Origin of the sequence: Gordonia sp. w5E2 (genome assembly GCF_036540975.1) — a bacterium.
In the GTDB taxonomy this organism is placed as follows: domain Bacteria; phylum Actinomycetota; class Actinomycetes; order Mycobacteriales; family Mycobacteriaceae; genus Gordonia; species Gordonia jacobaea.
Map to the genome: position 1 here is coordinate 288,358 of NZ_CP144213.1, position 230,686 is coordinate 519,043.

At 65.3% G+C, this 230,686-nt stretch carries 197 protein-coding genes, 5 tRNA genes, 1 other RNA gene and 1 pseudogene (2 of these 204 running past the window's edge); 121 read left to right on the forward strand and 83 right to left on the reverse strand.

What is annotated here, in order from left to right; all coding sequences use genetic code 11:
* From RND64_RS01205 to RND64_RS01225, 5 genes are all read left to right on the forward strand, one after another.
* Positions 1-154: the 3' end of a hypothetical protein gene (locus RND64_RS01205; protein ID WP_270485047.1), read on the forward strand. Its footprint begins 1,298 nt before the window's first position; the window shows 154 of its 1,452 coding nt (coding positions 1,299-1,452); its start codon lies off the left edge, out of view; the stop codon is at positions 152-154.
* Between the two features lie 166 nt (positions 155-320).
* The gene (locus tag RND64_RS01210) at positions 321-2,582 is read left to right on the forward strand and encodes an ATP-binding cassette domain-containing protein (RefSeq protein WP_270485045.1); all 2,262 of its coding nucleotides are present in this window, start codon (positions 321-323) and stop codon (positions 2,580-2,582) included.
* Between the two features lie 118 nt (positions 2,583-2,700).
* Positions 2,701-3,117 carry a CD225/dispanin family protein gene (locus RND64_RS01215; RefSeq protein ID WP_270485043.1) on the forward strand — a complete coding sequence of 139 codons (417 nt, stop codon included), beginning with the start codon at positions 2,701-2,703 and terminating at the stop codon, positions 3,115-3,117.
* A gap of 81 nt (positions 3,118-3,198) precedes the next feature.
* Positions 3,199-3,615, forward strand: coding sequence for a hypothetical protein (locus RND64_RS01220; RefSeq protein ID WP_331436390.1), 417 nt, complete (start codon positions 3,199-3,201; stop codon positions 3,613-3,615).
* A 113-nt stretch (positions 3,616-3,728) separates the two neighbouring features.
* Positions 3,729-4,286: an RNA polymerase sigma factor gene (locus tag RND64_RS01225; protein WP_049700224.1), complete on the forward strand. Its 558-nt coding sequence runs from the start codon at positions 3,729-3,731 to the stop codon at positions 4,284-4,286.
* A gap of 17 nt (positions 4,287-4,303) precedes the next feature.
* Here RND64_RS01225 and RND64_RS01230 read toward each other — a convergent pair whose 3' ends face one another.
* From RND64_RS01230 to RND64_RS01245, 4 genes are all read right to left on the reverse strand, one after another.
* On the reverse strand, positions 4,304-5,797 hold the full coding sequence (locus RND64_RS01230; protein ID WP_442903963.1) for an AAA family ATPase: 1,494 nt from the start codon (positions 5,795-5,797) through the stop codon (positions 4,304-4,306).
* A 235-nt stretch (positions 5,798-6,032) separates the two neighbouring features.
* Positions 6,033-7,667, reverse strand: a complete 1,635-nt coding sequence (locus tag RND64_RS01235; protein ID WP_331436392.1) for an LCP family protein — start codon at positions 7,665-7,667, stop codon at positions 6,033-6,035.
* 73 nt (positions 7,668-7,740) lie between these two features.
* Positions 7,741-8,556, reverse strand: a complete 816-nt coding sequence (locus tag RND64_RS01240) for a CPBP family intramembrane glutamic endopeptidase (RefSeq protein ID WP_270485036.1) — start codon at positions 8,554-8,556, stop codon at positions 7,741-7,743.
* A 441-nt stretch (positions 8,557-8,997) separates the two neighbouring features.
* Complete coding sequence (locus tag RND64_RS01245; protein WP_270485034.1) at positions 8,998-9,801, reverse strand: DUF2470 domain-containing protein; 804 nt, start codon at positions 9,799-9,801, stop codon at positions 8,998-9,000.
* Between the two features lie 227 nt (positions 9,802-10,028).
* Between RND64_RS01245 and pheA the strand changes: the two genes are divergently transcribed.
* Positions 10,029-11,021 (forward strand): prephenate dehydratase, encoded by a 993-nt coding sequence (gene pheA / locus RND64_RS01250; protein WP_270485032.1) that lies wholly within the window; start codon positions 10,029-10,031, stop codon positions 11,019-11,021.
* Positions 11,021-11,695, forward strand: a complete 675-nt coding sequence (locus RND64_RS01255) for a histidine phosphatase family protein (protein ID WP_270485030.1) — start codon at positions 11,021-11,023, stop codon at positions 11,693-11,695. Before pheA ends, RND64_RS01255 begins: the two co-directional genes overlap by 1 nt.
* Positions 11,696-11,753: 58 nt before the next feature.
* Here RND64_RS01255 and RND64_RS01260 read toward each other — a convergent pair whose 3' ends face one another.
* Positions 11,754-12,104, reverse strand: coding sequence for a metallopeptidase family protein (locus RND64_RS01260; RefSeq protein ID WP_270485028.1), 351 nt, complete (start codon positions 12,102-12,104; stop codon positions 11,754-11,756).
* A gap of 14 nt (positions 12,105-12,118) precedes the next feature.
* Positions 12,119-13,420 carry a septum formation family protein gene (locus RND64_RS01265; RefSeq protein WP_387314238.1) on the reverse strand — a complete coding sequence of 434 codons (1,302 nt, stop codon included), beginning with the start codon at positions 13,418-13,420 and terminating at the stop codon, positions 12,119-12,121.
* Positions 13,421-13,478: 58 nt separating this feature from the next.
* Between RND64_RS01265 and RND64_RS01270 the strand changes: the two genes are divergently transcribed.
* The 4 genes from RND64_RS01270 (at position 13,479) to RND64_RS01285 (ending at position 17,089) form a co-directional block, all read left to right on the forward strand.
* Entirely contained in the window at positions 13,479-13,874 is a 396-nt protein-coding gene (locus tag RND64_RS01270) for an ankyrin repeat domain-containing protein (protein WP_270485024.1), read from the forward strand.
* A gap of 54 nt (positions 13,875-13,928) precedes the next feature.
* Positions 13,929-15,197, forward strand: coding sequence for a serine--tRNA ligase (serS, locus tag RND64_RS01275; RefSeq protein WP_331436394.1), 1,269 nt, complete (start codon positions 13,929-13,931; stop codon positions 15,195-15,197).
* 56 nt (positions 15,198-15,253) lie between these two features.
* A complete protein-coding gene (locus tag RND64_RS01280) occupies positions 15,254-16,168 on the forward strand; it encodes a hypothetical protein (RefSeq protein WP_064864710.1) in 915 nt (304 codons plus the stop codon).
* A 66-nt stretch (positions 16,169-16,234) separates the two neighbouring features.
* Positions 16,235-17,089, forward strand: coding sequence for a DMT family transporter (locus RND64_RS01285; protein ID WP_049700214.1), 855 nt, complete (start codon positions 16,235-16,237; stop codon positions 17,087-17,089).
* Between the two features lie 337 nt (positions 17,090-17,426).
* On the opposite strand, the gene RND64_RS01290 is transcribed toward RND64_RS01285, so the two are convergent.
* Complete coding sequence (locus RND64_RS01290; protein WP_049700213.1) at positions 17,427-19,154, reverse strand: glycerol-3-phosphate dehydrogenase/oxidase; 1,728 nt, start codon at positions 19,152-19,154, stop codon at positions 17,427-17,429.
* A gap of 85 nt (positions 19,155-19,239) precedes the next feature.
* On the opposite strand from RND64_RS01290, the gene RND64_RS01295 reads away from it, so the two are divergent.
* The gene (locus RND64_RS01295) at positions 19,240-20,238 is read left to right on the forward strand and encodes a sugar-binding transcriptional regulator (protein ID WP_049700212.1); all 999 of its coding nucleotides are present in this window, start codon (positions 19,240-19,242) and stop codon (positions 20,236-20,238) included.
* Positions 20,239-20,264: 26 nt separating this feature from the next.
* Here RND64_RS01295 and glpK (RND64_RS01300) read toward each other — a convergent pair whose 3' ends face one another.
* Positions 20,265-21,782, reverse strand: a complete 1,518-nt coding sequence (glpK, locus tag RND64_RS01300) for a glycerol kinase GlpK (RefSeq protein ID WP_049700211.1) — start codon at positions 21,780-21,782, stop codon at positions 20,265-20,267.
* A 50-nt stretch (positions 21,783-21,832) separates the two neighbouring features.
* Positions 21,833-22,678, reverse strand: a complete 846-nt coding sequence (locus RND64_RS01305; protein ID WP_270485014.1) for an MIP/aquaporin family protein — start codon at positions 22,676-22,678, stop codon at positions 21,833-21,835.
* A gap of 242 nt (positions 22,679-22,920) precedes the next feature.
* Between RND64_RS01305 and RND64_RS01310 the strand changes: the two genes are divergently transcribed.
* From RND64_RS01310 to RND64_RS01330, 5 genes are all read left to right on the forward strand, one after another.
* Positions 22,921-23,679, forward strand: coding sequence for an IclR family transcriptional regulator (locus RND64_RS01310; protein ID WP_331436395.1), 759 nt, complete (start codon positions 22,921-22,923; stop codon positions 23,677-23,679).
* Positions 23,676-25,181: a glycerol kinase GlpK gene (glpK, locus tag RND64_RS01315; RefSeq protein ID WP_270485010.1), complete on the forward strand. Its 1,506-nt coding sequence runs from the start codon at positions 23,676-23,678 to the stop codon at positions 25,179-25,181. Before RND64_RS01310 ends, glpK (RND64_RS01315) begins: the two co-directional genes overlap by 4 nt.
* A gap of 268 nt (positions 25,182-25,449) precedes the next feature.
* The gene (locus tag RND64_RS01320) at positions 25,450-28,035 is read left to right on the forward strand and encodes an ATP-dependent Clp protease ATP-binding subunit (RefSeq protein WP_270485007.1); all 2,586 of its coding nucleotides are present in this window, start codon (positions 25,450-25,452) and stop codon (positions 28,033-28,035) included.
* 5 nt (positions 28,036-28,040) lie between these two features.
* Entirely contained in the window at positions 28,041-28,709 is a 669-nt protein-coding gene (locus RND64_RS01325) for a hypothetical protein (RefSeq protein ID WP_049700208.1), read from the forward strand.
* Between the two features lie 86 nt (positions 28,710-28,795).
* Positions 28,796-30,055, forward strand: a complete 1,260-nt coding sequence (locus RND64_RS01330) for a lipase family protein (protein ID WP_414651963.1) — start codon at positions 28,796-28,798, stop codon at positions 30,053-30,055.
* A gap of 30 nt (positions 30,056-30,085) precedes the next feature.
* Here RND64_RS01330 and RND64_RS01335 read toward each other — a convergent pair whose 3' ends face one another.
* Entirely contained in the window at positions 30,086-31,333 is a 1,248-nt protein-coding gene (locus RND64_RS01335) for an arginine deiminase (RefSeq protein WP_270485005.1), read from the reverse strand.
* On the reverse strand, positions 31,330-32,880 hold the full coding sequence (locus RND64_RS01340; protein WP_270485004.1) for a basic amino acid/polyamine antiporter: 1,551 nt from the start codon (positions 32,878-32,880) through the stop codon (positions 31,330-31,332). The genes RND64_RS01335 and RND64_RS01340 overlap by 4 nt, the downstream gene beginning before the upstream one ends.
* A 209-nt stretch (positions 32,881-33,089) precedes the next feature.
* On the opposite strand from RND64_RS01340, the gene RND64_RS01345 reads away from it, so the two are divergent.
* The 3 genes from RND64_RS01345 to RND64_RS01355 all read left to right on the forward strand — a co-directional run bounded on the left by RND64_RS01345 (position 33,090) and on the right by RND64_RS01355 (position 37,274).
* Positions 33,090-34,259 (forward strand): Na/Pi symporter, encoded by a 1,170-nt coding sequence (locus RND64_RS01345; RefSeq protein ID WP_270485002.1) that lies wholly within the window; start codon positions 33,090-33,092, stop codon positions 34,257-34,259.
* Positions 34,260-34,369: 110 nt separating this feature from the next.
* Positions 34,370-36,628: a hypothetical protein gene (locus RND64_RS01350; RefSeq protein ID WP_270485000.1), complete on the forward strand. Its 2,259-nt coding sequence runs from the start codon at positions 34,370-34,372 to the stop codon at positions 36,626-36,628.
* Position 36,629: 1 nt separating this feature from the next.
* The gene (locus RND64_RS01355) at positions 36,630-37,274 is read left to right on the forward strand and encodes a response regulator transcription factor (protein WP_270484997.1); all 645 of its coding nucleotides are present in this window, start codon (positions 36,630-36,632) and stop codon (positions 37,272-37,274) included.
* Here RND64_RS01355 and nhaC read toward each other — a convergent pair.
* From nhaC to RND64_RS01375, 4 genes are all read right to left on the reverse strand, one after another.
* Positions 37,266-38,783: a Na+/H+ antiporter NhaC gene (nhaC, locus tag RND64_RS01360; protein WP_331436396.1), complete on the reverse strand. Its 1,518-nt coding sequence runs from the start codon at positions 38,781-38,783 to the stop codon at positions 37,266-37,268. The genes RND64_RS01355 and nhaC overlap by 9 nt on opposite strands.
* 176 nt (positions 38,784-38,959) lie before the next feature.
* A complete protein-coding gene (locus RND64_RS01365; RefSeq protein WP_331436645.1) occupies positions 38,960-40,333 on the reverse strand; it encodes a lipase family protein in 1,374 nt (457 codons plus the stop codon).
* A gap of 196 nt (positions 40,334-40,529) precedes the next feature.
* Positions 40,530-41,153: a TetR/AcrR family transcriptional regulator gene (locus RND64_RS01370; protein WP_331436397.1), complete on the reverse strand. Its 624-nt coding sequence runs from the start codon at positions 41,151-41,153 to the stop codon at positions 40,530-40,532.
* Between the two features lie 25 nt (positions 41,154-41,178).
* A complete protein-coding gene (locus tag RND64_RS01375) occupies positions 41,179-42,822 on the reverse strand; it encodes a Rieske 2Fe-2S domain-containing protein (RefSeq protein ID WP_331436398.1) in 1,644 nt (547 codons plus the stop codon).
* A 209-nt stretch (positions 42,823-43,031) separates the two neighbouring features.
* On the opposite strand from RND64_RS01375, the gene RND64_RS01380 reads away from it, so the two are divergent.
* The 3 genes from RND64_RS01380 to RND64_RS01390 are packed head-to-tail and all read left to right on the forward strand — an operon-like array spanning position 43,032 to position 45,529.
* On the forward strand, positions 43,032-43,799 hold the full coding sequence (locus tag RND64_RS01380; protein WP_331436399.1) for a lysophospholipid acyltransferase family protein: 768 nt from the start codon (positions 43,032-43,034) through the stop codon (positions 43,797-43,799).
* 55 nt (positions 43,800-43,854) lie between these two features.
* Positions 43,855-44,661 carry a lysophospholipid acyltransferase family protein gene (locus tag RND64_RS01385; protein ID WP_331436400.1) on the forward strand — a complete coding sequence of 269 codons (807 nt, stop codon included), beginning with the start codon at positions 43,855-43,857 and terminating at the stop codon, positions 44,659-44,661.
* Positions 44,651-45,529, forward strand: a complete 879-nt coding sequence (locus RND64_RS01390) for an HAD family hydrolase (protein ID WP_331436401.1) — start codon at positions 44,651-44,653, stop codon at positions 45,527-45,529. Before RND64_RS01385 ends, RND64_RS01390 begins: the two co-directional genes overlap by 11 nt.
* 24 nt (positions 45,530-45,553) lie before the next feature.
* Here RND64_RS01390 and RND64_RS01395 read toward each other — a convergent pair whose 3' ends face one another.
* Both RND64_RS01395 and RND64_RS01400 read right to left on the reverse strand, forming a co-directional pair.
* Positions 45,554-46,726, reverse strand: coding sequence for an acyl-CoA dehydrogenase family protein (locus RND64_RS01395; RefSeq protein WP_331436402.1), 1,173 nt, complete (start codon positions 46,724-46,726; stop codon positions 45,554-45,556).
* A 78-nt stretch (positions 46,727-46,804) separates the two neighbouring features.
* Entirely contained in the window at positions 46,805-47,392 is a 588-nt protein-coding gene (locus RND64_RS01400; RefSeq protein WP_005206242.1) for a peroxidase-related enzyme, read from the reverse strand.
* Positions 47,393-47,846: 454 nt separating this feature from the next.
* Between RND64_RS01400 and RND64_RS01405 the strand changes: the two genes are divergently transcribed.
* Complete coding sequence (locus tag RND64_RS01405) at positions 47,847-49,421, forward strand: SpoIID/LytB domain-containing protein (protein WP_270484978.1); 1,575 nt, start codon at positions 47,847-47,849, stop codon at positions 49,419-49,421.
* Between the two features lie 173 nt (positions 49,422-49,594).
* On the opposite strand, the gene RND64_RS01410 is transcribed toward RND64_RS01405, so the two are convergent.
* Together RND64_RS01410 and RND64_RS01415 are read right to left on the reverse strand one after the other, a co-directional pair.
* Entirely contained in the window at positions 49,595-50,317 is a 723-nt protein-coding gene (locus RND64_RS01410) for a GAF and ANTAR domain-containing protein (protein ID WP_270484975.1), read from the reverse strand.
* Between the two features lie 86 nt (positions 50,318-50,403).
* Positions 50,404-51,243 carry a PIG-L deacetylase family protein gene (locus RND64_RS01415; RefSeq protein WP_270484973.1) on the reverse strand — a complete coding sequence of 280 codons (840 nt, stop codon included), beginning with the start codon at positions 51,241-51,243 and terminating at the stop codon, positions 50,404-50,406.
* A 307-nt stretch (positions 51,244-51,550) separates the two neighbouring features.
* Here RND64_RS01415 and glf point away from each other — a divergent pair, with 307 nt between their 5' ends.
* The 13 genes from glf (at position 51,551) to RND64_RS01480 (ending at position 74,415) form a co-directional block, all read left to right on the forward strand.
* Complete coding sequence (gene glf, locus RND64_RS01420) at positions 51,551-52,765, forward strand: UDP-galactopyranose mutase (protein ID WP_270484968.1); 1,215 nt, start codon at positions 51,551-51,553, stop codon at positions 52,763-52,765.
* Complete coding sequence (locus tag RND64_RS01425; RefSeq protein ID WP_270484965.1) at positions 52,766-54,742, forward strand: glycosyltransferase; 1,977 nt, start codon at positions 52,766-52,768, stop codon at positions 54,740-54,742.
* The gene (locus RND64_RS01430; protein WP_270484964.1) at positions 54,723-55,463 is read left to right on the forward strand and encodes a phosphatase PAP2 family protein; all 741 of its coding nucleotides are present in this window, start codon (positions 54,723-54,725) and stop codon (positions 55,461-55,463) included. Before RND64_RS01425 ends, RND64_RS01430 begins: the two co-directional genes overlap by 20 nt.
* Entirely contained in the window at positions 55,460-56,377 is a 918-nt protein-coding gene (locus RND64_RS01435; RefSeq protein WP_049700195.1) for a decaprenyl-phosphate phosphoribosyltransferase, read from the forward strand. Before RND64_RS01430 ends, RND64_RS01435 begins: the two co-directional genes overlap by 4 nt.
* Positions 56,367-58,712: a flagellar motor control protein ZomB gene (gene zomB / locus RND64_RS01440; RefSeq protein ID WP_270484961.1), complete on the forward strand. Its 2,346-nt coding sequence runs from the start codon at positions 56,367-56,369 to the stop codon at positions 58,710-58,712. The genes RND64_RS01435 and zomB overlap by 11 nt, the downstream gene beginning before the upstream one ends.
* A 472-nt stretch (positions 58,713-59,184) precedes the next feature.
* Positions 59,185-60,201, forward strand: coding sequence for an alpha/beta hydrolase (locus RND64_RS01445; protein ID WP_049700194.1), 1,017 nt, complete (start codon positions 59,185-59,187; stop codon positions 60,199-60,201).
* 287 nt (positions 60,202-60,488) lie between these two features.
* Positions 60,489-62,030 (forward strand): alpha/beta hydrolase-fold protein, encoded by a 1,542-nt coding sequence (locus tag RND64_RS01450; protein WP_387314279.1) that lies wholly within the window; start codon positions 60,489-60,491, stop codon positions 62,028-62,030.
* Between the two features lie 202 nt (positions 62,031-62,232).
* Entirely contained in the window at positions 62,233-62,778 is a 546-nt protein-coding gene (locus RND64_RS01455) for a DUF732 domain-containing protein (protein WP_049700304.1), read from the forward strand.
* Positions 62,779-63,789 carry a cutinase family protein gene (locus tag RND64_RS01460; RefSeq protein WP_049700192.1) on the forward strand — a complete coding sequence of 337 codons (1,011 nt, stop codon included), beginning with the start codon at positions 62,779-62,781 and terminating at the stop codon, positions 63,787-63,789. It begins immediately after the preceding gene.
* Between the two features lie 210 nt (positions 63,790-63,999).
* Positions 64,000-64,986, forward strand: a complete 987-nt coding sequence (locus RND64_RS01465; protein ID WP_152930124.1) for an LLM class F420-dependent oxidoreductase — start codon at positions 64,000-64,002, stop codon at positions 64,984-64,986.
* A gap of 274 nt (positions 64,987-65,260) precedes the next feature.
* Positions 65,261-67,180 carry a long-chain-fatty-acid--AMP ligase FadD32 gene (gene fadD32 / locus RND64_RS01470; RefSeq protein ID WP_049700190.1) on the forward strand — a complete coding sequence of 640 codons (1,920 nt, stop codon included), beginning with the start codon at positions 65,261-65,263 and terminating at the stop codon, positions 67,178-67,180.
* Positions 67,181-67,384: 204 nt separating this feature from the next.
* A complete protein-coding gene (gene pks13, locus RND64_RS01475) occupies positions 67,385-72,799 on the forward strand; it encodes a polyketide synthase Pks13 (RefSeq protein ID WP_331436403.1) in 5,415 nt (1,804 codons plus the stop codon).
* 65 nt (positions 72,800-72,864) lie between these two features.
* Positions 72,865-74,415, forward strand: a complete 1,551-nt coding sequence (locus RND64_RS01480) for an acyl-CoA carboxylase subunit beta (protein WP_049700188.1) — start codon at positions 72,865-72,867, stop codon at positions 74,413-74,415.
* Positions 74,416-74,439: 24 nt separating this feature from the next.
* On the opposite strand, the gene RND64_RS01485 is transcribed toward RND64_RS01480, so the two are convergent.
* From RND64_RS01485 to RND64_RS01510, 6 genes are all read right to left on the reverse strand, one after another.
* The gene (locus RND64_RS01485) at positions 74,440-75,606 is read right to left on the reverse strand and encodes a DICT sensory domain-containing protein (protein ID WP_231894228.1); all 1,167 of its coding nucleotides are present in this window, start codon (positions 75,604-75,606) and stop codon (positions 74,440-74,442) included.
* 119 nt (positions 75,607-75,725) lie between these two features.
* Complete coding sequence (locus tag RND64_RS01490) at positions 75,726-76,166, reverse strand: hypothetical protein (protein ID WP_049700186.1); 441 nt, start codon at positions 76,164-76,166, stop codon at positions 75,726-75,728.
* A gap of 314 nt (positions 76,167-76,480) precedes the next feature.
* Positions 76,481-77,266 (reverse strand): VIT1/CCC1 transporter family protein, encoded by a 786-nt coding sequence (locus RND64_RS01495; protein ID WP_049700185.1) that lies wholly within the window; start codon positions 77,264-77,266, stop codon positions 76,481-76,483.
* 172 nt (positions 77,267-77,438) lie between these two features.
* Positions 77,439-80,807: an arabinosyltransferase domain-containing protein gene (locus tag RND64_RS01500; protein WP_197494540.1), complete on the reverse strand. Its 3,369-nt coding sequence runs from the start codon at positions 80,805-80,807 to the stop codon at positions 77,439-77,441.
* The gene (locus RND64_RS01505) at positions 80,797-84,162 is read right to left on the reverse strand and encodes an arabinosyltransferase domain-containing protein (RefSeq protein WP_331436404.1); all 3,366 of its coding nucleotides are present in this window, start codon (positions 84,160-84,162) and stop codon (positions 80,797-80,799) included. Before RND64_RS01505 ends, RND64_RS01500 begins: the two co-directional genes overlap by 11 nt.
* Before the next feature lie 63 nt (positions 84,163-84,225).
* Entirely contained in the window at positions 84,226-87,591 is a 3,366-nt protein-coding gene (locus RND64_RS01510) for an arabinosyltransferase domain-containing protein (RefSeq protein ID WP_049700184.1), read from the reverse strand.
* A 128-nt stretch (positions 87,592-87,719) separates the two neighbouring features.
* On the opposite strand from RND64_RS01510, the gene aroQ reads away from it, so the two are divergent.
* Positions 87,720-88,181, forward strand: coding sequence for a type II 3-dehydroquinate dehydratase (aroQ, locus tag RND64_RS01515; RefSeq protein WP_049700301.1), 462 nt, complete (start codon positions 87,720-87,722; stop codon positions 88,179-88,181).
* Positions 88,181-89,041: an SAM-dependent methyltransferase gene (locus RND64_RS01520; protein ID WP_049700183.1), complete on the forward strand. Its 861-nt coding sequence runs from the start codon at positions 88,181-88,183 to the stop codon at positions 89,039-89,041. The genes aroQ and RND64_RS01520 overlap by 1 nt, the downstream gene beginning before the upstream one ends.
* A 67-nt stretch (positions 89,042-89,108) precedes the next feature.
* Here RND64_RS01520 and RND64_RS01525 read toward each other — a convergent pair whose 3' ends face one another.
* The 4 genes from RND64_RS01525 to RND64_RS01540 form a co-directional block, all read right to left on the reverse strand.
* On the reverse strand, positions 89,109-89,861 hold the full coding sequence (locus RND64_RS01525; RefSeq protein ID WP_049700182.1) for an MBL fold metallo-hydrolase: 753 nt from the start codon (positions 89,859-89,861) through the stop codon (positions 89,109-89,111).
* Positions 89,858-91,855: a galactan 5-O-arabinofuranosyltransferase gene (locus tag RND64_RS01530; RefSeq protein WP_064864702.1), complete on the reverse strand. Its 1,998-nt coding sequence runs from the start codon at positions 91,853-91,855 to the stop codon at positions 89,858-89,860. Before RND64_RS01530 ends, RND64_RS01525 begins: the two co-directional genes overlap by 4 nt.
* A 108-nt stretch (positions 91,856-91,963) precedes the next feature.
* The gene (locus tag RND64_RS01535) at positions 91,964-93,670 is read right to left on the reverse strand and encodes an HNH endonuclease signature motif containing protein (protein WP_231894227.1); all 1,707 of its coding nucleotides are present in this window, start codon (positions 93,668-93,670) and stop codon (positions 91,964-91,966) included.
* A gap of 52 nt (positions 93,671-93,722) precedes the next feature.
* Positions 93,723-94,271, reverse strand: coding sequence for a TetR/AcrR family transcriptional regulator (locus tag RND64_RS01540; protein WP_064864700.1), 549 nt, complete (start codon positions 94,269-94,271; stop codon positions 93,723-93,725).
* Between the two features lie 36 nt (positions 94,272-94,307).
* Here RND64_RS01540 and RND64_RS01545 point away from each other — a divergent pair, with 36 nt between their 5' ends.
* From RND64_RS01545 to RND64_RS01560, 4 genes are all read left to right on the forward strand, one after another.
* Complete coding sequence (locus tag RND64_RS01545) at positions 94,308-95,003, forward strand: lysophospholipid acyltransferase family protein (protein WP_049700299.1); 696 nt, start codon at positions 94,308-94,310, stop codon at positions 95,001-95,003.
* A gap of 299 nt (positions 95,004-95,302) precedes the next feature.
* The gene (locus RND64_RS01550) at positions 95,303-96,541 is read left to right on the forward strand and encodes a glutaminase (protein ID WP_049700179.1); all 1,239 of its coding nucleotides are present in this window, start codon (positions 95,303-95,305) and stop codon (positions 96,539-96,541) included.
* Entirely contained in the window at positions 96,538-96,957 is a 420-nt protein-coding gene (locus tag RND64_RS01555; protein ID WP_049700178.1) for a helix-turn-helix transcriptional regulator, read from the forward strand. Before RND64_RS01550 ends, RND64_RS01555 begins: the two co-directional genes overlap by 4 nt.
* Before the next feature lie 66 nt (positions 96,958-97,023).
* Positions 97,024-97,440: a VOC family protein gene (locus RND64_RS01560; RefSeq protein WP_049700177.1), complete on the forward strand. Its 417-nt coding sequence runs from the start codon at positions 97,024-97,026 to the stop codon at positions 97,438-97,440.
* Between the two features lie 27 nt (positions 97,441-97,467).
* Here RND64_RS01560 and RND64_RS01565 read toward each other — a convergent pair whose 3' ends face one another.
* The 3 genes from RND64_RS01565 to RND64_RS01575 form a co-directional block, all read right to left on the reverse strand.
* Positions 97,468-98,229: a decaprenylphospho-beta-D-erythro-pentofuranosid-2-ulose 2-reductase gene (locus tag RND64_RS01565; RefSeq protein ID WP_005208185.1), complete on the reverse strand. Its 762-nt coding sequence runs from the start codon at positions 98,227-98,229 to the stop codon at positions 97,468-97,470.
* Between the two features lie 99 nt (positions 98,230-98,328).
* A complete protein-coding gene (locus RND64_RS01570) occupies positions 98,329-99,774 on the reverse strand; it encodes an FAD-binding oxidoreductase (RefSeq protein WP_049700176.1) in 1,446 nt (481 codons plus the stop codon).
* 45 nt (positions 99,775-99,819) lie between these two features.
* Positions 99,820-101,490, reverse strand: a complete 1,671-nt coding sequence (locus RND64_RS01575; RefSeq protein ID WP_049700175.1) for a phytoene desaturase family protein — start codon at positions 101,488-101,490, stop codon at positions 99,820-99,822.
* Positions 101,491-101,657: 167 nt separating this feature from the next.
* Between RND64_RS01575 and RND64_RS01580 the strand changes: the two genes are divergently transcribed.
* The 5 genes from RND64_RS01580 to RND64_RS01600 all read left to right on the forward strand — a co-directional run bounded on the left by RND64_RS01580 (position 101,658) and on the right by RND64_RS01600 (position 108,156).
* Positions 101,658-102,488, forward strand: coding sequence for an aldo/keto reductase (locus RND64_RS01580; RefSeq protein ID WP_049700298.1), 831 nt, complete (start codon positions 101,658-101,660; stop codon positions 102,486-102,488).
* A 35-nt stretch (positions 102,489-102,523) separates the two neighbouring features.
* The gene (locus tag RND64_RS01585; protein ID WP_082938009.1) at positions 102,524-103,030 is read left to right on the forward strand and encodes a GtrA family protein; all 507 of its coding nucleotides are present in this window, start codon (positions 102,524-102,526) and stop codon (positions 103,028-103,030) included.
* A gap of 2 nt (positions 103,031-103,032) precedes the next feature.
* Positions 103,033-104,460, forward strand: coding sequence for a phytoene desaturase family protein (locus RND64_RS01590; protein WP_049700174.1), 1,428 nt, complete (start codon positions 103,033-103,035; stop codon positions 104,458-104,460).
* A gap of 248 nt (positions 104,461-104,708) precedes the next feature.
* Positions 104,709-106,613: a glycosyltransferase gene (locus tag RND64_RS01595; protein WP_049700173.1), complete on the forward strand. Its 1,905-nt coding sequence runs from the start codon at positions 104,709-104,711 to the stop codon at positions 106,611-106,613.
* Positions 106,600-108,156 (forward strand): glycosyltransferase family 39 protein, encoded by a 1,557-nt coding sequence (locus RND64_RS01600; protein ID WP_082938008.1) that lies wholly within the window; start codon positions 106,600-106,602, stop codon positions 108,154-108,156. Before RND64_RS01595 ends, RND64_RS01600 begins: the two co-directional genes overlap by 14 nt.
* Before the next feature lie 127 nt (positions 108,157-108,283).
* On the opposite strand, the gene RND64_RS01605 is transcribed toward RND64_RS01600, so the two are convergent.
* From RND64_RS01605 to RND64_RS01625, 5 genes are all read right to left on the reverse strand, one after another.
* Positions 108,284-109,162, reverse strand: a complete 879-nt coding sequence (locus tag RND64_RS01605; protein ID WP_049700172.1) for a TIGR03619 family F420-dependent LLM class oxidoreductase — start codon at positions 109,160-109,162, stop codon at positions 108,284-108,286.
* Between the two features lie 194 nt (positions 109,163-109,356).
* A complete protein-coding gene (glfT1, locus tag RND64_RS01610) occupies positions 109,357-110,304 on the reverse strand; it encodes a galactofuranosyltransferase GlfT1 (RefSeq protein WP_049700171.1) in 948 nt (315 codons plus the stop codon).
* Positions 110,301-111,140: a galactan export ABC transporter ATP-binding subunit Wzt/RfbE gene (gene wzt, locus RND64_RS01615; protein WP_049700170.1), complete on the reverse strand. Its 840-nt coding sequence runs from the start codon at positions 111,138-111,140 to the stop codon at positions 110,301-110,303. The genes glfT1 and wzt overlap by 4 nt, the downstream gene beginning before the upstream one ends.
* A 3-nt stretch (positions 111,141-111,143) precedes the next feature.
* Positions 111,144-112,013: a galactan export ABC transporter permease subunit Wzm/RfbD gene (wzm, locus tag RND64_RS01620; protein WP_270484926.1), complete on the reverse strand. Its 870-nt coding sequence runs from the start codon at positions 112,011-112,013 to the stop codon at positions 111,144-111,146.
* A 76-nt stretch (positions 112,014-112,089) separates the two neighbouring features.
* The gene (locus RND64_RS01625; protein ID WP_049700168.1) at positions 112,090-112,647 is read right to left on the reverse strand and encodes a bacterial proteasome activator family protein; all 558 of its coding nucleotides are present in this window, start codon (positions 112,645-112,647) and stop codon (positions 112,090-112,092) included.
* Positions 112,648-112,785: 138 nt separating this feature from the next.
* Between RND64_RS01625 and RND64_RS01630 the strand changes: the two genes are divergently transcribed.
* From RND64_RS01630 to RND64_RS01650, 5 genes are all read left to right on the forward strand, one after another.
* A complete protein-coding gene (locus RND64_RS01630) occupies positions 112,786-113,982 on the forward strand; it encodes a cysteine desulfurase-like protein (RefSeq protein ID WP_049700167.1) in 1,197 nt (398 codons plus the stop codon).
* Positions 113,983-114,064: 82 nt separating this feature from the next.
* On the forward strand, positions 114,065-114,535 hold the full coding sequence (locus RND64_RS01635; RefSeq protein WP_049700166.1) for a MarR family winged helix-turn-helix transcriptional regulator: 471 nt from the start codon (positions 114,065-114,067) through the stop codon (positions 114,533-114,535).
* A 43-nt stretch (positions 114,536-114,578) separates the two neighbouring features.
* A complete protein-coding gene (locus RND64_RS01640; protein WP_049700165.1) occupies positions 114,579-115,553 on the forward strand; it encodes an NAD(P)H-quinone oxidoreductase in 975 nt (324 codons plus the stop codon).
* 74 nt (positions 115,554-115,627) lie between these two features.
* Positions 115,628-115,712: transfer RNA gene (locus tag RND64_RS01645), tRNA-Ser, on the forward strand.
* A 129-nt stretch (positions 115,713-115,841) separates the two neighbouring features.
* Positions 115,842-116,198 (forward strand): hypothetical protein, encoded by a 357-nt coding sequence (locus RND64_RS01650; protein WP_331436405.1) that lies wholly within the window; start codon positions 115,842-115,844, stop codon positions 116,196-116,198.
* Positions 116,199-116,206: 8 nt separating this feature from the next.
* Here the strand turns inward: RND64_RS01650 and RND64_RS01655 are convergent, their stop codons facing one another.
* Together RND64_RS01655 and RND64_RS01660 are read right to left on the reverse strand one after the other, a co-directional pair.
* Positions 116,207-116,692: an SRPBCC family protein gene (locus RND64_RS01655; RefSeq protein ID WP_049700164.1), complete on the reverse strand. Its 486-nt coding sequence runs from the start codon at positions 116,690-116,692 to the stop codon at positions 116,207-116,209.
* A gap of 4 nt (positions 116,693-116,696) precedes the next feature.
* Complete coding sequence (locus RND64_RS01660) at positions 116,697-117,056, reverse strand: ArsR/SmtB family transcription factor (RefSeq protein WP_331436406.1); 360 nt, start codon at positions 117,054-117,056, stop codon at positions 116,697-116,699.
* A gap of 110 nt (positions 117,057-117,166) precedes the next feature.
* On the opposite strand from RND64_RS01660, the gene RND64_RS01665 reads away from it, so the two are divergent.
* Complete coding sequence (locus RND64_RS01665; protein ID WP_442903964.1) at positions 117,167-117,631, forward strand: Rv2732c family membrane protein; 465 nt, start codon at positions 117,167-117,169, stop codon at positions 117,629-117,631.
* 293 nt (positions 117,632-117,924) lie between these two features.
* On the opposite strand, the gene RND64_RS01670 is transcribed toward RND64_RS01665, so the two are convergent.
* Complete coding sequence (locus tag RND64_RS01670; protein ID WP_331436407.1) at positions 117,925-118,539, reverse strand: hypothetical protein; 615 nt, start codon at positions 118,537-118,539, stop codon at positions 117,925-117,927.
* Positions 118,540-118,638: 99 nt separating this feature from the next.
* Positions 118,639-119,742 carry a magnesium transporter CorA family protein gene (locus RND64_RS01675; RefSeq protein WP_331436408.1) on the reverse strand — a complete coding sequence of 368 codons (1,104 nt, stop codon included), beginning with the start codon at positions 119,740-119,742 and terminating at the stop codon, positions 118,639-118,641.
* Between the two features lie 70 nt (positions 119,743-119,812).
* On the opposite strand from RND64_RS01675, the gene RND64_RS01680 reads away from it, so the two are divergent.
* Complete coding sequence (locus tag RND64_RS01680) at positions 119,813-120,934, forward strand: acyltransferase family protein (RefSeq protein ID WP_331436409.1); 1,122 nt, start codon at positions 119,813-119,815, stop codon at positions 120,932-120,934.
* A 73-nt stretch (positions 120,935-121,007) separates the two neighbouring features.
* Positions 121,008-122,249, forward strand: a complete 1,242-nt coding sequence (locus RND64_RS01685; protein ID WP_331436410.1) for a hypothetical protein — start codon at positions 121,008-121,010, stop codon at positions 122,247-122,249.
* Positions 122,250-122,259: 10 nt separating this feature from the next.
* Here RND64_RS01685 and RND64_RS01690 read toward each other — a convergent pair whose 3' ends face one another.
* Positions 122,260-122,772 carry an acyl-CoA thioesterase gene (locus tag RND64_RS01690; protein ID WP_431818455.1) on the reverse strand — a complete coding sequence of 171 codons (513 nt, stop codon included), beginning with the start codon at positions 122,770-122,772 and terminating at the stop codon, positions 122,260-122,262.
* Positions 122,773-122,995: 223 nt separating this feature from the next.
* On the opposite strand from RND64_RS01690, the gene RND64_RS01695 reads away from it, so the two are divergent.
* Positions 122,996-124,042, forward strand: coding sequence for an alpha/beta hydrolase (locus RND64_RS01695; protein ID WP_331436411.1), 1,047 nt, complete (start codon positions 122,996-122,998; stop codon positions 124,040-124,042).
* Positions 124,043-124,257: 215 nt separating this feature from the next.
* On the opposite strand, the gene hisC is transcribed toward RND64_RS01695, so the two are convergent.
* The gene (hisC, locus tag RND64_RS01700) at positions 124,258-125,331 is read right to left on the reverse strand and encodes a histidinol-phosphate transaminase (protein WP_049700156.1); all 1,074 of its coding nucleotides are present in this window, start codon (positions 125,329-125,331) and stop codon (positions 124,258-124,260) included.
* 189 nt (positions 125,332-125,520) lie between these two features.
* Here hisC and RND64_RS01705 point away from each other — a divergent pair.
* From RND64_RS01705 to RND64_RS01725, 5 genes are all read left to right on the forward strand, one after another.
* Positions 125,521-125,612 (forward strand) — tRNA-Ser (locus RND64_RS01705).
* Positions 125,613-125,652: 40 nt separating this feature from the next.
* Positions 125,653-125,728 (forward strand) — tRNA-Arg (locus RND64_RS01710).
* A gap of 210 nt (positions 125,729-125,938) precedes the next feature.
* Positions 125,939-126,700 carry an aquaporin Z gene (gene aqpZ / locus RND64_RS01715; RefSeq protein WP_049700155.1) on the forward strand — a complete coding sequence of 254 codons (762 nt, stop codon included), beginning with the start codon at positions 125,939-125,941 and terminating at the stop codon, positions 126,698-126,700.
* Between the two features lie 134 nt (positions 126,701-126,834).
* Positions 126,835-127,584, forward strand: a complete 750-nt coding sequence (locus RND64_RS01720) for a hypothetical protein (protein WP_049700293.1) — start codon at positions 126,835-126,837, stop codon at positions 127,582-127,584.
* A gap of 151 nt (positions 127,585-127,735) precedes the next feature.
* A complete protein-coding gene (locus RND64_RS01725; protein ID WP_049700292.1) occupies positions 127,736-128,284 on the forward strand; it encodes a putative glycolipid-binding domain-containing protein in 549 nt (182 codons plus the stop codon).
* A 4-nt stretch (positions 128,285-128,288) separates the two neighbouring features.
* Here the strand turns inward: RND64_RS01725 and RND64_RS01730 are convergent, their stop codons facing one another.
* Positions 128,289-129,293 (reverse strand): prephenate dehydrogenase, encoded by a 1,005-nt coding sequence (locus tag RND64_RS01730; protein WP_082938005.1) that lies wholly within the window; start codon positions 129,291-129,293, stop codon positions 128,289-128,291.
* Positions 129,294-129,408: 115 nt separating this feature from the next.
* On the opposite strand from RND64_RS01730, the gene RND64_RS01735 reads away from it, so the two are divergent.
* The gene (locus tag RND64_RS01735; RefSeq protein ID WP_005208124.1) at positions 129,409-129,951 is read left to right on the forward strand and encodes a tRNA adenosine deaminase-associated protein; all 543 of its coding nucleotides are present in this window, start codon (positions 129,409-129,411) and stop codon (positions 129,949-129,951) included.
* A gap of 50 nt (positions 129,952-130,001) precedes the next feature.
* Positions 130,002-130,463 carry a nucleoside deaminase gene (locus tag RND64_RS01740; protein WP_082938012.1) on the forward strand — a complete coding sequence of 154 codons (462 nt, stop codon included), beginning with the start codon at positions 130,002-130,004 and terminating at the stop codon, positions 130,461-130,463.
* A 72-nt stretch (positions 130,464-130,535) separates the two neighbouring features.
* On the opposite strand, the gene RND64_RS01745 is transcribed toward RND64_RS01740, so the two are convergent.
* On the reverse strand, positions 130,536-131,483 hold the full coding sequence (locus RND64_RS01745) for an NAD-dependent epimerase/dehydratase family protein (protein WP_270484761.1): 948 nt from the start codon (positions 131,481-131,483) through the stop codon (positions 130,536-130,538).
* Positions 131,484-131,553: 70 nt separating this feature from the next.
* On the opposite strand from RND64_RS01745, the gene RND64_RS01750 reads away from it, so the two are divergent.
* The 4 genes from RND64_RS01750 (at position 131,554) to RND64_RS01765 (ending at position 133,138) form a co-directional block, all read left to right on the forward strand.
* The gene (locus tag RND64_RS01750) at positions 131,554-132,192 is read left to right on the forward strand and encodes a TetR/AcrR family transcriptional regulator C-terminal domain-containing protein (protein ID WP_270484758.1); all 639 of its coding nucleotides are present in this window, start codon (positions 131,554-131,556) and stop codon (positions 132,190-132,192) included.
* A 122-nt stretch (positions 132,193-132,314) separates the two neighbouring features.
* The gene (locus tag RND64_RS01755) at positions 132,315-132,584 is read left to right on the forward strand and encodes a hypothetical protein (protein ID WP_049700152.1); all 270 of its coding nucleotides are present in this window, start codon (positions 132,315-132,317) and stop codon (positions 132,582-132,584) included.
* A gap of 172 nt (positions 132,585-132,756) precedes the next feature.
* Positions 132,757-132,966: a CsbD family protein gene (locus RND64_RS01760; protein ID WP_049700151.1), complete on the forward strand. Its 210-nt coding sequence runs from the start codon at positions 132,757-132,759 to the stop codon at positions 132,964-132,966.
* Positions 132,967-133,047: 81 nt separating this feature from the next.
* Positions 133,048-133,138: transfer RNA gene (locus RND64_RS01765), tRNA-Ser, on the forward strand.
* A gap of 221 nt (positions 133,139-133,359) precedes the next feature.
* Here the strand turns inward: RND64_RS01765 and RND64_RS01770 are convergent.
* Positions 133,360-134,436 carry a D-alanine--D-alanine ligase family protein gene (locus RND64_RS01770; RefSeq protein ID WP_331436412.1) on the reverse strand — a complete coding sequence of 359 codons (1,077 nt, stop codon included), beginning with the start codon at positions 134,434-134,436 and terminating at the stop codon, positions 133,360-133,362.
* A gap of 85 nt (positions 134,437-134,521) precedes the next feature.
* Between RND64_RS01770 and RND64_RS01775 the strand changes: the two genes are divergently transcribed.
* Complete coding sequence (locus RND64_RS01775) at positions 134,522-135,832, forward strand: UDP-N-acetylmuramoyl-tripeptide--D-alanyl-D-alanine ligase (protein WP_039856685.1); 1,311 nt, start codon at positions 134,522-134,524, stop codon at positions 135,830-135,832.
* 1 nt (position 135,833) lies between these two features.
* Here RND64_RS01775 and RND64_RS01780 read toward each other — a convergent pair whose 3' ends face one another.
* Both RND64_RS01780 and RND64_RS01785 read right to left on the reverse strand, forming a co-directional pair.
* Entirely contained in the window at positions 135,834-136,631 is a 798-nt protein-coding gene (locus RND64_RS01780) for a MerR family transcriptional regulator (protein WP_005208064.1), read from the reverse strand.
* A gap of 51 nt (positions 136,632-136,682) precedes the next feature.
* Positions 136,683-137,135, reverse strand: coding sequence for a hypothetical protein (locus RND64_RS01785; protein ID WP_039856684.1), 453 nt, complete (start codon positions 137,133-137,135; stop codon positions 136,683-136,685).
* A gap of 136 nt (positions 137,136-137,271) precedes the next feature.
* On the opposite strand from RND64_RS01785, the gene tgt reads away from it, so the two are divergent.
* The gene (gene tgt, locus RND64_RS01790) at positions 137,272-138,525 is read left to right on the forward strand and encodes a tRNA guanosine(34) transglycosylase Tgt (RefSeq protein ID WP_039856704.1); all 1,254 of its coding nucleotides are present in this window, start codon (positions 137,272-137,274) and stop codon (positions 138,523-138,525) included.
* A 20-nt stretch (positions 138,526-138,545) separates the two neighbouring features.
* On the opposite strand, the gene RND64_RS01795 is transcribed toward tgt, so the two are convergent.
* The 5 genes from RND64_RS01795 to RND64_RS01815 all read right to left on the reverse strand — a co-directional run bounded on the left by RND64_RS01795 (position 138,546) and on the right by RND64_RS01815 (position 142,347).
* The gene (locus RND64_RS01795; RefSeq protein ID WP_270484745.1) at positions 138,546-139,433 is read right to left on the reverse strand and encodes a hypothetical protein; all 888 of its coding nucleotides are present in this window, start codon (positions 139,431-139,433) and stop codon (positions 138,546-138,548) included.
* 50 nt (positions 139,434-139,483) lie between these two features.
* A complete protein-coding gene (locus RND64_RS01800) occupies positions 139,484-139,690 on the reverse strand; it encodes a hypothetical protein (RefSeq protein ID WP_270484742.1) in 207 nt (68 codons plus the stop codon).
* A gap of 49 nt (positions 139,691-139,739) precedes the next feature.
* The gene (locus RND64_RS01805) at positions 139,740-140,036 is read right to left on the reverse strand and encodes a hypothetical protein (RefSeq protein WP_270484740.1); all 297 of its coding nucleotides are present in this window, start codon (positions 140,034-140,036) and stop codon (positions 139,740-139,742) included.
* Between the two features lie 475 nt (positions 140,037-140,511).
* A complete protein-coding gene (locus tag RND64_RS01810) occupies positions 140,512-140,739 on the reverse strand; it encodes a hypothetical protein (protein ID WP_270484738.1) in 228 nt (75 codons plus the stop codon).
* Positions 140,740-141,168: 429 nt separating this feature from the next.
* Positions 141,169-142,347 carry a PucR family transcriptional regulator gene (locus RND64_RS01815; protein ID WP_270484736.1) on the reverse strand — a complete coding sequence of 393 codons (1,179 nt, stop codon included), beginning with the start codon at positions 142,345-142,347 and terminating at the stop codon, positions 141,169-141,171.
* A gap of 289 nt (positions 142,348-142,636) precedes the next feature.
* Here RND64_RS01815 and RND64_RS01820 point away from each other — a divergent pair, with 289 nt between their 5' ends.
* Both RND64_RS01820 and RND64_RS01825 read left to right on the forward strand, forming a co-directional pair.
* The gene (locus RND64_RS01820; RefSeq protein WP_270484734.1) at positions 142,637-143,986 is read left to right on the forward strand and encodes a hemolysin family protein; all 1,350 of its coding nucleotides are present in this window, start codon (positions 142,637-142,639) and stop codon (positions 143,984-143,986) included.
* The gene (locus tag RND64_RS01825; protein ID WP_270484732.1) at positions 143,979-145,004 is read left to right on the forward strand and encodes a hemolysin family protein; all 1,026 of its coding nucleotides are present in this window, start codon (positions 143,979-143,981) and stop codon (positions 145,002-145,004) included. Before RND64_RS01820 ends, RND64_RS01825 begins: the two co-directional genes overlap by 8 nt.
* Positions 145,005-145,023: 19 nt before the next feature.
* Here RND64_RS01825 and gluQRS read toward each other — a convergent pair whose 3' ends face one another.
* The gene (gene gluQRS / locus RND64_RS01830) at positions 145,024-145,959 is read right to left on the reverse strand and encodes a tRNA glutamyl-Q(34) synthetase GluQRS (protein ID WP_270484729.1); all 936 of its coding nucleotides are present in this window, start codon (positions 145,957-145,959) and stop codon (positions 145,024-145,026) included.
* 393 nt (positions 145,960-146,352) lie between these two features.
* Between gluQRS and RND64_RS01835 the strand changes: the two genes are divergently transcribed.
* The 3 genes from RND64_RS01835 to RND64_RS01845 are packed head-to-tail and all read left to right on the forward strand — an operon-like array spanning position 146,353 to position 149,448.
* The gene (locus tag RND64_RS01835) at positions 146,353-147,408 is read left to right on the forward strand and encodes an ATP-dependent DNA ligase (protein WP_049700136.1); all 1,056 of its coding nucleotides are present in this window, start codon (positions 146,353-146,355) and stop codon (positions 147,406-147,408) included.
* 1 nt (position 147,409) lies between these two features.
* Complete coding sequence (locus RND64_RS01840; RefSeq protein WP_049700135.1) at positions 147,410-148,495, forward strand: DNA polymerase domain-containing protein; 1,086 nt, start codon at positions 147,410-147,412, stop codon at positions 148,493-148,495.
* A 59-nt stretch (positions 148,496-148,554) separates the two neighbouring features.
* Entirely contained in the window at positions 148,555-149,448 is an 894-nt protein-coding gene (locus RND64_RS01845) for a DUF5996 family protein (protein WP_049700134.1), read from the forward strand.
* Between the two features lie 76 nt (positions 149,449-149,524).
* Here the strand turns inward: RND64_RS01845 and RND64_RS01850 are convergent, their stop codons facing one another.
* The gene (locus RND64_RS01850; protein ID WP_331436413.1) at positions 149,525-150,373 is read right to left on the reverse strand and encodes an NmrA family NAD(P)-binding protein; all 849 of its coding nucleotides are present in this window, start codon (positions 150,371-150,373) and stop codon (positions 149,525-149,527) included.
* A 111-nt stretch (positions 150,374-150,484) separates the two neighbouring features.
* On the opposite strand from RND64_RS01850, the gene RND64_RS01855 reads away from it, so the two are divergent.
* The 8 genes from RND64_RS01855 to RND64_RS01890 all read left to right on the forward strand — a co-directional run bounded on the left by RND64_RS01855 (position 150,485) and on the right by RND64_RS01890 (position 159,052).
* A tRNA-Ser gene (locus tag RND64_RS01855) sits at positions 150,485-150,570 on the forward strand.
* A 187-nt stretch (positions 150,571-150,757) separates the two neighbouring features.
* Positions 150,758-151,480 (forward strand): hypothetical protein, encoded by a 723-nt coding sequence (locus RND64_RS01860; protein ID WP_235434426.1) that lies wholly within the window; start codon positions 150,758-150,760, stop codon positions 151,478-151,480.
* A 66-nt stretch (positions 151,481-151,546) separates the two neighbouring features.
* Positions 151,547-151,641: signal recognition particle sRNA small type (ffs, locus tag RND64_RS01865), an RNA gene on the forward strand.
* Between the two features lie 69 nt (positions 151,642-151,710).
* Positions 151,711-152,997 carry an aminotransferase class I/II-fold pyridoxal phosphate-dependent enzyme gene (locus tag RND64_RS01870; protein WP_049700132.1) on the forward strand — a complete coding sequence of 429 codons (1,287 nt, stop codon included), beginning with the start codon at positions 151,711-151,713 and terminating at the stop codon, positions 152,995-152,997.
* A gap of 29 nt (positions 152,998-153,026) precedes the next feature.
* A complete protein-coding gene (locus RND64_RS01875) occupies positions 153,027-154,328 on the forward strand; it encodes a glycosyltransferase 87 family protein (protein ID WP_270484723.1) in 1,302 nt (433 codons plus the stop codon).
* Between the two features lie 78 nt (positions 154,329-154,406).
* Positions 154,407-154,868, forward strand: a complete 462-nt coding sequence (locus RND64_RS01880) for a hypothetical protein (protein WP_049700501.1) — start codon at positions 154,407-154,409, stop codon at positions 154,866-154,868.
* Positions 154,869-154,977: 109 nt separating this feature from the next.
* Complete coding sequence (locus tag RND64_RS01885; protein ID WP_049700502.1) at positions 154,978-156,546, forward strand: acyl-CoA synthetase; 1,569 nt, start codon at positions 154,978-154,980, stop codon at positions 156,544-156,546.
* Positions 156,547-156,622: 76 nt separating this feature from the next.
* Positions 156,623-159,052 carry a DNA polymerase III subunit gamma and tau gene (locus RND64_RS01890; protein ID WP_049700503.1) on the forward strand — a complete coding sequence of 810 codons (2,430 nt, stop codon included), beginning with the start codon at positions 156,623-156,625 and terminating at the stop codon, positions 159,050-159,052.
* A gap of 39 nt (positions 159,053-159,091) precedes the next feature.
* Here the strand turns inward: RND64_RS01890 and RND64_RS01895 are convergent, their stop codons facing one another.
* Both RND64_RS01895 and RND64_RS01900 read right to left on the reverse strand, forming a co-directional pair.
* Positions 159,092-160,423, reverse strand: a complete 1,332-nt coding sequence (locus RND64_RS01895) for a class I SAM-dependent methyltransferase (protein ID WP_049700504.1) — start codon at positions 160,421-160,423, stop codon at positions 159,092-159,094.
* Positions 160,420-161,811, reverse strand: coding sequence for an FAD-binding oxidoreductase (locus RND64_RS01900; RefSeq protein ID WP_049700505.1), 1,392 nt, complete (start codon positions 161,809-161,811; stop codon positions 160,420-160,422). Before RND64_RS01900 ends, RND64_RS01895 begins: the two co-directional genes overlap by 4 nt.
* An 80-nt stretch (positions 161,812-161,891) precedes the next feature.
* Between RND64_RS01900 and RND64_RS01905 the strand changes: the two genes are divergently transcribed.
* From RND64_RS01905 to RND64_RS01935, 7 genes are all read left to right on the forward strand, one after another.
* On the forward strand, positions 161,892-162,332 hold the full coding sequence (locus tag RND64_RS01905) for an SRPBCC family protein (RefSeq protein ID WP_049700628.1): 441 nt from the start codon (positions 161,892-161,894) through the stop codon (positions 162,330-162,332).
* A 28-nt stretch (positions 162,333-162,360) separates the two neighbouring features.
* Positions 162,361-163,341, forward strand: a complete 981-nt coding sequence (locus RND64_RS01910; RefSeq protein ID WP_331436414.1) for a pseudouridine synthase — start codon at positions 162,361-162,363, stop codon at positions 163,339-163,341.
* Positions 163,342-163,493: 152 nt separating this feature from the next.
* Complete coding sequence (locus RND64_RS01915) at positions 163,494-163,865, forward strand: hypothetical protein (protein ID WP_049700630.1); 372 nt, start codon at positions 163,494-163,496, stop codon at positions 163,863-163,865.
* A 23-nt stretch (positions 163,866-163,888) separates the two neighbouring features.
* Positions 163,889-164,257, forward strand: coding sequence for a YbaB/EbfC family nucleoid-associated protein (locus RND64_RS01920; protein WP_039856699.1), 369 nt, complete (start codon positions 163,889-163,891; stop codon positions 164,255-164,257).
* A gap of 6 nt (positions 164,258-164,263) precedes the next feature.
* Positions 164,264-164,875 (forward strand): recombination mediator RecR, encoded by a 612-nt coding sequence (recR, locus tag RND64_RS01925; RefSeq protein WP_049700506.1) that lies wholly within the window; start codon positions 164,264-164,266, stop codon positions 164,873-164,875.
* Between the two features lie 5 nt (positions 164,876-164,880).
* The gene (locus RND64_RS01930; protein WP_049700507.1) at positions 164,881-165,423 is read left to right on the forward strand and encodes a uridine kinase family protein; all 543 of its coding nucleotides are present in this window, start codon (positions 164,881-164,883) and stop codon (positions 165,421-165,423) included.
* An 18-nt stretch (positions 165,424-165,441) separates the two neighbouring features.
* Positions 165,442-166,167 (forward strand): uracil-DNA glycosylase, encoded by a 726-nt coding sequence (locus RND64_RS01935; protein WP_049700508.1) that lies wholly within the window; start codon positions 165,442-165,444, stop codon positions 166,165-166,167.
* Positions 166,168-166,658: 491 nt separating this feature from the next.
* Here RND64_RS01935 and RND64_RS01940 read toward each other — a convergent pair whose 3' ends face one another.
* Together RND64_RS01940 and RND64_RS01945 are read right to left on the reverse strand one after the other, a co-directional pair.
* The gene (locus RND64_RS01940) at positions 166,659-167,381 is read right to left on the reverse strand and encodes a type 1 glutamine amidotransferase (protein ID WP_049700510.1); all 723 of its coding nucleotides are present in this window, start codon (positions 167,379-167,381) and stop codon (positions 166,659-166,661) included.
* On the reverse strand, positions 167,378-168,703 hold the full coding sequence (locus tag RND64_RS01945; RefSeq protein ID WP_049700511.1) for a MurT ligase domain-containing protein: 1,326 nt from the start codon (positions 168,701-168,703) through the stop codon (positions 167,378-167,380). The genes RND64_RS01940 and RND64_RS01945 overlap by 4 nt, the downstream gene beginning before the upstream one ends.
* Positions 168,704-168,882: 179 nt before the next feature.
* Between RND64_RS01945 and RND64_RS01950 the strand changes: the two genes are divergently transcribed.
* From RND64_RS01950 to RND64_RS23100, 3 genes are all read left to right on the forward strand, one after another.
* Positions 168,883-169,941 carry an alpha/beta hydrolase gene (locus tag RND64_RS01950; protein ID WP_049700512.1) on the forward strand — a complete coding sequence of 353 codons (1,059 nt, stop codon included), beginning with the start codon at positions 168,883-168,885 and terminating at the stop codon, positions 169,939-169,941.
* 140 nt (positions 169,942-170,081) lie between these two features.
* A complete protein-coding gene (locus RND64_RS01955) occupies positions 170,082-170,447 on the forward strand; it encodes a DUF732 domain-containing protein (RefSeq protein WP_049700513.1) in 366 nt (121 codons plus the stop codon).
* Between the two features lie 210 nt (positions 170,448-170,657).
* On the forward strand, positions 170,658-170,837 hold the full coding sequence (locus RND64_RS23100) for a hypothetical protein (RefSeq protein WP_414651987.1): 180 nt from the start codon (positions 170,658-170,660) through the stop codon (positions 170,835-170,837).
* A 283-nt stretch (positions 170,838-171,120) separates the two neighbouring features.
* On the opposite strand, the pseudogene RND64_RS23105 reads toward RND64_RS23100, so the two are convergent.
* From RND64_RS23105 to RND64_RS01970, 3 genes and pseudogenes are all read right to left on the reverse strand, one after another.
* Positions 171,121-172,209 (reverse strand): annotated as a pseudogene (locus RND64_RS23105) (nucleotide-binding protein); the annotation flags it as partial.
* Between the two features lie 194 nt (positions 172,210-172,403).
* Positions 172,404-173,396 (reverse strand): EamA family transporter, encoded by a 993-nt coding sequence (locus RND64_RS01965; RefSeq protein WP_270484707.1) that lies wholly within the window; start codon positions 173,394-173,396, stop codon positions 172,404-172,406.
* A 194-nt stretch (positions 173,397-173,590) separates the two neighbouring features.
* Positions 173,591-174,613 carry an LLM class flavin-dependent oxidoreductase gene (locus RND64_RS01970; RefSeq protein WP_270484705.1) on the reverse strand — a complete coding sequence of 341 codons (1,023 nt, stop codon included), beginning with the start codon at positions 174,611-174,613 and terminating at the stop codon, positions 173,591-173,593.
* Between the two features lie 116 nt (positions 174,614-174,729).
* Between RND64_RS01970 and RND64_RS01975 the strand changes: the two genes are divergently transcribed.
* A complete protein-coding gene (locus RND64_RS01975; protein ID WP_049700517.1) occupies positions 174,730-175,614 on the forward strand; it encodes a LysR family transcriptional regulator in 885 nt (294 codons plus the stop codon).
* A 5-nt stretch (positions 175,615-175,619) separates the two neighbouring features.
* Here the strand turns inward: RND64_RS01975 and RND64_RS01980 are convergent, their stop codons facing one another.
* Entirely contained in the window at positions 175,620-176,873 is a 1,254-nt protein-coding gene (locus RND64_RS01980; RefSeq protein ID WP_049700518.1) for an MFS transporter, read from the reverse strand.
* A 63-nt stretch (positions 176,874-176,936) separates the two neighbouring features.
* On the opposite strand from RND64_RS01980, the gene RND64_RS01985 reads away from it, so the two are divergent.
* Complete coding sequence (locus tag RND64_RS01985) at positions 176,937-177,812, forward strand: LysR family transcriptional regulator (protein ID WP_049700519.1); 876 nt, start codon at positions 176,937-176,939, stop codon at positions 177,810-177,812.
* 25 nt (positions 177,813-177,837) lie between these two features.
* On the opposite strand, the gene RND64_RS01990 is transcribed toward RND64_RS01985, so the two are convergent.
* The 3 genes from RND64_RS01990 to RND64_RS02000 all read right to left on the reverse strand — a co-directional run bounded on the left by RND64_RS01990 (position 177,838) and on the right by RND64_RS02000 (position 182,020).
* Positions 177,838-178,866, reverse strand: coding sequence for a hypothetical protein (locus tag RND64_RS01990; protein WP_049700631.1), 1,029 nt, complete (start codon positions 178,864-178,866; stop codon positions 177,838-177,840).
* A gap of 146 nt (positions 178,867-179,012) precedes the next feature.
* The gene (locus tag RND64_RS01995; RefSeq protein WP_235434449.1) at positions 179,013-180,389 is read right to left on the reverse strand and encodes an FAD-dependent oxidoreductase; all 1,377 of its coding nucleotides are present in this window, start codon (positions 180,387-180,389) and stop codon (positions 179,013-179,015) included.
* A gap of 290 nt (positions 180,390-180,679) precedes the next feature.
* The gene (locus tag RND64_RS02000) at positions 180,680-182,020 is read right to left on the reverse strand and encodes a DUF1254 domain-containing protein (RefSeq protein WP_270484700.1); all 1,341 of its coding nucleotides are present in this window, start codon (positions 182,018-182,020) and stop codon (positions 180,680-180,682) included.
* A 125-nt stretch (positions 182,021-182,145) separates the two neighbouring features.
* On the opposite strand from RND64_RS02000, the gene RND64_RS02005 reads away from it, so the two are divergent.
* The 6 genes from RND64_RS02005 to RND64_RS02030 all read left to right on the forward strand — a co-directional run bounded on the left by RND64_RS02005 (position 182,146) and on the right by RND64_RS02030 (position 189,309).
* Complete coding sequence (locus RND64_RS02005; protein WP_270484697.1) at positions 182,146-182,598, forward strand: DUF6325 family protein; 453 nt, start codon at positions 182,146-182,148, stop codon at positions 182,596-182,598.
* A 94-nt stretch (positions 182,599-182,692) separates the two neighbouring features.
* Positions 182,693-182,992 carry an SHOCT domain-containing protein gene (locus RND64_RS02010; protein ID WP_049700523.1) on the forward strand — a complete coding sequence of 100 codons (300 nt, stop codon included), beginning with the start codon at positions 182,693-182,695 and terminating at the stop codon, positions 182,990-182,992.
* Positions 182,993-183,068: 76 nt separating this feature from the next.
* Complete coding sequence (locus tag RND64_RS02015) at positions 183,069-183,476, forward strand: DUF7144 family membrane protein (protein ID WP_049700524.1); 408 nt, start codon at positions 183,069-183,071, stop codon at positions 183,474-183,476.
* A 24-nt stretch (positions 183,477-183,500) separates the two neighbouring features.
* Entirely contained in the window at positions 183,501-184,940 is a 1,440-nt protein-coding gene (locus RND64_RS02020; protein WP_270484694.1) for a DUF2252 domain-containing protein, read from the forward strand.
* A 5-nt stretch (positions 184,941-184,945) separates the two neighbouring features.
* Positions 184,946-186,463, forward strand: coding sequence for a hypothetical protein (locus RND64_RS02025; RefSeq protein ID WP_270484691.1), 1,518 nt, complete (start codon positions 184,946-184,948; stop codon positions 186,461-186,463).
* A 92-nt stretch (positions 186,464-186,555) separates the two neighbouring features.
* Positions 186,556-189,309: a LuxR C-terminal-related transcriptional regulator gene (locus RND64_RS02030; RefSeq protein ID WP_290724876.1), complete on the forward strand. Its 2,754-nt coding sequence runs from the start codon at positions 186,556-186,558 to the stop codon at positions 189,307-189,309.
* A gap of 14 nt (positions 189,310-189,323) precedes the next feature.
* Here the strand turns inward: RND64_RS02030 and RND64_RS02035 are convergent, their stop codons facing one another.
* From RND64_RS02035 to RND64_RS02055, 5 genes are all read right to left on the reverse strand, one after another.
* Entirely contained in the window at positions 189,324-190,619 is a 1,296-nt protein-coding gene (locus RND64_RS02035; protein ID WP_270484687.1) for an ion channel protein, read from the reverse strand.
* A 52-nt stretch (positions 190,620-190,671) separates the two neighbouring features.
* Positions 190,672-191,886 (reverse strand): DUF2254 family protein, encoded by a 1,215-nt coding sequence (locus tag RND64_RS02040; RefSeq protein WP_270484685.1) that lies wholly within the window; start codon positions 191,884-191,886, stop codon positions 190,672-190,674.
* 313 nt (positions 191,887-192,199) lie between these two features.
* Entirely contained in the window at positions 192,200-194,050 is a 1,851-nt protein-coding gene (gene leuA / locus RND64_RS02045; RefSeq protein WP_270484683.1) for a 2-isopropylmalate synthase, read from the reverse strand.
* 208 nt (positions 194,051-194,258) lie between these two features.
* On the reverse strand, positions 194,259-195,902 hold the full coding sequence (locus RND64_RS02050; RefSeq protein ID WP_270484680.1) for an FUSC family protein: 1,644 nt from the start codon (positions 195,900-195,902) through the stop codon (positions 194,259-194,261).
* 24 nt (positions 195,903-195,926) lie between these two features.
* Positions 195,927-196,784 carry a glycoside hydrolase family 16 protein gene (locus tag RND64_RS02055; RefSeq protein ID WP_270484678.1) on the reverse strand — a complete coding sequence of 286 codons (858 nt, stop codon included), beginning with the start codon at positions 196,782-196,784 and terminating at the stop codon, positions 195,927-195,929.
* Positions 196,785-197,022: 238 nt separating this feature from the next.
* Here RND64_RS02055 and RND64_RS02060 point away from each other — a divergent pair, with 238 nt between their 5' ends.
* Positions 197,023-197,457, forward strand: coding sequence for a hypothetical protein (locus RND64_RS02060; protein WP_049700530.1), 435 nt, complete (start codon positions 197,023-197,025; stop codon positions 197,455-197,457).
* Positions 197,458-197,532: 75 nt separating this feature from the next.
* Here the strand turns inward: RND64_RS02060 and RND64_RS02065 are convergent, their stop codons facing one another.
* Together RND64_RS02065 and RND64_RS02070 are read right to left on the reverse strand one after the other, a co-directional pair.
* Positions 197,533-198,111 carry a nitroreductase family protein gene (locus RND64_RS02065; RefSeq protein WP_270484676.1) on the reverse strand — a complete coding sequence of 193 codons (579 nt, stop codon included), beginning with the start codon at positions 198,109-198,111 and terminating at the stop codon, positions 197,533-197,535.
* Between the two features lie 69 nt (positions 198,112-198,180).
* Positions 198,181-199,731, reverse strand: a complete 1,551-nt coding sequence (locus tag RND64_RS02070; RefSeq protein WP_270484673.1) for an MFS transporter — start codon at positions 199,729-199,731, stop codon at positions 198,181-198,183.
* A gap of 140 nt (positions 199,732-199,871) precedes the next feature.
* Here RND64_RS02070 and RND64_RS02075 point away from each other — a divergent pair, with 140 nt between their 5' ends.
* Positions 199,872-200,552, forward strand: a complete 681-nt coding sequence (locus tag RND64_RS02075) for a TetR/AcrR family transcriptional regulator (RefSeq protein WP_270484671.1) — start codon at positions 199,872-199,874, stop codon at positions 200,550-200,552.
* A gap of 25 nt (positions 200,553-200,577) precedes the next feature.
* Here the strand turns inward: RND64_RS02075 and RND64_RS02080 are convergent, their stop codons facing one another.
* The gene (locus RND64_RS02080) at positions 200,578-202,038 is read right to left on the reverse strand and encodes an MFS transporter (RefSeq protein ID WP_270484668.1); all 1,461 of its coding nucleotides are present in this window, start codon (positions 202,036-202,038) and stop codon (positions 200,578-200,580) included.
* 236 nt (positions 202,039-202,274) lie between these two features.
* Here RND64_RS02080 and RND64_RS02085 point away from each other — a divergent pair, with 236 nt between their 5' ends.
* Positions 202,275-202,892 (forward strand): TetR/AcrR family transcriptional regulator, encoded by a 618-nt coding sequence (locus RND64_RS02085; protein WP_160318057.1) that lies wholly within the window; start codon positions 202,275-202,277, stop codon positions 202,890-202,892.
* Between the two features lie 147 nt (positions 202,893-203,039).
* Here RND64_RS02085 and RND64_RS02090 read toward each other — a convergent pair whose 3' ends face one another.
* Entirely contained in the window at positions 203,040-204,446 is a 1,407-nt protein-coding gene (locus tag RND64_RS02090) for a hypothetical protein (protein WP_414651985.1), read from the reverse strand.
* 150 nt (positions 204,447-204,596) lie between these two features.
* On the opposite strand from RND64_RS02090, the gene RND64_RS02095 reads away from it, so the two are divergent.
* The 4 genes from RND64_RS02095 (at position 204,597) to RND64_RS02110 (ending at position 209,344) form a co-directional block, all read left to right on the forward strand.
* Positions 204,597-205,862, forward strand: coding sequence for an aspartate kinase (locus tag RND64_RS02095; RefSeq protein ID WP_005209522.1), 1,266 nt, complete (start codon positions 204,597-204,599; stop codon positions 205,860-205,862).
* A gap of 3 nt (positions 205,863-205,865) precedes the next feature.
* Positions 205,866-206,894, forward strand: coding sequence for an aspartate-semialdehyde dehydrogenase (locus RND64_RS02100; RefSeq protein ID WP_049700535.1), 1,029 nt, complete (start codon positions 205,866-205,868; stop codon positions 206,892-206,894).
* A 65-nt stretch (positions 206,895-206,959) separates the two neighbouring features.
* The gene (locus RND64_RS02105; protein WP_049700536.1) at positions 206,960-207,991 is read left to right on the forward strand and encodes a fused (3R)-hydroxyacyl-ACP dehydratase subunits HadA/HadB; all 1,032 of its coding nucleotides are present in this window, start codon (positions 206,960-206,962) and stop codon (positions 207,989-207,991) included.
* Between the two features lie 63 nt (positions 207,992-208,054).
* Complete coding sequence (locus tag RND64_RS02110) at positions 208,055-209,344, forward strand: lipase family protein (protein ID WP_235434450.1); 1,290 nt, start codon at positions 208,055-208,057, stop codon at positions 209,342-209,344.
* Positions 209,345-209,430: 86 nt separating this feature from the next.
* Here the strand turns inward: RND64_RS02110 and RND64_RS02115 are convergent, their stop codons facing one another.
* Positions 209,431-210,597 carry a hypothetical protein gene (locus RND64_RS02115; protein ID WP_049700538.1) on the reverse strand — a complete coding sequence of 389 codons (1,167 nt, stop codon included), beginning with the start codon at positions 210,595-210,597 and terminating at the stop codon, positions 209,431-209,433.
* Between the two features lie 106 nt (positions 210,598-210,703).
* Here RND64_RS02115 and RND64_RS02120 point away from each other — a divergent pair, with 106 nt between their 5' ends.
* Positions 210,704-211,318 carry a TetR/AcrR family transcriptional regulator gene (locus tag RND64_RS02120; RefSeq protein WP_049700539.1) on the forward strand — a complete coding sequence of 205 codons (615 nt, stop codon included), beginning with the start codon at positions 210,704-210,706 and terminating at the stop codon, positions 211,316-211,318.
* Positions 211,319-211,320: 2 nt separating this feature from the next.
* Here RND64_RS02120 and RND64_RS02125 read toward each other — a convergent pair whose 3' ends face one another.
* Entirely contained in the window at positions 211,321-212,406 is a 1,086-nt protein-coding gene (locus RND64_RS02125) for an NAD(P)H-dependent amine dehydrogenase family protein (RefSeq protein ID WP_049700540.1), read from the reverse strand.
* Between the two features lie 43 nt (positions 212,407-212,449).
* Positions 212,450-213,523 carry a Rieske 2Fe-2S domain-containing protein gene (locus RND64_RS02130; protein WP_049700541.1) on the reverse strand — a complete coding sequence of 358 codons (1,074 nt, stop codon included), beginning with the start codon at positions 213,521-213,523 and terminating at the stop codon, positions 212,450-212,452.
* An 80-nt stretch (positions 213,524-213,603) separates the two neighbouring features.
* Here RND64_RS02130 and RND64_RS02135 point away from each other — a divergent pair, with 80 nt between their 5' ends.
* The 3 genes from RND64_RS02135 (at position 213,604) to RND64_RS02145 (ending at position 216,421) form a co-directional block, all read left to right on the forward strand.
* On the forward strand, positions 213,604-214,221 hold the full coding sequence (locus tag RND64_RS02135) for a TetR/AcrR family transcriptional regulator (RefSeq protein ID WP_049700542.1): 618 nt from the start codon (positions 213,604-213,606) through the stop codon (positions 214,219-214,221).
* A 25-nt stretch (positions 214,222-214,246) separates the two neighbouring features.
* Positions 214,247-215,698 (forward strand): hypothetical protein, encoded by a 1,452-nt coding sequence (locus tag RND64_RS02140; protein ID WP_049700543.1) that lies wholly within the window; start codon positions 214,247-214,249, stop codon positions 215,696-215,698.
* Positions 215,699-215,770: 72 nt separating this feature from the next.
* Positions 215,771-216,421 carry a hypothetical protein gene (locus RND64_RS02145; RefSeq protein WP_049700544.1) on the forward strand — a complete coding sequence of 217 codons (651 nt, stop codon included), beginning with the start codon at positions 215,771-215,773 and terminating at the stop codon, positions 216,419-216,421.
* A gap of 162 nt (positions 216,422-216,583) precedes the next feature.
* On the opposite strand, the gene RND64_RS02150 is transcribed toward RND64_RS02145, so the two are convergent.
* A complete protein-coding gene (locus tag RND64_RS02150) occupies positions 216,584-216,754 on the reverse strand; it encodes a hypothetical protein (RefSeq protein ID WP_197494471.1) in 171 nt (56 codons plus the stop codon).
* A gap of 285 nt (positions 216,755-217,039) precedes the next feature.
* Here RND64_RS02150 and RND64_RS02155 point away from each other — a divergent pair, with 285 nt between their 5' ends.
* Entirely contained in the window at positions 217,040-218,212 is a 1,173-nt protein-coding gene (locus tag RND64_RS02155; RefSeq protein WP_082937870.1) for an EAL domain-containing protein, read from the forward strand.
* 91 nt (positions 218,213-218,303) lie between these two features.
* Here RND64_RS02155 and RND64_RS02160 read toward each other — a convergent pair whose 3' ends face one another.
* The 3 genes from RND64_RS02160 to RND64_RS02170 all read right to left on the reverse strand — a co-directional run bounded on the left by RND64_RS02160 (position 218,304) and on the right by RND64_RS02170 (position 222,640).
* On the reverse strand, positions 218,304-219,659 hold the full coding sequence (locus RND64_RS02160) for an amidohydrolase family protein (protein ID WP_290724905.1): 1,356 nt from the start codon (positions 219,657-219,659) through the stop codon (positions 218,304-218,306).
* Positions 219,656-220,672, reverse strand: a complete 1,017-nt coding sequence (locus RND64_RS02165; RefSeq protein ID WP_049700547.1) for an isopenicillin N synthase family dioxygenase — start codon at positions 220,670-220,672, stop codon at positions 219,656-219,658. Before RND64_RS02165 ends, RND64_RS02160 begins: the two co-directional genes overlap by 4 nt.
* Before the next feature lie 189 nt (positions 220,673-220,861).
* On the reverse strand, positions 220,862-222,640 hold the full coding sequence (locus RND64_RS02170) for a CocE/NonD family hydrolase (RefSeq protein WP_049700548.1): 1,779 nt from the start codon (positions 222,638-222,640) through the stop codon (positions 220,862-220,864).
* Between the two features lie 175 nt (positions 222,641-222,815).
* Here RND64_RS02170 and RND64_RS02175 point away from each other — a divergent pair, with 175 nt between their 5' ends.
* The 5 genes from RND64_RS02175 to RND64_RS02195 all read left to right on the forward strand — a co-directional run bounded on the left by RND64_RS02175 (position 222,816) and on the right by RND64_RS02195 (position 226,603).
* Entirely contained in the window at positions 222,816-223,259 is a 444-nt protein-coding gene (locus tag RND64_RS02175; RefSeq protein ID WP_049700549.1) for a Fur family transcriptional regulator, read from the forward strand.
* Positions 223,260-223,399: 140 nt separating this feature from the next.
* Positions 223,400-224,860 carry a catalase gene (locus RND64_RS02180; protein ID WP_049700550.1) on the forward strand — a complete coding sequence of 487 codons (1,461 nt, stop codon included), beginning with the start codon at positions 223,400-223,402 and terminating at the stop codon, positions 224,858-224,860.
* Positions 224,861-224,981: 121 nt separating this feature from the next.
* A complete protein-coding gene (locus tag RND64_RS02185; RefSeq protein ID WP_049700551.1) occupies positions 224,982-225,413 on the forward strand; it encodes an organic hydroperoxide resistance protein in 432 nt (143 codons plus the stop codon).
* Positions 225,414-225,539: 126 nt separating this feature from the next.
* A complete protein-coding gene (locus RND64_RS02190) occupies positions 225,540-226,016 on the forward strand; it encodes a Dps family protein (protein ID WP_049700552.1) in 477 nt (158 codons plus the stop codon).
* Positions 226,017-226,060: 44 nt separating this feature from the next.
* Positions 226,061-226,603 (forward strand): hypothetical protein, encoded by a 543-nt coding sequence (locus tag RND64_RS02195; protein ID WP_049700553.1) that lies wholly within the window; start codon positions 226,061-226,063, stop codon positions 226,601-226,603.
* On the opposite strand, the gene RND64_RS02200 is transcribed toward RND64_RS02195, so the two are convergent.
* Positions 226,600-227,559 carry a GlxA family transcriptional regulator gene (locus RND64_RS02200; RefSeq protein ID WP_049700554.1) on the reverse strand — a complete coding sequence of 320 codons (960 nt, stop codon included), beginning with the start codon at positions 227,557-227,559 and terminating at the stop codon, positions 226,600-226,602. The two genes, RND64_RS02195 and RND64_RS02200, sit on opposite strands and share 4 nt — an antisense overlap.
* A gap of 82 nt (positions 227,560-227,641) precedes the next feature.
* On the opposite strand from RND64_RS02200, the gene RND64_RS02205 reads away from it, so the two are divergent.
* The 3 genes from RND64_RS02205 to RND64_RS02215 form a co-directional block, all read left to right on the forward strand.
* Positions 227,642-227,884: a hypothetical protein gene (locus RND64_RS02205; RefSeq protein WP_049700555.1), complete on the forward strand. Its 243-nt coding sequence runs from the start codon at positions 227,642-227,644 to the stop codon at positions 227,882-227,884.
* A 133-nt stretch (positions 227,885-228,017) separates the two neighbouring features.
* Positions 228,018-229,502: a hypothetical protein gene (locus RND64_RS02210; RefSeq protein WP_049700556.1), complete on the forward strand. Its 1,485-nt coding sequence runs from the start codon at positions 228,018-228,020 to the stop codon at positions 229,500-229,502.
* Positions 229,503-229,615: 113 nt separating this feature from the next.
* Positions 229,616-230,686: the 5' portion of a glutamate decarboxylase gene (locus RND64_RS02215; protein WP_290724915.1), read on the forward strand. Its footprint extends 333 nt past the window's final position; the window shows 1,071 of its 1,404 coding nt (coding positions 1-1,071); it begins with the start codon at positions 229,616-229,618; its stop codon lies off the right edge, out of view.

Sequence of the window (230,686 nt, forward strand, 5' to 3'; positions counted from 1 at the left end):
CAACGCCGACACCGTGAGCTACGTCTACGGCGGCCCCGACGGCGCGTCCGATCCGTCGGCACACGACGAGTCGCACGAGACGTACGGCACCGATTCGGATACCTACGACGACCACGGTGCGCACGACGATCACCACGGAGACGTTTCCGTCTGATCGGCAGGTCGTCTGGTCGAGGCGGAGTTCGACCTGTCGTCCAGTCGCCGGACACCACCCATTCGGGCCGCACCGGGCGGCAGCCCCATCGCAGATCGCGGGGCTGCCGCCCGGTGTTGGTCACGGCGCCTGAGCGTCGTTCACCCATCGAGAAGGCGGACCCTCCATGACAACCACTGTTCCCATGCCCGGAAGCGTGAGTGTCGAATCGTGTGTGTACGCGCTCGGTGAGACGACGCGGTTGACAGTGGGAGCGGCGCTCGACAACGACATCGTCGTCGATCACCGGGATGTACGCGAACACCACCTCGCGATCGAATGGCGTGATGACACATGGCATCTCGTGAGTGTCGACGGGGCGACGCTGGTCGTGTCGGGCGCATTGGTCGTCGACTTTCCGATCACCTCGACGACGTCGGTGCACCTCGGACCGCCGGCATCGGCACCGATTCTCGTCGTTGCGCTCGCGACCGAAGAGGTCGAGCACGGTTCGCCCTCCGACAATCCGTCGGTGACGCTCATCGGACGTGGCCCGACCAACGACCTCGCCGTCGACGACGTGCTCGTGTCTCGACGACATGCTCGCCTGGTCGTCGGACTCGGCGAACGTCATCTCGAGGACCTTGGCAGTGTCAACGGCACTTTCGTCAACGGACACAGGATATTTGGGCGAGCCGTGGTCACCGACGGCGACCTGGTGACGGTCGGCAACACCGACCTCATCGTTCGAGGCGGCGATCTCCTCGCAGCTGGGATCAGTGCAGTCGGGTCCAATGCTGCCTGGGGAGGGTTGCAGGTCGAGAGCATCGGGCTCGTCGTCGACCGCACCAAAGAACTCCTCCACGACGTCGATCTGGTCGCCGGGCCGGGAACGCTGACAGCACTCGTCGGCCCATCCGGTGCAGGCAAGTCGACCCTGTCGAAGATTGTCGCCGGCCTGACCGCCCCCACGTCCGGGCGGGTGTTGTTCGACGGTCACGACGTCCACGCAGAGTACGAGTCGCTGCGCACCCGCATCGGCATGGTGCCCCAGCACGACGTCCTGCACCGCAAACTGACTCTGCGGCAGGCACTTCGGTTCGCGGCCGAGCTTCGGCTCCCGGAGGACCTGCCCGAATCCGAGCGCGACCGCGTGATCGCGGGGGTGCTCGATGAGCTCCAACTGTCCGAGCACCTCGACACCCGAGTCGACGCGCTATCCGGCGGTCAACGCAAACGAGCCTCGGTGGCGATGGAATTGCTCACCGGCCCTTCACTTCTCATCCTCGACGAGCCGACGTCCGGCCTCGATCCGGCACTCGACAGACAGGTCATGACGACGCTGCGTCGACTCGCCGACGCGGGGCGCACGGTCATCGTCGTCACGCATTCGCTGACTCACCTCGCCATGTGCGATCAGGTGCTGTTGCTCGCACCCGGCGGCAAGACAGCCTTCCGCGGCCGCCCCGACGAGGTGGCTCCCGCGATGGGGAACAGCGATTGGGCCGAGATATTCTCCTACGTGGCAAGCCATCCCGACGACGCCTATCGCAGGCATCTCGCGCGAACCAACGGGCACGCCTCGCATCGGCACCAATCGACGCCGAGCACACGGGTTGTGCGCACGGCTCCCCAGACCAGTGCTCAGCGCCAGGCGAGCACCATTGCCCGCCGCCAGCTGCGACTGATCCTCGCCGATCCCGGATACCTTGCCTTTCTCGTGGTGATGCCGCTCGTCTTGGGGCTGCTGACGTTGGTGATCCCCGGCAGTGCCGGTTTCGGCGTCAACACGGCTCAGGACACCGCGGGAGAATCCCTGCAGGTTCTCGTCATCCTGGTGATCGGAGCCTGTTTCATGGGCACGGCGCTGACGGTCCGCGACCTCGTCGGTGAACGCGACATCTTCGAACGCGAACGCGCAGTAGGACTTCGCCCCGGCTCGTACCTGACCGCCAAGGTCGGGGTCCACTTCGGCGTGGCGATCGCGCAGTCGACGACGATGGTGGTGATCTGCTATCTGGGCAAGGGACTGCCGTCCGGAGGTGTCGTGGGGGCGGCGCCTGTCGAGTTGCTCGGTGCGGTCGCGGCCATCGCATGCGTGAGTACGGTTGTCGGACTTGCTATCTCGGCCACCGTGAAGTCCAACGAACAAACAATGCCGCCCCTGGTCATCCTCGTCATCTCACAATTGGTGTTCTGCGGCGGGCTCTTTCGACTCAGCGCACCGGGACTGTCGCAGCTCGCGTGGCTCTTCCCGTCGTACTGGGGGTACGCCGCGTCGGCGATGGCGGTGGACCTGCCATCGATCGCGCCGCTGGCCCCACAGACGCGCGGGGCGCACCTCTGGGAGCCCGCATTCGGCAACGCGCTTCTGACCGCAAGTGCGCTCACGCTACTCGGCGTACTCCTGATCGCGTACACGGCGTCGAAGCTCCAGTTGAAACGATGAACACCAGAGTGACCCATGTCATAAAGATTCTTCGACGCCGCGCGGCACATTCAGAGGGTCTCGGCGCATCCAATCTCTGACGGTGCGAGAAGCGCACCGAACGAGCCGAGGAGATCCGATGTACCCCAACCAGAACCAGCCGATGCCCGCTTACCGTGCCGCCGCCCAGGTCGGACTCGATGACCGCACCACCGTCATGAGGCCGTCGGGTCGTGACATGAATGCCTCTGGTGTGCAGCGCCCGTCGGTGCAGGAGAGCCCTTCGACGGCGTGCCCGTCGTCGAACATGGGTTGGGCCGCCGCGGCGCTGATCTTCTTCTGGCCGCTGGCCTTCGCGGCCTTCGGGCACGCGGGCAGGGTCTCGACGCTGTGGATCTCGGGCGACCGCGTCGGTGCGCAGCACGCGTCCGACCAGGCAAAGAAGCTCGGAAAGTATGCCCTGATCATGTTCGGGGTGGGGTTCGTACTCACGATCGTGCTCTACGTCGTGGTGATCGCATCGGCGGTGTCATCGATGTCGGCGTACCAAGGCTGACACACACCTGGCAGCATCTAACCGAGAAAGCCGGCGCGCAGTGGAACCGACAGCCGCCTGCTACGAACGAAGGAGATACGGATGAGCGCTGATGACGACTCCATCCTGACTGCGCTGGGCATCTCGCCCGACGACGTGCAGGCCCCTCCGCCCGGGGTGTTCGAGCACGCGCTGTCCGCCGCATTCGAGTCGGATGCTCCCGCAGACGACAGCACCGTCCCCGACATGGACGACGAGCCCAACGTGCCCGCTGACGACGACGTCGTCGTCGAAGACGGCGTGTATCACGAAAACGGTCAAGACGGTGCCGACCAACATCAGGGCGGCCACGACGACGGTGGTGCGGTGTCGGCAGACCCCGCGGTCCTGCATGGCGACGACGATCCGACGTTGCAGCACGACGATTCAACCGGGCACGACGTCGACCTCGCCGAGGGCGATTACGGCGATCACGACGGTGGTAGTGGACATCACGACGGGGGCGACTACCACCTGTGAGCGCCGCATGAGCACAATGCTCGATGAGCTGAATTTCGAAGACCGCACACGTCTTTCGCACCGGTGGCATATCCGTCACCGGTGCGGAGGCGTTTGATTGATCGGGAGCATCTGTGGACGAAGCGGTACTCGTGATGCAGGCACGCGACGGCGACCAACGCGCCTTCGCGGATCTGGTCAATGGCCATCGCAACCAGATCTGGGCAGTCTGCCTACAGATCTGCGGCAACCAGCACGACGCCGAGGACGCGCTCCAGGCAACGTTGCTCGCCGCGTGGCGCAACCTCGACAAGTTCCGCGGCGAGGCGAGATTCTCCACCTGGATGCACCGGATCGCCGCCAACAATGCGCTCGCATTGATCCGCAAGCGCAAGGCGAACACCACCCTCACCGACTTCAGCGACCCCGAGGCGCCGGTGACCCTCGACGCCGACGATTCGGCACCCCGATTCGACGAGCAGATAGCGCTGCGCGATCAATTACGCGAAGCACTGCAACAACTCTCGGACGACATCCGCGAAGCGGTTGTGCTGCGTGAGTTCGGCGACTTCAGCTACGCCGACATCGCCGAGCATCAGGGTGTCGGCGTGCAGACGGTGAAATCGAGACTCAACCGCGGGCGCACACAGCTCGCACAATATCTTCGCGCCCACACGACGGTCGAGTCATAGCGCGCGTACGGATTTCGTCACGGCTGCCAGGTTTGTGCCGACCGCGGATCGACGTTGTCACGACGGCGGTGGTCGCCGACAAGGGCGAAATCCTCAGCGACAGTTGCAGCCAATTCGACGAACGCGCGCCGCGTCGACTTGGAGAGGAGATCGAGGTCGACTTCTGCTCCCTCGGAGAGGTGTTCGTCGAACGGGATCACCTGCACGGCACGGGTCCGTGCGAGGAAGTGTTGCGCCAGTTGGGTGAGATCGATGCTGGCGCTGCCACGTCGGGGTCCGCTCAAGACGACAACCGCCCGTGACACCAGGTGGCCGTAGCCATGCGCTTCGAGCCAGTCGAGAGTCGCGCTGGCACTGCGTGCACCGTCGAGGGCGGCCGTCGACACGATGATCAACGAGTGCGCGAGATCGAGGACGCCGTCCATTGCCGAATGCGACAGTCCTGTACCGCAGTCGGTGAGGATGATGTTGTAGAAGCGCTCGAGAACCTGGATCACCGTGCGGTAGTCCTGCTCGTCGAACGTCTCTGCCGTAGCCGGATCACGTTCGGAAGCAAGGACTTCGAGTCGACTGACAGACTGTGAGGTGTGTCGTCGGACATCGGAGTAGCGGTGGATCTGATCGTCGAGGAGGACGTCCTGCACCGTCGACGATGTCTGCTGGGGAACTCGCTGCGACAACGTCCCGAGGTCGGGGTTGGCGTCGACGGCGATCACGCGATCGCCGCGCAGACTGGCGAACGTTGAGCCGAGACCCACTGTGGTGGTTGTCTTTCCGACGCCACCCTTGAGTGACAGCACCGCGATGCGGAAGTCTCCGTGGACCGGCGCATTGAGCTGCCTGACCAGTTCGTCGTGGTACACGGTCGCCCGCGACTCGCTGGGTCTGATGGTGCCTCCGGAGATGCGGTGCACTGTGCGACGCCAGCCCGACCGTGGTGGTCTACGCGCCTTGCGGAGGAGCATTCCGGAGTCGAGGCCGGGTGCGTTGTACTCTTGCGGCGCAACGGGTGTGCCGAACTGTGGCGGCACCCCGAATCCTGTGGGTGCCCCGAATCCTGTGGGCGCACCGAAGTGTTGGGGTGCGCCACCTTGCGGCGGAACTTGCTGGGGTGGGCCTTGTTGCGGTTGGCCTTGCTGGGGTGCCCCGAAAGGGGGGCCGGCGTGCGGTGGCAGTGATTGAGGTGGCACTCCGTGGTTTGGTGCGGCGTGCGGTGGCACGGGGCCACGAGGCGGCATGGTGCCACGAGACGGCGGCGCGAAGTGTGGCGCGTCGGGGTGTTGCGGTGCCGCTACGGGGTCGCCGGCCCACTCATTGTCGGCGGCAGGAATCCAGCTCGGCAGTGGCGCCGGCGGTCCAGCTTCCGGCTGTGGCGCTGCGGATCGTGCAGCTTCGGAGTGGGCACCTTGAGACTGTGGGTGCTCTTGCGGGGCGACATCCGGCCGGGCAGTGCCGCTTTCAGCAGAAGCATGGCCTTCGGGCGATGCAGCGACCTCAGAGGGCCCAGTCACCTCAGAAGATCCATGAACCTCCGGAGCGGCGGCGGTTTCCCGAGGAGCGGCGGGTGCGCGCAGCGAATCGCCGCTGGCTGGGGCAGGCGGGCCCGCCAGCCACGGCGGAACGTGTGGTGCTCGGTGGTTGTCGGCCGTCACGGTACATCCTCGCAATGTCGAAGTTCGGCCATGACGTTACAACGGGGCGGGTGGCGGTGCGGAATCGCAAGTCTGAAATCGCGGTAGTCGTCATTCACCCGATTGCGCCGCCCTGATCGGACAGCAGATCCTTCGGTATCTGCTTGCCGGACCGGATCGCGTCGAAGAACTGTTTGGTGTTGTCTCCCACGGCAAGTGAGTCGCCGTCGTCGGTCAGCTCAGACCCACCGGTCGGTGTGGTCGTGGTGATCGGGTCGTCGCTCAGCCACCACCCGAGCATGCCCAGGTTCCACAGGTGCGTGGAGTTGTCGACGGTCAAGCCGTCGACCGCACCGCTGATGAACGGGAACAGACGGAACGGGTTGAGTAGTACGCCGGGGCTGGTGGCCTTCGACATCAGGGCCGACAGGAACTTTCGTTGATTGACCACGCGCTCGAGGTCGGCGTTGGGGAATGCTCGGGTGCGGACCAGGCCGAGTGCCTGTTGCCCGTTGAGATCGTGACAGCCCTTCGTCAGGTTGAGGCCTGCCTTGGGGTCGCGGAGTGATTGGTCGATGCAGATGTTCACGCCGCCGACAGCGTCGACGAGGGTGTCGAAACCGCCGAAGCCGATCTCGGCGTAGTGGTCGATGCGAATGCCGGTGAGTTGCTCGATGGTTTTCGCCAGCAGTTGCGGACCGCCGAAGTTGTACGCCGCGTTGATCTTGTAGCTGCCCTGACCGGGGATCGGGACGTAGAGGTCGCGCGGGATGCTGATCAGCGTGGCCTTACCGCTGGGGGGCTTGTACGCGAGCATGATGGTGTCGGTCCGCGACCCGTCGCTGTCTCCGGTCGCGAGATTGTCCTTTTGCTGCTGGGTCAAGCCCTCGCGGGAGTCGCTGCCGACGATCAGCCAGGTGGTGCCGGGGGTGTCGGAGGGACGCCCGGCGTAACCGGGCAGAGCGTCGACGCGGTGCAGTTTGCTGTCGTAGTAGAAGAACAGTCCGAGTGATCCGAGGACGATCACGAGCAGGATGATCAGGATGATCCTGCCGATGCGTCTGGGTCGGCCGAGCTGTGGTCGACGAAAGCGTGGCTTTCCACGTCGAGGTGGCGACGCAGGGGGCGCGGTCTGACCCCGATCCGGGCGTCGAGGGGGAGCAGACGACCCGCCGCGCGACCGACGGTCGTCAGGGGACACCGGCTCGGGCTTCTGCGTCGGCGCGTACGCGCGAGCGGCCCCGGCACCCGCGGCTGCACCCGCTGCCGCGTGCGAGGGTGCGGCGGGGACGGGTTTGGCGTGGTCAGCGCCGCGTGGAGCGGGCTGCCGTGAGGGTCCGGGAGGCGCGGGGCGTCGAAGACCCGGCTGCGGGGGTTGGGCATGGTCGGGTGCTGCCGACCATGCCAGCGGAGGTTGGTACTCCGCGACACGACGACCTCGATCGTTTCCGCCTGCACCTGGCACCTGTCGGGTGGGGTCGTAGGCGTTTACGGGCGCGGCGTGTACGGGCGCGGCGTTCGGGGGTGCGGCGCGTCGAGGGGCGTGGTGCTGCGGGTCGGCCTGACGAACCGGATGCGGCACGGGATTGCGCGGTCGGCGGTCAGCGGGTGGCTGAGGTGCTGGATTTCGACGCTGACCTGCGGGAGCGCGGTCTCTTCCAGGTGGCGTGGGCGCCGGATTCCGCGGCTGCTGCTCGTGCGGCGACGGACCACCGCGGCGCCGCATGTAGCGCGGATCTGGCTCATTCATCAGATCAAATGTACGCGGGCGTTCAGGCCACAAGCGTCATTCACGCAGCGCACGGGCCGATGGCGTCGAGTGCTCACCCGACCCAGCCGAGGTGATCGTGGAGCAGTGCGTAGCCGATGAACGCGACGACGTCGATGACCGCGTGCGCTATGACCAGCGGCCACACCCGGTTGGTGAGCTGGTAGTAGCGCCCGAAGACGAGACCCATCACGACGTTCCCGACGCCCGCGCCCACACCCTGGTACAGGTGATAACCCCCACGTAGGAGAGCGCTCGCGGCCAACGACATGTTCTCCGACGCCCCGAGTTGCCGTAGCCGCGTGATGAAGTAGGCGACGACGATGATCTCCTCCGCGGCCGCGTTGCCGATTGCGATGGCGATCAGCACCGGCCAACGCCACCACGGACCGTCGACTTCGCTCGGGACGAGATGAGCGTTCATTCCGAGCGCACGTGCGGCGGCGACGAGTGCCAACCCGGGCAGTCCGATCGCGGCAGCGAGAACCAAACCCGGCGGGATGTCGCGGCCCCTCAGGCGGGCGAGTCCCAGGGCGCGCAGGCGCAGGCCGGATCGCCACAGGAGATAGACGCCCAGTCCGGCGATCGCGAACAGTCGCAGCACGCTCATGAGCTGCCGCAGGAAATCGATCAGTCCGACGGACGAGCGGCTCGGATTGAGCGCGACCGTAGCGTTGCCGACTCCGCTGGTCAGCTGCAGCTCGATCAGCGAGAGGACGGCCGAGATGGCCGAGAAACCGAAGGTCAACACACCGACGATGACCAGCTCGACGATCAGCGCCCGTCGCTCGCGGGGGTCGTCGACCACCTCGACGACTCGCTGCGGGGCCGGTCGGACGATCGCAGCGATCCCACGCGTCACGTCGACCATGGCCGACAGCCTACGGCGCCTCGCGGGAGAAGCGGCGGCGCGGGAGCAGAGGCCAGCGCGGGCGGGCTGAGCGCCGCGGTGGGTGTGGGCCGTCGTGCAGAAACTAGGGGAAGGATTCTTTCCCCGGCTCTTGTGCCGTTGCTCGTGTTGTTTCTCGCGGAAGGGAACGGGACCCGAGGAAGAGTCGCGCGGACGCGCTGGAACCCGGGGAAGAGTCGCGCCGACGCGCTGGAACCAGCGGAAGAGTCGCGCGGACGCGCTGGAACCCGGGGAAGAGTCGCGCCGACGCGCTGGAACCAGCGGAAGAGTCGCGCGGACGCGCCGGAACCCGGGGAAGAGTCGGGCGCGCGGTCGGGCAGCCCTCCCGACCGCGCGCCCTGGCAGTCCAGTCGATGTCAGACGAGGGGTCTTCCGATTCGACTGGGCGGGGGTGGTCTTCGATTAATCCGGCAGGCTGTTCATAAACGGACAGCCCGCCAGGTTGCGGAGCGCCCGCGACAACTCGGTGACGTCGTTCACCGGATGGGGGAAGGGAAGTCGGACGTCGGAGTCGCCTGCCGAACCCTCGACGCGGAAGCGCAGTCCGAAGCGGTCGAGTCCGAGTGGGCGCACCCGGCCCTGTCGGAGGTGGCGTGGAAGTCGACGTGCGAGTTGTCCGACGATGTCCGCGTGCGCGGCGTCGAGGTGGCTGATCCAGTCGTTCTCGTACTCCCAGAACGGGTCCGGCTCGGCGCGAGCGAGTTCGTCCGCGGGAACCGACGCGGCGCCGGCACCGCTCGCGACGACGGCGGTCTCGATCTGCAGCCGCATCATCGACCGTCCGTGGCCGATGTCGAGGAGTCCTTCGTCGGGGTGTTCCGTGGCGATCTCGACGGCCAGGTCGCGTTCGAGATCGGCCGGGATGTGATGCAGCCGTCCGTTGAGCCAGATCAGGGAGCGGACCCGTTCGCGCAGGTCGATGGGTGCGCAGTCGGTGACCTCGACCATCGCGGGCAGGCCGTCGGGACTCTCGGCTGCCGCACGCATCGCCGGTCCCGCAGTGGGGACCAGGACGAATGCCTGTGTGTCGAAGAGGTGGACCAGGTCGACCTGGGTCGGGGTGGCGAGGTCGGCCTCGTGGCTGTGCAGTGCACTCTGCGAAGGCTCGACGGGCGATTCGACGGCCAGCATCGCGCTTCCCGCCCTTCGACATGCGGTGGCGATGACCTCGGCGTCCGTCGGTCTGTCGGTGACGGCTCGTGTCATGCGGTGCTCACTCCCGGTCGGCTGATGTGCTGTCCAGCTCATAATAGGTAACCCTAACCTAAAGTCGTTTCGGGTGATCCGTCAATGGTTGTGATCGCGCGGAATCTGACGAGCGCGAGGCTGACGCGCTTGTCTGCGCTCGGCGTCGGACGACCGTTTCTTCGTGGCCCACGGTTTGTCTGCGCAGGTCAGGGAGATGTTCACCTTGTGTCGACTAAGCTCGGGTCGTGTCAGTGTTCGCGTACTTCGGTCCGGCAGGGACCTTCACCGAGATGGCGTTGGACAAGATCCTCGCGACCGAAACGGGTGCCGCAGGGGTCCCGCGCCGCGACGATCACGACGAGGTGACCAAGGTTGCGGCGGCCAGTCCGGCCGCAGCGATCGCGTTGGTCCGCTCCGGCGACGCCGACTTCGCGTGCGTGCCCATCGAGAGTTCACTCGAGGGATCGGTACCGGCGACGATGGACGCGCTCGTCCCCGACGGCTCCAAGCGCGTGCAGGTCGTCGCCGAAACCGTGCTCGACGTCGCATTCGCCATCGCCGCTGCCACGGCCATCGATGCGTCGCAGGTGCGACGGATCGCCGCGTACCCCGTCGCATCGGCGCAGGTCCGATCCTCCGTCGAAAAGCTATATCCGGGAGCCGAGTTCGTTGTGGCGTCGTCGAATGCAGGTGCGGCACAAGATGTCGCGGCCGGTAAGGCCGATGCCGCGGTGACCACGCGTCTGGCAGCGGAACTGTCGGAGCTGACCGTAATCGCCGACGAGGTTTCGGATGCTGTCGACGCCACGACGCGATTCCTTCTCGTCGGCAGACCGGTGTCGCCTCCGCCGCCGACCGGCGCCGACCGCACCGCCGTGATCCTCGAACTGCCGAACGAGCCCGGTAGCCTCATGTCGGCGATGAATCAATTCGCTTCGCGTGGAATAGATCTCACCAGAATCGAATCTCGACCCCGGCGCGATCCGGATACCGGCGAATCCAATCCCGGGCAGTACCGATTCTTCCTCGACGCCGTCGGGCATATCGACGACGACGCGGTTGCCGAAGCGCTCCAAGCGCTCTATCGCGAAGCCGAACACATTGTGTACCTGGGGTCGTGGACGGCGCGCGGGGTGATCGGCTCGCCGCCACCGGACCATCGGCCGGGCAAGGAGTGGGTCTCGGCGATGCGTCGAGGACTGGGAGATGGTGACGACGTCAAGGATGGTGATGACTGATGGCCCGTCTGTATCTGGTCCGCCACGGCGAGACGACGTCGAATGTGATGCGTCGACTCGACACCGCACTACCGGGCGCCTCGCTCACTGATTTCGGTGTGCGACAAGCGGTTCGGTACGGCTTGGAGAATCCGATCACGCGCACCGATGACTCCGACGCCCCGGTGCTCCTGAGTTCGCAGGCGACCCGCGCCCAGCAGACCGCTGAGGTCATCGCCTCGGTCTGGGGCGCCGACGCCGATATCGTGCCGGGGGTGCACGAGGTGCAGGCCGGCGAGCTCGAAGACCGCACCGACGACGAGGCTCACGGTGTCTTCCGCGAAATCATCGACCGTTGGTACTCCGGCGACCCCGACGCCCCGATCCCCGGCGGCGAATCGCTCACGATGGTGTTCGAGCGGTATCTGCCCGCCGTCACCGATCTCGCGCAGCGCTATCTCAGCGGACCCGACGCCCGCGACGTCTACCTTGTCAGTCACGGCGCGGCGATCAGGCTCGTCGCTGCACACCTCGCGGGGATCGACGGAAGGTTCGCGGCCGCAACACATTTGCCCAACACCGGCTCCGTCGAATTGGAGTACACCGACGGACTGTGGGTCCCGCACCGCTGGGGCGCCACCCGCGCCCCGTTCGAACTCGTCGACGAGCCACTCGTCGCCGACCCGATGGGGTAGGGGGCGGTCGCGCGCGGCGCGGCGCGACGTCCCGGCCCGCGCCCCGAAGCCCCGCCCCTCAGCCCCAGCCGTGCGCGTGGAGCCAGGCGTCGTCGATGCCGAAGTGGTGGGCGATTTCGTGGATGACCGTGACGGCGACCTCGTGGACGACCTGCTCGCGCGTCTGGCACATCCAGAGGATCGGCTCGCGGTAGATGGTGATGGTGTCGGGTAAGAAGCCGCCGTAGTCGTGGTCGCGGCTGGTGAGCGCGACGCCCGAGTACAGCCCGAGGATGTTCGGCGACTCGGGGTTGTTCGGCTCGACGAGGATCACCACGTTGTCGATGGCGTCGGTCAGTTCCTTCGGGATGGTGTCGAGTGCATCGGACACCAGGCCCTCGAACTCGTCGTCGGACATGGCGACGGGCATGGGTGTACTCCTGATCAGCCCGCTGGAGCGGGGACCTCTTCGGGGTTCGGTTGGATGCCGGGCGGTAGTGGGACGGGCGTGGGCAGCACGCGGCCGGGGGGCGCCTGCGGGGGCGGTGCCGGAAGCTTGCCGTTGATCAGGAGTGTCTGTCGCGCGTCGCCGACGAGCGTCGCGAATCCGCCGCGATCGGGTAGCCCGATGTAGCAGACCACCTTGCGGCTGCCCGCGAGCCAGCTCGGCTCGCTGATCACCGACCACTGAGTGTTGAGTGTGGTGGCGTCGAGCTTCTCCTTGCCGCCGAGGAATCGTTGCGCCTGCGCCGGGCAGATCCCGGCCAAGAACTTGTTCTGGTCATCGATCTGCGGCCACGGCTTACCCGACGTCCGATTTCCGAAGCGCGCAGAAAGGTCGACGATGCCGGTCGTCTGGAACGCGTGCGGTTCACTGCAGCCGACGACGGTGGCGGGCACCGTGGGGCGTCGAGTCTGCTGATCGATACCGATGCATGTGCCGGGTGGCCACGAGAACGATTGGTCGTTGTCTATGACGCGTCCCGCCACCTGGTCTGGCTGGCCGCCCTTGCCCGTCTGTTGCAATCCGCAGCGCAGTTCGCGAGCGCCCTTGTCCCACTGCGCTTGTGACGGATACATCATCCCGACGGAGAAGCGTCCCTGCGGGTCGAGCTTGCCCTGCAAATAGTCGTCGACGATGACCGGGCACTGCTCGTCGCGAATCGCGGCGAATCGCTCGGCCCCAGGCCACGCCGCGGAGTCGCCGAATTCCGATCCGGGAAGAAGCGCGGTGTTGAGCGGACCCGCCACCTCGAAGCGATGCAACTGATCGCACGCGACCTTCGACGGCTGGCCGGGCTGCCCGTCGGGCCAGTCGAGGCAGTCACCGGCGACCGATCGCGTGAACGCGTTCTGGGTGAGACGTTCGTTCTCGCCGATGTCGGTGCTTCCGACGTTCCCGTTGTCGGTGAACGAGCCGAGCGCAAACGCGATGCCACCCGCGACGATCGCACCGATCACGATCGCCGCCAGCACCACCCGCATCGGGTTCGCGGCGAGCACTCCACTCACCCCGCGTCGACGCGTGGGTTCTGCGGTGGCTGCATCGTCTTCGACGACGGGTCGCTCGGTCTCCGGCTCGTCGCCCTCTTCGGCCCCACCCTCAACGCCCTCTTCGGCACCGATGGGCTCGAACTCTTCGGTGACCGGATCGAACTGCTCGGTGACCGGCTCGACGTGTTCGGTCGCCGAGGGGTCGGGCGTCTCGTCGTCGGACACCTTGTCGGGATCGTCGTTCATCGGCATCCATCATGCACTTTCCGAGCGTCCGGGTGCGCCGATACCTGTGCTTAGACTCGGACGGGTGAGCCCAGAAGACCCCGAACCGAGTGCCGACGTCCAGGAATTGGCCGGACGACTCTTCGACATGGCCCGCTCGGGCGACGCCCCATCTCTCGCCGCCTACCTCGACGCCGGCGTGCCCGTTGACCTGCGCAATCAGTCGGGTGACTCGTTGCTGATGCTCGCCGCGTACCACGGCAACGTCGAGGCGGTGACGGCTCTCACCGAGCGCGGCGCCGACGTCGACCTCGCCAACGACAAGGGCCAGACACCGCTCGCGGGTGCCGTGTTCAAGGGATTCGACGACGTCGTCGCGGCATTGGTGAAGGCCGGAGCCGACCCTTTCGCGGGAACCCCGAGCGCCGACGACGCGGCGTCGATGTTCGGCCGAGCCGACTATCGCGGGCACTGGCAGTAACCGCGGCAACGTCCGACGATCCGCCCGCCGGGCGCTCCAGTATCGTTGACAGGCGTGATCGACCTCAAAATCGTCCGCGACGACCCCGACCTCGTCCGCGCCTCGCAGCGCGTCCGCGGAGAAGACCCCGGCCTCGTCGACGTTCTGCTCGACGCCGACTCGACGCGTCGATCAGCCATCGTCGAAGCCGACTCGCTGCGCTCCGAGCAGAAGGCTCTCGGTAAGCAGGTCGGCAAAGCGTCCGGCGACGAGAAGGCAGCGCTGCTGGCCAAGGGCAAAGAGCTCGCCGATCAGGTCAAGGCTGCTGTCGCGCGGCAGAACGAGGCCGACGAGGCCGCGTCGAACGCGCAGCGCGCGATCTCCAACATCGTCGAGGGTGCGCCCCCCGGAGGCGAGGACGACTACGTCGTTCTCGAACACGTCGGCCAGCCGCGCGAGATCGAGAATCCCAAGGACCACCTCGAACTCGGTGAGTCACTCGGCCTCATCGACATGGAGCGCGGCGCGAAGGTCTCCGGCTCGCGGTTCTACTTCCTGACCGGTCAGGGCGCGATGCTGCAGCTCGGACTGCTCACGATGGCTGCGCAGAAGGCCACGGCCAACGGGTTCACGCTGATGATCCCGCCGGTGCTGGTCCGGCCGGAAGTGATGGGCGGAACCGGCTTCCTCGGCGCACACGCCGACGAGGTCTACCACCTCGACAAGGACGACGATCTCTACCTCGTCGGAACGTCGGAGGTGCCGCTCGCCGGCTACCACATGGACGAGATCATCGACCTCTCCGACGGCCCGAAGCGCTACGCCGGATGGTCGACGTGCTTCCGACGCGAAGCGGGTAGCTACGGCAAGGACACACGCGGCATCATCCGCGTGCACCAGTTCGACAAGGTCGAGGGCTTCGTCTACTGCAAGCCCGAAGACGCCGCGGCCGAACACCAGAAGCTCCTCGGCTGGGAGAAGGAGATGCTCGCCGCGATCGACGTCCCGTATCGGGTCATCGACGTTGCCGGAGGCGACCTCGGGTCGTCAGCCGCGCGCAAATTCGACTGTGAGGCATGGGTTCCCACCCAGCAGACGTACCGCGAGCTGACCTCGACGTCGAATTGCACGACGTTCCAGGCGCGTCGCCTTTCTATCCGGTACCGCGACGAGTCGGGTAAGCCGCAGGTCGCCGCGACCTTGAACGGAACGCTCGCCACCACGCGGTGGCTCGTCGCGATCCTGGAGAACCATCAGCAGGCCGACGGTTCGGTTGTGTTGCCCGAAGAACTCGCGCGGTTCGTCGGTACCGACGTACTCAAGCCCAACGCCAAGACTCAGTAGCGCCGCATGACGCGTGGTGTGACGGCGACCTGTTCGCGGTGTGTGCTGGTGTCGCAATGACATTCGGAATCATCGTCGCGGTGATCGGCGCGCTCTCGTTCGCGGCGGCATCTGTCTTACAGGCGCTCGGCGCGGAGCGGGTGGCGCAGCGTGCTCAGCACAGGACCGAATTGCGTTCGAACACACCACATCCGACGCTGCGCTCCACCGCTGCGACGATGCTGACAGTGCCGTTCCTCATCGGGTTCGCGTTTGACATCGTCGGTTTCATCGCGACGATCGTGTCCGCGCGACTGATCCCGCTGTTCCTCTCGCAGACCATTATCTCTGCGCGCATGGTCGCGACCGCGGTACTCGCCGCGATCGTGCTGAAGGTGAGTCTCACCTGGAGAGAATGGGTTTCGGGGGCGGTGGTCATCCTCTCGCTGATCCTGCTCGCGATATCTGCCGGGCGCGAGGGCTCCGACTACGACGCCTGGATGGGCTGGGCGACGCTCGTCGCCGGACCGTTGCTGATCGTGATCGGCATCGTGGGAGCTCGAGTGCTCAAGCGCCGAATCGCGGCATTCGCGGGACTCATCGCGGGCGCGATCTTCGGGGTCATGGCCGTGGCTTCCCGTGTGCTGACGGGTGTTTCACCGTTGCAGCCGGGAGTGCTGTTCACCGATCCCGCGCTCTATGCGCTCCTCATCAGTGGCATCGGCGGCTTTTATCTGTTCACGGTTGCGCTGCAGACGGGGTCGGTCAACGGCGCGGCCGCGGCACTCGTCGTCGGACAAACGGTGCTTCCGGGTGCCGTTGGCATCATCTTTCTCGGCGACGTCACGCGCTCCGGGTGGGGGCCTGCCGCGATCGTCGCGTTCGTGGCCGCTGTCGTCGGCGGCGTGATCCTGGCATCGTCGGGCGCTGTGACGGCCGTCGAGAAGGCCGAGTCGGTCAACCTCCCGGCCGGCTACGGGCACGGCAGCTGATACGTTCGGCTGTCGCGTTGCCGTGACGTCGCGTTCTCGCCACGCGGATGATGAATACTGAACCGCATGGTCATCGGCATCGTTGCTGCGATCCTCGCGGCGTTGGCGTACGGCACTGCGTCGGTGCTGCAGGCGCGCGGTGCGCAGAGCGTCGAGGATGGCACGGTCGGGGCCGCACCGTCGTTGCGTTCGACGGTCACCGCCATGCTCACGGTGTCATTCCTGCTCGGGCTGGCGCTCGACGGGATCGGCTTCGCGGGAAACCTGGTTGCGGACAGGCTCATTCCGCTCTTCCTCGCGCAACCCATCGTGAGTGCGAACCTGGTTGTCACCGCGGTGTTGGCGACGTTGGTCCTCGACGCTCGGCTCAGCCGTCGAGAGTGGACCGCGGTGGCCGTCGTGGTGATCGCGCTCGTCGTGCTCGGCATCGGTGCCGGCGAGGAAGGCCACCGCGACCACAATTGGCTGCACTGGGCACTGCTCGGTGTGGGTGTCGCTCTTTTCTTGGCCATCACCGCTGTGACCAGAGTGATTCCGCGGGGAGTCGCCGTTGTCGCGGGACTCGGCGGCGGTGCGCTGTTCGGTCTGATGGCCGTGGCGATCAGGATTCTCGACGGCGTCGACCCGTTCGACGTCGGCGCGATACTCACCGACCCGGCGGCGTACGCGGTGGTGATCTGCGGGGTGGGCGGGTTCTATCTGTTCACCGTCGCGCTGCAGACCGGGGCGGTCAGCGCCGCGGCGGCGTCGATCGTGGTCGGCGAGACTGTGGTCCCCAGCGCGCTGGGAATTGCGCTGCTCGGCGACAGCACCCGTCCCGGCTGGGCGGTGCCGACGCTGATCGCGTTCGCCGCCGCGGTGAGCGGAGCGATCGTCGTCGCGACGTCGTCTGCCGTCGAGGCGACAGAGTCCGCGGCCTGACTCGGGGGTGGTTTCGACTCGGGTGTTCGCTGCGCTCACGCCCGCTCAACCAGCGGAGGCCAGCACCGATGATCGAGCTTGTCGAGATCACCAGCGGGGGCCACCACCGCGGATCGGGCTGACCACCGCTGATCGGGCTGACTACCGCTGATCGAGCTTGTCGAGATCACCTGCCGCGGTGGGTGTGGTTTCGACTCGGGTGTTCGCTGCGCTCACGCCCGCTCAACCAGCGGAGGGGCACGCCCGCTCAACCAGCGGGGGGACGCTCAACCAGCGGGGGCCAACCACCGCTGATCGAGCCAATCCGATGATCGAGCTTGTCGAGATCACCCGGCGCTCAGACGCTGGCCGTGCTGGCCGTCACCTGCACGCGGTGGGCGTCGTTGAGATTCTCGACGGCGGCCTCGATCTCGGCGGCGCGCTGCTGGCCGTCCCAGCCGAGGATCTCGGCCATGGCGTCGCCGAGCTCGGTGAGCACGGCTGCGGTCACTCCGCCGACGAAGGCCAGATCGGTTCTGCGCAGCAGGATGTCGCTGATGTGCACGGCCTGCTCCGTCTCGATCATGTAGCGCAGCTCGGCGGTCGAGAGTCCGCTGGCGGGCAGCGGGGCGTCGGGGCCGGTGGTGATCGCTGCGATGACCTCGCTGGCGCGGGTGCCGTAGCGGGTGAGCAGCTCATCGGCGCGGTCGGCAGGCACGTCGCCGCGTCGGCTGGCCACCCATGCTCGACGCTGCGCGTCGGTGGTCGGGTAGTCGCGGCCGCCGCCGATGGGCAGTCCGACGGTCGAGACCTGTCGGGCAGCGCCGAGCAGCTCCATGATGCGATCCGACAACTGCTCGCCGAGGGCGCGGAACGTGGTCCACTTACCGCCGACCAAGCTCAGCACCGGAACCGAAACCCCGGGCAGCTCAGTGCGTTCGACGTTGTAGTCGCGCGAGACGAAGCCCGGCGTCGTGTCGTCGTGGCGGGGCAGCGGGCGGATGCCGGAGAACGAGTACACGATGTCGTCGCGGGAGACGGCGATATCCGGGAACACATGCTTGATGAGATCGAAGAAGTAGTCGATCTCGTCGTCGGTGCACCGCGTCGGCGTGCTCGGGTCGGCGTCGATGTCGGTGGTGCCCACCAGGACTCGATCCTTGAGCGGGTAGATCAGCACGATGCGACCGTCGGAGTGCTCGAAGAAAATCTCGCGCCCACGAGTGGCCTCGACGAGGTCGGGGTGATCGAGAACGATGTGAGATCCCTTGGTGCCGCCCATGTATCGGGTGTCGCCGCCGAGTGCGTCGTTGGTGAGGTCGGTCCACGGACCACTGGCGTTCACGATGACCTCGGCAGACACGGTGAACTGTTCACCGCTGACACGATCTGCGAGCACCACCTCGCCGTCGCGAATCGCGATGGCTTCGACATGGTTGGTCGCACGGGCGTGCGGTCCGGTGGCAAGGCCGTCCTTGAGGACGTCGAGTGCCAGGCGCTCGGGATCGTGTACCGAGGCGTCGAAATAGGTTGCGGTGTAACGAATTCCGGAGTTCAGTCGCGGCATGTCGGCGCGAGCCTTGTCGCCTGCGCGGAACTTGTGACGCGGCACCCGGCGCTTACCCGCGCCGGAGAAGGCGTCGTACATGACCAGTCCGGCCTTGATCAACGCCGCGCCGCGCTCGTTGGGCTTACCGGTGTTGTGCGTGAGAAAACGCCTCGGCGCGTTCAGGATTCCGCTGAACGTCGAGAAGATGGGGACGGTGGTCTCGAGGGGCTTCACGTAGTGGGGTGCGATCTCGAGCAGGCCGTTGCGCTCGTGCACCGACTCTCGGACGAGTCGGAACTCGCCGTTCTCCAGATAGCGGATGCCGCCGTGGATCATGTGGCTCGACGCCGACGACGCGCCGCTGACCCAGTCGTCGCGCTCGACGAGCACGACGTCGATGCCCTGCAGTGCGAGGTCGCGGAAGGTGGAGATGCCGTTGATGCCGCCACCGATGATGAGGACCTGTGCCGACGGGCGCTCGGTGAGCGTCGCGACGCTTGGCCGGAGCGGTGCGGTCGAGGTGGTGTTTTCGGTCATGATTCCATCCTGATGGTCACTGCACATAAGAGCAATACTTCTGCACATATGTGCACCGGTGGGTTTTGCTGGTAGAACGTGTGGGGTGGAAAGAGTCGCGGCCGACGATCCGAAGCGCAGTGCGCTCGCGGTGCGTGCGGCGCATCTGTACTACATGCAAGACCTCGACATGGCAGCTATCGGCCGCGAGTTGGGGATGAGCCGGTCGTCGGTGTCGCGACTGCTGAGCTTTGCTCGCGCCACCGGCCTCGTCGACATCACAATCCACGCGCCGGCGGGTAGAACCGGCGAGGTTGCCGACGAGTTCGGCCGACGCTTTGGTGTGAACGCCTCGGTCGTGCCGACGACCGCGCAGATGTCCGACGCCGACCGACTCGAGCGCGTGGGGCAGGAAGCCGCGCGATCGCTGGGCAGGATGTTGGAGGCCAATACGACGCTCGGTATCGCCTGGGGCGCCACGATCAGCGTCGTCAGCAGACATGTTGTGCCAAAGGAACTGTGGAACACGCAGATCGTGCAGCTCAACGGTGCGGGCAACCCGACGAGTTCGGGAATCGACTACGCGAGCGAGATCCTCCGCAGATTTGCCACGGCGTATTCGGCTCGCGTGGAACAGTTCCCGGTGCCCGCGTTCTTCGACGACCCGAACACCAAAGTCGCGCTGTGGCACGAGCGCAGTACCAAGCGAGTCCTCGACGTCCAGCAGACGATGAACGTCGCGCTCTTCGGGCTCGGTGCCCCCGACGCCGACGTCCCCAGCCACGTCTACACCGGCGGCTACCTCGAGCCCGCCGACTTTGCGTCGCTGCGCTCCGAGCGGGTCGTCGGCGACGTCGCGACGGTGTTCTACCGACACGACGGCAGCGACGCGGGGATCGAGTTGAACAAGCGGTCGTCCGGCCCGGACCTGGACGTGATCCGGGCCGTCCCCCGTCGTATCTGTGTGGTGTCGGGAGAGTCGAAAGCCGCTGCGACAGAAGGCGCTTTCGCAGCAGGCCTGATCACGGACATCGTGCTCGACGAGAACCTCGCCCGACTGCTCATCCACCGCGACACGACGCACCATGTGCGACGTGGCGGGTGAATAGCAGCCGGGCAACGATGACATCGTCAGTCCACATCGACCCAGTCGAGCGTGCGCTCAACGGCCTTGCGCCACTGCTTGTAACCGGCTTCGCGCTGGTTCTCGTCCCACTCCGGCTCCCACCGTCGGGCTTCGTTCCAGTTCTCGCGTAGTTCGTCCGTGTTCTTCCAGACCCCGACGGCCAGCCCGGCCGCGTACGCCGCGCCGAGTGCCGTTGTCTCGGCCACGACCGGTCGGCTGACCGGGACACCGAGCACATCGGCCTGGATCTGCATACACAGTTCGTTGGCGGTGACGCCGCCGTCGACCTTCAGAACATCAAGCGTCACACCGGAATCGGCGGTCATCGCCTCGGTGACGTCGCGCGTCTGATAGCAGATCGACTCCAGGGTGGCACGCGCGAGGTGCGCGTTGGTGTTGAACCGCGAGAGTCCGACGATCGCGCCGCGCGCATCCGACCGCCAGTACGGAGCGAACAAGCCGGAGAAGGCAGGCACGAAGTAGACGCCGCCGTTGTCGTCGACCTGGCGGGCAAGTGCCTCGGATTGTGATGCGCCACTGATGATTCCGAGCTGATCGCGCAGCCACTGGACGGCGGAGCCGGTCACCGCGATCGAGCCCTCGAGTGCGTAGACGGGCTTCTCCTCGCCGAGCTGATAGGCGACGGTGGTCAGCAATCCCGACTTGCTCCGCACGATGTCGGTACCGGTGTTGAGCAACATGAAGTTGCCTGTGCCGTAGGTGTTCTTGGCCTCGCCGGGGGCGAAGCAGACCTGGCCAACGGTCGCCGCCTGCTGGTCGCCGAGCACGCCGGTGATGGGAACCTCGCCTGCGAGCGGTCCGGTCGACTCGGTGACACCGAAGGCCTTGGGGCTCGACGACGGCAGGATGTCGGGAAGCATCGCGCGCGGAATGTTGAACAGGGACAACAGCTCGTCGTCCCAGTCGAGGGTCTCGAGGTTCATCAGCATGGTGCGGCTCGCATTGGTCACGTCGGTGACGTGTTCGCCGCCGCGGTAGCCGCCGGTGAGATGCCAGGTGAGCCAGGTGTCGGTGGTGCCGAAGATGGCGTCGCCGCTTTCTGCCGCCTCACGGACGCCCGGCACGTTCTCGAGGATCCACTGGATCTTGCCGCCGGCGAAGTAGGTGGCAGGCGGCAGTCCCGCCTTGTGTCGGATGGTGTCGCCGTGTCCGTTTCGTTCCAGTGCGCTGGCGATCTTGTCTGTACGGGTGTCCTGCCACACGATCGCGTTGTAGTACGGGCGTCCCGTTCGACGGTCCCAGACGACGGTGGTCTCGCGCTGGTTGGTGATGCCGAGGGCGGCAAGGTCGCTCGAGGTCAGTCCGGCTTTGCCGAGTGCTGTCTGGATGACGGCCGATGTCCGCTCCCAGATCTCGACCGGGTTGTGCTCGACCCAGCCGGCGCGGGGGAGGATCTGCTCGTGTTCGAGTTGGTGGCGGGCGACCTCGTTACCTGCGTGGTCGAAGATCATGAATCGGGTGCTGGTGGTTCCCTGGTCGACGGAACCGACGAAATCTGGCATGGGTGTATCTCTCGTTCTCGATGAAGTCAGGTGTCAGGTGATGAGTGTGTTCAGTGTCGCGCGCTGATGTGCTCGGGTTCGGTGGGTTCGGAAACACCGATCTCCTGGCTGTCGTCGCCCTCTGTCGGGAGGAAGCGTTCGATGCCGAAGACGAAGATCGCCCCGCCGAGTAGTCCACCGATGATAGGCGCGACGATCGGTATCCAGAAGTAGAGTTCCGGACCGTTCGCGGAGTACATCGCGTCGCCGTATCCGGTGATCAGCGACGCAAGTCGCGGACCGAAGTCACGGGCCGGGTTGATGGCATAGCCGGCGTTGGTGCCCCATGCCATACCGATCGCGACGACGAGGATGCCGATGATCAGCGGCGCCATGTTGCCCAGCGGAGGATTGTTGACCACGCAGGTCAGGGCAAAGATGACGGCGACGAGGATCGCGGTGCCGACGATCTGATCGATGAATGCGGTGGTCAGCGAGACGCCGCTGCCCGGGGACGTCGAGAAGATTCCCTGAGTCGCCTTGGTGTGGTCGGGGTCGATCGCCCTGATCTGGTCGGCGTAGGTGTAGCGGACGATCAGGGCTCCGATGAACGCGCCGACCATCTGCGCAGCGATGAACGGTGCGACCTTGCGGCGGTCGAAGCCCTTGAACGCGGCCAGGGCGATGGTGACGGCGGGGTTGAGGTGCGCGCCGCTGAGGCGACCCGCGACATAGACGGCAAGCGCGACGCCGAAGCCCCACGCGAATGCGATCGAGTTGTGGTCGCCCGCACCGAGCGTCTTGGGGAAGCCTCCGCAGACGACCTGGGCGACCACACCGCAGCCGAACAAGATGAGGATCATCGTGCCGAGGCATTCTGCAGAGAGTTCACCCACCAGCGGGGTTTTCTTCGTCATGGTTTCACTCCTTTGTGACCGGCTCGATGTCCTGATGGTGTTCTCGGTACCAGCCGGATGGAGGAGAAAGTAAGCCGAGACTGTGACCCAGATCAATGATTGTCGTTCGACAATGTCGAACGAAGGTCGGCCATTCTCGATCGCGAGGAGTGTAAGCGGCCGTAAAGTCGAGCAAACGGAGCACGTTCACAAGGCTCACGGGACCAGTTGTAGGACCAGTGGGACTCCAGGGAGGAGGCAAGGTGCCGGGACCAATCCAGTCGATCCAGCGCGCCGCTGCCGCGCTCGACCTGCTCGAGCGCAGTCCGCGGTCGTTGTCGCTCCGTGAGATCGCGGCCGAGTTGGGCCTACCGAAGGCGACGGTGCACGGCATCCTCGGCACCCTTCTCGATATCGGCTATGTCGATCAGGACGAGGACGGCTCCTACCTCACGGGCGTGCACCACAACGGCTCGCCGTCGAATCTCGACGGCAACGTGTTGCGTTCGGCGGCGATGGGGTGGTGCGACACCCTGGCGGCGATGCTCGACATGCAGGTCTGGCTCGAGGTGCTCGACACCGACGCCGCTGTCGTCGTGCATCACGTCTTCCGGCCCGACGACTCGCCACAGCGGATGCGCGTCGGCGAGCGCGTGCCGCTGCACGCATCGGCTGGCGGCAAGTTACTTCTTGCGTACTCGCAGAATCGGGATCGGTTGTTGCGCAACATGATTCTGGACAGGTTCACCTCGGACACCGTCGTCTCCCGCACCGATCTCGCAGCCGAGATCGCCACGGTGCGTCAAACCGGACTGGCCACCGAACACGGAGAATACGAACGCGGCAGCGCGGCGACGGCCGTCCCCGTACACGGTCGCAGGCCGGGTGAGATCGGCGCGCTCGTCGTCGTCGGACCGCCGTCGACGATCTTCCGGTCGGGCACGCTGCCGCGCAACGTCGTGATCGATCAGATGCGACAGGCCGCGACGTCGATCGACCGGGAGTTGGGTGCTGCGCGGTGAGCGCGAAGACCAACGACGGCTCGGTCGTCGCGGCGATCGATGTCGGCACGACGTCGTCACGCTGCATGCTCTTCGACAAGCACGGCCGCATGGTGTCGATCGCCCAACTCGAGCAGAAACAGTCGTTCCCGCGGCCCGGCTGGGTGGAGCAGAACGCGCACGAGCTGTGGGTCAACGTGCAGAAGGTCGTACCCAAGGCGCTGGCCCTCGCCGGCCGGACGCCGTCGGACGTCGTCGCGCTCGGCCTTGCCAACCAGCGCGAGACGACGGTCATCTGGGATCGCCGTACCGGACGTCCCCTCGCCCCCGCGATCACCTGGCAGGACACGCGCACCGGGCCGATGGTCGACCAACTCGGCGAACATGCCAGCGAGATCCGCGACGTGACAGGACTCGACCCGGCGACCTACTTCGCCGCGCCACGTCTGCGCTGGCTGCTCGACAACATCGGCGGCGCTGAAGCGTCGGCCCAGCACGGCGAGGTCTTGTTCGGGACGCTGGAGACCTGGCTCATCTGGAACCTGACCGGTGGCCCCAAGGGCGGCATCCACATCACCGACGTCACCAACGCCAGTCGCACCCTGTTGCTCGATCTTCGACGACGCGACTGGAGTTCACGAATGCTTCGTCTCCTCGACATCCCGGAGGCGATGATGCCGAGGGTCGTCGGCAGTAGTGAGGTGTATGCCAAGTGTGCTCGCGTGCTGCCGGGTGTGCCGATTGCCAGTGCGCTCGGCGATCAGCAGTCGGCATTGTTCGGCCAGACCTGCTTCACTCCCGGCGACGTCAAATGTACTTATGGCACAGGCGCTTTCGTGCTGATGAACGTCGGAACGTCGATCGTTCCGTCGGCGCGTGGTCTCGTGCCGACCATCGCCTACAGCCTGCCGGGTGAGGCCCCGGTCTACGCACTCGAGGGTCCGATCGCGATGACGGGCTCGTTGGTGAACTGGTGCCGAGACCAACTCGGTCTGATCGACACCGCGCCGGAGATCGAGACGCTCGCGCGCACCGTCGACGACAACGGCGGCTGCTACGTGGTCCCTGCGTTCTCCGGACTGTATGCGCCACATTGGAATTCGGAGGCGCGAGGAATCGTCACCGGGCTGACGTCGTATGTCACAAAGGGGCATCTTGCCCGGGCTGTACTCGAGGCCACCGCGTGGCAGACGGCCGACGTCGTCGAAGCGATGCGCGACGTCGCGGGTATTCAACTGCAGCGGTTGGCCGTCGACGGTGGGATGACGGCGAACAACCTGCTCATGCAGCACGTCGCCGACGTCCTCGACGTTCCTGTCATCAGGCCATTCGTCTCCGAGACGGTGTCGCTGGGAGCGGCATACGCCGCGGGACTGGCCGTCGGGTACTGGGACGATCTCGATTCGCTGCGGGAGAACCGCCACGTCGCGGCGTCGTGGACGCCGTCGATGGACCCGCAGCGCAGGCGTCGGGAAGCGGCGGGCTGGCAGTCGGCGGTGCGTCGAGCGCTCGCCGACGTCTGAGCGTCGAGACGCGATCGAGATGCGGCGGTGTCGGGTGCATTGCAGATCTCGTGGCAAAGCTTCGACATAGCGGCTAACGTCGAAACTGAGGTTCCTCTTCGCGTGACCGGGACGGGCGATCGACGTCCCGGGAGTTCCGTTGTGTCGGCTCCGGCCACGTCGCTGCTGCCGAGACATCCGCATGGCTACACGAAAACTGCGCGTGCCCTCCTGAATTCGTGCTCAGTGAATGCTCAGTGAAGTCGCGCCCGAGTGAAGTGAGGAAGCTTTGTCCGAATCATGGTTTGGTAGCGACCCTTTCAGCAGCAACGACGCCTTCGGCGACATCTTCAACAGGTTCTTCGGGAGCAGCGGTACCCGTCCGCAGGTACAGCGCGTCGACGTCAATCGATTGTTCAGCGACGACACCAAGCGACTGGTCTCGGTGGCCGCGCAGGCAGCCGTCGAATGGGGCAACGCCGAGATCACCCCCGAGCACCTCCTGTACGGCGCCACGCAGGTCGAGCCGTCGCGTTCGATCATCGAGCAAACCGGCCTCGACCCGGAAACCGTCGCCTCGCAGATGCAGGCGATCTCGTCGGTCGACGGTGGTGGCACCAGCGACGAGAGTCCCGGTCTGAGTCCCGCGGCGCGGCAGGCGCTGCGCAATGCGCAGCAGCAGGCGGCTCGTGCGAACGTCGGCTACGTGGGGCCGGAGCACGTGCTCCTCGGCATCGCGATGTTGCCGTCGGACATCCCGGCTGCGCGAGTGTTGAAGGGCGGGGCGGGAATCGAGGAGGGACGCAAGGCCGAGGCCAAACCCGCAGCACAGTCGGACACCCCGACGCTCGACGAGTACGGGCGCGATCTGACCGAACAGGCCAGGGAGGGCAACGTCGACCCCGTGGTTGGCCGCAACGACGAGATCGAGGAGACGATCGAGATCCTCTCGCGGCGCCGCAAGAACAACCCGGTGCTGATCGGCGACCCCGGCGTCGGAAAGACGGCGATCGTCGAAGGTCTCGCGCAACGCATCGTCAACGGCGACGTCCCGTCGACGCTCGCGGGACGACGCGTGATCGCGCTCGACATGAGTTCGATGGTCGCGGGCGCCAAGTATCGCGGCGAGTTCGAGGAGCGGCTGACCAAGGTGCTCGACGAGGTGCGGGAGCACTCCGACGAGCTCGTCCTGTTCATCGACGAACTGCACACCATCGTCGGTGCCGGATCCGGCGGCGAGGGTTCGATGGATGCGGGCAACATGCTCAAGCCTGCGCTCGCCCGAGGCGAGTTGCACACCATCGGCGCGACCACGATCGACGAGTACCGCAAGTACATCGAGAAGGATGCGGCGCTCGAACGTCGCTTCCAGCCGGTGATGATCTCCGAACCGTCCGTGGACGACACGATCCAGATCCTCGAGGGCCTCGCCGACGTCTACGAAGAACACCATCAGGTGCGGTACACGAAGGAATCCCTCGTCGCCGCAGCCGAATTGACCGACCGCTACGTCACTGACAGGTTCATGCCCGACAAAGCGATCGACGTGATCGACCAGGCGGGTGCGCGAGTCCGGTTGCGTACCAAGACTCCCGACCCCGAGACGCGAGAGTTCGAGGAGGAGGTCGCTCGCCTCGAACGCGAGAAGGAATCGGCCGTCGCCAACGAGGACTACGAGCGCGCGAACCAACTCAAGACCGAGATCGACGAGAAGCGCGCGAATGCCGGTGCCGCGGGTCAGTCGCCGACGCCGGAGGTGACTATCATGGACATCGCCGAGGTGGTGTCGAGGCAGACCGGAATCCCGGTGTCGGAGTTGACCACCGAGGAGCGCGAGAAGTTGCTCGGCCTCGAGAACACCCTGCACGACAGGGTGATCGGCCAGGACAAGGCGGTGACCGCGGTGGCCGAGGCCGTGCGTCGGGCGCGGGCTGGACTCTCCGATCCCAACCGGCCGATCGGATCGTTCCTCTTCCTCGGACCGACCGGCGTCGGCAAGACTGAACTCGCGAAAGCCCTTGCCGCAGCGGTCTTCGGCGACGAGGACCGGATGATCCGCTTCGACATGAGCGAGTTCCAGGAGAAGCACAACGTCGCACGACTCGTCGGTGCACCTCCCGGATATGTCGGATACGACGACGCCGGTCAGCTCACCGACAAGGTTCGCCGCCAGCCGTATTCGGTGATCCTGTTCGACGAGATCGAGAAGGCGCACCCGGACGTGTTCAACGTGTTGCTGCAGTTGCTCGACGACGGCCGGGTGACCGATGGTCAGGGTCGCACAGTCGATTTCAAGAACACGCTGGTGATCATGACGAGCAACATCGGTTCGGATCTCATCCTCAACGCACCCGACGGTGACGTGGAGAAGGTGGTCCCCGACGTGATGGATCTGCTGCGCCAGCGGTTCCGTCCCGAGTTCCTCAACCGGATCGACGAGACCGTCGTATTCGATCGACTCGACAAGACGCAACTACGCCAGATCGTCGACCTCACCCTCGACGGGACACGACGCATGCTCAAGTCGCAGAGCATCGGACTCGACGTAACCGACGCCGCGAAAGATCAACTCGCCGAAGAGGGTTATCAGCCGGAGTTCGGTGCGCGCCCACTGCGCAGGTTGATTCAGAAGCAGCTCGACAACGAGCTGTCGAACCTCGTGCTCAAGGGTGCGGTCGAACCCGGCGACACCGTCGTCGTCGACGCGGGAGAGCCGAGGCTCACCCTGTCGGTGAAGAAGGACGCAGCGGCTTCGGCTCCGGCCGACGAGCTCGCTGAGGCGCCCGCGACGTCCGCAGAACCGACCAAGACTGATACGTCCGCTACAAAGGAATCCCAACAACCAGCCGCATCCGGTGCGGCACAGGAGAACTGACACACGTGAACGCTCATAACCGCAAGACACGCGACGCCATCCTCGGACATCCCGCTCCGCGCGACATCGAGTGGACGCAGTTCATCAACATGTGGGAGGACGTCGCGGACGAGGTCGAGCAGGAGCACGGCGACCGTCTGTCGGTATCGCTCAACGGGCATCGCGAAGTCTTTCACCGCCCGCACGACGGGCGCGTGTCGATCGAGGACATCGAGCTCGCTCGCCACCTGCTGGCTGCCAAGCCTGAGGACCAGGGTGAGGGAGATCTGGCCGTGGTCACCGTCGACGCCAAGGGAGCGCGGATTCTGTCCTACGACCTCGACGAGGTGAAGGTCACCGACGCCGCGGAACAGGTGCGCGACAAGCAGTCCGTCGCGCGTCACCTGCGGACCGTCGAACGCGCAACCGGCCGCGACGACGAGAAGGAGCTCGACGCCTTCTTCAAGGAATTGTCCGGATCGATCAAGCTCGATCTGAAAGACCGCTCGTTCGTTCTCCTCGGGCACGGGAAGGGCAAGGCCGACGTCGCGGAGCAGTTCTCGAAGTGGTTGGCAGAACACGACAAGTCCGTCTATGACCGCATTCTGGGCGTAGCTGCGATCGACCTGTCCGCTGCGACCGACGCCGATATCGAGCAACGCGCAATCGAAGTGACCCGCGGGGGCGTCGTTTGATCGTCGTCTTGGTGGATCGTGCTGCGCGGATGGTGGCGCTGTTCTAGTTTGAGCGGGTGCGCAGAGTAGATGTAAGGCGACGGTCGGTGTTGGTACGAGCGGTCGTCGTCGCGCTTGTGTTGTCATTGTCGCTGCTGGGGTACTCGGGGTATTCGGCGGGTTCGGCGTCGGCGGCACCCCCGTCGACCGGGCAGGCCGTGAGTTCCGCTGCGGCGCCAACGGTTACGCCTGCGAACGACCCGTTCTATACCCCGAGCGAGCCGATCGGTGGGCTGCGGCCCGGCGCGGTGATCTCGTCGCGTGTGGTGACGCTCGGCACGAACGGCACGAGCCTGCCCGCGACGGGCACGCAACTGCTGTACCGGACCAACGACGCCTTCGGGGCGCCGTCGTCGACGGTCACCACGATCATCTCGCCGCCGGGCAGCAGGCCCGGGACGCCGCGACGCATGATCTCGTATCACGAGTTCTACGACGCGCTCGGCAGCCAGTGCGATCCGTCGTACACGTTGCGCGGTGGCAAGTCGTCGTCGAGTGCGGTCGATGTCACGACGATCGCGTCGATGGTCTCGGCCGGCTACACGGTGGTGGTTCCCGACTACGAGGGTCCCAACATGCGGTGGACCATCGGAAAGGAGTCGGCGCACGCCGCGCTCGACGGAATCCGTGCGGCACAACGGTTTCTGCGCGCCCCGGCCTCGACGCCGGTCGGCCTCTACGGATACTCGGGCGGGTCCATCCCGACAGGATTCGGTGCCGAGTTGGCGCCGTCGTATGCCCCTGAGTTGAACCTGGTCGGTGCGACGGCGGGTGGTGTGCTGGTCAACCCCGCAAACAACCTCGCCTATGTCAACGGGACCACGCGGTGGTCGGCGGTGATCCCCGCGCTCATGAGCGTCTACGACGAGACCTACGGCATCGGCATCGAGAAGTACCTGTCGCCCAAGGGTGTTCAGGTGCTCGGCGACATCCGCGGTGAGTGCATCAACAACTTTCTCGGCAAGTACCCCAACCTGACCGATTCGTCGTTGCTGCTCCCGCAGTACCCGTCGCTCCTCGACGTTCCGGGTATCCCCGCGGCGATCAAGGCGAACGTGATGGGTTCTCTCGGCACACCCCGAACGCCCATGATGCTCGGCGTCGGCGACAAGGACGGTCGGGGTGACGGCGTGATGCTCACCGCCGATGTGGTGGGGCTGAGCAGAAGCTACTGTGCGCGTGGACTTTCCACGTCGATCCATGTGTACAAGGGCCTCGACCATGCCGAGGCGCTCGCACCGTGGACCGGTGATGCGTTCGCGTACCTCAACGACAGGTTCGCCGGTCGGCCGGCGCCACGCTGCTGACAAGCGATAGTCGCGCGGCGCCGTTCGGTGTTACGCGGGGAGTCCGTCGCGGATGAGTGGACACGTCATGCAGTGACCGCCGCCGCGCCCGCGACCGAGTTCGGCGCCGACGATGGTGATGACCTCGACCCCCTGCTTGCGCAGCAGTCCGTTGGTATAGGTGTTGCGGTCGTAGGCGAACACGACACCGGGCTCGACGGCTACGAGGTTGTTACCGCTGTCCCACTGCTGTCGCTCGGAATCGTATGCGCTGCCCCCCGCCTCGACCACGCGGAGTTCGTTGAGGCCGAGTGCCTTGCGGACAACCGTGAGGAAGTGGTCCGACTCGGCGATGACCTCGACGCCTGGTGCGGTGTCGGACGGAACGAGCGTGAAGGGACGGATCGCGTCGACGATCTGCGGATAGACCGACACGAGGTCCCGATCGGCAAAGGTGAACACGGTGTCGAGGTGCATGGCCGACCGCAGTTTCGGCATGCTCGCGACCACGACCTTGCTCGCAGCACCGCGCGCGAAAAGTTCGACGGCGACCTGCGTGACCGCCTGCCGCGACGTACGCTCACTCATCCCGATGAGGACCACCCCGTCGCCGGGTATCAGTACGTCGCCCCCCTCGATAGTTGCAGAGCCCCAGTTGATTTCGGGGTCGCCCCACCAGACCTGGGCGCCGACGAAGTCGGGATGGAATTCGTAGATCGCCTTCATGAGCAGCGTCTCGTCGTGACGTGCAGGCCAAAAGAGTGGATTGAGGGTGACACCGCCGTAGATCCAACAGGTGGTGTCGCGGGTGTAAAGCGTGTTGGGCAGCGGAGGCATCAGGTATTCGCCGCGGCCGTTGGCCTCGTCGACGAGGGCTACGTAACTCGGCCTCAACTCGACGGGTAGGTCGACGGTGGAGAGTCCGCCGATGAGGAATCTGGTCAGTTCGCGGGAGTCGCATTCATCGAGGAACTGGCGAGTTGCGCCGATCAGACCGAGCCCGGTCTCGTTGGCGACGATCTTGCGGTCGAGTAGCCAGGTGCGTGCTTCGGGGATGTCCATCGTCTCCGTCAACACGTTGTGCAACTCGACGACGTCGACGCCACGGTCACGCATCTTGGTGACGAAATCGAAGTGGTCGCGCTTGGCGTTCTGTACCCAGAGCACGTCGTCGAAGAGCAGATCGTCGGCGTTGGACGGTGTCAGTCGCTCATGCGCGAGCCCCGGTGCGCACACCAGCACCTTGCGCAGCGTGCCGACTTCGGAATGGACCCCGTAGAGAGATGCTGGTGTGGTCATGGTGTGCCTTTCGTGTTGTCGGGATGATGGTGCGCGGTGGGGTCATCGACGTAGTAGGAGTGCCGTTCATGTTCGGGATGCTCGAAGATGTCTTCCGAACCTGTTGCGAGGTAGACGATTCCGCCGATTGCACCCACGAGGAACACACCGAACAGTACGGCTTCGGCAGGCCGGAAGATGGGCAGTCGTTGCTCACGCCTGGCAACGACGTAGAGGATCGTGCCGAGCGCGTAGAGGATGCACGACAGCAACAGTTTGTCCCAGCCCGCGGCCCAGACCAGGAAGACCGTGTAGATCACCGCCACGGCGGCGATCGCCATATCGACCGAGCGACGACTCGTGCCGGTATCCGAGGGGCCGTAGGTCTCACGTGTCAGCGTCAGTTTCAGCATGTACGCGGCCGCGAGAAGGTAGGGGAGGAGCGCCAGCGCGGCGGTGAGGTCGAGCATGAAGTCGAGGCCGTCGTCGACGAAGAGGATCACGATGAGGAGGATCTGCACCAGTCCGGTCGCGAACGCGAGTGCCGGTACCGGGGCGCCGGCCTTGTTCTCGCGGCTGAGGAATCGGGGCATGTCGTTGCTGCGCGCCGGAATGTACAGAACCTCGGCGGCCATCAGTGTCCAGGCGAGATAAGCGCCGAGTACCGAGAGAATGACGCCGATGCGAATGAAGACCGAACCCCACTCGCCGACAAGGGATTCCAACACCGAGGCCATGGACGGTTGATCGATGTTGGCCAGCTCGCCCTGCGGCATCGCGCCATAGGAGACGAGGGTCACCAGCGCGAACACGCCGAGCACGCCGATGAAGCCGAAAACTGTTGCCCGCCCGACATCTTCACGCTTCTTGGCGAATCGGGAGTACATGCTCGCACCCTCGATGCCGAGAAACACGAAGACCGTGATGAGCATCGTTCCCTTGACCTGCTCCCAGAGCGACCCGACCTCGATACCGTTGCCGCCCCAGAAGTTGTCGCTGAAATAGCCAGCATCCAGCATCACCAGGGCCAGCACGATGAAGACGAGGATCGGGACGATCTTGGCGACCGTTGCGATGCGGTTGATGATGGCGGCCTGTTTGACCCCGCGACTGATCATCCAGAAGAAGAGCCACAGTCCGAGTGACGACAACACCACTGCGAGCACGGTCGAACCGTCACCGAGTGCGGGAAACAGTGCGCTCGTCGTCGCCATGATGAGCACCCAGTACGACGTGTTTCCCGCGCAGGCCGACGCCCAGAAACCGAACGCGGAGTTGAAACCCACGTAGTCGCCGAATCCGGCCTTGGCGTAGGCGAAGATGCCGGCGTCGAGCGTCGGTTTGCGCACCGCGAGTCGCTGGAACACGAAGGCGAGCATCAGCATTCCGGTTCCTGCGATAGCCCACGCAATGATGGCCCCGAGCACTCCGGTCTCGGTTCCGAATCGCCTGGGAAGCAAGAAGACTCCCGATCCGACCATCGATCCGACCACCATCGCGGTCAGCGTTGGGAGGTTGACCTTCTGGTCGGAGTTGTTGGCGGTTGTGGCAGGTTCGGCAGTCGCCATGTGCGCGCTCCTGAGGGTCGGGTGGCTGCGGGTCAATAGTGCAACGCGGTCATGTCGTCGGCCCTCGAATTCGTGTCAGCACTTCGGGGGTCACGGAGGCCGCGTCCGGACGATTTCCGCAGGTCGCAGCCGTGTGCGGGTATGGCGTTAGCCATTCGTGCACGAGATGTTCACCACGCGTGAATCGGCCTTGTCTCTACCGTGGCGCCATGGACGTGATTCCAAATCCCAAGCGCGAGGCCGCTTCTCGACGATCAGTGCTCCGGACCACCGGTCTGTGGCTCGCAGTCGTGATTGCGCTGTTGCTTCTCATCAGCGCTGTGAGTGTCATCGGGCGCGGCTTCCGCATGCTGGGCGATGAACGCGCCCATCAGCTTTTCGCCTTTGCCGGCAATCCCTTTGTGGGACTAGCCGTTGGTGTGCTTGCCACCGTCATCATCCAGTCGTCGACGACAGTCACCGCGATCGTCGTCACCGCAGTGGGTACGGGTGCGTTGACAGTGAACGAGTCGGTGCCCATCGTCATGGGGTCGAACGTCGGTACCACGGTTACCTGTACCTTTGTCGCGCTCGGTTTCGTCGGTTCGCGTGAGGAGTTCCGCCGTGCCCTGATGGCGTCGACGATTCACGACTTCTTCAACATGCTGGCGCTGCTGATCTTCTTTCCGCTGGAACTGATCTTTCACCCGCTGGCGCGTATCTCGGGCTGGCTCACCGATCTGCTGTACGGCAGCAGTCTCCCTGATCCGTCGAATATGAATGTCATTCGTTGGCTGACGCGTCCCGTGGTGACTCTCGTCGTCGACGTCGTGGGCGGGATCGGTTCTCAATACCTGGGCGCAATTCTCGTTGTCCTGGTCGGCATCGCGATGATCTTTTTCGCCATCAGGCTGCTCTCCACGCTCCTCAAGGATCTGATGGTCGGACGCGCTCGGAGCGCACTGATGGTCGCCGTCGACCGAGGTCCGATTCGAGCGATGCTGACCGGCTTCGGCGTCACCGTGATGACTCAGTCCTCGACAGTCACGAATACGATTCTCGTACCCTTTGTCGGTACCGGTGCAATCACACCGAAGCAGGTGTACCCGGTAACGCTCGGCGCGAACCTGGGCACCACTCTGACCGCTCTACTCGCGGCTTTCGCGGTCACCGGAGCGAATGCGAAGACCGGATTGCAGACCGCATTGGTTCATGTTGTGTACAACGTCGCGGCTGTGGCGGTGATCTTCGGAGTCCCGTTCCTTCGATGGATTCCGCTCCGGTGTGCGGAATGGCTCGCGGATCGTTCCGTTGACAGCAAGAGGTTCCTGGCGACCTATCTGATATCGGTGTTCATCGTCCTGCCGCTGTCGGTGATCGCGCTCAGCATCATCTTCTGAGCTCGGTCGGTTTCCGCAGGGACTTTTGTCCCCTATTCGACTGTCTGCGCAGCGGGACGCCGTGCACTCTGGGAGTATCCCGACAGACGCTCGTGCGCGGAGGTGGGTAGATGTCGGATTCGATGCTCTCGCTGCGTGTCCGACAGTCTGATCGGCACATCGAACCGTTGTGGCACTGGCGTTCACCGGTGCACCGTGGGCCCGATACCTCCGAGTTGTATTCGACGGGAGTGATCCGGGTATTGCGTTCGGCAGCACTCATGTGGTCGGGCGTTATGTCGGTGGCACAGTTCTTCGTCTTCGAAAATTTCGCGGATTCTTTTCAGCACGCAACTGCTATTCGTGTCCTGTTCGTCGTACACGCGTGCTGTTGGCTGGCGACCGTTGCCTTGCGGTCATCGGCGTGGGCTCCCGTGGCCACGTGGGCGTTGGTGTGTGTCGCGCTCGCGGTGTCTGCAGACAGCGCGAGCATCGGTGCGCTGCGGCTCGTATTGAACGTATGCCTGTGCGTCGGAATCGTCGCCGCGCTGTTGGGGACGCCGCGAACCGCACTGGTGGGCGCCGGGGTTCTCTCCGGAGTGACGGGCCTCGCCATCGGCGTTGGTAGCGCCGCACACCCCTATGCGTTCACCTCGTATTACGCACTGGTCATCCCCGTCTACACCCTGTGCTCGACCGCCGCCGTCGCGTTGCTCACGTCGGGTTGGCGTGACATCGCCGAGCTGACCGACAATCACCGGTCGTCTCGTGAACGTACCGAGTGCACGGTGGTCCGAGGCATCGCCGTGGCAGAACTCGCCAGCCATCAGTCCCGCGTTCTGCACGACACCGTGGTGAACACGCTCGGCGCCGTGGCGAACGGAGCGATCGTCAGCGGTTGCGATGCCATACGCGCGCGATGTGCCGCCGACGTCCGCGCGATCGATGCCTTGGAGCGATTCCGTATCCCTGGTGCACCGACGATCTCCGACCTTGTCGACTACGCGGAAACCCTCGACATCGACCTTGTGGTGCACGGGCACGCTGAACTCGACGCACTGGTGGCGCGGCAACCGCAGTGGCGAAGGCAAGAGATCATCGGTGTCATAGGTGAGTCGATCATCAACGCCGCCAAGCACTCCGGAGCAGACCGAGTGGGCATCTCGGTCGCCGAGTCCGACAATCGAATCGTCATCAGCGACGAGGGTGTGGGTATCGACGACACCGCGACCCTCGTCCGCGCACTGAGTCTGCGCGCTCGCGACGCGATGGTGCTCGTCGATGTCGAATCAGCCCCGGGTGAGGGAACCAGGGTGAGGCTCACGGTGCCCCCGTTGCAGAGCGTCGACGGTCGAAACATCCTTGCCGACTCGATATCCGGGATAGCTGTGCGGCTGGTGCCGATCCTGCTCGTCGAGTTCTTCGCCGTCGCACTGCTGGCAACCACGTTTCGCACGGGGTGGTCGACTCGTGCGGTCGCGCCCGCACTCGCTGCCTGGCTGATCGTCGCCGCGGTGCTGATCACGCTCACCAGCGCAGGCCGGCGCGGCGGACGATTGCCCGCGAGGGTTGTCGCAGTGGGCTACGTCGGGATGCTGGCCGCCGGAACAGTCGCGGCAGTGAGTCCGCTCATCAGTGGGGCGCCGTCTGCCAATGGAGGACTTGCACCGTCGAACATGGCGTGGTTGGGCGACGCGGCAGCGGGAATCTGCATCTGCTTCATCCTCATCGACGGTCGTCGCGCAGTGGTGTTGCCGCTGTTGATGATCGGGGCGACGGCAATGCTGACCACGATGCTGTTCTCCGCGAATGCCACATCGTCGGCGGTCGTCACGCTGTTCGCCGACGCATTGCTGATCGCGGTCTTTGCCGTTGTTCGGAGTCGCACAGCGGCACTTGCCATCGAGATAGAAGACCAACACCGCAGTGAACTGTTTCGGCGCGAGGAGTTGGAACGACGCACCGCGGAAATGAACTTTCATGCGGTGCAGGGGTATTCGATGTTGAAGCCGGCACGGGCCCTGCTCACCGAACTGGTCCGGAGCCCGCAGCGTATGGACGATCCCGACGTGCGCGCGGCCGCCGCCGTCGAGGAAAGCTGCCTACGAGCGTTGATCGCGACTCCGGTCGGACAGCAGAGCCGCTGGCTCGGTGTCATCGAGGCGGCACGGACCGCGCAGGTGTTGCTCACCCTGCACTTCTTCGGTGGTGAGGCGCTATCGAGTGGTGATGTCACCGACGATGTCGTCTGTGCCGTCATCGACTGCATCGGAGACGCGCGAAGCGGTGAGCGAGTGACCGTCGGGGTCTTCAACGAGGACTCGCCTGTCCGGGTGACTGTCGTCGCAGACACATTGAGCGACGGCATCGTCGAATTCAGAGGAGCGTGAGATGGCACGGCTGGCGATTGTCGACGACCACACACTCGTGCGTGAAGCGGTAGCCGCTCGACTATCGGGGTGGGGGCACGACGTGGTGCTCAGCACCACTGACCTGAACCAAGCGGCCGCTCGCGACGACGTCGACGTCATGGTGCTCGATCTCGATCTGGGTGCGGCGGGAATCGCCGACGACGAGGTGGTCGCGTCGGTCGTGAGCCGCGGGGTGGCGGTGATCGTGTTGTCGGCGTTGGCCAGTGCACGACATGTGCGACGCATGGTCGGTGCCGGGTGTTCGGCTGTGGTGTCCAAGCAGGACGAACTGGACAGCCTTCACTCTGCTGTCGACGCCGCCCTCACAGGAGAGATCTGGATGACACCCACGCTGGCTCGAGCTGTGCTGTCCGATCGTGACGCCGGGCGACCGGACTTGTCTCCCAAGGAAATCGAAGCGCTGCGGCTGTACGCATGCGGGATGAAGCTCGACAGTGTGGCACGTCGGATGGGCATCGCTTCGAGTACCGCCAAGCAGTACATCGACCGTGTGCGCCAGAAGTACGAGGCACAGGGGCACCGGGCGCGTACCAGACACGAATTGTATTGCGCTGCAGTCGATGATGGCTTCTTGGTGCGAGACGGGCGGGATATCTCAGGCTGAGGCCTCGAGCGCTTGCGCTTCGTCGGTGGAGAGGGTTCGGATTTTGAATCCCGTGAAGCCGTAGATCACGCTGAGGATGGGACTCGCATAGCAGAAGACGGCAAACGGAAGATAAGAGAGCGTCGCGACGCCGAGGACAGCGCCCATGAACGCGCCGCAGGAGTTCCACGGAACGAGGGGCGAGGTGACGGTGGCGCTGTCTGCACACAACCGCGAAAGATTCTCTGGCGCAATACGTCTCTGTATGAACACTGTCCGATAGATACGACTCGGCAGGACCAGTGCGATGTACTGGTCACCCGCGACCACGTTGAGGCCGAAGCAGGTGGCGAACACCGTCAGATACAGCCGGCCGCGCGTGCGTGCCGCTGCGATCATCGGATCGATGATCCGATTGATGAGGCCGAACTTCTCGAGTAGAGCACCGAAGGTGACTGCGCCGATGATCAGCCAGATGGTGAGCAACATGCTGTCCATGCCACCGCGCGACACCAGCCGATCGATGTCGGCGACGCCTGTGTTGGCCTCGAAGCCGTTGGCCATCGCCTTCCACCCGGCCTGGATCGCGCCCACCACCGGATTCGTCGAGCCGTCGAAACCTGCGACGAATGCAGTCAATGCGTCGTGTTGGGTGAACGGGGCCATGATCGCTGCCACGAGCGATGCCGTGATGAGCGCGAGGTAGGGAGGCCATTTGCGGATGGACAGCACGATCAGCAACAGCAGAGGAATCAGGGTGACCGGGTTGATCCAGAACACACCGTTGAGACCGGCCAGTTCGACGTCCTCCCCGGGAGTGGGCGTCAAGGCAGGCCCTGCCACGCCGAGGATGGCGAAGACGACGCAGCCGATAAAGAATGCGGGCAGCGACGTCCACGCTTGGCCGTTGATATGCGTGAACAGATCGACCTTGACCATCTGTGCTGTGAGCACGGTCGTTTCGGACAGCGGCGAGAGTTTGTCGCCGAGATAGGCACCCGAGATGACTGCTCCCGCGCAGATCGCCGTGGACACACCGAGGAGCCCGGCGATGCCGACGAGTCCGACTCCGATCGTGCCCACGGTGGTCCACGAACTGCCGATCGACATGGCGATGATGCCGCAGACGAGCGCCGCCGCAACGTAGAAGTAGCCCGGTGAGAGAACCTGAATTCCGTAATACACGAGTGTCGGAATGGTGCCCGATAGGTTCCAGGTGCCGATCAACGCGCCGACAGCGAGCAGGATGAACAGTGCCGACGTGATCGACGAGAGCGCTCCCCGGCTGGCTTCCTCCACGTCATCCCACCGGTACCCGTTCTTGAACAGGATCAGGGTGACGATCGCGCAACACAGTATGAGTGCGACCTGGAGCGGGCCGTCGAGCGCGTCGAGTCCGAAGAGCGCGAGCGACCCGGCGATCAGCACGGCCAGCGCGATGATGGGAATCAGTGCATCGGCGAGGCTCGGCGGGCGTGGATCGGGCCGCGAGTCAGCCGAATCAACGCGGTCGTCGTGCTTTTCGGTCATCGCGTCCCCGTCCGTTGGCGTGGTGGACATATGACGTTCACCAAAGTGAATGTCACGCCAATTGTCGCGCGGAGAGGCGTCGGGCATCATGCGTCCAGGGCACATTGCGTGACCACAATTCGGGGGACAACCGCGCCGCCTGTTCTCGTGCAGCCGGGTGTGTCAGGTGTTGGCGATCAGGGGTGCACCGGGTCTCGACCGAGTTGCTGCCCCACGAGCGCCGCGAGGTTGTTGCCGACGAGGTTGACGAAAGCGGGCCAGGTGTCGGGGTTGAGTGCCATCGTTCCCTGGTCGCTCGTAGAACATCCACGTCGAACGGGCTTGCCGTCCAGGCGATCTGCCATCCAGACGAGTGCGGGAGCGAAGCCTTCGACGGCCAGCGTGATGTGCTCGCTGAAGTGGTCGCGCGTGTACTGGATGTCGGCTCCCGGCGTTGCGCAGTAGGTCTTCACGAGGGTGTTGACCGGACCAACCGGGGCGATCCAGTCGGGATTCGATTGGTAGATGAACATCGGGAAGGTCGGAGTGTTGCGCCCCATCTTCAACTCGTTCAGCACTTTTCGTGGTGTCGGGTAGTCCAGTGGGTCACCGGGGACGTCGATCAGTCCCTTGATGTTGAGGAACGGGGCGAGCGCCGCCTGGTAGGAGAGGCACAGGGGATTCTTGCCCGCGATGAGCGCCTTGCCCAGCGGGTTGGCATGTGCGCGTAGGAAAGCCGCGAGCTCTGGGTACTCGCGGCTGACACCGATCACCCCGGCGAGGATGAGGCCGGATGCCGCGTTGTTGTTGGCGAGGTCGACGAGCGCGCGGATGTTCGCGGGCACGCCACCTTCGGCTGCCCCGACGATCGGCAGCTCGGGAGCATAGGACTCGTGAAGCTCCGACGCCCAGCCGGTCGCGATGGCACCACCGGAGTAGCCCATCAGACCAACGCGCAGGTCGCGCTTGAGTCCCAGCGGCGTGAAGTTCCGAGCGCCCCGAATCGCATCAAGGGTGATGCGCCCGGCGAGAGGGCCTGCGGCGAAAGCGGAATCGGGTCCCTGATGGTCGGGGATCACCACCGAGTAGCCGGCCGCGACAAGCGACGTGATCTGGAGCAGTTCAAAGGTGGAATCGACCGAGCCGGTCAGGGTTCCCGGAATCGAGGCCTGCTGCAATGCATACGACGGCGCGCAGTACTGCGCCGTCGAATCCTCGGCCGACTGCCACGAGACGAGCTTGGACGGACCGGGTTTCGCACCGCCTCGAGGTTTCAGCACGGTGGCGACGGAGGCGATCGGCTCGCCGCGAGTGTTGGTCGAGCGGAAGGAGTACTGCCAACTGTCGACGTTCAACGGAAAGATCGAGAGCGCGGCCAAGTTGACCCGTCGAGCCGCGATGAGCTCACCGGGCCGCTTGGTGGCCACGATCTGCGCGGGTGGCGAGTAGAAACCCTTGTCGAACTCGGGGATGGCCGGCGGAACCGGGAAGGGGAGCGCCGGCGCGACCGGCACCGCCGACGCCTGCCCTGCGCCGGAGGTCAACGCTCCCGCAATCAATCCGAGCGCCATCAGTGCCGCAACCCCGACCGCCCACACACGCCTGACTGCGTGACCTGTTCCCCGACTCACCTGCATGACTCCTCGCTGCCAATGAGTGAGACACCAACGTCTCACTGTGGGGAGAAGCTACTCCAGTGTGGTGTGGCACACAAGATCGGCGCGGAGTTGGCCAGATCTCGACAGGCTGGTCGGATCCTCAGAGGGGTCAGATTTCAGCGAACGCCAGGAGGACGTCGGCGAGAAGTTCGACGACGTCGTCGATCGACTCGGGATCGGGGGAGAGGCTCCAGCGGTGCACGATCGCGGTGAGCGCGCCGACGAAGGCGATTCCGAGCTGATCAGTGCGTGAGTCGGTAGGCCTTCCCGCGAAGGCCGACATCGCGGCCACGAAGTACGACACCCACTCGTCGCGGCCGTCGAGTCTGTGCTGTTCGACACGCGGACTGACTCCGACGATCTGTGCGAACGACACCTCGGCACGCCGGGGGTCGGTGCCCACAGAGCGCATGTAGGCGCGCATCGCAGCGGTAGCCAATACGTGCGTGTCACGAGAAGTGCTCTCCGACAACGCGGTTGCGACGGCATCTCGGGCGGCACCCTGGATCTCGTCGTAGAGCGCGACGAGGAGTTCTTCGCGGTCGGAGAACAGCTCGTAGAACTGTCGACGCGACAGACCCGCTTCTCGGCAGATCGACGTCACCGACGACTTGGCGTAGCCGGCGGAGGCGAATTCGCCCAGTGCCGCGTCGAAAAAGCGTCGACGCCTCTCCGCCAGCCGGTCGGCGACGGGACGTCCGGCGTACGTGCGCTGGCCCGGTTCCGTTGTCACAGTTGGGTTGTCACGCTCAGGACTGTCACGGCGCGTCAATGTGCTTGGAGCGCAACTCATGTCCCTTCGACGTCAGGCAGCGCCCCGACGGAAGGTCCCACTGCCAGCCGTGCAGATTGCAGGTGAGCTTCTCGCCTTCGATCACACCGAACTTGGAGAGGTCGGCCTTGAGGTGCGGGCAGCGGCGCTGAATCTCCCAGCCGTCCTTGACGATCGACGCCGAGTCGTCGTGGGCTTCGGAGAACCAGCCGTCGGCGTAGGCGATTCGCTCGTCGGTGAGGCATTTGAAGAAGGTGTAGAGGTACTCGTTGTAGCCGCCGATGCGCCACGTGGTGAACCGCGTCGACAAGAAGATGGTGTTGACCCAGTCGGGCTCTTGATCGCGCAGCACCGTGCGCACCAGTTCGGGGGCGATGCGAAAACCGTAGCGGTACTTGCCTTCTCCCTCTTTCGGTTCGCGCACGATGCGGTTGGGGAAGTCGAGGACGACGGTCTGCGCCTGCGGGTGGTCGGCGCCGTCCTTGCTACGGAAGTCCGGGGTGATGACCAGGCCGACCGGGTAGCCGATGCCGTCGCAGATCAGGTCCGACTGCACCATGATCGGCTCGAACAACTCGCGGAGAGGTTCGAGGAGCGACTCGCCGTCGTCGACTGCCCAGGTTTCCTTCTGCGCGGCGATGACCGGTGCGAACTTCTCCTTCATCTGCTCGAGGTACGCCTGCTTGTTCTCGCCGAACACGTCGTGCGGGGCGTACGGGTGGCTGACCTCGTCGAGCGTCGAACCGGTGAAGCGGGCCGTCGATCCCGACACCATCATCAGGCCGCGGTGATGCTCGCCGTCGTCGGTGCCGTGGATGACCATCTGCTCGAGGAAGGTCTCCTGGTCGGGGAAGATCGACGTCACGTCGCCCGGCCGTGCGTTCTGGGATGGATCGTCGATCCCGGAGCCGAAGTCGTTCAGCTCGAACAGGTCGTCGTCGAGGAACATCGGTGGGCCTGCTGTCGGGATGACCCACGTCGCCCCGACCTGCTCGATGTAGGAGCGGGCGCGGTCCATGCCGCGCTGACGCTTCTGCGCGGCGAAGTTGGCCTTGGAGCGCTTCGGGATGTCGTAGACCATCGGGTACCAGATGGCGCCCGAGTACTGCAGCATGTGGACGTCGACGTGGCCGAACTGCTCGGCGATGACGTCGAGGTCGATCGGTCGGGCGTCGTTCATGTTGAACGCGGTGGTCTCGCCGTCGGAGACGACGAGGCCGGAGTCGCCGATCGGGCCGTCGGCGGGTGCGCGCAACGCGATGATCATGATGTCGAGGTCGCCCTTGGGGCCGCTGACCGTGGTCTTGACCGAGTCGGTCGTCTCGACGAACTTGGTGAACCCGAGCTTCTCGAGCTCGCGCTTGAGGTCGGGGACCGGGTAGTCGGGGAGCAGGACCGTCGCGTCCTTGCTGACGTTCTCACGCAGGTTGCGCTCGTCGAAATGGTCGAGGTGCAGGTGCGAGACGTAGAGGTAGTCGCACTGGCCGAGCGCTTTCCAGTCGAGTTCGGAGTTGTCGGGGAACGGCACCCACGACGCGAAGTACGTCGGGTTGGTCCAGGGATCGCAGAGGATCGAGCCTGCGTTGGTCTGGAGGTGGAAACCGGCGTGTCCGATGCTGGTGATCTGCACGTGGGGCCTTTCGTGTTCGCGCGGGGGGCTGAAGTTCGACGGGTCGCGCGGTGGAGCTCTCGACCATCCAATCTATCGACTGCGTGCAACTCGCGTCATGGGGCTTCGGTACCGTTCTCGATCGCTGTGACAGGGCGCACTTCCTCGTATGTGCCCGCGGGTGTAGATGAGTCACGCTCAGGTGTTGCGGCACTGGCTAAGCTCGACACATGGAACCCGTGTACGCCTCTGTGATCACAACCGCGCGACTGTTGTGGCTGGCCGAAGGCCTGAAGTTCGAGATCTCCGGCGTCGAGAACGTCCCCAAGAGCGGGCCGGGCGTGGTCGCGCTCAATCACACGGGCTACATGGACTTCACCTACGCGGGCATCCCGGCGTATCTCCAGGGCAAGCGGTACGTGCGGTTCATGGCGAAGAAAGAGGTCTTCGACAACAAGGTCTCGGGGCCGATCATGCGGGCGCTCAAGCACATCCCGGTCGACCGGGCCAATGGCGCCGACAGCTATCACCAGGCAGTCGAGTACCTCAAGCAGGGCGAGCTGGTCGGGGTGTATCCGGAGGCGACGATCAGCCGGAGTTTCGAGCTCAAGGACTTCAAGAACGGTGCCGCACGCATGGCGCTCGAGTCCGGGGCGCCGCTGCTCCCGACGGTGATCTGGGGGGCGCAGCGCGTCTGGACCAAGGGATACCCCAAGCAACTCGGCCGCACGGGCTACAAGATCATGGTCGGCGTGGCCGAGCCGATCGAGCCCGTCGGCGACCCCGACACCTTGACCGCGCAGTTGCACAAGTCGATGAGCGAGAAGCTGCTCGAACTGCAGGACGCCTACGGTGAGCACCCCAGGGGCGAGTTCTGGGTGCCCGCGCGACTGGGAGGTTCGGCGCCGACGCTGGAGGAAGCCAACCGCCTGGACGCCGAGGAGAAGGCTGCCCGGGACGCGCGCAGGGCGGCGCGTGACGAGTCGTCGCCGGAGTAGGTACCCAGAGTGGTTGCCCTCAGGTGGGCGGCGGGCTGCCCGATAGGCTGGACGGGTGAGTTCTGAGTCGAGAGGTGACAACGGCGACTCGTCGCGTCGGGAGCCGGTCTTCCGTGTTCTCGAACTGATCGCCACCGGAATCGTCCGCGGCCAGAAGATGGATCTCCGATTCGACGGTCTCGACAACATCCCCGCCGACGGCGGTGCCGTCCTGGTGATCAACCACACGAGCTACGTCGACTTCCTGCCCGCAGCGTACGGCGTGTACCAGGCGGGGCGTCGAACGCGTTTCATGATCAAGTCCGAGATGATGGATATCGCCATCATGCGGTTCTTGATCACCCGCACCCGCTCCGTGCCCGTTGATCGATCGCAAGGTGTCGAGGCCTTTCGGGGCGCGGTCTCGTCGCTGCGAGAGGGTCGGATCGTCGCGGTGTATCCGGAGGCGACGATCAGTCGCAGCTTTGAACTCAAGGACTTCAAGACCGGTGCGGTGCGCATGGCCGCAGAGGCAGGGGTGCCGTTGATTCCGACCATCGTCTGGGGAGCGCAGCGACAGTGGACCAAGGGCGGCCCACGTGACATGGGGCGCAGTCGGATTCCGGTGCGCGTGCGCTACGGCAGTCCGATAATGGTTGCGCCCGAGAGTAATTCGGAGCAGGAGACATCGCGGTTACGGGATGTGATGCATGAGCAGCTCCTGCGTGTTCAGGATGACTACGGGTCGCATCCGGAGGGCGAGTTCTGGGTGCCCCACCGACTCGGGGGTTCGGCGCCCACACCCGAGGAGGCTGCGGTCATCGAGAAGGACGAAGCCGAGCGCAAGGCTGCTGCCCGCGAGCGAAAGGCCAATGGTGAGTGACGCATCCGCAGCGTCGACCGGCGAGAGCACAGTCGGATTCGACGGCCCGCCGACACTGATTGCCAGCGACGTCGACGGCACCCTGATCGACGACCAGAACACGGTGTCGCCCTTCACGATCGGCGTGCTCGGAGCAGCGTGTGATGCCGGCACCGAGTTCGTCCTGGCAACGGGCAGGCCGCCTCGTTGGATCGCCGAGATCACCGACCAATTCCCGGGTTCCGCGGTCAACGTGCGATATGCGGTGTGCGCCAACGGTGCGATCATCTACGACGTCGCGAACGACAAGATCGTGTATTCGGCTCTGCTGCAAACCGATCGGCTCGCGGTGCTCCGCGAGGTGATCGCGCGGTGTCTTCCCGACGCCGGGGTTGCAGGCGAACGGGTCGGCTCGTCGGAATTCGACGCTGCGACACCGCCGTTCGTGGCGACCGCGGGTTATCGACACGCGTGGCTCAACCCCGACCACATCGAGGTAGGCGACGACGAGGTCTACTCGGAGCCGGTGGTCAAACTTCTTGTGCGACAGCCCGATCTGGCCAGTGGTGAGATGGCGCGGCGACTTCTGCCGGAGGTCGACGGCATCGCGCAGGTCACTTTCTCCACCGACAACGGACTGATCGAGCTCTCGGTGCCCGACACGCACAAGGCGTCGGGTCTCGACAAACTGATCGACCTCGCAGGGCTTTCCGGCGAGCGCACCGTGGCGTTCGGTGACATGCCGAACGACGTCGAGATGCTCACCTGGGCCGGGCACGGAGTCGCGATGGGACACGCGCATCCGGCTGCGATCGCCGCCGCCGACGAAGTGACGGTCGGCAACAACGAGGACGGCGTCGCGCGGGTGCTCGCGCGGTGGTTCGGGTAGAACCACCGCGCAAGCTAAGGGGTTTCAGACAAGCCCGAGCGCGAAGGCCCCGACGAAGGCGCGCACCGCGTCGGAGTTCGGTGGGTGGAAGCTGCCCGCGCGTACGTCGCGGTAGAGCCGCTCCAACTCGTTACGACGATGCAGCGCACCGGCTCCCGCGATCTCGAGCGCAAGGTCGGTGACCTGTCGGGCGACCCGGGTGCTGTTCTCCTTTGCGGCGAACAGGCGCAGGAGGGCGCGGTCGCCGAGATCCTCACCGGCGGTGAGCGACTTGGTGAGATCGTCCAGTGCGCCGGTCACGGCTTCGAGTGCCAGTTCGGCCTCCGCGACGTGATACTGCGTGAATGGCTTGTGGGCGACGGTCTCGCCGTCGAGGCTGAGCGCGCTGCGCGACGTCGCCGACGCGATCGCGAGATCGAGTGCACGGCGGGCGATTCCGACGTAGATGTTGCCGAGCGCTGGTAGCACCCACGGGAAGATACCCGCGACGTATCCGGTGGGTTGCTCGCCGAGTTCGACGACGCCGACGGTGCGTTCGTGCGGAACGAAGACGTTGTCGAGCAGGGTGTCGTGGCTTGCTGTTGCCCGCACGCTCAGGGTGTCCCAGGTCTCGACGGTGGTGACGCCTTCTTCTCCGCGAGGAATGAAGGTGTGCACGATCTTTGGGTGCTCGGGATCGGAGTTGTCGCGGGCGTGCACGCCGAGCCAATCCCACGCCGGTGACAGCGAGGTGAAGATCTTTCGGCCGGTGATGCGGTAACCGCCCTCGACCGGAGTCGCGATGGTCGTCGAATCGTCGATGACGAGGTCGTTGCCGGGTTCGCCGTGTCCGGCGGCGATCACCTTGCCCGCCGCGACCTCGTCGGCGAGCCAGGAGACATCTGAATTGCCCTGTGCGAGTTGATCGGTGATCGGGCCGACCCAGTACAGGTGCATGTTGATCCCGAGCGCGGTGGCAGGTGCGAACGTGGCCAGGCGACGCTGCTCGGCGTTGAGCTGGTGCAGCGTCAGGCCGAGGCCGCCGCGTTCGACCGGCAGCGTTGCGCGCAGGTAGCCGAGTTCGGAGAGGTCGGCGAGGTCGTCGGCGAAGAAGGTGTTGTCGCGATCATGGGCGACGGCGCGCTCGCGGAAGCGTTCGAGGGTGTCCTCCGGGATCACCCATCCGGTGGTGGTCGGTTGAATTGCTGTCTCTGTCATGGCGATTCCCTTTATGGAGTTGCGGCGGTGGAGTTTTGGCTGTGAGTTTTCCGCTGTGGCGATGCTGGGCGGTGGGTGTCAGTCGAAGAACTGGTCGTCGGGGCGTACCTGGAGTGCGATGCTGAACCGGTTCGCTGCGGCGAAGGCTGCGACCACCTGGATCGCCTCGTAGATCGCGGCGTCGTCGAGTCCGAGGTCGCGCAGCGCGTCGAGGTCGTCGTCGGAGACCTCGCCCGGGCGGACCGAGAGTGTGGCCGCGAAGTCGGCGAGCGTGCGCTGGCGGGCGGTGAGTTCACGGACCTCGCGGTAGTCGACGGCGATTCGGGTGCCGAGCTTCTTGTCGCCGAGTGCATCGCCGAGGCTCACGGCGTGATTGAGACGGCAATAGGAGCAACCGTTTTCGGCTGAACTGACTGTGGCGATCAGTTCGCGGTCGGCGTAGGGGAGCAGGCCGGCGTTGGGGTCGAGCAGTCCGAGGATGTACTCGTTGAAGCGCGCGGCGTGTGCGCCACCGAGCGCGAACGCGCGCACCCAGTTGGGGATGTAGCCCAATTGACGCTCGATGGAACGGATCTGGCGTTGGAGGTCGTCGGGCAGGTCGTCGATCTCGGGCACCGTGAGGCGCGAGATCTGGGTCTCGGGAGCGGCGTCGAGCGTGTTTGTCATGAGGTGTCCCCTGAAGGTGGAAGTCGGTGTGGTTGCGATGTCGGTGAATCGTCGATCTGCGTGATGGCGTGCGGCAGACGGGCCGCGGTGGTGCGTCGAACGATAGGAAGCGTCGTGAGCGACCGACAGGTTAAGAACTGCGACGATCCGAAATGTGGGCATGCCCAGTCGGCTTTACGAAGCGCCCAGTCGACGCGAGGAGGCGCCCAGTCGGCCGGCGGAACGCCCGCTCGGCTTTACGGAGCGCCCAGTCGGCTGTATGGAGCGCCCACTGGGCGTGGATGCGCGCGTGGTCGGGGCGAGGGGGCCGTCCAACTCGTGACGCGGTTGTTATGCCCTGAGGTTGGTATTTGGAAGAAGAATCACTATGGTCACATACGTCCCATTAGTCACATCTGTAACAGACCTCGATGGGGAGAGTCTGACCAACTGCGCGCTGGAGGTGCGGACAGCCGTGAAACTCCGACTGTCGAATCCGTTCGTCTCCCGGGCGCGTCCGGGGAGTCGACGTCGTCGAACATCGTCTGCGGTCGTCTGTGCCGTTGCCCCTGCGCTGCTGGTGGGAGGGGTCATCGCGGGCGACGGCTTCTCTGCGCGATCCGACATCGGTCTCGTGGCCGACCCCGGGGTGGTCCTGATCGGACACGGGCACGGTCACGGCCGCGGCATGGGCCAGTGGGGTGCGTTCGGGTACGCCAAGAAGGGCTGGTCGTCGTCGAAGATCCTGCAGCACTTCTACGGCGGGACGACGCTGAGCAAGGCCGACCGGCCTGACATCACCGTCGGACTGAGCAAGCAGTCCGCGGTCAACGTCCGCGCTGATGCAGGTGCGCGTGTGGGCAGTATGCAGGTGCAGCCCGGGCAGGCTGTCAGCCTCTCGGGTGGAACCGCGACCATCACCAACGGCTGTGGCGGCGGCGCGGTGCAATCGGTGCCCGCGACCTTCGTCGATCCGATCAACCCGGCGACCAATCGCCCCGGTGCCGAGCTGCTGAAGTTCTGCGGATCGAATGCGGCGTATCGGGGTTCGCTCGGGTTCGACGGCGGACGCGTGGTCAACAAGCTGAACCTCGACGACTACGTCAAGGGTGTGATCGCCAAGGAGAGCATTCCGAGCTGGGGCGACTCGGGCGGCATGGAAGCGCTCAAGGCGCAGGCCGTCGTCGCGCGGAGCTACGCGCTCTCGGCCATCGCGGGCGGCAAGAAGATCGACGACACGCAGAACTCCCAGATGTACGGCGGAGTCGCGGGTGAGGACCCGCGGACGAATCGTGCGGCCGACGCGACCGCGGGACAGATCCTGCGGCAGAACGGCCAGCCCGCGTTCACGGAGTTCTCCGCGTCGACCGGTGGTTACACCGCGGGTGGACGTTTCCCGGCCGTCGTCGACGAGGGTGATTCGATTGCGCCGGAACACAATTGGACCGCCACCGTGAGTGGCGCGAGCATCGCGTCTGCTTTCGGGGTCGGTGCGCTGCGCAGTTTCGAGGTGATCGAGGCCAACGGACTCGGGCCAGAGAACGGACGCGCCTTGCGGGTCCGGGTATCCGGCTCGGGCGGCACCGTCGAAGCGACCGGCGAAGACGTCCGAACCAAGCTGCAGCTCAAATCGTCGTGGTTCTCGGTGAAGGGCCAGACGAGCAAGCCGAAGATCGTGACACCGCCGACGGGGCCGGGCGCCGGCGCCGGACTGGGTTCCGCCGACCTCGGCTCGCTGATCCCCGACTCGCTGTCCGGGCTGGCCGACAACCTCGTGCCGGGGTCGTCGAAGCTCCTGGGCATCGCGACCGACGCCATCAACGGCAAGCTCGGCGATCTCGGTGGCGTCACCGGACCGCTCGGCCAGGCGGTCGGCGTCCCGACGCTCACACCCGACGGCGCAGGGGTCACGCAGCTCTTCCAGAAGGGCATGATGTTCTTCAGCCAGCCGACCGGCGCCCACGCGCTCGCGGGCAAGGGGCTGGCCGACTTCCAGCAGCGCGGCGGCGTCCCGGTGCTCGGCTTCCCGCGCGCCGACCGGCTGCGCTGACCGGGGTTCGACGGCGGCTCGATCGGTGTGGGCACTCGATCCGTATGACAGCCCGATCCGTATGACAATCCGGGCCGACTTCCGGGGCAAACGTCATACGGATCGCTGGACGTCGGAGCCCGCCCTGTCCGCGAACCCGACTCGACGACCCCCAGCCGACGACCCCGAGCCAACTACTCCGGGCCGGCGTCGACGACCTGTGAGGCGATGTCGACGAGTTTGGTGTTCGAGTCCTGGGAGAGCCGCGCGAGGAGGCTGAACGCCTGGTCGGGGGTGAGTCGGTAGCGCTCCATCAGCATGCCCTTGGCCTGGCCGATCAGGTCGCGTGAACTCAGTGCCGTTCGGAGTTGTTCCTTTTCGCGCACCGCGGAGAATGCGGTTGCGGTGTGTGCCGCGAACAACTGGCCGAGTGCTCGCGACTCGTCGTCGAACGCGTTTGGAACGGTGCTGTGCAGATTGAGGGCGCCGCGCTCTTCGCCTGCGATGTAGAGGCAGAAGCACGCCATCGACCCGATGCCGAGGTCGGCGGCCGCCGCGCAGAACGTCGGCCATCGTGTTTCTCGACGCATGTCGTCGATCCAGATCGTGGTGTCGTCGGTGGCCGAGCGGATGCAGGGCCCCTCGCCGAGTTCCTGCTGAAGCGCATCCGACTGCGCGGCGATCTCGCCGAGCATCACAGGCGTCTCGATGCGACCGTTGGTGACGATCGTGATGCTGGCGTAGTCAGAGCCGATCGCCTCGGCGGCTGCTTTGGTGAACAGGCGCAGCAGCATGTCGCTGTCGGTGCTCTCCGACTGCAATTGCGCGACGATGCGAGCGATCTCCGAACTCTTCTGTGCGATCTCAGTGCCCGTCCACGTGGTCGGTGCGTCTGTCCGCGAGGTGAGGTCAGTCAACGGTTACTCCTTCGGCAAGGCATCCACACAGCACTTCGTCACAGGCGCACATTTGGTGCTGTGCAGAGACGTTTGGCCGCGACCTTTCAGCCGAAAACATACTCCGTACCCCGGAGGAGATGCGACGTGATCGAGCTGCCGAGAATGGGCTGTGGGTTGTCGTCCGCGTTGCGGGGGCGCTTCTGCTCAGCGAAGGATCGCGCAGCGGCATTCTTCACGGCCATCACGATCGGCGAGACGCCGATGGTTTGCACACGGTGCCATGGCACATTCGCGTCGCCGGGGTGTGCCCAGTACCAGAGCCAGATCGGGTACATCCACAGTTGGATACCGCGTGGTTTCGCGACACGCATGGCAGCCTGGCCGACGGCTTCGTGATCGGCCTCGCCGTCGTGATCCCAGACGGCCAAGAGGCCGTTTCGGGCGCCCGGCCGGTCGTCGAGGGCGTCGGTGATCATCGCGTCGAGCCGGTCGGGGTACTGCTCGAGGGTTCCCGAGTGGAGGCCGCCCCACCGCGGGAGATCGAGGCCGAGCAGCATCGACGCGGTGTCGAGTTCGAGGTGTCGACGGTTTGCCAGTTGCTCCGGCGATCCGGGGTGGGTCGCATGGCCGTCGGAGGCGCAGATCGTGACCACCTCGATGCCGTTCGCCGCCGCGGCATGCACGAGGCCACCGGCCCCCAGGATCTCGTCGTCGGGATGAGCTGCGACGACGACGAGGCGATCGATGTCGAAGGCAACCTGTGGCCAGCTCTGCGAAGCCAGCCAGGTCAGCCACTCCGGTTCCGGGGTGCCGAACGACTGCGGTGGCTGACTGTGCGTCGGCGCGGGAAAGAACCGGGTCATCGGCGTGCGGGGCGGAATCGGGACGTCAGACGTCGAAGAACTACGCAGAGAGACTGGTGGGGTGATGTGCTGGGAGGTCATTGGCGGACTCCTCGGGGAGTTGCGCAATCCGCGGTACTCGAACAGCGGTACACAAACTGCGTCGCACAGTCTTCGGTGAGCCGTTCTCTACAGCCCGATGTATTGATCATACCGGCCCTGGCCAGCCTTAATTGTGTGCTCGGGGCACATCACATCCGAACAGGGGACTCGCGACGTCGTCTCAGGGTGTTCGCGTGTGTCGACCACCTCGACCCTGCATGTGTCGATGACGCTGCCCCCGCGTGTGTGGACGACTCCCCTGCGTGTGTGGATAGCTCCGTTGTCGGGTCCGTTACCCTGAACACCCGTGGCCACCAATAGCACCGTCGCGTCGAACTCCGCCTTCGATCTGATCATCGTCGGATCCGGGTTCTTCGGTCTCACCATCGCCGAGCGCGCGGCGACCCAGCTGGACAAGCGGGTTCTGGTGGTCGAGCGCAGGTCGCACATCGGCGGCAACGCATACTCGGAGGCCGAGCCCGAAACCGGTATCGAGGTGCACAAATACGGCGCCCACCTGTTCCACACGTCGAACAAGAAGGTGTGGGACTACGTCAATCAGTTCACCGACTTCACGGGTTACCAGCACCGGGTGTTCGCGCTGCACGACGGCCAGGCGTACCAGTTCCCGATGGGACTGGGCCTGGTATCGCAGTTCTTCGGCCGGTACTACAGCCCCGACGAGGCGCGCGCGCTGATCGCCGAGCAGTCCAGCGAGATCGACACCAAGGACGCCAAGAACCTCGAGGAGAAGGCGATCAGCCTGATCGGGCGCCCGCTGTACGAGGCGTTCATCAAGGCGTACACGGCCAAGCAGTGGCAGACCGACCCCAAGAATCTGCCCGCGTCGAACATCACGCGGCTGCCCGTGCGCTACACCTTCGACAACCGCTACTTCAACGACACCTACGAAGGGTTGCCGGTCGACGGGTACACCGCGTGGCTGGAGAACATGGCTGCCGACGAGCGCATCGAGGTGCGCACCGACACCGACTGGTTCGCCATCCGCGACGAGATTCGCGCCGCCAACCCCGACGCGCCGGTCGTCTACACCGGCCCGCTCGACCGGTACTTCGACTACTCGGCGGGACGCCTGGGATGGCGCACCCTCGACTTCGAGACCGAGGTGCTGGAGACCGGCGACTTCCAGGGCACCCCGGTGATGAACTACAACGACGCCGACGTCCCGTTCACGCGCATCCACGAGTTCCGCCACTTCCACCCCGAGCGCAAGAACTATCCGACGGACAAGACCGTCATCATGCGCGAGTTCAGTCGATTCGCCAACGACGACGACGAGCCGTACTACCCCATCAACACCCCGGAGGACCGCGACAAGCTCGCCGCCTACCGGGAGCTTGCCAAGACCGAGACCGCAGACGCCAAGGTGTTGTTCGGCGGCCGGTTGGGCACCTACCAATACCTGGACATGCACATGGCGATCGCGAGTGCGCTCACCATGTTCGAGAACACGCTGGCGCCGCACCTGAGTGACGGTGCGCCGCTGGCGGAGGCGGAGTAGATGAGTGTGACTGTTTCCAACGAAACGACGTCTGTCGAGACGATCGAGACCACCGGGGCGCAGCCGGCGACGGCGCCGAGCGTTCCCGAGTCGAAGGCCGTCGAATTGCTGCAGCGGGTCATCTTCCCGCGGCCGGGTGAGCCCATCGACGTGCGCTCGCTCTATCAGGTGGAGTCCGACAACAACACTCGTCGTGCCCACGCGCCGACCAGGACGTCTGTGCTTCTCGCCGGCGAGTCGGAGGTCAGCTTCGAGACGTACTTCAACGCGTTCGCGGCGTCGTATTGGCGACGCTGGTCGGTCCTGAAGTCGGTTGTGCTGCGCGTCGAGGTCCGCGGCACGTGCCGTGTCGACCTGTACCGCTCCAAGGTCGACGGTTCGCGTATCGGTATCGGCGGCGACCTGGTGCCCACCGACGAACATGGTTACGGCGTCATCGAATTCGAGCTCGACCTCGGGCCATTCGAGGACGGCGGATGGATCTGGTTCGACGTCACCACCGACACCGACACCGAAATCGTCTCGGCGGGTTGGTATTCGGCGGTTGCAGCGGCCACGGGCCCGGAGACCAAGCGCGTCACCGTCGGCATCCCGACCTTCAACCGGCCGACGGATGCGGTCAATGCACTGGCCGCGCTCACGTCGGATCCGTTGGTGGACGCGGTGATCGACGCCGTGCTGATGCCCGACCAGGGCACGCGCAACGTGGTCGACGAGCCTGGCTTCGACGAAGCTTCCGCAGCGCTCGGCGATCGGTTGCACATCTTCGACCAGGGCAACCTCGGCGGCTCGGGCGGCTACGCGCGCATCATGTACGAGGCGCTGCGACTCACCGACAGCCCGTACATCCTCTACATGGACGACGACATCGCGATCGAGCCGGATTCCATCCTGCGCGCGCTCGCGATGTCGCGATTTGCCAAGTCGCCCATGCTTGTTGGCGGTCAGATGCTCAACCTGCAGGACCGCAGTCACCTGCATTCGATGGGTGAGGTGATCAATCACCACAACTTCATGTGGACGGCAGCACCCTTCGTCGAGTACGACCACGACTTCGCGCAGTACCCGTTGCGCGACAGGGAGAATTCCAAAAACCTGCATCGTCGGATCGACGTCGAGGGCAACGGCTGGTGGATGTGCATGATCCCGCGTGAGTGCGCGGAGCAGATCGGCCTACCGATGCCGTTGTTCATCAAGTGGGACGACTGGGAGTACGCCCTGCGTGCCGCGAAAGCGGGCTACCCGACGGCGACGATCCCGGGAATCGCCATCTGGCACATGGCCTGGAGTGACAAGGACGACGCCATCGACTGGCAGGCGTACTTCCACCTGCGCAACCGGCTCGTCGTCGCCTCGATCCACCACGACGGTCCGATCAAGGGGATTCTGCAGTCGATGGTCAAGGCGACTGCCAAACACCTTCTGAGCCTTGAATATTCGACGGTCGCGATTCAGAACGAAGCGATCCGCGACTTCCTCGCGGGTCCCGATCACATCCGCGACCTGTTGCCGACAGCGCTTCCCAAGATCGCGGAGATGCGTAAGCAGTACCCCGACGCGGTCGTGTTGCCCTCGGCGACCGAACTGCCTCGAACCAGCGGGGAGGCAACGCATCTCGGCGTCAACGTGCCGACCAATCCGGTGAGCAAGATCAAGGCGCTCGCGGCGTCGGTGGTCAACAACCTGCGCCCGGCAGACCCTCGTCATCACGAGGTGCCGCAAGCCAATTACCCGCCCATCGAGGCGCGGTGGTTCTCGCTCGGGCGGGTCGACGGCGTCACCGTCACCACGGCAGATGGTCGGGGAGTGGTGTATCGCCAGCGAGACCGCGACAAGATGATCGCGCTCGCACGCGAATCGGCTGCCCTGGTGCGTGAACTCAACGAGAGGTTTCCTGAGATGGCGCAGCGCTACCGCGCCGCTCATCAGGACTTGACCAGTAAGGAGAGCTGGGCGGGTGTCTTCGGAATCGAATGATCGGGACGTCGCGGAACGCGACGAGTCGTCGAACGATGCTGTCAGTCGCGGCGAGAGCCGCGAGGTCGACGCGCTGATCGCCATCCAGGATGCGCTCTACGACCGACCCGGTGTGCTCCCGACAGCGCGAGCCCTCTCGCATTTCGGAGAGCATTCGCTCGGTTGGCTGGCCATCTCGGGACTCGGGTACGCCGTCGCTCGTCGTCGGGGCGACGCCACGGCGCAACGTCGATGGGTCGAGGCCGGAGTCGGAGCATTCGGTACGCACGCGGCGTCGGTGATCATCAAACGCATCGTCCGACGCCCCCGGCCGCACGACCCCAGAATCCGCATCGGGGTGTCGACGCCGAGCAAGCTGAGCTTCCCGTCGTCGCACGCGACGTCGACAACTGCGGCGTCGATTCTGATCGGTAGGGCCGCCGGTTTGCCGCCCTACCTGCTACCGGCACTTCTGGTGCCACCTATGCTCACCTCGCGGCTTGTGCTCGGGGTTCACTATCCGAGCGACGTCGCCGCGGGAGCCGCACTCGGCGCGCTGGGTGCTGGAGCCGTCATCGGTGCTGACACGCTGTTCGAGCAGGCATCACGCACGGCTGCAGGGCATCCGCGTGCCACGCGCACCGCGCGTGTGGCGGCCCGAGCGGGTGCACTTGCACTGGTGCCCGGGCAGACCGCACGGACAGCGGCCGCGTGGGCGATCAGGAACCGAGGAGAGGCATGAGCGAGGAGCCCATCGAGCACGGCAAGAAGGTCGGCCCGCCCAAGAACCGGGTCGACGGCCTGATCAAGGCGCTCCGCCCACGCCAGTGGGTGAAGAACGTCCTGGTGCTGGCAGCTCCGCTCGCCGCAGGCAGCATCACCGATGCACACGTGCTCGGCCGCGCGGGTATCGCCTTCGTGGCGTTCTGTCTCGCGGCGTCGTGCATCTACCTGATCAACGACGCGATCGACGTCGAATCCGATCGCAACCACCCGACCAAGCGTTATCGGCCGATCGCCGCCGGCGTGGTGCCGGTCAAGCTCGCGTACGTACTCGCGGTGGTGCTCGGCGTGGCGTCGCTGCTGATCGCCTATTCGGCGAACTGGCAGACCGCGGTGGTCATCGCGATCTACCTGGTGATTCAGCTCGGCTACTGTTTCGGGCTCAAGAATCAGCCGGTCATCGACATCTGCATCGTCTCGTCCGGCTTCCTGCTGCGCGCGATCGCCGGTGGTACCGCGACCGACATCAAACTGTCGCAGTGGTTCCTGCTGGTCATGGCCTTCGGATCGCTGTTCATGGCAGCGGGCAAGCGTTACGCCGAGCTGGTTCTCGCCGAGCGAACCGGCGCAAAGATCCGCAAGTCGCTGCAGTACTACACCACGAGTTACCTGCGTTTCGTCTGGACGCTGTCGGCGACGCTCGTCGTCGCGTTCTACGGGCTGTGGGCGTTCGACAAGAACTCCGGGCACGACACCAACGTGTGGTACGCCATCTCGATGGTGCCGTTCACCATCGCGATTCTGCGCTATGCCGTCGTCGTCGACGGCGGTACCGCGGGCGAACCCGAAGAGATCGCCTTCGGCGACCGCATTCTGCAGATCCTGGCGCTGGCATGGATCGTCTGTGTTGGTGTCGCGGTCTATGTCGTCTGACGTTCGTGACGAGCCCGCTCGCGCGGGGCGACACAGACTTCGAGAGATCCCCGGCACCGCAGACTCGTACGACGACGCCGACCGAGCCGTGGGCACCGACGTCACGATGGTGATCCCCGTCATCGGTGAGAGGTCTGGTGCCGCCGATCCGGAACCCGGTCCCGTCGGCGGGGACGGCGACGACGGGGTCGTCGGCTCTGAAGACCCCGGCTCTGAAGACGTCGGCCCTGATGACGACAAGGTCGACGACGAGAGTGACAAGGCCGACGACGGTGCAGCCACCGTCCCCCCGCCGGGAGCGGGGCGTCGGCGATTTCTGTCGTCGTGGGGGCCGCGTGAGTGGACGGCGACGGTCAGTTTCCTGATCGGGGCCATCGGGGTCGCAACCTTCTTCGCGATCGGTGCGTGGCAGCGCCGCTGGATCGCCGACGACGGTCTGATCGTGCTGCGCACGCTGCGAAACCTCTTCGCAGGCAACGGCCCGGTGTTCAATGCGGGCGAGCGTGTCGAGGCGAACACGTCGACGGCGTGGACCTACCTGCTGTGGTTCTGGGCATGGGTGACCGACGGTCAGCTCGAATACGTCGCCCTGTGGGTCGCGCTGGTGCTCTCGGTATCTGCGATCCCGATCGCGATGTACGGCACGGCACGACTACTCGGACCGCGCATCACCGGTCCCGCTGCGACAGGGATCACGCTGCTGCTGCCGCTGGGAGCGATCATCTACATCGCGATCCCACCCGCGCGTGACTTCGCCACGAGCGGTCTGGAAAACGGGCTGTGCATCTTCTGGGTCGCGGTGCTCTGGTGTCTGCTGATCGCCTGGTCCCGAAGACGGTCCGGTGGTGCCGCTCCGGAGGGCGCGCAGAGAAACGCGGGATACCGAGGAGCAGCGGCGACGCTGTTCCTCGCATTCTGGGCGGGTCTCGCCCCGTTGATCCGTCCGGAACTCGCCGTGGTCGGTGGAATCGCCTTGCTGTTGGTCTTCTTGGCGCCGCTGACGTGGAAGATGCGCGTCGGCGTTGTGCTGTGCGCCGCGGTGTTGCCGGTTGGCTATCAGATCTTCCGGATGGGCTACTACGCACTGCTCATTCCCAACCCCGCCGTCGCGAAGGATGCGAGCGGGTCCAAGTGGCATCAGGGCTTCGTCTATCTCGGCAACCTCTTCGGGCCGTACACGCTTGTTCTTCCGGTCGTCCTCGCGATCGTTGCGGGAGTCCTGATCGTCGTGGGCATTCGGATGAACCGCGCGGCCACACGCGACGACTCGAGCGGCGCGGGGTCGTCGAAGGACTCAGAACGCCCGACGGTGCGCGAGCGACTGTCACGATGGTCGCGCAATCTGCAGACTCCGACGACCGTCACGGTGGCCATCGTGGTCGCGGGATTCGTGGTCGGCGTCTACTGGCTGCGCCAGGGTGGCGACTTCATGCACGGCCGTGTGTTGCTGACGCCGATGTTCACGATCCTGCTCCCGGTCATGGTCATACCGCTCTCGCTGCCCGCTGTTGCCGATGTCCGCGCGGCCTTCGGACGCGGCGTCGACGCGGTAAAGGACCGGGGTCGGCGCCGACGCGTGATGGTGCAACTCGGCGGTGCGACCGTGATGGCTGCGCTGTGGATCACGACGCTCGTGTGGGCGATCGTCTGCCACGAGAAGGTGCTGCCCAACGCGGGCATCGACATCGGACGCAGCGGCATCGTCGACGAGCGTCGGTTCTACGTCACCAACATGGGCAACGAGAATCCGGTCACGGCAGCCGACTACCTCGACTACCCGCGCATGCGTGCGATGGTCGAGCGGATCGACGAGTACCGGACGCAGGGTGGAGTGATCCTGCCGTCGAACAATTACGACGAGTGGTACGTGGCCAAACTGCCGGACAACACCCCGCAGGCAGAGCGCAAGGCGACCGTCTACTTCCTCAATCTCGGGATGACGAGCATGAACGCTCCGCTCGACGTCCGCGTGATCGATCAGATGGGCCTCGCGTACCCGATCGCCGCACACACCGAACGCCTCGAGGACGGTCGCATCGGGCACGACAAGAACCTGCCCGCCGAGTGGGTCATCGCGGAGTCCGGCGCCTATCCCAAATGGCCGGTGCTGCCGGGCTTCCTCGACGAGGACATGGTTGCGCAGGCGAAGGAAGCGCTGACGTGTTCGCAGACCGTCGATCGGATCGAGTCGTATAAGGACACGTGGTCCTTCGAGCGTTTCAAGAAGAATCTGCCGCAGTCGTTCGGCTTCTCCGACTACCGCATTCAGCGCAACCCGGAGTACGAACTCCAGCGCTGCGGACTGCCCGTTCCGCCCCGCATGCACCCGAGATGAGCGTCACAATCTGGACAAATCACCCAACGATCTGTGCAGGTCAGACACCTTAAGGGTGGCTAAGCGCCTGACAGATTTGTCCTGTTATGTATCGGATAGGTAACGTCGGAGCCTGATAAAGCGATGAGAGATAAGACCGAGCGGTATTGGTCGATCGGCACCACGTCGACGTCGTAAGACGGTCCATGTGGCGACGGTCACACTGATTGTCAGTGTGTTGGACTATGCAATAGGCTCCCGAGTCATTGTGCATTGCACCGGATTCGGTGTGTATTGCACTCGCAGAGTGTGTCTCGCACAGGTCGTGCGGAGGCCACATGTGACGGGTGGGAACGTAGTCCAGGGGTAGCCAAGCCGGTCGGGTTGATATCGCGCACGTAACGATCTGGTGCCTGGTGTGTCCTGTGGGGCGCATGGGGACTGGTAACAGAGGAGAGTTTGGTCGATGGGAGTAGCGGTGAGGTCGGGAGCGATGACGCCCGGGAAACGCGGTGGATTCCGGATGCGTAGCCGGTTGGTTGCGGTGACAGTCGCGCTGATGACGATCGCGGGTCTCGCGTCGGTCATCACGGGCGCAGGTACCGCAGATGCACGTGTCAACGGAACCCCCGCAGGCAAGAGCGAGTGGTGGATCGACGCCTGCGGCATGCCGACCAACGGCGCCTTCGGCAACAAGTCGATGGCTCCCGGCAAGGTCAAGGTGCGCTCCTGGTTCAAGCCGGGCAACACCCGCACCGTGATCCTTCTCGACGGGATGCGCGCCCAGTACGACTTCTCGGGCTGGGAAATCAACACCAACGTCCAGGAGCTGGTCAACCGCGGCGTCAACGTCGTCGAGCCGATCGGCGGACCTGCCAGCTTCTACACCAACTGGAACGCGCCGAGTAACTTCAACGGCCAGCAGCGTCGTTACATGTGGGAGTGCGTGATCCAGAACCGCCTCGCGCCGGCTCTGCGCCAGAAGGGCTTCAAGGGCAAGGGCGGCAAGTACGCCATCATGGGCATCTCGTCCGGTGGTAACGCGGCTCTGGTCCTCGCGGCCAAGCGCCCCGATCTCTACTACGCGGCAGGCTCGCTCTCGGGCTACGACTTCCTGAGCGCGCCGGGCATGCACACCATGCTTCGACTGGCCATGCTCGACGTCGATCCCAAGCCGTGGAACGTCGACGCCATGTGGGGTCCCCCGTGGGATCAGCGTTGGTACGACAACGACCCGTTCATGCTGATCAACCGCATGCATCACCTCAAGGTCTTCACCGGATCGGGTAACGGACTCTTCGGCCGCTACAACGCGCTGCCGAACGTCTTCGACGACCTGTTCAAGGGTTCGACGCTCGAGGTGCTGGCGCTGGCACAGCGCAAGGCATTCGAGGTCGCAGCCTTCACGCAGGGCATCAACCTGATGACCTACGACGCCAATGGCACCCACGCGTGGGGCTACTGGCAGGACATGGTGTGGAGCGCCTACCAGCGAGGCTTCTTCCGCTGATCTGATCAGTAACGCTCTACTCGTACGCGACCCCGACCGGGACTCCCGGTCGGGGTCGCGTCGTTTTTAGGCCGACCTCGAAAGCGCCACGTCGACTGACCCCATCTGCATCACAAGTCACAGAAATCTCATCCGCCTCAGCGCGTCGCGCGTGGATTCATCGTCGGGACAGGGTAAGAAACACCTGAGGCTAAATGTGGCTAGTGGGATGTGTGTGAATTCTGAGGTGTGCGCAGACGCGCACACAGCGGAGTTCCGCCCCACCGGTGCGAAGGAGTGGGAATCGAATGCGTCGAGCGGTACGCGCTGATCGCGCGAAGGGGGATCGGGTGACGAACGAGCAGGGGTGGCGACGAGGACGTCGGATCACGCGTCTCGCAGCCACGGTGTCGGCGACGATCGCCGTGGCGGTCGGTGTGACGATGGCGGGCCAGGCGTCGGCGCCTGCTGATCCGCCCGCCGCGCCCCCTGCCAACCCGGCAGCGCCAGCCCAACCCGCAGCGCCGGCTCAACCCGCAGCGCCGGCTCAACCCGCAGCGCCGGCGCCCGCTCAGCCTGCGCCGCCCGCGGCAGCACCCGCGCAGCCCGCAGCGGCGCCCGCTCAGCCCGCACGCGTCACGAAGGTGTTCTGGTACACCGACCGCCGGGTCGCGCTATGGGTGCACTCGCCCGCGATGAACACCGACATCCAGGTGCAGATCCTGCTGGCGCGTGACTGGTGGGCGCGCCCGGACGCCAAGTTCCCGCAACTGACGATGCTCGACGGCCTGCGTGCGCAGGACGACCAGAGCGGGTGGGTCCTGAACACCAACATCGTCGACTTCTACAAGGACAAGAACGTCAACGTCGTCCTGCCGATCGGCGGCGAGTCGAGCTTCTACACCGACTGGAAGCAGCCCGACCGCGGCAAGACCTACAAGTGGGAGACGTTCCTCATCCACGAGTTGCCCCCGATCATCGAAGGCGACTGGCGTTCGACGGACGTCCGCGGCATCGAGGGCCTCTCCATGGGTGGCACCGGCGCGATGATGCTGGCCGCGCGCAATCCGGGCTTCTACAAGTTCGCGGCGTCGTTCTCGGGCATTCTGCAGTTGACGTCGACGGGTATGCCGCAGGCAATCCAGTTCGCTCAGCGCGATGGCGGTGGCTACAACTCGATGAACATGTTCGGACCGCCGAGCGATCCGGCATGGAAGGAGCACGACCCGTTCCTGATCGCCGACAAGCTTCGCGGAACGAGCCTCTACGTCTCGTCGGGCAACGGACTCGTCGGACCACACGACAAGCCGTCGGATATCCCGCTGCTCGCCACGAACTACTCGGGCGTCGGTCTGGAACTGCTCAGCCGCGTCACGTCGCAACAGTTCGCGATCAAGCTCAACCAGCTCGGCATCCCGGGGCAGGCGGTGTACCGACCGTCCGGAACCCACACCTGGGCCTACTGGGAGTTCGAGATGGCGCAGGCGTGGCCGCAGGCTGCGGCGGCGCTCGGACTCGGCGGCGACAAGGTCGCGTGCCGTGCGTCGGCGGCGTTCAAGAAGGTCGCAGACGCCAACAAACTGGGCGGCTGCCTCACCCCCGAGTACGCGGTACCGGGTGGACGCGCACAGGACTTCTACAAGGGTCGCGTGATCACGGGTCCCAAGGGGCCCAAGGAGGTCGCGGGCGCGATCGGTGGGGCATACGCCTCGATCGGCGGTCCCGGCGGCAAACTGGGTCTGCCGACCAGCGACGAACTGCCAACCAGGGACGGCAAGGGACGCTTCAACACGTTCGAGCGCGGCAAGATTTCCTGGACCGCCAATGGCGGGACGGTCATCGGTAAATGACCGCGCGCAGCCTCACCCGGTGCCGAGTGTGTTCGATTGATCGGCACAGCCTCGGCGCCGGGTGTGGGTGCGCTGAGATCTCGCTGAGGAATCGCGGCGTTTTCGCAGGTGACGTCGTTGTGGTGGTCTGTGACGTCTTGCGTTCGGAGTAGCCTGGCACGGTGCCGACAACGACCGGTCGGGTTGTGATGAGGAAGTGATGATGAGGAAGTTCTTCGGGTTGGGTGTGATGGTGGCGGGACTCGCTCTGGCAGGCGGATTGACCGCGTGCTCGGACGACTCGACAGCAAGTGCTCCGATCACGAGTGACCCCGTCACGACGACGTCGATGTACTCGTCTCCGTCGTCGTCGGCCGCGAAGTCGTCGGAATCAGAGATCGAGTCGTCGAAAGCCGCGTCGGACGGCACCAAGGTGTCGGGTTCGACGACGCTGCCCGCGACCGCACCGAACAGCGGCACCAAGGTGCCGGAGAACTTTCCCGGCCCCGGCGGCGAGCCGGTGAGCAACAAGGGCAAGAAGTACCTGCAGGCGCTCAAGGACCAGAACATCAGCTTCGCAGGCGACTCCGACAACTCCGTCGCGCTCAACAGCGCCGAGTACGTCTGTGCGCAGCAGTCCAAGGGAGCCGATCCGACGACCGTGAAGGCTTTCGTGACCGCGATGATCGGCCCGAGTTCGAAGAACGTCGCAGAGGCGAACTCGAAGGCGGACAAGGTCATCAAAGCCGCACGTGACAATTACTGCTAGGTGACGGCCAAGCGAGGTGCCACCGGTCGACGTAAGGGTCGTCGACTCGGTCGTATTGCACTGCTCCTAGCCCTTCTCGCCGTCATCGCGATCGTGTTGATCGTGATCTTGGTGATCACTCTGCTCAAACCCGGACCGCCGAGTATTCCCGGCGGCGAGGGGCCGTCGACCAGCGCTCCACCGTCGCCCGGACGTCCGGAGGCGCAGTCCGCCGACTGTCCGGACGTGTTGACGCTGGTCATACCGGGTACGTGGGAATCGTCGGCCGACGACGACCCGATGAATCCGACGGCCAACAAGGCGTCGCTGATGCGACGGGTGTCCACGGCGCTGCAGAACGAGTACCCGACCTCGCGCACCGAGGTCTACACCGTTCCCTACATCGCGCAATTCCGTAACCCGACCAATCTCAACGACCGCCAGGTCGACTACAACGTGTCCCGACAGCAGGGCTACAACCGCGCTGCGGCAAAACTGCGTGACACCAACAAGAAGTGTCCGCTGACGCGCTACGTGATCATGGGCTTCTCGCAAGGTGCGGTCATCGGAGGCGACCTCGCGAGCAACATCGGCAACGGTCGCGGCCCGATCGCCGCGTCGGATCAGGACCTGGTGCTCGGCGTCGGGCTCATCGCCGACGGCCGACGCGAGAAGGGGCAGCAGAACGACATCGGCCCCGCACCCGACGGTGTAGGTGCCGAGGTCGCGCTCAGCGGGATAGGCAAGCTCGTGCCGGGGATCACGATGACCGGACCGCGAAGCGGTGGGTTCGGCGATCTCCGAGACCGCGTCCAATCTATCTGTGCGCCAGGCGATCTCATCTGCGATTCGCCGACCGTCGCCAATCCGGTCGCTGCGGTCGGTCAGCTCGCGGGCGCGATCAACAATCCCGTTCACGCCATGTACGCGACCAAGCGCTACTGGCAGCTCGACGGCGTCAGCGCCACGCAGTGGATGTACGGCTGGTCGAACAAAGTGATCGCCGACGCCCCGCGTCCCGCACACAACTGACGTAGATCCGACGTCGCGCCCGTCACGCGGCGTCGGATCGTCGCGTTCGCAGTCATGCCCGCGCTCGACTAGGTCGTATGTCCCGTCGAGCCGTGTTTGGGCAGCGCCGTCGACCTGCATTACCGTTGGACGGTCGGGCATATACGCCCACCAGACCAACCGGCAACGCGACCGGTAACCGCAGTGATGCGTGAGGAGAAGCAGGCGACGATGAGTGACCCCGGTGAACTGCGCAAGTTCCGGTTCGGAGCCGGCGGCGAGGGCAACAAGGACGAGGGCGGAGCCCGCAAGTTCGTGAAGCTGGCGCAGACCGCGGAAGAGTACGGCTACGACACGTTCGCGGTACCCGACCACCTGGGCAACCAGGTCGGACCGCTCGCAGCCCTCGGAGCGCTCAGCCAGGCGACGAGCACCATCCGTCTCGGAACCTCCGTGCTCGCCAACGGCTTCCGTCATCCGGCGATCCTGGCCAAGGAGGCCAACACGATCGACGTCCTGAGCAAGGGCCGACTCGAGCTCGGCATCGGCGCGGGATGGATGAAGGAAGAGTTCGACAAGGCGGGGATCGAGTTCGAGTCGCCGGGTGTGCGCATCAGGAAGCTCGACGAATCGCTGACCATCCTGGACAAGCTGATGCGCGGCGAGACCGTCGACTTCGACGGCGAGTTCTATCAGATCCACGGCCTCGAGGGCAGTCCTCGGCCTCGTCAGGGACCGCGACCGCCGATCGCAGTCGGCGGCGGCGGACCGAAGATGCTCGCCCTGGCCGCCAAGCACGCCGACATCATCTCCGTCGCCCCGGGCACCACGCCCGACGGCAAGATGAAGCTGTCGGACATGACGATCGAGAGGACGGCGGCGCGCGTCGACCGCATCCGCGAGGTCGCGGGCGACCGGTTCGCCGACATCGAGCTCAACTGGACCATCGCGGTCATCGTCATCACCGACGACCGCGAGGCCACTGCGGAAATGGCACTCAAGGCGCTTGCGCAGGGGTACCCGCCTAACATTGCCCACGACACCGAGTTCACCGTCGACGACGTGTTGACGTCGCCCTATATCGCGATCGGATCGTTCGAGGAGATCGCCGACCAGATCCGCGAGGTGCGTCGACGCACGACGATGTCGTACGTGGGCGTCTTCCCCACTCAGATGGATGCGTTTGCGCCTGTGCTTGCACAATTGAAGGGGGAGTAACATCATCGACGGCCCATTTCGCATTCGTCGGAATGGGCTGACGTGAATTCGCCTGCGAATGACTCTCGGGATGTGTCGGAATTCCGACGTCGTAAAGGTGCAATCCACCAAAAGCCAAGAATTCGGGTGAGTAGCCGAGTGTGGGCTACCGTGTCACGCGTTATAGATGCGGACGCGACGCCCAAAAGACGTGGTACCTGCGGGGAGTGCCACGACACCGCGCCGACGAGGCGCACGGACGTGGCGTCCCACAAGGGGGCCACAGGAGTAATGGATGCTGAACACAGAATTTGAGCAGTTCCTCGATGAGAGCGGCAACCTGCATTTCAACGAGGACGCGACGCTGGTCGACTATGTCGAACGGAACGTGCGCGATCAGGCTGACACGCTGGCGTACCGCTTCATCGACTACAGCCGCGAACGCGACGGCGAGGCGCAAGACCTCACCTGGGCGCAGTTCGGTAAGCGACTGCGCGCGGTCGCCGCACGGCTGCAGCAGGTCACCAAGCCCGGTGATCGAGTCGCGATTCTTGCTCCGCAATCGCTGGAGTACGTGATCGGTTTCTTCGCGGCGCTCTACGCGAGCAATATCGCCGTTCCGCTCTTCAGCCCCGACGAGCCGGGCCACACCGATCGCCTGACCGCGGTGCTCGCCGACTGCAAGCCGACGGCAATCCTCACCTCGACCAAGTCGGCCGAGGCCGTACGCGACTTCTTCGCCGGCGTGCCCGCCAAGGAACGTCCCCGCGTGATCGCCGTCGACGCAGTCCCCGACTCCGTCGGATCGAGCTGGGTCGCACCGGTCGCGGGTAAGGACCACAACCGCGACACCGTCGCGTACCTCCAGTACACGTCAGGCTCCACCCGCGTGCCCGCAGGCGTCGAGATCACCTACGAGGCTGTCGCGGCCAACTGCCTGCAGATCTACGACTGCATCGAGATCGACCGCAACGCGCGCGGCGTCACCTGGCTGCCGATGTTCCACGACATGGGTCTGCTCACGGTGATCCTTCCTGCGCTCGGCGGCCGCTACATCACGATCATGAGCCCGCAGGCATTCGTCCGCAGGCCGGGCCGCTGGATCAAGGAACTCGCAGCGGCAAGCGACGGCGCCGAGACATACGCGGCAGCCCCGAACTTCGCCTACGAGCACGCCGCAGCACGCGGTCTGCCCAAGGACGGCGAGCACCTCGACCTGTCGAACGTGATCGGCCTGATCAACGGCTCCGAGCCCGTCACCGTCAGCTCGATGAAGAAGTTCAACGACGCATTCGGTCCGTACGGCCTGCCCAAGACCGCGATCAAGCCCTGCTACGGCATGGCCGAGGCAACGCTGTTCGTCTCCGCGACGCAGCGCAACAACGAGGCCAAGATCGTCTACGTCGACCGCGACGAACTCAACGCCGGACACATGAAGGTCGTCGACCAGCACGCACCCAACGCGGTCGCACAGGTCTCGTGTGGACAGGTCGCGCTGAGCCAGTGGGCCACGATCGTCGACGCCGCTGAATACGACGAGACCGGAAAGGCCGTCGAGAAAGCCGACGGCGAGGTCGGCGAGATCTGGCTGCACGGCCTCAACATCGGAGCCGGCTACTGGAACAAGGCCGACGAGAGCGAGGCGACGTTCCACAACACCGTCGACACGCCGCTCGAACAGGGCAGCCACACCGACGGCGCGCCCGCAGACGCACAGTGGATGCGCACAGGCGACTACGGCGTCTGGCTCGACGGCGAGCTCTACATCACCGGTCGCGTCAAAGACCTCGTGATCGTCGACGGCCGCAATCACTACCCGCAAGACCTCGAGTTCAGCGCACAGGAGGCCAGCACCGCGCTGCGCCCCGGCTTTGTCGCCGCCTTCGCCGTCCCCGCCAACCAGCTGCCGAGCGTCGTCTTCGAGAACGCCGCCAGCGGACTGAAATTCGACGCCGACGACGCGTCGGAGCAGCTGGTCATCGTGGCCGAGCGTGGACCGGGCAAGAAGACCGATCCGCAGGAGATCGCCGACACCGTCCGCGCCGCGGTGGCCCGGCGCCACGGCGTGATGGCCCGCGACGTACTGCTCGTGCCCGCAGGCTCGATTCCCCGCACCAGCAGCGGCAAGATCGCACGCCGCGCCACCAAGACCGCATATGTCGACGGCCGACTCCGCGGCGGATACAAGCAGGATGCGTTTCCCGATTCGGTGTGATTGGGGCCCGCGGCGCAGCTCTTCGTCGGAGGCGGCGTCGTCGGGGTGGTCGAGCGGCCACCGCTGGTCGAGCTTGTCGAGACCACCCGCTGGTCGAGTGCCCGCCGCTGGTCGAGCCCCCGCCCCGCTGGTCGAGCTTGTCGAGACCACTTCTGCCCACAACCCGCGCAGCCCTGGCTGCGCCGCCAAGTAGTCTGGTGACCGATGTCTGAACTGAACAACGAGCCGAACATCGAGCCTGCGGCCGACGCCGACAGCCCCGACACCGACAGCGTCAACAGCGAGAGCACCGACGGCGAGACCGCCGGTGGGCTGACGGTTTCCGAACTGCGCGACTGGCTGCGGGAGTGGGTCGCGACGTCGACCGGAATCTCCGCGGAGCAGATCTCCGACGACCGTCCGATGGAGGAGTTCGGCCTGTCGTCGCGCGATGCGGTGGCGCTTGCCGCCGACATCGAGGACAAGACCGGCGTCGTACTGACCGCGACGGTCGCCTACAACCACCCCACCATCGCGATGCTGGCCAAGCGCATCATCGAAGGCGACCCCGACGAGGGCCTCGACCTCGACGCCGAGACCTTCTGGATTCGCGAGCGCAACGCCGACGACGACATCGCGATCGTCGGCCTCTCGACACGCTTCCCCAAGGCCGGGCAGACCCCTGACTCCACCTGGGAAGCCCTGATCTCCGGCCGCGACGGCATCTCCGACCTTCCCGACGACCGCTGGGCCGAGTTCAAATCCGACCCGCGCCTCGCGAAGGTGATCGACGAGTCCAACGTCAAGGGCGGCTACCTCGACGACGTCAAGAGCTTCGACGCCGACTTCTTCCAGATGAGTCCGCGCGAGGTCGAGATGGTCGACCCGCAGCAGCGCCTCGCACTCGAACTGGCATGGGAGGCACTCGAAGACGCCCACATTCCGGCCAGCGACCTCAAGGGCGCGCCGGTCGGTGTCTTCATCGGCACGTCGACCAACGACTACCAGCTTCTCGCGGCCATGGGCCTCGACGACGGCGCTCACGACACCGCCGCCTACGCGCTGACCGGAACGTCGACGTCGATCGTCGCCAACCGCGTCTCCTACTTCTTCGACTTCCACGGTCCGTCGGTCGCGATGGACACCGCGTGCTCGTCGTCGTTGGTCGCCGTGCATCAGGCCGTACGCAGCCTGCGCTCGGGTGAATCCGACGTCGCGCTCGCCGGTGGCGTCAACATGATCATCACGCCCGCGGCGACGCTCGGCTTCGACAGCATCGGCGCGCAGGCCAAGGACGGCCACATCAAGGCGTTCTCGGCCGACGCCGACGGCATGATCCGCGCCGAGGGTGGCGGACTGTTCGTACTCAAGCGCATCGCCGACGCCCGACGCGACGGCGACACCGTGCTCGCAGTTGTCGCGGGTTCGGCGGTCAACTCCGACGGCCGCTCCAACGGCCTGCCCGCTCCGAATCCCGAGGCCCAGGTCGAGGTGCTGCGCTCGGCGTACACCGACGCCGCTGTCGATCCGCGCGGCGTCGACTACATCGAAGCGCACGGAACCGGCACGGTCCTCGGCGATCCCATCGAAGCCGACGCTCTCGGTCGGGTCGTCGGGCGAGGTCGACAGGCCGATGCGCCTGCACTCCTCGGTTCTGCCAAGACGAACTTCGGGCATATGGAGTCCGCCGCTGGCGCAGGTGCGCTCGCCAAGGTGGTTCTCGCTATGCAGCACAACAAGCTGCCTGCATCGCTCAACTACTCCGGCCCCAACCCCTACATTCAGTTCGACGCCGGACACCTCAAGGTGGTCGAGGAGCCGACGGACTGGCCGCGCTACTCGGGCCATGCTGTCGCGGGTGTGTCGGGCTTCGGCTTCGGTGGCACCAACGCGCACGTCGTCGTGCGTGAGGCGCTGCCGAGTGATCTGTCGGGCGTGGTCTCGACAAGCTCGACCAGCGGAGACACCCCGACCACCGGAGACGCTGAGTCCTCCTCGTTGGTTGAGCCGTCCCCGCTGGTTGAGCCGTCCTCGCTGGTTGAGCTTGTCGAAACCACCGACGATGACGACGAGGACTTCCTCACCGACGCCGAGCGCGCCGTCCTGGCCGCGCAGGCGAAGAAGGACGACGCGCCCGCCGAGGTCGTCGAAGCCGACCCCGCCGACGGCTTTGCCCCGTGCGCCGTCGAGGGATCGGTTGTGCCGCTGGTGCTTTCGGGATTCCTGCCGTCGCGGCGTCGTAAGGCTGCCGCCGACCTGCTCGAGTGGCTCGAGTCCGACGAGGGTGCGTCGACGCCCCTCGCCGACATCGGACGCGCGCTCGCGCACCGCAACCACGGTCGTTCGCGGTCGGTCGTCATGGCCCGCACCCACGAAGACGCAGTCAAGGGTGTGCGCGCCGTCGCGGAGGGCAAAGCCAATCCTCTTGTGTACTCGGCTGATTCGCCCGACGCCGCAACGGCGGTCTGGCTGCTCTCGGGCTTCGGCTCGCAGCATCGCAAGATGGCCAAGCAGCTCTACCTCGAGAATCCGATCTTCAAGAAGTACGTCGACCGCGTCGACGAGTACGTGCAGAACGAACTCGGATACTCCATCGCAGAGATGTTCGTCGACGACGAGCAGACCTACGGCATCGAGACGGCGCAGGTCGGCATCTACACGATCCAGGTTGCGCTCGCCGATCTTCTGCGTCACCACGGCGCCGAACCCGGTGTGCTGGTGCCGCATTCGATGGGCGAGGCGTCGGCCGCGTACATCAGTGGCGGACTCTCGCTCGAAGACGCCACGCGCGTCATCTGCCAGCGCTCGCGGCTCATGGGCGAGGGCGAGGCGACGCTCACCGGCGACGACATCCGCCTGATGGCGCTCGTCGAGTACAGCGCGGACGACATCAACGACGTCCTCGTCGACTTCCCCGACCTCGAGATCTGCGTCTACGCGGCACCGACGCACACAGTCATCGGTGGACCCGAGCCCCAGGTCGACGCGATCGTCGCGCGCGCCGAGGCCGAGGGCAAGTTGGGTCGCAAACTGCAGACCAAGGGCGCGAGCCACACGTCGCAGATGGACCCGCTGCTCGGCGAATTGTCGTACGAGCTCACCGGAATCGAGCCGAAGCGCCTCGAAACCGGCTTCTACAGTTCGGTCGATCGCGAGGCCTTCTACCGTGCCGGACACGAGCCCGTGCACACCATCGACTACTTCCTCAAGGGGCTGCGCCACAGCGTGTGGTTCAGCCAGGCGATCTCGAAGTCGGTGGAGAACGGCCACCGGACCTTCCTCGAGCTCTCGCCGAATCCGGCGGTGCTGATCTCCGTTGCGGCAGTGACCTTCTCGGCAGGCTTGCACGACGCCGAGCTGATCGAGACATTGCGCCGCAAGGAGGACGAGAACTTCGGTGTCGTCAACGCACTGATGAAGCTGTACGTCCACGGACATCCCGTCGACGTCGGATCACTCTTCGGCACAGGCGATTACGCCGACATCCCGCGAACCCGCTTCGACCGCAAGCCCTTCTGGCTCACCGCGCAGATCTCCAGTGGTGGTACGGCAGGGCGGATTCCCGGCTCGCACGTCGCGCTTCCCGATGGCCGTCACGCGTGGGAGGTCAATGCTGCTGCGGTGACTGATCCGCGCGAGTTGGTTCGTGCGGCGGCAGCAGAGGTATTCGACGACGCGCGCGTCGGCGCCGCGGCTACCCACGGCGAGTTCCCGAAGACGGGCACGTTGACCACCACACTGAGTCCGCACCCCGGCGGTGCGTCGGTGACGGTGCACACCAAGCGGGACAAGAACTTCCACCTCCTGTTCGAGGCGGTCGTCACGGGCACCACAGACGCTGCCGGCGGCAGCGCGGAACCTGCCGACGGCGCTGCCGAGCGCGCAGACGGTGCCATCGACCCGGCGAAGGTCGGCTACACCGACACGTCGCTGACGGTCGAGGACGAGGTCGTCGACGACATCGGCAATAAGTGGGACCCGGAATCGGGTGAGTCCGTTGGTGATCGACTCGCGATCATTGTCGGTGAGTCCATGGGCTACGACCCCGAGGATCTACCGCGGGAGATCCCGCTGATCGAGCTGGGACTCGACTCGCTCATGGCGGTGCGCATCAAGAACCGCGTTGAGTACGAATTCGACATTCCGCAACTGCAACTGCAGGCGATGCGCCAGGCGAACCTGTCCGACGTCGAGAAGTTCGTCGCGTTCGCGGTCACCCACCGCGACCAGCTCGACGACCTCGCAGGCAAGGCCGCCGGCGAAGGTGAACTCGACACCGCAGCGCTCAACTCATACATCGACGAGCAACTCGCGAAGGATGATCTCGACAAGCTCGATCAGCGGGAGACCGCCGATCAGCGGGGTGATCTCGACAAGCTCGATCAGCGAGAAGAGCTCGATCAGCGGTCGGAGGTCGATCAGCGAGAAGAGCTCGATCAGCGGGTGGAGACCGCCGCGCCGGCCAAGGCCGCTGAGGTCGCGGCCCCTGCGCCGGACCTCACCAGCCAGCAGGCCGTCGCAGAGGCGGCGGGTTCCGACGTTCCGCCGCGAGATGCCGCAGAGCGCTTGACGTTCGGCGTGTACGCGGTCATCACGGGCAAGTCGGCCGGGGGCATCTTCAACAAGCTGCCCGTGCTCGAAGAGGACGTCGCACAGAAGCTGACCGACAAGCTCAACGAGCGCACCGGTGGCGACATCGATGTCGAGGACATTCTCGATTCGGAGACGATCGAGGAGATGTCGGACTACGTCCGCAAGTTCCTCGACGCCGCGGCCGACACCGACGGCTTCATCCGCTACCTGCGCCTGGTGCCGAGCGGTAAGAAGTCGTACGACCCCACCGCGGGAGATCCGGTGCCCGCTTTGCTGTTTCACCCCGCGGGCGGTAACACGTCGGCGTACGAGGCACTGCTCAAGCGGCTTCCCGACGATCAGCCGGTGATCGGTTTCGACCGCGTCGAGGGCACCATCGAGGAGCGGGTCGCGCAGTACCTGCCTCGGTTGCGTGAGGTCCAACCGCACGGCCCGTATGTGCTGATCGGGTGGTCGCTCGGCGGCGCGCTCGCGTACGGCTGCGCCAAGGTCTTGCGTGACGAGGGCGAAGAAGTCGCGTTCGTCGGACTGATCGACGTGGTCCGACCGCGCCACGATGTGCCCGACACCCCCGAGAACAAGCGGGCACGGCTCGAACGCTGGAAAGACTTCGCGATCCGCAACTACGATCTCGACCCCGACGTCCCGATCCCGATGGACCGACTCGTCGACGCCGACGACGAGGGCCAGTTCGCGATCATCATGGAGATGGTCTCGATGTCTGGCACCAAGATCCCCGGCGGCATCATCGAGCATCAGCGGACGTCGTTTGTCGACAACCGCGCGCTGACCAACATCGCGCCGCAGCCCTATAGCGGCAAGGTGATCCTCTACCGCGCCGACAAGATGCACGACGGCGCAATCGAACTCGAGCCCCAGTGGGCGGAGATCGACGAGGATGGTCGGTGGGGCGAGGTCGTCGACGACCTGGAGATCATCCATATCGGCGGCGATCACCTGTCGATCGTCGACGAGCCGTACATCGCCAAGATCGGCGCCGACCTGACGAAGCGTCTGGCCGCCGTGGAGGCGAAGGCGACCAACTAGCACCGACATCGCGACGGAACGCGAAGCGGGCCGGCGCAGCACTGACATCGAGGAAGAAGAATCACGTGACCGACACGACCGCAGCCAAACTCGCCGATCTACGCGTCCGGTTGGAGCAGGCGCGTGAACCCGGTGGCGAGAAGGCGATCGAGAAGCGCGAGCGTAAGGGAATCTGTTCTCCGCGTGAGCGTCTCGATATGCTGTTCGATCCCGGGACCTTCGTCGAGATCGGTGCGCTCGCCAAGATGCCCGGGGCAGCACACACGGGCTACGGCGACGGCGTCGTGACGGGACACGGACTGGTGCACGGCCGTCCTGTCGCTGCCTTCAGCCACGACCAGACCGTCTTCGGCGGCACCGTCGGAGAGATGTTCGGCCGCAAGGTTTCTGCGCTCATGGAGTGGGCAGGCAAGATCGGCTGCCCGATGGTCGGCATCAACGATTCGGCCGGTGCGCGCATCCAGGACGCGGTGACCTCACTGGCTTGGTACGCCGAGATGGGGCGACGAAACGATCTGCTCTCCGGTCTGTCGCCGCAGGTGTCGGTGATCCTCGGAAAGTGTGCGGGCGGCGCGGTGTACACGCCCGCGAACACCGACATCCTCGTCGCGGTCGAGGACAAGTCGTACATGTTCGTCACCGGCCCCGACGTCATCAAACAGACCACGGGCGAGGAGATTTCGGCAGAAGACCTCGGTAGCGCTCACAACCAGGCGCGGTGGGGCAACATCCATCACATCGCGCCGGACGAGAAGCAGGCATTCGAGTGGGTACGCGAGTACCTGCAGTACATGCCGTCGACCAGCTTCGAAGAGCCGCCGGTCATCAATCCGGGCCTCGAGCCCGAGATCACCGAGTCCGACTTGGCGCTCAACGATTTCATGCCCGACAGCGACAACGCCGCGTACGACATGCGCGACATCATCGTGAAGCTCTTCGACGACGGCGCGTTCCACGAGGTCGGCGAATTGTTCGCGCCCAACATCCTCACCGGTTACGCGCGCGTCGACGGGCACAGCGTCGGCGTCGTCGCCAACCAGCCGAGCGTGATGGCGGGGACGCTCGACACCGACTCATCCGAGAAGGCAACGCGATTCGTGCGCATCTGCAACGCCTTCCGCATCCCGCTCGTATTCCTCGTCGACACCCCGGGAATCCTGCCGGGACTCGTCGAGGAGCAGAAGGGCACCATTCGACGCTCGGGCAAGTTCTTGTTCGCCTACGTCGAAGCCGACGTTCCGAAGGTCACCGTCGTCCTGCGCAAGGCGTACGGCGGCGCGTACGCGGTGATGGGTTCCAAGCAGCTCGGTGCCGACCTCAACTTCGCGTGGCCGACGGCGAAAATCGCTGTGATGGGCGCAGAGTCGGCGGCGGCGGTGCTGACTCGTAGGCAGACCGAGGGCATGTCGGCGCACGACGCCGACAAGGTGCGACGCGACTTCATCGACTTCTACAACACGATGATGGCCACGCCGTATCTCGCCGCAGAGCGTGGCTACATCGACGCCGTCATCGAGCCCGCCCAGACGAGACTGCAGCTTCGAAAAGCGTTGGCGCAGTTGCGTGACAAGCAGACGATGCGCACTCCGCGTAAGCATCTGCTGATGCCGATCTGAGTTCGCTCGCAGAGAGGTAGGGCGTCAGGTGAAGCGGGACAAGATCACTCGCACCGCCTGCGTCACGATCGTCCGATCGTAGCTCTGGACAAACATGAACTCGCGACGACCGCTGGGGCGTCGCCCATGGATTTCGCGTGCGGAAAGCAGTGCGGCGAAGTGCATTCCGAGGACGGCGACGTTCCATTCCTCCACGAGAGCGTCGTCGGAACTCAGTGGTGCGTAATGGATGTTGCCCTCGCTCATGGGCCGGATTCCCTCGCCGTACACGCCGACGAGGCCCACCTTTTCCGAGAGTGCACGCCACCGTTGCGACGTCGACGGTGCGAAGCGGTGTTGATCCTGGAAGGTGCCGAGCACCACCGCGACGCTCGCCTCGGTCGCGGTCCGCTCGAGGTCCTTGCTCATCTCGAGCAGCAGTCGTTCGTCGGCGAGACGTGGCGCACCCGACTTCGATGCGATGGCGAACGGTGTCTTCTCGTCGGTGGACGGCGTTGTGCGTGCAGGCAGCGGAGGGAGTTCGGAGATCGAGCCGAGCACACGGTCGTCGGCATCCGACACCGGCGGGTGCAGGGCGCCCAACCCGTATCGGGCGCCGAGGGTCTGAGCGGTCCGCCGATCGGCCTCGGTGTCGACTCCCGTTGCGATGACGATCGCGCCGGTGCGTTCGGTGTGTGCGGCGAGTGTGTGTGCGAGGTGCGCGGTTTCGGGTGTCGGAATCGGCGCGAGGATGTCGGGGTGCAGTAGCACGACGTCGGGTTCGACGAGCGTGAGTAATGTCGCCGTCCTACGATCCGCGCTGACCCCTTCGACGGCGATCAGTCGTCCGTCTCGCCGTGCCCGTGCGACCTGGGCGAGCCGCGACTGCGGACGCCGCAAGACGCTACGCGGTTCGATCAGCAACGCAAGGGTCTCACCATCTGAGTAGGTGCGCTCCGGATCGTAGAGGTCGATGTCGACGGCGAGGAAGAGCGGAAGAGCCGCGGAGACGCGTCTGGCCGCCGCGGAGTCGGCGAATGCGAACTTCCGCGAATCGAGGACCGTGCGCTGTTCCATGAGCGTCGCGGTTCGACGCAGAGCGCGCGGGGAGTCGAAATTGGTGCCCTTCGGGCCGCTGAGCTCGAGACTTGCCCCGACCAGGCTCCCGCCCGACAGTTCGAAGACCGGGCTGAACTGAAGCCTCAACTCCATACCCTGGAAGATCGACGCTGCGTCCCCGCCCCTGGTACTCGTCAGACCTTGGCTCATCCCTCACGCTCTCTGACGGAGCGTCGATGTCGCCCCGACATCTACGGCGCGGTCGGACCGCGCTATTCGCTGTCGTGAAGTGCTGATGCGACGAGCACTCCGAGCGTGAGAGTAGCAAACACTGCGACGATGGAGGCGGTGAGCGCAACGGAATCAAAGAGGCTGTCGACGGTGATGCCGATCCACAGACAGCCGATGGGGAGGAGTCCGGCGATGAGGAGGGTGCTGTGTTCCTCGTGGTTGTCGGGGGCGGGCACGGTTCCAGTGGTGGACTCGCGACCCACCTTTGGGTCGGTACCAGAGGTCGAAACCGGAGAGGCGTCGGCACGTAGCGAGGGGAAGTCGCCGGTGTCTGCTTGCTCGACGAACGGATCGAAATAGTGCTCAGGAGCGGTCTTTTCGAGCTCCGCGTGCTCGAACCCGACGATCTCGCCGAAGTCGTTTGTCTCGTAGCCGTGCTCGCGCGGGGAGAGGTCGTGTGAGGTGTGATCCAGGATGCTCATCGTCGCTCCAATGGGAGGGTGAACCCTTGTCGGAGGTCCACTGCGGAAGCGGTTCAGCAGAATTCGGTTCGCTGGACGTACAAGCCTTTTCTGTTGCGGTTTCTCGCGGTTTCTTTACATACTCAACGGTAGGCCACGAGAATCCTTGCGGTATGCGAACCAAATCCTTGTTAATTGAAATGTGACCACTTCGGAATCGGATCGCGTGCGTGTCTCGGGGTGCGTCATCGGCAAGCAAGGTAAGCCTGAACTTGCTGGTAGAAGTCCATTTTCGTATCACTCACAAGCGCCGCACAGGTAGTCGTAGGTGACTGTCAAGTAACGGTATGGCCTACCAAGTGACCAATGCCGAATGTCACGGCCATCGCGATTGCGCCACCGATCACGACCCGAATCATTGGTCTCCACGGTTTCGAGCCGCCGAGGATCGCGCCGAGGGCTCCGGTTATCGCCAGTGCGATCAGGACAACGACAAATGTGACCGGAATCCGAATCGATGCGGGCGGCGCGAGGATTGCGATCAGGGGTAGGACTGCTCCCGTCGTGAACGACACCGCCGACGAGACTGCCGCCTGCCAGGGGTTGGTGAGCTCGTGCGGATCGATGCCCAGTTCGGCTTCGACGTGCGCGTCGAAGGCATCATGCTCGGTCAACTCGCGCGCGACCTGACACGCCGTCGAATGTGTCAGTCCCTTCGCTTCGTAAAGGCCCACCAGCTCGTCGAACTCGGCTTCGGGTTGCTCGGCCAGTTCCCGGGCCTCTTTGTCGAGCAGTGCGCGTTCGGTGTCGCGCTGGGTGCTGACCGAGACATACTCGCCGAGCGCCATCGACACCGCTCCTGCGGCCAACCCCGCGATTCCCGCGGTGAAGATCGGGGCACGATCAGTGGTCGCGGCGGCAACGCCGACGACGATGCCCGCCGTCGAGACGATGCCGTCGTTGGCCCCGAGCACGCCAGCCCGCAACCAGTTCAGCCGATTCGCGAGCGACCCCGCGTGCGGCTCGTCGCCGTGACCGTGGCTGTGTCCTGGCTCCTCCGCGTGCTCTGCGCGCCGTGGGGGTTCTGCGGGTTCCGCGGGCGAAGAATCGTCGACGCTCATGAGCACCAATGATGCGCGCCCACGCCGTTGGCGCAAGCAAGGTGATCATGTCCTCACCACGCTGGACGGCTCGACCCGAGCCGCAAATACACGTGTTTCTGACACATGCACGCGAAGCTTTGCTCGCGTCTGTCAGAAACACGTGTTTCTACGACGCCGCGCCGGCGCCCGGTCAGTACCCGCTCGAGCGAATGGGACCCGGGTCCCAGAGTCCCGATCGGCGCGCGGTGCCGAGTTCGAGCTGTGCCGGTGGCGCGGGGTCGACCTCGGTGAACCGCTGCAGTCCGCCCCAGTCGCGGCCCCAGTTGTTGCGCAGGTATGTGGGGAGCAAGGTGGGGATGAGCATGGCCTCGGTGATACCGAGCGGCCCGCCCGCGGTCCCCGACATCCAGGTCTGGCTGTTCTTCTGGGTGGCCTCGGCGTCGGGCATGATGCGCCAACGCGGTACCTGCATCACACCGTTGCGCACCTTCATCGGCTGCTGGCACGGGAAGACGAGTCCCGACACCCAGTCGATGAAGACCGGATCTGTGGTTCCGACGACCTCGTTGAGCGTCCGCAGGGCCGGAACCCGTGGCGGGGTGACTGCGACCCATTCCGACGGTGCTCCGGATGTGTCACGCACGACGACCCGCGCGAGCGTCGCCTGTGCCGGTGCATCGGCGAGGGGGAATCGGAGGTTGCGCCACGTCGGAGCCGTTCCGACGTCGAGCGGCGACATCGTGCCCAGACGCTGCACGGTGCCGCCGGCGCCGACGCGTCCGAATTCGACGGTCACGTCCTGACCGTCGCTGCGCAGTCCGTCACCGTCGACGGCGTCGACCGAGCCCGCGACGGCGATCGTGAGCAGCGGCTTGTCGGCGCTGCGTTGGGGTACCTGGTACCAGTCGGTTGTCACCGAACCGGTTCCCGACGGCGCGCCGTAGGAGCCGAGTACCGGGGTGGTCGCGGGGTCGAGTCCGAAGGGCAGTCGCACAGTGGAGCCGTTGACGCCGCGCGCGCCCTGCCCACCCTCGGTGCCGCCCTGCGAGGCGTCGGTTGTCTGGTCGCGATCGTCGGAACCCGCGCCCGTCGGTGCAGAGTTGGTGGGCGCCGAACTCACGGCGCCCGACGATCCCGACGAGTCCGTGTCCTCGGTCGCGTCGACCGACAGCTTGTTGGCCACACCGTTCGGGGTGAATCCGACAGCCGAAGAGCCCTGCCCAGCGCCTGCGAGAGCGTCGGAGATGCTCGGCGCGGGGCGGCCGTCGACGGCAGCGGGTGCGAGCATGCCCGTGTTGACGTCGGCCTCGACGAGGACGTCATTGGCGAGGCCGCACTCGTTGCCGGTGAGAGCGCGGGCGTTGGAGTTCAGCCACGACCACGAATCACGTTGCACGTAGGCGGCTTTTGCGAACGAGGCCACCATGAACAGCACCATGAAGATCGAGATGACCGGCAGCGGAGAGAATTTCAGCTTGCTGTACCAGTGATCGGAGTGGCCGGTTCGCGTCTGTTCGTCGGTGTAGTCGTCGCGCAGGTGGAACCACAGACCTGCCGCCGCAGTGAGAACCGCTGCGATCAGGAATACCCACCAGAGGCTCACACCGCCGATCGACGGCTGCCTGTCCCACCAGGGGATGCCGTAGCTGCCGACGAACCACCAACCGTTGGTGCCCGCGAACGAGATTCCGGTGACCGCGAGTACCGCCGCTGCGAAGAACGCGCGGTTGCGGCGTGAACGCAGAATGGTCGGCGCCATCATTGCGCCCGCGGCGGCGGCGAGTCCGCCTGCGATTCCGGCGTAGACGCCGAAGTGATGAGTCCACTTGGTGGGTGTGAAAGCGATGAAGAACATCGTGCCGAGCGTGACCGCGATCAGCCGCCAGATCGGTGCGCGCGCAATGCCGTTGGGATGCTGCTTACGCAGCAGTCGCAGGAGTACGACGACGAGGCACAGGATCATGATCAGCACGCCGTAGCGGCGTGCGAGCGTGCCGTCGGCGGTGGGCAGGATGAGGTAGTAGTAGCGAATCGGCTCCTGCCACCACTCGAGCGTCGGACCGACGTCGGTGGCAACCTTGTTGCCCGCGATCAGCGGCGCGAGTGGCTGGTCGGCGAAGATCTCGTACAGCACAAGGGTTCCGGCCGCGAAGATCGGCGCGAGCATGGGGAGCAGTCCGTCGCGCCGACGTCGGGTCACGATGGTGCGCACGATGGGACGGACACCCGCGAGCAGGGCGGCCACGGCCATGAGACCACCGGGAGCGAGTGCAAGGGTGAACGCGGCGACGGCGACGGCGACCGCGTACGGCAGCAATCTGCGTGTGGCGATGGCACGTTCGACGCAGCACCACGTCAGGAGTGCGCCGACCGCTTCCGCTGGTTCGGGCCGCAGACCGTTGTTGTAGGGCAACCAGAGTGCGAGATAGACGAATGCCGCCGACCACACGGCCGGAGTGCTCGTGCGCACCGCTCGTCCCAGCCGCGGGATCACCTCGCGGGAGATGAGCCACCATCCGAGAAGTCCGAGTAGGAAGGCGGGCAGGCGCATCCACGGTGTGGCGAGACTGACGTGCGTCATCGCGGAGATCACCTGGAAGTGCCAGCCGAAGGGGTCCTGCGGCACACCGAAATAGCGGAAGTAGTTGTCGGCGTAGCCGGCATCGCCGGTGATGCGTCCGACGATGAAGTTGTAGCCGTCGTCGGATGTGTTGGCCCCCGCCAACCACCAGAACGCCAGTATGGCGAGTACCGCGAGGTCGGGGCCGCGGATGGTGAACCAGCCGGCGGGCAGGAATCGTCTGTGGCCCCTGCCATCTCGCGAGTCGAGCACGCCGAGTGCGACCAGGGACAGCAACGTCATGATGATGCCGACGATGATCGCGGCCAGTTTGAGCGGCGTCGGCGAACTCACGTATCTGGTGTCGATCGTGGCGTGCATCGACAGGCCGTCGCGCGACGCAGACCCGGGAAGGTCGGTGTAGACCCCGACGATCTGCGGGCGCATCTCGTGGTCGGGAGTCGAGTACGTCAACGGGCTGCCCGCACCTGCCGACGTGCCGTCGATCTTCGCGTTCACCCCGCGCTCGTCGGCGTGGAACACCACCGCACACGACGAATTGTCCTGAGCGGCTGCGCGTTCGGTCGAGAGAATCACGACGTCGCGGTCGGTGACGGTGATCGTCGACGCGTCGGCGCGGACGAACAATCCGCGCGCGCTGGCGTCCTGACCGCCCGCGGGCGTCGTCGACATCAGGACTCCACCCGACGCGGGCAGGTCACGGGCGAGTGAGCACGGAACCCGCAGATCCATGTCGACGGGAACGAACGAGACGAGCGGTGCGGCGACGTTGCCGACGCCCTCACCCTGCGGCCACGACAGGGCCGCTGTCGACTGTGTGACCGGCAGCAGCGGAGTGGCAACCGCGAGAAGGACACCGAGCACTCCCGCGACGGCAGCGATGATCTGCGCTCGGCGGTAGTTGCGTGGCGCCCCGGTGGTTGGTTCGTCGCGTTCCGTGCTCTGGGTCGGCGGCTGCGGTGTCGGATCAGTTGTCATCGGACTGCGGCTCCACCCTGATCGAACCATCGTGTGACCAACCCCAGCGGGTGGTCTGTGACGTCTGTAGCTGTGCTGACGGCGCGTCCGGGGTCAGTGGTGAAAGTCGTTCCAGCGCACCCCATTCCCGTGTCCAATCGTCCTTGAGATAGGTCGGGACGGCCTGGGCGGCCGTCGTTGTCTCCGAGATGCCGAGCAGGCCACCGTCGACCCCCGCCTGCCAGGTCTTCGACTGGGAGTTGGCGAAGGGATAGTCGGGCAGGATGCGCCAGCGCGGGATCTCCGCGACCCCGTTGGTCACCCGCATCGGCTGCTGGCACGGGAAGTGGGCGGCAACCATGAAGTCGATCAGTGTGGGAGTCTGTGATCCCACGACCTGCTGGAGTGTCTGCAGTTGCGGCGCTCGTGGCGGGGTGATGCCGATGAACTGGTACTGCCCGAGGTTGTTGTCCAACAGCGACATTCGCATCGCCGATGCTCTCGGTGGCGCCGCACTCATGGGTACGCGCAGGTTGCGCCACGGCCGGTTGGAGATGACCGGTCCGGGGTCGATCGGGAGGATGTCTGGCCCGATCTGGGTGAACGACCCGTCGGGTCCCCTGGTGCCGAACTGCACGACCAGTTTCTGTCCGAAGTTGGTCACCCCGAAGGTGTCGACCGTCGAGATCGCACCCGCGGCCGAGACCACGAGCAGCGGGGTCTTCGCGCGATCGGCGGGTAGGTCGTACCAGTCGGTGGTCAGGCGGGCTTCGCCCGCGTAGCCGTAGCTGCCGAGGACGGGCGTCGTCGCGGGGTCGAGTCCGTACGGAAGTGCGACGGTCGAACCGTTGACGGTTTTGGGTCCGCGGCCGCCCGTGGTGCCCGCGCCCAATCCGCCCGTGATCGAGAACGGTCGTGCGGGACTTGCCGCCACGTTCATCTGGCCGGGCCGTTGACTGCCGGGCTCGGGGGAGAGATCATCGGGAATTCCGTTGGGGGAGAATCCGACTGCCGCGTCCGGTCCACTTGTCGCTCCCGAGAGTGCCTGCGTCGCCGTGCGTCCGTCGGCGGGTCGCAGCATGCCGGTGTTGGGATCGGATTCGACGAGCACGTCGTCGGCCATGCCACAGTTGTTGCCGCGCAGCGTGTTCACGTTCTCGGCGAACACGGTGGTCGCCGGATAGCGCGATACCGCCCCTTTGGCGAACACCAGCAGCTCCGCGATCACCATGAGTCCGGCGATGAGCGCGATGGGCGACGACGCGAGGAAGAGTCGTCGACGATCAGCCCGCGTCTCGCCGGGGCCGTCCGTCGTATGCGAAAGTCCTTTGTTCTCAACGTAGTCGAGTCGCAGGTGCTGCCACACCGCGATTCCGGCGGCGATCACGGCCAGGATCAGGAACAGGGTCGACACCGGTCTGCCCGCGATGATCGGGGCGCGGTCGAACCACGAGATGCCGTATTCGTAGGCGAATGGCCAGGCGTTGTAGCCGGCCATTGCGGCGGCGAGGGCGAAGAACAGTCCCGAGACGAAGACCGTCAGATTCCGTGCCGAGCGTGCGGCCGATTGCGCGACAGCCAGAGTCGCGATCGCTGCGATCGCGGCGGCGAGTCCGGCGAACACCCCGAACTGAATCGTCCACTTCGTCGGGATGAAGGCGAACAGCACGAGGGTCACGCCGACGGCGCCGATCAGTCGCCATGTCGGGCCGGCGTGGACACCGGCAATTCGTCCGCGCCGCAACATCACTGCGACGGTGACGACCATTCCCGCCAACAGCAGCAGTACGGGGACGCGGCGGGTGAGCGCTCCGTCGTCGGTCACGACTGAGATGAAGTAGTAGCGCAGATACTCCTGATACCAACCGATGACGGGTCCGACGACGTAGCGGACGCGGATCGCCTCGATCACCGCGGCAATCGTCTGGTCGCGGAACACGACGACCAACACGAGAAGTCCGGCGGCGATGGTTGGTGCGACCAGGGGGAGCAGACCGTCGGAGCGTCTGCGCACGAGCAGCACGTGCAGCAGTGCGCGGGAGGAGGCGATGAGGATCGCGACGCCGATGATGCCCTGTGGCGCAAGGGCAAGAGTGAATGCCGCGAGACCCGCTGCGATGGCTCCGGGGAACAGTTTGCGGGTCGCCAGTGTGTGCTCGGCCGCCCACCACGTGAGCAGTGAGCCCAACACGATGATTCCCTCGGGACGCAGACCGGAGCAGAACGGCAGCCAGAACGCGGTGAAGACCAGTGCCGCCGACCATTGCGCCCAGCCGCTGCCTCGAATAGCAGAACCCAGTCGGGGCAACAGGATTCGACTCAGCACGAACCACGAGGCGAGTCCGGCGATCAGCGCGGGGATGTGCATCCACAGAATCGACGGCGAGATCGACGACCAGTGGGCGAGGAACGAGTAGTACCAGTCGAACGGAGCCTCGGGGATTCCGTACCAGCGGTAGTAGTTGGCGAGATAGCCGAACGACGACGCTGTGCGTCCCATGTTGAGGATGTACCCGTCGTCGGGACTGCCCGCCCCGAGGAACAACCAGATCACCAGTACCGCGGTGACCGTCAGATCGGTGGCGCGGGGACGCAGGATGCGCAGCCACCCGGCGCGGCGTCGGGCTCGGTGCCGCACGTCGTCGCTCATTCGGTCGAGCAGGAAGAGTGCGACGAGCGAGACGATCACCGCGAGCACTGCCAGAACCATGAGGACGGTCTTGAGTGTCGTCGGCGAGCTCTCGTAGCGATTGTCGATGCGGATGTCGACCCGCATCCCCGCGTCGGCGGCTGCTCGAGCCTGGTCGGGCGTCAGGTCGCTGAACACGCCGTCGATCTGCGGGCGCTTGTCGGGGTCGAGGGTTGTGGCGGCACCGAGGCCGACGAACTGCGCGCCGGGTCCGTCCGGCGACGACCAGACGTGCAACTCGCTACAGCGACCCAGATCGGCTCTCGGCGCCGACGCCGCGACGGAGTTGCGGAAGGTCGCGGTGACGGTGTCGCCCGCGGTCACGTAGAGGGCCGAGGCCTTGGAGTCCTGTGCGGAGACGGCCATCGTCGACATGATGAGCGTCGACTTGCCCGCCGGTACGTCGGCGAGGACGCGGCACGGGATGCGGACGTCCAGCGATTGCGAGGTCTGCGCGATCAGCGGGGCGGTCACCGACGACGTCGTCGACGCGAGTTGTTGACCCTGCGGCCAGGAGAACGACGCGTCGGTGCTGTGTACGGGTAGGAATCCGATCAGCACGCACAGCACGGCACCGAGTAGTCCGGAGACGGTGGCGACCAGCCCGACGGTGCGACGTGAGCCGATCGTCGAATTGTCGGCCGGTGGCGAAGCATCGGACTCGGCTGGCGGGGCTGTCGCAGGCACGGTCACTGATGTTAGGCGATTACGTCGCGCCGCCCGCCCGGTGCCGCGATCAGCGGTTGCGGGTCAGTGCCTGATCGGGGCCGGGCTCCACAACCCGCTGCGCGTTGCGGTGCCCGTGGTGATGGGAGCGAGGGTCGTCACGTCTCCGTAGGGCTCGTAGCGCTCGAGAGCTCCCCAATCCCGGCCGATGTCGCCCTGCAGGTAGGTCGCGACGGTCTCGGGCTGCTGCGACACCTCGAGCCACCCCAGCGGACCGCCACCATAGGAGTCCTGCCACGCCGAGACGGCCGCGGCGAGGTCGGCGCCGGGCCTGATGCGCCACTTCGGGATCTCCGCGACGCCGTAGTGATGGGTGAACGGCCGCTGGCAGGGGAAGACCAGACCCGACGTCCAGTCGACGTGTACCGGGTCTTCGCTTCCGACGACCTCTTGCAGCGTCTCCATGTGGGGCAGTCGCGGTGGGGTCACCACGATGAACCGATCCGCCGAGAGATTGTCGTCGTTGGCGACGATCCGCACCGCGGTGAGGTCGTCGGGGAGTGACGACGTGGTGATGCGGACGTTGCGCCACGACGGTTGCGGCCCCGGGTCGATCATCTCGGTCTCGCCGGTCGGCTTGAGGTCGGCGTCGCGGGTCGACGACCCGACGGGGTCGGTTGTGTACTCCAGCAAGAGGTTCGGATTGTCGTAGCGTCCGGCGACCGAGAAGGTCAGCAACGGCTGCTTCTTGTAGTCGCGAGGCAGTGCGTACCAGCCGGAGGTCAGACGCGCGGGAACCTGATCGGTCGTCGAGTAGCTGCCCTCGACAGGTGTGCGGGCCGGGTCGAGCATGAACGGCAGACGTGCGCGGCTGCCGTTGACCCCGGCCGTCGAGAGTTCTCCACCGCCGGTTCCGCCGCTGTTGGCGGTGAGGACGTCGTTGGTCGACGTCGCGTTGCCTGCGAGCACGCCGAGCGAACCCGCGCTCGCCTGCGTGGTGAGGTCTTCGGGAACGCTGTTCGACGTGAATCCGGTTGTCGGCGGCCGGGATGCGTTCGGGTCCACGGTCGACGGACCCGCGAGGGGGTCGGTCAGGGTCGGGTCGACGGGCGAGAGCATGTGGTCGTTGGGGTTGCGTTCCACCCACACCTTGTCGGCCATGCCGCACTGTTTGCCCGCGAGAGCCTCGATGTTCGACCGCGGAACCGAGAACGACGACGACTGGTTGACCGCTGCGAATCCCGCGGTGACGAGTTCGAAGATCACCACGGCGGCGGCCACATATGCGAGCGGTGCACCCGCGACGGAGTCGATCGCCCTGCGATACCAGCGCTGTCCGGTGTCGGTCTCTTCGAGCGTCGTGTCCTGGGGGTCGGTTCCGGTGAACGGTTCGCGGAAGTGGAACCACAGCGCGACCAACAACAGCAGCAGCGAGACGTAGAGCAGCGCATTGCTCACCGAGAATCCGAAGCTGACCTGGCCGACGCCCCACGGCATGCCCCACGCCGACGCGTAGTAATACGAGTTGGGTGCCGTGAACGCCAGACCCGCGATGAAGAGCACGAGTGCGGCGAAGAGTGTGCGGTTGCGCCGTGAATGCATGGCCTTGTTGCTCGCGGCGATGGCGGCGATGGCAGCCAATGCCGCGGCGAGTCCGGCGAACACGCCGAAGTGGTGCGTCCACTTGGTCGGCGTGAACATCAGGAAGACCAGCGATGCGAATGTGATGCCTACGATGCGTCGAGCAGGGCCGACGGCCGTGCCGGGGATGCGCGACTTGCGGATCAGTACCGCTGCCGAGACCACCATGCCCAGGATCATCGCGAGGACGGCGAAGCGTCGTGCGATCGAACCGTCGGCAGAGAACGCGAACAGCGACGAGTACCGATCGATCTCGTTGTACCAGTGCGCCGACGGCCCCAGTGCGGTCTTCATCTTCGACGAGTCGGAGAACGCGCGCAGGGTCAGGTTCGAGAAGACGACGAAGATGACGAACGTACCGGAGGCGAGAACCGGTGCGAGCAGTGCTGCGTACGACCAGAATCCGCCGCCGATCGCCCGAGCACGTTTGATCAGGGCCAAGATGATCGGTCTCGCTCCCGCGATGAGCGCGGCGACGGCGAGTAGGCCCGTTGGGCCGGCGGCGAGACTGAACGCGCCGATGAGACACGCGATCGCGGCGGGCAGGATCCGTCCGGTCGCGATTGCGCGTTCGACCGAACACCAGGTCAGTAGCGCGCCCAGCGCGATGATCGGCTCCGGTCGCAGGCCGTTGTCGAAAGGGAACCACGACGCGAGGAAGACGAAGGCTGCCGTCCAGCCGACGACCGGTCGGCTGATCGCGGCACGGCCGAGCCGTGGCAGCACCTCGTGGCTGACGATCAACCACGACGCGATACCGCACAGCAGAGCCGGTATACGCACCCACGGGCTGGCGAGCGAGATGTGGCTCATCAGGCCGAAGACCTCGTAGTACCAGCCGAAGGGCGCCTCGGGTGCACCGAACCAACGGAAGTAGTTGGCCGTGTACTCACTGTTCTGTGCCACCCGCGACATCGTCAGCAGGTAGCCGTCGTCGGACGTGTTGGGTCCGATGAAATGCCAGACGATCAGGGCGCCGATCACCACATAGTCGCGTGCGTTGAGTCGCCACCACTTCGCAGGGAAGATTCGACGGTGCTTGCGGCCGTCCGTCGAATCGAGAACGGCAAGTGCCGACAGCGACAGCAGCGTGCACACGATGCCGACGATCAGGACGAGCCATTTCAGGATTGTCGGGGCCGTCGAATAGCGCGAGTCGATGGTCACGTGTGCGCGTAGACCGGGCAGTTCCGACGCCGCTCCGGACAGGTCGGTGAACAGTCCTGTCACCTGTGGGCGCTGGTCGGAGCTGTAACTCTGCGACTCGCGTCCCTTGGTGGTCCCCATCAGCGTGGTGTTGCCGGATTCGGAAGAGTCGGCGGGTGCGGTCATGCCGACGAACTCGGCGGTCACGGCTTCGGAATCGGCGTGGACGACGATGTCGCGGCACCCCTGCGAGCGCATGTCGGCAAGCGTGGCCGAGACGAGTGGCACGTTACGGACGACGACTTCGATGCTCTGCTTGTCCGGAGAGTCGGCAGGGTTGCCGGTGCGGCGGATGAACAGGCCGCGCTCGGCCGACTTGGCAGCCTGCTTGGGGGTCGTCGACAGCAAGACCGAATCGTCGGTGCCGAGCCGCTCGGCTGCCGAACACGGAACCGAGACGTCGAGGTCGATCGGGACATAGGAAATGAGGGGTGCCGAGACCGACCCGATCTCGCTGGATCCGACGCTGCCGGTGGAGGGCCAGTTGATCTCCGCCGTGGTCTGCTTGACCGGCATCAATGGCGTGGCCAGCGCGAGGACTACTCCGAGCAGGCCGGTGACGATGGCGATGAGTTTCGCTCGTCTCACGGTCTGCGATTGCACAAGCAGTGATCCTAACGGCCGGATGCGACGTCGCGAACTCTCGGTCGCTCGTGGGTCTGACGGGCTCGTGGGTGTGGACGCCGGAGAGTATGGACGCGGGCCCGGTGCCGGTGGATAGGCTTGCAACCATGTCGACCGACGCCACGGATACCGAACCGCTGCCGATCCTGCTGCTGAACGGGCCCAACCTGAACACGCTCGGGATTCGACAGCCCGAGGTGTACGGCTCGGCGACGCTTGCCGACGTCGTCGAACTCGCCGAACGCACCGCTGGTGAACTCGGCTACGGCCTGCGTGCGGCGCAGACCAACCACGAGGGCGAGATGATCGACTGGCTGCACGAGGCGCGCGGCAACATCAGCGGGATCGTCATCAACCCGGCCGCGTGGACGCACACCTCAGTCGCGCTCGCGGATGCGCTTGTGATCCCCGACGTTCCGATCATGGAGGTGCACATCAGCAATGTGCACAAGCGGGAGGAGTTCCGACACCACTCGTTCGTGTCGCCGCTGGCCTCGGGTGTGATCATCGGTTACGGCATCCGCGGCTACGAGTTCGCGATTCGACGCCTCGTGGAGGTCCTGGGCTGATGGCCGATCTCGACGATCTCGGACTGACGGCGCTGGGTGTCGCGTGGGCGCGAGCCGCCGAATCGTCGAGGGACGACGCATTGTTCGACGACCCGCTGGCCGAGGCGATTGCGCGAATCCGGCCCCGCGGCTCCGAGTTCGGCGGAGATGATGGCACCGATGAACGTGGTTCGGCCAAGATCCGAGCGATGTACGACTGGATCGTCGCGCGCACGGTATTTCTCGACGAGGTGTTCGCGGCCGCAGTCGCCGCCGGCATCACGCAGTTCGTGATTCTCGGGTCGGGGCTGGACGGTCGGGGATTTCGACTCGATTTCGGTTCGGGAGCAAAGCTTTTCGAGGTCGACAGGCCGTCGGTGGTCGAGGTCAAGGAGGATCTCGTCGCGCAGTCGGGTCTTGCTCCGACCGTCGAACGTCGTGTGGTGGCTTCCGATCTGGCCGACGACTGGCTGCGCGCCCTGCAGGGCAAGGGTTTTCGGGCCGACCTGCCGTCGGCGTGGCTCGCCGAGGGGCTGTTCGTGTACCTACCCGACGGGCTCGGTCTGCGCGTGATCGAGGGCATCACCGCGGCATCCGAGTCCGGCTCACGGATCGGGGTGACCGTGCGCCGCGCCGCGTCGTCGGTTGTCGACGATTCTGCTGCTGACCCGTTCGCTGATGTGCGGAAGTTGTGGCGCAGCGATGTTGACGTCGCTCAGCACGTCGACGCCGCCGGGTGGGACTGTGAGCTTTCGGATACGCGCGAAGTGCTTGCCGCTCATGGGCGTTCGCTGTCCGAGGCCGCCGGCGCGCAAGAGTCCGCGACGCTGCTGTCGGGTGTTCGACGCCAACGCGGCCACGGGACTATCGACCGCTCCTGACGGATTCTTCAGCGCGGCGGCAGTTTTCGCGCTGGGTTCATCGTGCCGAGGCTTGTCGTGTCGGGTGTTATCGAGCCAGGGCTTCTCGGGCCAGCTCGGCGACTGGGCCGTCGAGGCGACGTCCGTGTCCCGGGAAGAGCACTGTCGCGTCGAGGTCGGTGAACGATTCGACGCTGCGTCGGGTCGCGGCAGCGTCGTGGTTGAAGAAGCGCGGGAGTAGCTGCGGCCCTTCGTGTCCGGAGAGCGGGTGGCCACTGATCAGAGCGTCGCCCGAGACGAGTACCGCGCCGTCGGCGACGAGGAAGGCGCTGTGCCCATCCGTGTGGCCGTGAGCAATGACCGGCCGTGGTCGCCCGGGAAGGTCAAGGGTGCCGTCGGTCGAAAAGGGTTGCGCGGTGGCGATTCCGGCCCGGTTGAGCACGCCGAGAGGTGTGACCAGCGCCAGCCACCGCCACGCGCGTGGCTGCCACGCGACCGCAGCGATGTCGAGTGGGCCCGCCTGCTGCAGGAGGTCGCGGTGTGCGTGTGCCACTTCGGCGGGGTCGACGAAGACCGGGAAGCCGAAGCGGTCCACCAGCTTCGCGAGTCCTCCGATGTGGTCGACGTGAGCGTGGGTGAGCAGTGCTGCTCTGATGTCGGTGGGGTGTGCGCCGATCGATTCGATCGAGGCCACCACGTCGTCGGCGTTGCCCGGATATCCACCGTCGATCAGCGTGATGCGCGAATCATCGCGCAGCAGAACCCAATTCACCGCGGCCGTGTGCACCAGATACGCCGTCGACGACGCGGCGCCGACCTCGGTGATCTCGAAGGAGCTCACTTGCGCACCACAAGGACGAATGGTCCGACGTCGGTGACCTCGAAACGTGGGTCGTTGAAGAGGTTCGGGTCGAAGGTCACCGTGTAGCGCTTGACGTTTGGATCGTTCGGGTAGACGTCTGCGGCGAGGCGCAGTGCGTAGCCGTCCGCAGAGTAGCGGAACAAGAAGACGTTCGGCGGTGTCCATGGCGCGGCGTCGAGTTGGCGGACGAAGTCGTCGGCCGATGTCGCCTTGGACCAGGTCTCGATCGTGGCTGCTCGTTTGTCGAACTCCGCCAACGGGTTTGCGTAGTGCGAGGTGAGCCCTTGGAAGCCCCAGTACGGATAGACGGAGAGGAATCCGTAGTCCGCGGTGAGTACGACGTTGTCGGTGGCCGGGCGTCCGGTCTTCTCGCCGATGAGCTTGTCGATCTGCGGGTAGTACGACTCGGCGCCGGGTGGTCGCTTGTCGGCGCGGTCTCCATAGCCGTCGGTGTCGGTGTAGGCGGTCGTGATCTCGTTGGAGAGATAGGCCGGAATGCTCTGTGCCACAGCGATTGCCGCGAGCGCTGCGAGTACGCCGACCACGACGCGCACGTCACCGAACCTGCCGACTGCCCAGTGGGCGAGCTCGACGACTCCGAACACTCCGGCCGCCGCGAGCACCGCGACGAGGATGGGTTCGAGTCGGAAACCGAGCAGCGTCGTACCCGCGGCGGTGACCAGCATCGAGAGCAGACTCATCAGGTAGATGCCGACGACCGTGATGCCCAGGGCTGCGGCGATGGTGCGTTGACGGAACCGGAGCAGAATCCAGATGAGTCCGATGAATGTGATCGCACCGACGAGGCTGAGGTGGAACATCGGCCACGGCAAGAACGAACCACGTTCTGGCAGATAGTGTTCGGCGGTGCCGCCACTCGCGGGCTCACTGCGCGCTCGAGCCAGGAGATAGGGCGCCCACACGGTCAATGCGATGAGGCCGGAGATGACGCCCATCACCACCAGCCGCCCGACTACCGCCAGCACGACGCCGCGTCGAATTTTCGATACTTCGTCGCTGGGTAGCGCTTTGTTGGAGGCGTTGACCCAGCCGTGAACGATGAGCGCCAATGCCATCAGGATCGCGACGCCCGCGAACAGTCCCGTGTAGAGCGTGTAGAAGGTTGCGCTCAGACCGAGGAAGAGGCCGGTCGCCACTACCGCCGCCCAGCTCGTGCCGGAGCGGAGCGAGGCGGTCGGGCCGTCGGCGTGGCGTGAGCGACCGCGCAGGCCGTAGAGCATCGGGATCAGCATCGGGACGCCGACCATGATCAGTACCGCCGCATACGGCTCGGGACCCGCGTACATCAGCGTCACCACGGTGACCGCGAGCGCTGTCGCGATGCCGCGGTCGGCGCGTACCATGCGAGCCCAGAGCACTACTCCGATCGCTGCGGCGACCGCCATCGAGAGGATCGCCCACGGTTTGAACGCCTCCCACCCGGGCAGACCCATCAACGACGCATAGCGGCCTCCGCCCCAGAACCATCCAGCCGGATAGTAGGGAGCGAGGTGCAGATAGGTCATGTCCGCCAGGTGCGGACTGCTGGTGAGCCGGGTCAGGTACTCGGTGCGGAACTGCTGGTCGGCGGAGAGGCCGAAGAGGTAAAGGCGCGTCGCCCCGAGTGGCATACCGAGCGTGACGGTGACCAGCCCGGAAATGCCCGCCGCCGACAGCAGAGTGACCAGCCATCGCGCTTTGCCGTAGCGGTACAGCAGTGCCGCGATCACCAGGATCGCCACGGCCACCACCTGGCCCGCCGTGGTCAGCGAGCGGGTGACATTCGACGAGTTGAACGCGGGCCATTGCACCGAGTCGATGGCCTTGAGGCCGACGAATGCCACGATCGCCCCGACAACCACCGCGATGACCAGGTCGATCAGGGTGCGGACATGGCGATTGGCTCGACGCTGAGGGGTCGCAGCAACCTGAGGACTGGAGTCGTCGGTGGTCGGGCTCTGCGTTGACGTCACGCGTCTATTTCTAGCAGGGGGCCGTACTGACCCACGCCGGACGCCGCAGCTCGACGGCGCGCGGCCCCCGAGACCGTGTCTGGGGGCTGGCGCTCGCGCGGGCGTGGGTCAGAAGGGCGGGTCGCCGGTGTTGGGGTCGTTGGCGAGCCGCCAGGCGCGGGTGTCGGCGCGGTGTTGTCCGATGCGCGCGCTATGAGCGGAGGCGAGCCGTCCGGGGATGCGTCGGTCTGGGCGATCGGGTTCGTCGAGGTCGGGGAAGAGGTCGCGACCGTTGTACGCGTTGCCGACGAAGTGGTAGCCGCCCGGGGACCGGAAGATGGCGCGGCCCATGGGTGTCTGATGGTCGCGCCAGCCGACGGCGAAGGTTTTGTGGCGGTGGTGGAAGCGGCACAAGGGGCGCAGGTTGGTGCGCTCGGTGAGTCCGCCGGCTTTCGGATTGCCGTGGTTGAACGGCTTGGCATGGTCGACGTCGGCGGTGGCAACTTTGTTGGTGCAGCCGGGGAAAGTGCAGCAGAGTTCGCCTGCCTTGACCAGGACTCGCAGTTTCTCGGGGATGGGATAGCGGTAGGCGGCTTTGTTGTTGGGGGTGACGCGGTTGGGATGGATGTAGTTCCGGGTGGCGTCGGCGAGTAGTCGGCGGGCGGTGTCGGCGTCGATGAGCCCATGGCCGTCGAGGAACGCGGGGTTGTTGTCGTGGCCGAGCAGAGTCGAGAGGTTGACCACGATGTGGAACATCGGCCGGGGTGCGAGGGCGGTGGAGCTCTGAGTTGCTGCGACCGGGTTCGTGACGGTTGTGGTTGCGGGGTTCTGCTTGTCGTCGACGTTGTCGCTGCGCGGAGTATCGGACACGGTGGCGCAGTCGGGGCAGGTGCAGGGGAGGGTCTGGTGGCCCTGCGCGAGGGCGGTGAGTGCGTCGGCGCGTTGTTGGGTGTGCGTGCGGGGGTCGTCGGGGTGGATGTCGGCGATCATCGCTTCGAGCCGGGTATCGAGGATCGCTGCCGCGGTGGCAGGGATTTGGCCGTCGATTCTGGACTGACCGGGCTCGTCGCGGTGGGGGCGGATGCGGAGGTAGCGGCGGCTGGTGGCGGTATCGCGGCGGCGGGCGGCGCCGTCGGGATCGACGCGTTCGACGGTGGCGTCGATCATGGTGCGAAACCTGGTCATGGACATGGGTTCTCGTGCGCTGATTGCTGCGGCGAGTGCGGTATCGACCGCGGTGAGATGCGCGTCGTCGACGTTGTCGGTGCGGGCAACGACTTCGTGGAAGCGGGGTAGGTCGATACGGCCGGTTGCCAACAGTTCTGCGGTTCGGGGTATGCGGTAGCGCAGGGCTGCGCCGGTCTCGATCATCTTCTTGGCTTGGCCGGGTGTGAGGCAGAGGGTGGCGCCGAGCTCGGCGATGGCTGTGGTCAGGCCATCGGGGCCGAAGCGGGCCAGCGGGTTCTGGTTGTTCTGCGTCAGGAGCGCGGCGAGTTGTTCGGGGTCGGTACAGCCGTCGGGGACGGCGTGTTCGCCGGTTCCGATTTCAGCGTCGATGCGCTGGAGGTATTCGGCCTCGCGTTCTTCGTACAGCAGGATTGCGGCTTGCAGCATGCGATAGTCGGCGCACGCCTTGATCGCGTTGGTGTGGAAAAGCACCTCGACGAGTTCACGTGAGTAGAGGCGTTCGTCGTCGGCGAGCTGTGTCAGCTGTGTCTCGACGTCGGAGGTCGGTGCGTCAACTGCTGGCGTATGCGCATGACTGTTGGCCGCGGGCACGACGGGTGATTCGTCGGGTGTCAGCGGGCCGGTGCCGTCGGGGTTCTCCGATGCCATAGTCAGAACATACATTCGAGGTCTGACAATTCTGTCCGACCAGGTGAAAGCGTTAGCAGCCGGTGTTTCGGACGGTGTGACGAATCATCTCGACGACGTTCGATCCCGGTATGGTCAGTTCGAGGGCGCCCGTTGACGACAGGACCGCTATCCCGTGTAGCGCGACCCACAGTGAGGCTGCGACTCTTTCGGGATCTGTTGTCCGACCGCTCTCCCGAATGACGGACACCAGCCACTCGTACAGCGGGCGCGACGCGTTTCGAAGCTCAGCGCCCGACCCCTCGAGTAGGTCGTGACGGAAGATGAGCGTGAACATCGCAGGTCTGCGTTGCGCGAAGTCGACGTAGGCGAGTCCGATCTCCACGAGGTCGTGGTCGGATGCCAGGTCTGCAGTTTTGAGTGCTTCAGCTAGATCGTGCAGGCCCACTTCGGCGATTCCTGCAAGCAGGCTCCGGTGCGTCGGAAACCAGCGTCGGGGCGCTCCGTGAGACACGCCGGCGCGCCTCGCGATCGCCCGCAATCCGACGTCGGCAGAGCCTGTCTCCTCCAACAATTCGATGCCCGCATGTACGAGTGCGGATCTGGTGTCTTCGACGGTCACGTAGACAGTGTCTCCTATCTCGTGTAGGCACTGTCTATGCGCTTGTGGACTGCACTTGTTTATCGCGTGTGCCGACATCTTGTGATCGGGCCAATGCTGTACGTCTTCGGGCGGCCGAAGGTCATGGGCCGCGAGCACATCCCACGATGCGGGCCGGTGATCTTGGCGGCCAACCACCTCGCCGTGCTGGACTCGTTCTATCTGACACTCGCTGCGAGGCGACATGTGACGTTTCTGGCGAAGCGCGAATACTTCGATAAGCCAGGGCTTTTCGGCCGGACGCAACGATGGTTCTTTGCGGCAATGGGGCAGATCGGCGTCGACCGGCGAGGGGGTAGCGCGTCGTCGGCGTCGCTGCGAGCCGCGACGACGATCCTCGCGCACGGAGGGGCGTGGGGCATTCATCCCGAGGGCACACGCTCGCCGGACGGTCGGCTCTATAGAGGCCGAACCGGTGCTGTTCGAGTCGCAATGGACACGGGCGCACCACTGATACCAGTCGCGATCACGGGAACGAGACCGGGATCTGCGGTGCGCTGGTGGCAGCAGCGGGTCTCTATTCACATTCTCGAGCCACTGGAACTCGATCCGTATCGCGTCGAAGGAGCGGCTGGCATCAGGGCGGCGACTGACGAGTTGATGCGCAGGATCTCGACGCAGACCGGGCAGTCATGCGTCAATAGGTATGCGCGAGAGTGGAAGTCGCATGTGGAAGAGTCTGACGCAGCGTGATGGTTGTCCGCGTGCGCGGCTCGCGCGGTCGAGTTGTCGGCCCCGGGTTCTGCAGTCTGCAGCGCTGCGTCAGGTTGGCGTGGTGCTAGACGGCTTGGCGATCTGTATGACGTAGACGCCGGAAATGGGTGCCTATTGTCATACGGATCTGCAGCGCTGCGGCGGGTCGGCGTGGTGCTCGACCGCCCAGCGATCCGTATGACGTTTACCCCCAAAATCGGGGCCGACTGTCATACGGATCAGCCGCGGCGCGGTCGTCGGTACCGTGGACAGCAAAGCGCAAGGAGGCGTCTACCTGTATGCAGTCACCCGTCCGCGATTATCTGACCGAGGTCCTCGATTCGCTCGATGCCGAGCGCGGCGGAGCCGTCGCCGACTACATCCCGGACCTGGCCGAGGCCAACCCCGATCTGTTCGCGATCGCAGTCACCACCGTCGACGGCCGAACGTACTGCGTCGGCGACGACGAGGTCGAGTTCTCCATCCAGTCGATCTCCAAGCCGCTCGCCTACGCGGCAGCTCTGGCCGACCGCGGATTCGACACTGTGCTGGAGAAGGTGGGCGTCGAACCGTCGGGCGAGGCGTTCAACGAGCTCTCACTCGAGAGCGGTACCTGCCGGCCGCGCAACCCGATGATCAACGCCGGCGCGATCACCACCCACGGGCTGCTCGTCGACGACGATGCCGACGTCGAGTCGCGCGTCGAGCGGGCGCGCAGCTTCTTCTCCACGCTGGCCGGACGCGAACTGACCGTCGATCAAGCGCTACACAAGTCCGAGATGGACTCGGCCGACCGCAATCTTGCGATCGCGCACATGCTGCGCAACTACGGAATCGTCGACGACGCGCCGCACGACATCGTCGACGGATACATCCAACAATGCTCAATCATGGTGACCGCCAAGGATCTTGCTGTGATCGGAGCGTGCTTTGCCAACGGCGGCGTGCACCCCGTCACCGGCGAGCGGGTGATGAGTCGACGGATCGCGCGTCAGGTGATGTCGGTGATGGCAGGCTGCGGCATGTACGACGGCGCGGGCGAGTGGTTGACCACCGTCGGTATTCCGGCGAAAAGCGGTGTGGCGGGCGGACTTCTGGGAACGCTGCCCGGCCAATGCGGCATCGCGGTCTTCTCGCCGCGGCTTGACGAACACGGCAACAGCACGCGCGGCGTGTTGACGTTCCGCCGGCTGTCGACCGACATGAACATGCACATGGTCGACGCCGAGCCCTACGGAACCACCGTGCTGCGCGACGTCCGAACCTCCGACGATTCGACGACCTTCGAACTACAGGGAGTCATCCAGTTCAGCGGCGCGGAGTACGTCCTCGACAATCTGGCTGCCGACGAAACAGGCACCCCGACTGTGGTTTTCGACGTCAGTCAGGTCAGCCACTTCGCCGACGTCGGGCGTCGGATGATCTTGGAGGGCATGCGTCGTGTCCGCGAGGACGGGCGCCGCGTCGTATTGATTGATCCCGACGACACTCTGCCCGATCCCGATCTGGGCGACGGAAGCTATCCGGACAGATCATGACTGGTGATGCGCGGCAGGCACGCGCGCGGACGAACCACACCGAGGACACGAATCGGCGAATGCTGCGCGCGCGTGATGCGATGGATTGCCGGTTCGCTGAACCCCTGGACCTTGCTGCGCTGGCGGCGATTGCGCACGTGTCGGAGTCGCACTTCAGCCGCGTGTTCAAGGCGACCTTCGGCGAAACGCCGCACCGCTACCTCCAACGACGACGGATTGAGCGAGCGTCGTCAATGCTGCGCGAGACGCAGCTGTCGATCAGCGACATCAGCACCGCAGTCGGGTTCAGCAGTTTCGCGACCTTCACCAGGACCTTCGGGCAGATCATGGGCGAGACACCCACCGCGCATCGCCGTCACGCCGGGGACCACGGTGCGCCGATCTGCGCGGTCAAGGCGCTACGTCGGCCGGCGTGAGCATCTGTCACGAACAGAGCAGTTTTGGACAAGTGAGACCGGGGCAGCGTCGGTAGCGTTCCCGCCATGCCCAACACGATCATCCTGTCCCAGATCTACGTACTCGACCACGATGAAGCCCTCGACTTCTACGTCGGCAACCTCGGCTTCGAGGTGCACTCCGATGTCGACATGGGTTTCATGCGATGGCTCACCATCAATCTGCCGTCCGACCCCGACCGCCAACTCATGTTGGAGATCCCCGGGCCGCCGTCTTTGAGCCCGGAGACCGCAGCCCAGGTCCGCGACCTATTGACGAAAGGTGCTGGCGGTGGCTGGTTTTCGATGTCAACCGATGATGCCTATGCGACCGCAGACGCACTTCTGGCCAAGGGTGTCGACTTCACCGATGAACCGACCGATCGTGACTACGGCATCGATTTCGGTATCCGCGATCCGTTCGGCAACCGAATCCGCATCGGACAGATGAAGTCTCGCCCCTGAGTGTCGCGAGCGTGACTTCGGGTGCGTCTAGACCGGCAGCTTGCGGAAGACCTTGCGCGGGATGTGGCGCAGCACGGTCATGATGAACCGGAAAGTGCCAGGCACCCAGACGATTTCCTTGTTGTCGTCGACGGCCTTGATGACGGCCTTGGCGACGACGTCCTTGTTGACGGTGAGCGGCGCTTCCTTGACGTTTGCCGACAGTCGGGTCCGCACCTGGCCGGGACGCACGACGAGAACGTGCACGCCGTCGTCGGCCAGCGCCTCGCCGAGGCCGAGGTAGAAGCCGTCGAGACCTGCCTTCGACGACCCGTACACAAAGTTGCTGCGTCGAACACGCTCGCCCGCAACCGAACTCATCGCGACGATCTGCGCACGACCCTGATGCTTCATCTTGTCGCCGAGCAGCACGCCAACGCTGACCGCGGCGGTGTAGTTGATGGTCACCTCGGTGACGGCCTTGCGCTGGTCCTGCCAGACCTCTTCGTCGTCGAACTGCACACCGGCCGCGACGATCGCGAGGTCGACATCGCCTCCGGCAAAAGCCTTCTCGATGGTCTCGGGGTGCGTCTCGGGCTTCGTCGCGTCGTAGTCGATGAGCTCGACCGACGTCGCACCCGCCTTGCGCATGGTGTCGGCCGCGGCGTCGGCCGTCGGATCACCGGGCACGACGGCGAGAATGACGCGGGCGGGTCCACGAACGAGGAACTCGCTGGCAATGGCGAGTCCGATCTCGGAACTGCCACCGAGGATCAGGATCGACTGCGGCGAATCGACGGCGTTGAACATTGGTTGGTGTCTCCTCGGGTGTTGGGAAGTAGATGGTGGTCTGAACGGGCAACCGAATTCGGCCGCAACGCAATTCAGTACAGGCGAGCCGAGTTCACGTCAGTTGAGCTCAAGTCGTCGGCCCATGTCGGACAGGAACACGCCGGTCGGATCGATCTCGCGACGCTTGGCGATCCACTTGTCGATCTCCGGGTACATCTTGTGGAAGTGCTCGGCAGACGTGCGCGAATCCTTTGCGGTGTACAGCCTTCCGCCGATCTCCATGACCCGACGGTCCATGTCGTTTAGAAACTCTGCGAGCCCTGCGCGCAGCGGGAAGTCGAGGCAGACGTTCCACCCCTCGAACGGGAACGACAGCGGCGCTTTGGGATTGCCCTTGCCGAACAGCTTGATCACGTTGAGGAAGCTGATGTGACCCGACGCCTGGATGTCGGTGATGATCTTCTTGAACTCGTCCTCGTTGCCCTTGGGAACGATGAACTGGTACTGCGTGAATCCGCCGCCCTTGCCGTACGCGACGGGGCGCCCGTAGGCGTTGTTCCAGTTCCCGATCAGATCGAGCGGGTGATAGAACTGCGGCAGACTCTCGATGACGTCGCGCTTGTTCGATCCGGCCCGGTAGTAGAGCTCGCCGATGAGTCCGAAGTCGAATTTGTTGTCGAGTCCACGCGGGAAGATGTTCGGCAGCGTGATCAGCGGCTTCGGGTTGAACTTGAGCGGATCCTTCTTGAGCTTGTCCGGCAGTTCGTCAAACGTTGCCAGGTTGCCGCGGCTGAACGAACCGCGACCGAGCTTCGGGGCGGCGCTCATCGTGTCGAACCAGCCGGACGCGTACTCGTAGCCGTCCTCGTAGTTGTCCTCGAGGTGCAGCGCGATGGTCTCGTCGAGGTTGTTGGTGGTGAAGGTGTCTGCCTTGAAGTAGGCCGTCTCGGTGCGCTTGAGCTTGATCTTCACCCGCAGCACGATGCCCGTGAGGCCGATACCCGCCACCGTGCACCAGAACAGCGAGCCGTCGGGGTCGTCGGGCGAGCCGTCGGGAGTCAGGGTGAGAATCCGACCGTCTGCAACAAGCAGTTGCATCTCGGTGACGTGATCGCCGAACGCGCCGGTCGCGTGGTGGTTCTTGCCGTGGATGTCGTGCGCGATTGCGCCACCGATCGTGACCTGTCGCGTACCGGGCATCACCGGCACCCAGAAGCCGCGGGGCACGACGACCTTCATCAGGTGGTCGATCGAGAGGCCTGCGTCGACGTCGACGATGCCGGTCTCTTCGTCGAGCGAATAGATCCTGGTCAGCGGCGTCATGTCGACGGTCAGGCCACCGGAATTCTGCGCCGACTCGTTGTACGAGCGGCCAAGTCCACGGGCGATGACCCCACGCTTGAGGTAGTCCGGTTTGTCCGCGTTGTCGTCGGCGACCCGAGCCACCGCATCGGCGATGACCTCGGGGTATGGCGTCGACAGGACATGCCCGGTGATCGGGGTGGTACGTGACCATCCGGCCAGCGTGCGCGTGGTGATCGGCAGGAGCTCTTCAGTAGACATCGTTAGGGATCTTACCGCGACGGCAGATACGCCCGACGCAGCTTGTCAGCCTTCGAGCACCAACGCCGCCGCGTTGTGTCCGGGTATGCCACTGACACCACCGCCACGACGCGCCGCCGCACCAGCAAGCAACATGCGGGGGTGCCGCGTCTCGACACCCCATTGCCCGACGGCGTCCCGGTCTGGCGCCCACGGCCACTGCAGGCTCCGATGGAAGATGTTGCCGCCGGGCAGCCCGAGTGCGGCCTCGAGATCCTGCGGCGTCTTGGCCTCGAGACATGGATTGCCGTGGGCGTCGGTGCAGATCACAGACTGAATGGGTTCTGCAAGAACAGAATTCAACGAGTCCAGAGTGGCTTCGACGGCCCTGCTGGTTGCCGACGGCGCGTCGAAAACCGCCGGAGGCATCTGGAGTCCGAAGAGCGTCAGCGTGTGGCATCCGGCGAGCTCTGGTCCGAGAATTGACCTGTCGGACAGTGTGTGACAGTAGATTTCACACGGCGGGACGCTCGGGACCTTGTCGATGCTCGCCTGCTGCCACGCCGCATGCAGTTGGCCGTATGACTCGTTGATGTGGAACGTCCCGGAGAACGCCGCGTCGGGGAGCACTGATCCATCACGTAGCGCCGGCAATCGATTGAGCAGCATGTTGATCTTCAATTGTGCTCCGGCGGTGTCGGATTCGACGTCGAGCGGAACATCGAGGCAGTCGTTGATCGACTGCGGCGCACACGCGACGTAGAGCATCGAGGCGCGGAGGGTGGTCTCGACTCGGCTGCTCGCTGCGCTCGCGGCCGGCTCGACCAGCGGGGAGGAGCGGCTCGCGGCCGGATCGGCCGGCTCGACCAGCGGGGACGGGCTGCTCGCGGCCTGCGCGGAGCGCGCGTACTCGACAGTGCCATCGGCCGGGTCGATGCCCGTGATCCGCGCGCCGGTCACGATGCGTGCGCCCGCGGCGACGGCGGCCTCGTAGAGTGCGCCCGACACGGCGCCCATCCCGCCGACCGGGACGTCCCAGTCGCCGGTGCCGCCACCGATCAGGTGGTAGAGGAAGCAGATGTTCTGGCGCAGTCGGGCGTCGTGGAGGTCGGCAAAGGTGCCGATCAGCGCGTCGGTGGCGACGACACCGCGCACCACGTCGTCGGCAAAGTAGCGCTCGATGAGTTCGCCGAGTGGACGTTCGGTGAGCATCTCCCAGAGTTCGGCGAGTGAGGTGTCGAGGCCGGCAGGACGCGTCGCGCCTGCTACCAGGTCTCGCAGTTCCTCGCGGCTGCGCAGCGGTTCGATCAGCGTCGGGAAGACGCGACGTGCGATTTCACCCATCCGGCCGTAAAACCATTGCCACGACGCGAACTCCGTGTCGTCGCCGGTGATGCGTCGAAACGATTCGGCGGTCGCAGACTCGTCTGCGTTGTCGACGAGCAGGCCACGAGTGGGGTCGGTGGGCATGGGCGTGTACGACGAGTAGCGGCGTCGAATCAGCGAAATGTCCAGGTCCAGGTCGGTGATGATCTCGCGCGGCAGCAACGACACCAGATACGAGTAACGCGAAAGATGTGCGGGCACACCGGGAAACGGCGTCGCGGAGACGGTGGCACCGCCGACGTGGTCTGCACGCTCGAGCACCAGCACTCGACGTCCCGCACGCGCGAGGTACGCGGCAGCCGTCAGTCCGTTGTGACCCGCGCCGATGATGATGTCGTCGAAGCGTTCCATGCATCGAGCATGACCACCGTCGTGACGTGTTGTCGAGGGTCGAGGTACCCGACCGGTCGCTACGCGGTGTCGGGTCGGGCACTTCGGATACGTCATGGTCACGATGCGTCAACGACGGGGGTTGTTCACCGGGCACGATCGGTCGTCGCGACCATATCCTTGTGGACGTGGACATCCCCTCGGTCGAACTCTCGTCTGGATTCCGGTTACCTCTCGTCGGCCTCGGAACCTACGACATGCTCGGCATGCCCTGCGTCGATGCCGTGTCCGACGCACTCCGGTCCGGATATCGCCTGCTCGACACCGCGTCGAGGTACTCCAACGAACTCAGCGTCGGGATGGGGTTGCGTGAATCGGGCGTCGCGCGCGACGAGGTCGCCGTGCAGACCAAACTCGGCGGTGGCGACCAGGGATTCGACGAGGCGATCAACGCGGCCAAGGAGAGCGCTCGACGGCTCGGTGTCGCGCACATCGACATCTACCTGATTCATTGGCCTTGCCCGAGCCTCGGTCGAACCGTCGACTCCTGGAAGGCGCTGCTGACCCTCGCGGACGAGGGGTTCATCACCGTGCCAGGTGTGTCGAACTTCAAGGCGCATCAACTGCAGATGCTCTACGACGAAACGGGCGTCTGGCCGCAGGTCAACCAGATCCAGTGCTCACCTGCACTCGCACGAGATGAGTTGCGCGAGTTCATGTCCGAGCGTGGAATCGTCGCGCAGGCGTGGCACCCGACGGGCCGCAAGGAAGGCATGCTCGGCGACGCCGTGATCATCAGACTCGCACGCAAGTACGGCAAGTCGCCGACGCAGATCGCGCTGCGCTGGTCGGTGCAGCAGGGCATCTCGGTGGTACCCAAGTCGTCGCATCGCGGTCGGCAACTCGAGAACGCCGACCTCTTCGACTTCTCCTTCGACGCCGCCGACCTGGCAGAACTGGCAACGCTCGACCGTGGCGAGAAGGCGGCCCGCGACTCAGACGTCGAAGAGGAGTTCTGAAACAGAGCCTGCCGGGCACCGTCTAGGGTGGCAGGGTGCAAGACGCAACCTCCGACGACGGGCACGACCACAAGTCGCGGCACGAAGACTTCAAGACGCGCCACGCGCCGACGCCGATCGAACTACCCGTCGACGATGCGGAGGCCTCGACCGACGTTTCGCTGAAGACCCAGATACTTCGGTTCGTCATCAGCGGCGTGATCTCCGGCATCCTCGACTTCGGGCTGACCACGATCCTGCAGTTCGGTTTCGGGTTGCCGCCCGTGGTGTCGAAGGCCGTCGGCTTCATCTGCGGCACCACCTGTGCGTACATCATCAACCGTCGCTGGACATTCCGCGCATCGCCGAGTGCGGCTCGGTTCATCGCGGTCGCACTGCTCTACTGCTGCACGTTCTTCGTCAACGTCGGCATCTACACCTGGCTGGCGCACGTCTGGGAGCACACGTTCCTCAACAGCCTCATTGCCTATGTGATCGCGCAGGGCACGGCGACGGTCATCAACTTCGTGGTGCAGCGCACCGTCATCTTCCGAGTCACATAGTCATGCCGACCGCGGTTGTCGTCGGCGCAGGCCCGAACGGGTTGTCGGCAGCGGTCCGACTCGCGCAGGCGGGGCTCGACGTCACGGTCCTCGAGGGTGCAGACACGATAGGCGGCGGCACGCGGTCGGGTCCGTTCGACGACGAGTTTCCCGAGGTCATCGTCGACCATTGCTCCGCGTTCCATCCGCTGGGGACGTCGTCGCCCTATCTGCGCACCCTGCCCCTCGCCGAGCACGGACTGCGCTGGTCCTGGCCCGACATCGACTGTGCGCACCCGCGCGACGACGGCAGCGCTGCACTTCTGTTCCGCGACATCGAGCGCACCGCCGCCGGTTTCGCCGCCGCGGGATTCCCCGGGGCGGGCGACCGATGGATCGGGCTGCTCGGCAAGGTCTCGACGCACTTCCCCGAGGTCGCCGACGACGTGCTATCGCCGATGCTGGCGCTGCCGCAGCACCCGCTGCTGCTGGCGCGTTTCGGGTTGCCCGCGCTGATGCCTGCGACGGCCCTTGCCCGCTTCCTCGGTCCGCATGCGGGCGCTCTGTTCACCGGCATGGCCGCGCACGGTTTCACCCGCCTCGACCTTCCGGGAAGCTCTGCTGCCGGACTTATGCTGACCGCAGCGGGCCACCACGGTGGCTGGCCGGTCGCGGTCGGCGGGTCGTCGGCGATCACGACCGCGCTCGCCGGACTGCTGCGCTCGCTCGGCGGCACTATTGAGACCGGACACACCGTCTCCGACGTTGCGCAGATCCCCGCCGACATCGTGATCCTCGACGTCATGCCGGGCTCAGCCGCCGACATCCTCGGTGCGCGCCAGCCCGCACGCGTCGCTCGGTCGTATCGGCGATGGCGGCGCGGCCCGGCGGCGTTCAAGGTCGACTACGTGATCGACGACGAGGTCGGCTGGACGGCGCGTGACTGCGCTCGCGCGGGCACCGTGCACCTCGGCGGCGAGGCGTCGGACATCGCGAAGGCCGAAGTCGACGTCGTCGCGGGACGGATGCCTCGTCGTCCGTTCACCCTCGTCGGGCAGCAGTGGGTCGCCGACGAGAGTCGAGCGTCGGGGAGTCTCAAGCCGCTGTGGGCCTATGCCCATGTGCCGCAGGGATATTCGGGCGACGCGACCGAGTATGTGACCTCACAGATCGAGCGCTTCGCTCCGGGCTTCCGCAACAGGATCGTCGCGGTCCGTGCGACGACGCCTGCCGAACTGGAACGGTCGAATCCGAACTATCCCGGCGGCGACATCGGCGGCGGACGCAACGACCTCGTGCACCTCGTCGCCCGACCACGCCTCACGCCGTCGCCGTACTCGACGGGAGCCGACGGCGTGTACCTGTGCTCGGCCGCGACGCCACCCGGTGGTGGAGCGCATGGAATGTGCGGCTTCGGTGCCGCCCAGGCCGCGCTGGCCGGGCTCCGCTGAGGACGTGACGGTAGCTGTCGGTCGCACGAACGACATGTAACGCGTGTGTCCGAGGGCCCGACAGAACTGATACGCGAGTTCGGTCGCGATGGTCAGCCCGATTCGACCGAATGCGTTGCGACGGCGCCGACTTGTGCAGCAGTGGTGTTCAGGTGTCAGTGACAGGGTGTTCACAGGCCTTGGGTTACTGTGGCCGTCGGGGCCGACACGTGTGGCGCGAGAGCCCCCGAAGAGATGAATGGGATGCAATGTCGACAGCAGCACAGCCGACCACGACCGATACCCCGCACACGGACCCGTCTGATTTGCGCGAGATGACCAATTCTCCTTCGGGCCGCCTGCTCGTCCAGCGCACGCTGTTCACCGGTCCGGATACCCGGATCGAGCCGGGGATGTACGCCGACACCGACCTCTCCAGGGTGCGACTCGATCGCCGCAGAGCTCATCTCGGACCCGGGGCGCGACTGTCGGCGAACACCTACTTCGGACGTTTTCCCGCAGCCTTCTGGCAGAGCTACACCCGCGTGCGGTCCGTCCGCCTCGAGTTCGACCACGACTGCGCACCCGGCACGACGCTGCGGATCGACATCCGTGCCTCCGACATCAGCGGTCGCGAACGTCCGGTGCAGACCGCGGAGGTCTCCGGACAGGGCCATGTGAGCTTCGACCTCGACGTCAAGCGATTCATCGACGGTGGAGCCCTCTGGTTCGAGTTGACCGCCATCGACGGGCCGGCAAGCATCTCCGGTGTCGAGTGGAGCGTGGACTCTCGGGTCCGTGACCGGCCCGTGTCTGTCGTCATGTGCACGCACAACCGTCCGGCCGACGCGGTGGCGACAGTGTTGGCGCTCGCATCCGATCCCGTCGTGCTCGAGAGGGTCGCCGCCGTGTACGTCGTCGACCAGGGCACCGACCGTGTCGCCGACCAGGCGCGGTTCAGCGAGGTCACCGCGGTACTCGGCGACCGTCTGCACTACATCACTCAGCCCAACCTCGGCGGCGCGGGAGGATTCAACCGCGGTATCCACGAGGTCACCAAGGGCGGCAGCCACGACACCGACATCGTCGTGATGGACGACGACATCACGTGCGAACCCGAGTCCATCCTCCGGCTGACCTCCTTTGCCAACAGCACGGCGCGACCGATGCTCGTCGGTTCGCAGATGTTGCTGGCGTCGGAGACCTACCGGGTGCACATGACCGGCGAGTGGGAAGCGCTCGACGAGCTCAAGGCCGGACGTCCCGGTGCGTACGGCAAGCAGGGACTGAACGCGCTCGAGAAGCAACAGGACGCGCGCACCGACGCCGGATGGAACGGTTGGTGGTCGTGCCTGCTCCCGGTCGAGGCTGTCTATGCGGCTGGACTCTCGCTGCCGCTGTTCTTCCAGTGGGACGACATCGAGTTCGGTATTCGCGCGCGCCGCAACGGTTTTCCGACGGTCACGCTGCCCAACGCGGGCGTCTGGCACGCCGACTTCCACCTCAAGGACTACGACGACTGGTCGCGCTACTTCAGTTGGCGTAACGCGCTCATCGTCGCGGCGATCCACGGGCCGTACGACCCGAAGCACCTCGCGACCGTCATCGCCAAGGAGGTCGGCGCGCACATCGTCTCCATGCGCTACGGCCTCGCCGCGACTTTCCTTCTGGCCGTTCGTGATTTCCTGCGCGGACCGTCGATCCTCGACGACGGCGGAATGTCGAAGCTGTCCGAGTTGAAGGAACTGCGTGCGCAGTATCCGGACACGGTCATCCGCGACAGCGCCGACGTGTTCGTCGACGCCGATCCCAACACGAGGATCTCACGCCGCGGACCGCTGCCGGACGAAGACAAAGAGACTCGCGTGCTGGTCAAACGTGCTGTGCAGCAATGGCTCGGCCGGGTATCGCCAGCACCCGTCTCCATTTCTGCCGACGACGGACGGTGGTGGCACGTAGGGCTCTTCTCGTCGGCCATCGTCACCGATTCGTCGCAGACGGGTGTACGAGTCAGGCGGCGCGACAAGCAGATCGCGGTCCGGCTCGGACGAGAACTCGCACAGTTGTGCCTCGAACTGCGTCGTGACGGACTCGACGTCGCCGACGGGTGGCGACAGGCAATGCCCGAACTGACGAGTCGCGAGAACTGGACGAGATTGTTTGACGGCGACTGAACGACTCCGCTCCGCCCGACCCGCACTGGTGGTCGGGATCTTTGGAGTGGTGTTGTGCGCGTACGGTTCCTGGCGTCCGTCGCTCTGGTACGACGAGGCCGCGACGGTGTCTGCGGTGCACCGTCCACTGTCGGCGATGTGGGATCTGCTCGCTCAGATCGATGCCGTGCACGCGCTCTACTACCTGTGCATGCATGTGTGGACCAAGGTGTTCGGGCTGTCGGAGTTCTCGCTGAGGTTCCCGTCCGCATTGGCGGTCGGTGTCGCAGCAGGCCTGCTCGTCGTTCTCGGTACCCGACTGTGGGACACACGTTTTGGCGTGATCGCCGGCCTGGTGCTCCTGTGTCTGCCGCGCACGACCTGGGCGGGCTCTGAGGCCCGATCCTATGCCGGCACAATCGCTTTCGGGATCGCCATGACGCTGGTCCTGCTTATCGCGCTCGACGTCGACGACGGTGCCTCTCGGCGACGACGCTGGGGGTGGTGGGCGGCATACGTCGCGGTCTCTGTCGTCGGTGTGGTGTGGTTCTTCTTCACCATCATGCTGCTCTCCGTGCACCTGCTGATCGTGCTGATGAAGGGTCGGGGGCGAGATAGGTCGCGATTACGCTGGACGGTAGGCGCTTTCGTCATCTCCGCGATTATCGTGTGCGCACTTGTCGCGCCATTCGCGCGCGTCTTCGTCTCGCAACGGGCGCAGATCTCGTGGGTCGAGCAGATGTCGCCACGGACGCTCGGCAACTATGCACGATTCGAGTTCTTCGACGGCGCAACCATTTTCCTCATCGTCGGCGCTGTCGTCGTGGTGGCAGGACTCGCCGCCGCTGCTGTCCTCGGTGCCCGCGGGCGATGGTCGACCCTGGTCATCGGACTGCTGTGGGTCTTCGTGCCCGCGGCACTGGTGTTCGTGTTCTCGTGGTTGGTCGACGCCGTCTACACACCCCGCTACCTGATCTTCACAGCCGGTGGGCTGGCGCTGATCCTGGCGTGGGCGGTGTGTCAGATCGCTCGCGACCGTGTGTGGGTGGCAGCGCTTCTCGTCGTGGTTCTGGCCGCGGCCGCAACGCCGACGTACCTCGCCGACCGCAGCGCGTACGGCCGACTCGGCGGCACCGACTTCTCCGAGGCCGCCGACTTCATCGGCTCGAACGCACATTCCGGCGACTGCGTCGCGTTCTCCACCGCGCCGACGTGGAGCCCGGTCTCGCAGCGAGTCGTCCTGCGCGCCAAGCCCGACGACTTCGTGGGACTGCGCGACGTCGGCCCCTCGGTCGACGCGATCCACGGGGACGTGCTCTGGGACGGCGACAAACCCGTCGCCGTCTATCGACGGTTCGCCGAGCAGTGCCAGGTGATGTGGGTGATCACCGACAAGGACCGCGACCACGGCTACGTCGCCTACCCCGGCGCCATCGGCTACTGGGTGTTCTCACCCAGCCACTTCACCTCGACGCCGCTCTACCAACAACTTTCGGCCGCCGGACTGCACGTCGTGCGCCAGGTTCCCTTCAACAACACGCAGGTCGTCGAGATGCGCCGCTGACGTCGAGCGTGTCGACTGGGCGCTTGAGCGCGTCGACTGGGCGCCTCATCCCGTCGAGTGGGCGCTCCAGCGCGTCGACCGTGCGTCACGTCGTGCCGACTGGGCGCTCCAGCGTGCCGACTGTGCGTCAGCCGTTCACCTTCGCGATCACGTTCTCGGCGTAGGCGTTCAGATGGTCGATCTTGGTCGCGAGCGGCTCGGTGTCGTCGCCCATCACGTACGGAAGGCGGAAGCCGACGATCACATCGGTGATTCCCTTGTCCTCCAACCTCTTACATCCGTCGACCGTATAGGCGTCGAGTGAGATGACGTGGATCTCGAAGGGGTCGTTGAGTTTTCCCTCCGCTTTGCGGATGTCGGTGATCTTGTCGAGCAGGGCGTCGAGTTCCTCCGCGGGGCCGCCTCCGTGCATCCATCCGTCGCCTCGGATCACGGCTCGACGCAGCGCGGCGTCGGCGTGCCCTCCGACGAGGAGTGGGATCGGCTCTGTGGGTGCGGGGGTCATCTTGATGCGTGGAATGTCGTAGAACTCGCCGTGGAATTCGAAGTATTCACCCGACGTCAGGCCACGGAAGATGTCCATGCATTCGTCCATGCGCTTGCCACGTCGCGCGAAGTCGACGCCCATGAACTCATAGTCCTCCGGCCACGGGCTGGTGCCGACGCCTAGTGCGAGTCGGTTGTTTGTCAGGTACGCAACAGAACTCGCCTGCTTGGCCACCAGCGCCGGCGGTCGCACGGGGAGTTTGAGAACGAACGGCGTGAAGCGGATCGTCGACGTGACGGCACCGAGCGCCGCGGCCTCGATGAACGTCTCGATGAACGCCTTGCCGTCGAGGAACTCACGATTGCCGTCCGGCGTGTACGGATAGGTGGCGTCGGACTCCTCTGGGTACGCGAGCGAGTCGGGAATCGTGAACCCCGCGTACCCGGCCTCCTCGGCCGCCTGGGCGAGTGGTGCGTAGAAGCTGGGATCTGTCATCGCCTCGGCGAAGGTGAACCGCATGTGTCTCCCCTGTGGATCGGTGTCTGATCACAGAGTAGAACACGTTCTAGTTTCGGCGAGGGTGGTCGGCGAATTGCGCCCATTCGGCACGACGAAGCGCCCAGTCGATGAGACGAAGCGCACTGTCGGCAGGCTAGAGCGCCCACTCGGCACGACGAAGCGCCCACTCGACGCGACGAAGCGCCCAATCGACGTCAGTCGGGCCGCACGAACCGTTCGCGGCGGCCGAGTTGCTGCAGCCGGAACCACTCGCGGAAGCCCGCGACGTCGCGCTGCTGCACCAGGAAGTACCAGCCGAATCGTGCGTACTCCTGTGGGAGCAATTTGCGCATGCCGGGCTGGTTCATGAGGAAGCCGCGGTTGCGGTAGGTGAAGAAGCGCTTCACCGAGTTGTCGGGATACTGCGTGTGCATGCGGCCGCCGAGGATCGGGCGGAACTCGTCGGAGCCGTACGGGTGTAGATATGCCGTGGTCAGGCACGTGCCGAAACGTAAACCGGAGCGCACGAGGCGGCGGTGCACCTCGACCTCGTCGCCGCGGAAGAACAGCCGGAGGTCGGGGACGCCGACGACGTCGAGCGCGTGCGCAGAGAACAGTGCGCCGTTGAACAGCGACGCGATGCCCGGCAGCAGGTCGTCGTCGCCGTCGGGCTCGCCGTCGCCCTCGAACAACTCCGACCGCTTGCGCCGCCACGCCACGCCGCGGCGCAACGGGAAGGCGAGGGTGTCGGGGTCGTCGATGTTGACGACGACGGGTGAGACCTCGTCGAGCCGATGACGTGCGGCGCACTCGAGCAGCGTCGACAAAACTTCGCTGTCCTCAGGGCGTCCGTCATCGTCGGCGCACCACACCCAGTCGGCGCCGAGTGACAGCGCGGTCAACATGCCGAGCGCAAACCCGCCCGCGCCCCCGAGGTTGCGCTGCGAACCCACGTAGGTCGTCGGAATGGGTTGTGCGGCAACGAGGTCGGCGACCTGTTGTTCGTTGCCGTTGTCGACGACGACGAGGTGGTCGACAGGTCGGGACTGTGCGGAGACCACGGCAAGCGACTCGGCGAGCAACTCCGCTCGACGATGGGTCACCACAACGGCAATGACACGCGAGGCAATGACGCGCGAGGTCGAGCCCGTGGAGTCGCTCATGCGGGCTTGCCGTCGGTCCGATGCATCTCGTCGAGCACTTCGCGCACGTGCGCTGCGGCGGTCGGACCCTCGTAGGCGCCGACCACCTCCTCGATCCCGCCGTCCATCCGGATCTCGCCGTGGTCGATCCAGAGCGCGCGGTCGCACAGTTGGGCCAAGAACTCGTTGGAGTGACTGGCGAAAACCAGGATTCCCGAGCGCTCGACCAGCGACTGCAGCCGCGTACGCGCCTTCTTCATGAACTCCGCGTCGACGGCTCCGATGCCCTCGTCGAGGATCAGGATCTCGGGATCGATGCTGGTCACCACACCCAGGGCGAGGCGCACGCGCATACCGGTCGAGTAGGTGCGCAGCGGCATGTTGAGGTAGTCGCCGAGCTCGGAGAACTCCGCGATCTCGTCGGTCTTGCGCAGCATCTCCTTACGGCTCACGCCCAGGAACATGCCGCGGATGAGGATGTTCTCGTAGCCGGAGATCTCCGGGTCCATGCCGACGCCGAGGTCGAAGACCGGGGCCACGCGACCCTTCACCCGACATGAGCCGCGCGTCGGTTCGTAGATGCCCGACAGCAAGCGCAGCAGCGTCGACTTACCGGCACCGTTGTGACCGACGAGCCCCACGCGATCGCCGTGTTCGAGGTGCAGGTTGATGTTCTTGAGTGCTTCGACAACCACCACGTTCGACGCATTGGCGCCGATCACGCCGCCCGCGGCACCGAGCACCGACTTTTTCAGCGACCGCGTCTTGGCGTCGAAGATGGGGAAGTCGACGCAGGCGTCCCAGGTGTCGACGCGGACGGCGTCGTTCTTGATCTCAGGTTCTCTGGAGCTGGTCACGACTCACACCCAATACGGAACTCGGGCGCGGTAATTGCGCATGATGAACAGGGCGAGAAGGCATCCCGCGACGGTGCAGCCGATGACGATCGCCCAGTGATAGAAGGCGACCGATTCGCCGAGCAGCGGACCGCGCGTGATCTCGAGATAGTGGAACATCGGGTTGATCTCGACGATCCGTGCCCGCGACGAGCCCTCTCCGGTGACCTTGTGCAGCGACGACGCGCTCCAGATGATCGGCGTCATGAAGAACACCAGGCGCACGGCGGTGCTGAGTAGCTGTCCGATGTCGCGGAATCGGGTGGTCAGGATGCCGAAGACCATCGCGACCCACACGCTGTTGATGACGAACAGGATCATCGCCGGGATGATCAGCACGACGGTCCAGCTCAGGTGGATGTGCTTCCAGAAGATCGCCAGCAGCACCAGGTAGATGACGATGTTGTGCGCGAAGATGATGAGCTGCCGCCACGCGAGTCGGTAGACATGCACCGACAGCGGTGACGGGATCTGCTTGATCAACCCCTCGTTCTTGGCGAACACCTCCGAGCCGTCGAGAATCGATCCCTCGATGAAGCCCCAGAAGATGAAGCCGAGCGTCACGTACGGCAGGAACGTTGTGATGTCCTCGTCGAACAGCTGCGAATACAGCAGACCCATCGCCACGGCCGTGATGCCGGTCGCGATCGTGATCCACAACGGTCCGAGCACCGAACGCCGATACCGCTGTTTGATGTCCTGCCATCCGAGAAGCGCCCAGAGCTCCCTCGCGCGGAGTCCGTCCGAGAGGTCCTTGAACGCCCGCCGAAACGACCTCGAATCCGACGTCGTGGGTGGTGGCGGAACTTCCCGCTCGTTGACTACCGCTGACACGGGGATTCAGCATACAAGCGAGCAGTTCGACGATCCGGAACGGGCGGTGTCGAGCGAGGAGTCCGCGGCCCGATACTCAGAGGTACTGACCGGTGCTCGGTCCGCCGCCGGGACCACCTGGACCCACGATTCCGGGAGGCAGAGCGCCCTGTCGCATCTGCTCGAGCTGCGCACGCGCTGCCATCTGCTGGGCGAACAGCGCTGTCTGGATCCCGTGGAAGAGTCCTTCGAGCCACCCGACGAGCTGTGCCTGCGCGATACGCAGTTCGGCATCGGAAGGCGTCGAGTCGTCGGAGAAGGGGAGTGCGAGGCGTTCGAGCTCTTCACGCAGCTCGGGGGCGAGGCCGTCTTCCAGTTCGCTGATCGACGTCTGGTGGATCTCGCGGAGCCGGTTGCGCGACGCCTCGTCGAGCGGAGCTGCCCGCACTTCCTCGAGCAACTGCTTGATCATCGTGCCGATCCGCATGACCTTGGCGGGTTGCTCGACCATGTCGGCCACACTGTCTTTGGATTCGGCGTCTTTCCCGGTCTCGTGGTCGTCGGGCCCGACAACCACGATGTTCTCGTCGGCGGTTGCCGGAGAACCGAAACCGCGGGGATCAAACGCTCCGGACGATGTGCCTTCGCTAGCCATGTCCCCATTGTGCCGAAAGCCGCCGACACCCGTCAGCAGTAGTCGGTATTGCTCCCGACGCCAGGGGACGCCGTCGCCGCGCGGCGTTCGGCGACAACCCGTCCGTTCGTCGAGGGCGGGCCGTCTATCGTGGCTGGCATGAGTCTCGACGTCGCCGCCGTGCGAGGACTGTTCCCCTCGCTCGGCGACGGCTGGATTCATTTCGACGCGCAGGCCGGGATGCTCATCCCCGACTCTGTTGCCAGCGCGGTCTCGTCGGGATTCCGCCAGCTCGGCGCGGCGCCGGGCGGGGTCTATCCGGGTGCGGTCCGCACCACCGAAGCCATCGACGGCGCACGTCGAGCGGTCGCCGATCTCGTCGGCGCGCAGGCCGCGGGAGTGGTCCTGGGACCCTCCCGATCGGCGCTCGTGTGGACCCTGGCGGAGTCGATCGCCCCCAACACCTGGCTCGGCGGCGACGTCGTCGTGAGTCATGCCGACGACGAGCCGAACATCGTGCCGTGGCTGCGGGTCGTCGGACGCTATGGCGGTTCTGTGCGGTGGGCCGAACTCGACATCGAGACGGGTGAGCTGCCCGCGTGGCAGTACAAGAATCTCGTCGGTGCGCGAACGGCAGTCGTCGCCGTCACCTTGGCGTCGTCGACTCTCGGTGCCATCACCGATATCCCCGCGATCGCCCGCTTCGCACACGCACGTGGTGCGATGCTCGTCGTCGACGCGACGAATGCTGCTCCCTACATGCCGCTCGACATCGCCGAACTCGGTGCGGATGTGCTCGTGGTGTCCGCCGAGCGGTGGGGCGGTCCGCGGGTCGCGGCAATGGTGTTCCGGGATCCGAAGGTCATCGATCGGCTCGTCCCGATGTCGGTCGACCCGCGTGCGGTCGGCCCCGCACGTCTCGAACTCGAACCGCTACAGGGCGGACTGCTGACCGGGCTGGTCGCGTCGATCGAACATCTCGCCTCGCTCGACGCCGACGCGATCGGCAAGCGGCGCCGACGACTTGTCGCCTCCCTCGACGCGGTCAACGAGTATCTCGACCGGCTGATGGTCTACCTCACGACGACTCTGGAGCAGCTCAGTCAGGTCTCGGTGGTCGGGACGCCTGGTAACCGCGTCCCGACGCTCAGCTTCACCTTCGATCAGGTCTCGGCGGACAAGGTGGTTCGACGCCTCTCCGACAACGGGATCTGTGCGCTCGCCGACCTCCCGTGCCGAGCGCTGACACGCATGGGTGCAAGCGACTTCGGCGGCGCGGTGACCGTCGGTCTCGGACCCTATTCGACGCCGTACGAAGTTGACCATCTGGTCAGAACTCTCGGGTCGCTCGGTTAGGCAACGTCGCAGCGTATTGCGTGTGGGTCGACCGATCCACACGGTTTCGCATTTAGCTACAACGCATACTAAGTTGACCAATGTGAACGACCCCGAACCCCGCCCTCCCGCGCCTGATACACCGGAGCTGACCGCCGATCAGGTCGCGCTCTGGAACTCGTTCGTGGATGGCGGATGGGCGCTGATGGCTCAGGTCAACAGCACGTTCGGCGCAAACGGCTGGACTACAACCGACCTGCGCATCCTCGAAGTTCTCGCGACGCGTGAGCAGTTCGGCATCAGTGAACTCGCGGCGACCGTGCACATGGGCGTCAGCACCATGTCCCGTCAGATCGGCAGACTGATCGACACCGGCGACGTCGTCCGCGTACGTTCGGACCTCGACGGCAGACACCGACTCGTCCGCATCACCGACACCGGCCGCAGCACGTTGGCCCGGATCTCGCGGGTGCGCAACGGCGTGATCCGCGAGTACGTCTTCGACGTCCTGGGCGAGGAAGGCTTCACCACCATCTGCCTCGCCATGCGGAAGGTCCGGGGCTCCTGGTCCTGACGGTTACGCCCGTTCGACGCCACTTTCGGGCAGCATCGATGGCATGCGTGCAATCACCGTCGAGTCCGATACCGCCACATTGTCTGTCGCCGAAGTACCCGATCCGACGCCGGGACCCGGCGAGGTGCTCATCGAGGTCGCGGCAGCCGGCGTGAACCGTGCCGACCTACTCCAGAAACAGGGCCTGTATCCACCGCCGCCCGGGGCGTCGGAGATTCTGGGTCTCGAGGTGTCGGGCCGGATCGTCGAACTTGGTCCAGAGGTGACGGAGTGGTCCGTCGGCGACGAGGTGTGTGCCCTGCTCGCGGGCGGCGGGTACGCCGAGCTGGTGGTGGTTCCGGCAGTGCAGGTGCTGCCGAAGCCGTCGAATGTGGACCTGATCGAGGCAGCGGGACTGCCGGAGGTTGCGTGCACGGTTGTCTCGAACCTGCTGCTCACGGCGCACCTGCAGCTTGACGAGCTGGTGCTCATTCATGGAGGCTCCAGCGGGATCGGCACCCATGCGACGCAGCTGTGTCGCGCGCTGGGAGCCAGGGTCGCGGTGACGGCGCGGACGAAGGAGAAGCTGGCGCGCTCGGCGGAGTACGGGGCCGAGATCCTCATCGACTACTCGTCGGAGGACTTCGTCGAGGTGATCTCCGGGCACGGTGGCGCCAACGTGATCCTCGACATCATCGGCGCGGCCTATCTGCCGCGCAACGTCAAGGCTCTCGCCACGGGAGGGCGCCTGGTCATCATCGGCATGCAGGGCGGCGTCAAGGGTGAGTTACCCATCGGCGCAATGATTTCCAAGCGGCTCTCGGTGTACGGCACCGCGCTGCGCTCGAGGCCGGTGACCGGGGCCGACGGCAAGGCGTCGATCGTCGAGAAGACCTACACGCGAACCTGGCCGTTGATCGAGGCCGGCTCTGTGGTGCCGGTGACCGACTCGGTCTTCGAGCTGGCCGACGCCCAGGCCGCCCACGAGCGACTCAACAGCGGCGACGCGATCGGCAAGGTGCTGCTGCGCGTTGGCTGATGAGGGAACGGGCTGATGAGGGCGAGTGGGCTGATGGTGGTCTCACGCTGCGGGTCACGTACCCTTTTCCGCAGGGAAGCGTGGCAGAGCGGCCGAATGCACTCGCCTTGAAAGCGAGCGTGGGTAAAACCACCGGGGGTTCAAATCCCTCCGCTTCCGCAGAAGAGGCCGAGTTGCGTGGGATCCTGAGGGGCATTTTTGTACCCCTGCGTCCCACGCAACTGAACCTCATTTCGGCGAACGACGGGTCCGCGTGATCGCTGAGACCGTATGGCACAATTCCGGCCTGTGAAGAAGCTGATAGCAAGTGTAATGATCGGCGGCGCCACTGCCGCAGGAGTTCTCGTGGGTGGCGGAGCGGCGCACGCCGACGTCTCGCCTGGCAACTACCGATACTGCAACACCGAGTTCCAGGGTTTCCACGTCCCGCTGCCGTGGTGTTCGGACATGACGGTTCGCAATCACCGGCTAGGGGTCACCCCCAGCTTCCGTGGCTATCCCATCACAACCGTTGGCAAGTACGAGTACGTCAACATGGGCCAGGGCAACGGACTCAAGATGTACAAGACGCGCAACGGATATGCGGGCTCGCAGTATCAGGGCAACAAGGTCATCGCCAAGTTCGTTCTGACGCGCAAGCGCTGAGCGCGCGGTCAACCAGCCAGGAACTGATCGATCTGGTTGAGCGACTGCGTCGCGCCCTCGGCCATGCCCATGTCGAGGACCTTCTGCAGTCCCTCAACCGTTTCGTACGTACTCACGTAGGTGGCGATGGTTCGGCCATCGTTGTCGGCGAACGAGTATGTGCTGTGCGACAACGGAAGTGAATCGATCGGCGTGAAGTTTTCGTCGGCGAAGCCGTCGCGGAAGCTGAAGTTCGACGGCTTGTCGACGGAGTCGACGAGCCAGTAGCCCGCGTACTTTTCGCCGTCGGGGCCGGTCATGTAGTACGTGACACGCCCGCCCGGCGCCAGGTTGTGATCGACGAACGTTGCGGGGTATTCCGGTGGGCCCCAGACCTTCTCGAGCTGACGCGGATCGGCGTAGATCTGCCAGACGCGTTCAACCGGAGCGGCGAACTCGGCTGTGATGGTGAGGGATCGGTCGTCGAGATTCTTGGTGACGTCGATGACGGGCATTGTATTACTCCTCTTTGTCGGCAGCTGTCGACGTCGTGTCGTCGACAGCAAGTAGTGCGTCGATTCGGTCGATCCGGCCGCGCCAGACCTGCTCGAGCTCGTCGAGTAGGTCCGACACGGCGCGCACGGCCTCGACGTCGCCGGAGGCAAGTTGTTCACGCCCTCGGCGACGTTTTGTCAGCAGTCCGGAGCGTTCGAGCACGGCGACGTGTTTCTGTACCGCGGCGAAGCTCATGTCGTAGTCGGCGGCGAGTGTCGACACCGACTGCTCCTGCGCGAGCACGCGCCGCATGATGTCGCGGCGGGTTCGATCGGCAAGTGCGTGGAACAGTGCGTCTGCCTGGTCCTCTGCCGTTGTGCTCACGATGCAAACGTACAACTAATTGGTTGTACGTGTCTACCCTTTCGTGGAATTGGCCCGTATTGCGCACCCCGGGTCCTGCGCCCCGAGCGCTAGCGGAGGACACTGGTGGGATGCGCGACGACGGGAGAGGTGTAGACCGCGACGAACTGGACCTTCGGCTCGCGGACTCCCTTCGTGGAATCGAACGAAGGGTCATGGCAGAGGTCCCGCTCCGCGGGCGTGCGGTCGCCGCCATCTGGGTGGCCGTCGTGGTACTCGCGGGCATGAGCGTTGTGACTGCACTGACCGGAACGTCGACGCCGCTCTCGGAACTCGCCGTCATCTTCGGCGCCGCCGCCGTGGTGCTGTCGATGGTCGCGGTGATTGTTCGACGTTTCGCACCCTGCTGGATCGCAGCAGCGGTCAGCGCCGTCGCGGTGCCGATCTCGATTCTGGGCTACTGGGCGGATCAGACTGCGCGCCAACAGACTTCGCTTGGGCTGTTGGTGGCCGCGCTGTGCCACATCGCGCTCGTGGTCAACTGGGTGCAGTGCGTGCGCCCGCCGGCGGGGCACAACGGAGGCCACGCGTCGTAGGTGTGGCCGCAGGTGATCTCGACAGGCTCGATCAGCGAAGAGGGGCGCTCGATCGGCGAGGGGGCTCGGTCGGCGGGTGATCTCGACAAGCTCGATCAGCGAGGGGCTCGTTCAGCGAAGGGTGGGCTCGATCGGCGAAAAGGGCGCTCGTTCGGCGAGGGGGCGCTCGATCGGCGAAGAGGCCGCTCGATCGGCGCGAGGGCGCGTACACAACTCGGTCGTGAGCGCGGCGCCATCACAATAATCTCCTCGGCGGTCCGCTCAGGTACGAGTTGTGTACGTACCGGCGGTCGTCAGGACGGGGCCATGGCGCGCTGAGCCTTTTCGAGCGCGGCAAGGGTGCGTAGTACGTATTCGCGACGCGAGGTCAGGTCGGCGATGCGGGCCTTGGCGGAGAGTCCCGATTCCTGCTCGGCGGCGGCCAGGCGCCCGTCGATGTCGGTGAGTTCGTTCAGCAGACCCTCGGCGCGACTGAGAAGCTCCGCGCGGTCGGGCCGCGAGACGTCGTTGCGTCGTGTCGGGCTCGTGGTTGCCGTGCTCGCCTTGTCGCCCGCGCTCTTCACGGCGCCCGACTTCGCAGCGCCCGACTTCACGGTGCTCGACTTCACCGCGGCCGCAGACGTTCGCGATGCGGATCGCTTGGGTCGAGGAGCAGGGGTGCTCGTGCGGATCCGGTTCAACTCGGTGTACGCGTCGCGAGCGCCGACACGGTGCTCGCGCTCCTCCTCGTCGTCGCATTCCACGGAGCCGCCGAGCGGACGCAGACCGTAGAAACCCAAGAACTTGCGCGCCTCGGTGATCGTCACCTCGAGCTCGCGGCACTTGCCGCAGCGCACTTCGTCACGGAAGTCCGCGACGTCATCGGTGGAGGAGCACCACTCACACGGGGTGGCAGTGTTTTCGGTCACGACAGCTTCGGCAGTTCTGGAGAGCACGTTCGAAAACAATACGGGACAAGAGGTTTCAGATTCCAATTCGAGCGTGTCGCACACCGACACCCCGCGTGACTACAGCCAATCCCGCTTGCGGAAGTTGATGTAGAGCACGATGACAGACCCGACGATCAGGATCGCACTGACCCAGACACCCCACGACGTGCTGTATCCGGGGAACAGCACGTTCTGTCCGTAGTAGCCGGTGATGAGGGTCGGCACAGCGATGATCGCGGCCCACGCCGTCAACTTCTTCATCACGGTGTTCAGCCGCGCGTCCATCAACGAGAGGTTCGTCTCGAAGACACTGCTGAGCATGTCGCGCAGTGACTCGGTCCACTCGGCGGCACGCAGCACGTGGTCGTAGAGGTCGGAGTAGTTGGGGTCGAGCTCGGCCGCGTGCTCTCCGCGATCCTGGTAGCGGTGTCGCTGGATGGTGCCGACCACCTCACGCATCGGGAGCACCACCCTCCGCAGCACCACGAGATCCTTGCGCAGGTCGTATGTCCGACGTTGCAGGCTCACGTTGGGGACCGACTCGTCGAACAGGTAGTCCTCGAGCTCCTCGATCTGGTCGTCGAGTACCTGCACCGCGTCGAAATGACCGTCGACAACCACGTCGAGCACCACGTAGAGCAACCCGCCGACCCCGAGCGACGCGGCGTTCGTGTCCTCGCAGCGTTCCACCACGGTCTTGATCCCGTCGCCCGGATGCATACGCACCGTGATGACGGCGTTGTCCTTGATGAAGATCGAGACGCGGTGCAATGTAAAGGATTTGGCGCGCTGATTCTGCCCGTTGTTGGCGGCCACCCCCGACCTCGGGGGTGGTGGATCGTCGGAGTCGTCGTCAGCGTCGTCGTCGGAATCGCTGTCGGAGCGTCGAACATCTTGTGTCGCAGACGTTTTCATCTCGATGCCGTACACCATGATGAAGGTGTGGTCGCTGTAGGTGACGGTCTTGACGCGCTCGGCGGCCGAGATCGTGTCTTCGATGGCGAACTTGTTCAACCCGAGTTCGTCTGCGAGCGAAGAGAGCGTCTCATGGGTCGGGCACTGTAGGTCGGCCCACACGACGGTGTCGGACTCGCCGATGAGGTCGGAGACCGATTCGAGGGAGAATCCGTCGACCTTCTTGCCATCGCGCCAGATCTGGCCCTGGATGCGCTCGTCTCCCATGACGTCATCCTGCCACGCGACGAGAGGTCCTCGACGCTGCCGCGCTCGCTCGACCTGGCAGGATCGGCCCATGGCCCACCGCATCCCGTCGCTCACCGGAGTGCGTGCGCTGGCTGCGGCCGCGGTCTGCCTGACGCATGCGGCCTTCTGGACCGGCAACTACACCGACGACTACGTCGGTCGCCTGTTCTCTCGGTTCGAGGTCGGCGTCGCCATCTTCTTCGTGCTCTCGGGGTTCCTGCTGTTCTCGGAGTGGATTCGGCCAATGCAGAAGGGCTCGGCCCCACCGTCGACTCGGCGCTACTTCTGGCATCGTGCACGGCGAATCCTGCCTGCGTACTGGATCACGGTGATCGCGGTCTACCTCGTCTACGGCTGGTATTCGCCGGGTGGCGAGGCCGCGGTGACAGGCGTCGGCTGGTCGGGTTTCTGGCGAAACATGACCCTGACGCAGGTCTATGGCATCGGTCACCTGCATGCCGGCCTGACCCAGATGTGGAGTCTCGCAGCAGAAGTCGTGTTCTACCTGCTCCTGCCGGTGATCGCCTGGCTGCTGATCGTCGTCGTGTGCCGATGCCGCTGGCGACCGGACCTGCTCATCGGTGGCCTGCTCGTGATCGGGCTGGTCAGTCCGGTGTGGTCGGTGCTCGTCGACGGCAATCCCGACGCCGATCCGACAGCCCGACTCTGGGCGCCTGCTTTCCTCGGATGGTTCGTCGCCGGCATGATCTTGGCGGTCTGTGCGCCGCTCGTCGCCAAGTGGAACACCTGGTTCTGGCTTGCGGCCGCGGGTGTCGCGTTCCTCGTGTCGGGTCTGCCACTGGCAGGAGAGCCGACGATCACGCCGAGCACGGCGTCGGCGACGATTGTCAAGAATCTGCTCTACCTCGTCATCGCCGTCGGAATGGTTGGTCCGCTCACCGCAACCGACCAGTCGTCGCCGTGGGCGCGGCTGTGCGGCAGCCGTCCCGTCGTGTGGCTCGGCGAGATCTCCTACGAGTTCTTCCTCGTGCACGTCCTCGTACTCGAAGTGGTCATGGACCTGCTGAACTATCGCGTGTTCAGCGGCAACGTCGTCGTGGCGTTCGTGGTGACAACCGCGATCAGCATCCCCATCGCGTGGGCGCTGCACCGCGCGACCCGTCCGCTGTGGCGTGCGCCGACGCCTCGGGCACCCGAATTGCGCAGGTAGAATTTGGGAACGCGGCGGGGTGAAGTTACTACTCTCGCCCGCAAGACGGTCCCGAACCAAAGGCGTTCCGACGATGATCGACAAGAGCGCGGCCCAGCGGGGTGGCGACAGCAGTGCTCAGATCCGCAGTTGGTGTGAGCGATCGGCCGTCGCCGGTGAACGCCCCGAGCTCTCCGATGCCGCCGCACTGCTCGTGGCGTCGGGGTATCTCACCCCGGCAGGCCGGGCGATCCTGGTCCGCCGAATCTCTTCCGGACTGCCTGTACCGACGCTGCCCACGGGTTTCGGTGAGCTGCGTCGACTCCAGCGGGCGATCGTCCAGCTCGAAAGCCAACTCGACGCCCCGATGGTGCCCGGAATGGTCGTGACGCTGATGCGCGGGCGTCTCAACGGGCTGCTGCGTCGGCGCGACGACTCGCGCAAGCTGATCGTGACCGCGAAGGGCGTTTTCGCAGGTAGTACGCGCGCCATCCGTAGGGAACGTCGGGAGAACGTGTACCTCGAGATCGAGGAGCGGGAGCGCCTGTTCGCCGGACTGCTCTGCACACCGACCCCGAACGTGAACACGTCGAACCCGATGCGTCGTGCGGGAACGGCGGCTGTCGAACGGATCGCGGGCGTCGTCGGACAGGTCGCCGCACGTTCGGGATATCCGCAGGCGGGGGAGTGGGCCAACCGCGTCGCCGCCGTCGACGGGACTCCCGCTTCGCCGAGAAACCCCGCCTCACCGCTGTCCGGGGTGGCGAACTTCGTCGACGGCTACGAGACGCTGATGTTCCTCGCCGCCCACTACTACGACCGCATCATGCGCAATCCGGCGTGGCGGTCCGACCACTTCGCCGTGCAGCGCACGCAGGTCAATCTGCACGCCGAGCTCGCCGAGATCGTCGCCGACGTCATCGCGCTGCGTTCCGTGCGGATCGACCTCGACCGCGCCAAGCGAAACGGCGGATTCGACGCCTCGTTCGCCGCCCAGATCGATCGTCGTGAAACGGTGTTGCGGCCGGTCTGGACCGAACTCATCGACCGTGTGCAGGCGCTCGGCGACGTCGCGTACGTCGTCGAGTCGGCCGCCGTCGAACTGCAGATCCTGTCCGAATACAACAGGGCCGCAACCATCGACGACAGGATCGACGCGCTCATCGCCAGGTCGGGCGACCGGGAGATCTCCGTCGACAACGCCAAGCGTCTGACCGAGCAGGTGCGCAGCGGCGAGGAGCAGTTGCGTAGCTACCGCGACGTCCTCGAGGGCAACATCGCACGCATTTCGCCTGCCGTGCCGCGGGAGCTTCCCGCCCGCTACGAGCCGTCCTGACCGCGTCGCTTCAGGCGCGTGACCAGGACCGCAGGTGATCCTTTTCGACGCCGGTGAGTCGTCGAAGCGAGTGTGCCTCAACGTCGACGACGGCCATCTGGGTGCTCGCGACGCAGGCGGGTTTCGAGTCGTCCTCGGCGTGCGCGCCGCGGATCTCATAGCCGATGGTGAAGTCGACCGATCGAAAACCCTTGATCCACATGCCAATCCGCAACGGCGAATCGTCGTGCCGTAGTTGGCTCTGATATCTGATCTCGACGTGGACGATCATCGCGCTCTTGATCAGTTCCGCCTGGGACCCGGTCGGTGTGTCGGCTTCAGCGGCCAGAGTGGTTGCCATGACCAACCATTGGATGCGGGCCTCCTCCATGAGGGTGACCATCCGCGCGTGGTTGATGTGACCAAAGGCATCCATGTCCGACCACCGCACGGGGACCTCGGCGACGAATGCGAAATCTCCGACACCCAGACCGCGCTCACCTGCGGACTTCGTCGAACTATCCAGATCCTTTGGTGTCGTCACAATAACAACCTTATGTCGACGTTGCGCGAAGACGGTTCGGGGATGTTGGTTGCCAGGAACGACACGTACCCTGTGGACGACACCGGCCGCAGTGGGAGGGGAACCCACTGATGCGGGCCGTCCTGACATTTCAAGATGTGCGCATGACGATGAGATGCGCACGATCGCGAGTGCCCGACTCTGGATGGTCGGTGCGCTCCGAAGAGTTCGAGGAGACACTTGCATGGGTGGGCGTTGGAGGATCACGGCTGCGCGTCGGCGCACGGGAGGTAGTGGGTCGGTGATTCGACGATCTGCCGTGCTCGCGACCGCGCTTGTCGGATTCTCCGCGCTACTCACCGGCGTTCCCGCCGTGGCGGACGCAGCACCCGTGCCTGTCGCGCAGATCGCGAAGGTTGAGAAGCTGGGACCGCTCAGGACCGACGTCTGGGTCACGTCGCCGTCGATGAAGACGAAGATCAAGCTGTCGGTGCTGACCCCCGCAAATGCGTCAGGTCCACGACCAACCGTGTACATGCTCGACGGCGCCGGAGCGGAGGGCGACGTGAGCGACTGGATCACCAAGGGCCACGCGGGCCGCTTCTTCGCGGGCAAGAATGTCAACGTGGTGCTGCCGACCGGCGGTAAGGGCAGCTTCTACACCGACTGGCAAAAGCGCGATCCCAAAGTGGGACAACCCATGTGGGAGACCTTCCTGGCAAAGGAGCTTCCTCCGCTGGTCGACAAGAAATTCGACGGCAATGGGCGCAACGCGATCATCGGTCTGTCGATGGGCGGCCAGGCAGCATTCGCGCTGACCATCCGTCATCCGTCGACCTACAGCGGACTCGCCTCGCTGTCGGGCTGTCCGCCGGTCTCCGGCGCTGCCAACGAGGCATACGTACGCACGACGGTCGGCCGCGACGGCGGCGACGCGACGAACATGTGGGGGCCCTTCGGCTCCGCGGGCTGGGACGCTCACGATCCGGCCAAGCACCTCGACGCACTGCGCGGCAAGGACATATTCTTGGCCGCCGGATCAGGCGCCATCGGCCCGCTCGACCTGCAGCGTCGGATCGAACCCGACGAGGGCCCACCCGAGGCCGTGACGGCGTCGTCGTCGGCGCTCGAGCTGGGCGCCTACCGCTGCTCGCTGGAGTTCGCCGCGACGATGCGCGCCAACAACGTGCGCTACACCGACGGCTTCCGCCTGATCGGCACGCACACCTGGGCCTACTGGGAGCAAGACCTCCCCGCCGCCTGGCGCACCGTCTCGCGCGGCCTGTACTGAGCCGCACGGCGCACACTCGGCTGTTTTAGGCGCCCACTCGGCCGTATGGGGCGCCCACTCGACGGTGACCGCACGGTCGACTGGGCGCTCGGGACCGTCGACTGGGCGTCTTATCCCGTCGACTGTGCGCTCGGGACTGTCGACGGTGCGCTCGGGACCGTCGACTGGGCGCTCCAGACCGTCGAATGGGCGTCTTATCCCGTCGACTGTGCGCCTTATCCCGCCGAGTGGTCCTCGGCCCAGCGGGTGGCGAAGGTTAGGAAGGCGTCGTTATCCTCGGCCTCGGTGACGGTCACGCGCACGCCGTCGCCGGCGAAGGGTCGGATGATCACGCCTGCGTCGCGCGCGGCGGCAGCGAAATCGGTTGTCGCGTCGCCGAGTTCGATCCAGACGAAGTTCGCCTGCGTCGCCGGGACGCGATATCCCATGTCGCGCAATTGCTCTGCGACTCTGGTGCGCTCCTCGACGATCGCCTCGGTGCGCGCGAGCAGCTCGTCGTCGGCGTCGAGGCTTGCGATGGCCGCGGCCTGGGCCACCGAGTTCACGGAGAACGGTACGTGAGCCTTGCCGAGCGCGGTGATGACCTCGGGATGCGCGATCGCATATCCGACGCGCAGCCCCGCGAGTCCGTACGCCTTCGAGAATGTCCGCAGCACAACCAGATTGGGATACTCGCGGTGCAGTTCGATGGCGTCGTACGCCTGCGTCTGCGACGGTCGCATGTACTCGAAGTACGCCTCGTCGAGAGCAACGACGACGTCGCTGGGAACCTTCGCCAGGAACGTCCGCAGGCTGTCGGCGTCGACGATGGTCCCCGTCGGGTTGTTCGGGTTGCAGACGAAGATCAGGCGTGTGCGGTCGGTGATCGCGTCGGCCATCGCGGGGAGGTCGTAGCTGAGCTCGTCGGTCAGTGGGATCTGCACGGGCACAGCTCCGACGAGACGGGTCGCCAGGGGATAGGTCTCGAACGACCGCCACCCGAACAAGACCTCGTCGCCCGGCTCGCACGTGATTGTCACGAGGTTCTGGCACAGGCTGACCGAGCCGCAGCCGACCTGGATCTCGTCCTCGGTCACGCCCAGACGCTTGGCGAGCGAGGCCGTCAACTCCACCATGCCGTTGTCGGGGTAGCGGTTGATGGTCTGCAGCGAGTCGGTGATGGCCTGCTCGACGCTGGGCAGCGGCCCGAACGTCACCTCGTTGCTCGCGAGTTTGATCGCGCCGGGAAAAGTGGCACCGGGCACGTAGACGGGCAGTTCTTCGAGGTGAAGGCGAAGGCGGAAACTCACACGTCAAATGTAGGACGCGAGCGTGCCCATGCCGAAACCGGCTCATGCGAGACGCCGTCTGCCCGTGCTCCACGACGCCTTTGCGAGGGTCTGTCCATGCAGGTCGTCGCGCCCCGTAGCTCGCGGTTTGCTTCGGACTGATGACCGTGTGTAATCTTTCCACTCGGCAGTTCGAAAGGACTCCGCCAAGGAGGCGTGCCAGAGCGGCCGAATGGGACTCACTGCTAATGAGTTGTCTCGCTAAAACGGGACCGGAGGTTCAAATCCTCTCGCCTCCGCCACCGCAGTCAGCCTCGACCGCGGAGAACTGAATAACGCTACGCGCCCGTAGCTCAACGGATAGAGCATCTGACTACGGATCAGAAGGTTTGGGGTTCGAATCCCTACGGGCGCACCACACACTCCCCGTCACCGGTACTCGGTGGCGGGGAGTTTGTCGTCGACGGATCGCGTCCGGCGTCGACCGGAGCGCAGGTCTGCACATGGTCTCGCCGAGGTCACTGTTGTGAATCGGACACTGAGAATCTGCAATCATCGGTGATGTACTGAAGTGGCAGAAGTGCTTGATGTGACATCCGGTCCCGAGTCGTACGACGAGAGGAACTCTATGCCTTCGCCCATTGCAAAAATCACTGCCGAGTTGTTCGGCACGTTCTGGCTGGTCTTCGGCGGTTGCGGTACCGCGATCTTTGCCGCGAAAGAGGTGGCCGTCGGTGACGACACCGGCACCCGAATCCAGGTGGGTGTCGGCTACCTCGGCGTCGCCCTCGCCTTCGGTCTCACCGTGGTCACAATGGCGTACGCCCTCGGTCACATCTCCGGAGGCCACTTCAATCCCGCCATCACGCTCGGTGCATGCGTCGGCGGACGTACTCCGTGGCGCGACCTGCCGGGCTACTGGGTCGCGCAGATCGTCGGCGGTCTGCTTGCGGGCCTCGCCCTCTGGGGTATCGCCTCGGGCAAACCGGGGTGGTCGCGTGAGGGGAATATGGCTGCCAATGGCTACGCCGAGCACAGCCCCGGCAACTACACGCTTGTCGCGGTCATCGTGGCCGAGATCCTGCTGACCGCGTTCTTCCTGATCGTCGTGCTCGGCGCGACGGACGTCCGTGCACCAAAGGGTATGGGCGCCTTGGCAATCGGCTTGGCGCTGACCCTCATCCACCTCATCTCGATCCCGATCTCCAACACGTCGGTCAACCCCGCACGCTCGACGGGCGTCGCCTTCTTCAACGGCAACGGCGCACCGGGACAGTTGTGGGTGTTCTGGGTTGCCCCGCTCGTCGGTGGCATCATCGGCGGCTTGCTCTACCCGCTCCTGTTCGAGGACGGACGCTTCAAGTTCGCGCCCGTGCAGAACACCGTCTAACCGAACACACACGACGGCCGGCCCGGGCGCGATGCCCGTGGCCGGCCGTCGCGTCGTCGTGGCGGTCCGTATCGTCGGGATCAGGGATTGCGGCGTCAGGGATGTCGGCAGGCAGTGGAGACGGGAGCGTCAGCATGGGACAGCAGGAGGCGGGGCCGCGGCCCGAGGACCTCTATCGCGCGCCGCTGATGCCTGGCCTCTACCCGCCGCTCGGATTCGCCCCCGACGGCACGCCGCGGTTCGTGCCCGGCCAGCAGCCCTCGCAGACTGCCGCCGGACCCCAGACCTCCGCGCCCGGAGGCGCGACACCCCCACACGGTGGACCCCCACCCGACGAAACAGGACCCGACCCAACGGACTTCGACGACGAGCGGCGTCAGCCGAAGTCGCCGGGAAAGTTCGGCACGGGAGTGGTGTTCGCGCTGGTCGCAGCCGTCGTTCTCGGTTTGGTCTTCTACGGATTCTCGCTGATACGGCAATCCGGCGCACAGTCGCAGGACGCGCCCGCGACCCTGACGATCGTCGACCCCACCGTTCCCGACGTCCCGACCCAGCAACAGCAGCCGGGCAACCCGATGCTCCCGCCCGGCGCGACGCCTGCACCGCGCGACAGCGACACCGCGGGCCGATCCGTCACCTACGACGCGACCATCGAGGGCAGCGGGACCATCCTCTACGTCGACGACGTCGGCCTGCGCAGCGAGTTCACCCCACCGCCCACGTGGCACCTCGAGTTCACCGCGGGATCGGCGCCGCTACGACTGCTGGTCCTCGCCGGACAGAACAGCTCGGCGTCGTGTGAGATCAAGGTCGACGGCCAGAGCGTCTCGATTGATCGGGTCGACGCAGGGTCTGCCCGACGGACCGCTTCGTGCCGCGCGTGACCGTAACGAAGTGATGGAGACCGGCATCCGATGTGTGTAGCGGCCTCTCGCTCGCTACCGTAGACGCGTGAGTACAACCCCAGCCCCTGATCACGACACCGCAGCGAGCGGCGGATCGGTCGACACCGCTCCGGTTCGGGAGTACAAGACGATGATCACCTGGCGTGGTGTCGGAGTCGACAGACTCGAGCAGGTACGCCTGCACGTGTCCGGGCTGCGCATCAAGGCATACGGTCGGATCATCTCGGCGGCTACCGCCGACTCGGAGGCGTTTTCCGCCTCGTACGAGCTGATCACCAACGACGCGGGCGTGACGAAGCGACTCTCCATCCACCTCCTCCGGGAGAGCGGCGAGAGCCAACTCGGACTCTCCCACGACGACGAGAACCTCTGGCTCGTGCGCACCAACGGAGACACCATCCGCAGTGACTTCGACGGCGCGCAGGACGTCGACCTGGCCATGTCGCCGATGTTCAACGCGCTGCCCATCCGTCGATTCGGCCTGAACACAGCACCGACCGACGTCGAGATCCCGGTGGCGTACGTCTACCTGCCGACCGGCGAGGTCAAGCCGGCGCAGATGCACTACACCTCGGGACCCGACGGCATCGACGTCGTCTCGCCGATCGCGACGGCCAAGATCACCGTCGACGACAACGGCTTCGTCGTGAACTACTCGGGACTGGCCGAGCGCGTCTGAGGGGTCACCCCAGCCAGACTCGCCCCTCGTGGGCCTGTTTACGCATGTCCGACGCCCAGCCGGGCGCGCCGACGCTGACCCCGACAATCGGCTCCCGACCCCGCGCCGCCATCTCCTCGTAAGCCATGCGCGCGCGATGTCCGTCGTCGATCAGAGCGGCAACGCTGCCGGAGTCGCGCAGTTCGTCGCGTGCCTGGACGAGACGGTCGATCGCCTCGCTGAGTGCGTTGAGTACGGCGATGTCGTTGGCCTCGATCATGGCGCGCTGCAGCGTGGGTTCGGTCGCGGCAACGCGCGTCCCGTCCCGGAAACTGCCTGCTGCCAGGCGTAACGCAAGGTTGCTCTCGCCCGCGCCGACGGCGGCGGTGTCCGCGGCAAGCAGGTGTGGAACGTGCGAGATCGCCGCGACGGCCCGGTCGTGTGCGTCCGGCGCCGCGGGGACGACAACCGCTGACACCTCCAACGCGAGCTCTGCCACCGCGGTCCAATCGTCGGCGTCCGTGTCGTCGGACGTGGTGACCATCCACATCGCATCGGTGAACAGCGTCGGATCGCATGCGTCCCATCCGGACCGGCTCGTCCCGGCCATCGGGTGCCCTCCGACGTAGCGCGCGTGTGGATGAAGCCTCGAAACCTTTTCCGCCACAGCCTGTTTGACGCTGATGACGTCGGTGAGCAGGCATCGCGGTGCCGTTTCGGCGATTGCACTCAGCAGCGGCTCGATCGTCGTGACCGGGGTGGCCAGCACGATGATCGCGTCGTCGGCTGCCGCGCGTTGCAGCGTCGCAACCAGATCCGACGAGGCGTCGTATCCAGAATTCGACGCCGCGTCGACGGTTGCCTCGGAGCGGTTGTAGCCGAACACGTCACGACCGGCCGCCGCCAGGGCCTGCATGAACGACCCGCCGATCAGTCCGAGGCCGAGGATGCAGACCGGTCGTCGAGTCGTCGCCGTCGTCTGTGATTCCTGCGCGGTCTGCGGTTGGCTGCCCTGCTTGTCTTCGGTCACAAGGTCCAGATTCGCACATCGGTCTCGGGTCTCGGAGCGCGTGGCGACGGAGTGTAGGCGACCTGAGTCGGAAGGGGATTGGGGCGGGCGTCGATTCTCGACTACCGTGAGCGTCATGGCAGGTGCCGGCGCTGGGGTTTCGGACTCCAACAAGCAGCAAGCGATCGACGATATCGAGGGTTTCGCGGTAGCCGTGGTCCGCGAGGATGCCGCTTGGAAGGTCAAGGCGCTCGACGAGTCTGCCCTGACCGACCTGTCCGCCGCCGAGACGCAATTGCGTGAACTGCGGGCAGCGGGTGCCGTGTTCGGGCTCCTCGACATCGACGACGAATTCTTCATCGTCGTCCGCCCGGCCCCCGGCGGTGCGCGACTGCTGATCTCCGACGCGACCGCCGCGATCGACTACGACATCGCCGCCGACGTCCTCGACGCCATCAACGTCGACGTCCCCGATCTCGACGACGACGAGCTCGACGACATCGACCCGTGGGAGGAAGGCGACCTCGGCGTGCTCTCCGACCTCGGACTTCCCGACGCGGTGATGGGCGTGATCGTCGGCGATACCGACCTCTACGCCGACGAGCAGATCGGCATGATCGCCGCGCGACTCGGATTCGCCGACGAACTGTCGAAGGTGCTCGACTCGCTCGGACACTGAAGGCTCCGCAGGTGAACGGCGGGCGTGACGCGTCGCGCGTTCGGGATCAGATGAGCCTGTGGGATCAGATGATCGGTGAGGCGCTGTCTGCTGCCGTCGACTCCTCCGGACCCGACGACGTCCCCATCGGAGCCGTGGTCTTCGACCCGGCGGGCGTCGAACTCGCGCGTGCCGGGAATCGCCGTGAACTCGACGCCGACCCGACCGCCCACGCCGAGATCCTCGTGCTACGTGCCGCCGCGCGCGCCTTCGGTGACGGGTGGCGGCTGCCCGGATGCACAATCGCGGTCACCGTCGAGCCATGCACCATGTGCGCCGGAGCGATCACGCTCTCACGCGTCGACTCACTGGTCTTCGGCGCTTGGGAACCCAAGACCGGCGCCGTCGGGTCGCTGTGGGACGTCGTCCGCGACCCTCGCCTCGCCCACCGCCCGCAGGTCCGCGGCGGGGTGCGGGAGGCGGAGTGTCGAGAGCTGATGGTCGGCTTCTTCGACACGCGCCGTGAGGGCTGAGCCGTCGACTGGGCGCTCGAGACCGTCGACTGTGCGCTCGAGACTGCCGACTGTGCGCCCCTGGCCGTCCCGTCACGGCGTGACGACGGCACGCTCCGGTCCGTCGTAGCTCCACGCCTTCTCGACGTCGTCGATCCCGAACGCTGCGTAGGGCACCTGCAGGGCGCCGGACGCGATCGCGTCGATGACCGCTGGTATCGAGCGCATCTGCTGCTCGGCCGACACCGAACCCGCCCCGCTGCCCGAGATGGTGATGTTCCGCGATCGCAGGAGCGTCGACGGTACTGCGGCGTGCGCCCCGGCGAGCGACCCGATCTGTACGTACGAGATGTGAGCGTCGTCTTCGTGCAACCCTTGCCGTCCGAGTGCCGCGAACGTGGCCTCGGCGATCGGGCCCCAGACGTAGTCGAGGACGAGGTCGGGCGTCGACGCGGCAACGGCCTCAGCTAGCGCGCCTGCAGGATCGTCGACATCGAGTTCGACGGCGTCGACGTCGGGCGCGCGCAGGCTGCGCAGTACCGCCTGGTTCCGGCCGGCGGCGATGATGCGCTCGGCGCCCAGGGTCCGAGCGCTCTGAACCGCCAGGCGACCCGACATCCCCGTCGCACCCAGGATCAGCACGGTCCCCAAGCTGCCGTGTGCGTCGCGGTGGGCGTGCAGCGGAAGCCATCCTGAGCCCGCAGGATTGACCCCTGCGGCCACTGCGAGCGGGTCGGCGTCGTCGGGGACAGGAAATCCGCCCTGTGCAGCCATGCGCTCGGCCATCGTGCCCCACGGAGGCGCGATGCGTCCGGTGTAGCGCAGAGAACCGTCCGCTGCGCGCACCACGGCGTCGATGCCGGGTACCTGGGGATATATGCCGGAACTTCCGTAGTGGCGGCCCGCCGCCAATGACCTGACGATCTGGTGCAGGCCTGCGCCTACGAGCTCGAAGAGCTCGGTTCCCGCGACGACCTGCGGTTCGTCGAATGTTCCGGGCACCGGGGTCCGTCCGGCTTCGGTGATGATTGCTGCCTTCATGACGAGTCTCCTTAACTTAGTTAAATTGGAACTGCATCCAGACTCCCTTAACTTTGTTAAGCTGTCAACCGTGCCGACAGGAAGACCCAAGGGGCTGAACCGCGCCGACATCGTGCAAGCGGCGTTGGACCTCCTCGACGAGAAGGGCATCGACGCCGTCACGGTCCGCGCCGTGGCGACCCGACTCGGAGTCAAGGCGCCCGCGCTTTACTGGCACGTCGAGAACAAGCAGGCGCTGCTCGACGAGATGGGCACCGAGATTCAACGTCGGGTGATCGCCGAACTCCGTGCGCAACCGATGGGGGTCTGGCCCGAATCGGTGGCGACCTACGCGCGCGTACTTCGTCGCGAGTACCTCGCGCATCGCGACGGAGCGCGCACGTTCAGCGGAACGCGATTGACCGACCCGGAGGTGCTGCGCGCGCAGGAACCGTGGCTCGAGCAACTCGTCGCGTCGGGCGTCGATCTGGAAAGGGCTGTGAGCGCAGTCGAATTCGTGACAGCTTTTGTCGTCGGATTCGTCATCGAAGAGCAGGAGCGCGCTCAATCGGGGGAGCCGCGCTATTCACTGTCGGATCGGACCGAGATGCTCGGGGACGACGTCCCGCTGGTCGTGGAGGCCGGCCGAGTTCTCTTTGGCGATCGTGAGCAGCGATTCGAGCGCAACCTCGATGCCATCGTCGACGCGCTCCGGCGGGCTACCACCTGATCGCTGGGGGTGTCGAGACGTGCATAAACCAGGGTTCTCACCGAAAGACACAGTCGCCGCGGTGTGGCAGGTTGGTAACCGAGCGTGGAGCATCGGGCTCTGCATGGCGAGGAGTCGACATCATGAGTGAATCAAGCGACAAGATCAACGAGGCCGTGGAGTCGGTCAAGGGCAAGATCACCGAGTTCACGGAGAACGAGAAGGTTCAGGATGCGGTGGGCACAGCGAAGGAGAAGTTGACCGAGTTCACCGAGAACGAGAAGGTTCAGGATGCGGTGGGCACGGCGAAGGAGAAGTTGACCGAGTTCACCGAGAACGAGAAGGTTCAGGGCGCTGTGGGCACGGCGAAGGAGAAGTTCGGCGAGATCAAGGACAAGCTCCTCGGCAAGTGAGACCTGCCCTCGATCGAGAACGTCATCGGAGTCCAGGTGTGTGCGAGGGTGATTCGGACAGGCTTCGACGCGGACAGATTTCGATCTAACAGGCGTACTTCGACGGTGTGTACGGTGGGTTTCAGGAGACGCGAAAACCGCGCTCTGGTTCGCACACGCGAAGGAGAGTTCTATGGCAACCACTGATGATGCACAGAACAAGGCAGAAGAGCTCAAGGGTCGGGGCAAGGAAGCTGTCGGAAGCCTGACCAACAACGATGACCTCAAGAACGAGGGCAAGGGCGACCAGGCTGTAGCCGAGGGCAAGCAGAAGGTGTCTGAGGTTGCCGACAAGGTCAAAGAAGGCGTCGACGGCCTGAAGAACAAGCTCACCGGCCACTGAGCCGTTCGGCGTGGTGAGTGACATGCGCTTCGCTGACCTGCTGATTTAGTGTCAGACGCCAGCTGCGGTACAGTCTTCCGCGGTGGCGTGTCCGAGCGGCCGAAGGTGCAGCACTCGAAATGCTGTGTGCGGTAACCCCGTACCGAGGGTTCAAATCCCTCCGCCACCGCCAGAAATACCCCCTCACCTACACAGGTGAGGGGGTATTTCGCTGTCTGGAACCGAGCGGCGCCGCCTCGGCTCTCCCGTTTTCAGTCATTTCTGAACGGTCCCGACGAGCCGACCTGGGCTTTTGTCGCCGGGCGCCTCTCAAAATGACTGAAAACGGGAGAGGTCCGGAACGTCTTCGGATAGAACAGGTCCACACGCCCTGTCAGGCGGGAAACGACGGCCTCAGTGCTCCGTCGAGAACCCCGCGCGCCGACGGTGTGCTTCCAGCGCGAGCGTGACGAGGCGGTCGATGAGGTCGGGGTAGGCGATCCCGGTGGCCTGCCACAGCTTCGGGTACATCGAGCCCGGGGTGAATCCGGGAATCGTATTGACCTCGTTGAGCAGCCAACCGCGGCCGTCCTCCTCGTAGAAGAAGTCGACCCGCGCCATGCCCGCGCACCGCATGGCGAGGAACGTCTTCGCTGCGAGCTCACGGACCTCGCGCACCGCCTCGTCGCTCAGCGGCGCCGGGATCACCAGCTTGGCCGCGCCGGTGATGTATTTGTCCTCGTAGTCGTAGAACTCGCTGCCGGAGATGATCTCGCCCGGCACCGACGTCTCGGGGCTCTCGTTGCCGAGCACAGCAACCTCGACCTCACGCCCGGACACGAACTCCTCGATCACCACGACGTCGTCGTAGCGCAGTGCCAGGTTGATCGCGTCGTCGAGTTCGGTTGCGTTGTGCGCCTTGGTGATTCCCACCGACGACCCGAGGTTGGCCGGCTTGACGAACAGCGGCAGGCCCAGCTCCTCGATGGCGCGGAACGCGACGGTGCGCGGGTCGTCGACGCCGTCGCGGTATTCGATCCACCGGCACTGCGGGATTCCCGCCTGCGCGGCGATGACCTTGGCCATGCCCTTGTCCATACACGCTGCGGAGCTGAGCACACCGGCGCCGACGTAGGGCAGCTTGAACAGCTCGAGCATTCCCTGGATCGTGCCGTCCTCGCCGTGCGGGCCGTGCAGCAGCGGCAGCACAACGGTGATCGCTCCGTCGGAATCGGCCTGTAGCTCGCGCAGCGGGTCGACGACGGTGCCCGCGATGTCGAGTGCATCGGGCAGCGGTGTCTTGTCGGCCAGTGAGGCGATCACCTTGTCGTTGCGGACCCAGGTCCCGTTCTTCGCGATACCGATCGGGACGACGCTGTACTTGGCCGGATCGGCTGCTGCCAGCACGTGCGCCGCGGTCACGCGCGACACATCGTGCTCGGCGGACACGCCGCCGTAGAGAACAACCAGGCGAAGCAGGGGAGTCGACATGGGTCACACGATACGTCGACGCCTCGCCGCGCTCTCCCCGGCGTGCGGGGCGTTTTGCTCCTTCCTCTAGCGTTGAGTCGTGCACATGCAGGCAAATGAGGTGGCGGACGCGGTTGGCGGTCAACTCGTCGGAAACGACGTGACGGTCGACGGCGCGACGATCGACTCGCGCGCGGTGCGGTCCGGACAGCTGTTTGTCCCGGTCGTCGCTGCTCGCGACGGACACGACTTCATCGAGGGCGCGGTGTCGGCGGGAGCGGGCGCCTACCTCACCTCGACCGGCCCTGTCGAGGGCGTCGAGGCCCCGGCCATCACCGTCGTCGACACCGCGCTCGCACTCGCCGACCTCGGCCGCGCAGCGCGGCGTCGACTTCCCGAACGGGTGGTTGGGATCACCGGGTCGGTGGGCAAGACGTCGACCAAGGATCTGCTGGCCGGACTGCTCTCCACGACGTTCCGCACGGCCGCGAGCGAGAAGTCGTTCAACAACGAACTCGGCCTACCGCTCACCCTGTTCAACGCCCCCGACGACACCGAGGCCGCGGTCGTCGAGATGGGTGCGCGCGGGGTCGGGCATATCGAGTTGCTGTGTTCGATCGCCCACCCGACCGTCGGCATCATCACCCGGGTCGAGGGCGTGCACCTCGAACTCTTCGGCAGCATCGAGGCCGTCGCGCGTGCGAAAGGTGAACTGGTCGAGGCACTTCCGGCCGACGGCATCGCCGTGCTCAACGCCGACCACGAGCGCGTCGCGGCAATGGCATCCCGCACGTCCGCGCAGGTGCTGACCTACGGCCTCACCCCCTCGGCAGACGTCGTGGCCACCGACATCGTCGTCGACGATCAGCTCCGTGCATCGTTCCGCCTGCACACGCCGTGGGGCAGCACGCAGGTGTCGCTCGCGGCGCGCGGCGAGCATCAGGTGTCCAACGCGCTCGCCGCCGCGGCGGCAGCGGGCGGGCTCGGCGTACCCGTCGAGTCGATGCCCGCCGGGTTCCTCGACGCCGCGCTTTCGGGTCTGCGCATGGAGCTCTCCACCACGGCCGACGGCGTCGTCGTGCTCAACGACGCCTACAACGCCAACCCGACGTCGATGTCGGCCGCGCTGCGCTCCCTGGCGGCCCTCGATGCTCGACGACGCTTCGCCGTGCTGGGAACGATGGCAGAACTCGGACACGATTCAGCCGCCGAGCACGAGGCGATCGCGACCCAGGCCGACTCACTCGGCGTCACGGTGATCGCCGTCGACGAGCCCAGCTACGGCTCGACGGCCACCCACGTCGCCGACATCGACGCCGCCGTCGCAGCACTCGACGGACTCGAGCGCGGCGACGCGGTCCTGGTCAAGGGCAGCCGCGTCGCAGCGCTCGAGCGGGTCGCCGAAAAGCTGGGCTGACTCACTTCCCGTCTGTGTCCTTACCTTCTGCGTTGGCGCGGATCACGTCGCGCAGGAACACCGCGAGGCCGGGCGCGACGGCGTCGTAGTGCTTGGCGAATCGCGGATCGGCGACGTACATGTCGCCGAGACAGACCTGCATCTCGTAGCCGCAGTCGTAGAACTTCTCGATGCTCGCCCGATGTTGCTCGGCGAGATCGTTTGCCTCGGCAGAACTCGGTTCGACGCCGCGCCGCAACGCGTCGGCGAGTCGTGCCTCGAAGGCGTCGGCGTCGGCTTTGATCTGGCGCCAGTCGTCCTTGCTGAACTGGGCCGTTCGCTGCTGGCTCTGCTTCCACTCGTCGGTGTCACCCCAGCGCTGCTGCGCCTCGGCTGAGTACTCCTCGGGTAGCCACTCGTCGCCGAAGATCTCGCTCTGCTCGGCGGCCGACAACTGAATTCCTGACTTCTTCGCGTCCATCATGTCCTCCACTGCTGCGACCATCCGGTGCAAGCGAGCGATCCGCTCATTGAGCAGATCGCGCTGGGTGGTCAAGTGGCCCAGCGCATCTGCGTGCGGATCGTCGAGCAGGGTCGCGATCTGCTCGAGCGGAAAGCCCAACTCCCGGTAGGTCAGCACCTGGTGGAGGCGCTCGACGTCGGCGTCGTCGTACACGCGGTATCCCGCGGGTGTTCGGCCCGTCGGGATGACCACACCGATCTGGTCGTAATGGTGCAGCGTCCGCACACTGACGCCGACGAGGCCAGCGACCGCACCGACGGTGAGGTCGCCCGACGACGGGGCATTTCCTTCGCTCACACCGATGACCTTGCTGCCTGACGTCGCGTGAGGGTCAAGTCGGCGAATGCACTACGGCGCGAAGCCAACTCTGTCCGAGCCCTTCTCGCACGCCGCGAGCAGGCCGTGTCCGGTGGCCGGGGCGCACGACCAGCCGTCGACATCCTGCGGCTCACCACTCGAGATCTTCGGTCCGTACGACTTCGCCAGTGTCATGGCGTCGGCACAACTCACGTCGCCGGCCAGAATCTGTACGGTCAGCGCGCCGTCGGGCCCGGAGATCTGGTCGCACGACTTGGTGCCCGCGGCGGTCTCGGGCGGTACCGAGGTGGTCGGTGTTCCCGGTCGGGGGCCGCCGACCACGGCGGGGCTCGTCGAATCGCTCACCTGCGTCGTCGCAGAGCTCGACGTGTCTGATTGCTGGTCGGAGCCACAGCCGGTCAGCGCCAGGGACGTGGCCGCGAGGGCTCCGCAGCAGGCCAGCACGATCCGGGTGGGTACCTTGAGGTTCGTTCCGCGCGTCATGGACTCACCGTAGCGAATCGACGCTTCGGGTCCGCGGACCTCGTCGGGAGCTGGTTTGAGCTCAGGGCGCTCGACCTGCGAAGATCGGTCGGTGACCCCGCCCGACATCGACGCTCCCGACACCAACCCGACCGGTCTGCACCTGCATCCCGAACATTCGTACGCGGTGGGCACGCGGCTCGACGGTTCGCTCGGCCGCACAGGGGTCATCACGACGCCGCACGGCGAGATCCACACACCCGCCTTCGTTCCGGTCGGAACCAAGGCGACGGTCAAGACGGTCCTGCCCGAGGCGGTCGCCGCGCTCGGCGCGCAGGCCGTGCTCGCCAACGCCTATCACCTGTATCTGCAGCCGGGACCCGAGATCGTCGACGCCGCGGGCGGCCTCGGCGCCTTCATGAACTGGTCGGGTCCGACCTACACCGACAGCGGCGGGTTTCAGGTCATGTCGCTCGGCACGGGTTTCAAGAAGGTCATCTCGATGGACGTGACCGGCGAGCAGGACGACGAGAAGATTGCCGAAGGGCGCGAACGACTTTCCCGTGTCGACGACGACGGCGTCACCTTCAAATCGCATCTCGACGGGTCGTCGCATCGGTTCACGCCCGAGCTGTCGATGCAGATCCAGCACCAACTCGGCGCCGACATCATCTTCGCGTTCGACGAGCTGACCACGCTGATGAACACCCGTGGCTACCAGGAGAATTCGCTCGAACGCACCCGGCAGTGGGCGATTCGCTGTCTGGCAGAACACAATCGGCTTTCCGTCGAGCGTGGACATCGACCCCAGCAGTCGCTGTGGGGAGTCCTGCAGGGCGCGCAGTACGAGGATCTACGACGCAAAGCTGCCCGTGACCTGACCGAGCTCTCGCGTCGCGACCAGGATTCCGGTGGAAAGGGCTTCGGCGGCTTCGGAATCGGCGGCGCCCTGGAGAAGGCCAACCTCGGCACGATCGTCGGCTGGGTGAATTCCGAACTGCCAGAAGACAAGCCGAAACATCTGTTGGGTATCAGCGAGCCCGACGACATCTTCACCGCGATCGAGAACGGCGCAGACACCTTCGACTGCGTCTCGCCGACCCGCGTCGCGCGCAATGGCGCCATCTACTCGCTCGACGGCCGCTACAACATCACCAACGCGCGATACCGCACCGACTTCCGCTCACTTGATCCCGAGATCACCAACTACACCTCGCAGTACTCGCGCGCCTACCTGCATCACCTGTTCAAGGCGAAGGAAGGACTCGGTGCGACGCTGGCAACACTGCACAACGTCGCCTTCGTCGTGCAGATGGTCGACGGCGCGCGCAGAGCCATCGAGTCCGGCGACTACTACGCCTACCGCGAAGAGTTCCTCGGCCGGTACTACGCGGGCAATCGCAACGACTGAGCCACGCAATGGCCGGGTGATCAGGCCGTTTGCGACTCGAGAACCGTGTGTTCCGGCGTGATGCGTTCCCAGAAGACTGCGCCGACGCAGGCGATGACCACCCATCCGACGCCGATCACCCCGCACCACAGGATCAGCGTCATGGCCACCCCGATCGGCCCGAACCCGTTCCAGCCGGAAAGCAGTGCCGGAAACGCTACTCGCGAGGCGAGTGGCAGGACGACACCATCGACGGCAACCCCGGCTAACCCGGCCAGGAGAAGATAGCGCAGACCTCGACCCCCGTCGCGGACCAAGAGCGGTGGGGTCAGCGACCAGAAGATCCACACCGGTATCAGCCCGACGACGAACATCAGCGCGTGTGTGGTCGTGCCGGCGCCGACGGTGTAGGTCAGCCATTCGCGCGTGGCGAGCATCACGAGGTACAGCAGGAACCAGATGGCGCCGCGGAGGAGACGTTGGCCGATTCCGAATTGTTCCCGACGCCATGCCTTTCCGAAGATGGCGGCGATGGTGATCGACATGGGGATTCCCCAGACCAGGAAACCCGCGACGCCGAATATGGTCCAACTCGATCGCAATCCTGCGGAGTTACCGAAAGCCTCGCGCACCTGGTCGTCGAGTGGGTGATGCAGCCCGGTTTCCCGGATGAACACCGTTCCCGGGCTGGCGTTGGAGGCGAACCCGGAAAAGTATCCGAATCCGAGGATGATCAACGGGATCACCGTGGTGAACAGCTCGACCGACACGAGGGTGCCCGCGGTACCGCCGTCGATCTCGGTGAACCGATCGGCGATCGCCGTCGTGATCCGACCCGACCGGGCCTCATGAAGTCGACGACGGCGCTCCGCGAATCGACTCTGTGGATCGATCCGCTCGCGATCCATCCGCTCGCGCTGCTCACTCACTGGTGCATATCGATATCACTCCGTACGCAGTCGGTGCTTCCCGTCGGTCGCTACTTCTCGTCCAGCTGTGTCTCTTCGTCCAGTTTTGTCTTGTCGTCCCACTGTGCTTTTTTGTCAGCGGCCAATCGGGCGATCACTGCCGCCCGCGACACCGGGTCGAGTCCGCTCATCGCGTCCTGGATCTCCAGGGTGGTCGCATCGACCGTGCGCCGCTTGCTGTTGAAGATCACCGCGCCGACCACGAGTGCGATACCCACGGCAGCGATCACAATTCTATTCATACTCATGATGTCCTTCCAGGAATCCTCAGGCGTCCTTGCCCACCGGGGTGTCTGATGGGTTCGTGAGATCTTTGGCATAGAGCGCGGCGTCGATGGCGTCGAGTACGGCCACCCATGCGTTCTGAATCGCGATCCGTGCAACGCTCACCGAGTCGTCGGCAATGCGTTCGGCTTTATCCGCAGCCTCCTGCGCACGGCGGACGTCACGCTCCTGAGCGCGCTCGGTGATCTGCGCGTCAACCTCAGCCTTCTTGGCCGACAACGCATCTGTGAATGACTGCCAATGCGAGGTCACCGCGGCGGTGGCCGCATCACTCTTCACCTTCAGGTCCCCGGCTACCCTCTCGGTTGCTTCGGCGGCCTCGGCTATGCGGGCTTGCACCTGCTCATGATTCTCCCTCTCGGCTGAGGCCACGGAGTCGAGAAATCTGTTGATGAAATTTCGCAGGTCGTCCAGGCGTACATCAACCAACGTGTCACTGTTGACCTCGCTGGCAGTTGTAGATTCTGAATTCGTTGACATGTCTTACCTTTCGACTTCGCAGGTTGGTCAAAACTCGATCGAACCCCGATCCGGGTTCTCGATCGTCAGTTGCTGTCGTCGGTGGGTGCGTAACTCCCATGCACTAGTGAAACTACGCTCGTCGGACTTTGTCGCGGTAGGTCAAAGGTCCTAAAGATCATCAGATTCCCTTGTCCGCCAATACAAATCACATGCCGACGATCGGCTCATATCGCCTATTGCCGACCAAGCGGGTATCTTGCTTGGGGCCGAGTCGGCCGACAAGTATCTGCTCCTACTGCGGTGACTTCGCGGGCCGGTCGTCGACAGGGAAGTGGTACGCCGCCTGAAGCCGGTTTATCTGAGCGCGCACGTTGAACAGCTCGGTGAGCAGTGCCCGCCTCTCGCTTGCCGGCACATCGACGGCGTCGAGTTGCTTGATCAACGCTGCGGCAAGCAGTTCGAACTCGCCCAGGAACACTCTCGCTTGCAGGGTGGACGGATTCTCCGACTGTGCATCCATGATCGACAGCCTTTCCGTAGTGCAGATCGCACTTCTTGAATCGATCGTGTCGAGGGTTTCCCCTACGACGGTTCGGTGGTACCAGTCAAGAGCGAATGGCAAGATCAACACCGCCAGCGGAGCCAATACCACTGCAGCAGCAGTCACTTTCAATCGTGCCTTCCGCGGGTCGTGAAAATGTTCGTTGCGCAAGACCGAAAGAGAGTTCTCGATTTGTCAGCGCGGCGGCTTTGTCTCAGCAGCCAAGTGCACGCACGCGGAGCGTCGGCTGCCACAGAATGCTAACGACCGCCATCCAGCGTCGTATACGTCCGCGAATCCGAAATCCCTGGATCTATATTGTCTTCCGCCACAACGGAAGATGCAGCTGGCCGCGCTGCGTGGGCACGCCTCGATCGTGCCCGCGACTTCTCGACACGATCGCTCGTATCAGAGTCGGTCCGCGATTTCGAATGCCAGACACAACTCCGTCAATTCCTTTGGCACGCGAAGAGATCTCTGCGTCACCTGCTCGATCCGGCGCAGCCGATAACGGACCGTGTTCGGATGACACGAGAGCGCTTCCGCCGCGTCATCAACAGAGCCGTTGGCGAGCATCCATGCGCGGAACGTGGCTGCCAACAACTCCTTGTCGGCGTCCTGAAGCGAGTCGTACTTGCCCAGGACCACCTCGGCGATCTTGCGCGTCACATCCGGTGCGCTGACCGCAGCAACACCGAGCACCGAGTCGTCGAACTCCTTGACCAGCATTCCCGAGGGAACTGACTGCATGGCCAGCCGTGCGTAGCGCATGCTGACGGCGGTGTCGGTGAGATCGTCGAACTGTGGGCTCACCCCGACCGGAGTGTTCGCCACCCGACCGAGCAGGTCGACAACCTTGCGATGTGCGTTCCGCGAGCCGACGTGCACCAGCCCGATGTGTACGTCCGGCAGCAGTCTCCACGCCGAGTAGACGTCGACCGTTCGCAGACGTCCGGCAATATCGGGTAACGGCATCCGGCCCGGCATCGGCGGCTGCGCCGCGACGACGACATACGGTCCCTGTGCCGGGATCGCCAGCATGCGCGCGATGTCCCAGCGTGTGTAATCCGCGAGGTGGTGTCCCTCGAGCAGCGCCTCGACCAGCGCAGCGCGTTCTGCTTCGTCGTCGATCGCACGGGCTGTTGCGTGATCGCGATATGCCCCCGACATCGCTTCCGTGTAGGAGTCCTGGGCAGACCAGATCTTCTCGGTCGCAGCAAGTGCCAAGGCTGCGTCGGCTGACATACCTGCGATCGCTTCACTCAGGGATTGCCAAATCTGGTGAGCGGCAATTCGGAAACTGTCCATCACGGACGCCAACGGCACCCCCTGCTCCGCCCGGAGTCGACCGATCTCGACGGCCGATGACAGATCGGGCCCCGTGGTGCCTTCCAGCGAGCGGAAAACGTGACTCAAATTGTCGCGGGCGGAAGCAAACAGCGAGTCGCCGGAAACGGCGTTGTCTGCGTGATAGAACTCGACCTCAGCGTGGATCGCGGCAACGATGAGTAGGGCAAGGTCATCCACCTGAGCCTGTAGAAGTCCACCGAGTTCGGCGATCTGGTTGTCGATTCCACGCGACGCCACGACACAAACGTTAACGCTGCAGCGGCGCGACTGTCGGAGACCGAAGTGGGATTGGGGCTTGGCCTCGAGGTCGGTCCTGCAGACCGGGAACCATCGCGATGTCCGTTTCGTTGACATTGACGTATCCTGAACTCTGACGTTCCAGCTTCGAATACTCCCGACAGAAAGACATGATGAACCGCGCTCGGCGCAAAAAACGGAAACCTCGACGATCCAGCCCCCACTCGGGGGCATTCACAACTTCTGACACGTCGGTTCATGTTCCGACGGTCCGCGACGAGGTGATCGCATGATGGTCCTCCTCGGAATCGTGATCGGAATTCTCGTCGTCTTCGCCATCACCGCGTTGACCGGCTACTTCGTGGCGCAGGAGTTCGCGTACATGGCGGTCGACCGGTCGCGACTCAAGGCCCGCGCCGCAGACGGCGACGCCGCGGCAGCCCGCGCTCTCTCGGTGACGCGCAGAACCTCGTTCATGCTCTCGGGTGCACAGCTCGGCATCACCGTGACCGGACTACTCGTCGGCTACGTCGCCGAGCCGCTGATCGGCAGTGGCGTCGGCGAACTGTTGGGCGACGTCGGCATCCCGGTGGCCGTTGGCGTGGCCATCGGCACCGTGCTCGCCGTGCTGTTCTCGACGGTCGTGCAGATGGTGTTCGGCGAACTGTTCCCCAAGAACCTCTCGATCGCGCGCCCCGAGCCGGTTGCGCGTCGACTCGCACTCTCGACGTCGATCTACCTCAAGGTGTTCGGTCCGGTCATCTCGCTGTTCGACGCCGCGTCGAACCTTCTGCTCAAAGCGCTGCGCATCGAGCCGGTGCACGACGTCGAGCACTCCGCGTCACCGCGTGACCTCGAGCACATCGTCGCCGAGTCGCGCGAGGTCGGGGAGTTGCCTGCCGAACTGTCGACGCTCCTCGATCGTGTCCTCGACTTTCCCACTCGCACAGCGGAGCACGCGATGGTGCCCCGGCCCCTCGTCGACTTCGTCGCAGCAGATACCTCGCTGTCGGAGGTTCGCGACCTGATGGCGGTGGGGCACACGCGATATCCCGTCGTGGGAACGAACCCCGACGACGTCGTCGGGATCGTGCACCTGCACGATCTGCTCGAACGACTCGACGAAACGAGCCTTACCGCAGCCGATCTCGCGCGACCCGCCGCGATCGTGCCCACCACGCTGCCGCTTCCGGCGGTGCTCGAACGCCTCGACACCACCTCAGATGACGAGATGGCTGTCGTGATCGATGAATACGGCGGAATCGCGGGCATCATCACCGTCGAAGACATCGCCGAAGAGATCACCGGCGAGATCGACGACGAGCACGATACGACGTCGTCGGAACCGATCGAGCTGACAGACGCCGGCTGGCTCGCACGTGGCGACACGCACCTCGACGAGGTGTCGCGAGTGATCGGACACGAAGTGGCCGAAGGCGACTATGAGACCCTGAGCGGACTCGTGATCTCGACGTCGGGCGGACTGCCGCAGGTCGGTGACAGCGTCGAATTGCCGCTTGCCGACGCCACTTTCGGTGTCGCCGCTCCGACGGTGACCGCAACGGTGACGCAGGTCAGGCGCCGCGTGCCCGCGACCGTCCACCTCGTCATCACCGAGTCCGGAGACGCCGATGAGTAACCCCTGGGTCGTACTCGCGGTCACGGTCGCGTTGATCGCGGCGAGCGCGTTCTTCGTCGCCGTCGAGTTCGCGCTGATCGCCGCTCGTCGGCACCGCATCGAAGATGCCGCACAGACCAGTCGTGCCGCGCGAGCCGCGCTACGCAGCTCGTCGGAACTGTCTGTGCTGCTGGCCGGTTCGCAGTTGGGTATCACCGTGTGCACGCTTGCGCTCGGCGCGGTGACCAAACCCGCTGTGCATCACTGGATCACGCCGGGAATCGAAGCACTCGGCGCGCCGCTGTGGATCGCCGACGTCGCGGGATTCATACTCGCGCTGATCATCGTGACCTTCCTTCACCTGGTCGTCGGCGAGATGGCACCCAAGTCGTGGGCCATCGCACACCCGGAGAAATCGGCTGTGCTGCTGGCGATTCCGATGCGCGCCTTCATGTGGGTGGTGCGTCCGGTGCTCGTCGTGCTCAACCAACTCGCCAACTGGTGCCTGCGTCGCGTTGGCGTGCAGCCCGTCGACCAAGTCTCGTCCGGACAGGATTCGGCCACGTTGCGACAGTTGGTCGACCACTCCGCCGAGACCGGGATGCTCGACGACGAGTATCACAACCGGCTCAGTGCGGCGTTGGCCACGGAGGCGCTTGCGGTGGGCGACGTCGTCGGCGACGGTGCTCTCGACGGTGTTCCCGCGGGTGCTTCTCCTGCTGGGATTCAAGAGGTTTCGCGTCAGACGGGGCACTCTCGACTGCTCGTCGTGCGCGCAGGGGCAGAGGAGAACCTGACCCGCGACTCGGTGATCGGTGTGGTGCACGTCCGCGACAGTCTCAATGCGGCAGCCGATGTCACGGCAGCCGACCTTGCCCGAGACGTGTTGATCCTGCCTGCCGAGCTGCCGGCCTACGAGGGTATGGCGCGTATGCGCGACAAGCGCGCACATATCGCGCTGGTCTCTGCGGGCGACGAGGTGCTCGGCGTGCTGACTCTCGACGATCTGCTCGACAGGCTGTTGACGACCGCGTCCTGAGCGCGGATGTGAGTGCCTCTCAGGTCCATTCGTCTTCGGTGAGGATCCACGGCTGCGTCGGGAGCTTCGTCGGATCGAAGCGTTGAGCGAGGTCGTCGAGGGTGACATGTTCGCCGGGCTCGGCCAGCTGCAGCGATGCCGCAATGTGGTCGAGAACCGTTGCGGTGTCGACGCCGCGCGCGGCGAGGTCGGCGAGCGTGACAGCTCCGTCGCGCTTCGACAAGCGAATCTGCTTGTCGTTGAGCACCATCGGGACATGCGCGTAGACGGGCGGGGTGTGCCCGAGCAGCGTCGTGAGGTACGACTGGCGTGGGGCGGACGACAGGAGGTCGTCGCCGCGGACCACCTGGTCGATGCCCTGCTCGGCGTCGTCGACGACCACCGCGAGGTTGTATGCGGGCGTGCCGTCGCCACGTTGGATGACGAAATCGTCGACGGCGCCGGTGTATTCGCCGTGCAGGATGTCGACGACACTGAACTCGTCGACCTCCGCGACGATCCGGATCGCGGGCGGACGCCCGGCTGCGCGCTTGCTCTCGCGCTGTTCTGCGGTGAGGTGTCGGCAGGTTCCGGGGTAGGCGCCCGGTGGGGAGTGCGGCGCCGACGGGGCTTCGAGGATCTCGCGTCTGGTGCAGAAGCATTCGAAGGTGCGGCCACGCATGGTCAGGTCGTCGATCACCGCGCGGTACCGATCAAGCCGGTCGGTCTGGTACACGACCGGCGGCTCCCAGTCGATCCCGAGGGCGTGCAGGTCGTCGATCTGTCGCTGATCGGATCCCACCGCCGTGCGGTCGAGGTTCTCCATGCGCAGCAGAAACCGGCGACCCGAGGTGCGGGCGAAGAGCCACGCGAGCACAGCCGTGCGCAGGTTGCCGACGTGCAGGTCGCCCGACGGCGACGGCGCGTACCGCCCGGCAGCAAGCGCCGGCTGCGCAGCGGATTCGTGTGAGGACATCGGAGACGACACTACCGCCGCGGGTGGGTGGTCCTCTCCGCTGATTGAGCGGCCGCGAGCGGAGCGAGCAGCCGAGTCGAAATCACCAGCGGCGACGCTCGGCCGGCGGTGGTCTCGACAAGCTCGACCAGCGGGAGGACGCTCGACCAGCGGGAGGACGCTCGACCAGCGGGGGACGCTCGACCAGCGGGTGGGACTCGCGGAGGGGGTGGGCCCTTTCCGCTGATTGAGCGGCCGCGAGCGCAGCGAGCTGCCGAGTCGAAATCACGAGCGGCGACGCTCGACCGGCGGTGGTCTCGACAAGCTCGACCAGCGGGGGACGCTCGGACAGCGGGACCAGCGCGGCACGCGCGGCTCATTGCGGGATCGTCGTGCAATGGGGAGTATGGGGTGGTGGACCTACCGGTCATGCCTCCCGTCGCGCCGATGCTCGCCAAGGCTGTCTCAGCGGTGCCGGAACAACCCGACGGTGAGCCGTCGTGGTCCTACGAACCCAAGTGGGATGGCTTTCGTGCGTTGGTCTTTCGCGACGGCGACGAGGTCTACATCGGTTCCCGCGGAGGCAAAGACCTCGCGCGCTACTTCCCCGAGATCGTCGACGCCGCGCGCGCCGAACTTCCCGACAAGGTGGTCCTCGACGGCGAGATCGGCGTCCCGTCCGTCATCGATGGCGTGCACCGCCTCGATTGGGACTCGCTCGCGCAGCGTATTCATCCCGCCGACTCACGCGTACGGATGCTCGCCGAGAAGACACCCGCGATCTTCATCGGATTCGACGCGCTCGCACTCGGCGACCGCAGCGTCGTCGACGAGCCCTTCGCCGTACGCCGCGACACGCTCGTGGAGGCGGTGGGTGCGCACAAGCCGGGCAGGCGGTTCAACGTCAGCCGCGTCACCGCCGACGCCGACACCGCGCGCACCTGGTTCTCGGCATTCGAGGGCGCGGGCCTCGACGGCGTGGTCGCCAAGCGGCTCGGCTCGCCATACGTCGAGGGCAAGCGCGAGATGCTGAAGGTCAAACACAAGCGCACGGCCGACTGTGTGGTCATCGGCTACCGGGTGCACAAGAGCGGAACCGGCCTGGGCTCGATGTTGTTGGGCCTCTTCACCGATTCGGGAGACCTTCACATGGTCGGCGGCGCTGGTGCGTTCACCGACAAGAAGCGAATCGAACTCGAAGAGATGTTTGCGCCGATGCGTACCGATCCCGACAAGCCCGCACCGGGCGAGCCGACGCGCTGGCGATCAGAGAAGTCGGGGGAGTGGATACCCATCAGGCCCGAGCTCGTCGCCGAGGTCGCCTACGACCAGATGGAGAACCACCGATTCCGGCACACCGTGAAGTTCCTGCGGTGGCGTCCCGACCGTGATCCCGAGAGCTGCGGCTACGACCAACTCGACGTCCCGCTGACCTACGACCTTCACGATGTGCTCGAAGGAGACGGCTGATATGGCATCCCGCTCGCCCGCCGAGGAACTCGACGTGGACGGTGTTGCCGTCCGGATGAGCAACCCCGACAAGATCTACTTTCCCGAGCTCGGCGAAAACGGTGGCCGCAAAAGAGATCTCGTCGGCTACTACCAGCGCATGGCGCAGGCGCGCGACGACGGTGCCGACGGCCCGTTCCTGGTCGCCCTACGCGATCGCCCGACATTCCTGCAGCGCTTCCCCGACGGCATCGACGGCGACGAGATCTACCAGAAGCACCTACCGAAGAAGCGGCCCGACTTCATCGACTCGACGCGAATCACGTTCCCCTCTGGCCGAACCGGGGATGCACTCCGTCCGACGAGCCCGGCGTCGATCGTCTGGGCGGCCAACCTCGGGACCGTCACCTTCCATACCTGGCCGACGGTCGCGGCCGACAACGACCATCCCGACCAACTGCGCATCGATCTGGACCCGCAGCCCGGCACCGACTTCGACGACGTTCGACGCGTCGCCGTCGACCTCCTTGCTCCGCTACTCGACGAGCTCGGCTACGTCGGATACCCAAAGACGTCTGGTGGCAGGGGAATTCACGTGTTCATCCCCATCGAGCCGCGCTGGGACTTCATCGCGACCCGACGCTGTGGCATCGCGCTCGCACGCGAACTGGAGCGTCGAGACCCTGACGCCGTGACCACCTCGTGGTGGAAAGAGGATCGCGGCGAGCGGATCTTCGTCGACTTCAACCAGAATGCGCGTGACCGGTCCATGGCCGCGCCGTATTCGGTGCGACGCAACGCAATCGCGCGGGTATCGACCCCCGTGACCTGGGCCGAGCTCGCCGACGTCGATCCCGACGACTGCACCATGCGCAGCGTCCCGGAACTCGTTGCCCGACGGGGTGATCCGATGGCCGACATCTCCGCGCATCGTCGTGGTCTCGAGCCACTGCTGGAGATGGTCGAACGCGACGACGCTCAGGGTCTCGGCGACATGCCCTACCCGCCGAGCTACCCGAAGATGCCGGGTGAGCCTCCGCGCGTGCAGCCAAGCAAGAAGGTGGGTGCCCACTGGGACGAGGAAGGAAACAGGATCGGTCCGAACTGAGCGTCGAATCCGGCGTCGTGCAGTCGAAACGCGGCGTCGCACAAGGGAATGAGTAGCGAATGACCACAACCGCAACGTTCGAATCATGGCCGGAGCTTCGTGTGTCCGACTGGGAGCAGACCCGCGACACAGTGCACATGTGGAGTCAGATCGTCGGAAAGACCCGAATGGCGCTGGCCCCGAATGAGAATCATTGGTGGCAGGTCGCGCTGTATGTGAACTCGGTGGGTCTCACGACGTCGTTGATGCCCTACGACGGCTACGGCCTCGAGATCGTCTTCGACTTCGTCGACCACGTCCTGGATATCACCACGACGAAAGGCGAACGGCGACAAGTACGTCTCGAGCCGCGCACCACCGCCGACTTCTACGCTGACTATCTGGCACAACTGGAGTCGCTCGGCATCAGCGTTCCCATCTACGACCACCCCGTCGAAGTGGCCGAGTCGATCCCGTTTCCGCAAGATACGACGCACGCCTCGTACGACGCCGACGCCGTGAAGCTCTTCTGGCACCAATTGGTCAGCGCGCAGCGCGTTTTCGCGGAGTTCCGTGGGAAGTGGCGCGGTAAGTGCAGCCCGGTCCACTTCTTCTGGGGCTCATTCGATCTCGCGGTCACCCGATTCTCCGGCCGTCCCGCTCCGCTGTTCTCCGGCGTCGTGCCCAACTGTCCGGAGCGAGTGATGGTCGAATCGTATTGCGAGGAGGTCTCCAGCGCCGGGTTCTGGCCCGGTGGGGCCGACGAGGGGGCCTTCTACTCCTACTCGTATCCCGTGTACGAGGGCTACCCGGACGCGAAGGTGCACCCCGCCGCGGCGTCGTACGACACGACACTCGGCGAATTCCTGTTGCCGTACACCGCCGTTCGGACCGCCGACGACTCCGATGCAAGCCTCCGGGAGTTCCTGCAGTCGACGTTCGACGTCGAATCCAGCCTGGGGGAGTGGCCCTAGCAGGTGAATGTGTGTCGTATCGAAGGATGTGTGTGCTGCAGCGCCCACATCCTTCGATACGACACACATTCTCCGGTCAGCCGAGGGTGTGCTGCGCCCAGTCAGCGAACGACTCCCACCCGATCTGCGGATAGGCCGCGTGCAGTGCTGCGACGTCGACGCTGTACCCCTTGGTTGCCAAGAACGTGAACATCGCCCGCATGTCCGGCGACGAAATACGTTCGGGGTCATACGATTCCGCGTGAACCTGCTGGCCGGTCGCGGCAGTCACGGCGGCGGCCATCGCATTCGGAGTGATTTCGTCGGAGGCCAGGTCGATGCGTCGGCCTGCGAAACCGGACGGGGCGTCGAACAGCATCGCGACGAATCGGCCGAAGTCCTGGCGCGAGAGTTGTTGCAGTGGTTTCTCCGCGGGGAGGGCGAGCGGCATCACGCCGGCTTTGAGTGCGTCGAGGCTGCCGAGCAGGTTGTCGTAGAAGTACGTCGGGCCGACGATCGTGTGCGGGATGCTCGACGCAGCGAGCTTCGTCTCCACCTCGTACTTCGAGTCGAAGTGCGGAATACCGGTGTTGTGATCGGCATCGGCGACCGACGAGAACACCAGGTACGGCACGGCTGCGGCTTCAGCTGCCGCGATGATGTTCTCGCCCTGACCGACCTCGGCGTCGGCTCCCGCCTCGAACGGCGTCGTCAGGGCGAAGACCCCGGCGGCGCCGGCGAAGGCGTCGTCGAGCCCGCTTCCGGTCGCGATGTCGGCGACGGCGAGCGGGATGCCGCGGTCCGCGAGCTCCAGCGACCTGTCCGAATCCAGAAACCGTACGACGCCGCGCACGGATTTGCCTGCGTCGCGCAGCGCGTGCAACACCGCGCCGCCCTGATTGCCGGTCGCGCCGAGAACGACGTAAGGATATTCGGATGTGGGCATGGCGTCGACCTTTCCGTGGCGAGGAGCACCTCCGACGCTACCGATCGACGCCCGGTGACGACCGCACGAATTTGGGTCTGGGGTGGATTGGCCGTTATTATCGCCAAGCCTGGAGGATTCGCCTAGTGGCCTATGGCGCTCGCCTGGAACGCGGGTTGGGTTAATAGCCCTCAGGAGTTCGAATCTCCTATCCTCCGCAGCAGAAGCGAGCCCGGCGCGTACGTGAGCGTCGGGCTCGTTTCGTTTCCGCAGGTCACTGCTCCGAATCCGGTTGTCGTTCACTCCGCGGACACCTGCGCCTGGGATGGTTACGCGCGTTCAGCCGGAACGCTGCTCGCGGCGGCGGTCGAACGTACCCACCCCGTCCATGGCAGGAGCGACACGATGGCAGCGTTCAGAGCGACCAACCGCCCGCATCCGCATCGCCCGCGGCCGGCACGTCCACTGCAACCGAGTCGTCGGTTGGCTCTGGCGGCGTCGACGATCGCCCTGGCCGTGATGGCGTCGTTGGTCGCTTTCGCCCCGGCGCACGCATCGCCACAGCGTGGGGTTGACCCCGTGCACACCCCGACGCGCGCAGCGGGCGACTTCAGCCTGCTCATCGCGTACAGCTTCGGCAACCGCATCGCGCCGGGCGTCGACCCGACGCGCACGGTCGGCGAACCCGGCCCCGTCAACGAAGCGTTAGCCGAAACCGCGATCCGCACGCGCGGCAACCGCGCCATCCCGATCTACGCGCAGACCGAGATCGCCCGCGTACTGCATGCGAAGTTCCATGCCGCAGGCGTCGTCGAGATCCCGCCGAATCGCAAGCCCGACGGCACGCTCGTCTACCTCTCCACCGACGGTGTCGCCGCCAAGGTCGCACAACTCCGCGGACCGTCGGCGCGCGTCGACGTCGCCGGGATCGTCGCGTTCTCCGACCATCTGTGGCGCGCCGTCTACACGACGCGAGCCAACGGACTCGACGCCTATGCGCCCGCAGGCATCGCGATGCCCTCGACCTATGACGGACTGTCCGGGCAGGACTGGACCCGCAGCCGCACCGCCTACCTGCCGCGCGACTACGCGGCCCGCCTCGCTCTGCTCCCGCGACTCCTGCGCTGATCGGCTTCCGGGCGACAGCCTCGCCGACCCCCTGACACATCACGGCGAAGGCTCGCTACAATTGACGACGGATCCCGCGCGGCGTGCATCCTGTGAACTCCCCCAGGGCCGGAAGGCAGCAAGGGTCAACGGGCTCTCTCGGGTGCGCGGGGTCCTCTAACTTTGTTCAGATCCGCAAGCGTGCCGAAAGCCGCCATCGAGCCTGGCGCCGGTTCGGCGAGAGGTCTCCGTTGAACTACCACTCGATGAGTGCAGACGAACTTCGCGCCACCCAGGACGACCTGCAAAAACTGTACGAGGGTTTACTCTCCGCAGGGCTGAAGCTGGATCTCACCCGTGGTAAGCCTGCGCCGGAACAACTCGACCTCTCCAACGAGCTGCTGTCGTTGCCCGGCCTCGGCGACTACCGCGACGCCTCCGGCACGGACTGCCGCAACTACGGCGGCGTCAGCGGACTGCCGGAACTCCGCGCGATCTTCGCCGAACTGCTCGCCGTCGACGCCGACAACCTGATCGCCTTCGGTAACGCGAGCCTCGACCTGATGCACCAGGTAGTGGTGTCCTCGCTGCTCAAGGGCACTCCCGACTCACCGGCGTCCTGGTCGTCGACCGGCGAGACCGTCAAGTTCCTGTGCCCGTCGCCCGGCTACGACCGCCACTTCGCGATCACCGAGCACTACGGCATCGAGATGATCCCGGTGCCTATGCTCCCCAACGGCCCCGACGTCGACGTCTGCGCGCAGCTGGTTGCGGACGATCCGTCGATCAAGGGTCTGTGGGCCGTGCCCACCTACTCCAACCCCACCGGCGCCACCTACAGCGAAGACGTCGCACGCGCCCTGATGGCGATGCCCGCGGCGCCGGACTTCCGTGTCTTCTGGGACAACGCCTACGCCGTCCACACGCTCGTCGACGCCCCGCCCACCCCGCTGCCGATCGTCGACATCGCCGCGCAGGAGGGCCACCCCAACCGGGTCTACGTGTTCGGCTCGACGTCGAAGATCACCTTCGCGGGAGCGGGCGTTGCGTTCTTCGGGTCGTCGGCGGCCAACGTGAAGTGGCTGACCGACAATCTCGCGTTCACGACGATCGGCCCGGACAAGATCAACCAGCTTCGCCACCTGAGGTTCTTCGGTGATGCCGACGGCGTGCGCGCGCACATGGCCAAGCACCGAGAGATCCTCGCCCCCAAGTTCCGTCTGGTGCTCGAGATTCTCCAAGACCGGCTCTCCGACTCCAAGGTCGCGGCATGGTCGGAGCCCGAGGGCGGCTACTTCATCAGCCTCGACGTCCTCGACGGCGCCGCCATGCGCACCATCGAGCTTGCGAAGGAAGCCGGGATCGCTCTGACGGCCGCCGGCTCGACCTACCCGTACAAGCACGATCCGTACGACCGCAACATCCGGCTCGCACCGACCTTCCCCAGCACCGACGACCTGCGCGTCGCGATGGACGGCGTTGCGACCTGTGCACTTCTTGCCGCGACGGAGAAGCTCCTCGCCGACGTCGAATCCTGACGAGACGGCGCGCGTGTGACAGTCCGGCAATGGTGAGGGCCTCACGACGTTGGGTCGTGGCTGTCGGCTTCCTGCTCGTCGCCGCCGTGGCCGTGTGGTTGCAAGATGTGATCGTTCCCTTCACGACGCCGTTCTGGGGACTCTTCGACAACCAGCTCGACCTCGACGTGTACCGCGCGGGAACGCAGACCGTGCTCGACGGTGGCAGCCTGTACGACGCCAAACTGCTCGGCCAGATGGACTACACGTATGCACCCATCTCGGCGATTATCTTCATCCCGTTCGCGCTGATGTCGTTCGAAGTGGCCCGAATCGTCTGGACCGCAGGCATTTTCATCGCGCTGTACCTGGTGATCATGCTGTGCTTCCGGTCGCTCGGCAGGCAGGCAACGTGGCCGCTGCGGCTCATCGCGCTCTCGCTGATCGCCGTCTCGCTGCTGCTCGAACCGGTCCGCACGACGGTCTGGTACGGCCAGATCAACGTCTTCCTGTTGCTCATCATCCTGGCCGACCTGCTGCGTGTCGACAGACCCAAGGGCGACAACAGTCGGGGCATGGGGGTCGGCACCGGGATCGCCGCGGGTATCAAGCTGACCCCGTTGATCTTCATCTTGTACCTGGCGATTCTGCGTCGATGGCGCGCGATGTTCGGGGTCATCGCGGGTTTCGTCGGCACCATCGTCGTCGGATTCATCGTGCTGCCAAGCGAATCCTGGTCGTACTGGACCGACAAGCTCTTCGACTCCAATCGAGTCGGAGCGCCGCAAACCGTTGGAAATCAGTCGATCCGCGGGTGGTTGGCCAACCTCATCCACACCGACGCGCCGAATTCGTTGCTGTGGGGTGTCCTGGCCCTCGCGGCGCTCACGCTTGGCATGTATGCGGCCGTACTCGCGCACCGGCACGGCCAGGAACTCCTCGCGCTGAGCATGGTCGGCATGACGGCATGCGCGATCTCGCCCATGTCATGGGGACACCACTGGGTGTGGTTCGTGCCGATCTTGGTGATCTGCGTGAATCTTGTGCTGCGCATTGATCTGTCGCCGCTGCGTCGAGTACTGGCAGGCGTGGCGGGTGTCTGCCTGATTCTGGTGGCGTTCTCGTGGCGCACCTACCTCGCGCACCCGATCTGGTTCGTCAACAAGACGGTTCCCGACGCCTACCTCATCGGACTGTTTTTCAAACACGGCATCAGTTGGCTCGAATGGTTCACCGTTTATCCCTACAACGCGGTGTTCCTCTGCACGGCAATCGCGACAATCGTCGTCTATCGGTCGTCGAACAACACGGTTGTGACCGGCGCCGATAACGTTCGCGACACGGTCGGCTAGTTGCGCTAACGACTCGTCGCTGCAACTCGACGTGAATGGTGAAGGGTCCGAGGCTCCACATTCTCAAGGAGGCGCACCATGATTCGACGTTCGATGACACGCAGAATGATCACTGGGCTCGTCGGTGCCTGCGCGGTAGCCGCAGCCACGATCGGGGCAGGGCACGCCGCGGCTGATGAATCGGTCTACGGCGAGGTCGGAGTGCGGTGTTACAGCCTCAACCCCAACGTCTTCGATTTCCCCTCGTACGCGGGCATACATGTCCAGCGGCGAGCGGGAGACAACACGTTCACCATGTGGGGAGACAGCAAGAGCTTCTTTCGCTATTACTCGGACACGAGAGTCGCCGTCACCCAACTCTCCAATGGCGCGACGCGCACCTACAACACGCACTGGGTCCACACGATCGCCGACGACAGCGGCTATCGGATCGACGACATCCCGGGCCGCGGCAAGGTGAAGATCACGATCAATGCCGTCAACCGCGGACTGCTGACGCTGCGCGCACCCGAATGCTCCGGCGTCGTCGATCTGCAGTAGCACTACTCGGTTATTGTCAATTCACTGAACTCGGACACGGGTGGGCAATAAGCTGTCGCCAACTCGGCGGAGTCGCGAGCATGCTCCGCCCCGATGGTGGGAGTCAGTCATGGCAGGACGAGTGGTGGTACCCGATTCGATGGATCTCGGTTCGTGGATTGCGCGACGCGCAGCGATCATCCCGGATCACCCGGCACTAACCTTCGACGGTGAGACACTCACCTTCGCCGAATTCCAGCGTCGAATCGACCTGCTGGCCGAGCGATTGGTCGACGGCGGAGTCGCCCACGGCGATCGCGTTGCCTACCTCGGACCGAACCATTCGGCTTTCTTGGTCGCGCTGTTCGCCTGCGCGCGAGCGGGCGCGACGTTCGTCCCGCTCAACTTCCGGCTCACCGGACCCGAGCTCGCGTACATCCTCGATGACTGCGGCGCAACAACTCTCATCGCCGACGCCTCGCTGACCGGCGTCGTCGACGACGTGCGCGCAGACATCGACGTGCAGCGGTTCATCGCGGTCGGCGGTGCTGACGGATGGGAGAACTTCGACGACGTGCTGGCATCGGGTGTGCCGGTCGCCGATCCGGTGTTCGCCGACGCCGAGGATGTCGCGGTCATCATGTACACCTCGGGGACCACCGGCCGTCCCAAGGGTGCCATGCTCACGCACGGAAACCTGTTCTGGAACAACATCAATGCGCTACTCAGCTTCGACACCGTCTCCACCGACATCACCTACACCGCGGCGCCGCTGTTCCACATCGGCGGCCTCAACGTCACCACACTGGTCACGCTCCAGAAGGGCGGCCACGTGATCCTGTCGGGAGCGTTCGACCCAACACAGACACTCGCCGACATCGAAAAATACCGTGTGACAACGATGTTCGGCGTGCCCGCGATGTTCCTGTTCATGAGTCAGGTGCCTGCTTTCGTCACCGCCGATCTCTCGTCCCTGCGATACCTCATCTGCGGTGGCGCTCCGGTACCCGAGCCGTTGATGCGCACCTACGCCGACCGCGGAGTCACGTTCGCGCAGGGCTACGGCCTCACCGAGACGGCTCCGCTCGCACTCGTGATGGGTATCGACGAGTCGGAGAAGAAGATCGGAGCCGCGGGCAACAGGGTGCTGCCGCTCTCGAACGTGCGACTCGTCGACGCCACCAACGCCGAGGTGGCGCCGGGGCAGCCGGGCGAGATCTGTGTTCGTGGACCCCAGGTGATGGTGGGCTACTGGGACAATCCCGGCGCCACCGATGCCGCGATCGACGACGACGGGTGGTTCCACACCGGGGACGTCGGACGTGAGGACGAGGACGGTTACGTCTACGTCATCGACCGCGTGAAGGACATGGTGATCAGCGGTGGCGAGAACGTGTACCCCGCCGAGGTCGAGAGCGTGCTCTACAGCCATCCGGCGGTTGCCGAGGTCGCGATCGTCGGACTCCCGGATGACAAGTGGGGTGAGGCCGTCACCGCGGTCGTCGCGACGGCGCCCGGCGAGACCGTGACACTGGAAGAACTGCGCGAGTTCGCGGCCGACCGACTCGCCCGCTACAAGCTCCCGCTGCGTCTGGAGTTCATCGACGCGCTGCCGCGCAATCCGTCCGGCAAGGTGCTCAAGTTCGCGCTGCGCGACCGGTTCGGGGCTGAGAACACCACGGCCAGCCCGGCAGTCTGACCTGCCGCGACAGGTCGCTGTGCACAGCCGTAGGGGAGGGGGCTGCGCTGTCGGTGATCGCCGGTAGTCTCGACGCGTGGCTCTGTATCGCACCTATCGTCCGGCAACGTTCGCCGAAGTCGTCGGGCAGGAGCACGTCACCGATCCGCTCAGCCGCGCCCTCGACGGAAACCGCATCAATCACGCGTATCTGTTCTCCGGACCGCGCGGATGCGGCAAGACGTCATCGGCCCGCATCCTTGCGCGCTCACTGAACTGCGAGCAGGGCCCGACGTCGACGCCGTGTGGCGTCTGCTCGTCGTGCGTGGCCCTCGCGCCGGGCGGGCCGGGCAACCTCGACGTGATCGAACTCGACGCAGCCAGCCACGGAGGCGTCGACGACACACGTGAACTGCGCGACCGCGCCTTCTACGCACCGTCGGAGTCGCGATATCGCGTGTTCATCGTCGACGAGGCGCACATGGTCACCAACGCGGGGTTCAACGCGTTGCTGAAGATCGTCGAGGAGCCGCCGGAGCACCTCATATTCGTCTTCGCCACCACCGAGCCCGAGAAGGTCTTGCCGACCATCCGCTCGCGCACCCACCACTACCCGTTCCGGCTGCTCGCGCCGCCGGTCATGCGCGGGCTGCTCGAGAACATCTGCGCCAAAGAGGGCGTCGTCGTGGCGCCGGATGTCTATCCGTTGGTCATCCGCGCGGGTGGCGGCTCGCCCCGCGACTCGCTGTCGATCCTCGACCAGCTACTCGCTGGTGCATCCGACGAGGGCGTCACCTACGACCGCGCCCTCGCACTGCTCGGCGTCACCGACATCGCACTCATCGACGACGCCATCGACGCCCTTGCCGCCTCCGATGGCGCAGCGCTGTTCGCGACGGTCGAGAAGGTCGTCGACGCCGGGCATGATCCTCGACGCTTCGCCGTCGACCTACTCGAGCGGCTGCGCGATCTCATTCTGCTGCAAGCAGTTCCGGACGCTGCCGAACGCGGACTGGTTGAAGCACCGGGAGACCAACTCGCGCGGATGCAGGGGCAGATCGAGCACCTCGGACCGGGCGGACTCACCCGCTTCGCCGAGATCGTGCACGAAGCTCTCGGCGAGATGCGCGGCACCACGTCGCCGCGCCTGCTGCTCGAGGTGATGTGCGCGCGGATGCTGCTGCCATCGGTCTCCGCCGACGACGCAGCGCTGCTCCAGCGTCTCGAACGACTCGAGTCGGGCGTCGCTCCGGACGGAGGGAACGCCGGCGGTGCAACGCCCTCGCCGTCCGCGCGCGCCGAGGGTGCACCCACCGCGGCACCCGCCCCGCCGCCCGTCGACCCGCCCAAGTACGTCCGCCCCTCGCAGCGCAAGACGGCCGACGAGCCCGCCGCCCAGGCTGACGCGGCTCCCGCAGAGGCCGTGGCGCCCCCCGCTCCGCGCGATGAGGCTGCCCCGGCCGTCGGCGGCGATACTCCCGCTGGTCGAGCAGACCGGAGCGCCAGCGAAGGCGTCACTCCCGCTGGTCGAGCAGACCGGAGCGCCAGCGGAGGTCGTGTCGAGACCACCCCGCCCGAGCCCACGCGCGGTGATGCTCCCGCTGCCGCGTCCGCGGGCGATTCCCTCGCTGCCGCTGCCGAGCCCGCGAGCGATTCCCTCGCTGGTCGAGCAGACCGGAGCGCCAGCGGAGGTCGTGTCGAGACCACGCCCTCCGAGCCCACTCCCGCGGCGGCAGCACCCGCCGAGCCCACGCGCCCGATGCCGAAGCGCGAAGCGCAAGCGACGCCCGAACCTGCCCCGACGCCGGAACCGGCCGCGGTGGTAGCCGCAGACGACGACATCCCGCTGCCCGACGAGCCCGTCGACGACTACGACGCGCCAGTCCCCGACGACGGTCGACCGTCCATGCCGCGCAGCGTCGAACCCGAACCCGAACCACAACCAGAACCCGAGCCGCAGACCGGCCTCGACGTAGAGACCGCGCGCAAGCGTTTCCAGGAAGTGCGCGCCGCGGTCCGTGAGCGGTCGAAGAGTCTCGAGCCGATGCTGTCGAACGCCGTCGTCGACGAGATCCGCGACAACATCGTGGTCTTGGCGCATCCCGTCGAGGTGTTGGTCGGCAGGTTGTCGGCGCCGCACGCGGTGAACATCATGCGCGAGGCGCTGCGCGAGGTCTTCGGAACCGAACTCGACGTGCAGACGATCCACAAGATCGTCGACGTGAGCGCGCCCGCGAAAAACGCAGCGGGCCAACCGGATCGGCAGCAGCGTCGTGCTCAGACCTTCTCGCGTCCGAGCCGCGCTCGGGGCAGCTCGGGCGAGCAGTCCGACGCTGCCGCGGCACCGGAGGCCCCGGCCGAGCCCGAGGAGCCCGAACCGCCACGCCAAGACGACGACATCCCCGACGCGGAGCGTGCGGAGATGGTCGCCGAGGTGCAGAACGCCACCCCCGAGGGACGCTTCGACCCGAACAAGGTCGCGATGGAACTGCTCAAGACCGAGCTGGGCGCCCGGCCGCTGGAGTAGCGCGAACCTCGCGCCGCTACCAGCGGATTCGAGTCGCCTCTATGCGTCCCACCACGGGCGCAGCGGGAGATCGCTCTGACCGTACTCGTCGAGCTTGGTCGCGAGGACGTGGTGGAGCTGAACGATGTTGCGCTCGAAGCCGATTCGGCATCCGGCCATGTAGAGGCCCCACAGTCGGGCGGTACCCTCGGTGACCTCTTCGACGGCCTCGTCCCAGTGCTCGACGAGGTTGCGGTTCCAGTCGCGCAGGGTCATGGCGTAGTGCGGGCGGAAGTCCTCCTCGTGCAGCACCTCGAGCCCGCCGATGTCCTGGATCTTCGAGATGATCTTGCCGGAGCCGGTGAGCTCGCCGTCGGGAAAGACGTACCGGTCGATGAACGATCCGGCGCGTGCGTTCTTGAAGTTGTCGGGCCGAGTGATGCAATGGTTCAACATCATTCCGCCGACCCGGAGCTTGTCGCGGATGAACGAGAAGTACGCCGGGTAGTTGTGGACCCCGATGTGCTCGGTGAGTCCGATCGACGAGACGGCGTCGAAGTCGCTCTCGGTCACGTCGCGGTAGTCGCTGAACCGCACCTCGGCGAGGTCGCTGAGTCCCTCGTCGACGATCTTCTTCTGCGCCCACTCGGCCTGTTCCGCGGAGAGTGTGACGCCGAGCGTCTTGACTCCGCGCGACGCTCCGTAGCGCACCATTCCGCCCCAGCCGCAACCGATGTCGAGGAGACGGTCACCCGGCTTGAGTCGCAGCTTGTCGAAGATCAGACGGTACTTGTTCTCCTGGGCGGTCTCCAGCGACGCCTCGAGATCGGGGTAGACCGCGCAGGTGTAGGTCATCGACGGTCCGAGGACCCACTCGTAGAACGTATTCGACACGTCGTAGTGATGATGGATCACCTCGGCGTCGCGAGTCTTACTGTGCCGCAGTCCTTCCGCGAAGCGTCGCCAGCGCGGCAGTGCCTCCTGGGGCGGCGGCGCGATCGGCTTGAAATGCTCGATGCCCAGCGAGCGGGCCACATGTGCCAACGTCAGCGGAGACGGACGCTTGAATTCGAGGTCGGCGGCCAAAGCACGCAGCGCCTCGTAGGGGTCACCGGGGTGGGCACCGATCAACTCGAGGTCGCCTGAGACGTATGCGCGCGCCAACCCGAGATCCCCGGGGGCGGTGACGAGATACGTTGTGCCACGGGCGTTCTTGAGGTTCAATCCGTACTCGGCGTCGGCGGGACCTGCCGAGCTGCCGTCGTACGCGGTGACCCTGATGCTGAGATTGCCGCCGACGAGCGACTCGAAGATCTGCGCCAGAGTCATTTTGCCCTGCGAGGTGTCCGAGGGAGAGGGAGACGCGGGTACGTTGTCCTTGAACGTGGTCATTGCCGTTTCACCGCTTTCGCATAGAGGTCGAGAAGCCGGCCGCGAGGGTCGTACCGCTTCTTCAGGAGTCGATAGTGTTCGCCACCGTAGAGTTCGTCGAACTCTTCGGGGGAGTAGAAGGATTCCGAATACAGCGATTTGTGGCCGTCGAGATCGGCCACCTCTCGCTCGATGAGCTTGTTGGCGTGTCCCGGGTCGTCGGGCGTCACGGGCACCGCAGACCAGAACCCGACGTTGACGTAGGTGCGCTTGGGCTCGAGCGGGTAGAGCGGCCAGGGGCGTGCGGCGTCGGCGACAGCCAGCGCCGGCTCACGTAAACGCAACGGGCACAACCACACCGGCTCGATCGGAATGTTCTCGAGGAACCACTCGAGGTACGCGGTGGTGTTCTCGATGGGAACCTCGATGTCTTGCACCACCCGCTCGTTGGCGGGCAAACCCTTGCGCTTGTTGAGTCTGTCGGCGATGTCGAAGCGCTGGTCGTAGCCGATCAACTTCCAGTAGAAGCTGCTGCGCAGCAACTTCTTTGGCCAAAGCCGTCGAATCTTGGGGTTCTGGGCACCGAAGGCTCGTGAGCACCAGAACCAGTCGGTGTCCCAGCGCCAGAGGTAGTCGTGGATGGTCAGGCGGTCGCGCTTGATCCCCGAGGCGTGCTGGATGGACCGGTAGTAGATGTCCATCCCCGTGTAATCGCTGACCGGACCGGCCTCGTCGGTTTGGCGGCCGACGGTCAGGTAGGCCTCGTCGGCGGTGAAAACCACACCATCGAGGTAGTCGACGCGCTCGCCGTCGTAGCTACGCTCGTCTGCGATGGTGTTCATCGTCGACTGCAGTGCCGCAAGATCGTGAAAACGTATGTGGCGCAATGCGACGTACGGCTGAACGGTTTCGAGCTCGATCTTCAGTCTGACCGAATACCCCAGCGTCCCATATGAATTGGGGAAGCCGAAGAAGAGTTCGGAGTTCTCGTTGGTCGGGGTTGCGGTGACGATGGAGCCGTCGCCGGTCAGAATGTCTATCTCGAGCACCGACTCGTGCGGCAAGCCGTTGCGGAAGGATGTGCTCTCGATGCCGAGACCCGTGACCGCTCCGCCGAGGGTGATGGTCTTGAGCTGCGGCACCACCAGCGGCGCCAGCCCGTACGGCAGCGTTGCGGCGACCAGGTTCTCGTAGGTGCACATCCCCGCGACGTCGGCGGTCTTGGCCACCGGGTCGACGGAAATCACCCTGTCGAGACCCGATACGTCGAGGCCGGGATGCGGATTCTTGGCGCGTGCACGAAACAGGTTCGACGTCTTTTTCGCGAGACGGACCGTTGCTCCCGGCGGAATTGCCCGATAGCTGGCCAGAAGGGTGGCAACCCCGTCGTCGAATGCCTGTGCCCCCATCTCCAACCGTCCAGAAGTCACTTGGCTAGCCTAGGACCTGATCAGCACGCCCGCCAATCTGCCATGAAGGAGTGCCCGTCGTGGGTGAGATTTCCGCCAGTCAATCGATCGACATCGCCGCAAGTGCCGACCAGGTGATCGGGGTGCTTGCCGACTACGTCGACGCGCGTCCGGCGATCCTTCCCGAGCAGTACCGCGACTACAAGGTCATCAGCGGCGGCCAGGGCGACGGCACGGTGGTGCATTGGATTCTGCAGGCGACCTCGAAGCGTCAGCGCGACGTCAAGGCGACCGTCAGCGTCGTGCCGGACACCATCACCGAACGCGACGAGAATTCGTCGATGGTCACCACCTACAAGGTCACCCCGGCCGGTAGCGGTTCCAAGGTCACCACGACCACCACGTGGAACTCCAACGCCAGCGGCATCGGCGGCTTCTTCGAGAAGACGTTTGCGCCCAAGGGTCTCGCGAAGATCCAGGCACAGTTGCTCGCGAACCTGAAGGCGCGGGTCGAGAAGTAAAGGCCAGTTCTGCGGACCGGTTCGCACGATGAGTCCGCAGGACGACGCCCGGACGCCACGACGTCGCGGTCGCGCCCGGCCCTCGCCGCTGCCGGTGCGCGACGGCGTCGACGCGACGCGCGTCGTGGTGCGCCACGGCGAGGAGCGGACCGTCGGGGAGTCGCTGCTGGCCAGCCCGTCGCTGGCCGACCTGACCGTCGACGGCCTACGGGAGCGGACTGCCGCTGGCGAAGTGGTCGACGCAGATGGCAATCGCGCCGACCTCGACGCTCCCGCCCGTGCCAACACGTCGTATTACCTGCATCGGGACCTGCCCGACGAGATCGAGATCCCGTTCGACCTGCCGATCCTGTACCGCGACGAGAACATTGTCGTCGTCGACAAACCGCCGTTCCTCGCGACCATGCCGCGCGGGCGGCACGTCGCCCAGACCGCTTTGGTGCGGCTGCGGCGTGAACTCGGCAACGACGCGCTCGCGCCCGCTCACCGGCTCGACCGCCTGACGTCCGGGGTGCTGTTGTTCACGGCCCGCCCGCAGGTGCGCGCGGCGTATCAGGACCTGTTCGCCCGACGACTCGCGCGCAAGGAATACCGTGCGCTGGCACCGCTCGACGACGCGCTGCGCACCCCGGCGACCGTGCGCAATCGCATCGAGAAAACGGCCGGTGACCTGCGGGCTCTGGTCGTCGACGGCGAAGTCAACGCGGTCAGCGAGATCACTCTGATCGAGGATGTCGGGCTTGGCCACGGCCTCTACCGTCTGCGTCCGCACACCGGACGCACCCACCAACTCCGCCTGCACATGGCATTGCTCGGGGTGCCCATCGTCGACGATCCGCTGTACCCCGACGTACGCCCCGACCTCGCTGAACTGCCCGATCGAGGCGACTTCACCCGGCCGCTGCGCCTACTCGCGCACAGCCTGGAGTTCGACGACCCGCTGACCGGCGAACCGCGGAGATTCGTCAGCGGTCGGCACCCGGAACAGTCGCCCGCCCGGGCCGGGTGAGCAAGTGCGTACACAATCGTGTCGTCAGCGGAGGGCCATCGAAATTATTGTCGCGGCCCCTCGCTCAGGTACGAGTTGTGTACGTAGTAGTGGCAGTTGCGGGCCCGGACGTGGGCTCGATCAGCCTCGAATGCGTCGCTAGGCTGACATTCGTGACCATCCACGCCTCCTACGAGCGACACCCCGATCTCGGGTGCGAGGCCGTCGTCTTCATCGACGACGAATCGATGGGCTGCTTCCAGATTCAGCGCGACCTGGTCAGTGACTCCGAAGCGGGTGGCCGTGTGGGCCCTGGCCTTGGAGGCTCTGGCCGCGAAGGCTATTGCGTCACCACGGGAGCCAGTGCGCCCGTCTACGGCGGGGTGGTCGAGTGGCGTCGCGTCGACAACGACCGGATCGAGTTCGCGCTCACCCCGAAGGCGGGCAGGCTTTTCGGCGACAACCTGCTCTCCTTCCAGATCACGCCGGTCGGCGACGAGAGTGTCGACGAGATCATCGAGCATGTCGAGCGACTGCTGCGGTGAGCGCACCGACTATCCTGGTGAACGTGACTCAACCTTTTGACCCCAGTTCCCTGTTCGGCGGCGGTGACGGCGGCGAGAATCCGATGGCGGGCCTGCTCGCTCAGGCGCAGCAGATGCAGGAGAAGTTGCTCGCGGCGCAGGAGGAGATCGCGGCAACCGAGGTCACCGGTTCGGCCGGCAACGGGCTGGTCACCGTGACCGGAACCGGTACCGGCGAGGTCACCGCGGTGACCATCGATCCCAAGGTCGTCGACGCAGACGACGTCGAGACGCTGCAGGATCTGGTCCTCGGTGCGCTGTCGGATCTCGCGTCCAAGCGTGACGAACTGACGAGCGCGAAGATGGGACCGCTCGCAGGCGGACTCGGCGGCGGACTTCCCGGCCTCGGCTGACACTTCATGTACGAGGGCCCCATCCAGGATCTGATCGACGAGCTGGCCAAACAGCCAGGGCTCGGCCCCAAGGGTGCGCAGCGCATCGCCTTCCACCTGCTCGCCGGTGAGAAGTCCGACATCGACCGACTCATCGCTGCCCTCGGCCACGTCCGCGACGACGTCACCTTTTGTGCGGAGTGCGGCAATGTCTCCGCGGATCGGCTTTGCCGCATCTGTTCCGACGCGCGTCGCGATGCCACCAAGATCTGCGTCGTCGAGGAGCCCAAGGATGTCCACGCGATCGAGCGGACCAAGGAGTTCCACGGTCGCTATCACGTGCTCGGCGGTGCGCTCGATCCGCTGTCGGGGATCGGGCCCGATCAACTGCGCATCCGCGAACTGCTTCGACGCCTCGCCAATCAGCCCGACGGTATCGACGTCAGCGAGATCATCGTCGCGACCGACCCCAACACCGAGGGCGAGGCCACCGCGACCTACCTCCTGCGCATGCTCAAAGACTTCCCGGGGCTGTCGGTGACTCGCCTGGCTTCGGGTCTGCCGATGGGTGGCGACCTTGAGTTCGCCGACGAACTCACACTCGGCCGGGCGTTGTCGGGGCGGCGGGTGCTGGCCTGACCGCCATGACACCTGAACTCGATATCCAGCTCGACGAACTCGCCGCGGAAATGGTGTCCGGCATCGTCGCCATCGACGGGCCATCCGGATCGGGAAAGACCACCGTGGCGGACGCGCTCGTCGAGAAGTTGCGCGCTCGCGGCACCGGCGTCGTGCTCGTCCGCACCGACGATTTCGCCACCTGGGACGACCCCGTGGCGTGGTGGCCGGAGATGGAATCCGATGTGCTGCATGCCTTTGTCCGACGTCGCGACTACCGGTATCGCCCACGGGAGTGGGTCGACGGTGAGCCACGCGTCGGCAAAAGGGTCTGGTATCGCTGGGAGCCCTTGCTGATCATCGAAGGGGTGTCGGCGGCGCGGCGTCGTATCGCCGACCGGTTGACGTACTCGCTGTGGCTCGACGGCGGCGCTCCCGACGAGCGACTCGAACGCGCTATTGCGCGCGACGGCGAGGCATCCCGGCCTCACCTCGAGAAGTGGCAGCAGTTCGAGCGCGGCTGGTTCGCCGTCGACCGCACGCGCGAGCGGTGCCGGGTGCTGGACTGACCCGCGTACCGTGAGCTCATGGCCTACCGCAGCATCGCGACACTCGACGCGGCGCTGATCCAGTGTCGTGCGTGCCCGCGGCTCGTCGCGTGGCGTGAATTGGTCGCCAGGGAGAAGCGTGCGGCCTTCGCCGACCAAACCTATTGGGGCAGGCCGATTCCCGGCTTCGGTCCGGCCGACGCCGCGATGCTGATCCTCGGGCTGGCGCCCGCGGCGCACGGCGCCAACCGGACCGGCCGAATGTTCACCGGCGACCAGAGCGGCGACGTGCTCTACCGTGCGCTCTACGACGTCGGGCTGGCCAACAAACCCACTGCGGTCTCGATCGACGACGGCCTGGAACTGACCGGCGTGCGGATCACCGCGCCCGTCCACTGCGCGCCACCGCAGAACAAGCCGACTCCGGCTGAGCGCGACCAGTGCGCGCACTGGCTACACAACGAAATCGACCTTCTCGCACCGACTTTGCGATCGGTCTTCGTCCTTGGCGCATTCGGTTGGCAGGCGGCGCTGACCGGGTTCGCAGGTCTCGGGTGGGAGGTCGCGCGGCCCCGACCGAAGTTCGGTCATGGAGCGCAGACCGTGATTCGACGCGGCGACCGCGAACTCACCTTGTTCGCGAGTTATCATGTGAGCCAACACAATACGTTCACCGGACGCCTGACGCCCGCCATGCTGCGCGAGGTACTGCGCGCCGCGGGCCGCCACGCGGGGTTGCCCGTTGTCGACGACGCGAGCGCGTGACTGATCGACCCGCTGAGGTGAGCCTTCGTATCGGAGCCGGCGGCCGAGTGGATACGATCGGCGTCAACAACGGTGTCCGCGTCGAAGCGGTGTGCAGCAGAACGGAAGTGACGGCGTCCATGAGCGAGAAGATGCGACGGCTCGCAGGTCGCGATCCCGACTCGACGTGCCGCTGCGGTCATCCCCGCGCAGCCCACGAACACTTCCGATCGGGCACCGACTGCGCCATCTGCGGGCCGGAGAAGTGCCCGCGCTTCCGCCGGGCGTGGTCTCGACAGGCTCGACCAGCGGAGTAGCGCTCGGCCGGCGGGTGGTCTCGACAGGCTCGACCAGCCGCGTGGGCGCTCGACCTCTCCCGCCGATTGAGCAGGGGGCGAACGCAGTGAGCACCCGTGTCGAAATCAGCCTCGACGCGGGGTGGTCTCGACAAGCTCGACCAGCGGGCTGGGCGCTCGACCAGCGGAGTAGCGCTCGACCAGCGAAGGTGGAGCTCAGCCTCGACGCCCGGCGGCGAGCCGCTCGCGGCGCAGCCGGTCCACTTCGGGCAGGTCCAGCGGTGCCAGCGAGTCGACGCCCATCGCGCGTGCCAAGAGCAGGTCGGCGAGCTGCGGGTTCCTTGCCAGCGCCGGACCGTGCATGTACGTCCCGAGCACCGAGCCCTGCACGACGCCCTCGGTCCCGTCGCCGACACCGTTGCCGACGCCGTGGCGGACCTTCGCGAGCGGCGCTGCGTCGGACCCCAGCGTTGTACCCCCGCGGTGGTTCTCGAATCCGGTGAGCTGATCGGTCAGTCCGGGCATCACCGGGTCGGTGACCACCTCGCCGATACTGCGTGTGGCCTGCGGCGACGTGGTCAGGTCGAAGAGTGAGATGCCGTCGACGCGTTCGCCTGCCGACGTCTCGTACCAGTGGCCGAGCACCTGGATCGCGGCGCAGATGGCGAGCACGGGACGTCCGGCGGCGGCGGCCCGCTGCAGACCCGGGTATCGCGTGAGATGCCGAGTGGCGAGCCGCTGGGCATAGTCTTCAGCGCCGCCGAGGGTGTAGACGTCGAGCGAGTCGGGCACCTCGTCGTCGAGGGTGATCTGCACGATCTCGGCGTCGACCCCACGCATGCGCGCCCGCTGACGCAGGATCAATGCGTTGCCGCCGTCGCCGTAGGTGCCCATGACGTCGGGCAGGACGAGGCCGATGCGCAGCGTCGACGTACTCATTGCTGTCCCTTCCGTGCGCGCTCGGCGCGTTCGATTGCGACGCCGAGGTCGCGGAACGCCGTGTAATTGGCCAACACCTCGACGCGTCCGGGCGGGCACGAGGCGATGGCTTTCGTGGTGTCGGGGATGGTGGTGTGCTCGGCGCCCGCGTAGAGCAGTCGGACCGACAGGTCGGCGGCGCGTTCGCCGGCCGCGACCACCTGCATCGTCTCGAATGCCTCGAAGCGCACGTCCCACAGCCAGGAGAGATCCTCGCCGTCGGGGACCTGACCGTTGACGGCGATGACCAGGCCGTCGGCGTCCTGATCGATCATCGAGAGCGCTTCCTGCCAACCCGCGGGATTCTTGGCGAGCAGCGTGCGCACGGAATGGTTGCCCACCTGGTGGATGCCGTAGCGTCCGGCCACCTCGCCGACGGTGCTGACGGCGGCAACGGCCTTCGCGGGGTCGGCGCCCATCGCGACGGCAGCGGCTACCGCCTGCGCGGCGTTGCCCCGGTTGGCGCGGCCGGGCACGCTCAGCGTCATCGGGGCCTCGAATCCGTCAGGGCCATAGATCTTTTCGTCGTCGACCCACCACTGGGGCGTCGGACGACGGAACGTCGGATCGCCTGTCGAATACCAGTCGACGCCGCTCTGAATCGACGGGTCGGTGGGGTCGCCGGAGGTGCGCGCGATCGGTTCGCCGGTGCGCGGGCAGCTCACCGAGTCGCCGACCCAGCTCGCACCCGCAGCCACCCAGACGACCTTCGGAGCGTCGAACGCGGCAGAGGTGATCAGGACGTCGTCGCAGTTGGCGATCACCGTCGTATCGGGGTGGCGTGCCAGGCCTTCGCGGAGTCGTCGTTCGATCATGTTGATCTCTCCGACGCGGTCGAGCTGGTCGCGTGAGAGGTTGAGCATCACCACGACCTCGGGGTCGACGGCGTCGCTCACGTGCGGAACGTGCAACTCGTCGACCTCGAGTGCGGCGACCGGCGCCGTCCGCTGCAAGCTGAGCGTCGCGATGATGCCCGCGTCCATGTTGGCGCCGTCGGCCTGGGTGGCGACCTCGCCGAGTTCCGCCAGAGCCGCGGCGGTCATGCGTGTTGTCGTCGACTTTCCGTTCGTCCCGGTGATCAGCGCGGTCCGTTTTCCGGCGGCGAGACGCCCCATGATGTTCGGGTCGATCTTTTCGGCGACCAGGCCGCCGATCATCGATCCCTTGCCACGCCCCGCGGTGCGCGACGCCCAGCGGGCAGCCGACGCAGCTCCGAGGGCTAGCGACGTACGAAGGGGGACACGGGTGGTCGAGCCACCCGGAGCGGGGACGCGGTCGGGCATGGGGAGAGTCTTTCACAGCGCCCCACGGCGCGCCGTCGGGGCGCAGCGCCCGCGCTGGTCGGGCCGCTCTTCGCTGGTCGAGCCGCCCCCTCGCTGGTCGAGCCGCCCCCACTGGTCGAGCCGCATCCCGCTGGTCGAGCTTGTCGAGACCACGCCCTCGTGCGGGTAGTCTCGCGGCCGTGAGTCGCGCCTCCAATCCCACGCTGTCCCCGCCGCTACGACCCGTTCGCTCGCTGTTGCGAGTCATCGGCCACGTACCACCGCAGGTGTTCGGTGCAGTGTCGCGATGGTGTCCGGTCAACGCTGACGGCGACCACGTCAGCGTCGAGATGCTGGCCGCGGCGGTGGCCACCGCAGTCCTCCCGGATGCCGACATGGGAGGCCCGACCATCGGCAGGGCGCGCAGCGGTTTGGCGCGGGTCGCAGCGCTCACCGCAGAAAAACTCCCGGTGCTTGCCGTCGAGGAGGATTTGGAGTTCGACGGCCCGGCAGGCCCGATCCCGGTGACGCGCTACCGCGCGGGCGTCGAGAGCCGCGGGTTGATCCTGTTCTTCCACGGCGGAGGGTTCACCACGGGCAGTCGCAGAAGTCACGACCCACTGGCGCGCAGGCTCGCCCTCGACACCGGCGCCGACGTCGTCTCGGTCGAGTACCGACTCGCGCCGGAGAATCCCTTCCCCGCAGCGGTCGACGACGCTCTCGCCGCCTGGCGCGGTGTGGTCGACGCCGCCCCGGGCTGGGGTATCCCCAGCGACCGGATCGTCGTGGCAGGCGACAGCGCAGGCGGCAATCTCGCGGCGGTCATCGCGCAGCAAGTTCGTGGCGAGCAGGTGACGCCGCTCCTGCAACTCTTGCTCTACCCCAAGACCGATTCCGTCGGCGAATACGGCTCAACCCGCGAGTTCTCGAAGGGCTACTTCTTGACCGCCGAGCGCATCGCTGACTTCACGGACATCTACGTGCCCGATCCTGCCCAGCGCGCCGATCCACGCGTCTCTCCGCTACTGGCACAAGACCTTTCAGGACTACCGCCTGCACACGTGGTAGTTGCTGGATTCGATCCTCTGCGCGACGAGGGCATCGCATACGCCGACGCTCTCGGTGCTGCGGGGGTGCCCGTCACGCTGCAGCGCGAGGGTTCGCTGATCCACGGGTTCGCCAACATGGCTGCGTTCAGTTCTGTTGCAGGTCAAGCGATCTCGCGGTTCACCGCCGTGGCTTCCGATGCCCTGCGCTGACGCGGGCCGCGCATCAGTAGAGTGGTCGACGGTTCGGGGCGAGTTCAGCTGTTTTACATGGGGGATGTGGCGTGAGGATGCCGAAAAGTGGACGCCCGGTGATCGGGGCAACGGGGATCAGGACGACGGGGATTAGGGCAATGCTGATTCCTGCGGCGGCCGCGGTGGTCGTCGGACTCGCGGGATGCGGCGGAGGCGAGAGCGATTCGACGCCGCCGAGCTCCTCGACTCCCGACGCTGCGAAAGCGTCACCGCTGCAAGGTGATCAGCTCTACCTCGCAGGGCTGAAGCAGCTCAACGTGCGCTTTCCCGACGACGCCGCCGCGGTCGCAGCGGGCAAGCAGGTGTGCGCGAATCTGAAGGCGGGCGACGGCCTCCTCGACGCCATACGCAAGGTGGGCAACGGACTCGACGACGCCGAGTCCGGCCAGGTCGTCGGCCTCGCAGCACAGACCTATTGCCCCGATCAGCTCGGAAAGCTCAGCGGCGTCCAGTCGGAGAACTGACTCAGAAGCGTTCGTCGGGCTGCGGGATCGACCCCGGTGGTGCCGGCTCGTAATGACTCTGCGCCGCAGCCGGATACGGCTGCGGCGGGGTGTCGGACTCCCTGGTCGGATACCCCGGTGCGCCCGCCGGAGGCTGGTATCCAGGCGGGGGCCCCTGATACCCGGCAGGAGGCCCCTGATACCCGGCAGGAGGCGCCTGGTAGCCGGGCGGTGGCCCTTGGTACCCGGGCGGAGGCGGCTGGTAGCCGGGCGGTGGTGCTTGGTATCCGGGCGGTGGCCCTTGGTACCCGGGTGGAGGCGGCTGGTAGCCGGGCGGTGGTGCTTGGTATCCGGGCGGTGGTCCTTGGAATCCCGGGATTCCGACACCAGCGGCAGGCATGCCCGGGTTGAACGAATCAGACACTGTCGCAGCGAGTTCCAGGAACGCATTACGGGTGTCGCGATTCATCTGGTCGAGGTCTATCTGCGCACCGGTCGCGAGATGGTCGTCGAACGGGATGATCTGCACCGCCCTTGTGCGGCCGAGGAAGTGCTGCGTCAGCATGTCCAGGTCGATCGGCGCACCTCCCGGCTTCGACGCAGAGATCACCACGACAGCCTGCTGGACGAGTCGCTGATAGCCGTGAGCGTTGAGCCAATCCAGTGTCGCTGCGGCACTTTCGGCACCGTCAACGGCCGGTGAAGTGACCAGAACGATAGCGGTCGCCGAACTCAGGACCCCCTCCATCGCCGAATGCAACAGACCGGTACCGCAGTCGGTCATGATGATGTTGTAGTAGTTCTCCAGAATTCCGATGACGTCGAGGTAGTCGTCGGCACTGAAGGATTCCGATACTGCCGGATCACGTTCGGATGCAAGCACTTCCAGACGGCTCGCGGACTGCGACGTATGGCGCCGAACGTCGCCGTACCGGGTGACGTTCGGATCGTTGAGAAGCGAGCGCACAGTCGAACCGGTTTGCTGCGGGACACGTCGGCCGAGCGTTCCGAAGTCGGGGTTCGCGTCGACCGCGATCACCCGGTCTCCGCGCAGCGACGCGAACGCCGACCCGAGACCGATTGTGGTCGTGGTCTTTCCGACGCCACCCTTGAGGGAGAGCACCGCCAGACGGAAATCGCCGGCCATCGGCCGACGGATGCGAGCGACCATTTCGTCGAGTTGTTGCTGCGACTTGCTTTGGCCCAGATTGATCAGACCGCCAGACACGGTACTCAGTGCACGACGCCATCCGGCTCCGCGCGCCGAAAACGGTATCGCTGCCTGTTGATTCGGATTGCCGGCACCGGGCGCTCCGGGGAATTGGGCGCCCGGGCGCATTCCCGGCTGTTGCGCGCCAGGTTGCGGGCCACCCACGTAAGGGCCGCCGTACTGACCGGGCTCGGGATGGTGGGGCCACGGGGGAGTGGGCTGCTGTGCGGGCGCATCCGGGTAGGACGTGCCGGGCGCAGTCAGGTTGGGAGCGGCTGGTGCAGGGCTGGCTGGTGCGGCGCTCGGCTGCTGTGGTTCGAAATGCTGATCGCGCGGGAGGTACTGCGCGACCGGCGGACCCGGCGTCTGTGGCGTCTCGCCCGACCGGCCCGTGTACCAGTTGACCTGCGCGGCGGGTGGCGCGAACTGCGCTTGCGGCGGTTGGGGAGCGTCTGACGGATGCTGGCCCGCACCGACCGGCGCGTCGAGACGGCTTCCGTCGTCTTCGTGGCTATCGGACTTCGGCCACGATGACGGCTGCGAGCCTTCGGCGTGCGACATCTCGTTGATCATCCCCTCGTGCGTCCCTCGGTGGGCTCATCGCCCGACCCCTGATGCTGGTTCGACCACTGAATACTAGGGCGTCTAACAGTTGCGGTCATGGCGACGTCCTGCGACGACGCCATGTGCAGCGGGGCGGCTATCGATGGCAACGTATCGATCGCGACGGAGCTTTCGGTTGGGGAGTTGGTTGCCGCTACCCGTTTTCAGTCATTTTCGACGGTGCTGCCTACGCCGACCTGGTCTTTTGCGGCGGTGTTGCCGTGGGAATGACTGAAATCGGGAGGGGGTGTGGTGTGGGCGCGTGATCGTGGGGCGGCGAGCACTCCTGCCGCGCATCCGGCGATCACCAGCGCGGCTCCGCCGATCTCGACGTAGGTAGGTTGCTCGCCGAGGAAGAGCCAGGCTGCGGTGATCCCCACGACGGGAACCAGCAGCGACATCGGCGCGACTCGGCTGGCCGGGTAGCGCTGCATCAGCGATGTCCACAGACCTGACCCGGCGATGGTCCCGAGCAGCACCACGTACGCCAGCCCAGCCAGCGCGATGAGACCTGACGTGGAGCCGAGTGTGGCCATGGCGTGGAAGCCCGCGGATGGTCCATCGACAGCGAGACTCAGCAAATACAGCGGGATCGGCGGCACCACCGACATCCACAGCGTCATCCGCAGCGCATCACCGGAGTTCGGCGGCAACGCGAGGCGGTTTCCGATGTTGCCGAATGCCCAGGACAGTCCCGCCAGCACGGTGAGAAGGATCGGAACGACGATGCCGACTCCGAGCGAACTGTGGCCCGCGCGGTCGACGCCGATCAGAACGATTCCGCCAACTGCGACTGCGATTCCGACGACCTGCGCCGGCACGAGTCGTTCCCGCAAGAACACGACGCCGAGCAGCACCGTGAACGGGGCAGACGTCTGCAGCACCAGCGACGCGAGGCCTGTCGGCATCCCGATGTTCATAGCGAGGAAGAGGAATGCGAACTGTCCGACGCCGAATCCGAACGCGTACAACAGAAACCATTTGATCTGCATTCGCGGGAACCGCACGAACAGCACCACCGGAACGGCCATGACCGCGAACCGGAGTGCGGCGAAGAAGAACGGAGGGAAGTGGTCGAGGCCCAGGCGAATCGCGATGAAGTTCAAACCCCACAGCACGACGACGGTGAGTGCCAGCATGCGGTCGCGCGTTGTCATGTATCCATGGTCGAGGCTTCGGGAGTGAAGCACAATCGAAATAAAATGCACTAAAGATGTAGGACAGCTTCACAAAATCGTCGCGTCAGCGCGCTGACGGCGTCGAAGGATTGCAGCCAAAACGCAAAACGCCGACGGCACCGGAAGTCGGTGCCGTCGGCGTTGGGTCAGAGGCGTATTGCCGCCAGCGGGTATTACCGCCAGCCGAGTGCGGGAGCGACGTCGTTGAGGATCGACTCCATCACGTGGGCGTTGTATTCGACGCCGAGCTGGTTGGGGATCGTCAGCAGCAGCGTGTCGGCGGCCGCGATGGCCTCGTCTTCGCGCAGCTCCTCGATGAGCTTGTCGGGCTCTGCGGCGTAGCTACGTCCGAACCGTGCCAGTCCGCCTTCGAGGTGACCGACCTGATCCTGGTCGTTGCGATCACGTCCGAAGTAGGCGCGGTCCATGTCGGTGGTCAGCGGGAAGATGCTGCGGCTCACCGAGACTCGCGGCTCACGAGTGTGGCCGGCCTTCTCCCACGCGTCGCGGAAGCGCTCGATCTGCTCGGCCTGCAACTTGTGGAACGGGATGCCCGTGTCCTCGGTCAGCAGCGTCGAACTCATGAGGTTCATGCCCTTCTCGGCGGTCCACTCAGCGGTGGCACGGCTGCCGGCGCCCCACCAGATGCGGTCGCGCAGGCCCTCTGAGTAGGGCTCGATGCGCAGCATGCCCGGCGGGTTCGGGAACATCGGCCGCGGATTTGGCTGCGCGAACTCCGCGCCCTCGATCACCTTCAAGAACACGTCGGTGTGCTGGCGTGCCATGTCGGCGTCGGTTTCACCGTCGGCCGGGACGTACCCGAAGTACTTGTACCCGTCGATCACCTGCTCGGGGGATCCCCTGCTGATGCCGAGCTGGAGTCGACCGTCGGAGATGAGGTCGGCTGCGCCTGCGTCCTCTGCCATGTACATGGGGTTCTCGTAGCGCATGTCGATCACGCCGGTGCCGATCTCGATGCTGTTGGTCTTTGCGCCAACCGCCGCGAGCAGCGGAAATGGTGAGCCGAGCTGGCGTGCGAAGTGGTGCACGCGGAAGTACGCGCCGTCTGCGCCGAGCTCTTCGGCGGCAACGGCGAGGTCGATGGATTGATGCAAGACATCTGACGCCGTCTGGGCTTGCGAACCCGGAGACGCCGACCAGTGCCCAAAGGACAGGAAGCCGATTTTCTTGGTCATGTGATATACAACCGGACCGCGGTCCAGTTATTCCGCTCCTCGGCGGCGTAGGTCGGTCGCGGCGCGACCGTTAAGCAGATAGACCCCGAGGTGAAGCGTCGTCGTAGCATCGCTTCATGGATGTCAAGCGCCTGCGGCTGCTCAGGGAGTTCGCCGACCGCGGTTCCGTGGGAGCGGTCGCCGACGCGATGCACATGACGCCGTCGGCCGTCTCGCAGCAGTTCAAGGTGCTCACCAAGGAGGCGGGCGTCGAACTGCTCGAGGCCGACGGTCGGCGGGTGCGACTGACTTCGGCGGGGCAGGCTCTCGTGCTGCGCGCCGACGAGGTGATCGCTGCGGTCGAGCGAGCGCAGGAGGAGATGGCCGCGTACCGCTCGGGTCGATCGCGGGTCCGGCTCGCGATGTTCCCGTCTGGCGCGACACTCCTTTTGCCGACCGTCCTCGACCGTGCCGCCTCCGATGCGATCGAGATCGACGCGTCGCACCTCGACGTCGGCTACCCCGACGCTCCGCCCGCTCTCGCCGACTTCGACGTCGTGGTGACACACCGAGACGAGCGCACGCCACCCGTCAGTTCGCCGCGTGTGCGCGTCACCGAGCTGATGCGCGAGCCGCTCGACGTCGTCGTATCGCGCAACTCGTCTCTTGCAGAGCGTGATTCGGTCGCGGTCACCGAGCTTGCGGACCATGACTGGATCAGCGTCGAGGGCGGCTTTCCTGTCGACGATGTACTGCTGTCGATCTCGGCCATCACAGGCGTTGCGCCGAGAGTCACGCAGCGAATGCTCGACTTCACGACCATCGAGGCACTCGTCGCGGCTGGTCACGGAATTGCCTTGATGCCGCGTCACGCATCACGCCATCCGGGAGTGAAACCACTTGAATTGCAGGGTGTTCGGGCAGCGCGCGTGTACGAGGCGCTGACCAGGCCGCGACCGCGTCGCGCGGTGACATCGGTAGTCGACGCCCTCGCTGCCGCGGCCGCTCGGTACGGCGCCTGAGCGCATTACGCCGAACGTCGACGCCGCGGAAGCGCCGCCAGCAGAACCCCTGCGGCAGTAAGAGTTCCGACGTACGCCGCGACCCCCGCCCAGCCGAATGCCGAGTACGTCAGACCGCCGAGCGCACCCACCACGGAGCTGCCGAGGTAGTAGTGGAAGAGATACAACGACGACGCCTCGGCGCGATGCTCGGTCGCCCGTGCGGACACCCAGCCGCTCGCCACCGAGTGCGCGGCGAAAAAGCCTGCGGTGAAGAGGAATAGCCCGACGATCACCGACCACAGATGGTCCGGAATCGTGATCAACAATCCCACGAGCATGATCGACGTCGCAGTCACGAGAACCCGGCGTCGACCAAGCCGGTCGGCCAGCCTGCCACCCCACGCCGACGACACCGTGCCCGCCAGGTACATGAAGAAGATTGCTGCCACGATTCCCGCCGGCAGCCCGAAAGGACCACCCAGAAGCCGATATCCGATGAAGTTGTAGACGGTGACAAAGCCACCCATCAGCACGAAGGCCAGGGCGAAGAGCGACAGCAGGCCCGGATCACGAAGGTGCGCAACCAGATTGCGTCCGGTCGTGCGTAGGGAGACAGGCTGCGGAGTGAAGAACTGTGAGCCGGGAACCATGCGCCAGAACGCAATCGCGAATGCCAGAGACACCAGCGCGGCAATCTCGAGTGCCCACTGCCAGGACACAAAGTCGACAGCAAAGCCCGGAATGAGCCGCCCGACGAGACCGCCGATCGTCGTGCCCGCGACGTAGCGGCCCATCGCACCGCCGAGCGACATGCCGTCGACCTCTTCGGCGAGATACGCCATGGCGACGGCGGGCACGCCCGCACAGAGCAGTCCCTGCAGGGCGCGGCCGGCCAGGAGCAACTCGATCGACGGCGCCCACGGAAGCAGTAGTCCGATGACCGAGGCGGCAACCGCGGACCCGACCATGAGGCGCACCCGGCCATACCGCTCCGACAGCGCGCTCGCCGGGATGATTGCGACGGCGAGCAGGCCGGTCGTGAGCGAGACCGCCAGAGCCGACGTCGTCGGCGAGACGTCGAAGTGTGACGACAGTTGGGGCAACAGACCCTGCACGTAGTACAGCGCCATGAACGTCGTCATCCCGGCCGCGAACAGCGAGAGTGTGGCACGCCGATACCCGGGCGAGCCGGGTAAGTGTTTGACGGGTGCGCGGTCGGTGGTCACTGGGAGGACGGTTGCTGTCACTCCATCGAGTCTGAGCCGCGCAGTGGTCATTAGGAAATGAATGTTTGACCACTGAGTCATTCAATAATGAATAACCACAGCTAGAATGGCCAGATGTACGACGACCTGCGGTGGTTCATCGCCATCGCCGAGGCAGAGAACCTGACCGCGGCCGCCGACCGGGTCCACTCGTCGCAGCCGACGCTCTCGCGCTTCCTGGGCCGTCTTGAACGCGACCTCGGGGTGCCGCTCTTCGACCGCGATGGTCGACGCCTCGTGCTGAACCGGTTCGGACGTGCCTACCTCGACAGGGCGCGTCGCGCGGCGTCGCAATTGGAAGCCGGACGTCGGGAGATCGAGGAGATGCGCGCTCCAGCCCGCGGTGCGGTGCGGTTGGCGTTCCTGCATTCGTTCGGACTGGGGTTGGTGCCCGACCTCATCAGCCGGTTCCGGGTGGAGAACCCATCGGCACGTTTCACGCTGACCCAAGACGCGGCGGCAACCGTCGTCGGGCATGTGGTCGACGGCGACGCCGACCTCGCGATCGTCGCGCCCCGCCCGATGCGTACCGACATGGCGTGGGCGCGCGTCGCCGAACAAGAACTCGCGCTCGTGGTACCCCGTGATCACCGCTTCTCGGGCCGGGAGACGATCGGCATCGCCGAGGCCGCAGACGAGGAATTCATCGTGATGCAACACGGCTACGGCATGCGACGGATCTTCGACGAGATCTGCGCCGCACACGATCTCACGCCCGCGATTGCCTTCGAATCGTCGGAGCTCGCGACGGTGTCCGGCCTCGTCGCCGCAGGGCTCGGCGTCGGACTGGTGCCGGTCGAGGAGTCGGCGCGCCATCCCGGCGTCGAACTCGTCCCGCTCGCGGGTGAAACGCGCGAGATCGGGCTGACGTGGTTTCGCGGTCGGCCATTGAGCGACGTCGCGTCGCGCTTTCGGGACTTCGTCCTCGCGGGGAGCACGTCCGACGGATGAATCGCGCTGCCGTGCGGGCTCCCGCTCACCCGTTTCCCTCCCGCTTATTGAAATCAATAAGCGGGAAGTAAGCCGGTGAGCGCGAACCGTGGTGGGGCGGGATGATCTCGTAGGTGACGAGCCATGGGCGCAGCAGGTCGGCGAGCAGACGTCGCTCGAGAGTGGCCCAAATCCAGCGGACCACCATGGTGTCGAGGCCGCGGAGTTCGTCCTCGCGCAGCTTCTCCCGGACCACCGCGTCCTCGGGCGACTCGCCTTCGCGGAGCAGACGGCCGTACTTGGCCAGACCGTCGAACTCGCCGATCAGCTTGCCGTCCCAATCGAAGTCCGTCTCGTACGTGCCGGACGGGCAGACGAAGCGGTGCTGCTGACGCGGTACAGGCAGGTCCGCCTCGTACATCTGTGCGCTGCTCCATGATTCGCCGACGCTCTGGGAGAGGCCGTTCGCGAGGGGAAGTGCCCGCCGAGCGTGTTGCGCACCGCGTCGACGTCGAGAGCCCAGGATCTCCGACATCTTCGCCCGGTCGGCGCCCAATGCCAGAGCCGCCTCGAGGACGGTCAGTGCCTGCGCGAAGTCGCCGCTCGACGCGACGTCGACCGCTGTTCGCTCGATAGACGTGACCCGGATGCCGTCGACCTCGGTGACCTCGTCGTCGCTGAGCGGCGCCCCGTGAAGGTGGCGCAGGCTGCGGACGGATCCTCCCGATCTGCGGCCGGTCGTCATGTGAACGTGCGAGAGGTTCGGTTTGAGCATGCGCAGCCCATGCATCGTCGCCGCCGACACATGACTGAGCACGTGCGGCGTGTCGCCGCTCAACTCCGACGTGACGACTGCGATCGAGGTGAGCCGGTGCAACGCTTGGGCACCGGCATGGCCGTCGAATTGTGTTGTGCGCGGGACCAATACACCGGGTACCAGCCTGATCAGCTTGCCACGATCGACTGCGGCGCAGAGCTCGTTGTCGCTGAACGCCGCTGTCTTCGCGGCGCCGCGTCGGATCAGGCCGAACTCGTCGAGCGGGTAGCCGGGGAGACCGAGAGTGGAGTCCGTCATGCAGCTTCGACGCCGCGCCGGGCCGCGCGGTTCCACTCCGCACCGATTCAGATCGACGTCGACCTTCTCGCTCACCCATTTCCCTCGCGCTTATTGAATTCAATAAGCCGCAAGGAAATCGGTGAGCGGGAGGCACGCTCACGGGGTCAGATCCGCTCGGACACCCGCCGAGAGGCCAATTGCACTGCCTCCCAAACGGTTGCGAACGGCGGGGCGTACGCGAGGTCCATCTCGGCGAGATCGTCGACGGTCATCTCGCCCCACAGCGCCGCGGCGACGGTGTCGATCCGCTTACCCGACTGCGCTCCGCCGACGATCTGAGCGCCGAGGATGCGGCGGGTCAACTTGTCTGCGGTGAGTAGCACGGTGATCGGGGTGGCCTCGGCCATGTAGCCGCTCGCGGTGTCGCTCTGGGTGATCAGCGTGAGGGCGTCGTGACCGAAGCGCGCGGCGACCTCGGTGTTCATTCCCGTCCGTGCGATCTCCAGATAGGTTGGGCCGGAAGAGAATCGGGTGATCGCCGTCGCCAACACCCCGGCGAATCGTTTACTCTCGTCGCCGCCCAGATTGAAACCGCACACCCGCCCCTGCTTGTTGGCGTGTGTTCCGAGCGGTGCAAAGATTCGCTCCCCGGTCATCCGGTCGAGAGACTCGCAGCAGTCTCCCGCCGCCCAGATGTCGTCGGCGACGCGCTGATGGTCGTCGGGTAGGTATCCGCCGTGAACTCCGATCGGCAACCCGGCCGCGGCGCCCAGCGAGGTCGACGGCCGAACGCCCAGCGCAAGTACCACGACGTCGGCTTCGATTGTGTCGCCGGAAACCGTTGTGACGGAACGTATTCTGCCACCCTCGGCGTTGGCGCTCGCGACGACGGTATCGGTCAGGACGGTGACGCCTGCGGCGCGCATACCTTCTTCGATGCGGTCGCTCATCTCCGGGTCGAGCTTGCTCATCACCCTGGTGCGCGTGGCGAGAGTGGTCTGGAATCCGCGCTCCGCCAACGCCTCTGCCATCTCCACGCCGATGTAGCCGCCACCGACCACGACTCCTCGACGGCCGGAGCCGGCAATCAGATCGAGCCAATACCGCGCGTCCTCAAGGGTCTTCGCCGGATTGACACCGTCGATCAGCGATCCGTCCGCGTCACGCGCCCAGTCCGGGACCATCGCCGAGGCACCGGTGCACAAGACGAGTTGGTCGTAGGCGACCTCCGACGACTCGTCGAACTCCGACGTCACCGAGACGACCTTCCGATCACGGTCGATTCCGGTGACCGTCGTTCCCATGCGGAGGTCGACGCCGAGTTCCCGGTGTTGCGCGGCGCTGCGCGCAACGAGATCAGTGTCGGAGTCGACGAGGCCTGCGACGAGGTACGGAATGCCGCATGCCGAGTACGACGTATCCGACGTCTGCTCGAGCGCGATCACCTCGACGCTGCGCCCGGTGACCTCTGCTGTCCGAAGTGCCTGATGAGCGGCACTCATACCGGCGGCGTCCGCGCCAACGACGACGATGCGTTCCACCCGCGTCACGCTACTCGCGTTCGACGATCCGCCGCGCCGGCAAGGGTCAGAGATCGGCGCCCGCGACCTTACCCATGACAACCCCGATCCCCGCGACGACGAGCGGCAACGCGACGAGCACCGAGACCAGGAGAACTAGCATCTGCATGCCTCAATGGTCCGCGCGGTTCCGCGCGTTGTCGCTGTGACCAGGCAAATCGTAGTCGGCCTCACAATTGGTACGGGTGACGCAGTTTTGGTCGGCAGACAGTGATTCGACGCTATCGACGTGGTTGAGATGCGGCGTCCGATCAGGCATCGCTGTCTGGAGATGCGCGCTTGACGCGCTGCACAGCGGGCGGCGCCCATGTCCCGTCGAGTACCTCGGCGCGCGGAGCGTACAGGCGCATCGTGACGCCGAGCGCGGCCTGTGGCGCGGGAAGCCAGTTGTCGGTCTTCTCGCCACCCGGATTCTCGTGCTGCAGATACAAGACGAGCGAGCCGTCGTCGTTGAACCGCAGTTCGTCGCGATCGCCCAACGCGAACCGGTCGAGTTCATTGGCGACCTGATAGCCCTCGGCGTCGTACATCGTGACCGACCAGAAGGCATTCACGGGTGGAAGGCCATCAGCGGGAAACGTGATTGTGTAATCGTTGTGCCCGTCGAGTGGCCGACCGTCGGCGTCGGCCACGACGACTGGATAGATCGCATCCTCGGGAGGGTTGGCACCCAACCCGATCAGCGCGAGCTGCGCTCGTTGAAAATAGTCGTTGCCGTAGACACCTACCGATTGCGACATGATCTGCCAGCCGTTCACGCGATCACCGAGGCCGGAGATGTCAGGCAGCTTCTTTCTCGCCGACGCGATGCCCGACTCGAGTGCCGCGAGGCCGACCTCGTCGAATCGCGATGTATCGAACTCCAGTCCGGGGACGATCCCGATGGCAGCGATACGCGCCAGCACGGACTGATCCGTGAGGTGCGGTGGCGTAGTCGTCAGAACCTCTGCTGCGAGCCTGAAGAACTCGGGAGCAGACAGTTCCGCGACGATGCGCAGTGGTTCGGTGTCCAGGTCGATGGGAGTGCTCGACTCGGGTCGGGTCGGGCCGCCCAACGGGGTGATGGTGAAGCCGTCCTGGAACTTGCCGACGGCGTCGTAGTCGCTCGGGCCGTTGGTCTGCGACCGACCGATGGCCCACACGTACGGTGTCGGGGCCTCGATGATGAGGGCATCGTCGGGGACATCGCCGTCAAATCCCGGTGGTATCACCATGATTCGCGTGCCTGTGTTTCCCGTCGTACGGGATCCCGGAACCGCGAACACGTCGGTCCACATGTCCAGTAGTGGCAGCATGTAGTAGCGACCGTCGCTGTCGGGAAGTTCGATCAGGACTGCTCCACCGGTCAGGTCGAGCCAGGCGGACGAGTACAGCGTGTCGAAATTCGGACGGACGATAGCGCGGAAATCCGCAGTCGGAAACGCCCGCATGTGGTGGAAGGCGTTCGAGGCTCCGAAGCCCGGTTTGCCCGAGGATCCCCGTGCTGTTTGTTGTCGACGGCTGACCTCCATGATGACGAGGGGATACATATAGACGTAGGCCTCCGCTGCCAAGCTCGCGGTATCACCGGTAAGGGGTTTCGATGTCGTCATGGTCTAAGACTCGACGATCGACCCGTGATTTCAGTCATTCGAATCGTATGAGCGCTCATCATCAGGGTATGTATCACCCGATACGGGTGATGTAGTCGCATCGTATTGATGCCAGCATCGGGAATATGACCGAAACTTCTGCCGATGTGCCCGTCGATGTGGAAACAGGGCCTATCGATTACCTTCTCGTCGAATTTCCCGCCGATCACAATCCAGACGGCTCGGCGTTGATACACCTGCTCGATCTTGTCGATCGCAATGTGATCAGCGTGCTGGATCTCGCAGTGATCCGACGAGACGGCGATAGTGTTGCTGCGCTTGCGGTCTCGGATCTCGACGTCGGCGCTGATCTGGACGCCAATGTCCTCGCAGAGGCGTCGAGCGGACTGCTAGACGATCAGGACCTCGCGGACGCGGCGTCGGTGCTGGCGGACGGCTGCCTCGGCGTTCTCGTCGTCTACGAGAACGTGTGGGCTGCTCCGTTCGCCACTGACCTGCGGCGAGCCGGCGCTCAACTGGTCGCGTCCGGGCGGATTCCCGTCAACGCCATTCTCGAGGCCCTCGGCTCAACCGACTGACCGACGTCGGGCTGACCGCCGGGCTCTGCCTGAAGCGTTATGCCCGATCTATTCACCTCAGAACCACTCGAGTGAGAAAGTGCAGGTACCAGCCATGCCAGGACTACTACGCGGGGTCGCCCGAACGGCCGCGGTTGCAGGGACTGCAACCGCGGTGTCCAACAGGGTGTCGCGTCGTCAAGGCGAGCGGTGGGCCAGACGGTCGGCCGAGGCAGCACCCCAGGCCTACGCGGCCGCGCCCGTCCAGAACCCGCAACCGCCGGTTCCCACCGAACAGACAACAGCGCCGGATGACCGAATCGCTGCATTGACGAAACTCGGTGAGCTTCGAAGTTCAGGTGTTCTCACCGAAACGGAATTCGAATCGGAGAAGCGACGTATCCTCGGTCTCTGAGAATCGGCCGATCCGTCAGTGTTTATTTCCAACCACATCGTTAACAGCCACATCGATAACAACGAGTAGGAATTTCATGACCACCTCATCACCTTCCACGAAGCAGCGTTGGGCAGGCGGGCTATCCATTGTCAGTGGCTGCGTGCTGCTCGTCGTCGGGATACTGGAGTTCCTCCAGGGTGTCTCGGCCATTGCGGCTGACAACGTCTTCGTTGTAGGAACCAACTACATCTATAAGTTCAACCTGACGACGTGGGGTTGGATCCACCTGATCATCGGTCTCATCGTCGCTGCGACGGGTATTGCGGTGTTTTTCGGAAAGACATTTGCACGGGTGCTCGCGATCGTGCTCTTGTCACTCTCCGTGATAGCCAACTTCCTCTGGATTCCGTACTACCCGTGGTGGTCGATCACGCTGATCGCTCTGTCAATCGTCGGAATCTGGGCGTTGGCGGCGTGGAGTCCTGAGACCGACGAGATCTGACGCAGCGCAAGGAAGATGATGGCGATGACGAGCGTGGTCGATCCCGCGGACGCGGCGACGTGCTATGACGGCCCTGGCCGCAGGACCCGTGCCGAGAGTGTCTATCTGGGGCTACAGGCTCGGGAGCGGTTGCCGCTCAGCGGAATCGGCGACCTCGGTGACGAATCGGGCCGTGACCCGATCGGTCTACTCCAAGATCAGGCTCGCACCCGGGTTCCGGAACTCGTTCCGGTCAGATACGGGCGAATGGCTGTGTCTCCCTTCACCTTCTACCGCGGGGCAGCGCTTGTCATGGCCGATGACCTGGCTCGAACCGAGAACTCAGGCCTGACCGTGCAACTGTGTGGCGACGCGCATCTGTCCAATTTCGGGTTGTTCGCCACGCCTGAGCGCAAATTGGCGTTCGACGTCAACGACTTCGACGAAACCTACCCGGGGCCGTTCGAATGGGACGTGAAGCGCCTGGCCGCGAGTCTCGTGGTTGCGGCACGCGGCAACGGATTCGACAACAAGACCGCCAAGCGGATCGCCGGTGCATGTGCCCGCGAGTACAGGGAGTCCATCGCGTCGCTCGCGGGACTCGACACGTTGGACGGATGGTATCGACGCGCCGAACCTTCTCGAAAACTGGTCAACATCCGCGATCTCATCGATTCATCGACCGCGAAGAACGTGCGAAAGCAGATCGACAAGGCGTGGACGCGTGACGGCCTGTCTGCGCTCAAGAAGCTGACCACCACCGTCGACGGTGAATTGCAGTTCGTCAGCCAACCTCCGCTCATCGTGCCCATCGAAGAACTGTGGGACGCGGAGGTCACAGCGCGTCTATACGGTCAGCTTGCCGATCGTGTCGACGCTCTTCGCGCGACGCTCGCTCCCCACTACCGCGTGCTGTTCGACAGATTCACCTTTGTCCGCATGGCCCGCAAGGTGGTCGGGGTTGGCAGCGTGGGAACTCAGGCGTGGGTTTTGCTGATGGTCGGACGAGACGAATCCGATGTGCTGCTGCTCCAGGCCAAGCAAGCCGAAAAGTCCGTTCTCGCACGGTATCTCGATGGTCCGAAATATGACAACGAGGGCAGGCGGGTGGTGGAGGGCCAACGACTCACGCAAGCTGTCAGCGACGTGTTCCTGGGGTGGTCTGGAGGTCCAGGAGCTGATGGTGTTCGGCGTGATCTCTACCTCAGGCAGCTTCGGGATGCTAAAGGCTCCATCGTCGTGGAGGGTCTGGACCCACGGGGTCTCGAGGTCTATGGGCGGGCGTGCGGTCGAGTCCTCGCCTACGGTCACGGCCGGTCGGGCGATGCGGTTGCCATAGCGAACTATCTCGGCGACGACGACGAATTCGACAGGGCTATAAGGCGTTTCGCATCGCGCTATGCGAAAAGGAATGACGAGGATCATCGCGTGTTCGTCGACGCGATTCGGGCAGGCGCGGTTGCGGCTGTCGCCGACGAGCGGTGACGCGCATGCCTGAGACGGTCGTGAGCGCGGAGGGCGAATCGGGACGCGGTCTCGACGCAGACGAACGAGCCGAACTCGAACGTCTGCGCGTTGAGATCGCAGAGATCAGGTCGGGGCAACCGTCGGATGTCGGCAAGGAGTCCACGCGTCGGCGGATCAACTGGCGAATGATCGGCGTCGTCGCGCTGGTCATACTGTGTGCGGTACTCACGCTGCTGTCGGTCACCACGCGGTACGTCAGGAGTCAGATCCTCGACACCGATCATTACGTATCGACCGTCGCACCACTGGCATCGAATCCTGCTGTGCAGCAACAGGTCACCAACTCGATCACGAACGAGATCAATCAGCAGACGAACATCGAAGAGGTGACGTCGAATGCGCTCAACGAACTGACTCAACTCACACCGGCCGATCGTCCGCGGGTGGATCAGGCGATCACCGGACTCGCTCCGGTGATCAGCGCACAGGCGGAGAGCTTCATCCACAACACGGTGGCGCAGTTCGTCGGCTCTGATCAGTTCGCTGCGCTGTGGACGACGGCCAATCGCGAAGCGCACGATGCTGTTGTTGCGGCGGTGACCGGTGATACGCAGCATGGCGCGGTGAATGTCGACACGACCAACGGATCGATCAGCATCGAGCTAGGGCCGATCATCACCCAGGTGAAGCAGCGGCTGAGTGCGCAGGGGTTCGCCTTCGCCGACAAGATCCCCGTTGTGAACAAGCAGTTCGTGGTCTGGCAGTCCAAGGAACTCGCTCGGGCGCAGAATCTCGTGAGGTCGCTCGACAAGGTCGCCACCGTGCTGCCGTGGCTTGCGATTCTGGTTGCTCTCGCTGCGATCGGACTCGCGGGCGTCGGTCGCCGTATCCGAACCCTGACAGCAATCGGGATCGCGGTCGTCGGCGCGATGCTCGTGTTGGCAATCGGCATCATCGTCGGTCGCACGATCTACCTGAACAACGTGCCTGCAGACGTCCTGTCTCCCGCCGCCGCCCAGGCGATCTTCGACACAGTGATCAGTCCGCTGCGCACTGCCCTTCGTGCGGTGGCGGTGCTCGGACTCGTCTTGGCACTTGTGGGCTTCTTCGCAGGAGGAACGCGTGCCGCGGCCGCCACTCGACGTGTCATCGCCGGGGGATTCGAATCGGTCGATCGTCGTCGAAAGCAACGCTCGGCGTCGATGGTTGAGGCCCAACTGTGGCGGCTGCGGTACGTCGTGCGTCTCGGCGTCCCGATAATCGCTGCGTTCGTCCTGATGTTCTGGCACTACCCGACAGGCATGGTCGTCTTCTGGGTGGTGGTCGTCGCGTGCCTCATCCTGGCGGCTTTCGAATTCGCCATCGCTCCCGCGCGCCGCGGAGTGGCCGCCGGGAGCGTTGTTGCCGAGGATCTTGTCGCCGAGAGTGCCGGTCCTGAAAGCTCCGAGATCGTTGTCACCGAGACCGTCGTGACCGAGACCGTCGGCGATGACGCGGCTGCAACCGTAGTCGATTCGACTGACAGTCCCAGAGCGAAATGAACCGCACGTCGTAGGGGGTCAGCACCTCGTGCGCGACCTCGCGAGGAATATTCGCCCGTCGCATTCGCGCTGGTCGTCGTACCATTCAGTGCATGAAAGGCGCGGTACCCTCCCCACGAAGCGGTCAGGACGGCGAGGGTGAACCCGACGCACTCGAAGTAGACACAATCGCGGCAGCTCCGCCGATTCTGAGTCTGCGTTTCGCGCCACCGTCTTTACCTCCCGGGTTTGTGGTGCGTTCTCGCATCGACGAGATGCTCGACGCTGCACGGGGCGGCGACGTGACCTTGGTGTGTGCCGGGGCCGGGTACGGGAAGACTCTTGCTGTCGCGGCTTGGGCGCAAAGCGTACATCGGCTCGATCGGACCGCATGGCTCGCCGCGGGCGAAGGCGTAGGCGTTGCGGCGTTTTGGCATGACGTGATCGTGGCACTTCGAATGCTTCCGGTCGTGGCCGACGAAGCGCGGATCGCCGAGTTCATGCCCGGCCCCGCATTCGGGGATTCTGACGTGGCGGGTCTGGTTGATGCCCTGTCGTCTCTACCAGAGACCGTGACGCTGGTGATCGACGACTTCCATCGCCTCACGTCGGTGGACCTTCTGAAGTCGATCCACCGAGTGATCGAGTGTGGCGTTCTGACAGTGCATCTGGTTCTCGTCTCACGCGTGGAACCGCGAATACCGTTGCGCCGTCTGCAGGTGATGGGAAGGCTTCGCGAGATCGATGCCGCCGTGCTGGCGTTCACGCCACGCGAGGCTGAAGATCTGTGTGCACGCATCGGATTCGAGCTGGACCCGGAGAGCCGGGAGCGTCTGATGAACCGGACGCAAGGCTGGCCCGCCGGAATCCGGTTGGCCTTGCTCAGTGCCACAGTCGAATACGGAGGCGATGTGCATGCGGCACTGACGGGCTTCGGCGGCGGTGGCAAGCTGGTGGCGTCGTATCTACTCGAAGAGGTACTCGCGAGGGTGGCCAGCTCCGATCGAGAGTTCCTGCTCGCCACGAGTGTGACGCCCGTTGTCTGTGCCGATCTCGCGCAGGCCTTAACTGGACGTGCCGACAGCCGCGCGATTCTCGAACAATTGGTTGCGCGAAACGTGTTGACGGTGCGATTGACCGGCCGAGCCGGATGGTTCCGCTATCACCCCCTTCTACGCGAGTTTCTCCGCGACCGACTCACTATTGAACGCCCACAGGAGATTTCGACGCTCCATCGGCGTACGGCACAGTGGTACCTGGACAGCGGTGAGCTCATCCCCGGGATCAGGCATCTGGTCGCGGCGGGCGACTGGCTTGCGGTGGCGAAGGTGGTGGGAAAATCGGCACTCCCCCTCATCCTGACGATCCACGCGGGTGAGCTGGCGGCGGCGTTGGCTCCTGCGCTCGACGTCGTCGAACGCGATCCGCGACCGGAGGTGCTTCTCGCGGCAAGTGTTGTGGCGCATCATTCTCGGGACTTCGTAACCATGCGCCAGAACGCCTTGGATGCCGAGACCGCGCTGTTGGCGAGCGGCGTCGAACCACCTCGATGGGCCCAGGTCATCGTCGCGCTGGCGCGGATGGTCGCAGCTCGGGTCTTCACACCCGTGGAGCTGTACGAGAGTGCGAACGAAGTGCTGACCGTCGCGACCGGGGCATCGCGCAACGAGTTGCCCGCGGTAGGTGCATACGCGGTCATCGGTCGGACCAACGTGGCCATCAGCCTGGTTCTTCGCAGCGAATTCGGCCGTGCTCGTGTGCATTTGGAGGACGTGCGGGTCGAGGCCGATCGTGCCGGGGTGGGACTCACCTCGGCTGCGGCGAATGCCTACCTGGCTCTGCTGGATGTCATCGCAGGTGACCTTCCGGAAGCGGGACGTCGGAGCGACATGCTCGCGAAACTGGGTGTTCGACGCGGTTGGACACAGCAACCCCAATTGCTTGCGGCCTACGCCGCCTCCGCTTTGGTGTACCTGGAGACCGACGAACTCGACACCGCAAGCGAGCGTGTCGACTTCGGTCTCGACCTCGTCCGCCACGGGTCTGATCTGCCTGCCGCTGTGATCCTTCAGATCGCGGCCGTGGGCGTTGCGCTCGTGCGGCGGGAACTGCATACCGCGCGAGCGGCGGCGAGTCGCCTCCGTGCGCTGAGCGCGAGTTGCAGTGGGCTCCCTCTGCTCGACCACTGGGTTGCGGTCTCGCTGGCCCGCGTCGAATTGCTCTGCGACGACGTCGATTCCGCTGAGAAGGTCCTCGCCGAGTTGCAGGCATCGACCTCTTCTTCATCGAGGGAATTCGGTTTCGAACTCGTCACCATCGCACGTGCGGAAGTCCTCCTCGCGCAGCATGAGCCACGCGCCGCGTTCGACCTGTTGGGTACGCCGGCCCGCTACGCGGCGCACCGGACGCTCGTGGTCGAGGCGGCGCTGTTGTCAGCGATTGCGGCGGACCGGCTCAGGTTGGACTCGATTGCCTTGGAGAGATTGGGGCAGGCGATCGATGCGGCAGCTCCCATCGGCGCGATACGGTCATTCGTCGCACACAGCGAAGAGATCGCGGGTCTGCTGGCCCGCTATCGGCATCTGAACGCAGAACCGTCAGAACTCACTCGGGCAATTCTCGTGCGACTGAAGGCCGCCGATGCGGCGGCAACGAATGTGCCTGCGACGCCATCGGACCCGCTCACCGAACGCGAACTCGCGGTATTGCGTTATCTGCCAACGATGTTCAAGTCTGCGGAGATCGCTGCTGACCTCTACGTCTCGGTCAACACCGTGAAAACGCATCAGCAGTCGATCTACCGCAAGTTGGGGGTATCGACACGCCGCGCCGCCGTCGACCGCGCACGCGAATGGCACCTCCTGTAGCCGCGCAGTCCACGTCAGGTGCGTCCCGCCGCATCCTCGTCGACCGGTTTGGCACGCAACTCGGGCGCGTTGGCCACGACGAGCCACGCGGCCAGCGTCGCGAACAGGAGCGGAACCAGCAGATCCAGTTGCGGCACAACGGCAAGCCCGAGAAAGAGGCTGATCCAGCCGTTCCGTGTTGCCGCGACGACGATCCCGACGATGCTCGCGGCCACCGTGATCGTCAACGGAAGCGACTGCCACATCACGTGCATTCCGAATCCCGCTGCGGCACCGGCGAAGACGGACGGAAAGATGCGGCCTCCACGGAAGCCGCCCGCGCTCGCCAACAGCATGGCGCACATCTTGATGCCAGCGAACGCGAAGAAGCCGAGGGCGGTCGTGGTCCCGAGGCGGTCGGGCAGCTCCTTCATCTGATCGAGGCCCTTGAACAGCGTGATCGTTCCGCCGAGGATTCCGAGGCCACCGAGGACCGCTCCCACCAATGTCAATCGGACGATGGGATCTCGTAGCGAGCGATGCAGTACCCGGTGCAGGGGATCGAACACGAATGCCGCGACCACACCGCATGCGGCGATGACGACGGCAACCCCGACGGCGATCAAGGTGTCGACGATGCTGCCGATTTTCTCCTCCGGTAGGTCGATCGACATCGTGAGATCGGTGAAACGCAGGATGACGAACGACCCGGTAGCCGCCGCGACCAGGGGTAGATACAGCCGATTCCACAGAGGGATTCGTTGATCGCCGGGATTGGCCTCCGACAGCATGAGAGCAGCGGCGACCGGGGTTCCGAACAGCGCACCGAATGTTGCGGCGGTCGACAGACCCATCCACTGGTCCTGGTCGATCTTCGGAATCAGGCGTGCGCCGACGGCAACGACGATCGCCGCATTGATGATCATGATCGGGCTCTCCGGACCGAGGCTCACTCCGCCGGCCAGCGCAAGGATCGCCGCTATCGCGAGGCCGGGGGTTGCACCGACCGAAATCGGTTTCGACACCAATTCCTGCGTCGCGGGATCACCTCCGGCGTGGCCGGGGGCGAATCGGATCACCGCTCCCACCAGCAAGCCCGTCACGGTCAGTACGAGAAGAATCCACCACCAGGTGCTCTGCGTGATGCCCAACCACGACGTCACGGTGTGCCAGAGGAAGTGTTCGAGGGTGCTGGCGACGGCCGAGATTCCCCACAGCAGCAGGGCGCACACGACACCCACGAGTAAGGCGACGGGCGTGAGCGCGAGGAGCTTCCCGACGGGTACCCGCGTGGAGTCCTGCTGCCCGGGTCCGGTGGCTGCCTCACTCATGACTAAAACTGTCGCGCATCCGAAGTCGCCTCACACCGCGAAACGCAGACTTTCACTGATCGAGCGAGGGGAATCGGTCGGCCCGCGCCTGTGCGACCCACGCGCGTCGTCGGGCAAGCTGCGTACGCTGTTCGACGCTGGTCGCGACGGCCGAGACGTGAGTGAGTGCCGCGTCGAGTCTGGCGAGCATCATTGGCGAGCCGAGCGAGGCCTCGATGACGTCGTCGAGTCCGACGACCAGCATGTCCGTCCACGACGGCCGAGGGACCACGAGCCTGAGACGACCACCGCTATCGCGCCAGCGTCGCGCACTTTCGTCGATGGACGTCGCGGATACCAACACGAACTCGATCTGGTCGACCGCTTGCACCGCGGTCGCGGGATCGTTGATCGCAGGAGACATGGCCCGGAGTGCGATATCGGCGATGAGGCGGAACGCCAGGAGCGGATCGCCGTCGAATGTGCGTTCTGGCCCGGTGTCGAGCGCGGCGAAGAACGCTCCGTTATCGATCTTCCCGGAGGCGTTCTCGCCGTTGCTCTGTGCGGCAGGACCGTGCACGTGGGCGACCGTCGCGCCTGCGCGCAGGGTTGACCCGACCGCCTGCTCCATGACGATCACGGCGTCGGCGGATTCGGCGAGATGAATGAGTTTCTCGACGTGTAATCGCTGCAGCACCAACGGATTGCGGGACCACTGGATGCTGCGTGGTTCGTCCGCAGGGTCGATGCGTGGCTTCGGGTCGAGGTTGTCGCTCGTTGGGTACGTCGCGACAATCGATTGCTCACCGTGTTCGCAGATCGTCGTCAGCACCGGCGAGATCTGCGTTGCGGCAAGGGCGTTGGCGAGTACCACGCGCAGGAGCACCAACACGACCAACGTTCCTACGACTGCCAAGAGCGGAACACTTGCCGAGATCGTGTCTCGGCTCCCTGACGCAAGGATCGCGGTGATACAGAAAACGATGACGCTCATCGCCACGGCCGCTGTCCGCCAGACGATGGGAGCGTCGCGGAACAGTGTCAGACGGGGTGTGAAAGTGGTTGCCACCCATTGGACTACGAGAAACAGCAAGGAGAAGATCACTGCGAGTGTGCCGAACACCGCGCCACCGAGGCCGATGAGAACGGTGGCGACCGACGACGTCGAGATCTGTGGGCCGACCCCGATGCGAGTCAGGCCGATTGCTGCTCCGGCGCCGAGCAGCACGCCGATGGTCTGAGTCAGGCCGGCGCGGGTACGCCTCCCGAGAGTGTCGAAGCCGCTCATCGGGCAGGGTCTTTGGTGCGGCGTCGAACTGTCATCACACCGACCACCTTCGCGACGGTCTCCCAAAGCTGCCGTCTCACAAACTACAGGGTGAGGCGCGCCTGCAGGGTCGAACGGGACGACAGGGCGGAACGGTGTATACCGGTTGAACTCCGGACCCCGGCGCACGTCGGGTACGAGTGTCGCGCAGACGGAATGGGCCGAAACCTCGCGCGCGGGGATCGCCCGCTTGACGAGAGTTTCGGCCCATTGCCTGACACAGCGACGGCGGGGGTCACCCGCGTCACCGTGAGTTCATCGGTGAGAGAAAGGTTTACGGCGCCCAGGTACGTGGGGCGGCATCGGTCTCCGCAGGAGCCGAAGCACTCACGCGGTAGGCGCGATTGACTGCGGACACCACGGCACGCAGGCTCGCCGTCGTGATCGACGACGCAACGCCGACGCCCCATACGGTTTCACCGTTGACCTCGGTCTCGACGTAAGCTGCCGCGCTGGCGTCGCCGCCCGCGGTGAGTGCGTGCTCGGCGTAATCCAGTACGCGGACGTCGAATCCGACGGTCGACAGCGCGTCGACGAATGCCGCGAGCGGCCCGTTGCCGCTGCCCGCGATCTCCTTCTCGACGCCGTCGACCTTGACCACAGCGGTGATGTGGTCGTCGCCGCCGTCGACCTCGGAGGCGTCGACCTTCTGGCGCATACGCTCGAGCGGGCGGACCGGATACAGGTATTCGTTGGCGAAGACGTCCCACATCTCCTTGGGCGAGACCTCGCCGCCCTCGCCGTCGGTGATCTTCTGGATCTCGCGGCTGAACTCGATTTGCAGGCGTCGCGGCAGGTCCATGCCGTGGTCGGCCTTCATGATGTAGGCGACGCCACCCTTGCCCGACTGGCTGTTCACGCGGATGACGGCTTCGTAATTGCGGCCTACATCCTTGGGGTCGATCGGCAGATAGGGCACCTGCCACAGGATGTCGTCGACGTCGGAATCGGCGGTGTCGGCGTCGACCTTCATCTGGTCGAGACCCTTGTTGATCGCATCCTGGTGGCTGCCCGAGAACGCGGTGTAGACCAGATCGCCGCCGTAGGGGTGGCGTTCGGGTACGCCGAGCTGGTTGCAGTATTCGACGGTGCGTCGGATTTCGTCGATGTCGGAGAACGAGATCTGCGGGTCGACGCCGCGGCTGAACATGTTCATGCCCAGCGTCACCAGGCAGACGTTGCCGGTGCGCTCACCGTTGCCGAACAGACAGCCCTCGATGCGGTCGGCGCCCGCCTGGTAGCCGAGTTCCGCTGCGGCGACGGCGGTTCCGCGATCGTTGTGGGGGTGCAGGCTCAGGATGATCGAGTCGCGGCGTGCGAGATTGCGGCTCATCCACTCGATGGAATCGGCGTAGACGTTGGGTGTCGCCATCTCGACGGTGGCAGGCAGGTTGATGATGAGCGGCTTTTCGGGTGTGGGAGCGATGATTTCGCTCACCGCGTCGCACACCTCCTTGGCGTAGCTCAGCTCCGTGCCGGTGTACGACTCGGGCGAATACTCGTAGCGCCAGTTGGTGTCCGGGTACTTCTGCTGCTCCTCGAGCACCTTGTGCGCGGCGTGTGTCGCGATCTCGGTGATCTTCGACTTGTCGGCACGGAACACGACACGACGCTGCAGCACCGACGTCGAATTGTAAAAGTGCACAATCACATTCGACGCTCCGCGGCACGCATCGAAGGTGCGCTCGATCAGCTCGTCGCGGCACTGCGTCAGCACCTGGATGGTGACGTCGTCGGGAATGGCGCCGTCTTCGATGATTTCGCGAACGAAGTCGTAGTCGGTCTGGCTCGCCGACGGGAAACCGACCTCGATCTCCTTGTAGCCCATACGCACCAGCAGCTCGAACATGCGGCGCTTGCGTGCGGGACTCATCGGGTCAATCAGGGCCTGGTTGCCGTCACGCAGATCGACGGCACACCACATCGGTGCCGCGGTGATGACCTTGTCGGGCCAGGTGCGATCGGGGATCGAGATCTGCTCGACCTCGTCGGCGAACTGCCGGTAGCGGTGGACGGGCATCGCGGAACTGCGTTGCGGGTTCCAGGAGGGCTGCCCTGCGGGGATGGGGCCGGACGGCTCGACGATGCGGCTCGGTCCCGAGGTGAAAGTGTCTGCTGGTGCCATGATGGTCAATCTCCGAAGTAGGTCTCAGATTGGGGAGTGACCGGCGCGTGATGAGGCCCCGCGACGGAGGGCCGGTCGTGTCAGACCCCGCCGCGGCAACCGAGAAGGAGTGCACGCTGCATGCGAGTAAATGTACTCCCCGGGCTGGTCGTCGATCAAATGAGGTCAGTCGATCGGTCTCTCGGTCCGCATTGTCCGAACCCGCATGTCAGGGGTCCTCGGGTGTGTGGACGAGGGTGCGATGCATGCGCAGGGTGCTCCGGATTCCGGGAGCGATCGGAGTCGACGGGTCGGTGCGGTAGCACCAATCGAGTGCTTCGTATCCCACCCGACACAGCGCGATGTGGCGCGGCCACCGCGGCGTGGCCCAGTCCGGTTCGTCGCTTGCGCTGTCGGTTGCACTCATCTCGGCCTCGAGCAGCGCCCACTGCAGGTCACGCCGGGCGGCGAGCATGTGTGGTGAGCCGATCGGCGAGAGCGCGGCGTCGTCGAGGAGATGGTCGACGTTGTCGAGGACGTCGGTGTCGGCGCGTGCCCACGTGTGTCGGTGCGCATGCGGAAGCAGCCACAACAGTGCTGCGACAGCCAACCCGACGCCGAGCAGCGTTTCGAGGAAGCGGTCTCGCACGGGGATGGTGATGTCGGATTCAGGGTTGCCCATGAGCATGGCGAGAGGGGTGATGAACGAGACCGCGACGCCGTAGTTGCCGACGATCGTCAGCTCGATCAGCACATTGAGCACCGCGATCACCACGATGAGCCACAGTGTGGTGAGGCCGAGGTAATGGAGTCCGACGAAGATCACCAGGCCGACGATGGTTCCCGCGAGTCGGTGGGTTGCGCGGATGACGCCCCGGATGCGGTCGGGGCCCAACTGCAGCACCAGGACGGTGCCGAGGATTGCCCAGTCCGGTCGCGAGACACCGATCGCGAGCGACGCCACTCCCGCGACCAGCGCGGTGAGTGCGACTCGCGCAGTGGTGACGCGCGCATGGCTATAGCGGCGAAGTGCCGTGGACAGGCGGTGTCGCACCGAGGGTCGACGCAGCGGCGGCGACAGCGGACCCGGCGGTGCCACGTGGAACTGATGCAACGACGTCCAGAGTCGTTGGGCGAGTGGAGTGTCGGTGGCAGCGGCGTCGTGCAGGACCGTCCACGCGTTGAGCGTCGACATCGCCACACCGTGCCGATGTGCGGGATCGGTGGACTGGTTGTCGGCGAGGTAGGCGTCGATCGTCTCGATCGCGGCGAGCGTCGCCGCAGTCTGTGGCCCTTCCGGACGCCACAGCGCCGGTGCCATTCCGACGATCAATGAACTCAATCCGCCTGCGCACGTCGCGATGACCAGCGCGGAAACGTCGACGCCGTGTCCGGTCACCACGGACGAGATGCAGGCCGTGAGCACGAAGAAGAACGGACCGGGCGGGCCGAGTCGCATGGCGTTGACGGTGAACACCGTCGCCGACGCCCACGCCACGAGAGCGACGACCACCGTCAGCGCGACCGCGGTGTTCGGGTGGGGACCGGCGAAGTGGCCGAGGAGCCCGAACAGTGTGGCCGCCGCGATCAGTACGGCGGCCGCGAGCACGATCGCCCGCCACCGCACTCGGTATGGGCGCTTCTCGCCGTAGAGCACGGCGAAGGCGCCGAGCGCCGCGAGTAGCGAGTCGCGCTCGAATCCGACGGCGAGTAGGACGCATGCGGGCACCGCAAACGCGAGACCCGCTCGGATGGCCGCGGGCCAGCGCCCGCGAACGTCGGGGATCGCGAACAGTGCGCGCCTGATGTGCAGGCGAGGGGGAGGCTGTGGTCTGAACGGTTCAGCTGGTGTTGGCGAGTCAGAGCCGGGCACCGGTCAACCCTACGGCCGGGTCGGTCAGGGGGTGTAGCGCAGCCAGTCGACCTTCATCGTCGCCGGGTTGGGCGTGGCAGAGTTCGTCGGACCAGGCCAGACACCACCGATGGCCAGGTTCAGGATCGGGTACATCGGCTTGTCGAAGACCCACCGCTGGCCGGCGGTGAGGTCGGCACGATTGACGGTGTACACCGACTGCCCGTCGAAGAGGAACGTGATCGAGGTGGCCGTCTTGCGGACGCCGTAGGTGTGGAAGTCGGTGGGGTCGATGCCCGTGATGTCGGAGCCGCGCTGGTACTTGCCGTTGGCGCCGTCGGGAAGCGGGATGGCGTCGGGCAGGATGTCGCGCAACGACCCGGCGTCGGCCGAACCGAAGCCGCCGGAACCGGTCGGGCCGTGAACGCCGATGTGCACGAAGTTGTAGCTGTTGATGTGTTCGGCGATATCGATCTCGCCGGACTCCGGGAACCCGACTTCCCAGATGTCGGCTCCGAGTAGCCAGAACCCGCTGTGCAGGCCGGCGCCGGTGGGAAGTGAGAGCCGCGCGGAGATGGTGCCGTAGGTGAATTCGCGCTTGTCCTTGGTGTTCAGCCGGGCCGACGTCCACCCGCTACCGGAGTTCCTGGCCTCGATGAGGAGGTTTCCGCTTCCGTCGAGGCGTGAGTTCTCTCGACTCGACGTGTAGGTCTGCTTTTCGTCGTTACCCCAGCCCCCGCCTCCGGTTTCGTAATTCCACAGGGCGCTGTTGGGGGCCGATCCGGCCGCACCGTTGAACTCGTCCGAGAATGCCGTGTCTGCCGCATGGGCTGCCGGAGCGGCCGTGGTCACGGCAGCACCGATGCTGCCGACGGTCAGGGCTGTCACGATCGCACGACGCATGAGTTTCACAGGCTAGGCTTACCATAGTTTGCGGCCCGCCACATTGGGGTGTTCTGTCGGATTAGCGACGAAATAGGATACTTTGGCGCCGACTGAAAGTCTCTTTGCCTGAGCATTACTGGGCGTTCGCACTGTGAATTCTCAGGCGGCACTTAGCTTTTGAGCGTTTGCTTCGAGGAGCCGCCGGAAGGTTGGCTGCGACACTCAACCGCGAGTGTGTGCCGAGAAAGGTAGAGACATGTCACGTTTGTTCACCGGAGCGACGGCACGTCGCATCACTGTCGCGTTGGCCGGTGTCGGCGTCGCGAGCGCGATCGCGACGGGCGGAGTGGCGAACGCCGCTCCGGCCCCGCATGAGGCAAAGCCCGCACCCGCGCAGACAACCCCGGTGCCCGGCACCAAGTGCACGTTGGCCGGAGTCGAGAAGGCGTTGGCCAAGGAAGACCCCGCGCTGTGGAAAGAGATCCAGTCTCATCCGCGCGCCAAGGAGCATTTCGAGAACACGATCGTGCTGACCCCTGCTCAGCGCAAGCAGCAGCGTGAAGAGATGCGCAAGAAGCACCCGGAGCGCGCCGAGATCAAGAACTTCCTGCGCGACCATGGCATCGCCAAGAAGGATCGCAGCGCGCACCGGGCCGCGATCAAGAAGGCGCTCGAGACCTGCAGCGGGTAGGAGTTGCGGGCGAGAGTGGTTTCGACTCGGCTGCTCGCTCCGCTCGCGGCCGGCTCAACCAGCGGGAAGGTCGGCTCAGCGAGCGGGAGGGCCGGCCCGGAACGGCTCGCCCCAGTGGCCGCTGAACGCGACCTCGTCGAGGGATAGCCGTTCGCGCGGCTCGGCGTCGCGCTCGCGGATCTCGCCGGGCAGCGTCGAGGGGTCGGCGAGATGACCGACGGCCAGCATCGCGAGCGGCTTCTTGTCGGCGGGTATGCCGAAAGCCCTTCTGGCGGAGCCCTTGTCGAATCCGGCGAGTGGATGTCCGTTGAGACCGAGTGCGCCACACTGCAGGATCATCTGTGCCAACGCCAGCCCGAGGTCGACGCCGCCGTAGAGGTCCGGCTTGGGGTCGGACGGATCGTCGGTGGTGCACAACAGGATCAGTGCACCTGCGGCGGGCGCCCATGTCGTGTTGCCCCGGTTGAGTGTGGCGGTCAGCGCGTCGAACGTCGTATCGCCGCGTAGACCGACCACAAACCTCACCGGCTGCATGCGTCCCCACGTGGGTGCCCACCGTCCGGCGTCGAGGATCTCGGTGACCTCGTCGACCGAGACGGTGGCCTCGGCGTCGTAGCCGCGAGCGCTCCAGCGCTGACTGATCAGTTCATGCACCGCGCCAACGGTACTGGAGCCCAACGGTGTGAGGAGCAGCGTGCGTGGGAGGGGGCTCCCGTGACAGGGCTAACTGTCTTGCGCGGCAGGCAGTTCGGGATCCACCGACTGCTCGACGACGCGCGGTGTACGCATCACGACCGCGAGAATTACGCCGAGCACACCGAGCGCGATCACCGACGCGAGTGACGCCGCGTGGATGCCGTCGACGAATGCCTGCTTGGCCGCGGTGGCGAGTTCGGCGCCCGCGGGACCCATCTCGTTGGAGCGGTGCAGAGTCTCGCCGAGGGTGTCGCCGAACGCCCAGCCGTCGCCGTGTTCGCGGAACATCAGCGTTGCGAGCGAACCGAGCAAAGCGAGGCCCAGCGCGGTTCCCAGCTCGAAGCTGGTCTCCGAGATGCCCGACGCCGCTCCGGATCGTTCCGCGGGCACCGAGCCGACGACGACGTCGGACACCAGTGAGAACTGGATGCCGTAGCCGATACCGGCGATCGAGGTGAACACGAGGTAGACCCACAGCGGGCTGGACGTCGTGAGCCACAGGAGTCCCAGGTTGCCCGCGGCGGCGAGTGCGACCGACCCGACGAACGCGGTCCGCATGCCGACACGTGAGGCGATGCGCGTGGCCCCGATGGAGAACACCGCGACGGCGATCGCCATCGGCAGTCCGGCGAGTGCGGCGTTGAGGACGTCGAAGTCGCGCACCGACTGCAGGTAGACGCCCGTCAGATACGACATTCCGCCGAGCGCCATCATGCCGAACAATGCGACCGTCACGGCGGCGCTGAACTGCACGTTGCGGAACAGTTTCAGGTCGAGCAGTGGCGCTGGGGTTCGACGCTGGTGCATGAGGAAGAAAACGAACATCACGACACCGAGCACGCCGACTGCTGCGACCGGGAGGGTTGCACCTTCCGACGCCATCGTCTTGATCGAGTAGACGATCGGCAGGATCGCAAGCAGGGAGAGTCCGACGCCGATGAAGTCGAACGGTTCACCGGTGCCTGCGCGGTACTCGGGGATCAGCTTGGGTCCCAGGAGGAACAGCACGGCGAGTACCGGCACGTTGATCAGGAAGACGACGCCCCACCAATAGTGGTGCAGCAGAACGCCTCCGACGACGGGGCCGATGGCCGAACCGCCCGCGAAGGCGGCGGTCCACACACCGATGGCCCGGCCGCGCGACTTGGCGTCGGGAAACATGTTGGCGATCAGCGACAGACTCGACGGCATCAGCGTCGCACCACCGATACCCATCAGCGCGCGAGCCGCGACCAGGACGACCGCGGTGGGAGCGAACGCGGCGATGACCGAGGCGATGCCGAACATCGCGGCACCCAACAGCAGGATGCGTCGACGGCCGACGCGGTCGCCGACGTTGCCCATCGTGATGAGCAGTCCTGCGATGAGGAACCCGTAGATGTCGAGAATCCACAACTGCTGGGCGGCGCTGGGATCGAGGGCGTCGGTGATCGCCGGGATCGCGAGGTAGAGGACGGAGAAGTCCATCGACACCAGGAGCACCGGAAGGGTCAGCACGGCCAGTCCCCACCACGCGCGTCGATCGGCACCCGGATTTTCGCGGGTGCGCTTCTCGGACGGACGGATGCGGACGGACATGACTACTGCTCTCCTTCGATAGGGCTGAATGCGTCGACGGTGTTGTGCCCTCGGGCACCCGCGTACGCCGTACGCATCGACGGTACGGTGATGAGTACGCTGTACGCAAACAATTTATTCCCGAGACGTGAGGAGAGTCGGTGGCCGACGAGCGTGCGCCCAAGCTCACCACCGAGCTGATCGTCGACACCGCCATCAACGTCGCCGACCGGGACGGGCTGCCCGCGCTGTCGATGCGACGCATCGCTGACGAACTGGGCGTCGGCGCAATGTCGCTCTACCGGCACATCTCCGACAAGGACGCGCTGCTCGAGGCGATGGCCGAGGAGATCGGTCGTCGATTTCCCTATCCCGTCGATGAGGCGGGGCCATGGTCGTGGCGCGAACGGGTCGCGATCGCCGTCGACATCGATTGGCAGCTCTATCGCCGCCATCCGTGGGTGGTGCTGGCGTACTCGGCGCCGCGCTACAGCTTTGGTGTCGACGCGCTCGAGGGCCTTGACTGGCTCGCGGCGGGCTTCGCCGAACTCGGCGTCGACATCACTACCGCAACCGAAATGGCACTCACGTTGTGGAGCTACGTCAATGGCGTCGCGCTCGCGCAGGTCAGTGAACAGTTGCTCGACGCATCGCCCGGTGAACATCCGAGTGGACTCGCTGATCTCATCGCCGGTCGGGTCACCTCGCGGTTGCCGCATCTGTCCACGTTGTCCGACGCTGCCGACGCCACACGGTTGAACGATCCGCGCGCGCTGCTCGACGCCGGAGTCGACTATCTGTGCGCGGGGTTCGAGGCGAGAGCGGCGTCGTCGAAATCGTAGGTGAGGTCGACGACGCCGCGTCGGATCACGTGAGTGATGTCTCGACCGGTCGCGGGCGCGCCTCACCCTGGGTGAGTGCCATCAGCACGCCGCCAGCCGTCAGCAGGATCGCAGCGACCAGTACGGTGACTGTCATGCCGTGGGCGAATGTGATTGTCGACGTGGGCATTCCGCGTGTTGCGGCCCCGAAGACGGCAACCATGATCGCCAAACCGACTGTGCCGCCGAGCTGTTGTGCGGTGTTGACCAAGCCCGACGCCGCACCGGCATCCTGAGGGTCGACGCCGCGTAACGACGCCGTGGTCAGCGACAGGAAGGCCATACCGCCGCCCGCGCCGACGAGGATGAACGGCCCGAGCAGTGACAGGTACGGAGTATGAGCGTCGAGAGTGCTCAGCCAATACAACCCGGCAGCCGCTGCACCGAAGGCGATGAGTAGCAGGGTGCGAGTACTCAAGCGTGGCACCAGAACTCGCGCACTCAACTGTGATGCGCCGAAAGTCGCGGCCGTCATCGGCAGGTATGCCAATCCGGTTTCGAGCGGGCCGTAGTGCAGCACCTCCTGCATGTACTGGGTGAGGAAGAACATCATGCCCATGAAGCCCGCGACCATCACCAGGCGACCGGCGAATGCAGCGCTCCGCGGCGTCGAGGCGAAGAGTCGTAGCGGTGTGATCGGTTGGTGTGCGCGGTCTTCGGCGTAGACGAACGCGCCGAGAAGCGCTGCGCCTGCGACGAGGGCGATGACGGTGATCGTGCTGCCCCATCCGTGCTCGGCCGCGTTGACGAGGCCATACACGATGAGACCGATTCCGGCAGTGGACAATACGGCGCCGGGTAGATCGAAGGAGCCGCGCTCGCGTGTGGTGCGCGGTAGTGACAGCGCACCCGCGACGATCACCACGAGTCCGATCGGCACGTTGACGAAGAAGACCCAGCGCCAGTCGAGCCACTGCACGAGGGCTCCGCCGGAGACGAGGCCAAGCGAGAATCCGCCGATCGACACGGCGGTGAACAGTGCCAGTGCGCGCGTGCGCTGCGCGCCGTCGGAGAATGTGGTCATCAGTAGTGCCAGCGCCGCGGGTGCTGCGATCGCGGCACCGACGCCCTGCAGGGCGCGGGCAACGAGGAGCATCGTCGAATCGGTTGCGAGACCACCGAATGCCGACGCCGCGACGAACAGTCCGAGGCCGTCGAGGAAGGTGCGGCGTCGACCGAGAATGTCGCCCAGGCGTGCGCCGAGTAATAGCAGCCCACCGAAGGTGAGCGTGTAGGCGTTGAGCACCCAGGAGAGATTCGACGTCGAAAAGCCAAGGGAACGTTGAATATCGGGCAGTGCGACGTTGACGATGGTGGCGTCGACCACCACCATCAACTGGCACCCGAGCACCGCGATCAACACCAGCGCGTCGGTGTTGATGCGCGAGCGTAGGCCTGAGCCCGAAGGCGTCGAATCTGCTGTGCGATCAATGGAGGAAAGGGACATGTGGCCGCTCTTTTCGAATGAATGGATCGGCGGAGCAGTGCACTGAATTCGGCGTGAGTCTGATCGGGCTCACCCACGCCGGTGTGGAGTACACTCACTGGAGAAACGGAAGCTTCCTCCGATTAATATACGGAGGGTTCCTCCGCTTTGCAACTGTTGTGTCTGCTGGCGCCGCTGTGCTCGATCTGTGCGCGCGGCGTCGTCGGTGTTATTCGTGTCGGAAGGTAGGAGTCGCCGTGGCTGGGGAGTCAGTGACCGGGGCCGCGAGTGGGAACGATGCGCGGCGAACTCTGTCCCGACGGCCCGCCCGCGCCGATGCCGCACGCAACTACGACAAGCTGATCGCCGCGGCCGCGGACCTCTTCCACGCCGAGGGCGTCGACGTCGCGCTCGACAAGGTCGCCGCCGAGGCTGGGGTGGGCATCGGGACGCTGTACCGGCACTTTCCCAATCGTGCGGCGCTCGTCGAAGCCACATTTCGGAGCTACTCGGACTCGATCATCGCCGACGGTTGGCGCCTGCTGGAGTCAGGGCCCGCCGACGTCGCGCTGGCCGGGGTCTTCGAGGCGTACATGTCCACCGCGAGCACCAAGCGCGGCATGAAGGAGGCGATCCTCGCGGCCGTCGGCGACGAGGCTCCGGTCTTCAGCGAGGCCCGCGACCAGTCACGCGAACTGATGGCCGCGACGCTCGAGAAGGGCCAGCGCGAGGGCGTGTTCCGCGAAGACATCGAGCCGTCGGACATATCCCGCCTGGTCGGCGGACTGTCGATGACGTGCGTCGCCGAGGACACACCCGAGACGCGCCGACGCATGGTCGGCCTCGTGCTCGACGGCCTGCGCCCGCGCGGCTGAGCGTCGGCCGGGTGCAGAAAGTAGGGGAAGGATTCTTTCCGTGCCTTCCTTCGCTTTCGGCGAGAAGTGTCGCGGGGAATCGTGCAAACCCCGGGGAAGAGCCGCGCGGCCGGGCTGGAACCCGCGGAACAACCCCGAGCCCCGGCCTCACATCGCGTGCGGGTAGACGGTCAGCATGTGCGCGCCGAACCAGGCGCTGCCGATGATCATCGGGACGACGACGGCCACGCCGACCGATGTCCGCTGCTTGGCCAGCGCGATCGCGAGCGGAAGTAGCAGCACAAAGGCGGGCAGCAGTAGCCGGGGGCGGCTGATCATCAGTCCGCTCGACAGCATGATCGACGCCACGACGAGCGTCCCGTACACGACCACCGGCCACGGCAGGCGCGCCCAGAACGCGACGACGACCATGATCAACGTCGCGAGGATGATCCACGCGGTGGCGACGGAGGCGACCTCGCCGGAGTTCACCAGCGCGTCGTTGACGAAGTTGAAGGTGACGACGCCGCCGTCGATCCGGGTGTCCCAGCCCTCGGTCTGGATGCGGAACCAGCCGGTTGGGGAGCCGGTGTGTGCCCAGACGACCGCGAGGTAGCCGAGATATCCGAGTGGGCTCAGCACGATCGCCAGCCACAGGTAGGCGCCACTTCCGCGTCGTGATCGCCACGAGCGCGCATCCCGATCACGCACCAATGTCAGCGCCGCGGCCACCATCACGACGCCGATGATGACGACGGCCGTTGGGCGCACGGTCCCCGCGAGGCAGGCCGCAACGCCTGCAAGCAGCCAGTTGCGTTCGATCACTCCCACGAGCGCCCACACCGTCAGCGCGCAGAACAACGCCTCGGTGTAGGCCATGTTGAGCACGATCGCCATCGGCGTCGCGGCCAGGATCGCGACCAGGTAGAGCCCGACGCGTTCGGGATTGACCGACACCCCGCGCGTCAGTGGCGAGCGGTTACCCATCGCACGTACGCAGTCGGCGCCCAGCCGAGCGGCTCCGACGGCGGTCAGGCAACCGAGAACGACGTTGAGCGAGATCGCCGCACCGAACGGCGTGATGAACGGAAGCTTGGCGATCCACCCGACCAGATACGGATACCCCGGAAAGAAGGCGTACGCGGTGTCGGCGGTATGCAGACCGCGGGCGTCGGTGAGGGAATACGGCACGTCGCCGTAACCGTGCTCGGCAATGGCGAGCATCCACTTGCCATCCCACGCCGACAATGCGTTTCCGACGCTGGTCTCGCGCAACTGCGCGAACCGACCGAGCACCAGCAATCCGACGATCCGGATCGCGATGAACACCCCGATCGCCGTCACCCAGTAGGGCAGCGAGTCGTCTTCGACGGCCGGACGTGAGGTGGCTTCGATCTCCGGACGTCCGTCGCCGGCCCGGGGCTGCTCAACCTGGCGGACTCGACGCGGATTCGCTCCGGGCCGACCCGCGGCAGGTGCGTCGGCTCGATCAGCGGACGTCGCGCCGGGTGCGGCGCTGGTCTTCGGGGAGCGGCGTTGTCGGCTCGCCTTCCCGACCTCGGTCTCGCTGGTCACCTCAGCGATGTTAGGGGACGCGTGTGGTCTGCAGCACGTGGAAGCCGTCCCGCCACCACCACGACGTGGAGCCCGCGGGCATCGTCGGTAAGGTTGTCTCGGCAGTCAAGCGGAAAACCCGACGTCGAGCCCTGCCGGGAGGTTATCTACGTGGCACTCGTGGTGCAGAAATACGGTGGATCATCGGTTGCGACAGCTGAGCGCATCCGTCGGGTCGCCGAGCGCATCGTGGAGACCAAGAAGCAGGGGAACGACGTCGTCGTGGTCGTGTCCGCGATGGGCGACACCACCGACGAACTCCTCGACCTCGCGCAACAGGTCAACCCGGCCCCACCGGCTCGCGAGATGGACATGCTGCTCACCTCGGGCGAGCGCATCTCCAATGCTCTCGTCGCGATGGCGATCAGCTCGCTCGGTGCGCAGGCGCAGTCGTTCACCGGCTCACAGGCGGGTGTGATCACCACCAGCAGCCACGGCAAGGCCAAGATCATCGACGTCACACCCGGTCGTGTGCGCAGCGCGCTCGACGAGGGCAAGATCGTGCTGGTCGCAGGTTTCCAGGGCGTCTCGCAGGACACCAAGGACATCACGACGCTCGGCCGCGGCGGATCGGATACGACGGCCGTCGCGTTGGCCGCGGCCCTCGAAGCCGACGTGTGCGAGATCTACACCGACGTCGACGGCGTCTACACCGCCGACCCGCGCATCGTTCCCGACGCCCGACGCCTCGAGACCGTCTCCTTCGAGGAGATGCTCGAGATGGCCGCGTGCGGCGCGAAGGTCCTGATGCTGCGGTGTGTGGAATACGCCCGCCGATACAACGTTCCCGTACACGTGCGCTCGTCGTACTCGACCAAACCCGGCACGCTGGTTGCCGGCTCGATGGAGGACATTCCCGTGGAAGAAGCGATTCTCACCGGTGTCGCACACGATCGCAGCGAGGCCAAGATCACCGTCGTCGGCCTCGACGATCAGCCCGGTTACGCCGCGAAGGTGTTCCGTGCCGTCGCCGACGCCGAGATCAACATCGACATGGTGCTGCAGAACATCTCGAAGGTCGAGACGGGCAAGACCGACATCACCTTCACTCTCCCGCGTGAACTCGGGCCGCTCGGCGTCGAGAAGCTCACCAAGCTGCAGGAGGAGATCGGCTTCACCGAGGTCCTCTACGACGACCACATCGGCAAGGTCTCGCTGGTGGGCGCAGGCATGAAGAGCCATCCCGGCGTCACGGCGACGTTCTGCGAGGCGCTGAGCAACGTCGGCATCAACATCGAGTTGATCTCGACGTCGGAGATCCGAATCTCGGTGCTGTGCCGCGACACCGAACTCGACGACGCCGTGCGCGCACTGCACGAGGCCTTCGACCTCGGCGGAGAAGAAGAAGCCGTTGTCTACGCAGGAACGGGGCGCTGAGCCATGGGCGTACGTATCGGAGTTGTCGGAGCCACCGGTCAGGTCGGCGGCGTCATGCGAACCCTGTTGGCGGAGCGCAACTTTCCCGCTGACGAGGTGCGATTCTTCGCCTCTCCTCGGTCGGCGGGTAAGAAGCTGCCGTGGGGTGACGGCGAGATCGTCGTCGAGGATGCTGCGACCGCAGACCCGACCGGCCTCGACATCGCGCTGTTCTCGGCAGGTGCCACCATGTCGCGCGAGCAGGCGCCACGGTTTGCCGCCGCGGGCGTGACCGTGATCGACAACTCGTCGGCGTGGCGCAAGGATCCCGATGTGCCGCTGGTGGTTTCGGAGGTCAACGGCGAGCTGGCGAAGAATCCACCCAAGGGGATCGTCGCCAATCCGAACTGCACCACGATGGCCGCGATGCCGGTTCTCAAGCCGCTGCACGATGCGGCAGGGCTGCAACGACTGATCGTGTCGTCGTATCAGGCGGTGTCGGGCAGTGGGCTCGCAGGCGTCGATGAGCTCGCCACCGAGTCGCGTGCGGCGATCGACGACCTCGAAAAGCTTGTCTACGACGGCTCGGCGATCGACTTCCCCGCGCCGGTCAAGTACGTCGCGCCCATCGCGTTCAATGTGTTGCCGCTTGCCGGAGCGCTGGTCGACGACGGTTCCGGTGAGACCGACGAAGATCAGAAGCTGCGCAACGAATCTCGCAAGATCCTCGGGCTTCCGGAGCTGCTCGTCAGCGGAACCTGTGTGCGGGTGCCGGTATTCACCGGGCACTCGTTGTCGATCAACGCCGAGTTCGCACAGCCGCTGTCTCCCGCCCAGGCCAACGAGATCCTCTCCGGTGCAGCGGGAGTGGAGTTGACCGACGTTCCGACCCCACTCGCTGCGGCGGGCAAGGACAACTCGCTCGTCGGTCGGATCCGACAGGATCCCGGCGTGCCGGACGGTCGAGGACTCGCGCTGTTCGTGTCGGGTGACAACCTGCGAAAGGGTGCGGCTCTCAACACGATTCAGATCGCGGAGCTGCTCGTCGGGTAACAGCCCGGCCAACTAGGTCCCGCACCATCACACCTGATCCGACAACCGCCGATTGGTGAATCACGATGTCAACTCCCACAGACGCTCCGGCGGTTGCCGACAGACTCGGCCACTACTACAAGATCGACGAGCCCTATCTGGTCGGTCGCGAGAAGGTGCGCGAGTACGCGCGCGCGGTCCAAGACCACAACGCCGCACACCGCGATGAAGAGGCTGCACACGCACTCGGCTACTCGGGACTTGTTGCGCCACTGACGTTCACGGCGATCCCGGCGATGGGCGCCAACCGAGCTCTGTTCGAGTCGGTCGTGGTCGGTTACGAGACCTACGTGCAGACCGAGCAGGTCTTCGAGCAACATCGACCGATCGTCGCGGGTGACGAACTGACGACCGACGTCGAGCTGTCGTCGATTCGACGCATCGCCGGTCGCGACCTGATCACCGTCACCAACACGTTCACCGACGCCGCGGGCGAGGTCGTGCACACCATGCACACCACGGTCGTCGGCGTGACGTCCGACGATGTCGACCCGGGCATCAACGACGCGGTCCGCAGCATCATGGTGCACGACGTGAACGTCCTGTCGTCCGACGATTCGGACGCCGCGTACGTGAAGACGGTGCGACCCGAAGGCGCACAGGTCATTTCGAGTGCGGGCGCCCAGCGAGCTCCGGGCAGCCTCGACTTCGACTCGCTGACGGTCGGCGACGCGCTGCCGGTGCGGCACGCCCGCCTCTCGCGCGGAGATCTGGTCAACTATGCGGGCGTCTCCGGAGACGGTAATCCGATCCATTGGGACGAGTCGATCGCCAAGCTGGCCGGCCTTCCCGACGTGATCGCTCACGGAATGCTGACGATGGGGCTCGGCGCGGGCTTCGTGTCGGCGTGGTCGGGCGATCCGGGCGCCGTGACGCGGTACGCGGTGCGTTTGTCGCAGGTCGCGGTCGTGTCTGCTGCAGAGGGCGGCGACATCGAGTTCAGCGGCAAGATCAAGTCGCTCGATCCCGAGACCCGCAGCGGCGTCGTCATCATCGTGGCGAAGTCGGCTGGTCGCAAGATTTTTGGCCTAGCAACAATGAATGTGCGCTTTGCGTAGTTTCCCGTAACACGCCTGCGCCCTGGATCACACCCGTGACTTACTGTGCGGTAGGTTACGTCCATGACACGAATTCGGGGATTCATCTCAGGTAGGCGGATCGGTCGTGTGACACGACGGTCCACGGTTGCGCTCACGACGGGTGCGTTGGCTCTTGGTGCTGCGACGGCGGCAGTCGGACCGGCTCACGCGGCGGATTTCTACACCCCGCCGTCGCAGTTCTCGGCGACTCCGGGGTCGATCATCCGCAGCGAGCCCAGCCCGCTGCTGCTGCAGATTCCCGGCATCAAGAACCAGTGGCCGGGCACGGCGACGCGGATCATGTACACCTCTCGCTACCAGGATGGAACGCCCGCGGCGGTCACCGGGACCGTCGTCGAACCCACTGCGCCGTGGCGAGGCAAGGGTCCGCGACCAACCGTCGTGCTCGGCCCGGGAACCATCGGTCAGGGTGATCAGTGCGCTGGCTCGAAACTGATGAGCCTGCCCGTCGCGATCGACCCGAGCAAGCCGAGCCTCGCGCTGAACTACACGGCTCTCGAACTGAATCTCTTGCTGATCAACGGCGTGCGCGTGGCCATCACCGACTACATCGGCATGGGCACCCCGGGAATTCACACCTACGTGAACAGGGTCGAGTCCGGCCAGGCGATGCTCGACGCGGCGCGTGCGGCGCTGAAGGTCGAGAAGGCGCCCGCCAACGCGCCGGTCGGCTTCTCCGGTTACTCGCAGGGCGGCGGTGCGTCGGCATCGGCGGCCGAACTGGCGTCGAGCTACGCTCCCGAACTGAACGTCAAGGCATCGTATGCGGGTGCACCGCCCGCGGACCTGTCGAAGGTGATCGACCAGATCGACGGCACGTTCATCGTCGGCGGAATCGGTTATGCCATCAATGGTCTCGAGGCCCGCTATCCCGAACTGAAGACCGTCGTCGACAAGGAGACGACACCCCGCGGACGTCAGGTGCTCAAGCAACTGTCGACGCAGTGCATCGCCGATACCGGGCTGAGTTTCGGATTCCAGCGCACGAGTTCGTGGACGCGCGACGGAAAGTCGTTGTCTTCGGTCATCAATCGCTACCCGAACGTCAAGAAGATCGTCGACGAGCAGCGGATCGGCAGGCTCAAGCCGAACGCACCGGTCCTGCTCGAAGGTGGCCTCAGCGACGACGTCATTCCGTACGGCCAGGTGGCCGCGCTCGACCGTGACTGGCGTGCACAGGGAGCCGACGTCCGGATGATCACCAACACGATCCCGCCGATCTTCCCCGGCCTCGTGGTCAACCACGCGCTGCCGATGGTGTTCACGCTGCTGCCCGCCACCAACTTCTTGCTGTCGCACTTCGACGGCTGAGTTATCGAACGGAATCACCCCCACAGGAATGAACTACGGCCCCCGCAGTGACGCGGGGGCCGTAGTTGTCTGTGCGGCAGGTCGATTCACGAGGCAGACGGTGCAGGCAGCTCCGAGTCTCTTCGGACGCGCTCCGTGGGGGCGGAGGCCCAAGGGCGTCGGACGCCGACGAACGAGCCGACCGTGAGCAATGCAGACGCCACGTAGGCGGTGATCGCGTACGGAAGTGGTCCGATGCGTCCGCCATTGGGTGCCACGCCGTCGACAGCCGCGAAGTAGTCGGGCAGCGCACTGATCCACAGCACTGCCGCGACGACCAGGTACACCGCGGAGCAGACCACCGGGAACCACTCCCGCGCAAGCGGTTCGGGGAGGAGCGTCGGATCACTGCGGCGTGCTCGGTAGGCGCCCCAGAATGCCGCGACGGTGACGACCGCCAGGATCGCCACGTAGGTCCACGCCGAGACGGCTCGACCGACCAGTAGCGAACCGCCCAGCAGATCGAGGATGGTGGGGGGAATTGATCCGACGAAGAGGACGGGCCAGACGAGCACGCTCGTCATGACGACATCGCGGACGATGTACCAACCGCCGCGGTGCGGGACCGTGCACAACCAGCGCGTCACCAGGGCGATGCCGAACGGGAGCATGACGCTGAACGCGCTCATGTTCAGCAGCGGAATGCCGCTGAACGACGGGTGCGCCGTGGAGACTTCTTGGTTCCATACCCACCACTTCATCTGTGGCCCAAGGCCGTCGACAATCTGGTACAGGCAGTGGAAGACGAACGCCACACATGCTGCAGAGACGAAGACGTTGTAGCGCTTGAAGATTCCCGTCCGCTGGACGAGCGTGTACGCCACGTACAGGTAGACCGGATACATCGCGATGATGTAGAGCGGTAACCGGCCATAGAGGAACTGCACCGTAAACATGTTGTGCGCGAAGGTCAGTCCGAGTTCGTCCTCGATACCGAACCACTGCGGAAAGTAGGCGATGGGTTCGACGAGGAGCAATGCGAGTATCCCGCTGCACCACACCACCAGATTCGACGCGTCGCGCGTGGCGCGATACCAGCGGATGGCGTGGATCAGACACGCGACGAGTCCGACGACGAGCGTCGCCTCGATGACGGGAAGGGTCCAGTTCGCAAGGTTCGCCGGATTGGTGAACGTGACGAACGCATTGCCGTCGCATCGGACTCCGGTCAGCGTCTCCGACAGTCGGAGGTACTCGGCTGTACAGGTCTGCATTGGTGCACCTCAGGCTCGTGAAGGGGCGTGGCCGACATGCTCGATCATACAAACAAGCCTTCTGTGTATGACCGGATTCGAAATACCCGCGTGCGACGATTGACCGATGAGAACCCGAGGTTGGGGCGGCGACCTGCCGCGCACCGAAGACGAAGCACGCGAACGCATCGTGGCGGCCGCGATGCGGTGCATCGATCGTTCGGGGCCGGGCAAGGCAACTCTCGCCGATGTCGCCGCCGAACTCCAGGTCACCAGGCAGACCGTCTACCGCGTGTTCCCGACGACCGCCGAACTACTGACCGCGGTTGGTGAAGCAGGTGCCACGCAGTTCCTCGACCGACTCACCGATCACGTCGCCGATATCACCGATCCGCGCGATGCCCTTGCCGAGGCCATCGTCTACACGTTGGGGCGGCTGCCCGACGAACCGTACATCGGACTTCTCGTTCAGGTGGGGGAGAACGAACTCTTCAGCCGTGGCGCAACATCCTCTCGCGCAATGGAGTTCGGCGCGTCGGTGTTGCGACGATTCCCGATCGACTGGGCCGAGGTGGGAGTCGACGACGAGAAACTCGAGGGACTCGCCGAGTTCATGCTGCGCGTGCTGATGTCGTTTCTGCAGTACCCCTCGGACCCACCGCGTACGCCGGAGCAGTTGCGTGTCTATCTTCGACGCTGGCTCGGGCCTGCACTCGATGTCGCGGGCACAGCCGATGCGTGATGTCACACGGCGAATCGTCCGGCGAATGCCCTCAGTGGGAGATCGTTGCTCGTGATGATGCCGGGCCTCGCCTCGACGACCGAGCGGATCGAGTTGAGCGCCGGCAGGCCGGTCACGGTCATGCCGATGGAGGCGAAGTTCTCGGGCTTCGACAAATCCATTCCCGGCTTGGGGAAGATCATGTGTTTGCTGTAGATACTCGGATCGCCGGTGATCTGAGTGATGTAGCAGGCCTTGATATCCCACGCGGGATCGGTGTGCGGTGTCATCTGCCACTCGAGGTGGGTCTCGATCCGCGGGACGCCGTCGACCATGCCCTGGTACTTGATGTAGTTGGCGCCCAACGATCCCTTCGGTAGGAAGTACCAGCCGAGATCGACGTCTTTGGTGCACGCGCCGAGTTCGTAGGAGTACTTCACCTCGTCGAGCTCGAGCCCGAATGCGTCGGCCATGAGGTAGACGGAGTCGGCAAAGACTGCGGTGTACTTGTGCAATGACTCCGGAATCGTCGGATCATTAACCGGCAGACCGTATCCGACGGCCTTCCAGGTGTCGACGGAGTGATGGCACGAGACGTCGACCGATTCGGTGACGGTGACGTTCTCGATCGCGGCGACGTCGGCGCTGTGGACGATGCCGAGGATCTGACACAGTCCCGGGTTCATGCCCGTGCCATAGAACGTCGACCCTCCGCGTTGACAGGCAGCCTCGATGAGCTCGCTGACCTTGCGTCCGGAAGGGTGCTGCCAGTTGGTGTCCCGGTGATATCCGGTGATCCAGTCGGCGGTGGTCACGACGTTGATGCCTGCTTCGAGCACCTTCTCGTAGAGGTCTTCGTCCGGGAATACGCCGTGGAATGTCACGACGTCTGGCCGTGCTGCGATGATCTCCTCGACGGAACCGGTGGCCGTGATGCCGATCGCGTCGGTGCCCACGATCTCGCCGACGTCGCGTCCGATTTTGTCGGCGGTGTAGCAGTGCAGACCGACGAGTTCGAGGTCTGGGTGGGAGGTGATTCGTCCGATCATCTCGGTGCCAAGATTGCCTGTGGCAACCTGGAATACTCGAATCTTGCGGGAACTGTTCATGGGCTGGACCTTTCGTGTGGACATGTTCGCGACGCTGGTGCGCTCAGGCTGTTGCGGCGGTGGCCGACGGGTGTAGTGGCACGATCGCGCCGCTTTCGGGGCGAGTCGGGTCTCGTCCGTAGGTCGAGTCGCCCTCGGGATAGAACTGCACTGCCCAGTTGCGTAATGCGGTGAAGCCCTTGAACTCTCGCTGCGAGAGCGCAGGCGGATCCGAATAGCGCTGGTGCGACCAGATTTCGACGTCCCTGTCGAACTGGTCGATGACCAGGTCGCTCATCACCTTGCCGTACTTGGTCAACTCGGTGGCGTCTTCTTCTCCCGGCTTCTTGCCGATCCACACGGTGAACCGCACATCGCACGTCGATTCGTCGACCGGGGTGACCGCAGGCATCGTGCGGTTCTCGACCATCCCCCAGGACTTGGTGACGGAGCACCCGAGTCCCGCGTTCACGGAATAGACGCCGCTGGAGGCTGATTCGAGGGTGGCTCCCTGTTCGAACGCGATGGTGAAATCGACGTAGGAGACCGGTCCGTGGAAATCGTGCCGGGTGAACTCCGGCATAAACGGCGTCTCGTGGACGAACTTGAAATGGGCGAAGTCGACGCCGTTCTCCATGATGTACTGCGGATGGAGCTCGAGCCGCTCGTGGAACAGTGTCCCGCCGGGGATGGGTGCGTAGTAGTTGTCAGCGTCCGATGCGTCGTCGCCGAATGCGGTGAACACGTCCGGCACTTCGAAATACGGTGGGCGAGAGGCGGTGTCGAACCAGATCCACACGGCATGGTTGCGCTCGACGGCAGGGTAGCTGCGAATTCGCCTGCCTCTGTTCGGCCTCTTCTCGTACGGGATGCAGACGTTGCGACCCTGCTCGTTCCACTGCCACCCATGGAATGGGCAGACGAGGTTCTCGCCCTCGACGCGACCGCCGTACCCGAGATGTGCGCCGAGGTGCTCGCAATAGGCGTCGAACACCGAGATCTTTCCCGACGCCGAGCGCCACGCGACCATGTCGCGGGAGAAGTAGGTCATGCGGTGGACGTCGCCGACGGCGATCTCGTGCGACCAGGCGACCTGGTACCAGCCAGTCGGTTCCATCGACAGCGGGGTCTGTGCCATAGGAAGAACCGTAGAACCCTCTGTGAAAGAGTGCAAGAGGGTTCTGTGAAAGTCGGCGCGAATGGCTAGACTTTGTCGTCATGAGTGAGGCGACGACCACCCCCCGGCGCGCGAACAAGCGTGGTCAGGCCACGCGGGACAGCATGATCCGTGCAGCAATCACCGCGTTGGCGACGGGTGATCCGACGGCGGTCTCGGGTAATCGGATCGCGCGGGAGATCGGTGCGACGTGGGGTGTGGTCAAGTACCAGTTCGGCGATATCGACGGTCTGTGGGCAGCGGTTCTGCGTCACACCGCGGACCAGCGCGGCGATCTCCCGGCCAGCGTCAAACCCGACGGGACGCTGCGAGAGAGGGTGTCCGCTCTGATCGACGCGATGTTCTACGGACTCACGACGCCGGAGGCGCGGGCCATTGAGACGCTCCGCGCGGCGCTTCCGCGCGAACACGTCGAATTGGAACGCGAATTTCCCCTCACCGCAGCCGAATTGGCTTCGTGGAAGCCGAACTGGGACGCGGCGTTCGAGCGTGCATTTGCCGACCTCGACCTCGATCCAGGGAAGGTCCGGCAGATGGCCGCGCTGATCCCGGGTGCGATGCGCGGACTCATCTCGGAGCACACGTTGGGTACCTACGGCAACCTTGATGACGCTCGTGCGGGAATGTCGGGCGCTATCGTCGCCTATCTGTCAGAGTGACGCGGTGACATCGCCAGGTCCGCGTATGTGTGCTGCCCGCATCCGCATACTCGCCGCGTCGACCATCGTCGTCGCGATACTCGTGGGTGCGATCGTCGGAGGACCTGCGGTCGCGGCGCCACCGACACACGGTTCGACGGCTCCCGCACCGGGCCCGGCGACCGGACTCGGTCCGGTCGGAACGTCGCTGATGCACGGTGACCTGTGGTCGTCGGACTCGACGCCGTTCGCCGGACCGGGAAAGTCCGCGCGTCTCGCGGCGTCGTCGATTCCCGGCGGTGCCTGCGCCGCGACGTTCGTGGGACGCGATGGGATGCCGGTGTCGCTGTGTACCCAGTTCGTCGGCATAGCGCCGCTGCAGGTCGCGGTGGCGACGGTGACGCTCTTCGATCCGACGACCGCGGTGCCGATCGCACGCAAGCAGTTGACCAAGGGTGGGCTGCTCGGAGGTGTGTACGGGTATCTCGACGATCGCGATCGCGTGGTCGTCGCCGACGGGTCCGGCGCGATTCTGCGTGTGGCACATCGGCATTCGACGCAGGGGTGGCAGCTCTATATCGATGACCGCGTTGACCTGAAAGGTCATGTCCCCGCAGGCGACGCCGTCACCGCACTCGCTCCCGACTTCGCGGGCCGCGTGTGGTTCGTGACAACGCACGGCGTCGTCGGCAGGGTCGACGCCGCGCGGCGTGTGCGGTCGACGCATCTGCCCGCGGGTGAAGATCTCGGTAATGGACTCTCGGTGCGGGCGTCGGGTGTGTCGGTCATCTCGACGCACGCACTCTACGAGATGCGCGCAGGCGTCGACGGGACACCGGAGGTGGTGTGGCGTCGCGCCTATGACCGAGGCGCCGCACGTCGTCCCGGCCAGTTGACCTGGGGATCGGGCACCACGCCCACCTACTTCGGCCCCGGGGGCGACGGATGGGTTGCCATCGTCGACAACGCCTCCCGACCACAGTTGATCGTCTACGACAGCAACACCGGCTCGACGGTGTGCCGCATGCCCGCGTTCGGCAGCTCAGGACAGGGCACCGAGAACTCGCCGATGGCCTGGGGCAACTCGCTCATCATCCCCAGCACCTACGGCTACCAGTACCCGCCCATGGCCGTCAGCGGTCCGAGCGTGCCTGCCAACGCGCCCTTCGTCGGCGGATCGACACGCATCGACGTGTCCGCGGGGCAGTGCCACCGGGTGTGGGAGAACGGCGACCGCCTCGCATCGCTGCCCCGACTCTCGCGCGCCGACGGACTCATCCACGGCCTCGGTTACGGGCCCTATCGACCAGGATCGATCCAGCAGGTCGGGCCTATCGACTACATCGCCACCGATTTCGCGACGGGCGCCCGCGTACGCACGTTGCACGTCGGCGACGGACCGGTCGACGAGCCGCTCGAACTGACCGGCACCATCGCGCCCGACGGCTCGCTCTGGCAGGCGACGGTGAGTCGGATGCTGAAGATCGCGAGGCGTTGAGAAGTCGGCCGCCGGTCGTCGAGTCCCGGATGCTCAAGATCGGGCGCCGGTGACGGTGCGACAATCGTCACCATGACCGACCCTGATGAGTCCGATCGCATCCCGACGCAGGCCGAACTCGACGCCGAGGACCTGGCGGCGATCGAGCGTCGGTCGAAGGACAAGGACGAGGCGGTGCTCTATCCGTCGCGACCGACCGATCCGGGTCCGGCGCCGCGCGCGCTGACCGTCCACGCGCGCGTCGCGTTCTGGGGAGCAGCAGCCGCTGGACTGGTCGCGTTCGTCTACGGCTTCGTCAATGTCGGGACGATCAGAGGACTGCTGAGGGACCGTCTGCGCGAGGGACTCGCAACCGATCCGCGGAACGCGGCACCGGCCGACCGCATCGACCCGATGGCGAACTTCTTTCCGCCGTTCATGCTGATCATGATCGTCGTCTTCCTCGCGATCGAGTACGCGCTGCTGGTCGCCGCGGCCACGCATCACAGTCGCAACTGCCGCAACTTCTACCTCGCCGCGGTCGTCGTCAACCTGCTCTGTATCCCGATCGGGATAGATCTGCTGTTCCGCTACCCGGACGTGTGGTCGGCTCTGCCGGTCATCGGGTGGATTCAGTTCGCGCTTCTCGTGATCTCAGCGCTGTGCACGATGCAGAAGTCGGTGAACCGGTGGCTCCCGCAGTCGACGCGGATGCGCCCGACACGGATGGTGAAGGGTCGCTGATACTGCGCGGCTCCATGCGCCGACCTCGAGTGGTGTGCACCGCCTGCGGACGCGGGGGTCGGCGCAGGCGGCACACGGGCGCAGCACTGTGACGTGCTTCCACTCTCGAGTCGAGTGATGCGGAGTCGAAGTTTTGCGGAGTCGGGTGTGCGAAGAGGCGGGTTACGCGAAGAACAGCGAACCGAACGTGATGGTCGTGCTCGCCGCGAGAAGCGTGAGTATGACGATCCCCGACCTGGCGGACGCGATCAGCGGGATCGGTTCGTCGATTCCAGTCGCTGTGGCAGCGGCCGGGACATGGTCTGAATCAGCGGTCGTCGTGATCTGCGACATGAGTCTCTCCTCACTCGAATGTCGTCACGAACGAGGCGCCGCGATGAACTGACGTCGACGTTACGGACCGCCGTGACGCGTTGACCAGGGCCGCGGCAGTACTGACACCGCACGGCAACCCATGGTCACGAGAAGGTAACGGCGGCCGTGTCGAGTACGGCGGCGACGGTGACTTTCGCCTATTACGTAAATGGATGGTTAGCTAAGAAGATGACGCGCCTATCTCGACGATCCACCTACCACTCGTCGGTGTTGGCCGCCGACGATTTGTCGATGGAGGTGGTCATGCAGTTCGCGCCGGTTCGCCGTCTGTCGGACGGTGCGCTCGCTGCTGTCGAATTGCAGGTTCGAGGTCTGGCCGGAAGCGCGATGGGTACCGCAGAGGCACTGCGTCGAGCCGCACGCCTGATGGAACAGAAGGCGCCGCTCGACAAGCAGAAGATGGTGTTCGCCGACTCGCCGCAGGCGGTGGAAATCGCCGAGATCCTCCCGGTGCTCGTCGCAGTCGACATGGACTCCATCCCGCAGCACGAACTCGATGCGTTGCCGACACCGGCAGCCCTGCAGCGTCTGGTTTTCTCGGTATCGCCGGCGCAGTTGCTCAGCCGTCCGCACGAGGCGCTCGGCGCGGTGAAGGCAGCACGTAGCCGTGGCCGCGTGATCTGCGTCGACGGCATAGGTGTCGACCCGCACGCGATCTCGATGCTCCCACTCATCGAGCCCGACGTGATCATCACCGGACCCGAGTTGCTCTCGGTTGCCACGGAACCCGACATGGCCGAGGTCGCGCATGCGCTCGCCGCGCACGTCGAACGCAGCAACGCTGTTGTCGTCGCAGAAGGTGTCCACGACGAGCAGTCGCGATCGGCAGCGATGACCATCGGAGCGACATTCGGCACCGGACGGCTCTACCCGGCCGTCGCCAACCCGTCGGAGCTTCCGGCCGACGAGGTGGTGCCCTTTCCGGAGGCACCGGTGTGGTCGAGCCCAGCGCCGTCGGCCGACACCCCGTATGCACTCGCGTCGGTCATGCAGGAGCCGCGCCGCGGAACCAAACGACTTCTTGTCGAGATGAGCAAAGCGCTCGAAGCTCAGGCGGCATCTGCCGGCCAGGCGATGATCGTCGTCGGCACCTTCCAGCACGCGCAACACTTCACGGACACCACGTCACAGCGGTGGCGCGAGCTCGCAGACGTCACGGGCTTCGCCGGTGTCTACGGTGTCGGACTGTCGCACATGGTCGAGGGCAACGTCAGACACGCGCCGCTCGACGCCGCCGACGATCTCGTCAACGAGTGGACAGTCGCGATACTCGGACCTCACTTCGCCGCGCTGCTCTCGGCACGCGATCAGCACGACGATGGCCCCGACCTCGAGCGCACCTTCGACTTCGTGCAGTCGTTCGACAGGCTCACCGTGACGCAGGCGGTCCACAGCGTGCTGGCCCGTTTCAGCTGACCTTCGGCGAGTTGTGTGGGACCCAGAGGTGCACAATTGCACCCCCAGGTCCCACACAACCAGGTCCCACACAAGGCGAAACCTTTACGTCCTATGACAGGGACGCGACCTCTTTGGTGAACTCAGCCTCGTCGATGCGCGCGCTCCGACCGTCCGCGATCACCACGTCCCCGTCGACCATCACGACGTCGACTATCGAGCGTGACCCGGTGGTCAGCAGTGATGCGCCGGGGTCGCGGACCGGCAACGTCGCGTAGTCGCGGTCGAACCGGACAAGCGTGAGGTCGGCGGGCGCGCCGACGCTCACGCCGCCGATGACCTCGGGTAGACCGAGCGCCACATTCGCTCCGCCACAAGCGATGTCGAGCATCGTCTCGAAACCCATGAGGTCGGCGCGCTTGTGTGCCGCGCGTTGTAGATACGCTCCGATGCGGAACGTCTCGAGCATGTCCTGTGTGTCATTGCTCGCCGCTCCGTCGACACCGAGTCCGACGCCGACGCCGCGGTCGAGCATCGCGGGGATCGGCGCGATACCGCTACCGAGCCGCATATTCGACAACGGGTTGTGCGACACCGCAACTCCGCGTTCGGCGAGGATCGACTGTCCGACGTCGTCGAGTTCGACGCAGTGCACCGCGAGCAGCCTGTTCCACAAGAAGTCGTTGGAGTCGAGGTACTCGACCGCGCCGAGTCCCGCATGCTCGAGACACATCACATCGTCGGTCGGTGTTTCGAGCAGATGAATCATCACCGACATGTCGCGTTCCTGAGCGAACTCGCGCAGTGTGACCATCCCCGACTCGGTGACCGATCGCGGGTTCGGAATGGCAAGTGCCACAGTGATCGTCGACTCTGCAGTCTGCTCGCGCAGGTGCTCGACATGGTCGAGCACCTCGTCGAGCGGCTGCATCAGTCGTGGCTCGAATCCCCACTTGCGGGTGGCGTCTGGCCGATCGGCGACACCGCGGCCGAGAACCGCACGAATCCCGGTGTCGCGCAACGCCTGGATCACTGCGCCGTGGACCTCGGTGGACGGGTGCGGCCACATGTGCTCGACGACGGTCGTGGTGCCCGACCGAAGCATCTCCAGACTTGCCGCAACTGCCGCCGTGTACGCACGCTCGGGTGTGATGGCGACCGACTCCTCGCCGACCGCGAGTAGCCACTCCAGTAGCGGCGTGCACTCGGCGATACCGCGCATCAGCGACTGCTGCAGGTGGGTGTGCGTGTTGACGAAACCCGGAATCAGGTAGCCGCCGGTCGAAATCGATTCAGCGGCAGCAGTTGTCGACGACGCGTGAGGCGAGATCGATTCGACGACCCCGCCGACCACGCGAACATCCTGATGCTCGAGCCAGATGCCGCCCGTATACACGGCGACATCGGAGAACACCGAGCTGGAGAGCACCGAGCTCGACTGTTCTCCCGAGGTCACGTCGTCGCTCATTTGGCGAAGTTCGCCGCGATGCGCTGTGCGATGTAGTCGCCGCCGGTGATCGCCGGGTACTTGCCTGCGGCGCTCTCGATCAGGGCGTCGGTGTTGGCCTGCGCGAAGTAGGCGATGGTGTAGCGCGGGCCGGTGTACTCGCCACGACGCGGTGCGCGCACGCGATGGAAGTTCGACGGGAGCTTGTCGTCGGACCAGCGCATCAACATGTCGCCGATATTGCAGGTGATCGCCTCGTCGGACGGCTCGACGGGAGTCCACGCCTGCGTGGAGGCCTCGGCACCCGGAAGCACCTGCAGGCCGCCCTGGCCCGCACGCTGGAACAGCAGCGTCAAGGCGTCGAAATCGGTGTGAGCGCCTGCGCGCCAGACGTTCGGCTCGTCGAGCATGGCGTCGGGGAAGGCGTAGTAGTGCAGCAGGCGAAGTGTGCTCTGGTAGGTCTCGGTGCTGGGATCGTGTGCGCGAGTGAAGAACTCACGGTCGAAGCCGAGCTTCTCCGCGAAGCAGCCGAGGATGTCCATCGCGAGTTTCCAGCACTTGTGCTCGAAGTCGAGCAGCGTTGCCTGGAATCCGGCGAGTTCCTCTTCGGTCGGCCACAGTCCTTCCATGCGGGGGAGGGTGAGCTGGTAGGACTCCTTCTGATCAGGCGTGCCCACAGACGGGCGGACCTGGCTGGAGAACTCCCACCCGGCATTCTGGCCCTTCTTGAGGGGGAACTGCTCCTTGACCTCGCGGGGTAGCTCGAAGAACTTCGCCGACATCTCGAAGGCGTGGTTGACCTCGGCCATGTCGATGCCGTGGTCGACGACCTGGAAGAAGCCGATATCGGTTGCGGCGGACCAGAGTTCGTCGGCGATCTGTGCACGACGCTGCTCGAAGTCGGCAAGGCTGATGCGGCGGACCTCACGGTCGGTGGTCTCGGTGCCCACACCGCCCATCTGCGCTTCGCGATTGAGTTCTGTCATCGCGTACGAGTCGGCGGAGGCGGTAGCCGGAGTGGTGGTGTTGCTCATGGGTGTGTTCTCTCTTCACGAATGAGGTCACGTGCGCTTTTCGACGCGGTACCCGAGAGAAGGGCGGCTGCGGACGCGAACATCGGGACTCTTCCCCGTTGCTACACGTGACCTCGTGCCAGCAAGAATACGACAGCCGCGCAGAGGGCGCCACTCGAGAACGTGGCGGTCTCGCGATGTCGTGCCGCGTCAGGCGATCGGTAGTCGGAGGATCTGGTCGGGTCCGGCGTCGATCGACACCGGAATCGGGCGCATCCCGCCGCGGTAGTTGGTCGATCCGCCGGAGACGACAAGGCGTAGTCGGTGTCCCGGATCGAAACGGTGGACGAAGGCGGGGATGGTGATGGTCATCGGTACGCGGGGGTCCGATATCCGTACGGGCGCAACAAGATTACCCACGGTCGTCGACGAACCGTCGGCGCCGACGTCGACGATTCGAGCGAAAAGGACAAGTTGGTCGGCCAGTGGCGCGCCGACGTCGAGGGGCGCGGACACACGCAGGCGCAGCGTCGGCGTTCCGACGACGTCGAGCGCCGACCGCAGGGGCGCGGTGTCCCACTGGGCGTACGTGCCCGCGACGTCGCGTTCGGGAAGGCTGATGAGTCCGAGTGCGTCGGGCACGTCGTGCGTGGTGGGCAACCCCGCGGGTGGGGTGCGCAAGCGTGCGGTACCCGGGCGGGGTGGCGTGGCCAACGGCACCAATCCGGTGGCGCCGGAGAGGGCATACTGCACCCGGCTGCCGACGTCGACGCTGCCTGCCGTCGCATAGGCGGGTGTCGCAATGCCGCGGTAGTCGATCCAGTCGCGGTAGTAGGCGAACCTCGGGCCGGTTCCCGGGCCGCTGCCCTTCAGGTAGTGGTCGAGCCATCCCACTGCGCGCTGGGTGACGTATTGGGTGTCGGGGTTCGGTGTCGTGGAGGAGTAGTCGCCGGTGGCGGGCGTGCCCGAGTGTCCGCCGGAGAACCAGATCATCGCCGTCGGAACACCTTTGGCGGAAAGGCCGCGGTAGGTTGCCAACGCCTCCTGGATGTTGAACAGGGTGTCCTTCTGGCCCTGCACCAGCAGAGTCGGAATGGTGACGCGGTCGAGGAACGATGCGACCGATCCACGCCGAAATCCGTCGAGGACCGAGCGGTCGACTGTTCCGCTCGTCGCCGACCCGACGAGTGCGGAGCACACTGCGGCAGGGAAGTCGGGGCAGCCCGTCAGGCGCTGCGGTTCAACCGATGCGTGCTGCACACCGGACATCAGTCCCGCAGCAGCCAGAGACGCGCTCCAGTTGATCTTGACCGCACCCTGCGTCGGGGTGCTGACACCGACGGACTGTCCGGTGTTGTTGGGGGACAACGAGTATGAGAGATCGTTCCAGGTCACCATCGGGACGATCGCGTCGATTCGGGGATCGACCGATGCTGCCGCGAACTGGATGTGGCCGCCGTAGGAGCCGCCGATCATGCCGACACGCGGATCGTCGGATCTCCGGGTGCCGCTGTGGTCGACGCCGTCATGCACGACGGCGTCGAGTCGAGGTGCCGGCTTCGTATGTGCGGCGTCGCGGAAGGCGATGCCTGTCGCGCCACCCAGGTAGCTCACGAGGCGCGACGCTGCTGCGCCGTCGGGAATCGGACTGTCGAAAGTGATGCGACAACTCGATCCACCGAAGCCCAAGCCGGAATAGGCGAGCACGACGTAACCGCGCGAGGCGTACATCCGTGCCAGCGGTGCCTGACTGTCTTTGCTGCCACCGAAGCCGTTGGTCGTCAGCGCAGCCGGTGCGAGGTTACTCGGCGAAACACCCTGCGGAACATAGAGATCGCCGACGACGTCGCAGCGCGGGCCCGAGTCGTGAGCGGCGTCGAAGTGCAGTGTGGTGACAGTGAAGGCGTCGGACGCATGTGCCTGCGGCGCCACGGCGATCCCGACTGCCGCAAGCAGCAGTGCGAGTGTGCTGACGACGAGCGTGCGCATGAATCCCCCGATGCTTCGGACAACCCTGCGAGCATGACAGTCGGGAGCCCGCGTGCGGACCGGTTTGGCCGATCCCGAATCCATGTGCGGGGCCACGGGTGCTCCGGCACCCGATCTGATTCTGGATCTTCTCCAAATAATGGACTAATTCCAGAAACGTGGCTATGGTGGAGTCATGCAGGATCGACAGGCGCTCGTGCAGCAACTCCGTGAGGCAGGCATGCGGGTCACCGCTCCGCGCCTCGCGGTGCTCGAGGTCCTGGCGGCGCGCCCACATTCGACGGCGGACGTCGTCGCGCGTGGTGTGCGCGAGCAACTCGGCGCGGTGTCTACGCAGACCATCTACGACGTCTTGCGCTCGTGCACCGATAACGGACTGCTTCGAAGCATCGAACCTGCTGGATCTGCGGTGCGCTACGAGACGCGCACAGCAGACAATCACCACCATCTCGTCTGCCGCACGTGTGGCGAGATCGTCGACATCGACTGCGTCGTCGGACAGGCCCCCTGTCTGATTCCCGACGATGACCACGGCTACTCGATCGACGAAGCCGAGGTGACGTTCTGGGGTCAGTGCCCGAGTTGTCGAGCGGCGGCGTCGAACGTGAAACCCGCGTAATACCAACATTTTTCACACCAGCGTGTTCTCGACCGCTGCGGCCGGCCCGCCGCAGCGGAAGCAGCGAGCGAGACGACTACGTCGTCGCTCGTGAACCGACCTCAGAAGCGAACAGCCCCGTCAATGAAGGAGATTCGCACATGACACCACGTACCACCACGAACACCGGAATTCCGGTCGTAAGCGACGACGAGTCGTTGACGGCGGGAACGCAGGGACCGATCCTGCTCCACGACCACTACCTGATCGAGAAGCTCGCCCAGTTCAACCGAGAGCGCGTGCCAGAGCGAATCGTGCACGCCAAGGGTGGCGGGGCGTTCGGCGAACTGGTGATCACTGGCGACGTATCGCGCTACACCAAGGCAAAGCTGTTCCAGCCTGGCGCGAAAACCGAATCGCTCGTGCGCTTTTCGACGGTCGCGGGCGAGCAGGGCAGCCCCGATACCTGGCGCGACCCGCGCGGATTCGCGATCAAGTTCTACACCGAGGACGGCAACTACGACCTGGTGGGCAACAACACGCCGGTCTTCTTCATCAAGGATCCGATCAAGTTCCCCGACTTCATCCGTTCGCAGAAGCGACTGCCCGGTTCGGGGCTGCGCGATCACAACATGCAGTGGGACTTCTGGACGTTGCGGCCCGAAACCGCGCACCAGGTCACCTGGTTGATGGGCGATCGCGGCATTCCGAAGTCGTGGCGGCATATGGACGGATTCGGCTCGCACACCTATCAGTGGGTCAATGCCGACGGCGAACGCTTCTGGGTCAAGTACCACTTCAAGACCGACCAGGGCATCGAGTTCCTCACGCAGGCGGAGGCCGACACGTTGGCAGGCAGTGATCCCGACTATCACCGCCAGGATCTGTACGAGGCGATCGAGAACGGCGAGTTCCCGAGCTGGACGCTCAAGGTCCAGATCATGCCGGTCGACGAGGCGGAGGAGTACCGCTTCAATCCGTTCGATCTGACGAAGGTGTGGTCGCAGCAGGACTATCCGCTCATCGAAGTGGGCACCTGGACACTGAACCGCAATCCGCAGAACTTCTTCTCCGAGATCGAGCTGGCATCGTTCGAGCCGTCGAATGTCGTTCCCGGAGTGGGCTTCTCACCCGACAAGATGTTGCTCGGCCGGGTCTTTGCCTATGCGGACGCACATCGTTACCGCATCGGAACGAATTACGCTCAGTTGCCGGTCAATTCGGCGAAACGCGCAGAGGTCAACACCTACTCCAAGGAGGGTGCGATGGCATACAACTTCTCCGCTCCCGACGTTCCGGTGTACGCGCCCAACTCATTTGGTGGACCACACGCCGATCCGAGTGCTGCGGGCGACGAGGGGCTCTGGTCCTTCGACGGCGCCGCGGTGCGTGCTGGCTACATCGAGCACGCCGAGGACAGCGATTGGGCACAGGCCGGCACGATGGTGCGCGACGTACTCGACGATGCAGCACGCGAACGCCTCGTCGACAACATCGTCGGACACGTACTCGGTGGTGTCAGTGAGCCGGTTCTCTCGCGAGTCTTCGAGTACTGGCGCAACGTCGACGAGGATCTGGGCAAGAAGGTCGAATCGGGCGTCCGCGCAGGCCTGCAGAACTGAAATCTTGCTGAACATCCGCGATCTCGGAACACCACGGTCGCGAGAGCTGTTGTAAGACAAAGAAGTAGCACATCATAGGCAGTACCCAGTCACGCAGTAACTGAGTCTCAGAGGAGTACACATGGCTATCGAACCCGCTTACACCATTTCGTCCACGGCGACCGGCGGCGGCCGCGACGGCGAGGTCGTTTCCGCAAGCGGACAGATCGATCTGGACCTGCGCCCACCGAAGGAACTCGGCGGCAGCGGAGAAGGCAGCAACCCCGAGGAGCTCTTCTCGGCGGGCTACGCAGCCTGCTTCCTCGGTGCTCTGCGCGCGACCTCCAAGAACGCCGGATCGCCTGTTCCCGACGAGTCGACGGTTACCGTCACCATCGGCATCGGCAAGGACCCGGCCGACGGTGGGTTCGGACTCGTCGCCGACATCGAGACCTATATCCCGGGCGTCGACGAGGCCAAGGCGAAGGAACTCGCCGAGGGCGCACACGCCTTCTGCCCCTACTCGAAGGCCACGAAGGGCAACATCGCCCACAACCTGACGGTTCGCGTCTGAGTAACTGACGCGACCGTTGCGAGCCCGGCGCCACAGCCCGGCGTCGGGCACAACCGCAAGCCCGCCTACCGGCGGCAGCATTCAAGTCCGCCTATCGGCGGCAGCGAGAGAGTAAGGAGTCACACAATGACGAACACTCCGATCACGAGCACCCTGACCGATGAGCAGAAGACCATCACCGGCAACGCTCTGCAGCAGACCCTGGTCGATCTGATCGATCTGTCCCTGGTCGCCAAGCAGGCTCACTGGAACGTCGTCGGACGGAACTTCCGTTCGGTCCACCTCGAGCTCGACGAGCTGGTCACGGTGAGCCGCGAGTTCACCGATCAGGCCGCTGAGCGTGCGACCGCGATCGGCGTCTCGCCCGACGGTCGGGCCGAGACCGTCGCGAAGACTGCAGGCACGACCGGATTCGGCGACGGATGGACGTCCGACACCGAGGTCATCACGTCGATCGTCGAGAACCTCAAGGCTGTGATCGCCGGTCTGCGTACGCGGATCGACGAGACGGAAGAGGCCGATCCGGTCACACAGGATCTGCTGATCTCGTTCGCCGCCAAACTGGAACAACTCCACTGGATGTGGCAAGCACAGATTGCGTGAGACGCCCGCGCTGTAGCGTCTAGTGCGTGAATGATCTGGGGGTCATGGTCGGCCTTGGGCTCGTTGCAGCCACGGTCGCGACCATCGCATATGTCCGAACCCGCGAGCGCGAAGCCGATCGACTGGCTCGCGCCGCGGGTTTGGCGCGTGAATTGCGTGAGCTCGCCGACGGCGATCCGGTCCGTCTTGCGGCCGTCGAAGAGTACGAGGTCACGCTCTATCAGCGGCTGTTCTACTCATCGATCGTGACGCCGCGCTTGCGCGGCGCGGCATGGGCCCTTCTCGCGGCGGTGCTCAGTGCGGTCGGAGCCGTCGCATCGCGCGGAGACGGAGTGGTGCTCGGCGCGGTACACATCGGCGCAGTGGTGCTCGCGGTGCTCTTCGGAATCGCCGCGATCGTCTACGGCGTACTCGCACTGGTCCACGTCGCCACCACCCCGCGCGTCTCCTTCAGCGAGTCATACGACGACGCGCCGACCGGTGACGACGAGCGCACCGAGACTGCGTCGAGCGTCAGCGCACCAGAGGCAGTGTCGGAGAGTTCCGCGGCGTCGAAAAATACCGAGGCGTCGAAGAACCACGGTTAGCCCGCCTGTTGGGCGGCGAAGCGTCGGCGATAGGTGGCAGGCGAGACGCCGACCGCTGACGCGAAGTGGTGGCGCAGGAGCGTCGCCGATCCGAACCCGGCCTGCGTGGCTATCTGTTCCATCGGCAGCGACGTGGTCTCGAGTAGCCGACGCGCGTGTGCGACGCGCTGTTCGGTGAGCCATTTGTGCGGGGAGACGCCCACCTCGTCGCCGAAGCGCCTGGCGAAGGTCCGTGGCGACATGTGCATGCGGGCGGCCATCTCGTCGACCCGGACCTCGCGGTCGAGGTTCTCGACAAGCCAGTCGAGCATCTCGGCAAAGCCCTTCGAGCCGCATTCGGGGATCGGGGTGTCGACGAATTGTCGTTGACCGCCGTCCCGATGCGGCGGAACGACCATGCGACGCGCGATCAGATTGGCTGCCTCGTGCCCGATTTCCTCGCGGACGAGATGCAGCGCGGCGTCGATGCCCGCTGCGGTGCCCGCGCTTGTGGTGACCGGGCCGTCGTCGACGAACAGGACGTCGGTGTCGACTCGGGCCGCTGGAAACATGTGCGCGAGTTTCTCGCCGTAGGCCCAGTGGGTAGTACAGCGTCGGCCGTCGAGTAGTCCGGCGGCCCCCGCGACGAACGCGCCCGAGCACACCGTCAGCACCCGTCCGCCGTTGTCGACGACCGCGCGCAAGGTGTCGAGGATCTCCTCGGGGTAGTCACCACTCGTGCTGCCGCCGGGGATGGCGACGAGGTCGACGTCGCGCGCGGCGTCGAGCCCATGCGTTGCGACGATGCTCGCGCCGTTGCCGATACTCAGCGGCTCGGACGGGTCGGGTGCGCAGACGCGGAAGTCGAATGGCGGGCCACCGAGATCCGTGCGATCGAGGCCGAACACCTCGTTGAGCACGCCGAATTCAAAGAGCGCGACGTTACCGTGCAGGATCGCTGCCACCTTGCTGAGCACGCAACCAGTATGGCAGAAAATTGTCGAACGTTGGCTTTAGTGCCACTGGTGGCGGAATTTGTGCGGGCGGATCATTTCTGACATGACATTCTCAGACGTTCTCCTCCTGGTCTTTCTCGTTCTGGTCTTCGTGGTCCCCGTCGTCTACGCGGTCATCCGCGTGCACTGGGACCGAGATCTGCCCGCCATACCGTTCGGCTTCGATCACTCCGGCGGACACGGCGACTGGGCGCGCGGTTCGGTGACACCGTCAGCCGACGCCGACGCGCAACGCATCGCCGACGAGCTATCGGTGCTGCGGCTGCACCGCCGCGACTGCGCGTGACGAGCCGTATGCGATCCGGCGATCCGGGCGGGAACCTGGTTGTTACGTTGGTTGAGCACGTCGGCGCGAGTACTCTGCATCGGGGTCCCAGAGCACACGAGTCGTAGGCAATCGGGAGGGGAGTGACGCGTCGGTGGTCTCACGCGGACGAGCAGTCGCCCTCGTGGCGGCACTCATCGTGATCGCACTCCTCACCGCCGCGTCGACGGTCCCCCGTATGTCCGACGTCGCGGTCTTCGCCACCCCGGCGATCGAGCCGCAGGTCGTCGATGCGCCGAGCAGCCCCGCAGTTTCTCTGAGCAGCAAGCTATTTCGCAGTTCGAGTGACGCCGTGGTCGTCACCGACTCCGCGACGCGCGAGGACTGGAAAACTGTCGCCGAGACCGCAGCGACCCGGCATGTTCCGGTCTTCGCGGTGCGCCCCGCGACCAGTGCGGACGTCGAAGCAGAACTCCACCGACTCGGCACGCGGTCGGTCTGGGTCGTCGGTGCAGGCGAGACGGGCTTTCACTCGACGTCGCAGTTCTCGACGACGCAGGTGTCGACGCCCTCGGCCGACCTCGCCGGACTCCGTGGCAACCCGGCCCCCGACGGTCCGAGGCCCGTCGTCTTCGCGGCGGGGCCGCTCGACCCGGACCTCGCAGCCACCGCGGCGGCAGGTGGAACACGACTCGTCGGCGTCGCGGTACCGGACCCGCGCGCGAGCGGCGAATCGGTGCGGGCGCTGCGCGAGGCGCGCGGCACAGTTCCCGTGATCGCTCTGGGACGGGCGTTCGGCGACACCCCCACGTTTGCCAGGAACGTCGAGCAGGCGGTCACGCTGCCGGAGATCCCGGGCGGTGGGCAGCTCGTGGCATCCGGCAGGCGCATGGTGGCGCTGTACGGATCTCCGGGCTCGCCGTCGCTCGGGCCACTCGGCCGCCAAGGCCTCGATGCGACGATCGCACGGGTCAAGGGCATCGCGGCGCAATACCAACGGGTGAGCCGCGAACTGGTGGTGCCGGCCTTCGAGATCATCGTGACCGTCGCATCGGCGTCGCCGGGTGACGGCGGCGCCTATACCTCGATGATCGATCCCGCGCAGATTCGGCCGTGGGTCGAGGCTGCCGGCAGGGCGGGCGTCTATGTCACGCTGGATCTTCAGCCCGGACGGATGAACTTCTTGACGCAGGCCAAGCGTTACGCAGATCTACTTGCGATGCCGCATGTCGGACTCGCGCTCGACCCCGAGTGGCGGCTCAAACCCGAACAGGTGCACCTCACGCAGATCGGTTCGGTCGGGGCTGCAGAAGTGAACGCGACGTCGGACTGGCTCGCGGGCCTGACACGTGAGCATCGGCTGCCGCAGAAGTTGTTCGTGCTGCACGAGTTCGACACCGACATGCTCGCGAACCGCCAACAGATCGTGACGACGCGACCGGAGCTGCAAACCGTTATCCACGCCGACGGACACGGGATTCCCTCGGTCAAGATGGACACCTGGCGTCGAATTCTGGTCGACCTACCGCCGAACGTGGTGATGGGGTGGAAGAATTTCTACACCGAGGACACCCCGATGTTGACGCCTTCTCAGACGATGAATGTGGAGCCGCGACCATTCTTTGTGTCGTTCCAATAATCTCTTTTGCGACTGAGCTTTTCGGTTCTCTTTGTGCAGCTATGGCCGCGGCCACGCCGCGATGTCGGTACGGTCATGAGGAACCTTCAGGAGGAACACTAAGGAGTAGCCCGATGCCTTCGGACGACCGCAAGAGTGTATTCAGGACCAATCTGAGCGACTCCCTGTCGCTCCCCGTCTTCTCCCGCAGCGGCGAGGCAACCGAATTGCCGAAGTTCTCCCTGGCGAGAGATTCGATGCTGCCAGAAACGGCCTACCAGATCGTCCACGACGAAGCGATGCTCGACGGCAATGCCCGACTCAACCTGGCGACCTTCGTCACCACTTGGATGGACGATCACGCCAACCGCCTGTATGCGGAGTCGTTCGACAAGAACGAGATCGACAAGGACGAGTATCCAGCGACCGCCGCCGTCGAGGAACGCTGTTGGCGCATCATCGCAGACCTGTGGCATGCGCCTGATCCCGGGCACACCATCGGTACAGCTACCGTCGGCTCGTCCGACGCGTCTATGCTCGGCGGCTTGGCACTCAAGCGGCGATGGCAAGATGCGCGCAAAGCCGCGGGCAAGCCATTCGACAAGCCGAATCTCGTGCTCTCGAGCGCCGTGCAAGTCTGCTGGGAGAAGTTCTGCAACTATTGGGACGTCGAACCGCGATTTGTGCCCTGCACGCCCGAACACTTTGTATTCGACGGCACCGAGCTCGAGAACTACGTCGACGAGAACACCATCGGCGTGGTCGCGATAATGGGCGTCACGTTCAATGGGCTCTACGAACCGGTGAAGCAGATCTCGGCGAAACTCGACGAGATCGAGCAGAAGACCGGGCTCGATATAAAGATCCACGTCGACGCTGCGTCGGGCGGCTTCGTCGCACCCTTCTGCCAACCAGACCTCGAGTGGGATTTTCGGGTGTCGAGGGTCGCATCGATCAATGCGTCAGGTCACAAATACGGCTTGGTATATCCAGGCATTGGTTGGGCGGTGTGGCGGGACAAGGCCGCTATGCCAGAGAGCCTGATCTTCCACGTCAGCTATCTCGGTGGTGACCTGCCGACCCTTGCGCTGCCGTTCTCACGACCCGGCGCCCAGGTGCTCTTGCAGTATTACAACTTCTTGCGCCTGGGGTTCGAGGGCTATCGTGCCACGCAGCAGGAATCCCTCGATGTGGCCCAGTACATT

Bases quoted from the DNA above. Each gene is read 5' to 3' on its own strand.
- RND64_RS01210 (WP_270485045.1), top strand. From the start codon at position 321: ATGACAACCACTGTTCCCATGCCCGGAAGCGTGAGTGTCGAATCGTGT.
- RND64_RS01215 (WP_270485043.1), top strand. From the start codon at position 2,701: ATGTACCCCAACCAGAACCAGCCGATGCCCGCTTACCGTGCCGCCGCC.
- RND64_RS01220 (WP_331436390.1), top strand. From the start codon at position 3,199: ATGAGCGCTGATGACGACTCCATCCTGACTGCGCTGGGCATCTCGCCC.
- RND64_RS01235 (WP_331436392.1), bottom strand. From the start codon at position 7,667: ATGAATGAGCCAGATCCGCGCTACATGCGGCGCCGCGGTGGTCCGTCG.
- RND64_RS01240 (WP_270485036.1), bottom strand. From the start codon at position 8,556: ATGGTCGACGTGACGCGTGGGATCGCTGCGATCGTCCGACCGGCCCCG.
- RND64_RS01245 (WP_270485034.1), bottom strand. From the start codon at position 9,801: ATGACACGAGCCGTCACCGACAGACCGACGGACGCCGAGGTCATCGCC.
- RND64_RS01255 (WP_270485030.1), top strand. From the start codon at position 11,021: ATGGCCCGTCTGTATCTGGTCCGCCACGGCGAGACGACGTCGAATGTG.
- RND64_RS01260 (WP_270485028.1), bottom strand. From the start codon at position 12,104: ATGCCCGTCGCCATGTCCGACGACGAGTTCGAGGGCCTGGTGTCCGAT.
- RND64_RS01265 (WP_387314238.1), bottom strand. From the start codon at position 13,420: ATGCCGATGAACGACGATCCCGACAAGGTGTCCGACGACGAGACGCCC.
- RND64_RS01280 (WP_064864710.1), top strand. From the start codon at position 15,254: ATGACATTCGGAATCATCGTCGCGGTGATCGGCGCGCTCTCGTTCGCG.
- RND64_RS01285 (WP_049700214.1), top strand. From the start codon at position 16,235: ATGGTCATCGGCATCGTTGCTGCGATCCTCGCGGCGTTGGCGTACGGC.
- RND64_RS01290 (WP_049700213.1), bottom strand. From the start codon at position 19,154: ATGACCGAAAACACCACCTCGACCGCACCGCTCCGGCCAAGCGTCGCG.
- glpK (WP_049700211.1), bottom strand. From the start codon at position 21,782: ATGCCAGATTTCGTCGGTTCCGTCGACCAGGGAACCACCAGCACCCGA.
- RND64_RS01305 (WP_270485014.1), bottom strand. From the start codon at position 22,678: ATGACGAAGAAAACCCCGCTGGTGGGTGAACTCTCTGCAGAATGCCTC.
- RND64_RS01335 (WP_270485005.1), bottom strand. From the start codon at position 31,333: ATGACCACACCAGCATCTCTCTACGGGGTCCATTCCGAAGTCGGCACG.
- RND64_RS01340 (WP_270485004.1), bottom strand. From the start codon at position 32,880: ATGGCGACTGCCGAACCTGCCACAACCGCCAACAACTCCGACCAGAAG.
- RND64_RS01345 (WP_270485002.1), top strand. From the start codon at position 33,090: ATGGACGTGATTCCAAATCCCAAGCGCGAGGCCGCTTCTCGACGATCA.
- RND64_RS01350 (WP_270485000.1), top strand. From the start codon at position 34,370: ATGTCGGATTCGATGCTCTCGCTGCGTGTCCGACAGTCTGATCGGCAC.
- RND64_RS01355 (WP_270484997.1), top strand. From the start codon at position 36,630: ATGGCACGGCTGGCGATTGTCGACGACCACACACTCGTGCGTGAAGCG.
- nhaC (WP_331436396.1), bottom strand. From the start codon at position 38,783: ATGACCGAAAAGCACGACGACCGCGTTGATTCGGCTGACTCGCGGCCC.
- RND64_RS01365 (WP_331436645.1), bottom strand. From the start codon at position 40,333: ATGGCGCTCGGATTGATTGCGGGAGCGTTGACCTCCGGCGCAGGGCAG.
- RND64_RS01380 (WP_331436399.1), top strand. From the start codon at position 43,032: ATGGAACCCGTGTACGCCTCTGTGATCACAACCGCGCGACTGTTGTGG.
- RND64_RS01390 (WP_331436401.1), top strand. From the start codon at position 44,651: ATGGTGAGTGACGCATCCGCAGCGTCGACCGGCGAGAGCACAGTCGGA.
- RND64_RS01395 (WP_331436402.1), bottom strand. From the start codon at position 46,726: ATGACAGAGACAGCAATTCAACCGACCACCACCGGATGGGTGATCCCG.
- RND64_RS01400 (WP_005206242.1), bottom strand. From the start codon at position 47,392: ATGACAAACACGCTCGACGCCGCTCCCGAGACCCAGATCTCGCGCCTC.
- RND64_RS01415 (WP_270484973.1), bottom strand. From the start codon at position 51,243: ATGACCTCCCAGCACATCACCCCACCAGTCTCTCTGCGTAGTTCTTCG.
- RND64_RS01425 (WP_270484965.1), top strand. From the start codon at position 52,766: ATGAGTGTGACTGTTTCCAACGAAACGACGTCTGTCGAGACGATCGAG.
- RND64_RS01435 (WP_049700195.1), top strand. From the start codon at position 55,460: ATGAGCGAGGAGCCCATCGAGCACGGCAAGAAGGTCGGCCCGCCCAAG.
- zomB (WP_270484961.1), top strand. From the start codon at position 56,367: ATGTCGTCTGACGTTCGTGACGAGCCCGCTCGCGCGGGGCGACACAGA.
- RND64_RS01445 (WP_049700194.1), top strand. From the start codon at position 59,185: ATGACGCCCGGGAAACGCGGTGGATTCCGGATGCGTAGCCGGTTGGTT.
- RND64_RS01450 (WP_387314279.1), top strand. From the start codon at position 60,489: ATGCGTCGAGCGGTACGCGCTGATCGCGCGAAGGGGGATCGGGTGACG.
- RND64_RS01455 (WP_049700304.1), top strand. From the start codon at position 62,233: ATGAGGAAGTTCTTCGGGTTGGGTGTGATGGTGGCGGGACTCGCTCTG.
- RND64_RS01465 (WP_152930124.1), top strand. From the start codon at position 64,000: ATGAGTGACCCCGGTGAACTGCGCAAGTTCCGGTTCGGAGCCGGCGGC.
- fadD32 (WP_049700190.1), top strand. From the start codon at position 65,261: ATGCTGAACACAGAATTTGAGCAGTTCCTCGATGAGAGCGGCAACCTG.
- pks13 (WP_331436403.1), top strand. From the start codon at position 67,385: ATGTCTGAACTGAACAACGAGCCGAACATCGAGCCTGCGGCCGACGCC.
- RND64_RS01485 (WP_231894228.1), bottom strand. From the start codon at position 75,606: ATGGAGTTGAGGCTTCAGTTCAGCCCGGTCTTCGAACTGTCGGGCGGG.
- RND64_RS01490 (WP_049700186.1), bottom strand. From the start codon at position 76,166: ATGAGCATCCTGGATCACACCTCACACGACCTCTCCCCGCGCGAGCAC.
- RND64_RS01495 (WP_049700185.1), bottom strand. From the start codon at position 77,266: ATGAGCGTCGACGATTCTTCGCCCGCGGAACCCGCAGAACCCCCACGG.
- RND64_RS01500 (WP_197494540.1), bottom strand. From the start codon at position 80,807: ATGACAACTGATCCGACACCGCAGCCGCCGACCCAGAGCACGGAACGC.
- aroQ (WP_049700301.1), top strand. From the start codon at position 87,720: ATGTCGACCGACGCCACGGATACCGAACCGCTGCCGATCCTGCTGCTG.
- RND64_RS01520 (WP_049700183.1), top strand. From the start codon at position 88,181: ATGGCCGATCTCGACGATCTCGGACTGACGGCGCTGGGTGTCGCGTGG.
- RND64_RS01535 (WP_231894227.1), bottom strand. From the start codon at position 93,670: ATGGCATCGGAGAACCCCGACGGCACCGGCCCGCTGACACCCGACGAA.
- RND64_RS01545 (WP_049700299.1), top strand. From the start codon at position 94,308: ATGCGCTTGTGGACTGCACTTGTTTATCGCGTGTGCCGACATCTTGTG.
- RND64_RS01550 (WP_049700179.1), top strand. From the start codon at position 95,303: ATGCAGTCACCCGTCCGCGATTATCTGACCGAGGTCCTCGATTCGCTC.
- RND64_RS01555 (WP_049700178.1), top strand. From the start codon at position 96,538: ATGACTGGTGATGCGCGGCAGGCACGCGCGCGGACGAACCACACCGAG.
- RND64_RS01560 (WP_049700177.1), top strand. From the start codon at position 97,024: ATGCCCAACACGATCATCCTGTCCCAGATCTACGTACTCGACCACGAT.
- RND64_RS01565 (WP_005208185.1), bottom strand. From the start codon at position 98,229: ATGTTCAACGCCGTCGATTCGCCGCAGTCGATCCTGATCCTCGGTGGC.
- RND64_RS01570 (WP_049700176.1), bottom strand. From the start codon at position 99,774: ATGTCTACTGAAGAGCTCCTGCCGATCACCACGCGCACGCTGGCCGGA.
- RND64_RS01575 (WP_049700175.1), bottom strand. From the start codon at position 101,490: ATGGAACGCTTCGACGACATCATCATCGGCGCGGGTCACAACGGACTG.
- RND64_RS01590 (WP_049700174.1), top strand. From the start codon at position 103,033: ATGCCGACCGCGGTTGTCGTCGGCGCAGGCCCGAACGGGTTGTCGGCA.
- RND64_RS01595 (WP_049700173.1), top strand. From the start codon at position 104,709: ATGTCGACAGCAGCACAGCCGACCACGACCGATACCCCGCACACGGAC.
- RND64_RS01605 (WP_049700172.1), bottom strand. From the start codon at position 109,162: ATGCGGTTCACCTTCGCCGAGGCGATGACAGATCCCAGCTTCTACGCA.
- glfT1 (WP_049700171.1), bottom strand. From the start codon at position 110,304: ATGAGCGACTCCACGGGCTCGACCTCGCGCGTCATTGCCTCGCGTGTC.
- RND64_RS01625 (WP_049700168.1), bottom strand. From the start codon at position 112,647: ATGGCTAGCGAAGGCACATCGTCCGGAGCGTTTGATCCCCGCGGTTTC.
- RND64_RS01630 (WP_049700167.1), top strand. From the start codon at position 112,786: ATGAGTCTCGACGTCGCCGCCGTGCGAGGACTGTTCCCCTCGCTCGGC.
- RND64_RS01640 (WP_049700165.1), top strand. From the start codon at position 114,579: ATGCGTGCAATCACCGTCGAGTCCGATACCGCCACATTGTCTGTCGCC.
- RND64_RS01655 (WP_049700164.1), bottom strand. From the start codon at position 116,692: ATGCCCGTCATCGACGTCACCAAGAATCTCGACGACCGATCCCTCACC.
- RND64_RS01665 (WP_442903964.1), top strand. From the start codon at position 117,167: ATGCGCGACGACGGGAGAGGTGTAGACCGCGACGAACTGGACCTTCGG.
- RND64_RS01675 (WP_331436408.1), bottom strand. From the start codon at position 119,742: ATGGGAGACGAGCGCATCCAGGGCCAGATCTGGCGCGATGGCAAGAAG.
- RND64_RS01680 (WP_331436409.1), top strand. From the start codon at position 119,813: ATGGCCCACCGCATCCCGTCGCTCACCGGAGTGCGTGCGCTGGCTGCG.
- RND64_RS01685 (WP_331436410.1), top strand. From the start codon at position 121,008: ATGATCGACAAGAGCGCGGCCCAGCGGGGTGGCGACAGCAGTGCTCAG.
- RND64_RS01695 (WP_331436411.1), top strand. From the start codon at position 122,996: ATGGGTGGGCGTTGGAGGATCACGGCTGCGCGTCGGCGCACGGGAGGT.
- aqpZ (WP_049700155.1), top strand. From the start codon at position 125,939: ATGCCTTCGCCCATTGCAAAAATCACTGCCGAGTTGTTCGGCACGTTC.
- RND64_RS01720 (WP_049700293.1), top strand. From the start codon at position 126,835: ATGGGACAGCAGGAGGCGGGGCCGCGGCCCGAGGACCTCTATCGCGCG.
- RND64_RS01725 (WP_049700292.1), top strand. From the start codon at position 127,736: ATGATCACCTGGCGTGGTGTCGGAGTCGACAGACTCGAGCAGGTACGC.
- RND64_RS01735 (WP_005208124.1), top strand. From the start codon at position 129,409: ATGGCAGGTGCCGGCGCTGGGGTTTCGGACTCCAACAAGCAGCAAGCG.
- RND64_RS01740 (WP_082938012.1), top strand. From the start codon at position 130,002: ATGAGCCTGTGGGATCAGATGATCGGTGAGGCGCTGTCTGCTGCCGTC.
- RND64_RS01745 (WP_270484761.1), bottom strand. From the start codon at position 131,483: ATGAAGGCAGCAATCATCACCGAAGCCGGACGGACCCCGGTGCCCGGA.
- RND64_RS01755 (WP_049700152.1), top strand. From the start codon at position 132,315: ATGAGTGAATCAAGCGACAAGATCAACGAGGCCGTGGAGTCGGTCAAG.
- RND64_RS01760 (WP_049700151.1), top strand. From the start codon at position 132,757: ATGGCAACCACTGATGATGCACAGAACAAGGCAGAAGAGCTCAAGGGT.
- RND64_RS01770 (WP_331436412.1), bottom strand. From the start codon at position 134,436: ATGTCGACTCCCCTGCTTCGCCTGGTTGTTCTCTACGGCGGCGTGTCC.
- RND64_RS01775 (WP_039856685.1), top strand. From the start codon at position 134,522: ATGCAGGCAAATGAGGTGGCGGACGCGGTTGGCGGTCAACTCGTCGGA.
- RND64_RS01785 (WP_039856684.1), bottom strand. From the start codon at position 137,135: ATGACGCGCGGAACGAACCTCAAGGTACCCACCCGGATCGTGCTGGCC.
- RND64_RS01810 (WP_270484738.1), bottom strand. From the start codon at position 140,739: ATGGATGCACAGTCGGAGAATCCGTCCACCCTGCAAGCGAGAGTGTTC.
- RND64_RS01820 (WP_270484734.1), top strand. From the start codon at position 142,637: ATGATGGTCCTCCTCGGAATCGTGATCGGAATTCTCGTCGTCTTCGCC.
- RND64_RS01825 (WP_270484732.1), top strand. From the start codon at position 143,979: ATGAGTAACCCCTGGGTCGTACTCGCGGTCACGGTCGCGTTGATCGCG.
- gluQRS (WP_270484729.1), bottom strand. From the start codon at position 145,959: ATGTCCTCACACGAATCCGCTGCGCAGCCGGCGCTTGCTGCCGGGCGG.
- RND64_RS01840 (WP_049700135.1), top strand. From the start codon at position 147,410: ATGGCATCCCGCTCGCCCGCCGAGGAACTCGACGTGGACGGTGTTGCC.
- RND64_RS01845 (WP_049700134.1), top strand. From the start codon at position 148,555: ATGACCACAACCGCAACGTTCGAATCATGGCCGGAGCTTCGTGTGTCC.
- RND64_RS01850 (WP_331436413.1), bottom strand. From the start codon at position 150,373: ATGCCCACATCCGAATATCCTTACGTCGTTCTCGGCGCGACCGGCAAT.
- RND64_RS01860 (WP_235434426.1), top strand. From the start codon at position 150,758: ATGGCAGCGTTCAGAGCGACCAACCGCCCGCATCCGCATCGCCCGCGG.
- RND64_RS01875 (WP_270484723.1), top strand. From the start codon at position 153,027: ATGGTGAGGGCCTCACGACGTTGGGTCGTGGCTGTCGGCTTCCTGCTC.
- RND64_RS01880 (WP_049700501.1), top strand. From the start codon at position 154,407: ATGATTCGACGTTCGATGACACGCAGAATGATCACTGGGCTCGTCGGT.
- RND64_RS01885 (WP_049700502.1), top strand. From the start codon at position 154,978: ATGGCAGGACGAGTGGTGGTACCCGATTCGATGGATCTCGGTTCGTGG.
- RND64_RS01895 (WP_049700504.1), bottom strand. From the start codon at position 160,423: ATGACCACGTTCAAGGACAACGTACCCGCGTCTCCCTCTCCCTCGGAC.
- RND64_RS01900 (WP_049700505.1), bottom strand. From the start codon at position 161,811: ATGGGGGCACAGGCATTCGACGACGGGGTTGCCACCCTTCTGGCCAGC.
- RND64_RS01910 (WP_331436414.1), top strand. From the start codon at position 162,361: ATGAGTCCGCAGGACGACGCCCGGACGCCACGACGTCGCGGTCGCGCC.
- recR (WP_049700506.1), top strand. From the start codon at position 164,264: ATGTACGAGGGCCCCATCCAGGATCTGATCGACGAGCTGGCCAAACAG.
- RND64_RS01930 (WP_049700507.1), top strand. From the start codon at position 164,881: ATGACACCTGAACTCGATATCCAGCTCGACGAACTCGCCGCGGAAATG.
- RND64_RS01935 (WP_049700508.1), top strand. From the start codon at position 165,442: ATGGCCTACCGCAGCATCGCGACACTCGACGCGGCGCTGATCCAGTGT.
- RND64_RS01940 (WP_049700510.1), bottom strand. From the start codon at position 167,381: ATGAGTACGTCGACGCTGCGCATCGGCCTCGTCCTGCCCGACGTCATG.
- RND64_RS01945 (WP_049700511.1), bottom strand. From the start codon at position 168,703: ATGCCCGACCGCGTCCCCGCTCCGGGTGGCTCGACCACCCGTGTCCCC.
- RND64_RS01955 (WP_049700513.1), top strand. From the start codon at position 170,082: ATGCTGATTCCTGCGGCGGCCGCGGTGGTCGTCGGACTCGCGGGATGC.
- RND64_RS01965 (WP_270484707.1), bottom strand. From the start codon at position 173,396: ATGACAACGCGCGACCGCATGCTGGCACTCACCGTCGTCGTGCTGTGG.
- RND64_RS01970 (WP_270484705.1), bottom strand. From the start codon at position 174,613: ATGACCAAGAAAATCGGCTTCCTGTCCTTTGGGCACTGGTCGGCGTCT.
- RND64_RS01975 (WP_049700517.1), top strand. From the start codon at position 174,730: ATGGATGTCAAGCGCCTGCGGCTGCTCAGGGAGTTCGCCGACCGCGGT.
- RND64_RS01980 (WP_049700518.1), bottom strand. From the start codon at position 176,873: ATGACCACTGCGCGGCTCAGACTCGATGGAGTGACAGCAACCGTCCTC.
- RND64_RS01985 (WP_049700519.1), top strand. From the start codon at position 176,937: ATGTACGACGACCTGCGGTGGTTCATCGCCATCGCCGAGGCAGAGAAC.
- RND64_RS01990 (WP_049700631.1), bottom strand. From the start codon at position 178,866: ATGACGGACTCCACTCTCGGTCTCCCCGGCTACCCGCTCGACGAGTTC.
- RND64_RS02000 (WP_270484700.1), bottom strand. From the start codon at position 182,020: ATGACGACATCGAAACCCCTTACCGGTGATACCGCGAGCTTGGCAGCG.
- RND64_RS02005 (WP_270484697.1), top strand. From the start codon at position 182,146: ATGACCGAAACTTCTGCCGATGTGCCCGTCGATGTGGAAACAGGGCCT.
- RND64_RS02010 (WP_049700523.1), top strand. From the start codon at position 182,693: ATGCCAGGACTACTACGCGGGGTCGCCCGAACGGCCGCGGTTGCAGGG.
- RND64_RS02015 (WP_049700524.1), top strand. From the start codon at position 183,069: ATGACCACCTCATCACCTTCCACGAAGCAGCGTTGGGCAGGCGGGCTA.
- RND64_RS02020 (WP_270484694.1), top strand. From the start codon at position 183,501: ATGACGAGCGTGGTCGATCCCGCGGACGCGGCGACGTGCTATGACGGC.
- RND64_RS02025 (WP_270484691.1), top strand. From the start codon at position 184,946: ATGCCTGAGACGGTCGTGAGCGCGGAGGGCGAATCGGGACGCGGTCTC.
- RND64_RS02030 (WP_290724876.1), top strand. From the start codon at position 186,556: ATGAAAGGCGCGGTACCCTCCCCACGAAGCGGTCAGGACGGCGAGGGT.
- RND64_RS02035 (WP_270484687.1), bottom strand. From the start codon at position 190,619: ATGAGTGAGGCAGCCACCGGACCCGGGCAGCAGGACTCCACGCGGGTA.
- RND64_RS02040 (WP_270484685.1), bottom strand. From the start codon at position 191,886: ATGAGCGGCTTCGACACTCTCGGGAGGCGTACCCGCGCCGGCCTGACT.
- leuA (WP_270484683.1), bottom strand. From the start codon at position 194,050: ATGGCACCAGCAGACACTTTCACCTCGGGACCGAGCCGCATCGTCGAG.
- RND64_RS02055 (WP_270484678.1), bottom strand. From the start codon at position 196,784: ATGCGTCGTGCGATCGTGACAGCCCTGACCGTCGGCAGCATCGGTGCT.
- RND64_RS02060 (WP_049700530.1), top strand. From the start codon at position 197,023: ATGTCACGTTTGTTCACCGGAGCGACGGCACGTCGCATCACTGTCGCG.
- RND64_RS02070 (WP_270484673.1), bottom strand. From the start codon at position 199,731: ATGTCCGTCCGCATCCGTCCGTCCGAGAAGCGCACCCGCGAAAATCCG.
- RND64_RS02080 (WP_270484668.1), bottom strand. From the start codon at position 202,038: ATGTCCCTTTCCTCCATTGATCGCACAGCAGATTCGACGCCTTCGGGC.
- RND64_RS02100 (WP_049700535.1), top strand. From the start codon at position 205,866: ATGGGCGTACGTATCGGAGTTGTCGGAGCCACCGGTCAGGTCGGCGGC.
- RND64_RS02105 (WP_049700536.1), top strand. From the start codon at position 206,960: ATGTCAACTCCCACAGACGCTCCGGCGGTTGCCGACAGACTCGGCCAC.
- RND64_RS02110 (WP_235434450.1), top strand. From the start codon at position 208,055: ATGACACGAATTCGGGGATTCATCTCAGGTAGGCGGATCGGTCGTGTG.
- RND64_RS02115 (WP_049700538.1), bottom strand. From the start codon at position 210,597: ATGCAGACCTGTACAGCCGAGTACCTCCGACTGTCGGAGACGCTGACC.
- RND64_RS02120 (WP_049700539.1), top strand. From the start codon at position 210,704: ATGAGAACCCGAGGTTGGGGCGGCGACCTGCCGCGCACCGAAGACGAA.
- RND64_RS02125 (WP_049700540.1), bottom strand. From the start codon at position 212,406: ATGAACAGTTCCCGCAAGATTCGAGTATTCCAGGTTGCCACAGGCAAT.
- RND64_RS02130 (WP_049700541.1), bottom strand. From the start codon at position 213,523: ATGGCACAGACCCCGCTGTCGATGGAACCGACTGGCTGGTACCAGGTC.
- RND64_RS02135 (WP_049700542.1), top strand. From the start codon at position 213,604: ATGAGTGAGGCGACGACCACCCCCCGGCGCGCGAACAAGCGTGGTCAG.
- RND64_RS02140 (WP_049700543.1), top strand. From the start codon at position 214,247: ATGTGTGCTGCCCGCATCCGCATACTCGCCGCGTCGACCATCGTCGTC.
- RND64_RS02145 (WP_049700544.1), top strand. From the start codon at position 215,771: ATGACCGACCCTGATGAGTCCGATCGCATCCCGACGCAGGCCGAACTC.
- RND64_RS02150 (WP_197494471.1), bottom strand. From the start codon at position 216,754: ATGTCGCAGATCACGACGACCGCTGATTCAGACCATGTCCCGGCCGCT.
- RND64_RS02155 (WP_082937870.1), top strand. From the start codon at position 217,040: ATGCAGTTCGCGCCGGTTCGCCGTCTGTCGGACGGTGCGCTCGCTGCT.
- RND64_RS02160 (WP_290724905.1), bottom strand. From the start codon at position 219,659: ATGAGCGACGACGTGACCTCGGGAGAACAGTCGAGCTCGGTGCTCTCC.
- RND64_RS02165 (WP_049700547.1), bottom strand. From the start codon at position 220,672: ATGAGCAACACCACCACTCCGGCTACCGCCTCCGCCGACTCGTACGCG.
- RND64_RS02170 (WP_049700548.1), bottom strand. From the start codon at position 222,640: ATGCGCACGCTCGTCGTCAGCACACTCGCACTGCTGCTTGCGGCAGTC.
- RND64_RS02175 (WP_049700549.1), top strand. From the start codon at position 222,816: ATGCAGGATCGACAGGCGCTCGTGCAGCAACTCCGTGAGGCAGGCATG.
- RND64_RS02180 (WP_049700550.1), top strand. From the start codon at position 223,400: ATGACACCACGTACCACCACGAACACCGGAATTCCGGTCGTAAGCGAC.
- RND64_RS02185 (WP_049700551.1), top strand. From the start codon at position 224,982: ATGGCTATCGAACCCGCTTACACCATTTCGTCCACGGCGACCGGCGGC.
- RND64_RS02190 (WP_049700552.1), top strand. From the start codon at position 225,540: ATGACGAACACTCCGATCACGAGCACCCTGACCGATGAGCAGAAGACC.
- RND64_RS02195 (WP_049700553.1), top strand. From the start codon at position 226,061: ATGGTCGGCCTTGGGCTCGTTGCAGCCACGGTCGCGACCATCGCATAT.
- RND64_RS02205 (WP_049700555.1), top strand. From the start codon at position 227,642: ATGACATTCTCAGACGTTCTCCTCCTGGTCTTTCTCGTTCTGGTCTTC.